Origin of the sequence: Aeromicrobium sp. UC242_57 (genome assembly GCF_044452305.1) — a bacterium.
Lineage (GTDB): Bacteria > Actinomycetota > Actinomycetes > Propionibacteriales > Nocardioidaceae > Aeromicrobium.
This window is the reverse complement of sequence record NZ_JBIOAM010000003.1, coordinates 1,177,405-1,394,373: the sequence shown is the minus strand read 5'-3', so window position 1 is coordinate 1,394,373 and position 216,969 is coordinate 1,177,405. Positions and strand designations below refer to the sequence as shown.

At 66.9% G+C, this 216,969-nt stretch carries 246 protein-coding genes, 4 tRNA genes, 75 pseudogenes and 6 riboswitches (2 of these 331 cut by a window edge); of the genes and pseudogenes, 138 read left to right on the top strand and 187 right to left on the bottom strand.

Features of this window, described 5'->3' with window-relative positions:
- The 5 genes and pseudogenes from ACHMWU_RS19225 to dop form a co-directional block, all read left to right on the top strand.
- Positions 1-253, top strand: the 3' portion of a protein-coding gene (locus ACHMWU_RS19225) for a site-2 protease family protein (RefSeq protein WP_396046000.1). It extends 575 nt beyond the left edge of the window; only the last 253 of its 828 coding nucleotides appear in the window; its start codon lies beyond the left edge, outside the window; it ends in the stop codon at positions 251-253.
- A gap of 103 nt (positions 254-356) precedes the next feature.
- Positions 357-1,245: pseudogene (locus tag ACHMWU_RS19220) on the top strand (tRNA (adenine-N1)-methyltransferase).
- Between the two features lie 142 nt (positions 1,246-1,387).
- A pseudogene (arc, locus tag ACHMWU_RS19215) lies at positions 1,388-3,110 on the top strand (proteasome ATPase).
- Between the two features lie 89 nt (positions 3,111-3,199).
- A complete protein-coding gene (locus ACHMWU_RS19210; protein ID WP_396045998.1) occupies positions 3,200-3,616 on the top strand; it encodes a GNAT family N-acetyltransferase in 417 nt (138 codons plus the stop codon).
- Between the two features lie 24 nt (positions 3,617-3,640).
- Positions 3,641-5,141 (top strand): annotated as a pseudogene (gene dop, locus ACHMWU_RS19205) (depupylase/deamidase Dop).
- A 29-nt stretch (positions 5,142-5,170) separates the two neighbouring features.
- Here dop and ACHMWU_RS19200 read toward each other — a convergent pair.
- Positions 5,171-5,431: a hypothetical protein gene (locus ACHMWU_RS19200; RefSeq protein ID WP_396045996.1), complete on the bottom strand. Its 261-nt coding sequence runs from the start codon at positions 5,429-5,431 to the stop codon at positions 5,171-5,173.
- A gap of 9 nt (positions 5,432-5,440) precedes the next feature.
- Positions 5,441-5,986, bottom strand: a complete 546-nt coding sequence (locus ACHMWU_RS19195) for a hypothetical protein (RefSeq protein ID WP_396045994.1) — start codon at positions 5,984-5,986, stop codon at positions 5,441-5,443.
- Positions 5,987-6,121: 135 nt separating this feature from the next.
- Between ACHMWU_RS19195 and ACHMWU_RS19190 the strand changes: the two genes are divergently transcribed.
- The 4 genes from ACHMWU_RS19190 to ACHMWU_RS19175 are packed head-to-tail and all read left to right on the top strand — an operon-like array spanning position 6,122 to position 8,173.
- Positions 6,122-6,316, top strand: a complete 195-nt coding sequence (locus tag ACHMWU_RS19190; RefSeq protein WP_396045992.1) for a ubiquitin-like protein Pup — start codon at positions 6,122-6,124, stop codon at positions 6,314-6,316.
- Entirely contained in the window at positions 6,316-7,140 is an 825-nt protein-coding gene (gene prcB / locus ACHMWU_RS19185) for a proteasome subunit beta (protein WP_396045990.1), read from the top strand. The genes ACHMWU_RS19190 and prcB overlap by 1 nt, the downstream gene beginning before the upstream one ends.
- A 38-nt stretch (positions 7,141-7,178) precedes the next feature.
- Positions 7,179-7,874 (top strand): proteasome subunit alpha, encoded by a 696-nt coding sequence (gene prcA, locus ACHMWU_RS19180; RefSeq protein WP_396045988.1) that lies wholly within the window; start codon positions 7,179-7,181, stop codon positions 7,872-7,874.
- A 5-nt stretch (positions 7,875-7,879) separates the two neighbouring features.
- Positions 7,880-8,173: a hypothetical protein gene (locus ACHMWU_RS19175; RefSeq protein WP_396045986.1), complete on the top strand. Its 294-nt coding sequence runs from the start codon at positions 7,880-7,882 to the stop codon at positions 8,171-8,173.
- Here the strand turns inward: ACHMWU_RS19175 and ACHMWU_RS19170 are convergent.
- Positions 8,163-8,477: a DMT family transporter gene (locus ACHMWU_RS19170; RefSeq protein ID WP_396045984.1), complete on the bottom strand. Its 315-nt coding sequence runs from the start codon at positions 8,475-8,477 to the stop codon at positions 8,163-8,165. The genes ACHMWU_RS19175 and ACHMWU_RS19170 overlap by 11 nt on opposite strands.
- Before the next feature lie 11 nt (positions 8,478-8,488).
- A riboswitch (guanidine-III (ykkC-III) riboswitch) is annotated at positions 8,489-8,552 on the bottom strand.
- A 66-nt stretch (positions 8,553-8,618) separates the two neighbouring features.
- Here ACHMWU_RS19170 and pafA point away from each other — a divergent pair.
- The 14 genes and pseudogenes from pafA to ACHMWU_RS19100 all read left to right on the top strand — a co-directional run bounded on the left by pafA (position 8,619) and on the right by ACHMWU_RS19100 (position 17,622).
- On the top strand, positions 8,619-9,980 hold the full coding sequence (gene pafA, locus ACHMWU_RS19165) for a Pup--protein ligase (RefSeq protein WP_396045982.1): 1,362 nt from the start codon (positions 8,619-8,621) through the stop codon (positions 9,978-9,980).
- Between the two features lie 70 nt (positions 9,981-10,050).
- Positions 10,051-10,806 carry an FKBP-type peptidyl-prolyl cis-trans isomerase gene (locus tag ACHMWU_RS19160; protein WP_396045980.1) on the top strand — a complete coding sequence of 252 codons (756 nt, stop codon included), beginning with the start codon at positions 10,051-10,053 and terminating at the stop codon, positions 10,804-10,806.
- Positions 10,788-10,973 carry a hypothetical protein gene (locus ACHMWU_RS19155; protein WP_396045978.1) on the top strand — a complete coding sequence of 62 codons (186 nt, stop codon included), beginning with the start codon at positions 10,788-10,790 and terminating at the stop codon, positions 10,971-10,973. The genes ACHMWU_RS19160 and ACHMWU_RS19155 overlap by 19 nt, the downstream gene beginning before the upstream one ends.
- A gap of 250 nt (positions 10,974-11,223) precedes the next feature.
- Positions 11,224-11,958, top strand: coding sequence for a helix-turn-helix transcriptional regulator (locus ACHMWU_RS19150; RefSeq protein WP_396045976.1), 735 nt, complete (start codon positions 11,224-11,226; stop codon positions 11,956-11,958).
- Positions 11,955-12,287 (top strand): hypothetical protein, encoded by a 333-nt coding sequence (locus ACHMWU_RS19145; RefSeq protein ID WP_396045974.1) that lies wholly within the window; start codon positions 11,955-11,957, stop codon positions 12,285-12,287. Before ACHMWU_RS19150 ends, ACHMWU_RS19145 begins: the two co-directional genes overlap by 4 nt.
- A gap of 38 nt (positions 12,288-12,325) precedes the next feature.
- Complete coding sequence (locus ACHMWU_RS19140) at positions 12,326-12,865, top strand: helix-turn-helix transcriptional regulator (protein WP_396045972.1); 540 nt, start codon at positions 12,326-12,328, stop codon at positions 12,863-12,865.
- Positions 12,866-12,898: 33 nt separating this feature from the next.
- Positions 12,899-13,150 carry a twin-arginine translocase TatA/TatE family subunit gene (locus tag ACHMWU_RS19135; protein WP_396045970.1) on the top strand — a complete coding sequence of 84 codons (252 nt, stop codon included), beginning with the start codon at positions 12,899-12,901 and terminating at the stop codon, positions 13,148-13,150.
- A gap of 47 nt (positions 13,151-13,197) precedes the next feature.
- Positions 13,198-13,752, top strand: a pseudogene (gene tatC, locus ACHMWU_RS19130) (twin-arginine translocase subunit TatC); the annotation flags it as partial.
- 37 nt (positions 13,753-13,789) lie between these two features.
- Positions 13,790-13,909, top strand: a complete 120-nt coding sequence (locus ACHMWU_RS19125; RefSeq protein WP_396046902.1) for a hypothetical protein — start codon at positions 13,790-13,792, stop codon at positions 13,907-13,909.
- Between the two features lie 45 nt (positions 13,910-13,954).
- On the top strand, positions 13,955-14,257 hold the full coding sequence (locus ACHMWU_RS19120; protein WP_396045968.1) for a hypothetical protein: 303 nt from the start codon (positions 13,955-13,957) through the stop codon (positions 14,255-14,257).
- Positions 14,179-14,829 carry a diacylglycerol kinase family protein gene (locus tag ACHMWU_RS19115; protein ID WP_396045966.1) on the top strand — a complete coding sequence of 217 codons (651 nt, stop codon included), beginning with the start codon at positions 14,179-14,181 and terminating at the stop codon, positions 14,827-14,829. The genes ACHMWU_RS19120 and ACHMWU_RS19115 overlap by 79 nt, the downstream gene beginning before the upstream one ends.
- A 64-nt stretch (positions 14,830-14,893) precedes the next feature.
- On the top strand, positions 14,894-15,577 hold the full coding sequence (locus ACHMWU_RS19110; protein ID WP_396045964.1) for a DEAD/DEAH box helicase: 684 nt from the start codon (positions 14,894-14,896) through the stop codon (positions 15,575-15,577).
- Positions 15,471-17,258, top strand: coding sequence for a helicase-related protein (locus ACHMWU_RS19105; protein WP_396045962.1), 1,788 nt, complete (start codon positions 15,471-15,473; stop codon positions 17,256-17,258). Before ACHMWU_RS19110 ends, ACHMWU_RS19105 begins: the two co-directional genes overlap by 107 nt.
- A complete protein-coding gene (locus ACHMWU_RS19100; protein ID WP_396045960.1) occupies positions 17,170-17,622 on the top strand; it encodes a hypothetical protein in 453 nt (150 codons plus the stop codon). Before ACHMWU_RS19105 ends, ACHMWU_RS19100 begins: the two co-directional genes overlap by 89 nt.
- 170 nt (positions 17,623-17,792) lie before the next feature.
- Here ACHMWU_RS19100 and ACHMWU_RS19095 read toward each other — a convergent pair whose 3' ends face one another.
- The 5 genes and pseudogenes from ACHMWU_RS19095 to ACHMWU_RS19075 all read right to left on the bottom strand — a co-directional run bounded on the left by ACHMWU_RS19095 (position 17,793) and on the right by ACHMWU_RS19075 (position 19,910).
- Positions 17,793-18,158: a 5'-3' exonuclease H3TH domain-containing protein gene (locus tag ACHMWU_RS19095; RefSeq protein WP_396045958.1), complete on the bottom strand. Its 366-nt coding sequence runs from the start codon at positions 18,156-18,158 to the stop codon at positions 17,793-17,795.
- 53 nt (positions 18,159-18,211) lie between these two features.
- Positions 18,212-18,538, bottom strand: a complete 327-nt coding sequence (locus ACHMWU_RS19090) for a hypothetical protein (protein ID WP_396045956.1) — start codon at positions 18,536-18,538, stop codon at positions 18,212-18,214.
- A gap of 105 nt (positions 18,539-18,643) precedes the next feature.
- Positions 18,644-18,985: a M28 family peptidase gene (locus ACHMWU_RS19085; RefSeq protein ID WP_396045954.1), complete on the bottom strand. Its 342-nt coding sequence runs from the start codon at positions 18,983-18,985 to the stop codon at positions 18,644-18,646.
- Positions 18,924-19,332 (bottom strand): annotated as a pseudogene (locus ACHMWU_RS19080) (M20/M25/M40 family metallo-hydrolase). The gene ACHMWU_RS19085 and the pseudogene ACHMWU_RS19080 overlap by 62 nt, the downstream one beginning before the upstream one ends.
- A gap of 191 nt (positions 19,333-19,523) precedes the next feature.
- On the bottom strand, positions 19,524-19,910 hold the full coding sequence (locus ACHMWU_RS19075; RefSeq protein WP_396045952.1) for a PA domain-containing protein: 387 nt from the start codon (positions 19,908-19,910) through the stop codon (positions 19,524-19,526).
- Between the two features lie 349 nt (positions 19,911-20,259).
- Between ACHMWU_RS19075 and ACHMWU_RS19070 the strand changes: the two genes are divergently transcribed.
- The 4 genes and pseudogenes from ACHMWU_RS19070 (at position 20,260) to ACHMWU_RS19055 (ending at position 23,593) form a co-directional block, all read left to right on the top strand.
- Positions 20,260-21,336 carry a M24 family metallopeptidase gene (locus ACHMWU_RS19070; RefSeq protein WP_396045950.1) on the top strand — a complete coding sequence of 359 codons (1,077 nt, stop codon included), beginning with the start codon at positions 20,260-20,262 and terminating at the stop codon, positions 21,334-21,336.
- Between the two features lie 117 nt (positions 21,337-21,453).
- Positions 21,454-22,341 carry a hypothetical protein gene (locus tag ACHMWU_RS19065; RefSeq protein ID WP_396045948.1) on the top strand — a complete coding sequence of 296 codons (888 nt, stop codon included), beginning with the start codon at positions 21,454-21,456 and terminating at the stop codon, positions 22,339-22,341.
- The gene (locus ACHMWU_RS19060) at positions 22,328-22,867 is read left to right on the top strand and encodes an apolipoprotein N-acyltransferase (RefSeq protein ID WP_396045946.1); all 540 of its coding nucleotides are present in this window, start codon (positions 22,328-22,330) and stop codon (positions 22,865-22,867) included. Before ACHMWU_RS19065 ends, ACHMWU_RS19060 begins: the two co-directional genes overlap by 14 nt.
- Positions 22,816-23,593 (top strand): annotated as a pseudogene (locus tag ACHMWU_RS19055) (polyprenol monophosphomannose synthase). Before ACHMWU_RS19060 ends, ACHMWU_RS19055 begins: the two are co-directional and overlap by 52 nt.
- Before the next feature lie 79 nt (positions 23,594-23,672).
- On the opposite strand, the gene ACHMWU_RS19050 reads toward ACHMWU_RS19055, so the two are convergent.
- From ACHMWU_RS19050 to ACHMWU_RS18990, 13 genes and pseudogenes are all read right to left on the bottom strand, one after another.
- Entirely contained in the window at positions 23,673-24,053 is a 381-nt protein-coding gene (locus tag ACHMWU_RS19050) for an RNA polymerase-binding protein RbpA (protein ID WP_396045944.1), read from the bottom strand.
- A 73-nt stretch (positions 24,054-24,126) separates the two neighbouring features.
- Complete coding sequence (locus ACHMWU_RS19045; protein ID WP_396045942.1) at positions 24,127-24,636, bottom strand: MFS transporter; 510 nt, start codon at positions 24,634-24,636, stop codon at positions 24,127-24,129.
- 34 nt (positions 24,637-24,670) lie between these two features.
- Positions 24,671-25,456 carry an MFS transporter gene (locus tag ACHMWU_RS19040; RefSeq protein ID WP_396045940.1) on the bottom strand — a complete coding sequence of 262 codons (786 nt, stop codon included), beginning with the start codon at positions 25,454-25,456 and terminating at the stop codon, positions 24,671-24,673.
- Between the two features lie 61 nt (positions 25,457-25,517).
- The gene (locus ACHMWU_RS19035) at positions 25,518-25,820 is read right to left on the bottom strand and encodes a glycerophosphodiester phosphodiesterase family protein (protein WP_396045938.1); all 303 of its coding nucleotides are present in this window, start codon (positions 25,818-25,820) and stop codon (positions 25,518-25,520) included.
- A gap of 64 nt (positions 25,821-25,884) precedes the next feature.
- A complete protein-coding gene (locus ACHMWU_RS19030; protein ID WP_396045936.1) occupies positions 25,885-26,226 on the bottom strand; it encodes a glycerophosphodiester phosphodiesterase in 342 nt (113 codons plus the stop codon).
- 91 nt (positions 26,227-26,317) lie between these two features.
- Positions 26,318-26,998 (bottom strand): hypothetical protein, encoded by a 681-nt coding sequence (locus tag ACHMWU_RS19025; protein WP_396045934.1) that lies wholly within the window; start codon positions 26,996-26,998, stop codon positions 26,318-26,320.
- Positions 26,999-27,269: 271 nt separating this feature from the next.
- Entirely contained in the window at positions 27,270-27,803 is a 534-nt protein-coding gene (locus tag ACHMWU_RS19020; RefSeq protein WP_396045932.1) for a helix-turn-helix domain-containing protein, read from the bottom strand.
- Between the two features lie 31 nt (positions 27,804-27,834).
- Positions 27,835-28,614, bottom strand: coding sequence for a DMT family transporter (locus ACHMWU_RS19015; RefSeq protein WP_396046900.1), 780 nt, complete (start codon positions 28,612-28,614; stop codon positions 27,835-27,837).
- A pseudogene (locus ACHMWU_RS19010) lies at positions 28,608-28,760 on the bottom strand (DMT family transporter); the annotation flags it as partial. The gene ACHMWU_RS19015 and the pseudogene ACHMWU_RS19010, both read right to left, overlap by 7 nt.
- A gap of 62 nt (positions 28,761-28,822) precedes the next feature.
- Positions 28,823-29,260: an MBL fold metallo-hydrolase gene (locus ACHMWU_RS19005; RefSeq protein WP_396045930.1), complete on the bottom strand. Its 438-nt coding sequence runs from the start codon at positions 29,258-29,260 to the stop codon at positions 28,823-28,825.
- A pseudogene (locus tag ACHMWU_RS19000) lies at positions 29,169-29,453 on the bottom strand (MBL fold metallo-hydrolase); the annotation flags it as partial. The gene ACHMWU_RS19005 and the pseudogene ACHMWU_RS19000, both read right to left, overlap by 92 nt.
- A 4-nt stretch (positions 29,454-29,457) precedes the next feature.
- Complete coding sequence (locus ACHMWU_RS18995) at positions 29,458-29,691, bottom strand: hypothetical protein (protein ID WP_396047028.1); 234 nt, start codon at positions 29,689-29,691, stop codon at positions 29,458-29,460.
- Positions 29,692-29,761: 70 nt separating this feature from the next.
- Positions 29,762-30,145: pseudogene (locus ACHMWU_RS18990) on the bottom strand (oxygenase MpaB family protein); the annotation flags it as partial.
- Between the two features lie 70 nt (positions 30,146-30,215).
- Between ACHMWU_RS18990 and ACHMWU_RS18985 the strand changes: the two are divergent.
- The 13 genes and pseudogenes from ACHMWU_RS18985 (at position 30,216) to ACHMWU_RS18925 (ending at position 35,865) form a co-directional block, all read left to right on the top strand.
- On the top strand, positions 30,216-30,473 hold the full coding sequence (locus tag ACHMWU_RS18985) for a hypothetical protein (RefSeq protein ID WP_396045928.1): 258 nt from the start codon (positions 30,216-30,218) through the stop codon (positions 30,471-30,473).
- A 375-nt stretch (positions 30,474-30,848) separates the two neighbouring features.
- Positions 30,849-30,980, top strand: coding sequence for a TetR/AcrR family transcriptional regulator (locus ACHMWU_RS18980; RefSeq protein WP_396045926.1), 132 nt, complete (start codon positions 30,849-30,851; stop codon positions 30,978-30,980).
- 18 nt (positions 30,981-30,998) lie between these two features.
- Positions 30,999-31,265 (top strand): annotated as a pseudogene (locus ACHMWU_RS18975) (hypothetical protein); the annotation flags it as partial.
- A 133-nt stretch (positions 31,266-31,398) separates the two neighbouring features.
- Positions 31,399-31,995 (top strand): rhomboid family intramembrane serine protease, encoded by a 597-nt coding sequence (locus ACHMWU_RS18970; RefSeq protein WP_396045924.1) that lies wholly within the window; start codon positions 31,399-31,401, stop codon positions 31,993-31,995.
- A gap of 97 nt (positions 31,996-32,092) precedes the next feature.
- The gene (locus tag ACHMWU_RS18965) at positions 32,093-32,878 is read left to right on the top strand and encodes a hypothetical protein (protein ID WP_396045922.1); all 786 of its coding nucleotides are present in this window, start codon (positions 32,093-32,095) and stop codon (positions 32,876-32,878) included.
- Positions 32,879-32,887: 9 nt separating this feature from the next.
- Positions 32,888-33,244: a hypothetical protein gene (locus ACHMWU_RS18960; protein WP_396045920.1), complete on the top strand. Its 357-nt coding sequence runs from the start codon at positions 32,888-32,890 to the stop codon at positions 33,242-33,244.
- A complete protein-coding gene (locus ACHMWU_RS18955; RefSeq protein WP_396045918.1) occupies positions 33,241-33,486 on the top strand; it encodes a hypothetical protein in 246 nt (81 codons plus the stop codon). The genes ACHMWU_RS18960 and ACHMWU_RS18955 overlap by 4 nt, the downstream gene beginning before the upstream one ends.
- 32 nt (positions 33,487-33,518) lie before the next feature.
- The gene (locus ACHMWU_RS18950) at positions 33,519-33,797 is read left to right on the top strand and encodes a VOC family protein (RefSeq protein ID WP_396045916.1); all 279 of its coding nucleotides are present in this window, start codon (positions 33,519-33,521) and stop codon (positions 33,795-33,797) included.
- On the top strand, positions 33,794-33,931 hold the full coding sequence (locus ACHMWU_RS18945; RefSeq protein ID WP_396046898.1) for a VOC family protein: 138 nt from the start codon (positions 33,794-33,796) through the stop codon (positions 33,929-33,931). Before ACHMWU_RS18950 ends, ACHMWU_RS18945 begins: the two co-directional genes overlap by 4 nt.
- A 43-nt stretch (positions 33,932-33,974) precedes the next feature.
- Positions 33,975-34,169 (top strand): hypothetical protein, encoded by a 195-nt coding sequence (locus tag ACHMWU_RS18940; protein WP_396045914.1) that lies wholly within the window; start codon positions 33,975-33,977, stop codon positions 34,167-34,169.
- 80 nt (positions 34,170-34,249) lie between these two features.
- A complete protein-coding gene (locus tag ACHMWU_RS18935; RefSeq protein WP_396045912.1) occupies positions 34,250-34,618 on the top strand; it encodes a VOC family protein in 369 nt (122 codons plus the stop codon).
- A 19-nt stretch (positions 34,619-34,637) separates the two neighbouring features.
- Entirely contained in the window at positions 34,638-34,988 is a 351-nt protein-coding gene (locus ACHMWU_RS18930) for a hypothetical protein (protein WP_396045910.1), read from the top strand.
- Positions 34,989-35,037: 49 nt separating this feature from the next.
- A complete protein-coding gene (locus ACHMWU_RS18925; protein ID WP_396045908.1) occupies positions 35,038-35,865 on the top strand; it encodes a hydrolase in 828 nt (275 codons plus the stop codon).
- On the opposite strand, the gene ACHMWU_RS18920 is transcribed toward ACHMWU_RS18925, so the two are convergent.
- A complete protein-coding gene (locus ACHMWU_RS18920) occupies positions 35,817-36,221 on the bottom strand; it encodes a GNAT family N-acetyltransferase (RefSeq protein ID WP_396045906.1) in 405 nt (134 codons plus the stop codon). The two genes, ACHMWU_RS18925 and ACHMWU_RS18920, sit on opposite strands and share 49 nt — an antisense overlap.
- Positions 36,222-36,381: 160 nt before the next feature.
- On the opposite strand from ACHMWU_RS18920, the gene ACHMWU_RS18915 reads away from it, so the two are divergent.
- Together ACHMWU_RS18915 and ACHMWU_RS18910 are read left to right on the top strand one after the other, a co-directional pair.
- A complete protein-coding gene (locus tag ACHMWU_RS18915; RefSeq protein WP_396045904.1) occupies positions 36,382-37,056 on the top strand; it encodes a hypothetical protein in 675 nt (224 codons plus the stop codon).
- 68 nt (positions 37,057-37,124) lie between these two features.
- Entirely contained in the window at positions 37,125-37,508 is a 384-nt protein-coding gene (locus ACHMWU_RS18910) for a hypothetical protein (RefSeq protein WP_396045902.1), read from the top strand.
- 37 nt (positions 37,509-37,545) lie between these two features.
- Here ACHMWU_RS18910 and ACHMWU_RS18905 read toward each other — a convergent pair whose 3' ends face one another.
- The 3 genes from ACHMWU_RS18905 to ACHMWU_RS18895 form a co-directional block, all read right to left on the bottom strand.
- Positions 37,546-37,734 carry a hypothetical protein gene (locus ACHMWU_RS18905; RefSeq protein ID WP_396045900.1) on the bottom strand — a complete coding sequence of 63 codons (189 nt, stop codon included), beginning with the start codon at positions 37,732-37,734 and terminating at the stop codon, positions 37,546-37,548.
- A gap of 833 nt (positions 37,735-38,567) precedes the next feature.
- Positions 38,568-38,894, bottom strand: coding sequence for a hypothetical protein (locus ACHMWU_RS18900; RefSeq protein WP_396045898.1), 327 nt, complete (start codon positions 38,892-38,894; stop codon positions 38,568-38,570).
- 119 nt (positions 38,895-39,013) lie between these two features.
- Positions 39,014-39,298 carry a hypothetical protein gene (locus ACHMWU_RS18895; protein ID WP_396045896.1) on the bottom strand — a complete coding sequence of 95 codons (285 nt, stop codon included), beginning with the start codon at positions 39,296-39,298 and terminating at the stop codon, positions 39,014-39,016.
- A 1,717-nt stretch (positions 39,299-41,015) separates the two neighbouring features.
- On the opposite strand from ACHMWU_RS18895, the gene ACHMWU_RS18890 reads away from it, so the two are divergent.
- From ACHMWU_RS18890 to ACHMWU_RS18860, 7 genes and pseudogenes are all read left to right on the top strand, one after another.
- Complete coding sequence (locus ACHMWU_RS18890; RefSeq protein ID WP_396045894.1) at positions 41,016-41,513, top strand: hypothetical protein; 498 nt, start codon at positions 41,016-41,018, stop codon at positions 41,511-41,513.
- Positions 41,514-41,626: 113 nt separating this feature from the next.
- Positions 41,627-42,430, top strand: a complete 804-nt coding sequence (locus ACHMWU_RS18885) for a DNA-3-methyladenine glycosylase family protein (protein ID WP_396045892.1) — start codon at positions 41,627-41,629, stop codon at positions 42,428-42,430.
- A gap of 195 nt (positions 42,431-42,625) precedes the next feature.
- A complete protein-coding gene (locus tag ACHMWU_RS18880) occupies positions 42,626-43,624 on the top strand; it encodes a DUF222 domain-containing protein (RefSeq protein ID WP_396045890.1) in 999 nt (332 codons plus the stop codon).
- A gap of 223 nt (positions 43,625-43,847) precedes the next feature.
- Positions 43,848-43,985 (top strand): hypothetical protein, encoded by a 138-nt coding sequence (locus ACHMWU_RS18875; protein ID WP_396045888.1) that lies wholly within the window; start codon positions 43,848-43,850, stop codon positions 43,983-43,985.
- Between the two features lie 61 nt (positions 43,986-44,046).
- Entirely contained in the window at positions 44,047-44,643 is a 597-nt protein-coding gene (locus tag ACHMWU_RS18870) for a DUF1707 domain-containing protein (protein WP_396045886.1), read from the top strand.
- Between the two features lie 69 nt (positions 44,644-44,712).
- Positions 44,713-44,988 (top strand): annotated as a pseudogene (locus ACHMWU_RS18865) (DUF1707 domain-containing protein); the annotation flags it as partial.
- A 113-nt stretch (positions 44,989-45,101) separates the two neighbouring features.
- Positions 45,102-45,650 carry a hypothetical protein gene (locus ACHMWU_RS18860; RefSeq protein WP_396047026.1) on the top strand — a complete coding sequence of 183 codons (549 nt, stop codon included), beginning with the start codon at positions 45,102-45,104 and terminating at the stop codon, positions 45,648-45,650.
- A gap of 9 nt (positions 45,651-45,659) precedes the next feature.
- Here ACHMWU_RS18860 and ACHMWU_RS18855 read toward each other — a convergent pair whose 3' ends face one another.
- The 6 genes and pseudogenes from ACHMWU_RS18855 to ACHMWU_RS18830 form a co-directional block, all read right to left on the bottom strand.
- Positions 45,660-45,851 (bottom strand): DUF664 domain-containing protein, encoded by a 192-nt coding sequence (locus ACHMWU_RS18855; protein WP_396045884.1) that lies wholly within the window; start codon positions 45,849-45,851, stop codon positions 45,660-45,662.
- Positions 45,838-46,005, bottom strand: a pseudogene (locus ACHMWU_RS18850) (hypothetical protein); the annotation flags it as partial. The pseudogene ACHMWU_RS18850 and the gene ACHMWU_RS18855, both read right to left, overlap by 14 nt.
- A gap of 320 nt (positions 46,006-46,325) precedes the next feature.
- Entirely contained in the window at positions 46,326-46,670 is a 345-nt protein-coding gene (locus ACHMWU_RS18845) for a hypothetical protein (RefSeq protein ID WP_396045882.1), read from the bottom strand.
- 97 nt (positions 46,671-46,767) lie between these two features.
- A complete protein-coding gene (locus ACHMWU_RS18840; RefSeq protein WP_396045880.1) occupies positions 46,768-48,735 on the bottom strand; it encodes a YncE family protein in 1,968 nt (655 codons plus the stop codon).
- Positions 48,651-50,411 (bottom strand): fibronectin type III domain-containing protein, encoded by a 1,761-nt coding sequence (locus ACHMWU_RS18835; protein ID WP_396045878.1) that lies wholly within the window; start codon positions 50,409-50,411, stop codon positions 48,651-48,653. Before ACHMWU_RS18835 ends, ACHMWU_RS18840 begins: the two co-directional genes overlap by 85 nt.
- Positions 50,412-50,445: 34 nt before the next feature.
- Positions 50,446-52,524 (bottom strand): fibronectin type III domain-containing protein, encoded by a 2,079-nt coding sequence (locus ACHMWU_RS18830; protein ID WP_396045876.1) that lies wholly within the window; start codon positions 52,522-52,524, stop codon positions 50,446-50,448.
- 417 nt (positions 52,525-52,941) lie between these two features.
- Between ACHMWU_RS18830 and ACHMWU_RS18825 the strand changes: the two genes are divergently transcribed.
- Entirely contained in the window at positions 52,942-53,427 is a 486-nt protein-coding gene (locus ACHMWU_RS18825; protein WP_396045874.1) for a DUF1992 domain-containing protein, read from the top strand.
- Here ACHMWU_RS18825 and ACHMWU_RS18820 read toward each other — a convergent pair.
- The 4 genes from ACHMWU_RS18820 to ACHMWU_RS18805 form a co-directional block, all read right to left on the bottom strand.
- Complete coding sequence (locus ACHMWU_RS18820; protein ID WP_396046896.1) at positions 53,407-53,730, bottom strand: VOC family protein; 324 nt, start codon at positions 53,728-53,730, stop codon at positions 53,407-53,409. The genes ACHMWU_RS18825 and ACHMWU_RS18820 overlap by 21 nt on opposite strands.
- A gap of 75 nt (positions 53,731-53,805) precedes the next feature.
- Positions 53,806-54,504, bottom strand: coding sequence for an alpha/beta fold hydrolase (locus ACHMWU_RS18815; RefSeq protein WP_396045872.1), 699 nt, complete (start codon positions 54,502-54,504; stop codon positions 53,806-53,808).
- Positions 54,505-54,736: 232 nt separating this feature from the next.
- Complete coding sequence (locus ACHMWU_RS18810) at positions 54,737-55,357, bottom strand: L-threonylcarbamoyladenylate synthase (protein ID WP_396045870.1); 621 nt, start codon at positions 55,355-55,357, stop codon at positions 54,737-54,739.
- 90 nt (positions 55,358-55,447) lie between these two features.
- Positions 55,448-55,570 carry a GPGG-motif small membrane protein gene (locus ACHMWU_RS18805; protein ID WP_396045868.1) on the bottom strand — a complete coding sequence of 41 codons (123 nt, stop codon included), beginning with the start codon at positions 55,568-55,570 and terminating at the stop codon, positions 55,448-55,450.
- Positions 55,571-55,824: 254 nt separating this feature from the next.
- Between ACHMWU_RS18805 and ACHMWU_RS18800 the strand changes: the two genes are divergently transcribed.
- The 7 genes and pseudogenes from ACHMWU_RS18800 (at position 55,825) to ACHMWU_RS18770 (ending at position 60,939) form a co-directional block, all read left to right on the top strand.
- A complete protein-coding gene (locus ACHMWU_RS18800; protein ID WP_396045866.1) occupies positions 55,825-55,962 on the top strand; it encodes a hypothetical protein in 138 nt (45 codons plus the stop codon).
- Positions 55,940-56,620: a phosphoadenylyl-sulfate reductase gene (locus ACHMWU_RS18795; protein ID WP_396045864.1), complete on the top strand. Its 681-nt coding sequence runs from the start codon at positions 55,940-55,942 to the stop codon at positions 56,618-56,620. Before ACHMWU_RS18800 ends, ACHMWU_RS18795 begins: the two co-directional genes overlap by 23 nt.
- A gap of 45 nt (positions 56,621-56,665) precedes the next feature.
- Positions 56,666-57,577, top strand: coding sequence for a sulfate adenylyltransferase subunit CysD (cysD, locus tag ACHMWU_RS18790; protein WP_396045862.1), 912 nt, complete (start codon positions 56,666-56,668; stop codon positions 57,575-57,577).
- Positions 57,577-58,886, top strand: a pseudogene (locus ACHMWU_RS18785) (sulfate adenylyltransferase subunit 1). Before cysD ends, ACHMWU_RS18785 begins: the two are co-directional and overlap by 1 nt.
- Positions 58,883-60,075, top strand: a pseudogene (gene cobA, locus ACHMWU_RS18780) (uroporphyrinogen-III C-methyltransferase). The pseudogenes ACHMWU_RS18785 and cobA (ACHMWU_RS18780) overlap by 4 nt, the downstream one beginning before the upstream one ends.
- A 28-nt stretch (positions 60,076-60,103) precedes the next feature.
- Positions 60,104-60,613: a hypothetical protein gene (locus ACHMWU_RS18775; protein ID WP_396045860.1), complete on the top strand. Its 510-nt coding sequence runs from the start codon at positions 60,104-60,106 to the stop codon at positions 60,611-60,613.
- 8 nt (positions 60,614-60,621) lie between these two features.
- Positions 60,622-60,939, top strand: coding sequence for a hypothetical protein (locus tag ACHMWU_RS18770; protein WP_396045858.1), 318 nt, complete (start codon positions 60,622-60,624; stop codon positions 60,937-60,939).
- Between the two features lie 38 nt (positions 60,940-60,977).
- Here the strand turns inward: ACHMWU_RS18770 and ACHMWU_RS18765 are convergent.
- From ACHMWU_RS18765 to ACHMWU_RS18735, 7 genes and pseudogenes are all read right to left on the bottom strand, one after another.
- A pseudogene (locus ACHMWU_RS18765) lies at positions 60,978-61,771 on the bottom strand (RtcB family protein).
- Positions 61,768-62,151 (bottom strand): RtcB family protein, encoded by a 384-nt coding sequence (locus ACHMWU_RS18760; protein ID WP_396045856.1) that lies wholly within the window; start codon positions 62,149-62,151, stop codon positions 61,768-61,770. The pseudogene ACHMWU_RS18765 and the gene ACHMWU_RS18760 overlap by 4 nt, the downstream one beginning before the upstream one ends.
- Positions 62,152-62,403: 252 nt before the next feature.
- Positions 62,404-62,766, bottom strand: a complete 363-nt coding sequence (locus ACHMWU_RS18755) for a hypothetical protein (RefSeq protein WP_396045854.1) — start codon at positions 62,764-62,766, stop codon at positions 62,404-62,406.
- On the bottom strand, positions 62,739-63,257 hold the full coding sequence (locus ACHMWU_RS18750) for a hypothetical protein (protein ID WP_396045852.1): 519 nt from the start codon (positions 63,255-63,257) through the stop codon (positions 62,739-62,741). The genes ACHMWU_RS18755 and ACHMWU_RS18750 overlap by 28 nt, the downstream gene beginning before the upstream one ends.
- On the bottom strand, positions 63,250-63,420 hold the full coding sequence (locus tag ACHMWU_RS18745) for a hypothetical protein (RefSeq protein WP_396045850.1): 171 nt from the start codon (positions 63,418-63,420) through the stop codon (positions 63,250-63,252). The genes ACHMWU_RS18750 and ACHMWU_RS18745 overlap by 8 nt, the downstream gene beginning before the upstream one ends.
- Before the next feature lie 35 nt (positions 63,421-63,455).
- Positions 63,456-63,614 carry a hypothetical protein gene (locus tag ACHMWU_RS18740; RefSeq protein ID WP_396045848.1) on the bottom strand — a complete coding sequence of 53 codons (159 nt, stop codon included), beginning with the start codon at positions 63,612-63,614 and terminating at the stop codon, positions 63,456-63,458.
- A complete protein-coding gene (locus ACHMWU_RS18735) occupies positions 63,611-64,309 on the bottom strand; it encodes an alpha/beta hydrolase (RefSeq protein WP_396045846.1) in 699 nt (232 codons plus the stop codon). The genes ACHMWU_RS18740 and ACHMWU_RS18735 overlap by 4 nt, the downstream gene beginning before the upstream one ends.
- A 116-nt stretch (positions 64,310-64,425) precedes the next feature.
- On the opposite strand from ACHMWU_RS18735, the gene sigK reads away from it, so the two are divergent.
- The 4 genes from sigK to ACHMWU_RS18715 all read left to right on the top strand — a co-directional run bounded on the left by sigK (position 64,426) and on the right by ACHMWU_RS18715 (position 66,514).
- On the top strand, positions 64,426-65,025 hold the full coding sequence (sigK, locus tag ACHMWU_RS18730; RefSeq protein ID WP_396045844.1) for an ECF RNA polymerase sigma factor SigK: 600 nt from the start codon (positions 64,426-64,428) through the stop codon (positions 65,023-65,025).
- Positions 65,022-65,723 carry an anti-sigma factor domain-containing protein gene (locus ACHMWU_RS18725; RefSeq protein WP_396045842.1) on the top strand — a complete coding sequence of 234 codons (702 nt, stop codon included), beginning with the start codon at positions 65,022-65,024 and terminating at the stop codon, positions 65,721-65,723. Before sigK ends, ACHMWU_RS18725 begins: the two co-directional genes overlap by 4 nt.
- 75 nt (positions 65,724-65,798) lie before the next feature.
- The gene (locus ACHMWU_RS18720) at positions 65,799-66,227 is read left to right on the top strand and encodes an alpha/beta fold hydrolase (RefSeq protein WP_396045840.1); all 429 of its coding nucleotides are present in this window, start codon (positions 65,799-65,801) and stop codon (positions 66,225-66,227) included.
- Positions 66,227-66,514, top strand: a complete 288-nt coding sequence (locus tag ACHMWU_RS18715) for a hypothetical protein (protein ID WP_396045838.1) — start codon at positions 66,227-66,229, stop codon at positions 66,512-66,514. The genes ACHMWU_RS18720 and ACHMWU_RS18715 overlap by 1 nt, the downstream gene beginning before the upstream one ends.
- On the opposite strand, the pseudogene gcvP reads toward ACHMWU_RS18715, so the two are convergent.
- From gcvP to ACHMWU_RS18655, 12 genes and pseudogenes are all read right to left on the bottom strand, one after another.
- A pseudogene (gene gcvP, locus ACHMWU_RS18710) lies at positions 66,511-69,278 on the bottom strand (aminomethyl-transferring glycine dehydrogenase). The gene ACHMWU_RS18715 and the pseudogene gcvP overlap by 4 nt on opposite strands.
- A gap of 139 nt (positions 69,279-69,417) precedes the next feature.
- Positions 69,418-69,506, bottom strand: a riboswitch (glycine riboswitch).
- Positions 69,507-69,593: 87 nt separating this feature from the next.
- A pseudogene (locus tag ACHMWU_RS18705) lies at positions 69,594-70,185 on the bottom strand (MerR family transcriptional regulator).
- 180 nt (positions 70,186-70,365) lie between these two features.
- Positions 70,366-70,827, bottom strand: a complete 462-nt coding sequence (locus ACHMWU_RS18700) for a bifunctional nuclease family protein (protein WP_396045836.1) — start codon at positions 70,825-70,827, stop codon at positions 70,366-70,368.
- A 4-nt stretch (positions 70,828-70,831) separates the two neighbouring features.
- Positions 70,832-71,548, bottom strand: a complete 717-nt coding sequence (locus ACHMWU_RS18695; protein WP_396045834.1) for a MerR family transcriptional regulator — start codon at positions 71,546-71,548, stop codon at positions 70,832-70,834.
- Positions 71,545-71,946 (bottom strand): FHA domain-containing protein, encoded by a 402-nt coding sequence (locus tag ACHMWU_RS18690; protein WP_396045832.1) that lies wholly within the window; start codon positions 71,944-71,946, stop codon positions 71,545-71,547. Before ACHMWU_RS18690 ends, ACHMWU_RS18695 begins: the two co-directional genes overlap by 4 nt.
- A 157-nt stretch (positions 71,947-72,103) precedes the next feature.
- A pseudogene (gene gcvH, locus ACHMWU_RS18685) lies at positions 72,104-72,480 on the bottom strand (glycine cleavage system protein GcvH).
- 39 nt (positions 72,481-72,519) lie between these two features.
- Positions 72,520-72,939 (bottom strand): DUF881 domain-containing protein, encoded by a 420-nt coding sequence (locus ACHMWU_RS18680; RefSeq protein WP_396045830.1) that lies wholly within the window; start codon positions 72,937-72,939, stop codon positions 72,520-72,522.
- Positions 72,869-73,255 (bottom strand): hypothetical protein, encoded by a 387-nt coding sequence (locus ACHMWU_RS18675; RefSeq protein WP_396045828.1) that lies wholly within the window; start codon positions 73,253-73,255, stop codon positions 72,869-72,871. Before ACHMWU_RS18675 ends, ACHMWU_RS18680 begins: the two co-directional genes overlap by 71 nt.
- Positions 73,248-73,581, bottom strand: a pseudogene (locus ACHMWU_RS18670) (small basic family protein). The gene ACHMWU_RS18675 and the pseudogene ACHMWU_RS18670 overlap by 8 nt, the downstream one beginning before the upstream one ends.
- Entirely contained in the window at positions 73,578-73,928 is a 351-nt protein-coding gene (locus tag ACHMWU_RS18665; protein WP_396045826.1) for a DUF881 domain-containing protein, read from the bottom strand. The pseudogene ACHMWU_RS18670 and the gene ACHMWU_RS18665 overlap by 4 nt, the downstream one beginning before the upstream one ends.
- Before the next feature lie 17 nt (positions 73,929-73,945).
- Complete coding sequence (locus tag ACHMWU_RS18660; protein WP_396045824.1) at positions 73,946-74,371, bottom strand: hypothetical protein; 426 nt, start codon at positions 74,369-74,371, stop codon at positions 73,946-73,948.
- Positions 74,364-74,992: pseudogene (locus tag ACHMWU_RS18655) on the bottom strand (CDP-alcohol phosphatidyltransferase family protein). The gene ACHMWU_RS18660 and the pseudogene ACHMWU_RS18655 overlap by 8 nt, the downstream one beginning before the upstream one ends.
- A 120-nt stretch (positions 74,993-75,112) precedes the next feature.
- On the opposite strand from ACHMWU_RS18655, the pseudogene ACHMWU_RS18650 reads away from it, so the two are divergent.
- Positions 75,113-75,726: pseudogene (locus tag ACHMWU_RS18650) on the top strand (superoxide dismutase).
- On the opposite strand, the gene ACHMWU_RS18645 reads toward ACHMWU_RS18650, so the two are convergent.
- Positions 75,716-76,723, bottom strand: coding sequence for a cytochrome c oxidase assembly protein (locus tag ACHMWU_RS18645; protein ID WP_396045822.1), 1,008 nt, complete (start codon positions 76,721-76,723; stop codon positions 75,716-75,718). The pseudogene ACHMWU_RS18650 and the gene ACHMWU_RS18645 sit on opposite strands and share 11 nt — an antisense overlap.
- Before the next feature lie 27 nt (positions 76,724-76,750).
- The gene (locus ACHMWU_RS18640; RefSeq protein WP_396045820.1) at positions 76,751-77,284 is read right to left on the bottom strand and encodes a copper resistance D family protein; all 534 of its coding nucleotides are present in this window, start codon (positions 77,282-77,284) and stop codon (positions 76,751-76,753) included.
- Positions 77,285-77,385: 101 nt separating this feature from the next.
- Here ACHMWU_RS18640 and ACHMWU_RS18635 point away from each other — a divergent pair, with 101 nt between their 5' ends.
- Positions 77,386-77,622, top strand: a complete 237-nt coding sequence (locus ACHMWU_RS18635) for a hypothetical protein (protein WP_396045818.1) — start codon at positions 77,386-77,388, stop codon at positions 77,620-77,622.
- Between the two features lie 69 nt (positions 77,623-77,691).
- Here the strand turns inward: ACHMWU_RS18635 and ACHMWU_RS18630 are convergent, their stop codons facing one another.
- From ACHMWU_RS18630 to ACHMWU_RS18595, 8 genes and pseudogenes are all read right to left on the bottom strand, one after another.
- The gene (locus tag ACHMWU_RS18630) at positions 77,692-78,165 is read right to left on the bottom strand and encodes a copper resistance protein CopC (protein WP_396045816.1); all 474 of its coding nucleotides are present in this window, start codon (positions 78,163-78,165) and stop codon (positions 77,692-77,694) included.
- Between the two features lie 35 nt (positions 78,166-78,200).
- On the bottom strand, positions 78,201-78,392 hold the full coding sequence (locus ACHMWU_RS18625) for a hypothetical protein (protein ID WP_396045814.1): 192 nt from the start codon (positions 78,390-78,392) through the stop codon (positions 78,201-78,203).
- A 48-nt stretch (positions 78,393-78,440) separates the two neighbouring features.
- Positions 78,441-78,704, bottom strand: a pseudogene (locus tag ACHMWU_RS18620) (DUF1775 domain-containing protein); the annotation flags it as partial.
- A pseudogene (locus tag ACHMWU_RS18615) lies at positions 78,661-78,897 on the bottom strand (DUF1775 domain-containing protein); the annotation flags it as partial. The pseudogenes ACHMWU_RS18615 and ACHMWU_RS18620, both read right to left, overlap by 44 nt.
- A 57-nt stretch (positions 78,898-78,954) precedes the next feature.
- Entirely contained in the window at positions 78,955-79,482 is a 528-nt protein-coding gene (locus ACHMWU_RS18610; protein WP_396045812.1) for a hypothetical protein, read from the bottom strand.
- A gap of 38 nt (positions 79,483-79,520) precedes the next feature.
- Positions 79,521-79,862: a hypothetical protein gene (locus ACHMWU_RS18605; protein ID WP_396045810.1), complete on the bottom strand. Its 342-nt coding sequence runs from the start codon at positions 79,860-79,862 to the stop codon at positions 79,521-79,523.
- Positions 79,863-79,864: 2 nt separating this feature from the next.
- On the bottom strand, positions 79,865-80,290 hold the full coding sequence (locus ACHMWU_RS18600; protein WP_396045808.1) for a hypothetical protein: 426 nt from the start codon (positions 80,288-80,290) through the stop codon (positions 79,865-79,867).
- Between the two features lie 134 nt (positions 80,291-80,424).
- The gene (locus ACHMWU_RS18595) at positions 80,425-80,940 is read right to left on the bottom strand and encodes a spore coat U domain-containing protein (protein ID WP_396045806.1); all 516 of its coding nucleotides are present in this window, start codon (positions 80,938-80,940) and stop codon (positions 80,425-80,427) included.
- Between the two features lie 124 nt (positions 80,941-81,064).
- Between ACHMWU_RS18595 and ACHMWU_RS18590 the strand changes: the two genes are divergently transcribed.
- Positions 81,065-82,381 carry an ATP-binding cassette domain-containing protein gene (locus tag ACHMWU_RS18590; RefSeq protein ID WP_396045804.1) on the top strand — a complete coding sequence of 439 codons (1,317 nt, stop codon included), beginning with the start codon at positions 81,065-81,067 and terminating at the stop codon, positions 82,379-82,381.
- Positions 82,296-82,700 (top strand): ATP-binding cassette domain-containing protein, encoded by a 405-nt coding sequence (locus ACHMWU_RS18585; RefSeq protein ID WP_396045802.1) that lies wholly within the window; start codon positions 82,296-82,298, stop codon positions 82,698-82,700. The genes ACHMWU_RS18590 and ACHMWU_RS18585 overlap by 86 nt, the downstream gene beginning before the upstream one ends.
- A gap of 174 nt (positions 82,701-82,874) precedes the next feature.
- Here the strand turns inward: ACHMWU_RS18585 and ACHMWU_RS18580 are convergent, their stop codons facing one another.
- A complete protein-coding gene (locus tag ACHMWU_RS18580) occupies positions 82,875-83,231 on the bottom strand; it encodes a hypothetical protein (protein WP_396045800.1) in 357 nt (118 codons plus the stop codon).
- Between the two features lie 43 nt (positions 83,232-83,274).
- Positions 83,275-84,114 carry a spermidine synthase gene (locus ACHMWU_RS18575; protein ID WP_396045798.1) on the bottom strand — a complete coding sequence of 280 codons (840 nt, stop codon included), beginning with the start codon at positions 84,112-84,114 and terminating at the stop codon, positions 83,275-83,277.
- A gap of 37 nt (positions 84,115-84,151) precedes the next feature.
- On the opposite strand from ACHMWU_RS18575, the gene ACHMWU_RS18570 reads away from it, so the two are divergent.
- Positions 84,152-84,538 (top strand): ATP-binding cassette domain-containing protein, encoded by a 387-nt coding sequence (locus ACHMWU_RS18570; protein ID WP_396045796.1) that lies wholly within the window; start codon positions 84,152-84,154, stop codon positions 84,536-84,538.
- Positions 84,535-84,606: pseudogene (locus tag ACHMWU_RS18565) on the top strand (hypothetical protein); the annotation flags it as partial. The gene ACHMWU_RS18570 and the pseudogene ACHMWU_RS18565, both read left to right, overlap by 4 nt.
- 331 nt (positions 84,607-84,937) lie before the next feature.
- Here the strand turns inward: ACHMWU_RS18565 and ACHMWU_RS18560 are convergent.
- From ACHMWU_RS18560 to ACHMWU_RS18540, 5 genes and pseudogenes are all read right to left on the bottom strand, one after another.
- A complete protein-coding gene (locus tag ACHMWU_RS18560) occupies positions 84,938-85,984 on the bottom strand; it encodes a Gfo/Idh/MocA family protein (protein WP_396045794.1) in 1,047 nt (348 codons plus the stop codon).
- A gap of 1 nt (position 85,985) precedes the next feature.
- Complete coding sequence (locus tag ACHMWU_RS18555; RefSeq protein WP_396045792.1) at positions 85,986-86,255, bottom strand: hypothetical protein; 270 nt, start codon at positions 86,253-86,255, stop codon at positions 85,986-85,988.
- Positions 86,256-86,290: 35 nt separating this feature from the next.
- Positions 86,291-86,587 (bottom strand): annotated as a pseudogene (locus ACHMWU_RS18550) (LLM class flavin-dependent oxidoreductase); the annotation flags it as partial.
- Positions 86,536-87,015 (bottom strand): LLM class flavin-dependent oxidoreductase, encoded by a 480-nt coding sequence (locus ACHMWU_RS18545; RefSeq protein ID WP_396045790.1) that lies wholly within the window; start codon positions 87,013-87,015, stop codon positions 86,536-86,538. The gene ACHMWU_RS18545 and the pseudogene ACHMWU_RS18550, both read right to left, overlap by 52 nt.
- A 1-nt stretch (position 87,016) precedes the next feature.
- Positions 87,017-87,253 (bottom strand): RNA-binding S4 domain-containing protein, encoded by a 237-nt coding sequence (locus tag ACHMWU_RS18540; RefSeq protein ID WP_396045788.1) that lies wholly within the window; start codon positions 87,251-87,253, stop codon positions 87,017-87,019.
- 28 nt (positions 87,254-87,281) lie between these two features.
- Here ACHMWU_RS18540 and ACHMWU_RS18535 point away from each other — a divergent pair, with 28 nt between their 5' ends.
- Positions 87,282-87,641 carry an RNA-binding S4 domain-containing protein gene (locus ACHMWU_RS18535; protein ID WP_396046894.1) on the top strand — a complete coding sequence of 120 codons (360 nt, stop codon included), beginning with the start codon at positions 87,282-87,284 and terminating at the stop codon, positions 87,639-87,641.
- A 155-nt stretch (positions 87,642-87,796) separates the two neighbouring features.
- On the opposite strand, the gene ACHMWU_RS18530 is transcribed toward ACHMWU_RS18535, so the two are convergent.
- From ACHMWU_RS18530 to ACHMWU_RS18410, 25 genes and pseudogenes are all read right to left on the bottom strand, one after another.
- Positions 87,797-88,264, bottom strand: coding sequence for an alpha/beta hydrolase (locus ACHMWU_RS18530; protein ID WP_396045786.1), 468 nt, complete (start codon positions 88,262-88,264; stop codon positions 87,797-87,799).
- Positions 88,261-88,668: an NUDIX domain-containing protein gene (locus tag ACHMWU_RS18525; protein ID WP_396045784.1), complete on the bottom strand. Its 408-nt coding sequence runs from the start codon at positions 88,666-88,668 to the stop codon at positions 88,261-88,263. The genes ACHMWU_RS18530 and ACHMWU_RS18525 overlap by 4 nt, the downstream gene beginning before the upstream one ends.
- Positions 88,665-89,258, bottom strand: coding sequence for a TIGR00730 family Rossman fold protein (locus tag ACHMWU_RS18520; protein WP_396045782.1), 594 nt, complete (start codon positions 89,256-89,258; stop codon positions 88,665-88,667). The genes ACHMWU_RS18525 and ACHMWU_RS18520 overlap by 4 nt, the downstream gene beginning before the upstream one ends.
- 72 nt (positions 89,259-89,330) lie before the next feature.
- Entirely contained in the window at positions 89,331-90,059 is a 729-nt protein-coding gene (locus ACHMWU_RS18515) for a WecB/TagA/CpsF family glycosyltransferase (protein WP_396045780.1), read from the bottom strand.
- 128 nt (positions 90,060-90,187) lie between these two features.
- The gene (nusB, locus tag ACHMWU_RS18510) at positions 90,188-90,598 is read right to left on the bottom strand and encodes a transcription antitermination factor NusB (RefSeq protein WP_396045778.1); all 411 of its coding nucleotides are present in this window, start codon (positions 90,596-90,598) and stop codon (positions 90,188-90,190) included.
- A complete protein-coding gene (gene efp / locus ACHMWU_RS18505) occupies positions 90,598-91,161 on the bottom strand; it encodes an elongation factor P (RefSeq protein WP_396045776.1) in 564 nt (187 codons plus the stop codon). Before efp ends, nusB begins: the two co-directional genes overlap by 1 nt.
- Positions 91,161-91,937, bottom strand: a complete 777-nt coding sequence (locus ACHMWU_RS18500) for a M24 family metallopeptidase (protein ID WP_396046892.1) — start codon at positions 91,935-91,937, stop codon at positions 91,161-91,163. Before ACHMWU_RS18500 ends, efp begins: the two co-directional genes overlap by 1 nt.
- Positions 91,837-92,229: an aminopeptidase P family N-terminal domain-containing protein gene (locus tag ACHMWU_RS18495; RefSeq protein WP_396045774.1), complete on the bottom strand. Its 393-nt coding sequence runs from the start codon at positions 92,227-92,229 to the stop codon at positions 91,837-91,839. Before ACHMWU_RS18495 ends, ACHMWU_RS18500 begins: the two co-directional genes overlap by 101 nt.
- Positions 92,226-93,314 carry a 3-dehydroquinate synthase gene (aroB, locus tag ACHMWU_RS18490; RefSeq protein WP_396045772.1) on the bottom strand — a complete coding sequence of 363 codons (1,089 nt, stop codon included), beginning with the start codon at positions 93,312-93,314 and terminating at the stop codon, positions 92,226-92,228. The genes ACHMWU_RS18495 and aroB overlap by 4 nt, the downstream gene beginning before the upstream one ends.
- Positions 93,311-93,820, bottom strand: a complete 510-nt coding sequence (locus tag ACHMWU_RS18485; protein ID WP_396045770.1) for a shikimate kinase — start codon at positions 93,818-93,820, stop codon at positions 93,311-93,313. The genes aroB and ACHMWU_RS18485 overlap by 4 nt, the downstream gene beginning before the upstream one ends.
- A pseudogene (gene aroC, locus ACHMWU_RS18480) lies at positions 93,817-94,994 on the bottom strand (chorismate synthase). The gene ACHMWU_RS18485 and the pseudogene aroC overlap by 4 nt, the downstream one beginning before the upstream one ends.
- Before the next feature lie 43 nt (positions 94,995-95,037).
- The gene (locus tag ACHMWU_RS18475) at positions 95,038-95,160 is read right to left on the bottom strand and encodes a hypothetical protein (RefSeq protein ID WP_396045768.1); all 123 of its coding nucleotides are present in this window, start codon (positions 95,158-95,160) and stop codon (positions 95,038-95,040) included.
- Entirely contained in the window at positions 95,157-95,474 is a 318-nt protein-coding gene (locus ACHMWU_RS18470; protein ID WP_396045766.1) for a hypothetical protein, read from the bottom strand. Before ACHMWU_RS18470 ends, ACHMWU_RS18475 begins: the two co-directional genes overlap by 4 nt.
- 16 nt (positions 95,475-95,490) lie before the next feature.
- A complete protein-coding gene (locus tag ACHMWU_RS18465; RefSeq protein ID WP_396045764.1) occupies positions 95,491-95,718 on the bottom strand; it encodes a hypothetical protein in 228 nt (75 codons plus the stop codon).
- A gap of 10 nt (positions 95,719-95,728) precedes the next feature.
- Positions 95,729-96,532 (bottom strand): shikimate dehydrogenase, encoded by an 804-nt coding sequence (locus ACHMWU_RS18460; protein ID WP_396045762.1) that lies wholly within the window; start codon positions 96,530-96,532, stop codon positions 95,729-95,731.
- Positions 96,532-97,659 (bottom strand): endolytic transglycosylase MltG, encoded by a 1,128-nt coding sequence (mltG, locus tag ACHMWU_RS18455; protein WP_396045760.1) that lies wholly within the window; start codon positions 97,657-97,659, stop codon positions 96,532-96,534. The genes ACHMWU_RS18460 and mltG overlap by 1 nt, the downstream gene beginning before the upstream one ends.
- The gene (gene ruvX, locus ACHMWU_RS18450; RefSeq protein WP_396045758.1) at positions 97,652-97,861 is read right to left on the bottom strand and encodes a Holliday junction resolvase RuvX; all 210 of its coding nucleotides are present in this window, start codon (positions 97,859-97,861) and stop codon (positions 97,652-97,654) included. Before ruvX (ACHMWU_RS18450) ends, mltG begins: the two co-directional genes overlap by 8 nt.
- Positions 97,858-98,121 (bottom strand): Holliday junction resolvase RuvX, encoded by a 264-nt coding sequence (gene ruvX, locus ACHMWU_RS18445; protein ID WP_396045756.1) that lies wholly within the window; start codon positions 98,119-98,121, stop codon positions 97,858-97,860. The genes ruvX (ACHMWU_RS18450) and ruvX (ACHMWU_RS18445) overlap by 4 nt, the downstream gene beginning before the upstream one ends.
- A pseudogene (gene alaS / locus ACHMWU_RS18440) lies at positions 98,118-100,776 on the bottom strand (alanine--tRNA ligase). Before alaS ends, ruvX (ACHMWU_RS18445) begins: the two are co-directional and overlap by 4 nt.
- Complete coding sequence (locus ACHMWU_RS18435; protein ID WP_396045754.1) at positions 100,776-101,072, bottom strand: DUF6167 family protein; 297 nt, start codon at positions 101,070-101,072, stop codon at positions 100,776-100,778. The pseudogene alaS and the gene ACHMWU_RS18435 overlap by 1 nt, the downstream one beginning before the upstream one ends.
- Positions 101,069-101,527, bottom strand: a complete 459-nt coding sequence (locus ACHMWU_RS18430) for a hypothetical protein (RefSeq protein ID WP_396045752.1) — start codon at positions 101,525-101,527, stop codon at positions 101,069-101,071. Before ACHMWU_RS18430 ends, ACHMWU_RS18435 begins: the two co-directional genes overlap by 4 nt.
- A gap of 119 nt (positions 101,528-101,646) precedes the next feature.
- Positions 101,647-103,006 (bottom strand): annotated as a pseudogene (locus ACHMWU_RS18425) (replication-associated recombination protein A).
- Positions 103,007-103,015: 9 nt separating this feature from the next.
- A pseudogene (gene aspS, locus ACHMWU_RS18420) lies at positions 103,016-104,796 on the bottom strand (aspartate--tRNA ligase).
- Positions 104,793-106,093: pseudogene (gene hisS, locus ACHMWU_RS18415) on the bottom strand (histidine--tRNA ligase). Before hisS ends, aspS begins: the two co-directional pseudogenes overlap by 4 nt.
- The gene (locus ACHMWU_RS18410) at positions 106,093-106,788 is read right to left on the bottom strand and encodes an MBL fold metallo-hydrolase (RefSeq protein WP_396045750.1); all 696 of its coding nucleotides are present in this window, start codon (positions 106,786-106,788) and stop codon (positions 106,093-106,095) included. Before ACHMWU_RS18410 ends, hisS begins: the two are co-directional and overlap by 1 nt.
- Before the next feature lie 283 nt (positions 106,789-107,071).
- On the opposite strand from ACHMWU_RS18410, the gene ACHMWU_RS18405 reads away from it, so the two are divergent.
- From ACHMWU_RS18405 to ACHMWU_RS18395, 3 genes and pseudogenes are all read left to right on the top strand, one after another.
- Positions 107,072-107,392 carry a hypothetical protein gene (locus tag ACHMWU_RS18405; protein ID WP_396045748.1) on the top strand — a complete coding sequence of 107 codons (321 nt, stop codon included), beginning with the start codon at positions 107,072-107,074 and terminating at the stop codon, positions 107,390-107,392.
- Positions 107,393-107,493: 101 nt separating this feature from the next.
- Positions 107,494-107,616, top strand: a pseudogene (locus tag ACHMWU_RS18400) (DUF349 domain-containing protein); the annotation flags it as partial.
- Positions 107,601-107,696 (top strand): annotated as a pseudogene (locus tag ACHMWU_RS18395) (hypothetical protein); the annotation flags it as partial. The pseudogenes ACHMWU_RS18400 and ACHMWU_RS18395, both read left to right, overlap by 16 nt.
- A 31-nt stretch (positions 107,697-107,727) precedes the next feature.
- Here ACHMWU_RS18395 and ACHMWU_RS18390 read toward each other — a convergent pair.
- Positions 107,728-107,973, bottom strand: a complete 246-nt coding sequence (locus ACHMWU_RS18390) for a hypothetical protein (protein ID WP_396047024.1) — start codon at positions 107,971-107,973, stop codon at positions 107,728-107,730.
- Between the two features lie 30 nt (positions 107,974-108,003).
- Here ACHMWU_RS18390 and ACHMWU_RS18385 point away from each other — a divergent pair, with 30 nt between their 5' ends.
- Both ACHMWU_RS18385 and ACHMWU_RS18380 read left to right on the top strand, forming a co-directional pair.
- Positions 108,004-108,132, top strand: coding sequence for a hypothetical protein (locus tag ACHMWU_RS18385; RefSeq protein ID WP_396045746.1), 129 nt, complete (start codon positions 108,004-108,006; stop codon positions 108,130-108,132).
- Positions 108,133-108,260: 128 nt separating this feature from the next.
- A complete protein-coding gene (locus ACHMWU_RS18380; protein WP_396045744.1) occupies positions 108,261-109,220 on the top strand; it encodes a type IV toxin-antitoxin system AbiEi family antitoxin domain-containing protein in 960 nt (319 codons plus the stop codon).
- Positions 109,221-109,247: 27 nt separating this feature from the next.
- Here ACHMWU_RS18380 and ACHMWU_RS18375 read toward each other — a convergent pair.
- The 35 genes and pseudogenes from ACHMWU_RS18375 to ACHMWU_RS18205 all read right to left on the bottom strand — a co-directional run bounded on the left by ACHMWU_RS18375 (position 109,248) and on the right by ACHMWU_RS18205 (position 128,890).
- Positions 109,248-111,481 (bottom strand): annotated as a pseudogene (locus tag ACHMWU_RS18375) (RelA/SpoT family protein).
- Between the two features lie 60 nt (positions 111,482-111,541).
- Positions 111,542-112,252, bottom strand: coding sequence for an adenine phosphoribosyltransferase (locus ACHMWU_RS18370; protein WP_396045742.1), 711 nt, complete (start codon positions 112,250-112,252; stop codon positions 111,542-111,544).
- Entirely contained in the window at positions 112,249-112,692 is a 444-nt protein-coding gene (locus tag ACHMWU_RS18365; protein WP_396045740.1) for a hypothetical protein, read from the bottom strand. Before ACHMWU_RS18365 ends, ACHMWU_RS18370 begins: the two co-directional genes overlap by 4 nt.
- 56 nt (positions 112,693-112,748) lie before the next feature.
- Positions 112,749-113,024, bottom strand: coding sequence for a hypothetical protein (locus tag ACHMWU_RS18360; protein WP_396046890.1), 276 nt, complete (start codon positions 113,022-113,024; stop codon positions 112,749-112,751).
- A 118-nt stretch (positions 113,025-113,142) separates the two neighbouring features.
- Positions 113,143-113,883 (bottom strand): annotated as a pseudogene (gene secF, locus ACHMWU_RS18355) (protein translocase subunit SecF); the annotation flags it as partial.
- A complete protein-coding gene (locus ACHMWU_RS18350; protein ID WP_396046888.1) occupies positions 113,880-114,431 on the bottom strand; it encodes an MMPL family transporter in 552 nt (183 codons plus the stop codon). The gene ACHMWU_RS18350 and the pseudogene secF (ACHMWU_RS18355), both read right to left, overlap by 4 nt.
- A 20-nt stretch (positions 114,432-114,451) precedes the next feature.
- Positions 114,452-114,733, bottom strand: coding sequence for a SecDF P1 head subdomain-containing protein (locus ACHMWU_RS18345; RefSeq protein WP_396045738.1), 282 nt, complete (start codon positions 114,731-114,733; stop codon positions 114,452-114,454).
- On the bottom strand, positions 114,706-114,846 hold the full coding sequence (locus ACHMWU_RS18340; protein WP_396045735.1) for a hypothetical protein: 141 nt from the start codon (positions 114,844-114,846) through the stop codon (positions 114,706-114,708). Before ACHMWU_RS18340 ends, ACHMWU_RS18345 begins: the two co-directional genes overlap by 28 nt.
- Positions 114,847-114,868: 22 nt before the next feature.
- Positions 114,869-115,519: a hypothetical protein gene (locus ACHMWU_RS18335; RefSeq protein ID WP_396045733.1), complete on the bottom strand. Its 651-nt coding sequence runs from the start codon at positions 115,517-115,519 to the stop codon at positions 114,869-114,871.
- Positions 115,520-115,652: 133 nt separating this feature from the next.
- Positions 115,653-115,823: pseudogene (gene yajC / locus ACHMWU_RS18330) on the bottom strand (preprotein translocase subunit YajC); the annotation flags it as partial.
- Between the two features lie 233 nt (positions 115,824-116,056).
- Positions 116,057-116,173: pseudogene (locus ACHMWU_RS18325) on the bottom strand (hypothetical protein); the annotation flags it as partial.
- 97 nt (positions 116,174-116,270) lie between these two features.
- Positions 116,271-116,372, bottom strand: a pseudogene (locus tag ACHMWU_RS18320) (Holliday junction branch migration DNA helicase RuvB); the annotation flags it as partial.
- 1 nt (position 116,373) lies between these two features.
- Positions 116,374-116,987 (bottom strand): annotated as a pseudogene (locus ACHMWU_RS18315) (AAA family ATPase).
- The gene (locus tag ACHMWU_RS18310; RefSeq protein ID WP_396045731.1) at positions 116,987-117,316 is read right to left on the bottom strand and encodes a Holliday junction ATP-dependent DNA helicase RuvA; all 330 of its coding nucleotides are present in this window, start codon (positions 117,314-117,316) and stop codon (positions 116,987-116,989) included. The pseudogene ACHMWU_RS18315 and the gene ACHMWU_RS18310 overlap by 1 nt, the downstream one beginning before the upstream one ends.
- Complete coding sequence (locus ACHMWU_RS18305) at positions 117,250-117,576, bottom strand: Holliday junction ATP-dependent DNA helicase RuvA (protein ID WP_396045729.1); 327 nt, start codon at positions 117,574-117,576, stop codon at positions 117,250-117,252. The genes ACHMWU_RS18310 and ACHMWU_RS18305 overlap by 67 nt, the downstream gene beginning before the upstream one ends.
- Complete coding sequence (gene ruvC / locus ACHMWU_RS18300; RefSeq protein ID WP_396046887.1) at positions 117,573-118,088, bottom strand: crossover junction endodeoxyribonuclease RuvC; 516 nt, start codon at positions 118,086-118,088, stop codon at positions 117,573-117,575. The genes ACHMWU_RS18305 and ruvC overlap by 4 nt, the downstream gene beginning before the upstream one ends.
- Positions 118,089-118,093: 5 nt before the next feature.
- On the bottom strand, positions 118,094-118,480 hold the full coding sequence (locus ACHMWU_RS18295) for a hypothetical protein (RefSeq protein WP_396045728.1): 387 nt from the start codon (positions 118,478-118,480) through the stop codon (positions 118,094-118,096).
- Positions 118,481-118,569: 89 nt separating this feature from the next.
- Positions 118,570-119,332: pseudogene (locus tag ACHMWU_RS18290) on the bottom strand (YebC/PmpR family DNA-binding transcriptional regulator).
- A gap of 26 nt (positions 119,333-119,358) precedes the next feature.
- The gene (gene pdxT, locus ACHMWU_RS18285; protein ID WP_396045727.1) at positions 119,359-119,958 is read right to left on the bottom strand and encodes a pyridoxal 5'-phosphate synthase glutaminase subunit PdxT; all 600 of its coding nucleotides are present in this window, start codon (positions 119,956-119,958) and stop codon (positions 119,359-119,361) included.
- A gap of 267 nt (positions 119,959-120,225) precedes the next feature.
- The gene (locus ACHMWU_RS18280) at positions 120,226-120,618 is read right to left on the bottom strand and encodes a hypothetical protein (RefSeq protein WP_396045725.1); all 393 of its coding nucleotides are present in this window, start codon (positions 120,616-120,618) and stop codon (positions 120,226-120,228) included.
- Positions 120,619-120,876: 258 nt separating this feature from the next.
- Positions 120,877-121,803 carry a S24/S26 family peptidase gene (locus tag ACHMWU_RS18275; RefSeq protein WP_396045723.1) on the bottom strand — a complete coding sequence of 309 codons (927 nt, stop codon included), beginning with the start codon at positions 121,801-121,803 and terminating at the stop codon, positions 120,877-120,879.
- Positions 121,800-122,126, bottom strand: coding sequence for a hypothetical protein (locus ACHMWU_RS18270; RefSeq protein WP_396045721.1), 327 nt, complete (start codon positions 122,124-122,126; stop codon positions 121,800-121,802). The genes ACHMWU_RS18275 and ACHMWU_RS18270 overlap by 4 nt, the downstream gene beginning before the upstream one ends.
- 51 nt (positions 122,127-122,177) lie before the next feature.
- Complete coding sequence (locus ACHMWU_RS18265; RefSeq protein ID WP_396045719.1) at positions 122,178-122,333, bottom strand: hypothetical protein; 156 nt, start codon at positions 122,331-122,333, stop codon at positions 122,178-122,180.
- A 90-nt stretch (positions 122,334-122,423) separates the two neighbouring features.
- A complete protein-coding gene (locus ACHMWU_RS18260; protein ID WP_396045717.1) occupies positions 122,424-122,990 on the bottom strand; it encodes a signal peptidase I in 567 nt (188 codons plus the stop codon).
- 72 nt (positions 122,991-123,062) lie between these two features.
- Positions 123,063-123,563, bottom strand: a complete 501-nt coding sequence (locus ACHMWU_RS18255) for an alternate-type signal peptide domain-containing protein (RefSeq protein ID WP_396045715.1) — start codon at positions 123,561-123,563, stop codon at positions 123,063-123,065.
- A 344-nt stretch (positions 123,564-123,907) separates the two neighbouring features.
- Positions 123,908-124,820 (bottom strand): annotated as a pseudogene (gene pdxS, locus ACHMWU_RS18250) (pyridoxal 5'-phosphate synthase lyase subunit PdxS).
- Between the two features lie 76 nt (positions 124,821-124,896).
- On the bottom strand, positions 124,897-125,541 hold the full coding sequence (locus ACHMWU_RS18245; protein ID WP_396045713.1) for a hypothetical protein: 645 nt from the start codon (positions 125,539-125,541) through the stop codon (positions 124,897-124,899).
- Between the two features lie 48 nt (positions 125,542-125,589).
- Positions 125,590-126,573 carry a 4Fe-4S binding protein gene (locus ACHMWU_RS18240; protein ID WP_396045711.1) on the bottom strand — a complete coding sequence of 328 codons (984 nt, stop codon included), beginning with the start codon at positions 126,571-126,573 and terminating at the stop codon, positions 125,590-125,592.
- A gap of 3 nt (positions 126,574-126,576) precedes the next feature.
- Positions 126,577-126,705 (bottom strand): hypothetical protein, encoded by a 129-nt coding sequence (locus ACHMWU_RS18235; RefSeq protein WP_396045709.1) that lies wholly within the window; start codon positions 126,703-126,705, stop codon positions 126,577-126,579.
- Between the two features lie 63 nt (positions 126,706-126,768).
- Positions 126,769-127,052: pseudogene (locus ACHMWU_RS18230) on the bottom strand (diiron oxygenase); the annotation flags it as partial.
- Between the two features lie 128 nt (positions 127,053-127,180).
- Positions 127,181-127,414, bottom strand: a pseudogene (locus tag ACHMWU_RS18225) (diiron oxygenase); the annotation flags it as partial.
- Between the two features lie 70 nt (positions 127,415-127,484).
- Positions 127,485-127,631, bottom strand: a pseudogene (locus ACHMWU_RS18220) (hypothetical protein); the annotation flags it as partial.
- A gap of 47 nt (positions 127,632-127,678) precedes the next feature.
- A complete protein-coding gene (pgsA, locus tag ACHMWU_RS18215) occupies positions 127,679-128,338 on the bottom strand; it encodes a phosphatidylinositol phosphate synthase (RefSeq protein ID WP_396045707.1) in 660 nt (219 codons plus the stop codon).
- 37 nt (positions 128,339-128,375) lie between these two features.
- Positions 128,376-128,591, bottom strand: coding sequence for a hypothetical protein (locus tag ACHMWU_RS18210; RefSeq protein WP_396046885.1), 216 nt, complete (start codon positions 128,589-128,591; stop codon positions 128,376-128,378).
- A 20-nt stretch (positions 128,592-128,611) separates the two neighbouring features.
- The gene (locus ACHMWU_RS18205) at positions 128,612-128,890 is read right to left on the bottom strand and encodes a hypothetical protein (RefSeq protein ID WP_396045705.1); all 279 of its coding nucleotides are present in this window, start codon (positions 128,888-128,890) and stop codon (positions 128,612-128,614) included.
- A gap of 74 nt (positions 128,891-128,964) precedes the next feature.
- Between ACHMWU_RS18205 and ACHMWU_RS18200 the strand changes: the two genes are divergently transcribed.
- A complete protein-coding gene (locus ACHMWU_RS18200) occupies positions 128,965-129,705 on the top strand; it encodes a hypothetical protein (RefSeq protein WP_396045703.1) in 741 nt (246 codons plus the stop codon).
- Here ACHMWU_RS18200 and thrS read toward each other — a convergent pair.
- A pseudogene (gene thrS / locus ACHMWU_RS18195) lies at positions 129,683-131,683 on the bottom strand (threonine--tRNA ligase). The gene ACHMWU_RS18200 and the pseudogene thrS overlap by 23 nt on opposite strands.
- 163 nt (positions 131,684-131,846) lie before the next feature.
- Positions 131,847-133,552 (bottom strand): annotated as a pseudogene (locus tag ACHMWU_RS18190) (FAD-dependent oxidoreductase).
- 56 nt (positions 133,553-133,608) lie between these two features.
- Here ACHMWU_RS18190 and ACHMWU_RS18185 point away from each other — a divergent pair.
- From ACHMWU_RS18185 to ACHMWU_RS18170, 4 genes and pseudogenes are all read left to right on the top strand, one after another.
- On the top strand, positions 133,609-134,208 hold the full coding sequence (locus ACHMWU_RS18185) for a TetR/AcrR family transcriptional regulator (RefSeq protein WP_396045701.1): 600 nt from the start codon (positions 133,609-133,611) through the stop codon (positions 134,206-134,208).
- Positions 134,205-134,312: pseudogene (locus ACHMWU_RS18180) on the top strand (NAD(P)-binding protein); the annotation flags it as partial. The gene ACHMWU_RS18185 and the pseudogene ACHMWU_RS18180, both read left to right, overlap by 4 nt.
- A gap of 11 nt (positions 134,313-134,323) precedes the next feature.
- A complete protein-coding gene (locus ACHMWU_RS18175) occupies positions 134,324-135,181 on the top strand; it encodes a flavin-containing monooxygenase (RefSeq protein ID WP_396045699.1) in 858 nt (285 codons plus the stop codon).
- A complete protein-coding gene (locus tag ACHMWU_RS18170; RefSeq protein WP_396045697.1) occupies positions 135,117-136,487 on the top strand; it encodes a hypothetical protein in 1,371 nt (456 codons plus the stop codon). Before ACHMWU_RS18175 ends, ACHMWU_RS18170 begins: the two co-directional genes overlap by 65 nt.
- 452 nt (positions 136,488-136,939) lie before the next feature.
- Here the strand turns inward: ACHMWU_RS18170 and ACHMWU_RS18165 are convergent, their stop codons facing one another.
- Positions 136,940-137,617, bottom strand: coding sequence for a sigma-70 family RNA polymerase sigma factor (locus tag ACHMWU_RS18165; protein ID WP_396045695.1), 678 nt, complete (start codon positions 137,615-137,617; stop codon positions 136,940-136,942).
- 534 nt (positions 137,618-138,151) lie between these two features.
- Between ACHMWU_RS18165 and ACHMWU_RS18160 the strand changes: the two are divergent.
- Positions 138,152-139,103, top strand: a pseudogene (locus ACHMWU_RS18160) (3-hydroxyisobutyryl-CoA hydrolase); the annotation flags it as partial.
- Positions 139,018-139,254 (top strand): enoyl-CoA hydratase/isomerase family protein, encoded by a 237-nt coding sequence (locus ACHMWU_RS18155; RefSeq protein WP_396046883.1) that lies wholly within the window; start codon positions 139,018-139,020, stop codon positions 139,252-139,254. The pseudogene ACHMWU_RS18160 and the gene ACHMWU_RS18155, both read left to right, overlap by 86 nt.
- Here the strand turns inward: ACHMWU_RS18155 and cobA (ACHMWU_RS18150) are convergent.
- A pseudogene (cobA, locus tag ACHMWU_RS18150) lies at positions 139,172-139,944 on the bottom strand (uroporphyrinogen-III C-methyltransferase). The gene ACHMWU_RS18155 and the pseudogene cobA (ACHMWU_RS18150) overlap by 83 nt on opposite strands.
- 127 nt (positions 139,945-140,071) lie before the next feature.
- Positions 140,072-140,199: riboswitch (cobalamin riboswitch) on the top strand.
- 36 nt (positions 140,200-140,235) lie between these two features.
- Here cobA (ACHMWU_RS18150) and ACHMWU_RS18145 point away from each other — a divergent pair.
- From ACHMWU_RS18145 to ACHMWU_RS18120, 6 genes and pseudogenes are all read left to right on the top strand, one after another.
- Positions 140,236-140,673 (top strand): hypothetical protein, encoded by a 438-nt coding sequence (locus ACHMWU_RS18145; RefSeq protein WP_396045693.1) that lies wholly within the window; start codon positions 140,236-140,238, stop codon positions 140,671-140,673.
- Positions 140,600-142,942, top strand: coding sequence for a cobaltochelatase subunit CobN (locus tag ACHMWU_RS18140; protein WP_396046881.1), 2,343 nt, complete (start codon positions 140,600-140,602; stop codon positions 142,940-142,942). Before ACHMWU_RS18145 ends, ACHMWU_RS18140 begins: the two co-directional genes overlap by 74 nt.
- Positions 142,939-143,834, top strand: a pseudogene (locus tag ACHMWU_RS18135) (cobaltochelatase subunit CobN). The gene ACHMWU_RS18140 and the pseudogene ACHMWU_RS18135 overlap by 4 nt, the downstream one beginning before the upstream one ends.
- Positions 143,831-144,427 (top strand): SAM-dependent methyltransferase, encoded by a 597-nt coding sequence (locus ACHMWU_RS18130; RefSeq protein ID WP_396045691.1) that lies wholly within the window; start codon positions 143,831-143,833, stop codon positions 144,425-144,427. Before ACHMWU_RS18135 ends, ACHMWU_RS18130 begins: the two are co-directional and overlap by 4 nt.
- Before the next feature lie 159 nt (positions 144,428-144,586).
- Positions 144,587-146,064, top strand: a pseudogene (locus ACHMWU_RS18125) (cobyric acid synthase).
- Complete coding sequence (locus tag ACHMWU_RS18120) at positions 146,061-146,786, top strand: cobalt-precorrin-6A reductase (RefSeq protein ID WP_396046879.1); 726 nt, start codon at positions 146,061-146,063, stop codon at positions 146,784-146,786. The pseudogene ACHMWU_RS18125 and the gene ACHMWU_RS18120 overlap by 4 nt, the downstream one beginning before the upstream one ends.
- A 102-nt stretch (positions 146,787-146,888) precedes the next feature.
- On the opposite strand, the pseudogene ACHMWU_RS18115 reads toward ACHMWU_RS18120, so the two are convergent.
- From ACHMWU_RS18115 to ACHMWU_RS18080, 8 genes and pseudogenes are all read right to left on the bottom strand, one after another.
- Positions 146,889-147,620, bottom strand: a pseudogene (locus ACHMWU_RS18115) (CbtA family protein); the annotation flags it as partial.
- Between the two features lie 93 nt (positions 147,621-147,713).
- Complete coding sequence (locus ACHMWU_RS18110; protein WP_396045689.1) at positions 147,714-147,932, bottom strand: CbtB-domain containing protein; 219 nt, start codon at positions 147,930-147,932, stop codon at positions 147,714-147,716.
- Positions 147,933-147,973: 41 nt separating this feature from the next.
- Positions 147,974-148,059: riboswitch (adenosylcobalamin (AdoCbl) riboswitch) on the bottom strand.
- Positions 148,060-148,103: 44 nt separating this feature from the next.
- Complete coding sequence (locus ACHMWU_RS18105) at positions 148,104-149,048, bottom strand: cobalamin biosynthesis protein (RefSeq protein WP_396045687.1); 945 nt, start codon at positions 149,046-149,048, stop codon at positions 148,104-148,106.
- Positions 149,045-151,424, bottom strand: a pseudogene (locus ACHMWU_RS18100) (cobyrinate a,c-diamide synthase). Before ACHMWU_RS18100 ends, ACHMWU_RS18105 begins: the two are co-directional and overlap by 4 nt.
- Positions 151,421-152,036: pseudogene (cobO, locus tag ACHMWU_RS18095) on the bottom strand (cob(I)yrinic acid a,c-diamide adenosyltransferase). The pseudogenes ACHMWU_RS18100 and cobO overlap by 4 nt, the downstream one beginning before the upstream one ends.
- Positions 152,037-152,240: 204 nt before the next feature.
- Positions 152,241-152,540, bottom strand: a pseudogene (locus ACHMWU_RS18090) (VWA domain-containing protein); the annotation flags it as partial.
- 193 nt (positions 152,541-152,733) lie between these two features.
- Positions 152,734-153,240 carry a hypothetical protein gene (locus tag ACHMWU_RS18085; RefSeq protein ID WP_396045685.1) on the bottom strand — a complete coding sequence of 169 codons (507 nt, stop codon included), beginning with the start codon at positions 153,238-153,240 and terminating at the stop codon, positions 152,734-152,736.
- Between the two features lie 118 nt (positions 153,241-153,358).
- Positions 153,359-153,850, bottom strand: coding sequence for an ATP-binding protein (locus tag ACHMWU_RS18080; protein WP_396045683.1), 492 nt, complete (start codon positions 153,848-153,850; stop codon positions 153,359-153,361).
- 296 nt (positions 153,851-154,146) lie between these two features.
- A riboswitch (cobalamin riboswitch) is annotated at positions 154,147-154,325 on the bottom strand.
- Between the two features lie 69 nt (positions 154,326-154,394).
- Between ACHMWU_RS18080 and ACHMWU_RS18075 the strand changes: the two are divergent.
- Both ACHMWU_RS18075 and cbiT read left to right on the top strand, forming a co-directional pair.
- Positions 154,395-154,706, top strand: a pseudogene (locus ACHMWU_RS18075) (hypothetical protein); the annotation flags it as partial.
- 244 nt (positions 154,707-154,950) lie between these two features.
- The gene (gene cbiT, locus ACHMWU_RS18070; RefSeq protein WP_396046877.1) at positions 154,951-155,571 is read left to right on the top strand and encodes a precorrin-6Y C5,15-methyltransferase (decarboxylating) subunit CbiT; all 621 of its coding nucleotides are present in this window, start codon (positions 154,951-154,953) and stop codon (positions 155,569-155,571) included.
- Here cbiT and ACHMWU_RS18065 read toward each other — a convergent pair.
- The 5 genes and pseudogenes from ACHMWU_RS18065 to ACHMWU_RS18045 all read right to left on the bottom strand — a co-directional run bounded on the left by ACHMWU_RS18065 (position 155,509) and on the right by ACHMWU_RS18045 (position 158,835).
- Positions 155,509-156,189, bottom strand: a complete 681-nt coding sequence (locus ACHMWU_RS18065; protein WP_396045681.1) for a cobalt-precorrin-4/precorrin-4 C(11)-methyltransferase — start codon at positions 156,187-156,189, stop codon at positions 155,509-155,511. The two genes, cbiT and ACHMWU_RS18065, sit on opposite strands and share 63 nt — an antisense overlap.
- Positions 156,183-156,308, bottom strand: coding sequence for a hypothetical protein (locus ACHMWU_RS18060; RefSeq protein WP_396045679.1), 126 nt, complete (start codon positions 156,306-156,308; stop codon positions 156,183-156,185). The genes ACHMWU_RS18065 and ACHMWU_RS18060 overlap by 7 nt, the downstream gene beginning before the upstream one ends.
- Positions 156,305-157,834 (bottom strand): annotated as a pseudogene (locus tag ACHMWU_RS18055) (precorrin-2 C(20)-methyltransferase). Before ACHMWU_RS18055 ends, ACHMWU_RS18060 begins: the two are co-directional and overlap by 4 nt.
- Positions 157,831-158,500, bottom strand: a pseudogene (locus ACHMWU_RS18050) (precorrin-8X methylmutase). The pseudogenes ACHMWU_RS18055 and ACHMWU_RS18050 overlap by 4 nt, the downstream one beginning before the upstream one ends.
- Entirely contained in the window at positions 158,497-158,835 is a 339-nt protein-coding gene (locus ACHMWU_RS18045) for a hypothetical protein (protein ID WP_396045677.1), read from the bottom strand. Before ACHMWU_RS18045 ends, ACHMWU_RS18050 begins: the two are co-directional and overlap by 4 nt.
- A 26-nt stretch (positions 158,836-158,861) precedes the next feature.
- Here ACHMWU_RS18045 and ACHMWU_RS18040 point away from each other — a divergent pair, with 26 nt between their 5' ends.
- Positions 158,862-159,032, top strand: coding sequence for a hypothetical protein (locus ACHMWU_RS18040; RefSeq protein WP_396045674.1), 171 nt, complete (start codon positions 158,862-158,864; stop codon positions 159,030-159,032).
- Positions 159,033-159,410: 378 nt separating this feature from the next.
- Positions 159,411-159,608, bottom strand: a riboswitch (cobalamin riboswitch).
- Between the two features lie 289 nt (positions 159,609-159,897).
- The gene (locus ACHMWU_RS18035; RefSeq protein ID WP_396045672.1) at positions 159,898-160,329 is read left to right on the top strand and encodes a C40 family peptidase; all 432 of its coding nucleotides are present in this window, start codon (positions 159,898-159,900) and stop codon (positions 160,327-160,329) included.
- Positions 160,330-160,453: 124 nt separating this feature from the next.
- On the opposite strand, the gene ACHMWU_RS18030 is transcribed toward ACHMWU_RS18035, so the two are convergent.
- The 5 genes and pseudogenes from ACHMWU_RS18030 to ACHMWU_RS18010 form a co-directional block, all read right to left on the bottom strand.
- Positions 160,454-160,885: a hypothetical protein gene (locus ACHMWU_RS18030; protein ID WP_396045670.1), complete on the bottom strand. Its 432-nt coding sequence runs from the start codon at positions 160,883-160,885 to the stop codon at positions 160,454-160,456.
- Positions 160,886-161,023: 138 nt separating this feature from the next.
- Positions 161,024-161,095: transfer RNA gene (locus ACHMWU_RS18025), tRNA-Val, on the bottom strand.
- A 56-nt stretch (positions 161,096-161,151) separates the two neighbouring features.
- The gene (locus tag ACHMWU_RS18020) at positions 161,152-161,367 is read right to left on the bottom strand and encodes a hypothetical protein (RefSeq protein WP_396047022.1); all 216 of its coding nucleotides are present in this window, start codon (positions 161,365-161,367) and stop codon (positions 161,152-161,154) included.
- A 61-nt stretch (positions 161,368-161,428) separates the two neighbouring features.
- Positions 161,429-161,605 (bottom strand): annotated as a pseudogene (locus tag ACHMWU_RS18015) (aminotransferase class IV); the annotation flags it as partial.
- A 133-nt stretch (positions 161,606-161,738) separates the two neighbouring features.
- Positions 161,739-161,915 (bottom strand): annotated as a pseudogene (locus ACHMWU_RS18010) (aminotransferase class IV); the annotation flags it as partial.
- A gap of 155 nt (positions 161,916-162,070) precedes the next feature.
- Between ACHMWU_RS18010 and ACHMWU_RS18005 the strand changes: the two are divergent.
- The 3 genes from ACHMWU_RS18005 (at position 162,071) to ACHMWU_RS17995 (ending at position 162,340) form a co-directional block, all read left to right on the top strand.
- A tRNA-Gly gene (locus ACHMWU_RS18005) sits at positions 162,071-162,142 on the top strand.
- Between the two features lie 27 nt (positions 162,143-162,169).
- A tRNA-Cys gene (locus tag ACHMWU_RS18000) sits at positions 162,170-162,240 on the top strand.
- Between the two features lie 23 nt (positions 162,241-162,263).
- Positions 162,264-162,340, top strand: a tRNA-Val gene (locus ACHMWU_RS17995).
- Between the two features lie 65 nt (positions 162,341-162,405).
- On the opposite strand, the gene ACHMWU_RS17990 is transcribed toward ACHMWU_RS17995, so the two are convergent.
- The 3 genes from ACHMWU_RS17990 to ACHMWU_RS17980 all read right to left on the bottom strand — a co-directional run bounded on the left by ACHMWU_RS17990 (position 162,406) and on the right by ACHMWU_RS17980 (position 163,772).
- Positions 162,406-162,585, bottom strand: coding sequence for a hypothetical protein (locus tag ACHMWU_RS17990; protein WP_396045668.1), 180 nt, complete (start codon positions 162,583-162,585; stop codon positions 162,406-162,408).
- A gap of 64 nt (positions 162,586-162,649) precedes the next feature.
- Positions 162,650-162,862: a hypothetical protein gene (locus tag ACHMWU_RS17985; protein ID WP_396045666.1), complete on the bottom strand. Its 213-nt coding sequence runs from the start codon at positions 162,860-162,862 to the stop codon at positions 162,650-162,652.
- Positions 162,849-163,772 carry a DUF222 domain-containing protein gene (locus ACHMWU_RS17980; protein ID WP_396045664.1) on the bottom strand — a complete coding sequence of 308 codons (924 nt, stop codon included), beginning with the start codon at positions 163,770-163,772 and terminating at the stop codon, positions 162,849-162,851. Before ACHMWU_RS17980 ends, ACHMWU_RS17985 begins: the two co-directional genes overlap by 14 nt.
- A 217-nt stretch (positions 163,773-163,989) precedes the next feature.
- Here ACHMWU_RS17980 and ACHMWU_RS17975 point away from each other — a divergent pair, with 217 nt between their 5' ends.
- Positions 163,990-164,631, top strand: a complete 642-nt coding sequence (locus tag ACHMWU_RS17975) for a hypothetical protein (RefSeq protein ID WP_396045662.1) — start codon at positions 163,990-163,992, stop codon at positions 164,629-164,631.
- 50 nt (positions 164,632-164,681) lie between these two features.
- Here the strand turns inward: ACHMWU_RS17975 and ACHMWU_RS17970 are convergent, their stop codons facing one another.
- The gene (locus ACHMWU_RS17970) at positions 164,682-165,515 is read right to left on the bottom strand and encodes a YihY/virulence factor BrkB family protein (protein ID WP_396045660.1); all 834 of its coding nucleotides are present in this window, start codon (positions 165,513-165,515) and stop codon (positions 164,682-164,684) included.
- A 71-nt stretch (positions 165,516-165,586) separates the two neighbouring features.
- On the opposite strand from ACHMWU_RS17970, the gene ACHMWU_RS17965 reads away from it, so the two are divergent.
- The 5 genes and pseudogenes from ACHMWU_RS17965 to ACHMWU_RS17945 form a co-directional block, all read left to right on the top strand.
- Positions 165,587-167,236 (top strand): acyl-CoA dehydrogenase family protein, encoded by a 1,650-nt coding sequence (locus ACHMWU_RS17965; protein ID WP_396045658.1) that lies wholly within the window; start codon positions 165,587-165,589, stop codon positions 167,234-167,236.
- On the top strand, positions 167,237-167,863 hold the full coding sequence (locus tag ACHMWU_RS17960; protein ID WP_396045656.1) for a hypothetical protein: 627 nt from the start codon (positions 167,237-167,239) through the stop codon (positions 167,861-167,863).
- A 305-nt stretch (positions 167,864-168,168) separates the two neighbouring features.
- Positions 168,169-169,854: pseudogene (locus ACHMWU_RS17955) on the top strand (nitrite/sulfite reductase).
- Positions 169,851-170,006, top strand: a complete 156-nt coding sequence (locus ACHMWU_RS17950; RefSeq protein WP_396045654.1) for a hypothetical protein — start codon at positions 169,851-169,853, stop codon at positions 170,004-170,006. Before ACHMWU_RS17955 ends, ACHMWU_RS17950 begins: the two are co-directional and overlap by 4 nt.
- 55 nt (positions 170,007-170,061) lie before the next feature.
- Positions 170,062-170,619 (top strand): annotated as a pseudogene (locus ACHMWU_RS17945) (sirohydrochlorin chelatase); the annotation flags it as partial.
- 268 nt (positions 170,620-170,887) lie between these two features.
- Here the strand turns inward: ACHMWU_RS17945 and ACHMWU_RS17940 are convergent.
- Positions 170,888-171,719 (bottom strand): annotated as a pseudogene (locus ACHMWU_RS17940) (PPK2 family polyphosphate kinase).
- A gap of 54 nt (positions 171,720-171,773) precedes the next feature.
- Between ACHMWU_RS17940 and ACHMWU_RS17935 the strand changes: the two are divergent.
- From ACHMWU_RS17935 to msrB, 4 genes and pseudogenes are all read left to right on the top strand, one after another.
- Positions 171,774-172,088 (top strand): annotated as a pseudogene (locus ACHMWU_RS17935) (dihydrofolate reductase family protein); the annotation flags it as partial.
- Positions 172,089-172,213: 125 nt separating this feature from the next.
- Positions 172,214-172,423: a dihydrofolate reductase family protein gene (locus tag ACHMWU_RS17930; RefSeq protein ID WP_396045652.1), complete on the top strand. Its 210-nt coding sequence runs from the start codon at positions 172,214-172,216 to the stop codon at positions 172,421-172,423.
- A gap of 294 nt (positions 172,424-172,717) precedes the next feature.
- Complete coding sequence (locus tag ACHMWU_RS17925; RefSeq protein WP_396045650.1) at positions 172,718-172,948, top strand: hypothetical protein; 231 nt, start codon at positions 172,718-172,720, stop codon at positions 172,946-172,948.
- Positions 172,949-172,988: 40 nt separating this feature from the next.
- Positions 172,989-173,406: pseudogene (gene msrB / locus ACHMWU_RS17920) on the top strand (peptide-methionine (R)-S-oxide reductase MsrB).
- Positions 173,407-173,518: 112 nt separating this feature from the next.
- On the opposite strand, the gene ACHMWU_RS17915 reads toward msrB, so the two are convergent.
- From ACHMWU_RS17915 to hemE, 6 genes and pseudogenes are all read right to left on the bottom strand, one after another.
- Positions 173,519-173,671 carry a chlorite dismutase family protein gene (locus tag ACHMWU_RS17915; protein ID WP_396046875.1) on the bottom strand — a complete coding sequence of 51 codons (153 nt, stop codon included), beginning with the start codon at positions 173,669-173,671 and terminating at the stop codon, positions 173,519-173,521.
- Positions 173,672-173,762: 91 nt separating this feature from the next.
- Positions 173,763-174,164: pseudogene (locus ACHMWU_RS17910) on the bottom strand (chlorite dismutase family protein); the annotation flags it as partial.
- Positions 174,110-174,247 (bottom strand): hypothetical protein, encoded by a 138-nt coding sequence (locus tag ACHMWU_RS17905; protein ID WP_396045648.1) that lies wholly within the window; start codon positions 174,245-174,247, stop codon positions 174,110-174,112. The pseudogene ACHMWU_RS17910 and the gene ACHMWU_RS17905, both read right to left, overlap by 55 nt.
- Positions 174,244-175,302, bottom strand: coding sequence for a protoporphyrinogen oxidase (gene hemG / locus ACHMWU_RS17900; protein WP_396045646.1), 1,059 nt, complete (start codon positions 175,300-175,302; stop codon positions 174,244-174,246). Before hemG ends, ACHMWU_RS17905 begins: the two co-directional genes overlap by 4 nt.
- Positions 175,303-175,458: 156 nt before the next feature.
- Positions 175,459-175,593, bottom strand: coding sequence for an FAD-dependent oxidoreductase (locus tag ACHMWU_RS17895; protein ID WP_396045644.1), 135 nt, complete (start codon positions 175,591-175,593; stop codon positions 175,459-175,461).
- Between the two features lie 4 nt (positions 175,594-175,597).
- Positions 175,598-176,634, bottom strand: a pseudogene (hemE, locus tag ACHMWU_RS17890) (uroporphyrinogen decarboxylase).
- 70 nt (positions 176,635-176,704) lie between these two features.
- On the opposite strand from hemE, the gene ACHMWU_RS17885 reads away from it, so the two are divergent.
- The 7 genes and pseudogenes from ACHMWU_RS17885 (at position 176,705) to ACHMWU_RS17855 (ending at position 181,522) form a co-directional block, all read left to right on the top strand.
- Positions 176,705-177,295: a DUF3000 domain-containing protein gene (locus ACHMWU_RS17885; RefSeq protein ID WP_396045642.1), complete on the top strand. Its 591-nt coding sequence runs from the start codon at positions 176,705-176,707 to the stop codon at positions 177,293-177,295.
- Positions 177,292-178,155 (top strand): annotated as a pseudogene (locus ACHMWU_RS17880) (ribonuclease D); the annotation flags it as partial. The gene ACHMWU_RS17885 and the pseudogene ACHMWU_RS17880, both read left to right, overlap by 4 nt.
- Before the next feature lie 44 nt (positions 178,156-178,199).
- Positions 178,200-178,544 carry a hypothetical protein gene (locus ACHMWU_RS17875; protein ID WP_396045640.1) on the top strand — a complete coding sequence of 115 codons (345 nt, stop codon included), beginning with the start codon at positions 178,200-178,202 and terminating at the stop codon, positions 178,542-178,544.
- A 26-nt stretch (positions 178,545-178,570) separates the two neighbouring features.
- Positions 178,571-178,702 (top strand): annotated as a pseudogene (locus tag ACHMWU_RS17870) (FTR1 family protein); the annotation flags it as partial.
- 55 nt (positions 178,703-178,757) lie between these two features.
- The gene (locus ACHMWU_RS17865; RefSeq protein ID WP_396045638.1) at positions 178,758-179,291 is read left to right on the top strand and encodes an FTR1 family protein; all 534 of its coding nucleotides are present in this window, start codon (positions 178,758-178,760) and stop codon (positions 179,289-179,291) included.
- Between the two features lie 168 nt (positions 179,292-179,459).
- A complete protein-coding gene (locus ACHMWU_RS17860; RefSeq protein WP_396045636.1) occupies positions 179,460-180,050 on the top strand; it encodes a hypothetical protein in 591 nt (196 codons plus the stop codon).
- A gap of 734 nt (positions 180,051-180,784) precedes the next feature.
- Entirely contained in the window at positions 180,785-181,522 is a 738-nt protein-coding gene (locus ACHMWU_RS17855; RefSeq protein ID WP_396045634.1) for a hypothetical protein, read from the top strand.
- Between the two features lie 375 nt (positions 181,523-181,897).
- On the opposite strand, the gene ACHMWU_RS17850 is transcribed toward ACHMWU_RS17855, so the two are convergent.
- Both ACHMWU_RS17850 and ACHMWU_RS17845 read right to left on the bottom strand, forming a co-directional pair.
- Positions 181,898-182,308 (bottom strand): aldo/keto reductase, encoded by a 411-nt coding sequence (locus ACHMWU_RS17850; RefSeq protein ID WP_396046873.1) that lies wholly within the window; start codon positions 182,306-182,308, stop codon positions 181,898-181,900.
- Positions 182,248-182,898, bottom strand: a pseudogene (locus ACHMWU_RS17845) (aldo/keto reductase); the annotation flags it as partial. The gene ACHMWU_RS17850 and the pseudogene ACHMWU_RS17845, both read right to left, overlap by 61 nt.
- A 275-nt stretch (positions 182,899-183,173) precedes the next feature.
- Between ACHMWU_RS17845 and ACHMWU_RS17840 the strand changes: the two are divergent.
- From ACHMWU_RS17840 to tgt, 14 genes and pseudogenes are all read left to right on the top strand, one after another.
- On the top strand, positions 183,174-183,410 hold the full coding sequence (locus ACHMWU_RS17840) for a hypothetical protein (protein WP_396045632.1): 237 nt from the start codon (positions 183,174-183,176) through the stop codon (positions 183,408-183,410).
- Positions 183,411-183,466: 56 nt separating this feature from the next.
- A pseudogene (locus ACHMWU_RS17835) lies at positions 183,467-183,751 on the top strand (protein translocase subunit SecD); the annotation flags it as partial.
- A gap of 316 nt (positions 183,752-184,067) precedes the next feature.
- Positions 184,068-185,474: a protein translocase subunit SecF gene (gene secF / locus ACHMWU_RS17830; protein WP_396045630.1), complete on the top strand. Its 1,407-nt coding sequence runs from the start codon at positions 184,068-184,070 to the stop codon at positions 185,472-185,474.
- A gap of 1 nt (position 185,475) precedes the next feature.
- Positions 185,476-185,766, top strand: a complete 291-nt coding sequence (locus tag ACHMWU_RS17825; protein ID WP_396045628.1) for a hypothetical protein — start codon at positions 185,476-185,478, stop codon at positions 185,764-185,766.
- Positions 185,767-185,915: 149 nt separating this feature from the next.
- A complete protein-coding gene (locus ACHMWU_RS17820; RefSeq protein WP_396045626.1) occupies positions 185,916-186,341 on the top strand; it encodes a DUF6318 family protein in 426 nt (141 codons plus the stop codon).
- Between the two features lie 414 nt (positions 186,342-186,755).
- The gene (locus ACHMWU_RS17815) at positions 186,756-187,223 is read left to right on the top strand and encodes a hypothetical protein (RefSeq protein ID WP_396045624.1); all 468 of its coding nucleotides are present in this window, start codon (positions 186,756-186,758) and stop codon (positions 187,221-187,223) included.
- Positions 187,193-188,569 carry a cystathionine beta-synthase gene (locus ACHMWU_RS17810; protein ID WP_396045622.1) on the top strand — a complete coding sequence of 459 codons (1,377 nt, stop codon included), beginning with the start codon at positions 187,193-187,195 and terminating at the stop codon, positions 188,567-188,569. Before ACHMWU_RS17815 ends, ACHMWU_RS17810 begins: the two co-directional genes overlap by 31 nt.
- Positions 188,566-189,727 (top strand): annotated as a pseudogene (locus ACHMWU_RS17805) (cystathionine gamma-synthase). The gene ACHMWU_RS17810 and the pseudogene ACHMWU_RS17805 overlap by 4 nt, the downstream one beginning before the upstream one ends.
- 44 nt (positions 189,728-189,771) lie before the next feature.
- Positions 189,772-189,966 (top strand): NAD(P)H-dependent oxidoreductase, encoded by a 195-nt coding sequence (locus tag ACHMWU_RS17800; protein ID WP_396045620.1) that lies wholly within the window; start codon positions 189,772-189,774, stop codon positions 189,964-189,966.
- A complete protein-coding gene (locus ACHMWU_RS17795; protein WP_396045618.1) occupies positions 189,960-190,391 on the top strand; it encodes an NAD(P)H-dependent oxidoreductase in 432 nt (143 codons plus the stop codon). The genes ACHMWU_RS17800 and ACHMWU_RS17795 overlap by 7 nt, the downstream gene beginning before the upstream one ends.
- 90 nt (positions 190,392-190,481) lie before the next feature.
- The gene (locus ACHMWU_RS17790; RefSeq protein WP_396045616.1) at positions 190,482-190,955 is read left to right on the top strand and encodes a hypothetical protein; all 474 of its coding nucleotides are present in this window, start codon (positions 190,482-190,484) and stop codon (positions 190,953-190,955) included.
- Positions 190,956-191,141: 186 nt separating this feature from the next.
- Positions 191,142-191,546: a tetratricopeptide repeat protein gene (locus ACHMWU_RS17785; protein WP_396045614.1), complete on the top strand. Its 405-nt coding sequence runs from the start codon at positions 191,142-191,144 to the stop codon at positions 191,544-191,546.
- Positions 191,543-192,196 carry a M50 family metallopeptidase gene (locus ACHMWU_RS17780; RefSeq protein WP_396046871.1) on the top strand — a complete coding sequence of 218 codons (654 nt, stop codon included), beginning with the start codon at positions 191,543-191,545 and terminating at the stop codon, positions 192,194-192,196. The genes ACHMWU_RS17785 and ACHMWU_RS17780 overlap by 4 nt, the downstream gene beginning before the upstream one ends.
- 4 nt (positions 192,197-192,200) lie before the next feature.
- Positions 192,201-193,390 (top strand): annotated as a pseudogene (gene tgt, locus ACHMWU_RS17775) (tRNA guanosine(34) transglycosylase Tgt).
- Between the two features lie 77 nt (positions 193,391-193,467).
- On the opposite strand, the gene ACHMWU_RS17770 reads toward tgt, so the two are convergent.
- Complete coding sequence (locus ACHMWU_RS17770; protein WP_396045612.1) at positions 193,468-194,148, bottom strand: queuosine precursor transporter; 681 nt, start codon at positions 194,146-194,148, stop codon at positions 193,468-193,470.
- A gap of 131 nt (positions 194,149-194,279) precedes the next feature.
- Here ACHMWU_RS17770 and ACHMWU_RS17765 point away from each other — a divergent pair, with 131 nt between their 5' ends.
- The gene (locus tag ACHMWU_RS17765; protein ID WP_396045610.1) at positions 194,280-194,732 is read left to right on the top strand and encodes an NAD(P)/FAD-dependent oxidoreductase; all 453 of its coding nucleotides are present in this window, start codon (positions 194,280-194,282) and stop codon (positions 194,730-194,732) included.
- 177 nt (positions 194,733-194,909) lie between these two features.
- The gene (locus tag ACHMWU_RS17760; protein ID WP_396045608.1) at positions 194,910-195,518 is read left to right on the top strand and encodes a hypothetical protein; all 609 of its coding nucleotides are present in this window, start codon (positions 194,910-194,912) and stop codon (positions 195,516-195,518) included.
- 203 nt (positions 195,519-195,721) lie between these two features.
- Here ACHMWU_RS17760 and ACHMWU_RS17755 read toward each other — a convergent pair whose 3' ends face one another.
- Together ACHMWU_RS17755 and ACHMWU_RS17750 are read right to left on the bottom strand one after the other, a co-directional pair.
- The gene (locus tag ACHMWU_RS17755; RefSeq protein ID WP_396045606.1) at positions 195,722-196,099 is read right to left on the bottom strand and encodes a hypothetical protein; all 378 of its coding nucleotides are present in this window, start codon (positions 196,097-196,099) and stop codon (positions 195,722-195,724) included.
- Positions 196,100-196,265: 166 nt separating this feature from the next.
- Positions 196,266-196,775, bottom strand: coding sequence for a hypothetical protein (locus ACHMWU_RS17750; RefSeq protein ID WP_396045604.1), 510 nt, complete (start codon positions 196,773-196,775; stop codon positions 196,266-196,268).
- A gap of 198 nt (positions 196,776-196,973) precedes the next feature.
- On the opposite strand from ACHMWU_RS17750, the pseudogene ACHMWU_RS17745 reads away from it, so the two are divergent.
- Positions 196,974-198,073, top strand: a pseudogene (locus ACHMWU_RS17745) (FAD-binding dehydrogenase).
- 24 nt (positions 198,074-198,097) lie between these two features.
- A complete protein-coding gene (locus tag ACHMWU_RS17740; protein ID WP_396045602.1) occupies positions 198,098-198,586 on the top strand; it encodes an FAD-binding protein in 489 nt (162 codons plus the stop codon).
- A gap of 130 nt (positions 198,587-198,716) precedes the next feature.
- On the opposite strand, the gene ACHMWU_RS17735 is transcribed toward ACHMWU_RS17740, so the two are convergent.
- Together ACHMWU_RS17735 and ACHMWU_RS17730 are read right to left on the bottom strand one after the other, a co-directional pair.
- The gene (locus ACHMWU_RS17735) at positions 198,717-199,694 is read right to left on the bottom strand and encodes a PrsW family intramembrane metalloprotease (protein WP_396045600.1); all 978 of its coding nucleotides are present in this window, start codon (positions 199,692-199,694) and stop codon (positions 198,717-198,719) included.
- The gene (locus tag ACHMWU_RS17730; RefSeq protein ID WP_396045598.1) at positions 199,691-200,269 is read right to left on the bottom strand and encodes a hypothetical protein; all 579 of its coding nucleotides are present in this window, start codon (positions 200,267-200,269) and stop codon (positions 199,691-199,693) included. The genes ACHMWU_RS17735 and ACHMWU_RS17730 overlap by 4 nt, the downstream gene beginning before the upstream one ends.
- A 152-nt stretch (positions 200,270-200,421) precedes the next feature.
- Between ACHMWU_RS17730 and ACHMWU_RS17725 the strand changes: the two are divergent.
- Positions 200,422-201,096: pseudogene (locus ACHMWU_RS17725) on the top strand (aldo/keto reductase); the annotation flags it as partial.
- 106 nt (positions 201,097-201,202) lie between these two features.
- Here ACHMWU_RS17725 and ACHMWU_RS17720 read toward each other — a convergent pair.
- Positions 201,203-202,672: a putative bifunctional diguanylate cyclase/phosphodiesterase gene (locus ACHMWU_RS17720; protein ID WP_396046868.1), complete on the bottom strand. Its 1,470-nt coding sequence runs from the start codon at positions 202,670-202,672 to the stop codon at positions 201,203-201,205.
- Complete coding sequence (locus ACHMWU_RS17715; protein ID WP_396045596.1) at positions 202,564-203,340, bottom strand: PAS domain-containing protein; 777 nt, start codon at positions 203,338-203,340, stop codon at positions 202,564-202,566. Before ACHMWU_RS17715 ends, ACHMWU_RS17720 begins: the two co-directional genes overlap by 109 nt.
- Positions 203,341-203,442: 102 nt before the next feature.
- On the opposite strand from ACHMWU_RS17715, the gene ACHMWU_RS17710 reads away from it, so the two are divergent.
- A complete protein-coding gene (locus tag ACHMWU_RS17710) occupies positions 203,443-203,835 on the top strand; it encodes a DUF1304 domain-containing protein (protein WP_396045594.1) in 393 nt (130 codons plus the stop codon).
- A gap of 33 nt (positions 203,836-203,868) precedes the next feature.
- Positions 203,869-204,684 (top strand): exodeoxyribonuclease III, encoded by an 816-nt coding sequence (locus tag ACHMWU_RS17705; RefSeq protein ID WP_396045592.1) that lies wholly within the window; start codon positions 203,869-203,871, stop codon positions 204,682-204,684.
- Here ACHMWU_RS17705 and ACHMWU_RS17700 read toward each other — a convergent pair.
- From ACHMWU_RS17700 to ACHMWU_RS17690, 3 genes are read right to left on the bottom strand one after another with little or no spacing between them, the layout of a single operon-like run.
- Entirely contained in the window at positions 204,665-205,432 is a 768-nt protein-coding gene (locus ACHMWU_RS17700; protein ID WP_396045590.1) for a hypothetical protein, read from the bottom strand. The two genes, ACHMWU_RS17705 and ACHMWU_RS17700, sit on opposite strands and share 20 nt — an antisense overlap.
- A complete protein-coding gene (locus ACHMWU_RS17695) occupies positions 205,425-205,820 on the bottom strand; it encodes a hypothetical protein (protein WP_396045588.1) in 396 nt (131 codons plus the stop codon). Before ACHMWU_RS17695 ends, ACHMWU_RS17700 begins: the two co-directional genes overlap by 8 nt.
- On the bottom strand, positions 205,741-207,198 hold the full coding sequence (locus ACHMWU_RS17690) for an immune inhibitor A domain-containing protein (RefSeq protein WP_396045586.1): 1,458 nt from the start codon (positions 207,196-207,198) through the stop codon (positions 205,741-205,743). The genes ACHMWU_RS17695 and ACHMWU_RS17690 overlap by 80 nt, the downstream gene beginning before the upstream one ends.
- Positions 207,199-207,408: 210 nt before the next feature.
- Between ACHMWU_RS17690 and ACHMWU_RS17685 the strand changes: the two genes are divergently transcribed.
- Positions 207,409-207,873 carry a CAP domain-containing protein gene (locus ACHMWU_RS17685; RefSeq protein ID WP_396045584.1) on the top strand — a complete coding sequence of 155 codons (465 nt, stop codon included), beginning with the start codon at positions 207,409-207,411 and terminating at the stop codon, positions 207,871-207,873.
- A 228-nt stretch (positions 207,874-208,101) separates the two neighbouring features.
- A complete protein-coding gene (locus ACHMWU_RS17680; protein WP_056607991.1) occupies positions 208,102-208,305 on the top strand; it encodes a cold-shock protein in 204 nt (67 codons plus the stop codon).
- 70 nt (positions 208,306-208,375) lie between these two features.
- Here ACHMWU_RS17680 and ACHMWU_RS17675 read toward each other — a convergent pair whose 3' ends face one another.
- From ACHMWU_RS17675 to ACHMWU_RS17660, 4 genes are all read right to left on the bottom strand, one after another.
- On the bottom strand, positions 208,376-209,227 hold the full coding sequence (locus ACHMWU_RS17675; protein ID WP_396045581.1) for a PQQ-dependent sugar dehydrogenase: 852 nt from the start codon (positions 209,225-209,227) through the stop codon (positions 208,376-208,378).
- A 13-nt stretch (positions 209,228-209,240) separates the two neighbouring features.
- Positions 209,241-209,495 (bottom strand): hypothetical protein, encoded by a 255-nt coding sequence (locus ACHMWU_RS17670; RefSeq protein ID WP_396045579.1) that lies wholly within the window; start codon positions 209,493-209,495, stop codon positions 209,241-209,243.
- A gap of 206 nt (positions 209,496-209,701) precedes the next feature.
- On the bottom strand, positions 209,702-210,034 hold the full coding sequence (locus ACHMWU_RS17665; protein ID WP_396046866.1) for a DUF6884 domain-containing protein: 333 nt from the start codon (positions 210,032-210,034) through the stop codon (positions 209,702-209,704).
- A complete protein-coding gene (locus ACHMWU_RS17660; protein ID WP_396045577.1) occupies positions 210,031-210,570 on the bottom strand; it encodes a hypothetical protein in 540 nt (179 codons plus the stop codon). The genes ACHMWU_RS17665 and ACHMWU_RS17660 overlap by 4 nt, the downstream gene beginning before the upstream one ends.
- A 187-nt stretch (positions 210,571-210,757) precedes the next feature.
- On the opposite strand from ACHMWU_RS17660, the pseudogene ACHMWU_RS17655 reads away from it, so the two are divergent.
- Positions 210,758-211,127: pseudogene (locus tag ACHMWU_RS17655) on the top strand (thioredoxin family protein).
- Positions 211,128-211,180: 53 nt separating this feature from the next.
- On the opposite strand, the gene ACHMWU_RS17650 reads toward ACHMWU_RS17655, so the two are convergent.
- From ACHMWU_RS17650 to ACHMWU_RS17625, 6 genes are all read right to left on the bottom strand, one after another.
- The gene (locus ACHMWU_RS17650) at positions 211,181-211,447 is read right to left on the bottom strand and encodes an excalibur calcium-binding domain-containing protein (protein WP_396045575.1); all 267 of its coding nucleotides are present in this window, start codon (positions 211,445-211,447) and stop codon (positions 211,181-211,183) included.
- 104 nt (positions 211,448-211,551) lie between these two features.
- Entirely contained in the window at positions 211,552-211,875 is a 324-nt protein-coding gene (locus ACHMWU_RS17645; RefSeq protein ID WP_396045573.1) for a dioxygenase, read from the bottom strand.
- 5 nt (positions 211,876-211,880) lie between these two features.
- Entirely contained in the window at positions 211,881-212,321 is a 441-nt protein-coding gene (locus ACHMWU_RS17640) for a dioxygenase (RefSeq protein ID WP_396045571.1), read from the bottom strand.
- Between the two features lie 108 nt (positions 212,322-212,429).
- Positions 212,430-212,936 carry a hypothetical protein gene (locus ACHMWU_RS17635; protein WP_396045569.1) on the bottom strand — a complete coding sequence of 169 codons (507 nt, stop codon included), beginning with the start codon at positions 212,934-212,936 and terminating at the stop codon, positions 212,430-212,432.
- A gap of 22 nt (positions 212,937-212,958) precedes the next feature.
- On the bottom strand, positions 212,959-214,137 hold the full coding sequence (locus ACHMWU_RS17630; protein ID WP_396045567.1) for a serine hydrolase domain-containing protein: 1,179 nt from the start codon (positions 214,135-214,137) through the stop codon (positions 212,959-212,961).
- 48 nt (positions 214,138-214,185) lie between these two features.
- Positions 214,186-214,725 (bottom strand): excalibur calcium-binding domain-containing protein, encoded by a 540-nt coding sequence (locus tag ACHMWU_RS17625; protein ID WP_396045565.1) that lies wholly within the window; start codon positions 214,723-214,725, stop codon positions 214,186-214,188.
- 154 nt (positions 214,726-214,879) lie between these two features.
- On the opposite strand from ACHMWU_RS17625, the gene ACHMWU_RS17620 reads away from it, so the two are divergent.
- The 4 genes in view from ACHMWU_RS17620 to ACHMWU_RS17605 are tightly spaced (at most 22 nt apart) and all read left to right on the top strand, a layout consistent with a single transcriptional unit that may run on beyond the window.
- Positions 214,880-215,593, top strand: coding sequence for a hypothetical protein (locus ACHMWU_RS17620; protein ID WP_396045563.1), 714 nt, complete (start codon positions 214,880-214,882; stop codon positions 215,591-215,593).
- A gap of 22 nt (positions 215,594-215,615) precedes the next feature.
- Positions 215,616-216,173 carry a hypothetical protein gene (locus tag ACHMWU_RS17615; RefSeq protein WP_396045561.1) on the top strand — a complete coding sequence of 186 codons (558 nt, stop codon included), beginning with the start codon at positions 215,616-215,618 and terminating at the stop codon, positions 216,171-216,173.
- Positions 216,146-216,382: an SNF2-related protein gene (locus ACHMWU_RS17610; protein ID WP_396045559.1), complete on the top strand. Its 237-nt coding sequence runs from the start codon at positions 216,146-216,148 to the stop codon at positions 216,380-216,382. The genes ACHMWU_RS17615 and ACHMWU_RS17610 overlap by 28 nt, the downstream gene beginning before the upstream one ends.
- A protein-coding gene (locus ACHMWU_RS17605) for a DEAD/DEAH box helicase (protein WP_396046864.1) crosses the window boundary here: on the top strand, positions 216,270-216,969 show its 5' portion. Its footprint extends 485 nt past the window's final position; only the first 700 of its 1,185 coding nucleotides appear in the window; the start codon lies at positions 216,270-216,272; its stop codon lies off the right edge, out of view. Before ACHMWU_RS17610 ends, ACHMWU_RS17605 begins: the two co-directional genes overlap by 113 nt.

Genomic DNA, 216,969 nt, shown 5'->3' with positions numbered 1-216,969 from the left:
GGCCGTCGCCCTCGTCGTCGCAGCGCTGGTGACGTTCGGCGACGCCGAGGAGGGCGTGCTGAACCTGCTAGTTGCCGCGATGGTCGCCGTCGTCCTGTGGCAAGGGGCGAGCCAGGCCCTCCGCAGCGCCGCACGCACCGCCCGGATCAACCAGCCGTTGCCCGCGAGCTCGCGGTGCCCGGTGCGACACCACCGCCAGGGGCCGTCGCCCTGCCCGCAGATCTGCACGGCACCGAGCTGTTGCGTGCCATGACCGTGCGTCCTGCTGAGAACTACGTACTGACCGAACCAGACGGAAGCGTGTTCGGTGTCCTGACCACACGCGCCGTCGACGATGCCTATCGAGCGAGCCGAAAATGACTTCCTTCACCCGCAGCGGACCCCTCACCGAAGGCGAATGGGTCCGCCTGACCGACCCCAAGGGCCGCAAGCACAACGTCCAGCCGAGGCCGGAAGGAGTTCTCGACCAAGAAGGGCCAGATCAAGCACGACGACATGCTCGGCCAGCCCGAGGGGATCGTCATCCACTCGTCGATGGACGCCCCGTACCAGGTGTTCCGGCCGTTGCTGTTCGAGTACGTCGTCTCGATGCCGCGCGGCGCCGCGATCATCTACCCCAAGGACGCCGCGCAGATCGTCGCGCAGGCCGACATCTACCCCGGAGCACGCGTCGTCGAGGCAGGCGCCGGGTCGGGCAGCTTGACGTCTTACCTGCTGCGGGCCATCGGACCGACCGGCACGCTGGGCTCCTGACGCCTGCGCGAGGAGTTCGCCGAGAACGTCACGAAGAACGTGCACCAGGTCGCCGGCACCGACCTGCCCGGTTGGACGTTGACGGTCGGTGACGTCCGCGAGGTCATCACCGAGACCGAGATCGATCGACTGATCCTCGACATGGTCGACCCGTGGTCGTGCATCCCACTGGCCGTCGAACGCCTGGTCCCCGGCGGCATCATCTGCGCCTACGTCGCCACGACGACACAGCTGTCGAGGTTCGTCGAGACGATCCGCGAGGACGGCGGATTCACCGAGCCGCGGGCGTGGGAGACGCTTGAGCGCGACTGGCACCTCGAGGGCCTGGCGGTGCGGCCGCAGCACAAGATGAACGGGCACACCGCCTTCCTGGTCACCGCACGCCGCATGGCGCCCGGTTACCACTCGATGGGCACGTCGCGGCGGCCCGCGCCGGGTGCCTACGGACCGGACTACACCGGCCCCAGGCCGTTCGGGCACGACGCTTCCTGACGGTGCGCTGACCGTCTGCTGACCGGGTCCGGGCGCGACGGTCTTGCAACGTTGTCCAAACGACACTTGAGGCAGTGCTTGAGATGACATTCACAAAGTTGTCTTGACGGGTAGGGTCATCCGTACGAGCAGGAGGTGTCTGATGAGCGAGAACGAGCCCACCAGCATGAGTGGTCCCGACCAGGAGATTGCCTACTTGCGCGCGGAGGTCGAACATCTGCGCCGGCGCCTCGGTACCGAGCGATCGACCAACGCCGCGCTGACCGAGCTGGAAGCCGAGCTTTCGGCGACGAACAGCCAGAACGAACGGCTGACGTCGACGCTGCGCGAGGCCCGCGACCAGATCGTGACGCTGAAGGAAGAAGTCGACCGGCTCGCACAGCCGCCGACCGGCTTCGGCACGTTCCTGCAGCTCAACGAGGACGACACGGTCGACGTGTTCACCGGTGGTCGCAAGCTGCGGGTCAACGTGAGCCCCACGGTCGATCGTGATGCCCTCCGCAAGGGACAAGAGGTCATCCTCAACGAGGCCATGAATGTCGTCACGGCGCTGGAGTTCGAGCAGACCGGTGAAGTCGTGACGCTCAAGGAGATCCTGGCCGACGGCGAGCGTGCCCTCGTGCTCGGACACACCGACGAAGAGCGTGTCGTCCGACTGGCCGAGCCGCTGCTGGGGCTCAAGATCCGCGCCGGCGACTCGCTGCTGCTCGACGGTCGATCCGGTTACGTCTACGAGCGGGTGCCGAAGTCCGAGGTCGAAGAGCTCGTCCTCGAAGAGGTGCCCGACATCGACTACGACTCGATCGGTGGCCTGCGCCAGCAGATCGAGTCGATCCGCGACGCAGTCGAGCTGCCCTACCTGCATCCAGAGATCTTCATCGAGCACGAGCTGAAGCCGCCCAAGGGCGTCCTGCTGTACGGGCCGCCCGGATGTGGCAAGACCATGATCGCGAAGGCCGTCGCCGCGTCCTTGGCCAAGAAGGTCTCGGAACGCACGGGTGAGGAAGGGCGGTCGTTCTTCCTCAACATCAAGGGCCCGAGCTGCTCAACAAGTACGTCGGCGAGACCGAGCGGCACATCCGCCTGGTGTTCCAGCGCGCCCGTGAGAAGGCCAGCGAGGGCACACCCGTCATCGTGTTCTTCGACGAGATGGACTCGCTGTTCCGCACGCGCGGCTCGGGCGTCTCGTCCGATGTCGAGAACACCATCGTTCCGCAGCTGCTCAGCGAGATCGACGGCGTCGAAGGCCTCGAGAACGTGCTGGTCATCGGTGCGTCCAACCGCGAAGACATGATCGACCCCGCGATCCTGCGGCCGGGTCGACTCGACGTCAAGATCAAGATCGAGCGCCCCGACGCCGAGTCGGCCCGCGACATCTTCAGCAAGTACCTGACTGCCAGCCTGCCGTTGCATCCTGATGACCTCGACGAGTGGAGCGGCGACCGGCAGGCCTGCGTCAGCGGGATGATCCAGCGCACCGTCGAGCGCATGTACACCGAGTCCGAGGACAACCAGTTCCTCGAGGTCACGTACGCCAACGGCGACAAGGAAGTGCTGTACTTCAAGGACTTCAACTCCGGCGCGATGATCCAGAACATCGTCGACCGGGCCAAGAAGATGGCGATCAAGGATCTCCTCGACCACGGCGCTCGCGGTCTGCGCATCCAGCACATGCTGCAGGCCTGCCTCGACGAGTTCAAGGAGAACGAAGACCTGCCCAACACGACCAACCCTGACGACTGGGCGCGGATCTCGGCAAGAAGGGTGAGCGCATCGTGTTCATCCGCACCTTGATCTCCGGCAAGAGCGGCAACGAGCCCGGACGGTCGATCGATACGGTCGCCAACACCGGCCAGTACCTCTAGGAGCCACACTGACGCACGATCTCCCTGCCACCCGCGAGCTGCGGAGGGTCTCGTACGCGTGCGACGACGCGCAGCTGCTGACCGCCGAGGTGCAGGCCGAGTACGGCCGGCGCTACGGCGGTGACGGCGACGTCGCACCGATCGACGTGCACCAGTTCGACCCGCCCGGCGGACACTTCGTCATGATCTACGTCGACGAGGTTCCTGCCGCGATGGGCGGGTGGCGGCGTGGTGGTCCGGCGGGGCAGTCCGATGCGGAGATCAAGCGGATGTTCGTCCGTCCGGCGTTCGCACGACAGGGGCTGGCCAGACAGATCCTGGCCGAGCTGGAGACCACGGCCGCAGCAGCTGGTGCGACTCGCCTCGTCCTGGAGACCGGGACGGCGCAGCCGGAGGCTATTGCCTTGTACACATCAGCTGGCTACGAGTCGATTCCGAAGTTCGGCTTCTACGCCGACTACGACGACAGCGTCCATTTGGCCAAGGTCATCGCAGCACGCGAATGATCCCCAGGCGGCTAGGGTCGAAGCATGACAGTTCGCCGGGTGCAGGGTAGTGAGGTCGAGTACGGCATCGCCGCGCAGGGACAGCCGCACGCCAATCCGATGGTCGCCTCGACCCACGTCGTGAACGCTTATGCGGCGGCGCACGGTCTGACGCGCCGCGCGCGGTGGGACTTCGAGGAGGAGAGCCCGCTGCGGGACGCGCGCGGTTTCGACCTCAGCCGCGATGCGGCCGATCCGTCGCAGCTCACCGACGAGGACATGGGTCTGGCCAACATCATCCTGACCAATGGCGCTCGCCTCTACGTCGATCACGCGCACCCGGAGTACTCCAGTCCTGAGGTCACCAACCCGCTGGACGTCGTGCGGTGGGAGAAGGCCGGTGAGGACGTCATGCGGCTGGCCGCAGAGCTCGCCGGACAGATGCCCAACACCCCGCCGATCGTCCTGTACAAGAACAACGTCGACAACAAGGGCGCCTCGTACGGCTCGCACGAGAACTACTTGATGCGCCGCGACGTGCCGTTCGAGCACATCGTGCAGCACCTGACGCCGTTCTTCGTCTCGCGTCAGGTCTTTACGGGCGCAGGCCGTGTCGGGCAGCAGCAGGATGGCAGCGTCCATGCCTTCCAGATCAGCCAGCGGGCCGACTACTTCGAGGTCGGGGTCGGCCTGGAGACGACGCTCAAGCGGCCCATCATCAACACCCGCGACGAGCCGCACGCCGACCCGCGCAAGTACCGCCGACTGCACGTCATCATCGGCGACGCCAACTGCTCCGAGACAGCGATCTACCTCAAGCACGGCACGACATCGCTGGTGCTCGCCATGATCGAGGCCGGCTTCATCACCGAGAGCCTGGCACTGGCTGAGCCGGTCAAGGCCGTGCACGACATCTCGCACGATCCGAGCCTGACGCACAAGGTCGAGCTGGAGAGCGGCCGAACCGTGACAGCCCTCGAGCTGCAGGGCGAGTACCTCGAGCTGGCCAAGGCATTCGTCGCCCGCAACGGCTCGGACGAGCAGACCGACGACATCCTCCAGCGGTGGGAAAGCGTCCTTGTCCGCTTGGCGCGCGACCCGATGGAGTGCGTGCGCGAGCTCGACTGGGTGGCCAAGCTGGCCCTGCTCGAGCGTTACCGCGAACGCGACGGCCTGTCGTGGGACCACGCCAGCTGCACCTGGTCGACGTGCAGTATCACGACGTGCGGCTGCACAAAGGCCTGTACCACCAGCCGTGCGCACCGGACGGATGGACAGGCTGTTCACCGACGAGCAGATCACCGCTGCGGTCACCGAGCCCCCGCACGACACGCGAGCGTTCTTCCGTGGCCGATGCCTGGCCAAGTTCAGCAAGGACATCGCTGCCGCGTCGTGGGACTCGGTGATCTTCGACCTGCCCGGCCGTGACTCCCTGCAACGGATCCCCACCATGGAGCCGTTGCGGGGAACCGCCGAGCACGTCGGGCAGCTCTTCGAGAACAGCAACACGGCCGCCGACCTGTTCCACGCCATCACCGGACGATGAGATGACCGACGAGCTGCGTGCGAGCCGGGCTAGCGTCGTTTGGACCGCCGGTACTCCGGGTCGATACGCGAGTTGGCATCGCGCATCCGTCGAAGCTCTGCGGGGACCTCACGGAGCCTGAAGATGAACGAGACCGCAATCAGGGCGTACACGACGTAGTCGAACCACGGCGGCAACCATCCTGCGAGTGCCGCGGCGAGGAGCACCGCCACGGCCAGGGACAACAGGCCGACGTATACCCAGAAGCTGCGCGGCACGCGGGCGCGGCCGGGGGAGCGGTGTGAGGGCATGGACGCGGTCTAGCTCGCTTCGCCCGCGCCGGGAATGATCAGGAGCTCATGCTTGTCGGGGGCGTCAAGGGTCTCCAACGTGACGGACGGACTCTTGCCGAGGTCGAAGTCGATCTGATGGACGTCGTCGGCTATCCGATCCTGCTCGTCCTGGCGCCAGAACCGCTCCTTGACGAGGTAGACAGTCGAGCCCCACTGTCCGTTCTTCACTTCGTCCGAGACCGAGATGTCGAAGTTGAGGAGGTCGCCGTTGAAGTAACGAGACGTCAGCTCATCCGGATCGAGGCTCAGCACATACTTGCCGTCGCTGTTGGTCTTCGCCGGCTTGAAGGCCTTGGTGTCGACGGTTCCGCCCTCAGGTAAGTCGTCTAGGTCCTCTGGCCACAAGGTGAGCCAGACCCTGGCGTCCTGCAGCGGCTTGCCATCTCTCTCGACCACTCCGTGAACGAGGACGGTCTCTGAGTCCTTGCCGGAGGTTGCGGGTGGCGATCCACATCCTGCGACCAACCCGGCGCTCAGCAGGATCGTCACGAGCACGGCGAGTCGCATCTTCACGGCCCGAGCATGGCACAGCCACTGAGCGTTCACCCTGAGTTTCGCCAAGGTCAGGTGACGCAGCGGCGCATCCACGGACCGGATACGTCGCCAAGTCACCGCCCCTGGGTGGTCTTCGGGGGATAGGGTTGTGTCATGTCAGAGCAGCAGCACAAGAACACGCGCAAGCCAGCCGAGGCCGACGAGCAGGTCGAGCCCACCGAGGTCGACACCGAGGCCAAGGCCAAGCTCGATGACGACGTCGACTCGATCCTCGACGAGATCGATGACGTCCTCGAGGAGAATGCCGAGGAGTTCGTCCGCAGCTTCGTGCAGAAGGGCGGACAGTGATGCTGCCTGAGGGCACCCGCCTGACCGGCAACTCGTCGTTCGCCGACTACCTCGCGTCTGCTGCCCCCCAGCTCATGCCGGGGGCCGCCTCGCGAGCCGCCGGAGCCACTGCTGACCTGGCTCCCCACGCCACGACGATCGTCGCTGCGACGTTCGACGGTGGTGTAGTCATGGCCGGCGACCGCCGCGCCACGATGGGCAACGTCATCGCCCAGCGCGACATCGAGAAGGTCTTCCCGGCCGACGAGTACTCGTGCATCGGCATCGCCGGCAGCGCCGGACTCGCGATCGAGATGGTCCGGCTGTTCCAGGTCGAGCTCGAGCACTACGAGAAGATCGAAGGCACTGTGCTGTCGGCCGACGGCAAGGCCAATCGCTTGGCCGCCCTGATCCGGGGCAACCTCGGTCTGGCCATGCAGGGGCTGGCAGTCGTGCCGTTGTTCGCCGGCTTCGACTTCGAGACCCAGCAGGGGCGCATCTTCTCCTACGACGTGACAGGCGGCCGGTACGAGGAGCACAGCGGCTTCCACACCGTCGGCTCGGGCTCGGTGTTCGCCCGCGGATCGCTCAAGAAGCTCTACAGCCGTGGGCTGACCGAGGGCGACTGCGTCACCGCGGCGATCCAGGCCCTGTACGACGCCGCCGACGACGACTCCGCCACTGGAGGCCCCGACCTGACGAGGCGGATCTTCCCGGTCGTGTCGGTCGTGACAGCCGACGGCTACCGACGTCTGGCCGCCGACGAGGTCGGTGCGATCGCCGATGACGTCATCGGCGGGCGGCTGGTCCGCCCGACGGGCCGCCGGCCCCGCTCAACTGACTGACGTAGACCCCTGACGTAGAAGACATCCGAGGAGCACCCATGACCCAGCAGTTCTACGTCTCGCCCGAGCAGCTGATGAAGGACCGGGCCGACTTTGCTCGCAAGGGCATCAGCCGCGGGCGCAGCGTCGTTGTCGTGCAGTACGCCGACGGCATCGTCTTCGTCGCGGAGAATCCGTCGCAGGCCCTGCACAAGATCAGCGAGATCTACGACCGCATCGGCTTCGCTGCTGTTGGCCGCTACAACGAGTTCGAGAACCTGCGCATCGCGGGAGTGCGGCTCGCCGACATGCGCGGCTACGCCTACGACCGCCGCGACGTCACCGCCCGCGGTCTGGCCAACGCCTACGCCCAGACCCTCGGCACGATCTTCTCGTCCGGCGGGGAGAAGCCGTACGAGGTCGAGATCTTCGTCGGCGAGCTCGGCGACGACGCCGCCCACGACCAGGTGTACCGGCTGACGTACGACGGCTCGGTGGCTGATGTGCCTGGTTTTGGTGTCATGGGAGGCCAGAATGAAAAGGTCGAGAGCTATCTGGTCGAGCACTACACCGCGGCCCTCGACCTGGAGAGCGCCATCAAGCTCGCCGTGACGGCGTTGGGCCAGGACACTGACCCGGTGCGCACGGTGGAGGCCTCGGCGCTCGAGATCGCCACGTTGTCGCGCACCCGCCCCCAGCCCCGCAAGTTCAAACGACTCAGCGACGCCGACGTCGTGGCGGCGTTGGGCAAGTAGATCCCGTGAGCTTCGGCGTGTTGTTCGCCGCGACACTGCCGGGTCTGGTCGTGTTGCTGGTGGTCCTGGCGGCGGTCGAGCGAGTCTCGAAGCGTCGGCGTGGGCTCAGCGCCGCCGGCCTCGACGTGTTTTCCGCCGCGATGCTGCCGGGCCGCGCGATCGAGCAGGAGCATCGGGCCGAAGCCAAGGAACGTCGGATCAATCCGTCCGACGGTGCACCGCCGCATGGCATCGACGTCCTCCGGGGACGGCGCACGTGCGCCGCCACCCGTGACGGTCGATCGATGATCAGTGCGTGAGCTTCAGGCCCACGACGCAGCTGACCAGCCCAACGAGCAGCAAGATCTTCAGCAGACCGGCCGACTCGTCACCTGAGATCATGCCGAAGGCGACCGTCAGTGACGCTCCGATAGCGACCCAGATCGCGTAGGCGGTGCCGATCGGCAGTGTCCGCATGGCGTAGGCCAAGCCAGCCATGCTCGCGGTCAGCGCGACCAAGAAGAGTGCAGACGGTGCGAAGCTGCTGAAGCCCTCGCTCTTGCCGAGCGCGACAGCCCAGACCGACTCGAGAACACCAGAGACAACGAGTACCAACCATGCCATGACATCTTCCTCACGGCCGTCTTGTCGCTTGCCGGGTACGGCTCCCTCGTCCGGAGGGCCGATACGACCCCACGCCTGCCAGGCTACCAGCGTTTTGCGCGTCATCCCGCACGGTTGCGTGCACGCGACTAGGCTGGCGACATGGACCGACGGATCTTCGGTATCGAGAACGAGTACGGCGTCACGTGTTCATTCAAGGGCCAGCGTCGTCTGTCACCCGACGAGGTGGCCCGCTACCTGTTCCGGCGCGTCGTGTCATGGGGTCGCAGCAGCAACGTCTTCTTGCGCAACGGTGCCCGGCTCTACCTCGACGTCGGCAGCCATCCCGAGTACGCCACGCCAGAGTGCGACGACCTCGTCGACCTGGTCACGCATGACCGGGCGGGGGAGCGCATCCTCGAAGGCCTCATGCTCGACGCCCAGCAGCGCCTGGCAGACGACGGCGTCGAGGGCGACATCTACCTGTTCAAGAACAACACCGACTCGGCTGGCAACTCCTACGGCTGCCACGAGAACTACCTGGTGAGCAGGCACGGCGAGTTCAGCCGACTGGCCGACGTCCTGATCCCGTTCCTGGTGTCACGTCAGATCATCTGCGGTGCTGGCAAGATCCAGCAGACGCCGCGCGGCACGATCTTTTCGGTCAGCCAGCGCGCCGAGCACATCTGGGAGGGTGTCTCGAGCGCTACGACCCGGTCGCGGCCCATCATCAACACGCGCGACGAACCGCATGCCGACGCCGAGCGCTTCCGGCGTCTTCACGTCATCGTGGGCGACTCCAACATGAGCGAGACCACGACCCTGCTCAAGGTCGCCACCACCGACCTGGTCCTGCGGATGATCGAGGCCGGCGTCGCGATGCGCGACATGACGTTGGACAACCCAATCCGGGCGATTCGCGAGATCTCGCACGACATGACCGGACGACGCAAGGTCCAGCTCGCCAACGGTCGCGAGCTGTCGGCCCTGGAGATCCAGGCCGAGTACTTCGGCAAAGCAGCCGAGTTCGTCGACAAGAACGGCCTGCACACACCCACGATCACCCGCGCCCTCGACCTGTGGGAGCGCACGCTCAAGGCCGTCGAGTCCGAAGACCTGTCATTGGTCGAGCGTGAAGTCGACTGGATCATCAAGTACAAGCTGCTCGACCGCTACCGCACGACGCACGGGATGGGCTGGGGTGATCCGCGGATCGCCCAGCTCGACCTGGCCTATCACGACATCCGACGCGATCGCGGTCTGTTCTACCTGCTGGAGAAGCGCGGAGCGGTCGCGCGCGTCACCAACGATCTCGACGTGTTCGCGGCCAAGTCAATTCCTCCGCAGACCACCCGGGCGAGGCTGCGAGGCGACTTCATCAAGCGCGCACAGGAGCGACGTCGAGACTTCACGGTCGACTGGGTCCACCTCAAGCTCAACGACCAGGCTCAGCGCACGGTGCTGTGCAAAGATCCGTTCCGCTCCGAGGACGAACGGGTGCAGAGGTTGATAGACGGGATGTGACTGCGGGTTACTTGGGGGCTGTCGTTACGATGATCCACGATTTGTCCCGTCCACCCAAAGGTCGTTCATCGTGCGTCGAATTCTCCTGGCATCTGTTGCCGCCAGCCTCGTTCTTGCCGGCTGTGGGGGCAGCGATTCCGATGGTGGCGGTGCCGATCTGTCATCGGTCAAGGTGAGCTCGGCCAAGACTCCCAAGATCACCGTCGACAAAGGGTTCAAGGTCACCAAGACCTCGACCGACGTGGTCTCAGAGGGTGACGGCGACGTCGTCAAGGCCGGCGACACCGTCAAGGTCAACTACGCGGCCCTCAACGGACGTACCGGCAAGCAGTTCGACAGCTCCTTCACCCGCGGCACCCCGGTCACCTGGACGCTCGACGAGACGCTCTTCAAGGGCATCGTCAAGGGCCTGACCGATCAGAAGGTCGGCAGCCGTGTCGTGGTGGGCGTCTCGCCCAAGGACGGTTTCGGGGCCGCTCAGAAGGAGTTCGACATCAAGGCCGACGACTCGTTGGTCTTCGTCTTCGACATCGTCGCCAAGGTGCCGACCGAGGTCACCGGCAAGGCCAAGAGCCTGCCGTCGGACCTGCCGAAGCTCGAGCTCGACAAGGACAACCATCCCTCCGGCTTCACGCCGACCAAGGACACCAAGAAGAAGCAGACCAAGGCGAGCCTGCACACCGTCATCCAGGGTGACGGAGCGAAGATCGGGAAGGGCCAGACCCTGACGGCGCAGTACGTCGGGCAGGTCTACCCCGACGGCAAGGTCTTCGACGAGTCGTGGTCCAAGTCGCCGGCAGGTTCCCGGTGGGTACCGGCGGTCTGATCAAGTGCTGGGACGAGCTGCTGGTCGGCCAGAAGCTGGCAGCCGGGTCGTGCTGGTGTGCCCCGCAGACAAGGCGTACGGCGACCAGCCGCAAGGCGACATCATCAGAGAAGGGCGACACGCTGATCTTCGCGATCGACCTCCTCGACGCAGCCGCTGCTTCCTGACATCCTCCTGTCATGGCCGAGCGCAAGACCGAGAGGTTGATGAACCTCATCTTCGCTCTTCTGGTGAGTCGTCAGTACCTGACGAAAGATCAGATCCGAGAGTCGATCGCCGACTACCGCGACTCGTCGCCGGCCGCCTTCGACCGCAAGTTCGAACGCGACAAGGACGAGTTGCGGGAGCTCGGCATCAACGTCGAGACGGGGCAGAACGACAAGTACTTCAACGACGAGCCCGGATACCGGATCCGTCGTGACGAGGCTGAGCTGCCTGATCTCGAGGCTCACGCGGGAAGAGGCTGCTGTCATCGGGCTCGCTACCCAGGTCTGGGAGCACGCAGGCATGGCGAGCCAGTCGACGACGGCGCTGGTCAAGCTCAAAGCGATCGGTGTCGACGTCGACACGAGCGTCCTTCGCATGGCCGAGCCCGAAGCTGTCGACCGACGAGCCGTCCTTCGACGCGATGTGGATGCGACAACCCGTCGGGTTCCGGTCACGTTCTCGTACGCCAGGCCCAACCAGCAGCCGATGCTCAGGCATCTGCAGCCGTGGGGGATCATCTCGTGGCGCGACCGCTGGTATGTCGGCGGTTTCGACCTCGACCGCAACGAACGAAGACTGTTCCGGTTGTCGCGCGTCATCGGCGAGGTCGAGACATCGGGGCAGCCGGGATCCTACGAGATCCCTGATGGCATCGACATGAAGGAGTTCGCCCGGGCACTGTTCCCGCCGGCACCGGCCGAGGCAGCCGTGCTGCACGTCCGTGCTGGGAGAGGACAGTCGCTGCGACGCATGGCTGAGTCTGTGACACCACTGGGCAACGGGCTCGACGAGATCCGGCTTCGCTACTCGTCTCACTGGGAGCTGGCGTCCGAGGTCGCGTCCTACGGCCCTGACGCCGTCGTGATCTCGCCACCCGAGGTGCGCTCGTCCGTGATCACCCGATTGCGGGCAGCGGTCGACGGTTCGTTGGAGGGCAGCACGTGAGCCGTTCGCAGCAGCAGGTCATCCGGATGCTCGCTTTGGTCCCGTACCTGCAGGGCAATGACGGCGTGCCCGTCAACGAGGTGGCCGCAGAGTTCGGGGTGACGCCCAAGGTGATCCGCGACGACCTTCGCCTGTTGATGTACACCGGCACGGGGGAGTACGCCGGAGAGCTGATCGATTTCGATCTGACGGCGCTGGAGCGCGATGGCATCGTTCACATCCGCGATGCCGACTTCATGACCCGTCCGTTGCGGATCGGCTCGCGTGAAGGTGTCGCGCTGATCGTCGCGCTACGCACGCTGCGAGCGTCAGCCAGCGGCGCCGGCTGACCGTCATCGACGCAACCCTGGCCAAGGTCGAGAGCGCTGTGGGCGACAGCGTCACCGCACCCGTCGACATCGTCCTCGACACGGTCGATGCAGACATCCACAGTGCGATCGTCCGCGCACTTGCCACGGGCAAGCGGCTGGAGCTGTCGTACGCCACTGCCACGCGCGACGAGGTCTCCGACCGCCAGGTCGATCCTCGCCGGCTGTTCACCGAGCAGGGCAAGCTGTACCTCGAGGCGTGGTGCCTGAAGGCCGAAGACTTGCGGTTCTTCCGGCTCGACCGGATCCTGACGGCCGAGGTCACCGCGATCGATGTCGAGGATCACGACGCCACCACGCGCGACCTGTCCGACGGCTTCTTCACAGTCGGCGAGCAGACGCCGTACGTGCTGGTCGACCTGCATCCGCGCGCCCACTGGCTGACCGAGTACTACCAGGTCGATCTGCTCGAGCAGAACGATGACGGTGTGTGGCGGGCCAAGATCTACGGCGCCGACCTCGACTGGTTGCGCCGTCTGGTCCTGCGCAATGCCGGCTCTGTGACGGTCATCGAGCCGAGTCAGTCCGCTCACAGGTGATTGACGACGCTCGCGTAGCCTTGCAGGCGTACGATGAAGACGTCGTACCCACAGAGGAGTAATCATGTTCCGTCAGATCGGCCCCACCGAGATCTTGATCATCCTCGGAGTCGTGCTGCTGCTGTTCGGTGGCAAGAGCTTCCCGAGCTCGCTCGTGGCTCAGGCAAGGCCCTGCGCATCTTCAAGACCGAGGTCAAGGCGATGCACGACGACGATGACGACGAGCCGGTCAAGCCGGCCTCCCTCGAGACGATTGAGGCAGACAAGAAGCCCGAACAGGGCTGACGTTTGGCGCTGCGACCCGGCACGCCCGCCCGCAACCGGGCGGCACGATGCCGCTCATGGGACACCTGCGCGAGCTGCGCAACCGCCTGACCCTCGCCGTTCTGGCCATTCTTGTCGGAACTATCGTGGGCTGGATCATCTACCCTGACGCCTTTGCGTTCATCAAGCAGCCCTACGTCGATGGCATCAAGCCATTGCTGGAGCGCAAGGGCTTCAACGCCGAGCTGGTGCTGAGCGGCGGCGTCGGATCGGCGTTCAGCTTCCGGCTGCAGCTGTCGCTCGCGATCGGGCTCGTGATCTCCAGCCCGATCTGGATGTGGCAGATCTGGGCGTTCATCCTGCCGGCGTTGCACCGCAACGAGAAGCGGTGGGCGGCGCTGCTCGCGGCAACCGGTGCTCCGTTGTTCGCCGGCGGCGTGACAGTCGGCTACCTCGTGCTCCCCAAGGGGATCGAGGTGCTCATCAGCGTCGCCCCCGACTCGGTCAACGTGCTGCTGTCGTTGGGCGACTACCTCAACTTCGTGATCCGCACCGTACTGGTCTTCGGCATCGCGGCGCAGATCCCTCTCGTGGTCGTGATGCTCAACCGTCTGGGCATCGCGAGCTGCACGTCAGCTCGCCAAGGCACGGCCGTGGACGATCATCGGCATCTTCGTCTTCGCGGCGATCGCGACGCCCAGCACCGATCCGCTGACGATGCTGTTCCTCGCCGTGCCGATGACGGTGCTCTACCTGGTCTCCGAGCCATCGCGAAGCTGACCGACCGCAAGCGCGACAAGCTGGCGGCCGAGAACGAGCCCGCAGATGACGAAGCATCCCCGCTGGACGACTGAATCGCACTACGCTGCTGGCATGCACCTCGCGCTCGTGGTCAATCCCACGTCAGGCAAGAAGCGGGGTGAGCTGATTGCTGCGCAGGCGGCCGATCGGCTGCGCGGCGCAGGACATCGCACCACGACGATCCAGGGCGAGGACGCGCCGGCTGCGCGCGACCAGCTGAGCTGGCGATCGATCAGGGACTCGACGGCGTGCTCGTGGTCGGCGGAGACGGTGCCCTGCACGGCGTCCTCGACCACGTGGCCGACACCGACCTCGTCTTCGGGCTGATTCCTGCAGGAACCGGCAACGACACCGCACGGTCCCTCGACATTCCGGTCAAGGACGTCGATGCAGCAGTCGAGGTCGTCCTGGCCGGTCATGTGCGCACGATCGACCTGGCGCGCGCCGACAACGCCTACGTCGCGACCGTCGTCGCATCAGGATTCGACTCCAAGGTCAACGAACGCGCCAACGCGATGACCTGGCCCCGGGGCAACATGCGGTACAACATCGCGATCGTCAAAGGAGCTCGCCAGCGTTCTCACCCCTGCCGTTCGACATCGAGCCTCGACGGCGTCACGATCCACCGCGAGGCGATGCTCGTCGCCGTGGGCAACGGGCCGTCGTTCGGTGGCGGCCTGCGTATCTGCGAGGGCGCCAAGATCGACGACGGCCTGCTCGACGTCGTGATCATCAACCCGGTCAGCAAGGGCAAGTTCCTGCGTGTTTTTCCCCAGCCTTACCGTGGCACGCACACGACCCTGCCGGAGTTCGAGCGTCACCGTGTGCGGGAGGTGACCCTGTCATCGCCGGGGATCGTCGCGTACGGCGACGGTGAACGTCTGGAGCGTTGCCGATGACGACGACCGTGCAGCCGGAGCGTTGCGTGTCTTCGCTCCTCCACCTCCCGCGTAGTCTGGACACATGACCTCGCCGGCCGAAAAATACGCACAAGCACGAGCCAGCAGGCAGATACCCCACCTGACGGAGTTCAAGGGGCTGTACGAGTTCGGTCTCGACGGATTCCAGGTCGAGGCCTGCAAGGTCGTCGAGGACGGTCACGGGGTGCTCGTCGCCGCACCGACCGGTTCGGGCAAGACGTTGGTCGGCGAGTTCGCCGTGCACCTGGCGCTCGCCACGGGGCGCAAGTGCTTCTACACGACGCCCATCAAGGCGCTGTCGAACCAGAAGTTCGCCGACCTGGTCGACCGTTACGGTGCGGACAAGGTCGGCCTGCTGACCGGCGACAACACGATCAACGGTGAGGCGCCGATCGTCATCATGACGACCGAGGTGCTCCGCAACATGCTGTACGCCGGATCCCGCACGCTTGACACCCTTGGCTACGTCGTGATGGACGAGGTGCACTATCTCGCCGACCGGATGCGTGGCGCGGTGTGGGAAGAAGTCATCATCCACCTGCCCGAGTCGGTGTCGGTCATCTCGCTGTCGGCGACGGTGTCCAACGCCGAGGAGTTCGGCGACTGGCTGACCGAGGTACGTGGGCGACACCGTCACGATCGTCGAGGAGCGACGTCCCATCCCGTTGCACCAGCACGTCCTGGTGGGCCGCACGCTGTACCCGCTGTTCGAGCCGAGCAAGGATGACCGCGGCGTCGAGGTCAACAAGGCATTGGAGCGTCTGGCCCGCGACGACTGGCAGTACACCCGCATGATGAAGGGTCACAAGGCCAAGGGCGGCAAGCGGCCCCGCAGCCGCAATCGCACGCCCAGCCGGGTCGAGGTCGTTGAACGGCTCGACGCCGAGGGGCTGCTGCCGGCCATCAACTTCGTCTTCAGCCGGGCCGGCTGTGCCCAGGCCGTGCAGCAGTGCCTCGACGCGCGGATCACGCTGACGACACCCGACGAGCAGACCGAGATCGGCCGGTTCGTCGATGCGGCGTGTGCTCACCTGCCCGAGAACGACCTGCACGTCCTGGGCTTCTACGAGTTCCGTGACGGTCTGGTGCGCGGTATCGCGGCGCACCACGCGGGCATGCTCCCGACCTTCAAGGAGTGTGTCGAAGACCTGTTCAGCGAAGGGTTCGTGAAGGTCATCTTCGCGACCGAGACCTTGGCACTGGGCATCAACATGCCGGCACGGTCGGTCGTCATCGAGAAGCTGTCGAAGTGGAATGGTGAGACCCACGCCAACATCACGCCGGGGGAGTACACAGCAGCCACCGGACGGGCTGGCCGTCGCGGCATCGACGTCGAAGGTCACGGTGTCGTGCTCTGGCAGCAGGGACTCGATCCCAAGCAGGTCGCCGGGCTCGCGAGCACGCGCACCTACCCGCTGAACTCGTCGTTCCACCCCTCGTACAACATGGCGGTCAACCTGGTCGGCCAGGTGGGCCGCGAGACCGCGCGTGACCTGCTGGAGCAGTCCTTCGCCCAGTTCCAGGCCGACCGAGCTGTCGTGGGTCTGGCCCGGCAGATCCGCAAGGCTGACGAGGCGCTGGAGGGCTACCGCGAACGGGTCTCGTGCGAGCTCGGCGACTTCATGGAGTACGCCTCGCTGCGCCGAGACCTCAGCGACATCGAGGCGACCGGCTCCAAGGCCCGACGTCAGGCCGAACGCGACGAGGTCGTGGCCTCGCTGGTCCGGTTGAAGCCCGGTGACGTGATCCACGTACCGGTGGGCAAGTTCGCCGGACTGGCCGTCGTCCTCGACCCGGGACGAGTCAGTGACTCCGACGGGCCGCGACCCATGGTGCTCACCGCCAACCGGCATGCTCGCCGCCTGGCGATCATCGACTTCCCGACGCCCGTCGAGCCGATCACGACGATGCGCATCCCGAAGTCGTTCAGCTCGCGCAATCCGCAGGCACGACGTGACCTGGCCTCGGCGTTGCGCACGCACGCCGACAAGGTGTCGTACCACCACGCGAAGGCGTACCGCGCCCAGCCGACGCGCGAAGATCCCCGCATTGCCGTGATCCGCGAGAAGCTGCGCGACCACCCCTGTCACCAGTGCCCCGACCGCGAGTCGCACGCCCGGTGGGCTGAGCGTTACCTCAAGCTCGAACGTGACACGCGCAACCAGCGTGGTCGGATCGAGCAGCGCACGAACACCGTCGCCCGCCAGTTCGATCGGGTCTGTCAGGTGCTCGACGTCCTGGGCTACCTCGATGGTGACGAGGTGACTGCCGACGGCATACGGCTCAAGCGGCTCTACAGCGATCTCGACCTGCTGGTCAGTGAGTGCCTCCGTCAGGGCACCTCGGGACTCCCTGGACGCGGCCGAGCTGGCAGCTGTCGTCAGCGGTCTGACGTTCGAGTCACGTAATGCCGACGACCTGCCCACGCCGCAGTTCCCGACGCGCGAGGTGCGAGACGCGGCCTCGACCATGAACGACCTGTGTGCCGAGCTGCAGCAGCTCGAGCGGGAGCATCGGGTGAAGTTCTTGAGAACGCCCGACTTCGCGTTCGCGGGGGCGGTCTGGTCGTGGTGCCATGACGCGACCCTCGACCAGGTGCTCAACGACATGGACCTGGCGGCTGGCGACTTCGTCAGGGCCATGAAGCAGCTGATCGACGTGGTCGCGCAGATCGCTGATGCGGCCGGACCTGGGCCTTTGCGCAAGACCGCCCGCGAAGCGCTCGACGCGCTCCGTCACGGCGTGGTCAGCTACGCCAGCATCAGCGCCTGATCGCGGACCTGGCTGCAAGTGCTCGTTCGGTGGCACGCCGAGACCCCAGGTCGCACCGAAGTCGGTGAACGCTGCGACATCGGCCGTGCCGGTCAGGTCAGGCAGCTCGCAGACGTTGCGCCGCACCGCGACGACCTCGCGCGCCGCGGCGATGTAGTCGACGGAGTCGATCAGGGACTGTCGCACCCGCGGCTTGATCGACGGCTCGGGTCGAGGGCTGCAGCTGCGATGCCATCGAGGTCGCCGAACTCTTCCAGCAGGACCGCGGCAGTCTTGTCGCCGATGCCGGCCACACCCGGAAGGCCATCCGAGGCATCTCCGCGCATGACCGCAAAATCGACGTACGACGCGGCGTCGATGCCGTACTTGGTCCGCAGCCAGGCGTTGTCGACGACCTCGTGCTTCGACACGCCCTTCGCGACGTACAGGACGCGGATCTGCCGCTCGTCGTCGACGAGCTGAAACAGGTCACGATCACCGGTCACGATGTCGACGGGGCCGTCCCAGACCTCGGCGAGCGTGCCGAATGACGTCATCGGCCTCGGAGTCGGGCGCGCCGACGACGGGGATGCCGAGCAGACCGAACGCCTCAGCGATCAGCGGCACCTGAGGGCCCAGCAGAACCGTCGGTGGTGTCGGCCTCGCCGCCCTCGGCATCGAGCCGCTGCGTCTTGTAGGTGTCGATCAGGTCGACCCGCCACTGCGGACGCCACGCCTCGTCCCAGCAGGCCACGACGGCCTCGGGCTCGTACTGCGTCGTCAGGGACGAGGTGAAGTCCAAGATGCCCCGCAGTGCGTTGACTGCGGTGCCGTCAGGGGCTTTCAACGTCTTCGGGATCCCGAAGAACGCGCGGAAGTACAAGCTGGCGCTGTCGAGCAGCAGGAGTCGACCATGGGAGGCATCGTGAGAGGGCACGGTCCGAGCCTAGACCCGTGCCCTCCCGCAACGGGCCCTCCCAAACTTCTGAGGCGGGCTTTTAGCGGATGCGCTTCTGACCGTGCGAGTGACCGTGCTTGCCGGTCAGCTCCGCGCTCTCTTGGCCTTGGCCTTCTTCGCATCTCCGTACAGCCCCTTCTTGGACAACGTCAGCGTGGCGACCGAGTGCGCGGCGGCGTCACCGAGCTGATCCAGCGCCTTGGTGCTGATGTTGCTGATGTTGTCGCACGCCTGGTGGTAGCACTTGTCATATGCCACCCCGGCGGTTCCGCCGAACAACGCGACTTCCTCGGGTGTCTTGACGCCTTCGGCGCCGCTGAACAACCCTCCGGCCGGGATGCCGACCTCGATGAACGGTCCGTAGTCAGATCGTCCGTCGAATGCCGTCGGCGCCGTCGCCAGCTTCTTCTTGCTGAAGTACTTCAAGAAGACCTGCTCGATCTCGGCCGACCCCGCCGGTCCGGCGTTGCCATCCTCCCGAGCCGTCGCCGTCGTAGACGAACCGGGCGAAGTTGGGCGAACCCAGCATGTCGAAATTCAGGTTGGCGTAGATCTTGGCACGCTGAGCATCGGTCAGGCTGCCGACGTAGTGGTACGAGCCGAGCAGTCCCTTCTCCTCGGCGCCCCAGAACGCGAATCGGACCGGCCGGGACGGCCTTCTTGGCCAGGCCAGTCTTCTTGTACTGCTTCGCGATCTCGAGGATGGCGGCCGTTCCGCTGCCGTTGTCGTTGATGCCCGGGCCTGCCGCGACGCTGTCGAGGTGTGCACCCACGACGACGACCTGGTCAGGGTTCTTGGTCTTGCGAGGCAGGTCGGCGATCACGTTGGTGGTCGTGCGGTTGAGATCGACCTCGGTCTTCGCAGTCACTCGAACGGTCGCGCCCGGCGTTGCTGCCAGGGCGGCGCCGTCAGCGAACGACGTGCCGACGACCGGGATGTTGACCGGGTTGCCGAGCGTTCCGGTCAACAGCTCTGCCGTCCTTCTTGGCCCTCGTTGAAGATGATCGCTGCGTCGTACCCAGCGGCTTCAGCGTTGGCGGCCTTGACTCCGAAGTCGCAGGTGCCACGCTGGATCAGTGCGACGGCCGGATCTGGGCCGGGAGCGGGGAAGTCGCTCGGCGCGCAGCCCGATGTCGCAGTTCCGGCATCTCCAGGCGGGATGGTCAGGTTGATCGCGGTGATCGGCCCGGTCACGTCGCCGGACCCTGAGTAGTCGAACGCCTCGGTCTCGATGTCCTTGGCGACCGGGGTGACCTGGGCCAGGGTGGCCGGCTCGAGGTCACGGCTGAACGCGAAGGTGAATGACTGCTTGCGGACCTTGTAGCCGGCCTTCTTCAGCTCTTTGGCCACGAAGTCCGCCGACTGGTCGTAGCCGGGAAGCCGCGACGCTCGGGTGCCCTCGTTCCGGTTGGCGATGACCTGCAGCCGCCGCAGGGTCTTCGCTGGCCGTTGACTGTCACGGCCTTGGTGAGTCGGCTCGTGTCGACGCCTGACCCCTGGTGTTTGTCGCGTGTGTGCTTGTCGCCAGCCACCGCAGGTGCGGTGACGAGGAGGCTGCTGGTCAATATGACTGCAGCAGCAGGAATTATTGCTCTACGCATCAGGACCCCCCGATCCTAGACATTGGATTTTTCACACTAGGTCAGCTTCTGGCATCTGTCATTCGCTGCCGTGTCGGACGGCCCGGTATCGTCGCTGTGTGAGTACATGGCGCAAGGCACAAGAACTAGCCGCTTCGCGGGGCATCGACGCCCTGCTCGTGACCCCGGGGGCGGACCTTCGCTACCTGACCGGATATGTCGCGCTGCCGCTCGAGCGCCTGACGTGCCTGGTCCTTCCCGCTTCCGGAGCGCCGACGCTGGTGGTCCCCGCACTCGAGCGCCAGGCGGCCGTCGCGTCGGGCGTCGACGTCGAGATCGCGACGTGGACCGAGACCGAGGATCCGTTCGCCTTGGTCGCCCAGCTCGTCGGTGAAGCGACGACGATCGGCCTCGACGACCACATGTGGGCCGCGAGGGTCTTCGCCTTCGGCGAGGCGATGCCGCAGGCCGACCAGGTGCTGGCCGGTTCGCTGGTCCAAGTGCGCATCCGCAAGGACGCCGCCGAAGTCGCCGCGCTTCGTGATGCCGGCCTGGCGATCGACCAGGTGCACAGTCGCGTGCACGAGTGGCTACGTCCTGGACGCACCGAGCGCGAGGTCGGTGCCGACATCGCCGCAGCGATCCTCGAGGCCGGGCACGAGACCGTCGACTTCGTGATCGTCGGTTCAGGCCCCAACGGGGCTTCACCCCATCATGAGCTGTCCGACCGGGTCATCGAGGTCGGCGAACCGGTCGTGGTCGACATCGGCGGGACGATGCCCTCGGGCTACTGCTCAGACTCGACCCGCAACTACCTGGCTGGCGGCACCGTCGATCCGGAGTACGCCAAGGCCTACGCGGTGCTCGAAGAGGCCCACCAGGCACAGCGCGAGCATGCGCGTCCGGGCGTGACAGCCGAATCGGTCGACGCCATCGGCCGCCAGATCATCGCCGACGCCGGCTACGGAGACCTGTTCATCCACCGCACCGGCCACGGCATCGGCCAGGAGACCCACGAGGAGCCGTACATCGTCGAGGGCAACGATCTCGTGCTCGAAGAAGGCATGGCCTTCTCGATCGAGCCCGGAATCTACTTCGAGGGACGTTTCGGCGCCCGCATCGAAGACATTGCGGTGTGCACGGCCGATGGCCTCGAGGTGCTCAACAACACCCCACGCGGGCTCGTCGCCCTGTGAGACCCGCCCGCCCCGGGCGGACCCCGAACGTCAGCTGGAAGCTGGCCTGGCCGGCAGCTGCTGCTCTCGGCGTCGTCTCGTCGCTCAACTTTGATCCGGTCAACCTGCCCTTTCGCCATGGTTGTCGGGGTGGCCGGGCTGATCTGGTTGGCACGTGGGCTCGACGGTGCCCGCAAGCGCACCGTGGCCGTCACGGGCGTGGTGTATGGGCTGGGATTCATGGGTCCGCTGATCTGGTGGATGAATGCCGTCAGCAGCGGTGCCTATGTTGCGCTCGTGGTGGCAGAGACGCTGTTCTTCATCCCGATCATGCTGGCGTTGCGGGCCGCGACAAGACTGTCGTGGTGGCCGCTGGCCGGTGCGGGCGTGTGGGTCGCAGGGGAGTGGGCTCGGGGCGGCTTCCCGTTCACCGGTTTCCCGTGGGGGCGCCTGGCGCACACGTCGATCGACACGCCCTTCTCGTCCTATGCGCGGCTCGTCGCGATGCCAGGCACCAGCGCGGTCCTGTTCGGGGTCGCGGCGCTGCTCGTCGTCGTGGTCGTCGGTCCGGCACTCAGGACCCGCCTCCTGGCAGGCGCCGGGGTGCTCGCGCTGGCGGGCGTCGGTGCGGTGCTGCCCACGGGCATCGCTGGCGCTGACGGCACGCGACAAGTTGCCTTGGTTCAAGGTGATGTCCCTGGGGTCTTCCTGACCTGGCCACGCGGCGAGATCTTTGATCTTCACCTCGCTGAGACAGCGCGCCTAGCCGACCGGATCGACGCGGGCGAGGTCCCGCGCCCTGACATGGTGCTGTGGCCTGAGAACGCCACCGACATCGATCCGTACAACAACGCGTATGCCCGCAACCAGATCGAGAATCTCGCCGCCCGGCTGCAGGCACCCATCCTGGTCGGCGGTCTGTTCGACGGGCCGACCGTCGACACGTCGTACAACGCCGGCGTGGTGTGGACCGAGAACGGCCCCGGCGATCGCTACGTCAAGCTTCAAGCCGGTGCCGTTCGGTGAGTACGTGCCGTTCCGCAAGCAGGCCGGATCCATCTTCAACCGGCTGGCCCGCGACATCCCGCGCGACATGATCGCCGGTGACGAGCCGGGGGCCATGACGATCGCCGACACCCGTATCGGTGACACGATCTGCTACGACATCGCCTATGACAGCGTGATCCGCAGAGCCATGGACGGCGGTGCGCAGCTGCTGGTCGTCCAGACCAGCAATGCGGCGTTCACCGGAACGTCGCAGCCCGAGCAGCAGTGGGACATCTCGCGGTTGCGCGCCATCGAGACCGGCCGCTGGGTCGTCGTCCCGTCGACCAATGGCATCTCCGGAGCCGTCGATCCGAGCGGGCATGTCGTCGAGCGCGCACCGATGCACCAACCAGCCACGATCAGCACGACCGTGACCCTGGCCGCCAGCCGCACACCGGCCCTGGTGATCGGCCGCTACCTCGAGTGGCTGCTGGTGATCGTCGGGGTGGGAGCATGGTGGGTCGGAACACGACGACGCAACCAGAACCAGGGAGACGAGCAGTGAAGGCATTGGTCATCGTGCCGACTTACAACGAGTCGGCCAACCTGGCGATCATCGTGGAACGCATCCACGTACAGCAGCCCCAGCTCTCGACGTCCTCGTCGCCGATGATGGATCTCCCGACGGCACCGGCGACATCGCCGATGCGCTGGCCGCCGCTGACCCGCGCATCCACGTCATGCACCGCACGTCCAAGCAAGGGCTCGGCTCGGCCTATCGGGCCGGTTTCGCCTGGGGGTTGGCTCGCGACTACGACACGTTCCTCGAGATGGACGCTGATGGCTCGCACCGTCCCGAGGACCTCACGCAGATCTTGGCGGCTAGCGAGGGTGGCGCCGACCTGGTCCTGGATCTCGGTGGGTTCCCGGCGGCGCCGTGGTCAACTGGCCATGGCACCGCAAGCTCATCTCCCGTGGCGGGACGTTCTACGCACGTCTAATGCTTGGCATCCCGATCAAGGACGCCACCGGCGGCTTCCGTGCGTTCAAGCGCTCGACTCTCGAACGGCTCCCGCTGGACGACGTGGCCTCGCAGGGCTACTGCTTCCAGATCGACATGGCTCGACGAGTCGTCGGAGCCGGGATGTCCGTCGTCGAGGTGCCGATCACGTTCGTCGAGCGTGAACGGGGCGAGTCCAAGATGAGTGGTGCTATCGTCCGCGAGGCGCTCTGGCGGGTCACGGTGTGGGGGCTGGCCCGGTCGGTCCCGCGCAAGCGGCGCCGCAGCTGATCGGCACCCGGTTCCGGACGTCAAAAGACCCGGCCGCAGCCGGGGTCCTTCACCGCATACCTAGGCCTGTGGCAGGTGTCTAGGCGCTTTTCTTCTTCTTGCTCGGCCGGTGCAGATGCGGGGGACCGATCTCACCGCCGCGCAGAAGCGTCAGACGTTCGGTCAGGATCTCTTCGAGCTCGTCGACCGAGCGACGTTCCAGCAACATGTCCCAGTGGGTGCGAATCGGCTTCTCGACCTTGCCTTCGGGCTTGACGCCGCCCGCCAGCTCGCCGACCTGACCGGTCTTCGGATCTTCCCACTCGAACGGAATCTCAGCCTCGTCGGCCATCGTGACCGAAAAGGTGTGTCCATCGGGGCACACGTACTCGACCTGCTGCCGGGGAGCCATCTCGACGCCGCGCTCATCCTCGAAGCTCTGTGTTCCGAGCCGAGCACCTCGCAGTGCGCGTTCAGCCATGTACCTCCCCTTTTCATGTGCGTTACCTACTACAACGTAGGCCACGCAGATGAAATTCCCCTGAACGGTGAAGTTATTCGCTGCGAGCGCGATCGCCTTGCAGGGCTGGCACCCGCATCAGGGCGAGGAGCCCGGCGACCAGCACCAGCATGATCCCGATGATGCCCCACCGGTCGTCGCCGAAGATGAAGGCGAACAGCCCGAACAGGGTCGGTGCCAGGAAGGAGGCAGCGCGACCGGTCATGGCATACAGGCCGAAGCGCTGACCTTCCTTGCCCGGGGGAGTGAGCCGGACGAGGTAGGTGCGCGACGCCGACTGGGCCGGCCCGACGAACAAGCACAGCACGAGTCCGAAGATCCAGAAGCCGACCATCCCGTCGACGAACAGCAGGACCAGGCCGGCGCCCAGCATCAAGATCAAGGAACCGACGATGACCCTGCGCGGCCCGAGCCGGTCGTCCAGTCGACCGGCGAAGATCGCGCCGCCAGCCGCGGCAACGTTGGCGGCGATGCCGAACGGGATGACGGTGTCGTCCGTGAACCCGTAGACGCTCACGGCGATCACCGCTCCGAACGTGAACACCCAGCCAGACCGTCGCGGTAGAGGGCACTGGCGATCAGGAACTGAAGAGTTGGCCGGTCTTCACGCCACATCGTGCCGCCAGCTCGGCGAACAGCAACCGGTACGACTCGGCGAAGCCGGCACTCGGCAGGGGACTGGCGTCGGCCGGCAGCTCGGGCACCGCGAGCAGCACCGGGATGGAGAACGCCAAGAACCACACGGCCGCCACGACGGCCACCCAGCGGATGTTGAGGCCGTTCTCGGTGGAGACCCCCAGCAGGCCGCCGTCACCGGAGATCAGTCCGACGTAGACGATCAGCAGCAGCACGATGCCGCCCAGGTAGCCGAACGCCCAGCCGAGGCCCGAGACTCGTCCGACGTTGTCAGGAGTCGAGACCTGGCGCAGCGTCGCGAAGTACGGCACCTGGGCGGGCTCGAACAGCACGGTCCCGATCGCGATCAGCAGCAGTCCGAGCCACAGGTAGTCGTGGCTCTCCTCGACCAGGAACATCAGGGCCGTGACACACACGACCGACAGGGTCAGCAGGCCGAGGCTGCGCTTGCGGTGGCCTGATCCGTCGGAGCGCTGGCCCATGACGGTGCCAGGACGGCGATCACGAGGCTTGCCGCGCCGATCGACCAGCCCAGCCAACGAGCTGGCCGAGATCGGACCAGGCAGGTTGTCGCCCACCGCGTCGGTCAGGTAGACCGAGAAGACGAACGTCACGATCACGGCGTTGAACGCTGCCGATCCCCAGTCCCACAGGCTCCAGGCGATCACGGCCCTGCGGTTCGCGGCGACCGCTACTGCAGGTGAGCCGGCTGTCTCGTGATCGGTCATGTGGGTTCCTTCCAGGTTCCTCGATCGACCAGGACGTCCTTGAGGACGTCGGTGCGGTCAGTCACGATTCCGTCGACTCCCAGGTCAAGCAGCCGTGCATCTCGGCTGCGTCGTCGATCGTCCACACGTGCACCTGGGCGCCCATCGCATGGGCCCGAGCGATGACCTTGGGCGTGACGACGGTGACAGCGCCCTTCTGAGCCGGCACCTGCAGGCAGGTGAAGCGGGGCCGGTGGCGGCCGCGGAGCAGCGCTGACGGGGCGAAGCGCATCATCACGACCTCCTTGCTGGAGGCAGCAGTCGCGACGTCGGGCAGGATGTGCCGAACACGGCTGATCCGTGCGTGGGAGAGGAGCCGAGGCACACCCGCGCGACGGCATCGTGGTGCTGGATCAGCGCACACGCCGCATCGACGACATCATCGGACTTCACGTCGATGTTGAACCGGGCGTCCGGGAAGGCCTCCAGCAGCGCACCCAGCTGGACCAGCGGCTCCCGATCGTCCAGACGTCGCGCGCGAGATCGTCGACCGTCAAGGAGGTGACGGCGGCCGCCGTGCCCGTCAGACGTTCGAGGGTCTCGTCGTGGATCGCGAACACGACGCCGTCGGCGCTGAGCCGCACGTCAGTCTCGAGGTAGCGATAGCCCAGGTCGTAGGCGTGTCGGAACGCCGCCATCGAGTTCTCGATGCCGAAGGTTGCCAGCCCCACCTTGGCGCCCCCGCGGTGCGCCAGCGCTAGCGGGGGCGGGGTCGAGGTAGTCGGGCACATCCGTCACGCTATGCCCTGGCGGGCGCACACGCACCCACCTGGCTACATGTCGCGGAACGTCTCGATCTGCGCGCCCAAGGCGTTCAGCCGTTCAGCGAGGTCTTCGTACCCGCGGTTGATGACGTAGACGCTGCGGAGCACCGAGGTGCCCTTGGCGGCGAGCATCGCCAGCAGGATCACGACAGCGGGACGAAGCGCCGGCGGGCAGATCCAGCCGGCGCCACTCCAGTGGGTGGGACCGTCGACCAGCACACGGTGCGGATCGAGGCCTTACCCGGGCACCCAGCTGTTCAGCCTCGGTCAGGTAGATCGCCCGGTTCTCGTAGACCCAGTCGTGCAACATCGTCTGACCTTCGGCCGTCGCCGCGATGACGGCGAAGAACGGCAGGTTGTCGATGTTGAGACCCGGGAACGGCATGGGTGGATCTTGTCGATCGGGGCGTGCAACGACGACGCGTAGGTCGTGATGTCGACGAGGCGGGTCTCGCCGTTCTCCGCGCGGTACTCGGGGGTGCGGTCGTACTGGAAGCCCATCTCCTCCAGCAGCGCGGCTCGATCTCCATGAACTCGATCGGCACCCGGCGCACCGTGATGCTCGACTGGTGACGATAGCCGCCGCGATCAGGCTCATGGCCTCGATGGGGTCTTCGCTGGGGGCGTACTCGACGTCGCAGTGGATCACGGGCGCACCGGTGATGCGCAACGTCGTCGTGCCGATGCCTTCGATGCCGACGCCGAGCTTCTGCAGGAAGAAGCACAGGTCCTGGACCATGTAGTTGGGGCTGGCGTCTGCGGATGACCGTGACGCCGTCGTAGCGGGCCGATGCCAGCAGGGCGTTCTCGGTCACGGTGTCGCCGCGCTCGGTCAGCACGATCGGACGCTCGGGACCGACACCCTCGGCGGTCGTCGCGTGATAGGCTGCCCTCGGTCGCAACGACCTTGAGCCCGAACGGACGAAGCGCTGTCATGTGCGGCTCGACGGTGCGGGTTCCGAGGTCGCAGCCACCGGCGTACGGCAGCTCGAAGTCGTCGTAGCGGTGCATCAGCGGGCCGAGGAACATGATGATGCTGCGGGTGCGACGCGCGGCGTCGGCGTCCATCGAGGCCAGGTCAAGCGGCGGGGAACGATGCGGCTCCGAGGTCGTTCTCCTCGTTGAGCCAGGTGGCCTTGACGCCGATCGAGGTCAGCACCTCGAGCAGTCGGTTGACCTCTTCGATGCGGGCGACCTTGCGCAGGATCGTGGTGCCGGCGTTGCAGCAGGCTCGCACACAGCAGTGCGACTCCGGCGTTCTTGCTGGACTTCACGTCGATCGCGCCAGAGAGGGTCGTGCCGCCGCGGACGCGCAGGTGGCTGGGGCCGGAGGTGCCGACGCTGACGAGCTCGGAGTCGAGGGCGCTGCCGATGCGGGCCAGCATGTCGAGGGTCAGGTTCTGCTGGCCCTTCTCGATCCGGTTGATCGCGCTCTGGCTGGTCTTGAGCTCGGCAGCGAGCTCTGCCTGGGTCATTCCGCTGTGCTGTCGAGCGTCCCGGATGAGGGCGCCGATCCTGGCCAAGTAGTCGTCACGAACCGTCATGCCGACCACCATATCTCAGATATGAGATAACTCAATCGGCCTTGATCGGCGTGGCGTCACGCCTGACGCGCAGGGCCAGCACGACGCCTACGAGCGTCAGGGCGCCAGCGAGAACACCGACTGTTCCGACGTGAGAATCCTCACCCAGGACGTCGATGAGCTCGGCCGTCACGACCTGTCCGGCGATCATGCACAGCCCGAGGACGAGCACGCCGTGGATGCGTACTGTCCACGTCGCGATCCAGATGAAGCCAATTCCGCACAGGCCGCCCAGGTAGAGCCACCAGGTCTGGGGGAGAGGGTCGAGGTCGCCGTCGGACAGCAGGCTGACCATGAAGAAGACGAGCAGGCCCGCCGTACCGACCACGAAGTTGTTCCAGGTCGTCGCCCACGAACCGCCGACAGCGGCAACCCGTCCGTTGAGCGCTTGCTGGATCGCCTGCAAGGTGCCTGCGACGAATGCCAGCAGGGCGTACGCCGCCAGGAGCGCGTCGGCGTTGTCGACGAGACGCTCACCTGCGGCCAGCACGACCGCCACGACGGCCAACGCGGCCGCCACGACCCGCGGGGCGGCGATGCCGTGGCGTCCGCTCGGCGACCAGCCGAAGTGGTCGACCAGCAGCGAGCTCGAGGACTGACCCGCGGTGAAGGCCACGATGAACAGCGCGACGCCGATCGTGCCGACCGTGATGCCCTGGGTCGCGACGAAGAACGCGCCACCCAGACCACCCAACAGCTCGTAGGGACGGAGTCGATGCTCTGAGACGCCCCGGCGAAGCCGCGGACTCCTGCTCGCACGCTGGGCCGGCAGAGCACGAGCACGGTCAGCAGGAACAGTCCGCTGCCGAAGCTGATCGTCGCGGCAAGCGCACCAGATCGCAGGCCGTCGCCCAGGCGATGGCCGAGCTCGCCGTTGATGCGTGACTGGATCGCCACGAGAGCGCCGCCGAACAGCATGATGGGGACAGAGGCCGACCGCAGCCAGCCCGTGGGGGCGGTCACCTCAGACAGTCGTGGAGTCAGTCTGGCCGAGCAGCCGGGCGTCGTCGACGCCACCGTGACCGACGACTTGAGCCCGAGTAGCTGCCGTGGCCTGCCGGGGAGGTCGTGCAGTCGTGGATCGGGAACAGCGTGCGAGGCGAGACGCGGTGGATGAAGTCGACGGTCTCGCTGGACTTGGCCCATGGCGCTGATAGAGGGAGCGCCAGCACGTCGACGTCCGACGGGGCGTGCTCGTAGGTGTCGCCGGGATGGAACAGCGTGGGTTCACCCGCTGCCGTCACCAGCACGCCGACGTTGCCGATGCGGGGGATCGTCGGCAGGATCACGGCGTGCTGCGCGCCGATGCCGGTGATCGACAGCCCCTTGACCGTGGTCTGCTGACCGTCGGCGTTCTCGGTCCAGTCTCCGAAGTTCGACCAGCGCGGCCGTCTCGGGATCGCACAGCAGCAGCGCATCGGGATTGCGTTCGAGCAGGGCCGGCGCGCGTCCCTGATCGAGGTGATCGGGATGCTGGTGGGTCACGATGATCGCGTCGAGGCCGGTGAGGGCGAACGTGTCGTCGACGCTGAGCGTGCCGGGATCGATCAGGATGCGCGCCTCGCCGGCTTCGACGAGCAGGGCGGCATGTCCGAAACGAGTGATCTGCATGGGATCAATCTTGGCTGATCCGGCCGATCTGCGGGACATCGGTGCCGAAGTAGCGTCGCATCGAGCCGGTTGCGGGCCGCAGCGCCGCGACGTTGCAGGTGGCGCTGGCCCCACGCCGTGCGCCCGACGGCTGGTAGCGGACGAGGTTGGCGGGAAGGATCAGGACGACCGCCCACGGCAGCCGGGACGGCAGGTGCAGATCCCGGAGACCTTCCTCGCCGAGGAAGACCCGCAACATGCTGAGCAGCCGTTCGCGTCCGAAGCGTCGGACGACCGGCGCGAAGTGCTCGACGTGCAGCTCGTCCTGGGCCCCGACGATCGCCTGGGCGAAGCTGGGGTCCGGCTTTGCTGATGCCAGCCTGTGCCAGGAGCACGTGATAGTTCAACCGGTGCTGCTCACGTTCGCTGTCGAACAGCCAGTCAGGGCTGACGCCCATGAGCCACCCGACGTACTTCCACAGGTGCATCACGGCCCGTGAGTCGGCCCGCGTGACCCTGACGCCGAGCGCGCGCACGCCGAGCAGCAAGGTGCCGTTGAACAGGCCCAATGTCGCGGCCTGGTCGGACTGGTTGATCGGCAGCCCCCACCGGGCGACGTCCCAGCGGTCGCCGGTCGCGAAGCTGTGGTTGACCAGCGCATGCATGAGCCGGACGTGCACGGTGAGCTGGAATCCCTCGCCGCTGCGACGCATCGCATCGTGCTCGGAGATCGCGATTCCCCATTTCTGGGTCTCGCCGAGGCGCCGCCTGGTCATGTCGCCAGTGAGTTCCGCCGGTCGCGACGAGAAGGTCGGTCGGACCGCCGAAGCGGTAGCCGCCGATCAGCGACAGCTGGAGCAGGACGTCGGCGGCATTCTGTCCGGTCAGCCGGTAGAGACGGGCGCCCTCGTTGACGAGATCCATGTCGACCCAGTCGGGCACAGCGTCGACGTGATCGAAGAAGGACCGCAGTGCTGGTGGAGCGTCTTCGATGCTCTCGATGCCGAGACGTCAGCGCTTGGTGGAACTGGCGCATCATAACGGTCCGGTCGTCGCGGATCGCGCGGGCGAGGTCGGCGCCGATCTCGTCACTCTCCATGAACCGTCGGCCGATCAGCCCCATGAGGTTCTCGTCGACCTGGTCGACTCGGCCGACCTTGCGCAGGACACCGCCGATGCGGGCGCCCCGCTCTTCCTGCTCGCGGAAGCGGGTCGGAAGGACGGGAGTGGCTTCAGTCGTCATGCGTCGATGCTGACACGAGCGATTGCTCGCATACAATTCGCTTTTTTGCCTACACTCGGGAAGGTGGCCCCTCCCGAGAGCATCGGTCGACCTGCGCAAGCGACCCCAGCAAGAGCGTTCTCGTCTGATGGTCGAACGCATCATCAGCGCCGGGCAGGACGTGCTGCTGCGCGATGGCTACGACAAGGCCTCGACCAACCGGATCGCCCAAGAAGCTTGGAATCAGCCCTGGATCGCTCTACCAGTACTTTCCGGACAAGGCGTCTATCCTCACCGCTGTCGTCGACCGGTACTCGGTGAGCTGACGGCGCGATTCGACCGCCGTGCTCGCCGACCGGCTCGACGAGCCCGGTCCCTCGTCGGTGCGCTCGACGCTCGACGGGCTGCTCGACGCACTGGAGGAGAACGTCGAGTTCTTGCGGCTCGTCGTCGAGACCTTGCCGCGCGCCCAGCACGGCGGACGCACCTCGGAGCTTGAGCAGCGTGCAGGCGACCTCGTCGCCGCCTACCTGCTGATCAACAAGCCGCACACCCGCGTGTCAGAGCCGACCACGTCGGCGTGGATAGTCGTCAGGCTCGTCGAGCACCTGACCGTCCAGTACGTCCTCGAAGCACCTCCGATCGCGCGAGAGCAGTTCGTGGACGAGGCTGACAACTCTCGTCCTGTCATACCTCGAACCACGGGACACGAACTCAATGCGAGCCCCCCTCTAGCATCGGGGCATGAGCGAACACTCTGCCGAGACATCGACGCTGTCCCGTCCTGCGGCGGCCGGCCTCATGGTCGGGGGGTTCGTCGCACTGCTCTATGTCATCGAGCTGATCGACACCGTCGCGTCGGGCGGCTCGACCGCAACGGGATCGCACCTCGCGAGCTTCGCAGGCCTCGACGGCATCGTCTTCGCGCCATTGCTGCACGGGGGATGGGCCCATCTGATCGGAAACACCGTGCCGCTCCTGGTGCTCGGATTCCTGATCGGGCTGTCAGGTGTTCGCACCTGGGTGCAGGTCACGGTCATCGTCTGGATCTTCGCGGGTGTCGGTGTCTCGCTCTTCGGCGGCGGCAACACCAATCACCTCGGTGCTTCGACGCTCGTGTTCGGCTGGCTGGCCTACCTGCTCGTGCGGGGCCTGTTCAACAGGAGTCTCGGCCAGATCATGCTCGGCGTTGTCGTGTTCGCGGTGTACGGAAGCGTCCTGTGGGGCGTCCTGCCCGGGCGACCCGGCGTCTCGTGGGAGGGCCACCTGTTCGGCGCGCTCGGCGGGGCACTGGCGGCGTGGCTGCTCTCGGAGCGTGACGTCCCGGCCCGGTCAGCTTGACTTGCCCCCGTGCGACGCGGAATCCCCTTTAGTTACAGTGTGTCTTGCCGGTGGCCTCGCCAACGGCTTCATGCATCATCACAAGAACGGGGACTTGATGTTCACTACTCGCACGCGTCAGACCGCAGCAGCGCTGGCCACATCCTTCGCACTCCTGGGCCTGGCGGCCTGCGGCGGATCGGACGAGCCGGCTGCCGAGAAGACCACCGCCACGACGGCCGCGCCTGAGGCGACCGAAGCGACGACGGAAGCCCCGCCGGCGGCATCGTCGGGCGACCAGCCCGACTGGGCCAAGCCGGTCACGGAAGTCGGCGAGAAGATCACCACGATCAAGGTCGGCGACATCACCGTCGACGTCTTCCAGGTCGGCACCGCCCAGGCGACGAAGACCGGCCAGTTCGTCGATCCCGACAACAACAAGCCCATCATCGACAAGGGCGACGAGATCGTCTTCGTCAACTACGTCATCACCAACACGGGTGCTCCGATCGATCTCGGCTCGTCGTTGGTCGACGTCAACGCACGCTATGACGACTGGAAGTTCATGCAGGGCATGGACTCGATCGTCGATCAGGATCTCTTCGCGGCACAGAAGGTCAACACCTTGGGCCTGGCACCCGGAGCGTTCAAGGACCCCGGCGTCTACACCCTCGGTACGGATCAGACGTTCACGTACGGAGAGAACTTCCGCTACCAGAAGGACTCGCCGATCACCTTCGACGCATCGGCCACCCCGGTCGACGCGCAGGGCGAAGCTTGCTGCACGACAAGAAGGTCGAAGGCGAAGCCAAGGCCACGATCAAGTAGCGCGAACTCACGACGGCTCCGAGCGTTCCGGCGACTCGGAGCCGTCGTGCGTCTGCCTGTGAGCGGGGTTCCCTGACACTCCACCATGAGCACCGACTGGGAGCACACCCCGAGTCCAGGGCGACGCGGCCAACAGATCGCATTCGCAGGTGCAGGCGTGCTGCTGGTCTTCGGGCTCCTGTCGATGTGGTTCGTCATGGGGCCGGGCTTCGGGGCTGACAAGGCGCACGTGCAGACGACGGCCGGCTTCGGACAGCTGGTTGTCGACGCACGCGACGGCCTCGGCACCACGGAGGTGCTCGAAGCCAGCCTGTTCGAGACCTACGCCATGGTCGAGGTGCCGGTGCAGGGAGTGCAAGACGGACCATCACGTATCAATACGACGGTGACTTCGACGACGTGTTCACGAAGGGGCAAAGAGACGCTGACGAGACGACGTTGATCGACCTCGCTGATCTCGACTTCTCCAGGATTGTGGACCTGATCCGGACGGCGCCGACTGACGTCGGTCTGCCTGACGGCGTCGTCTCCAGCGTCACGATCCGGATGGGCAGCGTGCCCGGCACTTCAACAGGGGAGCGTCCCTCCGTGTTCGTCCACGTGTCGACAGAGTTCGACGAATCAGGTGCTGTGCAGACCGACCTGTCAGGTGATGTGATCAGTATCGACCGCGGCGATGACTAGCGGTCAGCAGCGCGACGAGAGGAAGAACTTCGGTGTCTCAGCCCACGGTGGTCGTCAGTCTGCCGATCTCGGATCGACGGACGTCACACGACTTCTACACCCGGGTTCTCGGGTACCCGGCCAGCGGGCCGCTCGCCGGTGACGGCGTGCCTGAGCCGTTGCAGCTCGAGCTCGCGGACGGCGTCAACCTGATGCTGGTGCCGACTGGCGGCTTCGCCTGGGTCATCGGCGATCACCAGGTCGCAGCGCCCGGACACAGCGAGTGCCTGTTCTCTCTGACAGCTGATAGTGCAGCTGCGGTCGACGGCTGATCGAGCGCGCTCGGCAGGCCGGCGCGAGGATCGTCGCAGAGCCGGCGCAGCAGCCCTGGGGTTACACCGGGACCTTCGCCGATCCCGACGGACATCTGTGGGCGACACTGGCCGTTGGCAGCAGCCCTGAGTGACGTTTCGCGGCGGAGCGGGGCACGCAGCCTCTAGGGTTGACGCATGTCAACTGCGCTTCGCTGGGCCGGTCGAGCACTTCTGGTCTACCTGCTTGCGCGTTGCGCCGTCCTGACGGCAGGCGACGTCGTCGACCGCGCATGGGTTGATGCGCTGTTCGGCGTTCTGATTTTTGCAACGTTGACCTGGGCATTCGTGCCTGTGCGAAGGCTCACGGCGATCGCGACACAGCGCGGCTAAGCACGGATCTGCAGGCGCAACGGGCCCGCTGACACCTCGCTCGCACGCCGCTGTCAGTGCCTCATGGAAGGGTGGACCCCATGACTGAACAGGCTCCCGCGTCCCGGCACCACTCGATCGACTACATCGAGATCGCTGTCCGTGATGTCGCCGTGGCGAAGGAGTTCTACGCATCAGCATTTGGCTGGGAGTTCAACGACTACGGCCCCGGCTATGCGGGCATCAAAGATCCAGCCGCTGCGGGGCGAGAGGTCGGCGGCTTGTGCCTCGGTGAAGACGTTCGCCCTGGGGGACCACTCGTCATCGTGTTCTCCGACGACCTCGAGGCCAGCGTCCAGAGCGTCGTCGATGCTGGGGGAGAGGTGATCAACGGTCCGGTACCAGTTCCCGGGTGGCCGACGTTTCCATTTCACCGATCCGAGCGGCAACGAGCTTGCCGTCTGGTCTGAAGGCTAGGGGGAGCTTGCCGTGCTAGATCCTGAGTGGATCGAGCATCGTCGTGGTCGTGACGGCGAACGACTCGGGTGGATCGTTCCCGAAGGCGACGATTTCGTCGCGGTCGACCTGCTTGGTCGTCGGCACACCGATCCCATTGACTGGGTCGGCGCCGAAGAGGTCCTCGACGCTGGGCATCGGCTACCTCGCAGACCGCTGACGCTACGACTCGCGGATGGCCGCTGGCTGCGGGTGTGCATCACCGAGGTGACCTCGAAAGTGATCACGGTCAGCGAAGACCACGGGGGAGCAGTCGGGGCTCGCCAAGTCGACTACAAGCTGCAGCTGCCGGTGACCGCAGATCTACGACCGCTCAATCCCTAGGGCTTGCGGGGTTTGACCTTGACCAATGTTGAGGTTCTAGCCTCAGAACATGACGATCTGGACCTGCGCGGCGTGCGCCATCGAGCATGCAGACACCGAGCAACCGCCATCGACGTGCGAGATCTGCAGCGACGACAGACAGTTCGTACCCGCAGCGGGGCAGCGGTGGACGACGCGAGCCGAGCTGGCTGCTGCTGGTCATCGGGGAGTCGTCAACGAGCTGGAACCTGACCTGTACGCCGTCGATGTCGCGCCAGAGCTCGGTATCGGGCAGCGCGGACTTCTCCTACGTACGTCTGGCGGCAACCTGCTGTGGGAACCACCAGGATTCATCGACGACGACATGGTCTCGACGCTTCGTGAACTCGGTGGCGTCGACGTCATCTCTGCGAGCCACCCTCATCTGACCGGAGCGTCCATTCAGTGGAGCCACGCCTTCGACAAGGCGCCGGTTCTCGTGGCGTCCGCGGACCGACAGTGGATACGACGCCCCGACGAGGTCATCGAGCTGTGGCACGGCACAAGAGAGGTTTTGCCTGGCGTGACCTTCGCGCAGTGCGGTGGACACTTCGCCGGCAGCAGCATTGCTCACTGGCAGGCCGGTGCCGATGGACGCGGAGCGCTGCTGACCGGCGACACCATCGCGATCGGCGCCGACCGGATGAGCGTCAACGTCATGCGCAGTTATGTCAACAAGATTCCGTTGCCCGAGCGCGCCGTCCGGCGCATCCTCACGTCGATCGAGCCCTACTCGTACGACCGCCTGTACGGCGCATTCGGGACCATCGACACCAATGCGGCCGCGTTGGTCGACTCGTCGGTGCACCGCTACATCGCGTGGGTTCGCGGCGACGTGCCGGACGAGCCCGACATCTGATTCCGAACTAGGTAGACGTCGACCTCGTCTTGGCTATCGAGCACGAATCCGTGGCGTTCGTACAGGCGTCGAGCCGGGCTGCCGACCAACACGTTGATTCGGACGGGAAGCGTTGCGTCGAGGCCCACAAGAACGTCCTCCAGCACCTGTCTGCCGAGACCACGGTTCTGTACGCGAGGTGCGAGATAGAAGTGCTCGATCCAGATGCTGTCGGGTTCTTCTCGCACCGCGATGCAGCCAACTGCGTCTCCATCAACCTCGATGATCGAGGTCGCGCCAGGCGAATATCCGGTCAAGAACCGCTGGCGCACACGTACCGGATCGAATCTGCCGAGGCGTTCGAGATCTGCTCGCATGACCTCGGCGCGTACTCGGCAATCCAGGTCGCATCGCGTTCATCTGCACGACGCAATGACCATGCCAGAACCATGTCCCAAGTCTGGCAGCATTCGATAGTCTCAACGCGCGTGCCCCATCGACACGGGGGAGCCGCATCGAGGCGAATGGAAGCCAGACATGACTTCACGAACCGCAGGCATGACGAAATCGTTCATGGGAGTGGCTACCGCCCTTGCTTTGGTGCTTCTAGCATCAACCGCCGCGGCCGCGATCACCGTCAAGAGCAACCGAGCTCCGAGTTCTTCCAGTGCGGCGACGCCCTTGCCTGCCGAGAAGGACGGAACGCTCGACACGAGCGTCCCCGATCGCCGAGAAGTTCTCAAGCAGGAACGTCTGGAATCCTACGTTTCCCCGTTGCTTGAATCGGGACTGCTGGAGTCAGCCGAGAACTTCGGCGGCGACGCTTTCGACGTCGACGCGAACGCCTATGACATGTGGTGGCGCGGTGCCGTGCCGAAGAACGTCCAGAAGGCGCTCGACAGCTTTGATGTCGTCAAAGTTCGGCTTCATGAGGCTTCGTACTCCGCCCGAGAGATCGAGGCCGCGGCGACAAAGGTTGCTCAGTACCGCTCAGATCAGTTCGGGGTCGTCACAACCACGCTGGGAAGCCTGGAACGGCCGACGCCTGTGCATGGCATCGAAGTCGAAGTCGAAGTGCACGGCACCATGTCATTGGCTGCCATTGCCGAAGAGCTGACCGAGTTGGCTGGACTGCCGGTGTCCGTGAATCAGGAACTAGCGAGCGTTCCAGCGGTCGGAAAGCTGCCGCGTCATCAGCAAGAACGCGCGTGATCCGTCCCATCGCACCTCGATAGCATCGCGAGCATGATCGCTCTCGCCGCATCAGCACGAGAGCTGGAGTGTTCCAAGCCATGTGGGTGGTGGGCTTTCTCGTTGGAACAACTACTCACACGGCTGATCTGGTCGTCAGCGGACTGGACGTCTACGGCGCCTATCCTCTCGGCGTCCGTCTGTTCTGGGTGACACTAACGATTCTGGATCCAGCCATCGCTGCGCTGATCATCTTTCGGCGGCGCTCCGGCATCGTGCTTGGCAGCGCCGTGATCATCGCCGATATTGCGGTGAACTGGACCGCCTTCGCTCTGATCGGCGGCCTCTCGTTCTTCGGCGTCATCAGTCAAAGCCTGTTTGCGGCGCTCATCGTTGTCACGGCTCGCCCCCTCTGGATGTGGTTCGGGCAATCTTCCTGCGAGAAACCCGCCAACGTGAGCAGAGAACTCTGACCGCCCACGATTTCGAGACGGCTCCGAGCGAGGCGCTCTAGAACCGACATTTCATCGCGTAGCGGCTCGTGATGATCGTGTAGCCATCGACGATGTCGTTGAACGCGACTTCTTCGAATTCGGCGCACCTGGAGCCCGTACAGCCACGAGCTCGTTGATGTGGTCGAGCAGCGCTGTCAGGACGGCGCCGAGTAGGTCTCTGCGCCTGGACTGCCGACGCCGTCAACGACCGCAGCCGGGAGGCTTCCCTTCTGACGCAACTCCCGACAATCAATGTCCGATAATAGATATTATGTCAACTAACGTGGAGACGAGCGGGCATCTTGGTGAACAGGACTCCCCTGATCATGAGCCCGTCGCCACGGAGCCCGCAGCACAACTGGCTGACCCTGGCGTCGCTGTCAGCATCACCACGGATGGTTAGAGGTCGTCCCAGGGTGTGGACTCGACCTTCACATCGTCGTCGTCAACCGTGTACTTGCCGATGAGATCAGTCGAGTATTCGGTCGTGCCGGTCCCAGACGGGTTCCCCCCTCCGGGCGGTACCAGAAGATCGACGCGAACCATGAATCGATGACCGGTCCGAAAGGTCACGTTGTACGGCGCCCGAATGACCCCGGTGGTCGACGGATCCTGTTGTCTGAGAAGCAAAGGACAGGCGGCATCCGTCGAGGTTTCCGGTTCGACACATGCGTTGGCTTGAGCGTTCGCCACATCCAGCAGGGGTCGTCTGCAGCGCCTCCGTTGCCGCCACCGCAAGTGCGGCCGTCGCTGTCGGCGGGCGGGCCACCAGCCAGCGGGCGCGACCTGGAAGTACTTGCCAGGTCCGGTCCGGTCAGGTCGTAGACGGCGGGATACACCTGCACCGGCTCCGACCGAGAGTTCGCAGACACCCCGGGAACATCGCTCACTGCAAGCCGCCTGCGGTCCCGGCGACATCGACCTGCTTCACACCGGTGAGGAAAATGTTGTCCCGTGCGGACACGGTGGCCTCGACCGTCAGCGGCGCGTCTGGGCGCCATCCCGGCCGCAGCAACCAGTAGGAACCTGCATCTCGCGTCACTTGAACGTATGGGCAAAGGTCTGTGAGGCAAGCTTCATCACAGCCGCCACCTCCGCGGTGTCACCCTCACGCTTGGTCGTGGTGACAGACACCACCTCGATACGCTCGGTCGCAGCTCCAAGGACGTCATCGGTCAAGAAGGCCGCATCGGTACCGGATGCGCCGGGTCGAACGATCTGCGCTGCGCTAGAAGCATCACCGTCGGCGATGGCAGCGAGGTAAGAGCTCGCCGCCTCCGACGGATCACTGGAGCTGGATACCAGCGCTGCCGCGGTCAGATAGCCACCGACCGCAAGCGCGACTGCACCCAAGGAGATCCACACGCGTCTGTTGCGCCGCGTCGCAGGCGCCGTCGGTGAACTGCCAGTCATCGAAGTTGTCGTCACTGGTTCGACCCCGTCCCCCAAGGAGTCATCGAGTTTCCCCGCTCAGACTGACGGCGTCACCCTGACCGATGAATCCGGCTCCTCAGCCTGACCAAGCCGACGACGAGCAACACCAGACCGAGGAACAGGCCACCGACTCCCCCCAGCGGGATATCCGCACCGTCCGGATCCAGTGACTTCAGGTAGATCATGGCCACGGTCATCATGGGTCGCGCCGAGGCCGACGCACAGCGCGCCTGCGAACGATCGGCGCCAGCCTGCAACGAGAACGGCAAGCAGCACAGCACCGCCACCCCGGATACGGCAAGCATGACGCGTCCGGCGGTCTCCGGCAGCGCCACGACGGCCACCAACGCGCGACAATGGGTGCAGCAGCAAGAACCCTGGCTGACAAGAACAGCTTTGACCGAATGTTCATGTGCACGAGCATTCCCCAACGTCGCAGCGCAGTGCGCGAACCTCCGTACTCATTGTCGGTAGCGTTGCGTGATGAGCAAACCGATCGACGGCAAGCTCGCCGCCCTGCTCAGCGAGGACAAGGACGTCTTGGCTGCACGCCTGTTCGTCGAGTCCTTTGCAGGTGGCGTCCAGAGTCCCCGGAGTTCCGCAAGATCCGCGCGCGCACCTGGCGTCGATGGCCGGGCTGGACGTCTCAAGATCTTCTCTGGATATGGCCCACTACACGCTTGGTGTCGCCTGGCGCTTCGCTGGGAGCGCGCACCGCCGGCTGCGCGGCTGTTCGCCGGAGATAGCGCCAGCATGTACCCTTCTGCTCCTCAGCGACGGAGAGATGGTCCGGAGGTCCGCCGATCCGTACACCGCGGCGCTGAGCGCAATTCGTTCCGGACGCGCTTGGCTGGTGCTCGACAGGGCCTCTGTCGTAGATGAGGACTGAAGAAAGGCGCCTACTCCCCTGCAGGTTCGGAAGCTGACGCCAACCGCGCCAGATGTCAGAAACCCGTGATGACAGCAGCTCGTACCGGGCATCCAGCCGGGTGGGACCTGTAGGCCGGTCGGCCTCGGTTTACCGACCACCACTTCATGCGAATCGAATCGTCCTCGCGTCAGGTCGACTTCCTCGCCGTTGGCAGTCGGTTCCACCAGCGATAGTCGACGCGTTCTCCGTCGACTTGCACCTCGCCGATGACGAGCGTGCCGCCGAGTAGTCGTGCACGACGACGGCTGTCGTAGCGCACTGGCCGCGCGCCGGATTGTCAGGACTCCAAGACGGGATGTCCTCGGGCGAACATGTGTCTGGTCCCCACGACTCACGCAAGGCAGTAGCAACAGTCGCGCTCCATGCCCGCAACTCTAGGGGCCTGATCTGACATGTTCTGGCCACAGACGGGCTGAACGCGTTTGTCAGTGCCTGCTGTCACAGTGAAGGGGTGAGCGACATGACAGCACGGCTGGAGCAGCAGCGGCGTGAGACCGCCGAACGCCTGTCCAAGCTCACCGGCACCTTCGACGACATCGTCTCAGCATCACGTGACAGCAATGCCGACGACGAGCATGACCCCGAGGGCACCACGATCGCCTTCGAACGCTCCCAGGTCTCAGCCCTGATCACCCAGACCCGCGACCTGTTGACCGAGATCGACGCGGCGCTGGCTCGAGTCGACGCCGGCACCTACGGGTTCTGCCAACGGTGCCACCTGCCTATCTCCCCCGAACGACTTCAAGCGCGGTCCCGTTGCCCGCACGTGCATCGGCTGCGCCTGACCCCGCCGGCGGCACCTGCGACGAATACCCGACATGCCCGTGGGTACCCCTCGACATGGAGACGACAGCCCAACGCCGGCCGACCCGCGACAGCACACGTCCACTCGCCTGGGGTGTGCTGGCCGCGTCCGTCCTGCAAGTCATCGCACCGATCATCACGATCAACGGTCCGGGCACATCTCCTGGCGACGGTTCAGGGCCCGACCTGCTCATCACACCCGTCGGCCGGGCGTTCGCCATCTGGGGGTGTCATCTACACCCTCGCCATCGTCCAGGCTGCCGTCGTCCTGGTACGGCGCATCGAGATCCCCTCGCCGGCTCCAGGTCGATCAGATCGTGCTGTATCTCGGCGGCGCGCTGTGGATTGCACTCGCCGGACTCGACAACAGCCTGGCGACGGCGGGTGCCTTGCTGCTGATGTTCATCGCGGCCATTGACGGAGTCCTGACGGCGGGCCAAGCTCCCCTACCTCCGCACTGGACGACTGGCCTCACCCGCGCCGCCGTCGGCCTCTACGCGGGCTGGGTGACGGCGGCGTTCTTCCTCAATGCATCCACCGCACTCGTCGACTCCGACGTCGTCCAGGCTGACCAGCTGGGTGGCAGATCGCCGTCCTCGTGGTGGCTGCCGCTGTGTTGGCCAACGTCACCGTCTTGTGCGGCGGACATCCTGACCTACTCCGCAGCCGGATTGTGGGCCCTGCTCGGCATCGGCGTCACCGCCTCGTCTGACGGAACAACCGAGGTCATCTGGGTCGCCGCTGCCGCCGCAGCGCTACTCGTGATCACGACGTTCATGGTGCGACTGCGAGGAATGCAGTCACAGACCTCGTGACGATGTACGACCGGCCGCCTGTCGGTGCCGACTGGCAGTCTTGACCCGTGAACGACATGTCCACCCCCTCTGTGACGCGAGATGTGCATGTCGAACATGCACTCAACGCTTCCTTGACGCTCGCGCTGCTTCGACGCGGCCCAGGTGACCCGACTTTCCAGCGGGTCGGCGACGTCATCTGGCGCACCAGCAGGATGGCCACCGGTCCGGTCACCTACGCGATCGAGCAGCTCTCGCCGGTGCGACTACGTGGGCGGGCCTGGGGTCCTGGTCGCGAAGAGCTGCTCGACCGACTCCCCAGCTCGATCGGTGCCGACGACGATCCGACGACCTTCGTGCCTGGTCACGCGCTGCTGGCCGACGGGGTCCGCCGGTTCCCTGGGCTGCGAGTTCCCGCACCGGACGCGTTCTCGAGGCAGTTGATCCCTGCGATCATCGAGCAGAAGGTTCTCGGCGTGGACGCGTTCGCCGCGCAGCGCCGGCTGCTGCGACGATTCGGGGAGCCTGCGCCTGGACCAGCGCCAGCGGGGATGCGCGTGACGCTCGAGTCCGCGCAGTGGGCGGCGATCCCCTCGTGGGAATGGCATCTGGCAGGTGTCGATCCACGACGTGCCCGCGCCGTGCAGGCGAGTGCTCGGGTAGGCCCGCAGCTGGAACGGCTTGCTGAACAGCACCCCACCGATCTTGCCGCCGTCTACCGCGGCCTCCAGAGCATCCCGGGTGTCGGCGTGTGGACTGCCGCAGAGGTCGGCTACCGGGCGCTCGGTGACGCCGATGCCGTGCCTTTCGGCGACTTCCACGTCGCGAAGGACGTCGGCACTGCTCTGCTGGGCCGTCGCATCGATGACACTGACTTGCTCAGGTGCTCGAACCATGGTCGGGTCATCGGTTTCGAGTCGTGCGCATCCTCCAGCTGACTCCCCTGGCCACGACCGAGCGGCGAGGGCCCCGACTCCCCCGGGTCGACTACCGCAGAATCTGAGCTACCTTCACGGCGCGTTGTGGATAACTCTGGTGCGGGAAAGTCGAGTGTCTGACCTTTGGTGCAGAGTGGTTTGTGTGCGGGAATCGCAGTGATTCCGGTACGTGAACCACTTTCGGAGGTGCATCTCGTGTCGGCTGTTCTTGTGTCGTTTCCTGATCCGTTGTCGGGTGGGGTCACGGCGATCGAGAACGCCCTCGACACGATGCCGATTGGCGGGTGGGCTGGTCTTGAAGCCAGTCTGGTGCGTGAGCTCGCAACCCGGATGATGCGTGCTGAGGCCCGGTTGAAGGCCCACCAGCTGGCTGCGGCTCGGGTGTCGGAGGCTTCGGGTCTGGCTAAGGAGTCTGGTGCGACGTCGACGGCTGCCCTGTTGGCTGGGGCGTTTGGTGGTGACCGGCGTGAAGCCGAGTCGATGGTCCACCGCGGCAAAGCCCTCGAGACCACACCCACGACTGAGGAAGCTCTTGCGGGTGGTCAGATCGGTGCCAAGCAGGCCGGGATCATCGCCGATGCCGTCAACGACCTGCCCGATGATGTGACACCAGCGCAGAAGCAGGCCTGCGAGAAAGCACTGCTCGACGACGCACCGAAATACAACTTGAAGGATCTGCGGTCGAGGTCGCGTCGGATCACTGACCAGTTCAAACCCGCCCCCGAGGTCGACCAGGACGAAAACAACAGCCTGGAGGATGAGGAGAGGAAGGCGTGGCGGCGGTCGGAGTTCTGGATGAACGCCAACGGCGACGGCACCACCAGTGGTGGGTTCAGGTTGCCTGATGCGCAAGCCGAGATGCTGGACGCGGCGATCAAGGCGATCTGCGCCCCCAAACGCGACCACCTCAGAGACCACCCCGGCGCCAAGACCAAAACCCAGAATCCCGGAGGCGCCGGCAAAGACACTGACACGTCGGGGCATGCGTTCTACGACCGTGAGCTCGACTGGCGCACCCGGATGGGTGTCGGCTTCGCCGCGCTCTGCTCCAGGCTCCCTGGGCACCTGCTGCCAGGACGCAGCGGACTCGGAGCCACCCTGATGGTCCGCTTGGACTACGACACCCTGGCCAACGGGGTGAAGGCGGCAACCTTGTCGACCGGCACCCGTATTTCCGCCTCCCAAGCTCACTGATGGCCTGCAACCTCGGGATCGTCCCGCAAGTCTTCGGCGGCAAATCACTACCGTTAGATCATGGGCACGAACAGAGACTGTTCACCAAAGCCCAGAAGCAGGCCTTGGCTGCCCGTGACCACGGGTGCACCTTCCCGGGATGCGACCGGCCGCCCGAACAATCAGAGGCCCACCACTATCGAATGCCGTGGTCGAAGGGTTCGACCACGAAGCTGGATGACGGGTGCTGATCTGCCCCCACCACCACCGACTCATCCACACCGACAACTGGGCTATCAGGCTCAACGCGGCTACCGACAAGATCGAGTACCGCGCGCCGGGCTCACTCATCTGGCAGACCAACCACCGCTGGCGACCCTGACGTACGGGTTGCGGGAGAACTCTGCCTCCCGCCGACGAACCGGACCCCCTAACCTTGGTGCGTGAGTCAGCGCAAGGTCCGGGCACGGGACGTCGATCGTGATGTCGCGATCGAGATCGTCGAAGCAGCCTGGGCTGACGGACAGCTGACGCGTGATGAGTACGAACAGCGAGTCGACCGGCTGCTCCAGGCGTCTACCTTGGCTGACCTCGAGCGAGACATTCTGGACCTGCAGCCCGAGGGCGTCGTCTGGCGGCCGCGCCCATCCTCGGCCACGACTACGCCCGCGCCCCCCGTCCGACACGAGCCGACTACGCCGAGCACGAAGCTGTCGGTGCTGACTGGGCTGGTGCTCGCAGGAGTCGGCGTCGCTGCGCTCGCGTTCGTCGTCCGTCCAGGGTCCGCCAGCTCTCCCGATGCCCCGACGCCTCAGCCCGCCAAGACGAGCGCATCGCTGCTCACCCCAGAAGCCTTCAACCTCGCACGCGAAGCCCTCGACGAGCACTCCGGTTCAGACACCGTGTACACAGCCATGCTCACTAGCGAGGCACTCTCCGTCATCCGTCCGACCACGGCCGCAGGAACCGACGCTGTCAAGACCACCTGGGACGGCGAATGGGGCGCGGACGAACCGGTGACCGCGACGGAGAACGTCTGAGCCTTGGGCTCGTCGGAGCGGATGCTGTGTCAGCTGTCCTCGCCGATGTGAGCAAGCAGGCCGGTGACGATGCGAACCCGACACTCGTGTTCAAGATCGAACGCCACGGCAACCGTCGCGTCTGCATCACCGCCACCGCGAGCGGAACGACCCCATGGACCGGCACGTACGACTGTCGTGGGCAGAAGTGGAACGCTGATGGCCTACTCACGGACTCGAGCCAGAGACGCCGACCGCGCGACGGCGATCGAGGTGCTGACCGCCGCCTACGCCGATGGACAGCTCAGCCGGACCGAGCTCGATGCGCGCACAGCCAAGCTGCAAGCCGCCAAGACCTTTGCTGACCTGGACGAGCAGCTTTCGACCTGCAGCGGCCTGGCGAGCAGAGCTGGCGGCCGCCGGGCGTCGGCACGAAGTCGTCCGCAGTCACAAGTCGCCCGCTCAAGATTGCTGGAATCGTGGCTGCCACGGCGGTGGCACTGTGGCTCCTCCTGCCCCAGGTCTTCGCCGAAGACTCGCCCCCCACTCCGTTCGCTGGAGCAACGGTTGGCCCGGATGACGCGCCAGAAGAACCCGCCCCGATCAAGGATCCTCGCACCGCCGAAGGGTATGCCGAGTTCCTGAGCGCGATGCAGGCCAAGCTCAAGACGACCAAGGTGACCCGAGCGCAGCTGAGCGAGGACTCGCTGACCGTCACGATCCCGCTGACCCCGAAGCAGAGCCGCCGGTACGTCACCTGGTCGTGGGACGGTGAATGGACGGAGTACTCGACCGGGAGGTACTCCGACTCCGAAGAGGTATGGCTCCTCGACCTCAAGAACGTGGATGCGTCGAAGTTCGGCGCATCGCTCGAGCTCGCTCTCGGCAAGATCGAAGATGCTGAGTCAGCCTCGTTCAGCATCCAGTCGAACGGCAAGTCCTGCTACAACATCTACGTCGACAACCGCTTCGACGAGTCGTTCTACGGCCGGTTCGCCTGCAACGGGAAGCTCGTCGAGGGGCTCTGACCGACAGGGCTACTGACCCACACGACCGTCGACGCATTCCCGCAGCAGATCGGCATGGCCGCAGTGCCGGGCGTACTCCTCGATCCGGTGGACGAGAAGCTTCGCGCACCGAGACGTAGTCGTTGCCGAGGCGTTCACCGAGGTCGGGGTGCTCGGCCAGCAGAGCGTCGGTGGCCGCCTGCTCGCGCTCAAGGTCGGCATAGGCCGCATCGACCATGGCCTGATCTGGCCGGACGTCGTCGAAGTCGGCGTCGCGTGCACCGTAGAGCTTCGGCACGTCGATGTCTGGCTCGATCCAGGTACGCCAGTCGCGCTCGACCTCGACGAGATGACGTAGCAGGCCCAGCAGGGACATCGTGGACGGCGGAACCGACCCGGGTCGCGAGCTGGGCTGCGTCGAGACCGTCGCACTTCATCAGCAGCGTCAGGCGGTAGTCGCGGAGAAAGTCCTGCAACGTCGCCAGCTCACCGTCTGGGCTGGAGCCATCCCGGTTGCGCGGATCCCGCTCAGGATCGGCCCACATGTCGGGGTAGGTGGTTGCCTCGGTCCAACGTTCGAGTTGATCGGCCATGAGCTCGATACTGGTTCAGCCGCACTCCCCTGGCAACTCGTGCAGGATGCCGAGGGCCGGACTCCCCTGTGTGGAGAATCCGGCCCTCGGTGCTGCGATCAGATCAGCTTGCGGGGATCTTGACCTTGATGATTCCTACCGGTGCGCGGTCACGCGCCGACACGTAGGCGAACCCACGTTGGGCGTCGACGGAGATTCCATACACCTTGTTGCCGTACTCGTGTGCCGCCAGGCGCGTGACCAGCGAACGGTCCGACGTCTTGAGCACTGTCACACCACTGTCCTGGTACGTGTTGGTCGCGTGGGCCAGGAAGATCAGCCCCTTGGTCTCGTCGACGTCGACGGCCCGCCAGGTCGGCGTGGTCGTGGCGACCTCGTCCTCCAGCGAGTAGTCGGTGCCTTGGTAGACCCGCAGCCCGGCTGTCCCGGCCGTGTTCTCGTTCGACACGTAGATCCGGTTGGCTGAGGCCGCGAACGCGATGCCGTGCGACGACCAGCTGGCGCCAGGGGTGTCGATCGTCTGGACGACTGCGCCCGTGGAGGCATCACTGACCGTGAAGCCGGTCCCCCCTGGTGGCGCCGAACACGCGTCCGCCAGCGAAGTCGACCGCGATCCCTCGCACATTCGCACCGAAGGCGAAGGGCCCCCGGATGACCGAGGCATCGGACGGGTCGACCACGACCCAGCTGGCACCGTACGCGACGTACAGCTCCTGCTTGGCCTCGTCGAGCGCGAGGTCACGGACGCCCTCAGCGGCAGCATCTGGGATCGTCAGCACCTTGACCGTCTTGTCGGTCGCGGGGTTGATGACCCTGACGCGGGCCGGACGCTGCTCGTTGCCCACGAACAGGTGGCCGGTGGCCTTCTCGACCACCGATCCGACCGGCTTGTCGTCCATCGACGTGTCGTCGGCACCGGGGATGGACGTCAAGGGCGTTGCCGTCCAGTCAGGTGTCCCCTCCCCCGGATCTGTGCCGCCTGGCTCCTCTTCGCCTGGATCCGTGCCACCGCCGGTGTCGCCGGGCAGGACACGCTTGCTCTTGGTGATGGCGATGGCGGTGGTCTCTTCGCCGGCGGGGTTGAGGCGGAAGTCGCGGTTGGAGACGTAGACGTGCTGTCGTTCTTCGTCGACCGCGATGCCGTAGCCGTCCTTGCCGAACGCGGCACCCTTCTTGTCCGCGAGCTCCTTGCCGGTGGCCAACGAGTGGACGCTGAATCCGCCCGAGGTGTCGTTGGTGCCGGTGTAGCCGACGTAGACCAGCCCGTTGGTGGAGTCGATGTCGACCTGACGGGCGTTCGCGCGGGTCGGGGTCGACCACTTGGACGCGAACGATCCCTTGGCATCGAACACCTCGACGTTCTTGACGTCAGTCGCTTCCTCGAAGTACGCGACCGCGACCTTGCCGCCGACCTCGTCGGCGGCCACGTAGTACGCACCCGTGGTGCCTGAGATCGTGCCGATGCTCTCACCCGTCGTCGCGTCGAGCACCTCGACACCACGTGCCGGGATCGCGACGTACACGTAGCCGAGCTTGGGATCAACGTCGATCGAACGGTTCGACTCGCTGACCGTGAACGGCCCACGCACGACCTGACCGTAGGTCTCTGCCTTGGTCGAGACCACGATCCAGTTCTTGTTCTGCTGACCCACGTACAACAGGTCGTTCTCGTCATCGATGCCCAGATCACGGATGTTCTCGGGCAACGTCATGGTGTTCTTGACCTGATCGGTGACCGGATCGATCTCGAAGATCTTGCGACCATTCTGATCACCCAGGAACACATGATCACGCTTGGCCGAGAACGCCACACCCGCCGGCAACGACGCAGACGACTTGTCCACCGACTTCAGGTTGCCTGCCGCCGAGTAGTCCCACGTCTCCGCGAGCACCCGTTCACTCACGTTGATGGCGATGGCGGTGGTCTCTTCGCCGGCGGGGTTGAGGCGGAAGTCGCGGTTGGAGACGTAGACGTGCTGCCGTTCTTCGTCGACCGCGATGCCGTAGCCGTCCTTGCCGAACGCAGCACCCTTCTTGTCCGCGAGCTCCTTGCCGGTGGCCAACGAGTGGACGCTGAATCCGCCCGAGGTGTCGTTGGTGCCGGTGTAGCCGACGTAGACCAGCCCGTTGGTGGAGTCGATGTCGACCTGACGGGCGTTCGCGCGGGTCGGAGTCGACCACTTGGACGCGAACGATCCCTTGGCATCGAACACCTCGACGTTCTTGACGTCAGTCGCTTCCTCGAAGTACGCGACCGCGACCTTGCCGCCGACCTCGTCGGCTGCCACGTAGTACGCACCCGTGGTGCCTGAGATCGTGCCGATGCTCTCACCCGTCGTGGCGTCGAGCACTTCGACACCACGTGCCGGGATCGCGACGTACACGTAGCCGAGCTTGGGATCGACGTCGATCGAACGGTTCGACTCGCTTACCGTGAACGGCCCACGCACGACCTGACCGTAGGTCTCTGCCTTGGTCGAGACCACGATCCAGTTCTTGTTCTGCTGACCCACGTACAACAGGTCGTTCTCGTCATCGATGCCCAGATCACGGATGTTCTCGGCAACGTCATGGTGTTCTTGACCTGATCGGTGACCGGATCGATCTCGAAGATCTTGCGACCATTCTGATCACCCAGGAACACATGATCACGCTTGGCCGAGAACGCCACACCCGCCGGCAACGACGCAGACGACTTGTCCACCGACTTCAGCGTCTTCTTCGGCGCGTACTTGATCGTGTCCTCGGCGCCCGGATCCGTGCCGGGATCGGTGCCCGGGTCGGTTCCGCAGCCCAGGCAGGGGCCCGGGTTGTCGGGGTCGATGACGTCGGGCGCCTTGTCGTCGGTGACGGCCTTGCCGTGCTCGTTCTTCAGGATCGTGAAACCGTCGTAGTACTGACCGTCCGCGGTACGCGACTCGTACCGCAGCTTGCCTTCGCTGACGTCGACCGACTGGTACAGCTGCAGACCGCCGCCCATCCGCCGCAGGTGTGCGTCGTTCTCGTTCCACAGACGCGGGCCGGCGGTGTACTTCTTCGAGCCGACGACCGACACGGCGTAGACCGGGCCGTCGTACGACAGCTCGGTGTTCCAGGTCGACGGATTGTCCTTCTCCGCGTCGTCGTGGTTGCCGCGTCCGTACGCGTGGTCATGTCCCTGGAGCACGAGGTCGACGTTGTGCTTCTCGAACAACGGCAGCCACGCGTCCCGGATCGTCCGGTTGTCGCGGCCTTCGTCGAGCGAGAAGATCGGGTGGTGGAAGTAGACCACGGTCCACTGGTTCGGGTTCTCCTCCAGCACACCCTTGAGCCATGCGGTCTGGATGGCTAGTGGGCCGGCCGCGCTCGCATTGCTGTTGAGCGAGATGAACCGCACACCTTGGTAGTCGTTGTAGTGGACGGTGCCCTTGAGCAGGTCATAGTCGGCGCCGCTGCCCTTCGGACCGTTGTCCGGGTAGGTGAACTGCGCCTGGAACTGCTCGGAGATCGCATCGCCCTCGTACTCGTGGTTGCCGGGGGCCATCAAGAAGTTCTTGGTGCCCATCGCGTAGCCGGTCGCGTCATACACCTCCCCCCACTGCTCGTCGCTCATGGCGTCGTTGACGATGTCGCCGACCTGCACCATGAGATCGGCGTCTGGCCGGTCACGCAGTGCGTTGCGGATGACACGTGACGACTGCGACTTGATGCCGTTCTGCACGTCGCCGAAGTACAGGAAGGAGAAGTCCTTCTTGCCGGCCTTTGCGGTGGTGAAGTGCTGCCACTCGCTCCAGTTGGTGCCGTCGCCGACCCGGTACTGGTAGGTCGTACCACCGGTCAGCCCGGCCAGCGTCACCTTGTGGAACTTGGCGTCGTAACCGAGATCGGTCTTGATCGTCGTGCTCTCGGCATCGAACTTCATCTGGTCGTTGCGGTAGGTCTTGCTGGATGCGACCAGCACCTCGACCTGCGGAGACGTGACCGCCGTCGACGACCGCCAGCTGACGTACTGGCTGGTCTCAGGGGTGGCCGTGGGCGTCAGCGTGATCCGGTCGGGAACACGCGTCGGGTTGTAGTGCTCGGCCGGTGACGTGGCGACTGCCTGAGCCGGCGTCGCCGACATCGTGGCGATCCCGGTCAGGACGGTGCAGGCCAGGGCCGCACCGAGGACGCGGCGCACGAGGCGCCGAGGTTGTGTCGACGTGGACACGTTGCTCCCTCTCATCGGAGTACTCATCGAACCGTCACCTTCTTGGTGGCGGACTGGAACCGACGACGTTGCCGGTGCCGTCGTAGCGGACGGAGATCTTGTGGCTGCCCTTCTTGAGACGGGGAAGCTTGACCTTGACGGTGCCGTTGGCCGAGGCCTTCAGCGTCACCGTGGCGATGACCTTCGAGCCGTCGTAGACCCGCACGCGCGCGGCCGGTGCCTTCACGCCGGAGATGGCGACCCGCACCGTGACGGTCGGGCGGCTCTTGGCCTTGATCTTCGACGCGAGGCCGCTGATCTTCGTGGTCGAGCTCGCCTTGACGACGGTGATCGTCCGGGCCGTCGACGTGCCTGCCTTGTGCCCGGTGGACCCCTTGGCGGGCGTGAACGTCGCGGTGATCTGGTGACGTCCTGCCGTCAGGGTCGAGGGCAGCTGTAGGCGACCTTTCCACTCGTCGGCACGGTGGTCGTGGTCGAGCAACCTGCTGCCGTCCTTGAACGCGACGCTGCCGTCGGGACGCTTGCCTCCAACGACCGGCACGGCCGCCGTCACTGTCACTCGTGCCGTCGAGCCGTATCGCTGCGAGGCCGATCGATCAGCCGTGAGCGCGGGGATGACCGCGGTGGGGTTCGTCACCGGCGGGGTCGCAGTGGGCTCGGTCGGCTCAGGTGTCGTCGGGACCGTCGTCGTCGGTGCCGGGCCCGGCACCGCCATCGACGGCAGGGCCGTCGGGGTGCCGTCCTTGGCGCGCGACGACCCCGGACCACCGGCGCGGGGCTTGTCGATCGTCGTGACGAGCTTCTTGCCGCCGGACTTGACGATGTCGAAGCCGTCCACGAGCTGGCCCGAGACGTTCCAGCTCTCGACGTGCAGCTCGCCGTCCTTGACGTCGACGAGCTGGTACATCTGGGTGTCCCGCTCCATGGCGCGCAGGCGGGCCCCGTTGACGATCCAGTTGTTCGACTCGGCCGGGTCCGGAACGTAGTACTTCGGTCCGGCGACGGAGACGAGGTAGACCGGTCCGCGGTTGCTCTTGGCAGCGGTCGTGCCGGACGGCAGGTCGGCCTCGTTGGCGATGACGTTGCCGCGACCGTAGGCGTGGTCGTGTCCGTTGAGCACGATGTCGACGTCGTACTTCTCGAACAGCGGCATCCAGGCAGCGCGCAAGATCGCGTTGTCACGACCCGACGTGACCGAGAAGATCGGGTGGTGGAACGTCACGACGGTCCACTTGTTGGGGTTGTTCTTCAGCACGTCCTCGAGCCAGTCGGTCTGCGCGGCCATGGCCTCGGTGTCGCCCGGGAAGTTGCTGTTGAGGGCGATGAAGCGCACGCCCTGGTAGTCGGTGAAGTAGACGTTCTCCGCGTACTTCTGCTTGATCGACGGGGTGGAGTCGGGTCCGTTCTGCGGGTACTCGAACTGCGCTGCCCAGTTGGCCGACAGCTGCGGTCCCGGATAGTACTCGTGGTTGCCGGCGGCTGCGACGACGTTCATCGAACCGTTCGCGAAGCCCGCTGCACCGAACCACTCCCCCCATTCGGCGTCGGAGCTGTCGGTGTCGATCAGGTCGCCGGCATGCATGACGACCTTGGCGTAGGGGCGTGCCTCCGTCGCGGCGCGGAACGTGCGCGAGACATATGACTTGATGTCGTTCTGCGCATCGCCCTGCATGATGAACGAGAACGGCTCGGTGTCGGAAGCTGCGGTGGAGAACTCGGTCCACTCGCTCCAGGAGTCTCCGTCACCGACGCGGTAGACGTAGGTCGTGTCGGGGGCCAGACCGGTCATGGAGGCCGAGTGGTGCGACTCCTGGTAGCCGAGGTCGGCCGTCATCGTCGTCGTGGTCGCGGCAAACGTCTTGGTCGCCTGGGCGTCGCCCTTCGTGGCGAGCGACAGCTCGACCTTGGGGGTCGTCACGTCGCTGGACGTGCGCCAGGAGACGTTCTGCGAGGTGGCCGGTGTCTCGGTGGGGGTCAGGATGACCCGGCCGGGTGTCGCATCTGGTCGGTAGATCGTGGCGGGGTTGGCGGCCGGTGGCGCAAGACCACCGGCGGCGATGGCGACGGCGCCGGTCGTGAGCACGAGGCCCACAGCGACACCGCCGACCAGCATCTTGGGACGGACTCGAGCGAACCGTCGAGCAGGGAACAGTTGACATCAGGGGGATGTACCTCTCCATCGAAGCACCGCGAGATGGTGCGGCTCCACACTAAGAGTGAGTGACAGCCTGTCCGCGCCAAATCGGTTGCCTGCACGAGAGGTTCGGCGACTGTTCGCCAAGCGTTCGCCTGACTCGCGAATGGAGCAGGTGCCCTAGGTGGACGAGGAGTCGCGAAGTGGAACTGGGCTCGTACGATGGTTTCTGCAGGAGGTGATCATGAGCGCCGGTGACCGGGCCCGACACGAGTACCAGCGCGTCTCGAACGCGAGGCTGCGGCGGCCGAGCATCGAGCCGACTCCGAGCAGGACCCGGAGGAGCGCGCCAAGAACCAGGCGCGTCGTCAGGCCAGCGCGTCCCAGTGGGTCGAGATGCAGGTGCAGCGAGCTATCAACGATGGCGAGTTCGACAACCTTCCGGGAGCTGGCAAGCCCATTCCCGGCATCGACCGCCCGCACGACCCCGACTGGTGGCTCAAGCAGCTGATCGAGCGCGAGCGCCTCAGCGTCGTCCCTCCGGCGATTGCGCTGCGGATCGAGCACGCTGAGATGGACGAGACACTGGATCGCGAGACTACGCCCGACGGCGTCCGGCGCGTGCTCGACGACTTCAACGCCCGGATTGTTGAAGCACGCCGACAGCTCCAGGGCGGGCCACCGGTCATCACTCCCCTGCGTGATGTCGACGAGGAGATCGTGGCCTGGCGCGAACGCCGTGCCCAGCGGGTCGCCGAGCAGAAGCAGCGGCTAGCCGAGCTGAGGGCAGCCGAGGAGGCTGCTCGCCCCCGGCGTTGGGAGTGGCTGCACCGGCCGCCTGGGGCTGCGCCGATCAGCCGACTAGCCCTGCGCCACGACTGAGAACACGTTGCCAGACGGATCGGTCAGCCAGGCAATGTCGGGCCCGTGTCCGCGCATCACGCCGTCGGCGTCTTGCGGCATCCCCTCGTAGAGATTGAACGCCACCCCGGCAGCGGCCAGCTCGGACACGGCCGCCGTGACGTCTGCGACGGGCAGGTTGAGGACGGTGAACGAGGCTGGTTCGTGCGCGTCGCCCTTGGGATAGAACAACACGTAGTGGCCATCGCCCAGCAAGATGCGGCCGAAGCCGCTGTCGTCGACCGTGACGCTCAGCCCGAGCTTGTCACGGTAGACTCTGCGGATTCGGCAGAATCTCGCACTGAGAAGCCGCTGAAGGGGTGGTGGTAGTCGACCATGATCGTGCCTTCTCTCGTCGGATCAGTTCCTGTCGGTTGAGCGGGGTCGCAGGAGGGCATCGACCAGCTCGTCGGGGCGGCTCAGCGCGGCCAGATGTCCGCCGGGGACGACCTCGATCTCGACCCCGAGACGTTCGCGTGCCAGCCGGCGCTGGAACTCGACCGGGAACAGTCGGTCGTGCTCGCCGGCAATGACCCGGGTTGGTATGTCTGGCCAGGCGTCGAGGCCCCAGGGGGTCGCGAACACCGCGTCCGCCTCGTCCTGAGGATCGTCGGTGAGCGTTGCCAGCATCGCGGGTGGCACGTCGTGGAAGAAGTACACGTCGGCATCGAACGGGCCGTCGGGATCGCGTCCTTCGGCGACGTCGTTGGCCGCCCGAGCGACCACGGAGCCACTCGCCTCCCACCACTGCCCGGCCGTCTCGCCCGGCAGCGGGATCATGGCGTTGACCAGCACGAGCTCCTGAGGTCTGAAGGTCGAGGCCGCCCACGACGCGCTGAAGCCGCCGAGCGACTGGGCCACCAGCACGACGTCGTCGAACCCCTGGGCTGCCTCGACGATGAGGTCGACGTACTCCGGCAGCCCTGCCTCCGGGTCGGGGCCGGGCAGGTCGACCGCCACACTGGCAACGTCGCGGGACGTCAGCCTCTCGCGCACATGGGTCCAGAAGGACGCCATGCCGCCAGCGCCTGGGACGAAGACATAGGTGCACGGGCTCATGCCGTGACCGTTGCACGTGTCGCCTTGACAGACAAGAGCAGCGATGACCAACCTCGTCCCATGACTGATATTCCTTGGGTCGGAGCGCCCGCACGCCGCGCCTTCGACGCCGCCGGCTACACGACCCTCGAAGAGCTCTTGGCAGCCGACGAGAAGGGAGCTGCTACGACTGCACGGCGTGGGCCCCAAGGCGATCAGGTTGCTCCAAGAGGCGGCCGCCCGTGGCTGAGGTCTACTCGAACGGCGCCGGGTCGCCCGCACCGACGCGGACGACCTCGGCGTAACCGTCCGAGAAGTCGACGACCGTGGTCGGCTCGGCGATGACGTCCTCGCCGGACTCGATGACGGCATCGACCTGGCCGTCGAGCTCTTCGGCGATGAGCCAGGCCGCGGCCATCGGCTCGGTGGTCCCGGGCAGGATCAGCGTCGTCGACAACAGCGGTTCTCCGATAGCGGCAAGCAGGGCTGAGACGATCTTGTGATCGGGGATGCGCACTCCGACAGTCTTCTTCTTCTCGTGCAGCAGCCTCTTCGGCACCTCGCGGGTGGCAGGCAGGATGAAGGTGTACGGCCCCGGGGTCGCGTTCTTGACGGCCCGGAAGATCGAGTTGTCGACATGAACGAACTGACCCAGCTGGGCGAAGTCCTTGCAGACCAACGTGAAGTGGTGCTTGGAGTCGAGCTTGCGGATCGAACGGATCCGATCGAGAGCATCCTTGTTGCCCAGCTGCGCCCCCAGTGCGTAGCCCGAGTCGGTCGGATAGGCGATCAGGCCGCCATCCTGGATGATCGCTGCAGCCTGATCGACTGCGCGCTGCTGAGGATTGGCCGGGTGGATGTCGATGAAGCGCATGGTCTGAGGTTACGTCTGATGCGCCGACATGGCGAAGGGCCGGGTGCCCGTGCACCCAGCCCTTCGCCATGCTCGTGCTGCTTCGCCAGCTTATCTGAAGATGCTGTACCCACCCGGTCCGACCAGCGCTGCCACGATCAGCAAGACGATGCCGATCAGGATGTCGCCACGCACGAGGCGCAGGATTCCGTAGATCGGCGATCGCGACGGCAATTATCCACAAGATGAAAGCCATGCGTGTCCTCTCTTTCGGGTGGCGTCTGCCACTCCCGGGGGCGGTACCCCTGCGCTCGAAAGCTAAAACACTCGACCTGTCTGACAGAGCATTCGGAGGGAATTGATTGTGAGGTGGGTCACTCAATTGCGTTCCGCGATACGGACAGCATCTCGGGCGTCACGACACCCCGTGGGCGGCGACCTATCCTGGAGGCTGTCTTCTGGCCATATCGACAAGAGGGGTGCCGCCGATGAGTGAAGCCGCTCTGACACTTGCCGAGCGCCGCGAGCAGCAGCTCGCCCACACAGCATCTCGGACAGCCCACCTTGCGTCGCGTGAAGCGCTGCTGTCGCCCCGGCGCAGCAATGACGCTGCGGGCCATCGCTGAGGCCGGCCAACTGGCGCTCGGCGACTCTGATGCTGACGCCGTGCTGGCCTGGGTCGCCGAGACCTTCGGCTACCGGACTGCTGTGGCGTGCTCGATGGCCGACGCCGTGCTGCCCGCTGTCGTCGCCCAGCACCTGCCGTGGGTCGACACGCTGTTCCTCGAGACCGGCTACCACTTCGCCGAGACGATCGGCACGCGCGATGCTGTCGAGGCGTCGATGCAGCTGTCGATCGTCGACGTCCTGCCCAAGCTGACCGTTGCCGAGCAGGACGCCGAGTACGGCGAGAACCTGTACCAGCGCGATCCGGCGGCGTGCTGCGACATGCGCAAGGTCGAGCCGCTGCACCGCACGCTCCAGGGCTACGAGGTATGGATCACCGGGGTCCGCCGCGACGAGGGCCCGACTCGTGCCGACACGCCCTTCATCACCTGGGACGAGAAGAACGGTCTGGTCAAGGTCAATCCATTGGCCGCCTGGACATTCGACGACCTCCTGGCGTACGCAGATGACAACGACGTCATCGTCAACCCGCTCGTCAATGACGGATATCCCTCGATCGGCTGCGCGACCTGCACCCGTCGCGTGGCGCCTGGCGAGGATCCCCGGGCCGGCCGGTGGGCCGGGCTCGACAAGACCGAGTGCGGTCTGCACACCTGATCCCCCGCCCAGTACCTGCTGCGCTCTACTTCTGACAAGGCACCGATGACCCTGACTGACGAACGCCGTCTCACCCAGCTGCAGTGGCTGGAGTCCGAGGCGATCCACATCATCCGCGAGGTCGTGGCTGAGTTCGAGAAGCCCGTGCTGCTGTTCTCGGGCGGCAAGGACTCGGTCGTGATGCTGCACCTGGCGACCAAGGCGTTCTGGCCGTCGCCGGTGCCTTTCCCGGTGCTGCACGTCGACACCGGGCACAACTTTCCCGAGGTCATCGCCTACCGCGACGAGACCGTCGCCCGCCTGGGACTGCGTCTCGAGGTGGCCAGCGTGCAGGACTACATCGACGATGGCCGGCTGCGCGAACGCAGCGACGGGACCCGCAACCAGCTGCAGACCCAGCCGCTGCTCGACGCGATCACCGACGGAAAGTTCGATGCGGTCTTCGGCGGCGGTCGTCGTGACGAGGAGAAGGCTCGTGCCAAGGAGCGTGTCTTCAGCCTGCGTGACGAGTTCGGCCAGTGGGATCCGCGCAACCAGCGCCCCGAGCTGTGGAACCTCTACAACGGCAAGCACCGTCCCGGCGAGCACGTCCGGGTGTTCCCGTTGAGCAACTGGACCGCCGCCGACGTCTGGCAGTACATCGGCGCCGAGCAGATCGCCCTGCCCGAGCTCTACTACGCGCACCAGCGTGAGGTGTTCGAGCGCGACGGCATGCTCGTCTCGGTCAGCGATGTCTCGCAGCCCCGCGAAGGCGAGACCGTCGAGAAGCGTCAGGTCCGTTACCGCACGGTCGGCGACATGTCGTGCACCGGCGCGGTCGAGAGCGATGCGACAACGGTCGAGGACGTCATCGTCGAAGTCGCCGCAACCCGCATCACCGAGCGTGGCGCAACCCGCGCCGACGACCGCGCCTCCGAGGCAGCCATGGAAGACCGCAAGAAGGAAGGCTACTTCTGATGCGCACGCTCTTGCGTCTCGCCACTGCTGGATCCGTCGATGACGGAAAGTCGACCTTGGTCGGCCGGTTGCTGTACGACTCGAAGTCGGTGCTGGCCGACCAGTTCGACGCAGTCGAGCGAGTCAGCCGTGACCGCGGACTGGCCTCGGCTGATCTCGCGCTGCTGACGGACGGTCTGCGTTCGGAGCGTGAACAGGGCATCACGATCGATGTGGCCTACCGCTACTTCGCGACGGCCGAGCGGTCGTTCATCCTGGCCGACTGCCCCGGACACGTGCAGTACACCCGCAACACCGTGACCGGTGCCAGCACCGCCGACGTGGTGGTGCTTCTGGTCGACGTCCGGCACGGCATCCAGGAGCAGACTCGCCGTCACCTCGCGGTGGCTTCGCTGCTGCGCGTCCCCATGTCGTGGTCGTCGTCAACAAGATCGACCTGGTCGACTTCGACGAGGCGACCTACAACCGGGTATCCGACGAGGTGCTCGACTCGGCTCGCAGCCTGGGGCTGTACGACGTGGCCACGATCCCCGTGTCGGCGCTCGACGGCGACAACGTCGTCGACCGGTCCGACCGTACGCCGTGGTACGAAGGCCCGAGCCTCCTGTCGTTCCTCGAGCAGCTCTCCCCCATCGGCGATCCGCACTCCGAGCCGCTGCGCTTCCCCGTCCAGCTCGTCATCCGGCCTCAGTCGGCTGCCGGCGACGAGTTCCGCGACTACCGCGGCTATGCCGGTCAGATCGCGTCCGGACTCGTGCGCGTCGGCGACGCCGTGACGGTGCAGCCGAGTGGGCGCACCAGCACGGTCGAAGGAATCGACTTCGCAGGTGTCGCGCTGACCGAGGCGTTCGCACCGCAGTCGGTGACGTTGCGTCTCAGCGACGACATCGACATCAGCCGCGGCGACCTGATCGTCACCTCGCGCAGCGTCCCGCCGGTCACTGAAGACATCGATGGGACGATCGCCTGGCTGGCTGACGGCAACCTGGTGCCCGGCACCAAGGTGTTGTTGAAGCACGGGACCAAGACCGTGCAGGCGATGGTCAAGCTGATCGGCGGCAAGCTCGATCTCGATGACGCCCGGTTGCTGCCGGCCGACTCTCTCGGCCTCAACGACATCGGCCACGTCACGTTGCGTCTCGCGGCCCCGATCCCAGCCGAGGAGTATCTGCACGCCCGCAGCACCGGAGCATTCCTGCTGATCGACGCCCAGGACGGTGCAACCCTGGCCGCTGGCATGGTCGGCGACGCGTTGCTCGACACCAAGGCTGAGGTGGCTGCCGTCGCTGGTGTCGGCGTTCCTGCATGACGACTGGTGGAAGCCTGCCGCTGACGTTGCGTGTCACGGGTCGTCGTGTCGTCGTGGTGGGCGGCGGTCACGTCGCCACACGGCGCGCGTTGAGCCTGCTCGACTCCGGGGCTGCGGTCGTCGTGATCTCGCCTCAGGTGTCCGAGTCGTTGGCCTCGTCGATCGGCCGCGGTGATGTCGAGTGGATCCAGCGCGAGTACGCGGCGGGAGACCTCGCGGGCGCCTGGCTCGTCCAGACGGCGACGGGTACGTCTGTCGACGACGAGGTTGCAGCAGATGCCGAAGCGGCTCAGATCTGGTGCTTGAAGGGTGGCGATCCCGACCGGGCGACAGCCTGGGCACCAGCTGTCGCCAAGGTCGACGACGTCGTGGTCGCCATCAGCGGCGGTGGCGATGCCGGACGGGCGTCAGCACTGCGTGACGGTGTGGCTGCGGCCCTGCAGTCAGGTGAGCTGCCGATGCGCCACCGGACTCACCATCCTGATGGTTTCGTGGCCCTGGTCGGCGGAGGACCGGGCGATCCGGGCCTGTTGACGACCCGTGGACGACGCCTGTTGGCTGAGGCCGATGTCGTGGTCGTCGACCGGCTCGCTCCGCACAGCATCCTGGCCGAGCTGGATCCGGACGTCGAGGTCATCGATGTCGGCAAGATGCCCGACCACCACCCGATCCCCCAGCACGAGATCAACGCGCTGCTGGTCGACCGAGCCAAGCGCGGCCTGGTCGTCGTGCGACTCAAGGGTGGTGACCCGTACGTCTTCGGCCGTGGCGGCGAAGAGCCATCGCGTGCCGTGAGGCGGGTGTGCCGGTCGAGGTGGTTCCGGGCGTCACGAGCGCGATCTCCGTTGCCGCAGCGGCAGGTATCCCGGTCACCCATCGTGGTCTGGCCCGTGGTTTCAGCGTCGTGACGGCCCACGAAGCAGTCGCAGCGCTCCCCCACTCGCGCGATCACACCATCGTGATGTTGATGGGCGTCAAGCGGCTTGCCGAGACCTGCGCCGAGCTGATCGCCAGCGGGCATGATGCCTCGACGCCTGCAGCGATCATCGAACGCGGCTGCACGCCCGCTCAACGAGTCACGGTCGCCACGCTGGCGACCCTCGCTGAGGTTGCCGCTGCCGCTGGCGCGACCTCGCCGGCCATCACGGTGATCGGAGACGTCGTCACGTTGTCGCCGCACTGGGCCTGAATCGGGCGGATTCGGTGATACTGGGCCGGTGAGGTTCTCATTCGTCGTGATCGCCGGACTGCTGCTCGGGTTCTCGCTCGCGGCCTGTGCCAGTGACGGCCCGGACTCGTCGCCGATGCCCGACGGGATCAAGGTCGAGGTCGACCAGTCGCGGTACCAGCAAAGTGGCCGAACTCTCTTTGTCAGCATCCAGAACGGAACCGATCAGCAGATCACGATCAGCGACTTCACCCTCTCGTCGCCGCGTTTCGACGATGTCGACTGGTCTGGTGACGACGTCCTTGAAGCCGGGCAGAAGACCGACATCGACTTCACGATGCCGCGTGGTCGATGCGGGTCCGACCTCGACGCCTCGATCGCCGTGACCTATCAGGTCGACGGTGGCAGACCTCAGATCTCGACGACTACCGTCGACGACCTCTACGACCACGCCCTGTACTTCGCCGACCGAGACTGCGCCCAGCTCACCTTCGAGGAGGCGGCGAAGGTCGAGATCGGCCAACCCCAGGTCAGCGGTGCGGACGTTCGTCGGTGTTGAGCCTGCCGGTGACCCTGACACCCACCGGCAAGCGCGAGGACGTCCGGTTCGTCGGATTCGGCGACACCGTGCTGTTTCGCCAGGCAGCGGGCTCACCAGTAGACGTCGACCTGCCGCTGACCGGGGCGCCGCGCACCGTGACGATGCAGGTCGTCCCAGCCAGATGCGATCCGCACGCCCTCGCCGAGGACAAGGTCGGTCGATTGTTCCCGGTCAAGATCGAGGCCGACGATCTCCCTGCGGACGCGGCCTACTTCCTGCCGCTGGACAAGGGGCAGAAGACGGCCTTCTTCGACTTCTTCCGGTCGCACTGCGCAATCAGCTGAACCGAGGTGGCGGCCGACTTCAGCCGACCGCCACCTGGTCAGTCCCCCTTCACGTTGACGATCTGCCGCAGGGTGTGACGGATCTCGACGAGGTCGGCAGCATCCTGCATCACGATGTCGATGTCCTTGTAGGCCCCCGGGATCTCGTCGACGAACGCCGAGGTGTCGCGGTACTCGATGTCACCCATAGCGGCCCGCAGGTCGTCCTGGGTGAACTCCCGACGCGCCGCTGCCCGGCTGAAGGCCCGGCCAGCCCCGTGCGGAGACGAGTTCGCAGCGCGACCGGATTGCCCTTTCCGGCGACGACGTACGACCGCGTCCCCATCGAGCCGGGGATCAGCCCCATGGTGCCGGCCGATGCGTCGATCGCGCCCTTGCGTGACAGCCACACGTCCTTGCCGAAGTGCTTCTCCTTGGTCGTGTAGTTGTGGTGGCAGTTGATCTCCTCCAGACGCGCGACCGACGGGACACCTAGCCAGCTCGCGAAGCAAGCGACGACGCGGTCCATCATCTCCTCGCGGTTCAGCAGGGCGAACTTCTGCGCCCACCGCAGCTGCCGGATGTAGGCGACGAACTCGTCGGTGCCCTCGACGAGGTACGCCAGGTCGGGATCAGGAAGATCGATCCACCACCGCTTGCACAGCCGCTGTGCCACGGCGATGTGTCGCTGCGCGATCTTGTTGCCGACGCCCCGCGAGCCGGAGTGCAGGAACAGCCAGACCTGGTCGTCCTCGTCGAGGCTGACCTCGATGAAGTGATTTCCCGAGCCCAAGGTGCCCAGCCGCAGCTCCCAGTTCGGCGATGCGACGGCGGGGTCGAAGCCCGCCTTCACGGCATCGCCCGCGACTCGTCGAGACGCGTCCGCGTGTGCTCACGCGTCACATCGGTGTTGTAGTTGCCGGCCGACAGCGGGATCGCCTGCTCGATCGACTCGCGCAGGGCCTTGCGATCGCTGGGCAGGTCCGCGGCCGTGTAGGGCGTGCGCACAGCGATCATGCCGCATCCGATGTCAACGCCGACGGCCGCAGGGATGATCGCCCCGAGGGTCGGGATGACCGAGCCAACGGTCGCGCCCTTGCCGAGGTGGGCGTCGGGCATCAGCGCGAGGTGCGGGTAGATGAACGGCATCGTGCTGGCCGTCTCGGCCTGGGCGCGTGTGCTCGGTTCGAGGATGGATGCCCAGCTGAACAGCCGCTGGGAGATCTTCTCCATGGTGTTCTTCTCTCTGTGTGGTGTGTCATGAACATGCAAAAAGCCCCGACCGCGGGTGCGGTCGAGGCTCGGTGTCCGAATCAGCTGGCTGGTCAGCCAGGACAGGATTCGGGGTGTCGCGCATCGACCGCACGGCGCTCATACTCGCCACGCAGCGAGTATTCGGGCAGCACGAACAAGGGGCTGGTCGATGCAATATTGCTCATCGGATGCCTCCTCGGTCGTCGGTGGGGTGTGATGCGTCGCAGGACGCTACCGCATCGGCTCGTCGAGACGCAACCAGGCATTGAGGTGCCGCTCGCCCTGGCGCATGATCAGGGCATGGCCGGCGACGAAGACCGGGCGCAGGAACCAACCGGTTGCGCGCATCCAGCGGCGGTCGGTGGCTACTCGCCAGTCGATCTCCATCTCGCAGGTGCCCGGTGCGCTCTCGCGGAACGTCACGATGCCTTCACCGCGTAGGTCGCCCTCGGCAGCGAACGTCAACCGGTCAGGACGGGATGTCGTGAGGTCGGTCAACGAGAACGTCAGCCCGTAGCCGAAGGCGCTGGTGGCCCGGACCGTCATCCGGTCACCGTCGTAGCCGGTCACCCGCACTGCCGGCCACCAGGCCATCGGGTCGTCGGTCGCCAACAGCCGTCGAGCACGTCCCACAACGACTCACGCGTCTGTGCCACGGTCCACCGCGACACGAACACGTAGTCGCGCCTCATGGCGTGCTGCGGCCGACCGAGTCGCTCCGGCGCAACCACCACAGTCCGATGAACGGCAGCACCAAGGGGATGAACCCATATCCTTCGCCGAACCCCGACCACACGGTCTGGACGGGGAAGAGCTTTGTCGAGCAGGGACAGTGCGCCGACGGCGAGCACGCCCACGAGCTCGATCATGATCGTGACGAGCGCCAGCCGGCGGCGGTTCCGGGCCAGCGCATACGTCGCTGCGACGTACACCAGTGCGGCGAACGCCGACAGCGCGTACGGCACGATCGTGTCGGACTCGACATCGGTGATCAGCTGGTACAGAGACCGAGCGGTCGCCGAGAGCGCGAAGACGGCATAGACCGCGACGAGAGCACGACCGAAGCCGTGTGAGGTGTCAGACATACGCGCCCTGCCAGATTCCGAGGCACCTGATCGACAGGACGCTGACGGTCAGCATGGCAACGACCACCACGCCGGTCCCCCATCGGGACTTCTCGGCGATGCCCCACAGAGTCGCTGCGGTCGGGATCACGACCATCGTGACCAGGTACGAGATGAACAGCACGCCGTCGACATCGCGCGAGGTCTTGGACAGGGCGATCAGCTGCCGACCAGCAGGACGATCAGGACGATCTGCAGGACGCCCACCGCATAGAAGAGCGGATTGCTGAACTCGAGCCGCCGATAGGTGTGCCAACCGGCGAAGATCGCCACCAGGAGCGCGAGAGCCGCGATCCCATAGCCAACGGTGTCAGTCACACACTGCCTTTGTTCGACGTGCCCTCCTGCGAGGCCGCACTGTCCAGAATTTCCAGCACTGATTCTTCCACGAAGCGTCGCCAGGTCGACCGGCGGCGGAGCATGAAGTGTCCTGCGCCCGGGAGGGAGCGCCAGGTCGCCGCCGCGGCGATGGGTCGAGCGCGCTCGACGAAGGCGTGACTGAGCTGGGCCGAGGTCCACCGGTCGCTGGTGCCGTGCAGGACGTGCAGTCGTCTCCCCCGCAACGATCCGTGCGGCTCACCCTCCGGCAGCCATGGCGCCAAGGCCACGACGCCCAGCACGTGAGGATCGTCTGCGACCCGGCACGCGGTACGTCCCCCCATAGAGTGACCCACCAGGATCACCGGCAGTCCTACGTGGCGGGACGACAGCTCAGCCAGCGCCCACCGCGCATCCCTGACCGGCGACGGATCGTCAGGTGCGTTCCAGCCGCGCACCCGGTACTGCAGCAGCTCGACCTCGAGATCGTTCCGCTTCGCGAAACGGCGCAGCGAACGCGCCATCGCGGCGATCCGCCACCAGCTGGCGTGCCGGTCGAGCACGGGCTCTTCGCTGTGCTGCTGGCCGCCGTGCAAGAACAGCACGACTGCCTTGGGACTGGCGAGTGAGGCGTAGGTGTCGAGTCGCGGGCCGGGCACGTCTTCGATGCTGGCACCTGTCGCCCAGGTGTGCACGATGAAGCGGCCATAGACTGATGAGAGGTTCGCCGCACAATTGCGGGGCCCACACCCATCCTGACCGGAGGCTGCACCGAATGGCTCGTAGGAAGCTTCTTGGAAGGGAGCACACGATGGCCTCATCTGCGCGACTGAGCATCGCCGGCGAGCCGACGGACGAGCCGGCAGCTGCACCCGATCTTGGTGACCTGCTGACCCGGGTGTCGCTCGGCGACGAGTCGGCCTTCGGTGCGCTGTTCGATGCGCTCGGCTCATCTGTCTACGGGCTCGCCCGCCGCGTCATCCGCGATCCGGCGCGTGCCGAAGAGGTGTCCCAAGAAGTCTTCATGCAGGTCTGGCAGACCGCGGCGCGGTTCGACTCGTCGCGCGGAAGCGCCAAGAGCTGGGTCCTGACCCTCGCTCATCGCCGCGCAGTCGACGCCGTCCGTCACGACCAGGCCGCCACGAACCGCGAGAACAAGTACGACTGGTCGGGAGGGCCCGACTACGACGAAGTCGAGGAAGCGGTCACGATCAGCCTCGAGCACGAGCAGGTTCGACGTTGTCTGGACGGCCTGACCGATCTGCAGCGCGAGGCGGTGACCCTGGCGTACTACCAGGGCTACACCTACGCCGAGGTGGCCACGGCCCTCGCCGCGAACACCGCGACCGTCAAGACCCGAATGCGGGACGGCATCGTCCGCCTGCGCGACTGCATGGGAGTGGAAGCATGAGCACCGACCTGCACTCCTTGATCGCGCCCTATGCGCTCGACGCGTTGGACTCCGACGAGCGCCAACGGTTCGAGACGCACCTCGAGCACTGCACCGACTGCCAGGCCGAGCTGGCCGGGTTCCTGGAAACCGCAGTACGCCTGGGTGACGCCATGAGTCACACACCGCCGGCCGGTCTGCGCGAGCAGCTGATGGCCGACATCGTGAAGACCCCTCAGGAGCGTCCGGTGGTCACCGCACTCGCGCAACGTCGCGGTCTGCGCCGGGCACTCCCCCGTCTTGCCGTGGCGGCCGCCTTCTTGATCGGTGCGGTCGGCGTGGGCGGCTACGTCGCCGAGCACGAGAACGCCAAGGACGCCCGGAGCCAGAACCAGCTCATGTCGTCGGTCCTGAGTGCCGATGACGTCGAGACGTCCTCCAAGACCTTCGACGAGGGCGGAAGCGTCAGGCTCTACCTGTCCGACACCGCAGACGCGGCCGTCGTCCTCGCCAAGAACCTGCCGAGTCCTGGCAAGGGAAAGGTGTACCAGGTGTGGATGGTCGATGCGTCCGGTCCCCGCTCGCAGGGCTACTTCACCCGGAGCGGTCAGATGGTGATGGAGGGTGTGACGAAGGCGCAGCGGATTGCGGTGACCGTCGAACCTGATGGCGGGTCCGATCTGCCCACCTCCGATCCTGTGGCGTCGATCCCGCTCTGACCCGAGGCAACATGCTGACAGCGCTGGTGTCATGATGGCGCGGTGACTTCGGCTCTTGTCCTCATCAGTCCCGCCATGGCGGTTCCGTCTGCGTTCTACCGTCCACTCGTCGCCGCGTTCGAGCAGCGCGGGTGGACGGCTCAGACGCTGCGGTCACGGGGCTTCGGCCGCGACGAGACGGCGGCATCCCGCAACGTCGACTGGAGCTATGACGACGGGATCAACGACATCGCCGATGCCGTCGCCAAGGCGCGGGCCGATGATCCCGATCGCCCGGTGATCGTGCTGGGGCACAGCATCGGCGCTCAGCTGGCCGCTGGGCATGAGCTCAACCACGTGCCCAGCGACGGCTTCGTGGGTGTCGGCGCAGCGGTGCCGCACTACAAGCACTACCCGTTCGGCGGGGTGCCGTTGATCTTCATGGGCCTCGGCGTGCCGTTGATCAACCGTGTCTGGGGCCACGTGCCCAAGCCGATGTTCGGTGGTCCCGGAGCCGGACCCTGATGAGCCAGTGGGCCAGCTTCATCCGTACCGGACGTCCGCCGTTCCCCGCCGAGTCTCGCCACGCGACACCCTCGCTGATCGTGCACCTGCAAGGAGACTCCTTCGCCCCGTCGAAGGCCAACCATGCGTACATCGAGCGCTTCCTGGAGCCAGCGCAGACGACCCGTTGGGTCTACGGACCCGACGACGTCCCCGAAGGCGGCAGCAACGACCACGTGCAGTGGGTGCGGACCCCCGAACCCGTCGTCGACCAGGTCATCACCTGGTGGCAGGGCGTCAGCCGCTAGTCGGCGAACGCCTCGATCGCCGGGCACGAGCACGCCAGGTTGCGGTCACCGTAGGCCTGGTCGATCCGGCCTACCGGCGGCCAGTACTTGTCGTCGACCGTCCCGGACGGGAAGCAGCCGACTTCGAGGTCGTAGGCATGAGACCACGAGGGGAGCTCCCGCATCGTGTGCGGCGCGTGCACCAGGGGGTTGTCGCCGTCTGGCCAGGCACCGGCGATGACCTGGTCGATCTCGGCACGGATCGCGAGCATCGCCTCGCAGAACCGGTCGAGCTCGGCGAGATCTTCGGACTCGGTCGGCTCGACCATCAACGTGCCCGGGACCGGGAAGCTCATCGTCGGGGCGTGGAAGCCGTAGTCGATCAGACGCTTGGCGACGTCATCGATCGAGAGGCCAGCCTGCTTGAGGATCGGCCGCAGGTCGAGGATGCACTCGTGCGCCACGAGCTCGTCATCACCGGTGTAGAGCACCGGGAACGCGCTCTCGAGCCGCTTGGCGACGTAGTTGGCCGCGAGCACGGCGACCGAGGTCGCCTCGGTCAGCCCCTCTGCGCCCATCATCGCGACGTAGGCGTAAGGGATCGGCAGGATGCCCGCCGAGCCATAGGGCGAGGCGCTGATCGCGCCGATGCCCTCGCGCTTGCTCTCGATCGGGTGCAAGGGATGCGTGGGCAGGAACGGGACGAGGTGCTCGGCCACCGCGACCGGGCCGACGCCTGGTCCGCCGCCACCGTGCGGATGCAGAACGTCTTGTGCAGGTTGAGGTGCGAGACATCGCCGCCGAACACGCCCGGCTGCGCGTGGCCCAGCAGCGCGTTGAGGTTCGGCACCGTCGACGTACACCTGGCCTCCCGTGCGAGTGGACGATCTCGCACAGCTCGGTGATGCCGTGCTCGTAGACGCCGTGGGTCGACGGGTAGGTCACCATGATCGCGGCGAGATCGTCCTTGTGCGCCTCGCACTGCGCCTCGAGGTCGACCAGGTCGACCTCGCCCTGATCGGTCGACTGACGATCACGACGCGCATCCCGGCCATCACGGCCGAGGCGGCATTGGTGCCGTGCGCGGAGCTCGGGATCAGGCAGACGGTGCGGTGCTCGTCACCACGGCTGCGGTGGTAGGCCCGGATGGCCAGCAGGCCGGCGAACTCGCCCTGCGAGCCGGCATTGGGCTGGATCGAGACAGCCGCATAGCCCGTGACCTCGGCGAGCCACGACTCGAGCGTCTCGATCAGCTCGATCATGCCGGCCGCGTCGTCGGCGGGGACGAAGGGGTGCAGGTCGGCGAAGCCCGGCCAGCTGATGGGCTCCATCTCGGCGGTCGCATTGAGCTTCATGGTGCACGAGCCGAGCGGGATCATTCCGCGGTCGAGGGCGTAGTCGCGGTTGCCAGCTTCTTGAGGTAGCGCAGCATCTGGGTCTCGCTGTGGTGCTCGTGGAAGACCGGATGCGTCAAGATCTCGTCGGTGCGCAGCAGCCGGTCGGCAAAGACGGGGCCGCCGAGGTCGGGCCGTGGCTGTCGACGCCGAAGGCGCCCCAGACGACTCGCAGGTGCTCGTCGGTCGTCGACTCGTTGGTCGCGACGCCGACATGATCGGCATCGACGAGGTGCAGGTGCACGCCCTGCGTCCGCGCCTTCGCGACGATCTCTGCGGCGCGACCCGGGACCCGCGCCACGATGGTGTCGAAGTAGGTCTCGGAGACCAGCTCGACTCCCCCGGCCGCCAGGCCCGAGGCCAGCTGGCGCGCGGAGCCGTTGACCTCGGTGGCGATCTTCCGCAGGCCCTCAGGTCCGTGGTAGACCGCGTACATCGACGCTGTGACGGCCAGGAGCACCTGCGCGGTGCAGATGTTCGATGTCGCCTTCTCCCGACGGATGTGCTGCTCGCGGGTCTGCAGGGCCAGTCGGTACGCGGGACGTCCGGCACTGTCGACCGAGACTCCGACCAGACGTCCGGGCAGGTGTCGCTCGAGGCCAGCTCGCACGGCCATGAAGCCAGCGTGGGGGCCACCGTAGAACATCGGCACACCGAAGCGCTGGCTCGAGCCGACCACGACATCGGCACCGAGACTGCCCGGAGAAGCCAGGAGCACGAGGGCCAACGGGTCGGCGACGACGACGGCGAGGCCGCCCGTCGCCTGGGCGGCTTCGATCGCCGCTCGTGGGTCGACGATCTGCCCGTCCGCTCGCGGATAGGCGATGATCGTGCCGGCTGCCTCGACGTCGGGTGCACCATCGGCCAGGTCGAGCTCGAGCAGCTCGATGCCGAGCGCCTCAGCACGCGTGCGGGTCACGGCGAGTGTCTGCGGCAGCAGGCCCGCGTCGATGATGATCGGCAACGTGTCCTTGCCCTTGGTGGCGCGCCGGATCAACGTCATGGCCTCGGCCACGGCAGTGCCCTCGTCGAGCAAGGACGAGTTGGCGGTCGGCAGGCCCGTCAGGTCGGCGATGAGGGTCTGGAAGTTGAGCAGTGCCTCGAGCCGTCCCTGCGAGATCTCGGGCTGATAGGGCGTGTAGGCGGTGTACCAGGACGGATCTTCGAGCACGTTGCGTCGGATCACGGCCGGCGTGATCGTCGGGTGGTAGCCGAGCCCGATCATCGCGACACCGGGGTTGTTGCGGTCGGCCAGGGCGCGGAGCCCGGTCAGTGCCTCTGTCTCGGTCTGTGCGGCGGGCAGATCGGAGCGCGGTCGTGCTGCGGATTCCGGCGGGAACTGCTGCGCGCATCAACGCGTCGAGCGAGTCGTAACCGACTCGCCGCACCATGGCGCCCTGGTCGTCAGCAGTGGGACCGATGTGGCGGCTGGCAAAGTCGTGAGACACGAACACTCCGAAGGTAGAGGCGTTGAAAGTACGCCTCCCCTTCTGTCGACGCACACCGCCTGGCGGACGTCTTCAGAATTGCCTCGTTCGCGTGGTCCTTGGTGCCTGAGAGGTTCCGGGGAGGAATTGCCCCTTCGGCGTCGCCTGGGCGAGCTCTCCCACGCGCGATCGACAGCAGCACCACTCTACCGCCGATGGGCGAACGGGTCACCGATCACGGGACCGTGAGTCACATCACGGCGGTTCGGATCCGTCAGATCAGGAGGTACGACGTGCTCTGCGCAATGAAAAGCCGTCGGCCGCAGCGATCTCTGCGGTGCTGGGATCGACAGCCCGCTCACTGGGCAGCTGCGTGCAAGGAGCCCTCGATCTCCTTCCAGACGCCGCCGATCGCGATGCCGAAGACTCCCTGGCCGCCGCGCAGCAGGTCGATGACCTCGTCGGCAGAACGGCACTCGTAGACGCTTGCGCCGTCGCTCATCAAGGTGACCTGAGTCAGGTCGTCGGTGCCACGGACCCGCAGGTGGTCGATCGCGATGCGGATCTGCTGCAGCGAGACACCCGCGTCGAGCAGCCGCTTGATGATCTTGAGCAGCAGGATGTCCTTGAAGGAGTAGAGCCGCTGCGTGCCCGATCCGGTGGCAGATCGCACGGTCGGATCGACCAGACCCGTGCGCGCCCAGTAGTCGAGCTGGCGGTAGGTGATGCCGGCTGCGGTGCATGCCATCGGTCCACGGAATCCGGCGTCCTGAGGCAGTGGAGAGACATCATCGTTGAACAACAGGCCCTGGTCACTGGCCTCGGCTGCCGCATCGGAGGCGGCAGCGTCGTTCTCGTGTGACTCGATCATGCGAAGTGCCTTCCAAAGCAGGTATGGGGGAAGACTACCGCGACGGAACTACATCCGTGTACCTTCGGCAGCACCCTCAACTTAAGGGTGAGAGTTTGCCGGGTCAACGACCGAGCGTGTTTACCGGCGTGTCGCAACCATAAAGTCTCACGTGAAGGTTGAAAGTCGGAGGGCTGCGGCTCAGCCGAAGTCCTCCGGCTCGACCTCGTCGAGGAACTCACGGAACTTCTCGACCTCTTGATCTTCCTCGGACGTCGAGACGATCCCGGCGTCGTCGAGGACGTCCTCGGTGCACACGATGCGGGCACCTGACCTCAGTGCCAGCGCGATCGAGTCGGACGGCCGCGCCTCGACCTCGGCACCCGAGGAGAACACCAGCGAGGCGTAGAACACGCCGTCGTTGACGTCGAAGATCCGCACCTCACGCAGCTCATCGCCCAGGGCCAGCACGATGCTCTGCATCAGCTCATGGGTCAGCGGACGATTCGTCTCGGTGGCCTGCTGGGCGTAGGCGATCGCCGACGCCTCGACTGCGCCGATCCAGATCGGCAGGTAACGACCACCCTCGGCCTCCCGCAGGAGGACCAATGGCTGGTTCGTCGGCATCTCGACCCGAACTCCGACGACCTCGAGGCCACACATCAGCTCAACCGCGCAATCGACTTCTGACCAGGACGGACTGGAAGCGGATCGACAACGCGGCCAGGCCGGCGATCGTCCGATCTGTGGCCTCCTTGTCGAGCTGGCGCGAGCGCGGTGTCACGACCTGCTCGAACAGCGCCACCTCGCGATCAGCGGCGGCGCTGAACATCTTGAGGTGCCGGGGCTCGAGCCCGAGCCGGCAAACTCGCCGACCAACGACGCGATCTGCAACGAGGTGCCGTCGTAGTAGGTCTGCGAGGGGCGGCGAACGATCAGTCCATACTGCTCGATCGCCTCGAGCGTCTCGGACGTGATCCCGGCTGACGCCAGAGGCGTCGCGGGACAGCCGGACGCTGCCCGGTGCGTCGAGGAAGGTCTCGTCGGTCGGCAGCCCATCGTCGGCCAGGCTCAGACGCGGGACGCGCGTCGTGCCCGTCTGCTCGGTGTCGGGCACCTGACCGCGATCCATGTCGTCGAGGACCTGGCGGATGTGGCTCAACGGCCAGAACTTGTCACGCTGCTGGCGAAGGATGAACCGCAGGCGCTCGACATCGGCGAAGGAGAACTTGCGATAGCCCGACGGGGTGCGCTCTGGCTCCAGCAGGCCCTCGGACTCGAGGTAGCGGATCTTGGTGATCGTCAGGTCACCGAACTCCGGCAACAGCTCGTCGAGCACCTTGCCGATACCGAGCCGGGAAAGCGCAGGAAGCGGCTGGGTCACTTCTGCGCTCCAGCGAAGTAGATCAACCGGTACTTGCCGATCTGCACCTCGTCACCTCCGGACAAGGTCACCTCGCCGTCGATCCGGTCGCGATTGACGTAGCTGCCGTTGAGGCTGCCGAGATCGGCGATCGCGTATCCGGCATCGCCGCGGGTGAACGTGGCGTGACGACGCGAGACGCTGATGTCGTCGAGGAAGATGTCGCTGTCGGGATGGCGGCCCACCGTCACGACATCGCTGTCGAGCAGGAAGCGGGCACCCGAGTCGGGACCGCGCTGCACCAGGAGCATCGCGCTGCCCGCAGGAAGGTTCTCGACCGCAGAGACGTCGGAGGAGGAAAGCTCTTCGGTGTCGGCGTCGAGAATCGGTATGTGGGTCGTGTGATCACTGACCTGCATCGACGGAACGGCTCCGGTTTCAGACGATTCAGCGTCGGGCTCGTGCTCCGGCGTAGACATCGGCAGTTCTCCTGTGGGTCGACCTTGAGTGCGGCTTGAGACTTCACCTTCAACCTATCACCCGGTGCGTGGCACCAGGTGCGAGATCAACAGCTGATCAGTCGGCGACGAGCGCCGCATATGCCTCGGCCTCGAGCAGCGCCGAAGCCGGGTCTTCGTCGGTGGGTCGCAGCTTGATCAGCCACCCCTCACCGTAGGGATCGGAGTTGATGACCTCGGCTCCCCCATCGAGGGCGTCGTTGCGGGCCACGACCTCACCGCTCAGCGGCGAGTAGATGTCGCTGACCGACTTGGTCGACTGAGCTCTCCGATGACCGAACCTGCCGTCACGACGTCGCCCACGGCCGGCAGCTCGACGTAGACGATGTCGCCGAGCTGGTCCTGCGCGAAGTCGGTGATGCCGACCGTCGCGATCTCCTCGTCGAGGCGCACCCATTCGTGCTCTTCGCTGTAGTAGAGGTCCTCAGGAATCACCGTATTGCTCCTTGCACGTTCGTGATGTGGGTCGAGAGTTCAGGATGTGGGTCGAGCGTACTCGGGGCTCTTCTGGTCAGCCAGGGCCGTGATCGTGACCTTGTCCAGCTTGGTCACGGTGGCGGAGGCACCGCGATTCTCGACGCTGTCGACGAGACCGCCGGGGAAGCGTACCGCCTGGGCCAGGTCGTCGGCATCCCCGATCGCCTCGATGCGATACGGACGTTTGATCTCTCGTCCTCCGACGCGGATGTTGTCCTCGGTGTCGAGGAAGTAGGTCTGCGCGACGACGCGTGCCACCCCGTTGATCGCGATGACCTCGGCGCCAGCATCACGCAGCTCTTCGACGGCGTCGAGCAGTGCCGAAGCATCCATCTGCTTGTCAGGATCAGAGATCGTGACCTCGATGCCCGGACCGGTCGCGCCGACGCTGCCGGCCAGGATCGCGAGCCTCGGCACGGGTCTTGGCCTGCTCCTGCGCCTGCTTGGAACGCTTGGTGCTGCTCAACAGGTCGTCACGGGTCGTTCGCAAGTCGTCGATCTGCGTCGTGAGACGTTCATTGGCCGAGTCGAGCGACTTGAGCAGCTCGACGAGATTCTCGCCGCGTACCCCGGAGTAGTCGTCCGAGCCGTCGTCGCGCACCTGGACCATGATCGCGAAGGCAAGTCCGCCGATCAGGGCGGCGACGGCCAGCTGCGAGACGCTGACCTTGAACAGGCCGGAGCCGCTGAAGAGGCGGCGGCGCGTGCGGTTCTTCTCGGGCGTCTCAGGCATGGAAGATCCGTCGGCGGATCACTGCTGCGTTGGCGAAGATCCGGATGCCCAGGACGACGACCACGCCGGTCGACAGCTGCGAACCGACACCGAGCTGGTCGCCGAGGTAGACCATGAACGCCGCGATCACGACGTTGGAGATGAACGACACGACAAAGACCCCGGTCGTCGAAACGTCGCTCCCCCAATGCCCGCAGGGCACCGATCACGGCGTCGAGGGCTGCGACGATCGCGATCGGCAGGTACGGCTGCAGACCGGCTGGCACGGTCGGCTCGAACACGAGCCCGGCGACGACGCCGACGACCAGCCCGAGGATCGCGATCATTGATTCTCCTTGATGGCTTTGGCGTGACGGATCGTGAGCCGATCGTTCGGGACGGATCCGAGAGTCAGCTTGGACGATCGTGCCACGTCGAGGCCCACTCCCGCATTGTCACGCCGCGAAGCCCAGTACAGACCGGACGGATTCTCCTCGAACCGATCGCCGAGAGTCTCCTTGTCGCCGATCGCCTCGACGACGTACGGCGGCACTATCCCGCGATAGTTGACCTTGATGACGCCGGCGGCGGTGCGGATCGCCGACAGCGAGCCGATCCGGTTGCCGTTGATCGCCACGGCCTCGGCACCGGCGTACCAGAGCCCGTTGACCAGGACCCCGCAAGTCTTCGTCACGGATCTGACCATCGGCGTCAGGCGAGAAGTTGGGGGTGACCGTCACGGTGATACCGGGACCGGATGCCGGCAGGTCGGAGGCGACGAGGCGCAGCCTTCGTACGCCGGATCGAACCGGTTGACCGCGGACGACAGGTCCGCAACCTGCTTGCGCAGGTCTTCGGCGACCTTCTCCCGGCTGACCAGCAGCTTTTTCGAGCAGCCACGTCGGAGATCAGCGTCTCCCGTTCGCGCTCAGAAGCGGGCCGGTCCGACCGGGTCTGGATGGCCGCGATCGACACCAGCAGCGCAAAGACTCCGAGCGCCAGACCCGTCAGGACCGTGTTGAACTCGCGGGTGTGCTGGGGGCCGGAGCGGACGACGTAGTAGTCGTCGTCCAGCGCCGTGTCGGCGATCTGCTCGAGCAGACCCTCGGCACGGCTCGTGGAGTCTGACTCACTCATGGTAAGCCCGCACGACACGTTCGGTCGTGGTCAGCAACCGTCGTACCTGGAAGGCGTACAAGATGCCGCCCCACCCAGTACAGCGCCACTCCCCAGACCGTGAAGGCCCAGCCGAAGACATTGGCCAGGTCGGCGATCGTGCCGGTCGAGTCGCCTAGCAGCAGCAACGGGAAGGCGTACAGGAGGCTCGCGGTCGCGGCCTTGCCCAAGAAGTGCACCGGCAGCGAGCTGCCCGCGCGTGCGAAGGAACGGCACGAGGCTGAACAAGAAGACGTCGCGCAGGGGCAGGATGACTGCGAGCCACCACGGGATGATGTCGCGGAATCCGAGCCCGATCACGACGGCCAGGATGTACACCCGATCGGCCACCGGGTCGAGGATCGCGCCGATCTTGGACGACTGGTTGAACTTGCGCGCGAGCTTGCCGTCCAGGTAGTCCGTGACACCGGAGATCATCAGCACCAGCAACGCCAGGCCGTCACGCTCGGGGCCCAGCACGAGCCACAGGAACACCGGCACGAGCAGCAGGCGGACGAAGCTGAGCAGGTTGGGGACGGTGAGGATACGGTCGTTCACCTCGATCCGCCTCCTCGGCTCTTCTGGTCCCGGGAATGTCCACACACAGACTAGGACATGCGTACCGAACGTTGCGTGTTGGATGACGACTGACAGACTGGGTACTGCAAGAACACAACAGAACATTCAGGGCATGACCTGCCCGCATCCCGAGGAGGATCAGACGTGGCTCTCTACACGCTTCCGGATCTGCCGTACGACTACGGCGCACTGGACCCGCACATTTCCGGCAAGATCATGGAACTTCACCACTCGAAGCACCACGCTGCCTATGTCGCCGGCATCAACCAGGCGCTCGAGCGGCTGGAAGAGGCGCGCGACGAGCAGGCCTTCGGCAACATCAACCTGCTGGAGAAGAACCTCGCGTTCCACCTCGGTGGTCACATCAACCACTCGATCTTCTGGAAGAACCTGTCCCCGAAGGTGGCGACAAGCCGACCGGTCAGCGCTGCCGCGATCGACCAGGACTTCGGCTCGTTCGACGGTTTCCGTGCGCAGTTCGAGGCCACCGCGCTCGGTCTGCAGGGCTCCGGCTGGGCGATCCTCGCGTGGGACTCGCTGGGCAGAGAAGCCGTCATCGTGCAGCTTTCGACCAGCAGAACAACATTCCGGCGACGCTGATCCCCATCACGCAGCTCGACATGTGGGAGCACGCGTTCTACCTCGACTACCTCAACGTCAAGGGCGACTACGTCAAGGCGTGGTGGAACATCGCCAACTGGGCCGACGCCCAGGAGCGCTTCACCGCAGCAACCTCCGGCGGCCAGATCATCTTCTGATCTGTTCCACCGGCGACGGCGGGATCCCGACCTCTACTGGTTGGGGTCCCGCCGTTTGCCATGCTCGGCCAGGTCGCGCAGCTGGGCGTTGTACGCCTCCAGCGCCGCATCGTCGTTGCGGTCCTCGGCACGGTCGGAATCGCTTCGCCTCACGCGAGTCGGAGCGGAACCACTGGAACAAGATCGCGATCATGACCAGGACCAGTGGGATCTCGCCCATCGCCCACGCCATACCGCCGCCGAGGTACTGATCGGTCAGCAGGTCCGTGCGATACGGCCGGTCGATCGCCTTCCAGTAGTCCAGTGCGAACACGGTGTTGGACGACATGATGGCGGTCGCGAAGAACGCATGGAACGGCACCGTGACGAGCAGCATCCCGAACCTGGCAATCGGCGCCAAGGCCCTGGGTGAAGGGTCGATCCCGATCAGCACGTAGTAGAACAACGTGCCCACCGCCAAGAAGTGGATCTCCATGATCGCGTGACCCCAGTGATCGCTCATGAGGGTCTCGAACAGGCCCGTGAAGTACAGGCCGTAGAGGCTGCCCACGAACAGCACCGGCCCGACCAACGGGTGGGTCATGACCTTGGAGAAGCGGGAGTTCAGGAATCCGAGCAGCAGCGCCCGCGGTGACACCTCACCGGGTTGGCGGGGCCCTGGCAAGGTGCGCAGGGCCAGGGTCATCGGGGCGCCGAGCACCAAGAAGATCGGCGCGACCATCGACAGCAGCATGTGCGAGGCCATGTGCGCGCTGAACAGGACATGGGAGTACTCCCCCAGCCCCCCGAACGTCGCCCAGGCCACCGCCAGCATGCCGAACAGCCACGAGATCGTCCGACCGACCGGCCACGCATCGCCCCGGCGGTGCATCGCCCACACACCGCGCAGGTACAGAGCAGTGCCGAGACCAACGATCGCGAGACCGACACCGTTGCCGGACCAGCCCCACAACAAGCGCAAGACGGTCGGGGCGGCCGGCATCGGTCCGCCGAGCAAGCCTCGACCGGAGTCTTCAGGACGTTCTCACCGACCGGCGTCGGCGTGCGCGAGGGGCGACAGCCAGGCCGACAGCAGCGGCCATGATGAACAAGCTCGCTGACAGCCAGGCGCAGGAATCCCGCCGCCCGCAGCGATGATCCGACGTCGCTGGAGATAGCCGAGAGCCCCGAGGGCGACGAGTGCGACGACCTTGCCGATCACCAGCTGTCCGTACGACGAGCCGAAGACGTCGTCGAAGGACTGCAGCCGCGTCATCGCGTTCACGACTCCCGACACGGCGACGATGACGAATGCCCACAGAGCGACGGCCGAGTAGCGGACGACCGCGGCCTCGAGCCGCTTGCTGCCCTGCATCGCGACCCAGCCGAGGGCCGCCAGGCCACCGACCCAGACCGTCGCACCGACGATGTGCAGGTACAGGCTCGTCGTGGCGAGACTGTGGGATCCGGACGAGGCCGCGTGCCCGGTCAGGGCGATCGGGCCGAGCGAGGCGATCGTCAGCCCGAGGGCGACCGCGACCGACCGCACGCTGAGCGTGAACCGGGTGAGCACGGCCACCACGAACGCGCCGAGCGCCTGGAGGCAGATCGCTCGGCCGGTCGACGTCCGAAGTAGCCGGAGACCTCGGCCGGCTGAAACCCGGGAACAGCTCGGCTGTCGTGACGAAGAAGTACCCGACGCTGATGACGCCCCACGCCAGCGCCCAGCGGGACGCCAGCATCACCGCTCGCGTCGAGAGTCCACGCATGCCCTCGGCGTCCGACGGCAGCAGGAACGCCGCCGCAAGCAGGAACCCCACCGTCAGGACAGCGGCGATGTCGCTGGCCAGCTTCGTGAACCGCACGGCCCAGCCGATGAGCTCACTCGGCTCGTCGAGACCAGGCGTCGGCGGCTGAGGTGCGCCGCCGCCGAGCACCAGGAACACGTACAGCGACAACCCCGCGACGAGGATCGCCACAAAGGTGTCACGCGTTGTCTGAGTCATGTCGCTTCCTCAACGGTGCAAGCAGCAGGCCGATCGCGACGGCTGCCGCGAGGATGCCCCAGAACAGGTGACTGCGGTGGCGGTGCAGGAAGTCCTGCTGCTTGGGCGCCTTGACCTGCTCGACGGCCGAGCCAGTCGTCACCTCGTAGGTCAACGTCGTCGACACCGGGTGCCCGTCGGCCGAGACCACCCGGAACGCCAGCGCATAGGTGCCGCGCTGCCCGACGTCGGCGACGTCAGCAGTGATCTGGTTGTTGACGGCCTTGATGTTGGTGACCTTGACGGGCTTGCCGTCGGGCGCAGTGACCGCGACCTGGGGACGAGCACCGATGTTCTCGTTGAAGTCGAGCGTGATGCTGCTGGGGGCGACGTCCAACGACGCGCCGTCGGCCGGGTCCGACCCGGTCAGCGATGTGTGAGCGCTGACCGGGCCGGCCCCGAGGACGAGCAGCACGGTTCCGACGAGGAGACCGCGAAGGATGGGGCACGTTATGCACGACGTCGATTCTGTCGCAATGCCACAACCAGGGCTGCGAGGGCCACGACGAGCGCTCCGCCACCCAGCCACGCGCCGAGGGACTGACCGTCGGAGTCCTCGGTGTAGGACGTCGCGCCAACCGTCTCGGTGTCGTCGCCGGCACCATGGTGGTCGCCGGTCGAGGCCTCAGCCAAGGTGAGCACGGGGGCCGGCTTCTCAGGCTCCTCAGATCCCTCGGCGATCTGGCTCCAGTCGGCAACCTCGCCGTCGGCGTAGGTCTGCTCGACGCTGAACGCGATCGAGTCGGCCTTCGGGAACGGGCCGCCGGACAGAGCGAACTCGTCGAACTCGCCGACACCGATTCCGTCGCCCTCGGCAGTCCAGGTGATGGTGCGGACGGCCTCGGTGAGGGTGTAGTCGCCGACCGTGGTCTCCTTGTCGAAGCTTCTGCTTGTCGAGCTTGGCCTTCCAGCCGGGCTTGGCCCCGACTGTGACGAAGGCGAACGGCGTCTCAGCCGGCAGGGTCACCACGATCTTGGTGGTGGCGGCCGTGTCGGACTCGTTCGGTACACGGAAGACGGCTTTGCCGAATCCGCCTTGCGCCGCGTCGGTGGACGAGACGGTGACGTGGGCTGTTGCCGGAGCGGCGACTGCCACGAGAGCGAGGCCGATGAGCGCAGCGCTGAGCCGCGAGATGGTGCGTGTCATGAAAATTCCCTGGTTCGAGATGAAGTCTTGCTTCGAGATGGAGTGCTGAAGGGGTCATCACGACCCCATCGGCGGACCTCTCAACCAGCGCGAATGTGCGAGCAGGACGTCGTGCCGCAGCAGCGGGACCACGACGGGCGCCAGCGGACGAAGCGAAGGAACAGGGCTCGTGACGTCGAAGATCGGTGCGGCCCGCAGGCCGAGTCGTTCGGCGAGGTGCCAGGCGAACTGTTCACCGCGTGCCAGCGCCAGCGCACTGAAGGCAGTCGCCGCAGCATGGCCGAGCAGCATCGATGCATCCATCGTCATGGCGACGTCGGACGCACCCAGGTGGACTGCGACCTGGCACAGCAGCAGCAACCCGACGATCTGCCCGCCGGTGACGCGACGAGACGACAGGGACCAGGCGATGGAGGCGCCACCGAGGAAGACGGCCAGGACAGCGATTCCGGACAGCTCACCACCGGCGGTGTGGTGCCCGAACGCCGCGGCAGCGACACAGGCCAATGCGGCCGCGAGTGAACGCACCAGGCGCATGGGTCGGCCAGCCGGGCTGAGCGCTCCAACCTGGTCGTGGGGGTTCACGGGGCCAACGATATCGGCGCGGTCGGACGAGCTGGACATCAGGCGCTCGCGTGGGCTCCCGGAGGGGTCCGCAGGCGTCGAATCGTGAGCGCTGCGACTCCGATCACCACAGCAGCTCCGAGCAGCCACCACCACGGCAGCACCAGGACCCGACCCGACACCGTCGTGACTCCCGAGCCGTCCGGTGCACTGATCCGTACCTCGCACCAGCAGGCCACCGGTGTGCGTGTCTGCCCGGTGAGGGTCACGGTCTCGCCCGGGCGGACCACGTCCCCAGACACCGGAAACTGGTTGGTGCCGGAGGCAGTTCCGAGGATCGTGCCCTTCTGGGCGCCGGGCACCGTGATCACAGTGCCTGAGTTCTTGAGATCGGCCGACACCGTCAGGTCTCGCCCCGAGAACCACGGAAGGTCGAAATTGGACAAGCCCGCCTTGCGAACGACCGGCCGGTCCCCTCGACGTACACCGAGGTCGAGATCGCGGTTTTGAAGTTGACGTTGCCCGAGGTGTCGACCGTGTTGTCGGTGATCTTCACGGTGATCCGGCGCTCGCTGGCTCCGCGATCGGCTGGCGGTTGGATGCGGACCGGGACCTTTCCACGCTTTCCACCTGGGACCGTGAACGCCGTCGACTCGACCGTGACCCAGCGTGCTGCACTCTGTGGACCATCCGGCAAGGGTGTGCCCTTCGAGCTGGCTTCACCTACCTCGAGCGTGTACTTGCGCGGGGACGAGCCGTTGTTGCCGACGGAGTACTCGAGCGTCACGTCGTCCTGGTCAGCGGTGATGACGGACCGAACCGGCGCCACCGAGAGTGTCGCGGAGTCACCGCTGACAGGCGGGCTCTGCGTCAGGACCGGCTTCGGCGCCTCGGTACTGGTCAGCGCCAGGTAGCCGACACCGACGAGGATCGCCAGGACGACGACGAGGAAGCTGCCGCACCTCAGAAGTAGACCGTGACGGTCAAGTTCGACTTGTAGGTGTCGGGCTGAGGTGTCGCCTGCGCGGGGATGTTCCCGTAGACGGTCAGTGCCTGGGCGCTGCCCGTTCCGGTGCCTGCCTTGGTGTCAGTGCCCTGGGTGTTGCCCCAGTTGACCGCACCTGCGGTCTGATAGAGGTTGAACGCGACGGTGGACGTGTTGCCACCCGTGCCAGACATGTAGCGGGACGCCGTGGTGCTTCCCACACCTGAGCCCGCGTTGATGCCGACGTTGTACGGCGTCGTGTTCGTCGCGGTGACCGAGATCGTCGTGTTGACGTTGATCGCCGTGTTCAGGACGCCCTGGCTCTGGCCGAAGTCGAGCGAGTTCGCCGAGACCGTCGCATCAGAGAGGATCTTCAAGGTGGCGTCGAAGGTCGACGTCTTGGTGCCGTTGCTGTAGACCGCGGCGCCGGCCAGGCTGGTGCTGCAGGCGAGCGCCGTGACGGTGCTGACCAGGATGGTGGCGGTGCGACGCATGCGGATTCCGATCTCCAGGGGTGGACGTCCTCGAGCGACCGGCCCCCCGTGCCGCACGGAGAAACTATCAGTGCGGAGGGTCGCGGCGTCCAGTGCGTCGTCCGAGTCCTCATAGGATCATGCGGTGAACGCAACTGTGGTGGCCAAGGATCTTGCTGGTGGACACGATCATCGGACCCTGTTCTCCGACCTGTCGCTGACAGTCGCTCCCGGCGACGTCGTGGGCGTCGTGGGGGCCAACGGCGGCGGCAAGAGCACGCTCCTGCGTCTGTTGGCGGGCGTTGACGAGCCGCTCGGCGGGTCGGTGGCCCTTGCCCCCGTCGACGCCTTCGTGGGCTGGCTGCCCCAGGAGCACGAGCGGGTCGACGGCGAGACCGTGGCCGGCTACATCGCCAGACGAACCGGTGCCGCGTCCGCCACCGAAGCCATGGAGTCAACAGCTGCAGCACTGGGATCGGGGACGGCCGAGGCCGATGCTGCCTACGCCGCAGCGTTCGACCGGTGGATGGCCAGCGGCGCGGCCGATCTCGACGACCGGATCCCGGCGATGCTGGCCGAGATCGGACTCGGCTCTGGTCCCGATGCACTCATGACGAGCCTGTCGGGCGGGCAGGCCGCCCGCGCAGCCTTGGCGGCGCTGCTGCTGAGCCGGTTCGACGTCGTGCTGCTCGACGAGCCGACCAACGACCTCGACCTGCCCGGACTCGAGCGCCTGGAGTCATTCGTGACGGGTCTGCGCGCCGGTGTCGTCGTGGTCTCGCACGACCGTGAGTTCCTGGCCAGGTGCACCAACCGCATCGTCGAGCTCGACCTCGCGCAAGACAGCGTCGCGGTCTACGACGGCGGCTACGAGGCCTACCTGCACGAGCGGGAGGTGGCCCGGCGTCACGCCCGTGAGGCGTACGAGCAGTTCTCCGACACCAAGGCCGACCTGGTCTCGCGGGCCCGCACCCAGCGCGAGTGGAGCTCGCAGGGTGTCCGCAACGCCATGAAGAAGTCGCCCGACAACGACAAGATCCGTCGACGGGCACAGAGCGAGTCGTCGGAGAAGCAGGCTCAGAAGGTGCGCCAGATGGAGTCGCGCATCGCCCGCCTCGACGAGGTCGTGGAGCCACGCAAGGAGTGGGTCCTGCAGTTCGACATCGCGCCGGCGCCGCGGTCGAGCGCCGTCGTGGCGACACTCAACCAGGCTGTCGCCCGGCTCGGCGACTTCACGCTCGGACCTGTGTCGCTGCACGTCGAGGCCGGCCAGCGCATCGGGATCACCGGGCCGAACGGTGCGGGTAAGACGACGTTGCTGCGTCTGTTGCTGGGTGAGCAAGCCGGCCGCCGGAACCTCGGCGCTGGGCGCCACGGTGTCGATCGGGCGGATCGACCAGGCGCGCACGGTCCTGCCGTTCGGGCTCGACCTCGGCGAGGCGTTCACCCAGGTCGTACCTGAGCTGAGTCCGGCCGACGCCCGAACCCTGATGGCGAAGTTCGGCCTCAAGGCCGATCACGTGTCGACACTCGTGGAGCACCTGTCACCCGGTGAACGAACACGCGCTGCCCTGGCCGTGCTGCAGGCCAGGGGCGTCAACCTCTTGGTGCTGGACGAGCCCACCAACCACCTCGACGTCGCGGCGATCGAGCAGCTGGAGCAGGCCCTCGAGGCCTACACCGGTGCGCTGCTGCTGGTGTCGCACGACCGCAAGCTGTTGGCGAACGTCCGACTCGACGCTCGCTGGGACGTTGTGGCTGGCCAGGTCACGGTACGCTGACGCCCCTGCCTCGACGCCCCCGACGCGGTGGATTGTCAACCGCATTCGGCCACGACGACCCCGGCGCGGTGGTTTATCAACCGCATTCGGCCATATGGCGTTGATAAACCACCACGTCCCTGGAATGAGGTTGCGGATCCACCGTCTCGGGGCGGGAGCGTTCGCGGCAAGGGCTCAGGCGTGGGCGGAGGACCAGAACACCGCGACCGCGATATTGATGACGGTCAGTCCGAGGATCGTGCCGAACAGCGCGTTGCTGATCTGCTCCTTGCGGGTGTTGGCCATGACGAGACCCAGCACGACGAGTGCAATGACGAGCTTGACCGCGATCTTGGCGTGGTTCAGATCGGCGTCATCGGCCTCGAGCACGCCGACCGCGGCGAGACCAGCCACGAAAGCCGTGCCGGAGCCATCGCGCATCGCCGCATTGACCTTCTTGACCGGCGCTGACGCCTGCGCCACGAGGCCGCCGAAAAGGGCTGCCATGCCGAGAAGATGAATGAACAGGATGACCAGACGCAGAGTTTCCACGCGCCAAGGATAGACGGGTGCAGGGTTCACCCACCCGCCGGATTCAGCTGAAGAACGCAGCCCCGCCAGGTGGCGCCGGCGAGCGTGAGCTGTCAGCGTCGGTGAAGGGCGTCTTGGCAGCAAAGGTCGTCACGACGTCGCGGTACGGCAGCACCCGGTACGGGAACGGCGAGCTCGCGGCGCGACGCGCCAGGGCCTCCCAAGGCAACGGCACCTGGGACGCTGCGACCAGCACGTTGCCGAATCGACGGCCCTTCAGCGTTGCCGGCTCAGCACTGATCAGCACGTGCGCGAACGCATCGCACACCCCCTTCACGGCACGCCGGACGTACGGGAACGGCGCCTTGTCGGCGAGGTTCAGCAGCACGATGCCACCCGGTGCCGCCACCCTGGCCAGATCGACGAGGAACTCTGCAGTTGTCAGCTCGGCTGGGATCTGGGCACCGTCGAAGGCATCGAGCACGATGATGTCGGCGAGGTCTTCGCGCATCGCGGCGATCCCGCTGCGTCCGTCGACAGGACGCACCTTGATCGCGCTGCCACGCGGAACAGGCAGCTGTTCACGCACCAGAGCAGTGACCTGCTCGTCGGGCTCGAGCACTGTCTGCGACGATCGTGGTCGCGTGACCGCGACGTAGCGCGGGATCGTCAACGCCGCTCCCCCGATGTGCACGATCCTGACAGGGGTTCCCGGTTCGCCGTACGCGTCGATGACGTCAGCCATCCGCTGCATGTAGTCGAACTCGAGCCGCCGCGGGTCGTCGAGGTCGACATGGGACTGGTCGGTGCCATCGATCCGCAGCGTGAACGCCGACGGCCGGTCACGATCGGGCTCGATCTCGATGTGTCGCAGGGCTTCATCCGCACGCGACTCATGGCTCACCCGGCCACTGTAGGCCGCGCGTGGCTAGGCTGTGACGGTGACTCACGAGAAGGTGCTCGACGTCCAGGGAGTCGACTTCGTCCGCGAGGGCAAGCTTCTGCTCGACCACATCGACCTCGCGGTCAGCCGCGGCGAGCACTGGGCCCTGATCGGTCCCAACGGCGCAGGCAAGACGACACTGCTCAACCTGTGCGGCGCGGTCAACCACCCGACCCGTGGCACGGTGCACGTGCTGGGACGCCAGCTGGGTCGGGTCGACATGCGCGAGCTGCGCCGTGACATCGGCTTCGTCAACCCCCGCCATCCACTGCGGTCCAACCTCACGGTCGAGCAGATCGTGCTGACGGGTGCGACCGGCACCAACGGCTGGTCCCGCGCTGGCAGCCCACCGATGACGAACGCGACCGAGCCCACCTGCTCATGAAGATGCTCGGTGTCGACGTCCCGACCTCGCCTCGCTGGCTGACGATGTCGCAAGGTGAGCGGGGACGCACATTGATCGCCCGCGCGCTGATGCACGACCCGCCGCTGCTCCTGCTCGACGAGCCGTCGACCGGTCTCGACGTGGCGGCCCGCGAACAGCTGCTCACGACCCTGGACGATCTTCGATCCGTGCTGAGCGACACCTCGACCGTCATGGTCACCCACCACTTCGAGGAGGCTTCCGCGCACCACGACCCATGCGGCGCTGCTGCGTGGTGGCCGCATCGTCGCATCGGGGCCGGTCGAGGGCGTGCTCACGACCGAGCTGGTCACCGAGTGCTTCGACCACCCCATCCGGGTCGAACGCCGCAACGACCGCTGGACCGCGACAGCAGGCTGACTACTCGACGAGCCCGGCCTCGGCGAAAGAGATGCCGATCTGCCGCCGGATCTCGTCCATGGCTTCCATCGAGACGATTGATGCGGCCAGAGGCCTGATCGGGGTCTGTGCCAGTCCCGCGTCGATGCAGCGTGCTGCCTCGGCGGCCTGGAAGTGCAGTCCGTCGACGTGGCCTGCGTGCGGCTCGTCGTAGCGCAGCGTGCTGCTGCGGTCGGCCGACCACACGGTGATGGGACCGGGCGAGTTGTGCATCGCCTCGACCCTCGCCCCGCCCTCACTGCCGACGATGACGATCTCGTTGCGGGTCCAGCCATGGATCGTGGTCGCGATGACCGACATCGCCCCGCCGGGGTGCAGCATCGTGGCAGCGAGCTGGCCGTTGACCCCGCGCGGGTCGGCGACGCCGGCGGCAGCCACCGACTGGGCCGCACCGAGCAGCGAGGTGACGTAGGCGACCGGGTACGTGCCGAGATCGAGCAACGGGCCACCCGCGAGCGATGCGTCGAAGATCCGGTGGTCGTCGGCGAAGAACTCGCCGTAGTCGGTGTGCACCGATCGCAGCTCACCGATCACGCCGTCCTCGACGACCTGCCGCAGCAGGTCCCACTTGGGCAGGAACAGGGTCCACAGCGCTTCTGCGCAGAACAGGCCGGTCTCGTCGGCCTTGGCCGCGATCTGGCGGGCCTGCTGTGTGTTCAGGGCGATGGGCTTCTCGATCAGCACGTGCTTGCCGGCGTCCATCGCGAGCAAGGCATGCTCGCAGTGCGACGGGTGCGGAGTGGCGATGTAGACGATGTCGACCTCGTCGAGCGCGACCAGCTCGTCGTACGAGCCCACGGCCCGGTCGATGCCATGCGTGGTCGCGAATGTCTGTGCCCGGTCGAGTGCCCGCGAGCCCACCGCGACGACCTGCTGATGGGTGTGCGCGTGCAACGACCGGACGAACTGGTCGGCGATCCACCCCGGGCCCAGGATCGCCCAGCGCAACGGTGGGGCCTGCATCGGATCGGGGGTGCGGGGGTCGGGCAGAACCGTCGGGAACGTCATGTCAAGCCTCCAAGGCTGCGTGGACGAGAGGTGCGACCTGAGTTCCGTACAGCTCGATGCTGCGCATCATGTGACCGTGCGGCAGGGTGCCGTTGCTGAACTTCAGGTCGAATCGGTCGAGGCCCAGGATGCGCGTGTTGCGGACGATCTTGTCGGCAACGGTCTGCGGTGACCCGACGTAGAGCGCGCCCTCGGGCCCGGCGGCCGTGTCGAACTCCTCTCGTGTCGGCGGCGGCCAGCCACGTTCTCGGCCGATGCGTTCACGCTGCACCGCGAAGTGCGGCCACAGCCTTCGCGGGCCTGCTCGTCGGACTCTGCGACGTGCCCTGGCGAGTGCACTCCGACCGGGAGCGGCGGCTGCCCCAGCTGCTGGAGCGCCTGACGGAACAGATCGGCGTACGGCGCGAACTGGGCCGGCGGCCCGCCGATGATGGCGAGCATGAGGCCAGCGCCGTGGCGTGCGGCTCGGATGACTGATTCTGGGCTGCCGCCGACACCGATCCAGGTGCGGACCGAACCAGATGCGGTCTTGGGGAAGACATGTTGATCAGTCAGCGGCGGACGGAGCGCACCGCTCCAGGTGACCGGCCCTTCGCTGCGCAGCGCCGTGAACAGCTGGAGCTTCTCGGTGAACAGCTTTCGTACTGGGCCAGGTCGAGCCCGAACAGCGGAAACGACTCCGTGAACGATCCACGCCCGAGAATTACCTCGGCCCGACCTTCGGAGATCGCGTCGAGCGTCGCGAAGCGCTCGTACACCCGGATGGGGTCGTCCGAGCTCAGCACCGTCACCGCGGTGCCGAGGCGGATCTGTCGGGTGTGGGCGGCGATCGCCGCGAGGACGACCTCTGGCGCCGTGACGGCGAAGTCTTCGCGATGGTGCTCACCGACGCCGAAGAACGTCAGCCCGAGCTCGTCTGCCAGCACCGCCTGCTCGATGACGTTGCGGATCACCTCGTCGTACGGCAGCAACGAACCGTCGGCTCGTGCCGTGACGTCGCCGAATGTGTCGAGTCCGAGCTCGAGCGCCATGTCAGCCGACCTTCGCGCTCAGGACCCGGTCGGGCGTCCGCACCTCGATCAGCATGCCCTTCGCGAGCTGCCGTCCACGGCGGGTCTCGGTGACGCCGTCGACCGACACGTCGCCGTCGACGATCATGGCTCCGGCCTGCGCACCCGAGTCGGCGAAGTTCGCGAACTTGAGGAACTGGCCGAGCCGGATCATGTCGCCGCTGATCTCGATGGTCTCGGGGGTCGAAGAAGCACTCATGCACCAAGTCTAGAGTCGTGTCATGCAGATGACCGCTCGCGCCGACGTGTGGATCTCCTCGGTCCGGCTCTACAAGACGCGGTCGATTGCGTCGCACGAGTGCAAGGCCGGCCATGTCCGCATCAACGGGGCGAAGGCGAAACCCTCCCAACCGGTCAAGGTGGGCGACCGGGTCGAGGCACTCACCGAGGGCGGACTGCGCATCGTGATCGTCACCAAGATCATCGTCAAGCGGGTCGGTGCTGCCGTGGCCGTCGAGTGCTACGACGATCTGACGCCCCCGCCTCCGCCGAAGGAGGAAGTCGCAATCATGCCGCGGCGTGACCGCGGAGCAGGGCGACCGACCAAGCAGGAGCGCCGGGCGATCGATCGCTTGCGGGGACGTTAGGGCAGGTACGTCGCCAAGAACGCGTTGATGTCGGTGAGCTCATCGGCCGAGATCGCATGCACGAGACCCGGATAGCTTTGTCGGTGAGCTCGCTGTGGGCTGCCAGCCAGGCCGACGCACGGGCCGTGGCATCGGGTGCGATGACCGGATCGGCATCACCGTGCCGAAGAACACCGGCACCGAGCGCGCGGAGAGTGCCTCGTCACCCGGCAGGGCAGCGTCGAGCACGAAGCCGGACAGCACGAGCCCCGCCACGAACCGGTCGGGGGCGGTGCCGCAGCAAGCTGGCTGACCATGAGTCCGCCTTGCGAGAACCCGAGCAGGACCACCGGGCGTTCAGGTGCGACGAACTCGTCGAACCACGCGAGCATGGCCGCTGTGGCGTCGGCGGTGGCAGAGGGATCTGGTCGCCCCGGCACCTGGATCGGCACCCAGGCGAAGGAGCCAGGTCCGAGGGTCAACGGCGCTCGCACGGATGCTGCGGCCAGCCCCGGATGCAGGTGGGGCATCAGTCCGGGAAGATCCTGCTCGTTCGCGCCGTAGCCGTGCAGCAGCACCACCAGTGGATCGTCGTCTGCACCGCTGCGGATCGTGTGGCGGTCGTCTATCGCGAGGGTGGTCATCGTCGTCCTGTCAGGATCGGCAGCAAGGCCCGGCTGCTCAGCGGGGCAAGGTCGAGCGTTCCCGGATCATGCGGGTCGACCCAGCGGCTCTCGGCGATCTCGGCCGCGGCTGCGGGCGTGCCAGACAGCAGTGTCACGGAGTACACCTCGGCGCGGACCCGGTGGCCCGGCTCGTTGGCAGCATCCTCCTCGAACGTGCCGACCCAGGTGAAGTCGGCGGGCGGCAGGCACAGTCCGAGCTCCTCGTCGAGCTCGCGTCGCAGGGCGTCGAGGGGATGCTCCCCCGGCTCGATCTTGCCGCCCGGCTGCATGAACATCGTGGTGTCGTGCTTGCGCACCATCAGGGCGCGACCTGCCGCATCGACGACCAACGCCGCCGCGACATGGATGACCGGAGCCGTCACGGCTGCACGGACTCGGTCGGGCCGCCCCACTTGTCGGTCGACGAAGGCGGCTGCGACAAGACGTCGAGGAGGTCGTCGAGGTTCTCGCGGATCGTGACGATGCCGGACTGCTCAGACCGGACGAAGCCCTGGTCGACCATGGTGTCGACCATCGCCTGCATGGGCTGCCAGAAGCCCTCCACGTCGAGGAATCCGCACGGCTTGGTGTGGATCGTCAGCTGGGCCCAGGTCCACTGCTCGGCGATCTCCTCCAGGGTGCCGGCACCGCCTGGAAGTGCGATGAACGCATCCGACAGATCGGCCATGATCTGCTTGCGCTCGTGCATCGACTCCACGACATGCAGCTCGGTCACCCCGCGGTGCGTCAGCTCACGGTCGTGGAGCTGGCGCGGGATCACGCCGACGACCCGGCCACCGGCCTCGAGTGCGGCGTCTGCGACGACCCCCATCAGCCCGACATGGCCGCCGCCGTAGACCACGTCGATGCCCCGTTCGGCGAGGGTCCGACCTGTCAGCCTCGCTGCTTGTGCGTAGGCCGCTGAGGCCCCGAAGCCCGATCCGCAGAACACTGCTACCGCCGAGAGCGCCATCGCCCACCTTTCGTCAGGCTCCATCGTCGCGCAGGCAGCCGGTCAGTCGGTGGTCGGGTCTGCTGCCGACAGTCAGCTACGGCGACGCCAGTAGTGCGGCAGCACGTGCTTGACGAACACCGGCAGACACTCGAGGATGTAGCGCCTGAACAGACGGCGGGGCTCCTGGGCCAGGCGGTAGAACCACTCGATCTTGGCCGCCCGGATCCACCCCGGGGCCATCGTGGCGTGGCCGGTGACCATGTTGACGGCGCCACCGACGTTGACCACGACGCCCGCAAAGCCCGCACGTCGCACCTGTTCACCGATCATGTCGCCGAAGGGCGGGGTGACAGCCACGATCAGCAGGTCGACGTCGTACTTGCGCAGCTTCTTGGCCAGGCGCTTGGGCTGCCAGTCGCCGCGGTGGCCGTGCTCACGGAACACGACGTGCAGCCCCGAGTCGTGCAGCTGACCACGGAAGTCGTACCCGGCGTGGCTGTCGGCGCCGAGGATCGCGGCCTTCTTGCCGTGGAACTGCCGACCGGCGAGCATCCGCTCCAAGAACTCCGAGCCGGTGACGCGTTCGGGATCGATACCGCGCGAACGCATCAGGGAGACGATCGGCCAGCCGTCGGCCGTGATGTAGTCGGCCTGCTCGATCGTCCGGGCGAAGTCGTCCGACCGGGACGCGAGGGCCAGGTGATGCAGGTTGACGGTCTGGATGCGTTCGGGCCGGTCGTCCAGCACCACGGCATCGAAGTCTTCGTCGCTGAGGATGCACTTGTCGGCCATGCGGTCGATGAGCTCGGCGGTGATCACGTCGTCCCTCCCCTTGGATGAGACCTTCAGGCCTCACCCAAGGAGAGCGAGCACGACGTGAGTCATGACGCGAGATCGTGCAGAAACCCGCACGAGCGCCGAATCGAGCAGTGCCGAATCAAGCAGTGTCAGCCGATCAGGGTCGGCTTGAGCTCGACGATGCGGCTCAGCAGACCGTTGACGAACGACGGCGACTCGTCGGTCGACAGCTGACCGGCCAGCGTGACGGCCTCGCTGACGGCGACCGCATCGGGAACGTCGTCGGCGAACAGGATCTCGTAGGCGCCGATGCGCAGCAGGTTGCGGTCGACTGCCGGCATGCGGTCGAGCGTCCACTCGTTGGCATTGGCCGAGATGATCTCGTCGAGACGTTCACGATGTGCCACGACACCCTCGATCAGTGTGATCGCGTACTCGTTGACCGGATATTCCTTGTCGCCGACCCGGTCGGCGAGCGTTCCACCGGTCGGCAAGCTCTGCGCCTCGGACTCGAACAGGATGTCGAGGGCGCGCTTGCGTGACTTGCTGCGTGAAGCCATCAGGCCTTCACACGACCGAGATAGCTGGCGTCACGGGTGTCGACCTTGATCTTCTCGCCGGAGACGATGAACAACGGCACCTGGATCTCCTTGCCCGTCTCGAGCTTGGCGGGCTTGGTGCCGCCGCTGGAGCGGTCGCCCTGCAGACCCGGATCGGTGTGCTCGACGACGAGCTCGACCGAGGCCGGCAGCTCGACGAACAGGACGCGTCCTTCATTCGTCGCGATCATGGCTTCCTGGTTCTCCAGGAGGTAGTCGACCGCCGTGCCCATGACCTCGGGCGGGACCTCGGTCTGGTCGAACGTCGTGGTGTCCATGAACACGTAGCTGTTGCCGTCGTTGTACAGGTACTGCATCGTGCGCTTGTCGACATTGGCCGTCTCGACCTTCGTGCCGGCGTTGAACGTCTTGTCGACGAGCTTGCCGGACTCGACGTTCTTCATCTTCGTGCGGACGAAGGCCGGGCCCTTGCCGGGCTTGACGTGCTGGAACTCGATGACAGCCCAGAGCTGTCCTTCGATGTTGAGCACCATGCCATTCTTCAGGTCGTTAGTGGTGGCCATCAGCCAATCTCCAAGAGGTCTTTGGTCATCGTGGTGAGCACCTCGGGGGCACCCGCGGTCACGAGGACAGTGTCTTCGATGCGCACTCCCCCACGACCCGGCACGTAGATGCCCGGCTCCATCGTGAGGACGGTGCGACTGGACAGTTTACCTGTGTGTGAGGACGCGATGAACGGGTCCTCGTGGATCTCTAGCCCGACGCCGTGGCCGAGGCCTGTCGTGAAGGCTTCGAGCCACCCGGACGCCTCGAGCGAACCGCGTGCAGCGAGGTCTGCTGCGGCGACGTCGACGCCGTCGCGCAGGAGGTCGAGACCGGCTTGCTGGGACGACTTCACGGCGGCGTAGATCTCGCGCTGCCAGTCGTCGGCGCGGCCGAGGACGACGGTGCGGGTGCAGTCGGCGTGGTAGCCGTCGTAGCGAGCGCCGAAGTCGATCTTGAGCAGGTCGCCCGATGCCAGCTGCCGGTCGGTGGGGTGGTGGTGCGGGATCGCGGTGTGGTCGCCGGCGGCGAGGATCGTCTCGAATGCGATCGCCTCTGCGCCGAGGTCGAGCATCCGGTTCTCGAGGTCGCGGGCGACCTCGCGCTCGGTGCGTCCGACCAAGGGCCCGGCCAGGATCTGCTCAAGCGCCTGGGTGGAGATCTCGCAGGCCCGGCGCAGCGCGTCGACCTCGACCTCATCCTTGACCTCGCGCAAGTGCTCGACGAGCCGGTCGGCGCCCACGAACGTCACCTCGGGAGCCAGCTCGACGAGACGCTCGTAGGAGTCGACGCTCAGCGTGTGGGACTCGACGCCATACCTGCCGGCTTCGAGCTGCCTGAGCCATGCCGCCCAGCAGGTCGCGCCCGATGAGGTGCTCGACGTCGGCCAGCTCGTGCTTGGCCTGATCTTGGTATCGCCCGTCGGTCAGGAACACCGGCGAGCCGACGACCGGCACGAACAATGCTCCGTTCGATCCCGTGAACCCCGTCAGGTACCGCACGTTGACCAGGGTCGTGACGAGCATCCCGTCGAGCTCGTGCCCGACAAGCGCCTCAACGAGCCGGGACCGTCGCGCGGCCGTCGTCATGACGAGATCGCCCGATAGCAGTCGACCAGCAGCGACTCCGAAGGCCCAGCCAGGATCGTGGGCGTCGCGAGCGAGTCGAGCACGACGAACCGCAGCTGGTCGCCGCGCGTCTTCTTGTCGAGGCGCATCGACGCCAGCAGCGCCTCCCAGACACCGGCGCGATAGGTCGTCGGCAGACCGATCGACTGGAGGATCGCCCGATGTCGGTCGAGCAGGTCTTGGTCGATGTAGCCGACCCGGTGGGCCAGCTCTGCCACGAACACCATGCCGACCGAGATGCCCTCGCCGTGGCGGACCCGGTAGTCCTCGAAACGTTCGATCGCGTGGCCGAGGGTGTGCCCGTAGTTGAGGGACTCACGGCCGATCGAGCCGTCTGCACCCGTCTCGCGCAGATCGCCGGCCACCGTGCGGGCCTTGACCGCGATGCCCTTGGTGATCAGCTCGGCCACGATGTGCGACGTCGGATCGGCGATGGCCTCGGGGGCGGCCTCGATCAGCTCGAGGATCGTCGGATCGGCGATGAAGCCGCACTTGGCCACCTCGGCCATGCCGCTGCGCAGCTCGGCCGGCGGCAGGGACTGCAGGACGTCGAGATCGCACAGCACGCCGACCGGTTCATGGAAGGCCCCGACGAGGTTCTTGCCCTCAGCGGTGTTGATGCCCGTCTTGCCCCCCACCGCGGCGTCGACCATGCCGAGCACCGTGGTCGGGATGTTGATGAAGCGCACGCCCCGCAACCAGCTCGCTGCCACGAAACCAGCCAGGTCTGTCGTGGCTCCGCCGCCGAGACCCACCACGACGTCGGACCGGGTGAAGCCCGACTCCCCCAGAACCTTCCAGCAGAACGTCAGCACGTCGGCGGTCTTGGCCTGCTCGCTGTCGGGGACCTCGATCAGGTGCACTGCGAGATGATCTGAGACCAGGGGCGCACGCAGGCTCTCGGCCGTCTGTCGCATCGCCGGAGCATGGATGATGGCAACGCGCATGACGTCTGCTCCGACGAGGCCGCGCAGCTCGTCCTGCACACCGTTGCCGATCACGACCTCGTACGGTCGATCGGTCGCCACTTTCAGGCGGGTCGTCATGAGTCCTCCTCGATGAGCTGGTGCACGCGCTCGACCACCTGGGCCGGCTGCAGCGTGTCGGTCTGGACGGTGAACCGGGCGACCTCGTCGTACAGCGGACGTCGACGGTCCATCAGCGACTTCATCTGGGAGCGGACGTTGCCCAGCAGCAGCGGACGGTTGCCGTTCATGCCGACCCGCGACGCGGCGGCCGTGAGGCCGACGTCGAGGAACACGACACGGTGCTGCTTGAGCAGCTCGCGCGACGCGTCGCTGAGCACGGCCCCACCGCCGAGCGCCAGGACGCCGTCGTGCTCGGCCAAGGCCGCAGCGACGGCCTGCTCCTCGAGAAGCCTGAAGTGGGTCTCGCCGCGGTCGACGAAGATGTCGCGGACGCTGGCACCCTCGCTGGCCTCGATGTCGGCGTCGGTGTCGCGAAACGCCAGACCCAGGGTCGAGGCGAGCGCCTTCGCGACAGTCGACTTGCCCGCCCCCGGAGGGCCGACGAAGACGACGACAGGGCTCAACGGAGCCTCAGGTTGGCCAGGTAGGTCTCGACGTTGCGGCTGGTCTCCTCGACCGAGTCACCGCCGAACTTCTCGACAATCGAGTCGGCCACGACGAGCGCAACCATCGCCTCGGCGACGATGCCGGCAGCCGGCACGGCACAGACGTCGGACCTCTGGTGGTGCGCGCGGGCCTCTTCGCCGGTCTCGACGTCGATCGTGCGCAGCGCGCGCGGGACCGTCGCGATCGGCTTCATGGCTGCGCGGACCCGCAGCAGCCACCGGTGCTCATGCCGCCCTCGGTACCGCCTGCCCGTCCCGAGACGCGCCGGATGCCGTCGGCGGTCGGAACGATCTCGTCGTGCGCGAGCGAGCCGCGGGTGCGGGCCAGCTCGAAGCCGTCGCCGAGCTCGACGCCCTTGATGGCCTGGATGCCCATCAACGCCTGCGCGAGACGGCCGTCGAGGCGCTTGTCCCAGTGCGTGTACGAGCCGAGCCCTGGCGGCAGGCCTTCGACGATGACCTCGACGACTCCACCGAGGGTGTCGCCCTCCTTGTGCGCCAGATCGACCTCGGCGACCATCTTGGCGCTGGTGTCGGCGTCGAAGCAGCGCAGCGGGTCGGCGTCGAGAGCTTCGACGTCGGCATGGGTCGGCAGCAGCCCGGCCGGAGCCACGACCGTGCCGAGCTCGACGACGTGCGACACGATCGTCGCGCCAGTCGTCTGCTGGATGAACTGTGCGGCGATCTCGCCCAGGGCCACGCGTGCCGCGGTCTCGCGGGCGCTGGCCCGCTCCAGGACAGGACGCGCCTCGTCGAATCCGTACTTCTGCATGCCGGCCAGATCTGCGTGACCGGGTCGAGGCCGCGTCAACGGCGCATTGCGCTTGAGCCCGGCGAGGACGTCCTCGTCGACGGGATCGGCCGACATGACCTGATCCCACTTGGGCCACTCGCTGTTGGCGATGCGCAACGCGATCGGGCTGCCCATCGTGGTGCCGTGGCGCAGACCACCGACGATCTCGAGCTCATCGGCCTCGAAGGCCATACGGGCACCGCGGCCGTAGCCGAGACGACGTCGTGCAAGAGCGGCCTGGATCTCCTTGCTCGTCACCTGGACGCCAGCCGGCAGCCCTTCGAGGACGGCAACAAGGGCAGGGCCATGGGACTCACCAGCGGTCAACCAACGAAGCATGGACATGATTCTCCCATGCGGGCCGTGCGTGGTCCGACCGCGGTCACACGGCGTAGATGGCCGGTCCCCAAGCAGCGCCGACCACTGCGCCCATGACCATGTACGGGCCGAAGGCGTACGCCTTCGGATCGATGATCTTGAGGGCGGACAGCACGACGCCGATCACGGCGCCGAGGATGATCCGGCGTAGATGCCCACCACGACCTCGCTCGTGCCGAGCGCTCCGAGAGCCACGGCCAGGACACCGGACAGTCGCACGTCGCCGTAGCCGAAGGCACCGCCGAAGAACCGGCTGCCGAACCAGTGCAGCAGCCGGAACGCCGCGTACACGACGACATTGGCGATCAGAGCGTGCTTGAGCACGTCGACGTCGTCGAGCAGGAGCGCGCCCAGACCGACTAGCAGGACTGTCACGACATACATCGGGGCTACGAGCAGGAACGGCAACAGCTGGTGTGCCAGTCGATGAAGGCGAGCCACGAGCCGACTCCGGCGATCACGACCCACACCGCCAGCAGCCGGACGTCTCGATCTTCCAGGCCACGACCCCGGCCATGACCGCAGCCGCGCACGCCAGCCCCGGCGCCAGCCAGCGCGTCTCGGCCAGCACCGCGTACGGGAGCTTGTCGGCGTCGGCAGCAGGCGGTTCGGGCAGCCGGCGCAGCACGAGCGGACCGGCCGCGCCGATCAGCGCAGCCACGAGCACGGCGATGGCGATGGTCACGCCCCGAACCCTAGCGAGCGGACAGGGCAGTCAGCGCAGCCGCGCGCAGGCGCTGTGGAGAAACGGTCGCTCCGGTCATGAGCTCGACCTGCAGGGCCGCCTGGTGCGCCAACAGGTCAAGTCCGGAGATGACCGGGGTGCCAGCCTCGTCGGCGGCCTTGGCCAGGCGGGTCGGCCAGGGGTCGTACACGACATCGAACACGGCCCTCGACGATTCGACGAACTCGTGCGAACGGGCACCGATCGCGTCGCTGGGCACCGTGGCGACCAGCAGGTCGACCCGACTGATCAGGGGCTCGTCGATCTTGCGGACACGCACCGCGACACCGCAGCCGCGGACGACCGACTCGGCCTCCTGCGCCCGGGCAGGGTCGCGGACCACGAACTCGAGCTCCTCGACACCGGTGCGCACCAACGTCAAGGCCATCGAGGCAGCTGTCGCGCCGCCGCCGAGGATCCGCGCACTGCGGGGGACGCCGATGCCTGCTTCCTTGATCGCCGCCGCAGCACCGGGGACGTCGGTGTTGTAGGCCGAGATCATCCCGTCGTCGAACACCAACGTGTTGGCGACCCCCAGCGACTCGACGACACCGTCGTGCTGGTGGGAGACCGCAGCAGCCTCGCGCTTGAGCGGTGCTGTCACCGACAGGCCGCGGACGTCGTCACCGACGGCGCCCACGAACTCAGCAAGAGCACCCTCGTGCACCTCGACCGCCTCGTACGTCCAGTCGAGACCCAGCTCGGCGTACGCCGCCCGGTGCATCGCCGGCGACAACGAGTGGGCGATCGGCGAGCCGAGCACCGCGCACAGCATCAGCAGGCCTCCGACGTCCGGCAGTACTCCTGCAGCTTCGCGACGCCGACGTTGTGCTCGGCGAACGTGTTGGAGAAGATCGTCTCGCCGGTCTCGAGGTTGACGGCCACGAAGTAGAGCCAGTCGCCGTCGGCCGGGTTGAGCGCCGCCTTGATGGTCTTCTCCCCCGGCGACCCGATGGGTCCGGGCGGCAGTCCTGCATTCTGGTACGTGTTGTACTTCGACGGATCAGCCCGCTCCTCGGGCGTCGTGAAGACGTCGCCCTCTCGCTTGCTGACGTACGAGACCGTCGAGTCCAGCTGCAACGGCATGTCGATCTTGAGCCGGTTGTAGAGCACGCGCGCGACCTTGGCGTAGTCGTCGTCGTTCTTGGCCTCGTACTCCAGGATGCTCGCGACCGTCAGTACCTCTTCGCCCGTCAGGCCCAGCGCCTTCGCCTGGGTGCCGATGTCGAGCGACTTGGCGACATCGACGGTCTTCTTGACCATCTGGCGCAGCAGCTGTTCGGCGGTCGTGCCGGGCTGGACGTCGTACGTCGCCGGGAAGAGGTAGCCCTCGGGGTTGAGGTTGGCGACGTCGGGCAGGCCGAGCTTCTCAGGCGTGTCGAGCACCGCGACGAGGTCCTTCTCGGAGATCTCGGTGTTGGCGGCGATGGTCTTGACGATCTGGCCCACACGGGCACCCTCGGGGATCGTGACCTTGCCCTCCGCGCGGTTGTTCTTGTTGATCAGGGCGACGAGTGCGGCCTCGGCCGAGGCCTGCTTGGGCAGGGTGAAGAAGCCAGCCTGCACGGCCTGGAACCGGGAGTCCTTGAGCGCGAGCTGGTAGAACGCCTCGGCGCTCTTGACCACGTCGGCCTTGGCCAGGATGTTCGCGATCTGCTGGCCGCCGGCTCCGCTGGGGATCTCGACCGTGACGCTGCCCGAGCCCTGGCCCGTGTAGTCCTCGGGGCCGCCGAGCATGTCGGAGACCTTGCCGTAGGCGACGTACGCGCCGAAGACCAGCGCCACGACCACGACGAGGGCCACGATGCGCCCCGCCCACGGCTTGCGCTGAGGCTTTTCGGCCCGACGACGGCCAGGCCCTGTGGGGCCACCGGTCATCAGGTCAAGTCCACTGTCACTCATTGCTTCCTCGCATGCTCTCGCCGGGTGCCGAACCGCGGGTGCGTTCAGCGTCCAATGCCGTTTGCAGGATCACGGTAGCGGCAGCCTGGTCGATGACGCTGCGCTTGGCCTTGCCCTTGTGTCCGCGCTCCCGCAAGATCGAGTCGGCCGTCATGGTCGTCATCCGTTCGTCGAACAGCCGGATGTCGACCGGGTCGATCACTGCGAGAAGCTGCCCTCGCAGAACGCCCGGACCTTGATCGCGGCCGGGCCCTCGCGTCCCGACATGCCGAACGGCAGGCCGATGACGCACTCCATGACGTCGAGCTCGTCGACCAGCTGGGCCAGACGCTTGATCGCATCTGGACCGGCCGGAACCGTCTCGACCGGTGTGGCCAAGATGCCGTCGGGGTCGCTCACGGCGACACCGATGCGCGCATCGCCGACGTCGACACCGAGCCTGCGGCCACGTCTGAACGTCACGCGCGCAGCGCCGCCTCGGCAGCCGCGAGGGCAGCCGGGATGCCGGAGACGTCGGTGCCGCCGCCCTGGGCGACGTCGGCCTTGCCGCCACCCTTGCCGCCGATCTTGCCTCCGACGACCTTGATCAGGTCGTTGGCGCTCAGACCGCGTTCCTGGGCTGCCGGGTTGAGCGCGACGACAGCGGCTGGCTTGTCACCGGCGTCGCCGATCACGACGACGACCGCTGGGCGATCGGCGAGACGCTGGCGGATGTCGAGCGCCAAGGTGCGGACGTCTCCCCCGCCAGCCCCCGCAGCGTGATGGCCGACGTACGCGATGCCGTCAACATCCTTGGCCGCCTGGGCGATGTCGCCGGCAGCGCCGAGGAGCTGTTGGGCCTTGATCTTCTCGGCAGCCTTCTCGGCCGACTTGAGTCGCTCCATGAGGTCCTGCACCCGCGCCGGGACGTCGCCCGGCTGGGTCTTCAGCAGATCGGTCAGCTGGCGGACGACGTCGCGTTCCTTGGCCAGGTACTGGAAGCCCTCGATGCCTACGAGGGCCTCGACGCGGCGGTTGCCCGAACCGACCGAGCCGTCCGAGGTGATGACGACGGTGCCGATCTGCGATGAACGGTCGACGTGCGTGCCACCGCACAGCTCGCGCGACCAGGGGCCGCCGATCTCGACGACACGCACATCTTCGCCGTACGTCTCGCCGAACAGGGCGAGCGCGCCCCACTCGCGGGCCTCTGGCAGCGACATGGTCTGCGCCGTCACGGGCAGGTCGGCACGCAGCGCGCGGTTGGAGGCCTCTTCGACACCGTGCAGCTGCTCAGGCGACAGGGCCCCGTTCCAGCCGTAGTCGAGGCGCAGGTAGCCCGGACGGTTGTACGAGCCGGCCTGCAGCGCCGTGGGGCCGAGCACCTCGCGCAGCGCCGCGTGCACGACGTGCGTGCCGGAGTGCGCCTGGCGGGCGCCTAGACGCCACTCTGGATCAACCGCAGCCTCGAGCGTCTGGTCGAGCGTCAGCTCGCCGTCGGTCACCCCGGACCTGGTGCACCACGAGACCGCGGACGGGTCGCTGCACGTCGAGCACCTCGGCGCTGCCGCCGTCCCAGCGCAGATGACCAGCATCGGCGTTCTGGCCACCGGACTCGGCGTAGAACGGCGTGCGGTCGAGGACGACCTCGCCGACCGAGCCAGCCGTGATCGCGGGCACCGAACCGCCCTCGGCGATCAGTGCGAGGACCCGCGACTCGGTCGTCAGGGTCGAGTAGGCCAGCCAGTCGGTCGGGCCGTTGGCGTCGAGCGCCGAGCGGTAGACCGTGGTGTCGGCGTGGCCGCCCTTCTTGGACTTGGCATCGGCCTTGGCGCGAGCCCGCTGCTCTGCCATCAGTGCACGGAAGCCGTCCTCGTCGACGCTGAGCCCCTGCTCGGAGGCCATCTCCAGCGTCAGGTCGATCGGGAAGCCGTAGGTGTCGTGCAAGGTGAAGGCGGCTTCGCCGCTCAGGCCCTTTCCGCCGCTCTGCTTGACTGCGACGGCAGCGCTCTCGAAGATCTGGGTGCCCTTGCCGAGGGTCTGGCGGAATGCATCCTCCTCGGCGTACGCGATCTGCTCGATGCGCGGGAAGTCGGCCTCGAGCTCGGGATAGGACGCCTTCATCCGATCGAGGCTGACCGGCAGGAGCAGGGGCAAGGCGGGATCGTCGAAGCCCAGCAGGCGCATCGACCGCACCGCGCGGCGCAGCAACCGGCGCAGGACGTATCCGCGCGCCTCGTTGCCGGGGGTCACCCCGTCGCCCATCAGCATCAGTCCGCTGCGCACGTGATCGGCGATGACGCGGAAGCGGACGTCGTCGGTGTGGTCCTTGCCGTACGTGCGACCGGAGATCTCCGACGCCTTCTCGATGACCGGGAAGACCTCGTCGATCTCGTAGAGGTTGCCCTTGCCCTGCAACAGGTAGGCGACACGTTCGAGGCCCATGCCGGTGTCGATGTTCTTGTTCGGCAAGCCGCCGACGACGTCGAAGACGTCCTTCGCACTGACGTTGGTGATCTCCTCCTGCATGAACACGAGGTTCCAGATCTCGAGGAAACGGTCCTCGTCGACGATCGGGCCACCGTCGGCACCGAACTCGGGGCCGCGGTCGACGTAGATCTCGCTGCACGGACCACCGGGGCCGGGCACGCCCATGTGCCAGTAGTTGTCGAGCAGTCCACGGTTCTGGATGCGCTCGTCGGGCAGACCCGCGACCCGCTTCCAGATCTCACGCGCCTCCTGGTCGGTGTGCAGCACCGTGACCCAGATCTTGTCGGGATCGAAGCCCAGTCCGCCGTCGGCGACGGAACCGGTGATCAGGCTCCAGGCATGCGTGATGGCGCCTTCCTTGAAGTAGTCACCGAACGAGAAGTTGCCGTTCATCTGGAAGAACGTGCCGTGGCGCGTCGTCTTGCCGACCTCTTCGATGTCGAGCGTGCGCACGCACTTCTGCACGCTCGTCGCGGTCTGCCACGGTGGCGTCTCCTGCCCCAGGAAGTACGGCTTGAAGGGGACCATGCCGGCGTTGACGAACAGCAAGTTGGGGTCGTCGAACAGCAACGGGGCCGAGGGCACGACGGTGTGGCCCGCCTTCTCGAAGTGGTCGAGGAATCGTCGGCGGATTTCCGCGGTCTGCATCAGGTTGCCTTCTTGTTGGGTCGAGTCGTGTCGAGCTGTGCCTGGTCGAGGCGAAGTGACGTGAGCTGGTGGTCAACGATGGGGGTGTCGGCGCTCAGCCGGCGGACGATGTCGTGCTCACGGGCTGCCATGCCGTCCTGCATCTCGGCGCTGAAGGCTCGCCAGCCCTCACCGAGCGCGGCGGCCTGGTCGACGAGTCCGGGCGCCGACAGGCGGTAGGCCGCCCGGCGCGCCTTGGCGGCTCCGTAGACGCCGGCTGCCGTGCCGGCGACGAACCAGATGAGGCGGGGCGTCATGATCCGAGCCATTCGTCACCGGGAGCAGTCGGCTGTGCAGCACGGACGGCACGACGGCCGGCCTGCAGGCGGGCGCGTCGGCGCCGGCGGTACTCGCGTCGCATCAGCGCCGTGATCCGGTCGCGGCTCTCGGCCCGCATCGCGTGGCTGACCCCGTGGATCAGCACCGACAGCCGCACGCCCGGACGACCCAGCGCTGTGGCGACGACCTGCCGCTGGGTCGGCGGAACGATCAGGCGTCCCTCGACAACCTGCGGTTCGAGCGCTGCATCCCTGGCCACGGGCGCGGTGGCGTTGGGCTGATCACGGACGGCCAACGCGGCGGGGCGGGGCGGTTCTGCTGCCGGTTCGGGTGAAGGCTGCACTGCGCGCAGGCTGCGTACCGAGCTGACGGCGATGATCGCAGCACCGATCGCGACCACGGCGAGCACCGCGGTCGCCGCCAGGATCCACAAGCCCGCCCGACATGCCCTCGACCCTATCGCGCCCTTCCAGCCTCCACCCACCCTCGGGGGCGGTGCGCCAGCGTCCACCTCCCTCACTGGCTTGGACGCCCGCGCATCGGCCCAGAGGCTCAGCGGTCGTGCAGGATCTTGCGGATCATCGCCAGGCGATCTTGGAGTCGCGCCTCGAAGCCGTGCTCGGTCGGCTCGTAGTACGTCGTGCCGTCGATGTCGTCGGGGGCGTACTGCTGGCCCACCACACCACGGACGTCGTCGTGCGGGTAGGCGTAGTTGTGGCCGTGCCCCAGCTTCTTGGCGCCCGCGTAGTGCGCATCGCGCAGCGCCGGTGGGACGGCGGAGACCTTGCCAGCCCGCACGTCGGCCAGCGCCCGGTCGATCGCGACGATCACCGAGTTGGACTTTGGCGCTGCAGCCAGGTGGATGACGGCCTGGGCCAGCGGGATCCGCGCCTCGGGGAAACCGATCATGGCGACCGCCTGCGCCGTCGCGGTCGCCAGCGGGAGCGCCGTCGGATCGGCCATGCCAATGTCCTCGCTCGCGTGGACCATCAGTCGACGTGCGATGAACCGGGGGTCCTCCCCGCCTCGATCATCCGGGCCAGGTAGTGCAGGGCCGCATCGACGTCGGAACCGCGGATCGACTTGATGAACGCACTCGTGACGTCGTAGTGCTGATCACCCTGCCGGTCGTAGCGCACCGCAGCCTTGTCGACCGCCAGAGCAGCATCTTCGACATCGATCTCAGCCTTGCCCTGCGACGTCGCTGCCCCTGCGGCGGCCTCGAGGTACGTCAGCACCCGCCGACCGTCACCACCGGCCAGACGGACGAGGTGTGACTTGGCCTCGTCGGTCAACGTCACGGCGCCTGCCAGGCCCCGCTCGTCGGTCAGCGCTCGGTCGACCAGCACGCCGATGTCATCGTCGGTCAGGCTCTCGAGCGTCAGCAGCAACGACCGGCTCAACAACGGTGAGATGACGCTGAAGTGCGGGTTCTCGGTCGTCGCGGCGACCAGCGACACCCAACGGTTCTCGACACCGGGCAGCAGCGCATCCTGCTGTGACTTGCTGAACCGATGGACCTCGTCGACGAACAGGACGGTCTCGACGCCGCTCTGCGCCAGCGCCCGGCGGGCCCCGGCGATGGTCTCACGTACTTCCTTGACGCCGGCCGACACCGCCGAGACCTCGACGAACCGCCGCTCGGTGTGCGAGCCCAACAGGCTCGCGATCGTCGTCTTGCCGGTGCCGGGCGGACCCCACAGCAGGATCGTCAACGGCTGGTTGCCGTCGATCATCTGCCGCAGGGGCGAGCCGGGCACGAGCAGGTGCTGCTGACCGACGAGCCGTCCAGCGACCGCGGACGCATCCGCACCGCTAACGGCGCGTTGGCCTGCGAGTTGCCGGCCAGGCTGCCAGACCCCGTCCCAGAGACCGGAGCGTCCGGGATGTCGAACAGTCCGTCGGAGCTCATGCCTGGAGCCTAGGCCTCCGGTGTGACATCTGCCTTCTTCGGCTCCGGCTTCCAATCAACTCCGGCGTCGCGGCGCTGCTCCGGCGTGATCGGCGCGGGGGCTGCCGTCAACGGGTCGAAACCACCGCCGGACTTCGGGAACGCGATGACGTCGCGGATTGAGTCGGCACCGGCCAGCATCGCGCAGATGCGATCCATGCCGACTGCGATCCCGCCGTGCGGCGGTGCGCCGAACGTGAATGCGTCGAGCAGGAAGCCGAACTTCTCCTGCGCCTCGTCCTCTTTCGATGCCCATGATCGCGAAGACGCGCTTCTGGAGGTCCTCACGGTGGATACGGATCGACCCGCCACCGAGCTCGCTGCCGTTGCAGACGATGTCGTAGGCCCAGGCCAGCGCCGAACCGGGATCTGCGTCGAAGTTGTCGACGTCCTGCGGCGACGTGAACGCGTGGTGCACCGCGGTCCAGGCACCGGCGCCGACGGCGACGTCACCCGAGGCGACCGCGTCGCCGGCAGGCTCGAACAAGGGGGCGTCGACGACCCAGACGAACTCCCAGGCGTCCTTGTCGATCAGATCGCATCGCTCACCGATCTCCAGACGCGCTGCACCCAGCAGACCACGGGTCGACTTGCGTCGCACCGGCGCCGAAGAAGATGCAGTCACCGGGCTTGGCACCGACGTGGGCGGCCAGGCCATCGCGCTCGGCGTCAGACAGGTTCTTGGCCACGGGACCGCCGAGCGTTCCGTCCTCTGCGATCGTGACGTACGCCAGACCGCGTGCACCGCGCTGCTTGGCCCATTCCTGCCAGGCGTCGAACTGACGGCGGGGCTGCGAGGCACCGCCGGGCATCACGACGGCGCCCACGTACTCGGCCTGGAACACCCGGAACGACGTGTCCTTGAAGAACTCGGTGCACTCGACGAGCTCCTGGCCCATGCGCAGATCGGGCTTGTCGGAGCCGAACCGGCGCATCGCGTCGGCATAGGTCATGTGCGGGATCGGGGTGGGGATGTCGTAGCCGATGAGCGCCCACATCTTCTTCAAGATGCTTTCCATGAGGTCGATGACATCGGCCTGCTCGACGAAGCTCATCTCGATGTCGAGCTGGGTGAACTCGGGCTGGCGGTCGGCCCGGAAGTCTTCGTCGCGGTAGCAGCGCGCGATCTGGTAGTAGCGCTCCATGCCACCGACCATCAACAGCTGCTTGAACAACTGCGGGCTCTGCGGCAGCGCGTACCAGCTACCGGGCTTCAGCCGCGCGGGCACGACGAAGTCGCGGGCACCCTCTGGCGTCGAGCGCGTCAGGGTCGGCGTCTCGATCTCGACGAAGTCGCGCTCCCCCAGCACCTCACGGGCAGCGGCGTTGACCTTGCTGCGCAGCCGGATCGCAGCAGCCGGGCCGCTGCGGCGCAGGTCGAGGTAGCGGTACTTCAGGCGGGCTTCCTCGCCGACGTCGACGTGGTCGTCGATCGGGAACGGCAACGGCGCCGCGGCGCTGAGGATCTCGACGTCGTCGGCGATGACCTCGATCTCGCCGGTCGGGATGCTGGCGTTCTCGTTGCCTGCCGGACGCTGCTGGACCGTGCCGACGATCTTGAGGCAGTACTCGGCGCGCAGCTGATGGGCGACTTCTTCACGGACGACGACCTGGACCACGCCAGATGCCTCACGAAGATCGATGAACGCGACACCGCCGTGGTCTCGACGACGCGCGACCCATCCGGCGAGCGTGACCTGCTGGCCGATGTGTTCGGCGCGCAGGCTTCCGGCGTCATGGGTGCGGATCACGAGATTTGCTCCTTGGGAGAAATGGACGGTATGAGGTCTTCGGTGGGCGGCGTCCAGCCGTCGGGGGTCGACATCGACCTGTTCGCCGCTGCGGATGTCCTTGACGGACATCGGCGGGAACCAGACGTAGGGGATGCCGCGCTTCTCGGCGTGCTGGATCTGCTTGCCAACTTGTCTGCCTTGGGGGCCACTTCGGTCGGGATGCCCGGGCGCGCAGCTTCTGGGCGATCGCATTGCTCTCAGCGCGCGACTCCTCGGCATCGACCGCGACCAGCACCACCGACGGCACCGACCGTGTGGCAGACAGGGCCAGCGGGGACGAGGAGGCGCGAGACGCCCAGCGAGATGCCGACACCTGGATACGTCGCCTTGCGGTCCTGAGCGAGCTGTCGTACCGGCCGCCTGAGCAGATCGAGCCGAGGTGCTCCCACCCGGCCAGACGCGTCTCGAACACCGTGCCGGTGTAGTAGTCGAGCCCGCGGGCGATGCGCAGGTCGGCGGTCACCATCACTCCGTCGACGCCCGAGGCGCCAGCGACGACCTGGGCCAGCCGTCGAGGCCCTCGGTGAGCATCTCGTGCTCCACGCCGAGCGCCTGCACCCGCTCGACGAACGACGTGTCGGTGGTGACGATCTGCGCCAACGCCAGGATCTTGTCAGCCTGCGCATCGACGAGCCCCTGCTCGAGCAGCAGCGCGTAGATCTTCTCGGCCGGCAAGCTGTCGAGCTTGTCGACGACCTGCATCACCGCGGCGGGTTCAGCAACCCCCAGCCCGAGGTAGAACCCTTCGAGCACTTTGCGGTTGCTGATCTGCAGCGTCGGCGTCGGGATGGGCAGACCAGCCAGGGCCTCTGCCATGACGCGAGCGATCTCGACGTCGAAGTGGAACGGCAGGACGTCTCGGGCGACGACGTCGATATCGGCCTGCGTGAACTCGCGGAAGCGGCCCTGCTGAGGACGCTCGCCGCGCCAGACCTTCTGGATCTGCCAGCGGCGGAACGGGAACTGCAAGCTTGCCGGCGTTCTCCAGCACGTAGCGGGCGAACGGGACGGTCAGGTCGTAGTGCAGAGCGAGCTCGGCGGCATCGCCCTCGGCAGCAGCCAGGCGCTTGACGGCGTAGACCTCTTTGTCGATCTCGCCCTTGCGCAGCAGGACGTCGAGCGGCTCGACGGCGCGCGTCTCGATGTTGGCGAAGCCGTGCAGCTCGAAGGTTCGACGCAGGTGGTCGAGCACCTGTTGCTCGACGATGCGCTCGCGAGGGAGGAACTCGGGAAATCCGGAAAGTTTCTTGGACATCAGGACGCCACCTCGGCCAGGAACGGGTTGGTCGCACGTTCACGACCGATGGACGTCTGACCGCCGTGTCCTGGCAGGACGACGATGTCGTCGTCCAGCGGCAGCACCCGGTCACGCAGGCTGACTTGCATCTGCGGGTGGGAGCCACCGGTCAGGTCGGTGCGTCCGATGGAACCGGCGAACAGGAAGTCGCCGGAGAACATGATCTGCGAGACCGACTCAGGACCGTCGTAGTCGACTCGGTAGACGACAGTGCCGGGAGTGTGGCCTGGAACGTGGTCGACCGTGAACGTCAGTCCGTCGACGTCGATCGTTGCACCGTCTACCGCGTCGCGGACGTCGGCGGGCTCGGTGAAGTCGGGCAGGTCGGTAATGCCGAGCTGGGAGCGCAGCATCGCGGCGGACTCTCCGGAGATGGCCGCCATCGGGTCGGACAGCAGGTGGCGGTCGGCCGGGTGGATCCACACCGGACAGCCGTACTCCTTCGCGACGTCCTGGGCGTTCCACATGTGGTCGAAGTGTCCGTGAGTGATCAAGACGGCCCTCGGTGTGAGGTCGTGCTCGGCGACGACCTGGCGCACGCCGTCGATCGAGCCCATTCCGGGATCGACGATCGCGCAGCCGGAGCCGGGCCCGGCGGCGACGAAGTAGCAGTTCGCCTGCAGCGGACCGGCCGGAAATGACGTGAGAAGCACGCCCCAAAGCGTACGCGAAGGCGCTCACACGGATGACCCGGCACGCACCGTCCCGCAATTGATGGGAGCCGTGGCGCACAGCCGGGCCGGTATCCACCTAGACTGTCGGCCATGAGTTCTGCGCCCACGAACCCTTGGGGTCGTGTAGACGATGACGGCAACGTCTATGTGAAGACCACCGACGGCGAACGACTGATCGGCCAGTGGCCCGGAGGTGACCCCGCTGAGGCGATGTCGCTGTACGTGCGACGTTACGAAGGTCTCGAGGTCGAGGTCGATCTGCTTGAGAAGAGACTCGAGGGCGGAGACCGTCTCGCCCGACGATGCCGCCAAGGCGGTGACGAAGGTGCGCGGGCTCCTGGTCGACGCGCAGGCGATGGGTGATCTCGACTCGCTGGTCAAGCGTCTCGACGCCCTGCAGCCGGCGATCGACAAGCAGCGTGAAGAGCGCAAGGTCGAGCGCGCTGCGAAGGTCGCCGAGGCGCAGGTCGAGAAGACACCCGCATCGCCGAGGCTGCCGAGAAGCCGCTGCGGGCACCGACTGGAAGTCCGGCGCCGACAGCGCGCGCCCTCCTCGACGAGTGGAAGGCGCTGCCCCGCCTGAGCAAGTCGGCCGATGACGGCTGTGGCACCGGTTCGGCTCGGCACGAACCACCTACACGCGTCGCCGCAAGACGCACTTCGGTGAGCAGTCGACGCTGCGCGATGCGGCGAAGGTCGTCAAGGGAGAAGCTCATCGTCGAGGCCGAGGCCTTGTCGACGTCGACCGACTGGGGTCAGACGGCCGGCAAGTACCGCGACCTCATGGCGGAGTGGAAGCGTGCCGGCTCGGCACCCGCAACGTCGAGGACAAGCTCTGGAAGCGCTTCCGGGCCGCTCAGGATGCCTTCTTCCAGGCCCGTGACGAGGCGAACTCCCTGCTCGACGCCGAGTACGAGGTCAACGCCGAGAAGAAGCCGAGATCCTGGCCGATGCCGGAGGCTTGCTGCCGATCACGAATGTCGACGCAGCCCGCAAGGCTTGGCTCGACATCGCCGACCGCTGGGAGGCCGCCGGCAAGGTGCCGCGCGCGAAGATCGGTGAGTTCGAGGCGCGGATCCGCAAGGTCGAGCAGGCCATCAAGGATGCGACCGACTCGGCGTGGAAGAAGACCGATCCCGAGAAGTCGGCCCGTGCCGACGACATGATCGGCAGAGCCAGCGCGCGATCGACGAGGTGGCCGAGAAGATCAAGGCGGCCGAGGCCAAGGGCGACGACAAGAAGGCCAAGAACCTCAAGGAAGACCTGGCCTCCAAGGAAGCCTTCCTCGAGATGGCCAAGAAGGCCCAAGCCGACTTCTCCTAACCCCATCCCCGCTGACGAGGTGGTTACCGCCCCCTGAGGAGGGCGTTACCGCCCGTCGGCGAGGTAGTTGTCGCCCTCCTGTGGACGACGACCTGGACTGGATCGGGCATGTGCCATGACATGGGCACATGCCCGAACTCGTCAACGATGGTCATCCGTTCACCACCGCGCAGGCCCCAACACTCGGCCTGACGCCCAAGATGCTACGGCTTCGTCTCACCCAGGGGCTCGTGCGCAGGGTGTTCCGCAACGTCTACGTCGACGCCTCCGTCCCTGACTCCAGGGCTGGCCGCGTACGCGCCTTGGCCCTGGCGACGCCAGCCAACGCGATCGTCTCGGACGAGACCGCCGCCTGGGTCCACGGCCTCGACGTCTTCGCGCCCGGTCGACGCCACGATCTCACGCCATCGATGCTCGTGCGCCACGGCAAGGGACGCGTCGAGCACACCGGCAGCAACGGACGGCAAGCCATCATCGCGCCCGGCGACGTCGAGTTCGTGGACGGGCTGTTCGTCACGACGGCTCTGCGCACCACGTCCGACCTCCTACGGCGGATGTACCGCCCCTATGCCTTGGCGGCAGCTGATGCCTTCGCGCACGCCGGGCTGATCGACCGGTACGAGCTGATCGACTACGTCGAACATCTCAAGGGGTTCCGTGGAATCGTGCAGGCGCGCAGCCTGGCGGCGATCGTCGAGCCGAAGACCCAGTCGGCCGGCGAGTCGTGGCAGCGCTTGCGCATCCTCGATGCCGGGCTGCCCCCGCCAGACCCTCAGCACGAAGTCATCGATGACTTCGGTCGGTCGTACTTCATCGACCTGCCGTACCCCGATGTGCTGGTCGGGACGGAGTACGACGGGCGCGAGTTCCACACCAACGACGAGCACCGTCGACACGATCAAGCGCGTCGTGACTACCTGACCGAGGTCTACGGCTGGCGGTGGATCATCGGGACCAGGGATCGGATCTTCGGGGACGACACGTCGTTCGAGCACGAGCTGGGCCGTGCGCTGGGGCTCACTCCCCTGAGCAGATGGTGGGGAACGGGGCGCTCCGGACTTCCTCGAGGGGCTACAAGTGCCTCGTGAGGGGGCAGTAACCACCTCGTCAGGGGTTTACTGGGTGAGGCGGTAGACGTCGAAGACGCCCTCGATGGTCCTGACGGCGCTCAGGACGTGGCCCAGGTGCTTGGGGTCGGCCATCTCGAAGGTGGACTTCGACTTCGCGACCCGATCGCGGCCGGTCGACAACGACGCCGACAAGATGTTGACGTGCTGGTCGGAGATGACCCGCGTGATGTCACTCAGCAGCCGGGGACGATCGAGACCCTCGACCTGGATCGCGACCAGGAACGTGCTCTTGGCCGTCGGCGCCCACTTGACCGACACCAGGCGTTCGGCTGGTTGCGCAGCGCCAAGAAGTTGACGCAGTCGATGCGATGCACCGAGACGCCGGCGCCACGCGTCACGAAGCCTTCGATCCGGTCGCCCGGCACCGGCGTGCAGCACCGGGCGAGCTTGATCAGCACATCGCCCTCGAGCCCCTCGACGATGATGCCGGCGTCGCCGCGGTTGTCGGCGCGACGCCGGGGAGATCCGACCCCAGGCAGCGTCGTGGCCTCGGCCAGGTCTTCCTGCGCACCCTCACGGCCGCCCGCGAGGTCGATGACTCGCTCGACGACGTTCTGTGGGCTGGCGTTGTGCTCGCCGACCGCAGCGTACAGCGCTGAGACGTCGGCCAGGTTCAGCCGTGGGCGACCGCAGCCAAGGTCTCGTGCTTGAAGAGCCGGTGCAGCGGCAGCCCCTCTTTGCGCATCTGCTTGGCGATCAGGTCCTTGCCACGCTCGATGGCCTCTTCGCGGCGTTCCTTCGTGAACCACTGCCGGATCTTGTTGCGGGCGCGCGGACTGACCACGAACTCAAGCCGAGTCGCGGCTGGGGCCGGCATCGGGAGACTTCGAGGTGAAGCCTCGACGACGTCACCGCTCTCGAGCGTCGACTCGAGCGACACAAGACGTCCGTTGACGCGTGCGCCGATGCACGCGTGGCCCACCTCGGTGTGCACCGCATAGGCGAAGTCGACCGGCGTGGCGTCGGCCGGCAGCTGGATCAGGTCGCCACGCGGGGTGTAGGCGTAGACCCCGGCGTTGTTCATCTCGAACCGCAGCGTGTCGAGGAAGTCAGCCGAGTCGGACGTCTCGGACTGCCAGTCGAGCAGCTGCGCAGCCAGCCGATGTCATTGCCGTCGGGGCCCTTGGTGCCCTTGCCGCCGGCAGCAGCGTCTTCCTTGTACTTCCAGTGGGCCGCGACACCGTACTCAGCACGTCGGTGCATCGCGAAGGTGCGGATCTGCAGCTCGACGGCCTTGCCCTGCGGACCGATCACCGTGGTGTGCAACGACTGGTACATGTTGAACTTCGGTACCGAGATGTAGTCCTTGAACCGGCCCGGGATCGGGTTCCATCGTGCGTGCAGGACTCCGAGCACGCCATAGCAGTCGGCGACGGAGTCGACCAGGATGCGCACGCCGACCAGGTCGAAGATCTCGGAGAACTCACGTCCGCCGACCAGCATCTTCTGGTAGATCGAGTAGTAGTGCTCTGGGCCGGCTCGACACCGTGGCCTTGAGCTTGACGTGCCGCAGGTCTGACTCGACGTCGCTGACGACCCGCTCGAGGAACTCCTCACGCGACGGCGCACGATCGGCCACCAGGCGCACGATCTCGTCGTAGACCTTGGGGTGCAGGGTCGCGAAGGCGAGATCTTCGAGCTCCACTTGATCGTGTTCATGCCGAGGCGATGGGCCAGCGGCGCGAAGATCTCGATCGTCTCACGGGCGATGCGCTCCTGCTTGTCCTGACGCAGGTAGCGCAGCGTGCGCATGTTGTGCAGCCGGTCGGCGAGCTTGATCACGAGCACCCGGATGTCGCGGCTCATGGCCACGACCATCTTGCGGATCGTCTCGGACTGCGCGGAGTCGCCGTACTTGACCTTGTCGAGCTTGGTCACGCCGTCGACGAGGTGCCTGACCTCGTCGCCGAAGTCGGCAGTGAGCTGCTCCAGCGTGTAGGGCGTGTCCTCGACCGTGTCGTGCAGCAGTGCTGCGCACAACGTCGGAGTCGTCATGCCGAGCTGGCGAGAATCGTGGTGACCGCGAGCGGATGCGTGATGTAGGGGTCGCCGCTCTGCGCTCTGCCCGAGTGCATCTTCTCGGCGATCTCGTAGGCCTTCTGAATGGCCGTGATATCGCCCTTGGGATGCGTGGCGCGGTAGACCTTGATCAGCGGGTCGAGCACCGTGTCAGGAGAGCTGGTGCGGCCTCCGCCGATGCGGGCCAGACGGTTGCGCACCGCGCAGACGCCGGTGCCGGATCGGTGTTCTTCGACACGGCCGGACGTTCTTCGGTGCGATCAACCACGCGGGCTCCTCCCTGTGTCGTCCATGGTAGGCCAGAGGTGCCAGCGCTCAGTGCTCAGCAGCGTCAGAGCAAGCTCGCCGATCAGCGTGGCGGCCGCACCCAGGACGAGGACGGAGACGAGGACGAGTGCGACGATGCGGACCTGGTGCTGGTTCATGGTGCTCGTTTTCAGTAGGTACGGAGGGCGGCACAGCCGACCGGGGCAAGGCGTTCGCCACCGCCCAGCGCGGCGATCTCGATCAGGACGAGGTTGCCGACGACGACGCCGCCGGCCTGGCGGACCAGATCGGCCGCAGCCAGCATCGTCCCCGCCGGTGGCGAGCACGTCGTCGACGACCAGGACCCGGGCACCCGGGACGAGGGCGCCGACATGCATCTCGAGCGTCGCCGAGCCGTACTCGAGGTCGTACGAGACTGCGTGGGTCTCGGCTGGCAGCTCCCCGACCTTGCGGACGGGTACGAAGCCGACTCCGAGGCGCAGCGCGATGGCCGGGCCGAGGATGAAGCCTCGCGCCTCGATGCCGAGCACCGCATCGACCGGACCGACCTGTTCAGCGAGCTGGGTCAGGCTGTCGATCGTGGAGGCCAGAGCCGCCGCGTCGCCGAGCAGCGGCGTGATGTCGCGAAACGTCACACCGGGCTCGGGCCAGTCGGCAATGGGTCGGACCAGGTCGTCGATGAAGGAATCGACGTGCGTCGTCATGAACCGGAGATGTTGATGTCGCACGCCTTCTTGGCGTGCTTCTCGATCGCGGTCTGCGCCTTGGTGACCTCGGGGGTCGTCATCTTGGACAGCACCTCGGGCGAGATCTTGCCGCTGCTGATCGCCTTCTGTGCGGCCTCGGAGTCGGAGAGGTCGACCTTGGCGTCCTTAAAGGCCTTCTCGAGGTTGATGAAGACGCCGTCGAGCACCTTCCACTCGGCCTTGACGTCGCTCGGGGCAGCGGCGGCGAGCCGGTGGAACGCCTCGACGCTGTCCTGGATCGAGCCGCTGCTCGCAGCACCGGTGATGGTCTTCTGGGCCGACTTCAGCTCTTTGCAGTAGTCGCCGGACGAGCCGCCCGCCTTGTCGTCGCTACCGCCGCAGGCAGCCAGCGACAGCCCGAGCACTACGACACCTGTCGCCAACACGCTGATCTTCATGAAATCTCCTCTGCAGGGCGGGGGCCAACAACGCGCCACCCATTGACGTCACGACCCTATCGGGGCGTGTGAACTGACGGAACTACGACCGGCCCTTGCCACGCTGCGACCGCGGCTTGCGCGAAGGCTGCGCCCGCTTGGCGGCGCCGGACGCCTGCACCGGTCGGCTGGGGGCGGCGGCACCGGCCGGTACCTCGACGGGTGCCTGCGCCTCCTTCGGCCCGTCGGGCCAGCACACGCGCGGTGTGAGCCTTGATCGCGGGCTCCCGGTCCTTGAGCTGGCTCAGCATCGGCGTGGCCAGGAAGATCGACGAGTACGCGCCGACGAGCATGCCGATGAACAGCGCGAGGGCAAGGTCCTTCAACGGGGCCCGTTCCGAGGATGAAGATGCCCGCGAACAGCAGTGCAGCAACGGGCAGCAGCGCCGTGATCGTCGTGTTGATCGAACGCACCAGTGTCTGGTTGAGTGCGAGGTTGGCCTGCTCGGCGTACGTGCGGGTCGACGACTTCAGGATGCCCTTGGTGTTCTCGCGGACCTTGTCGAAGACCACGACGGTGTCGTACAGCGAGTAGCCCAAGATTGTCAGGAAGCCGGTGACGGTCGCGGGCGTGACCTCGAATCCCGACAGCGCGTAGACGCCTGCCGTGATGACGACGTCGTGCGCCAGGGCAACGAGACCCGAGACGGACATCCGCCACTCTCGGAAGTAGGCCCAGATGAACAGCACGATGATGACCAAGAACACGATGAGACCTGTGAGGGCCTTCGTGGCGACCTGCTTGCCGTACGTCGGACCGATCAGGTTCTGGCTGACCTCGGTGGCGCCGGCAGCCTTGAGTGACTCGGTGACCTTGGTCGCCTCGTCCTGCGTCAGGGCTCGGGTCTGGATGCGGATCGAGTCGCTGCCGGAGGTCTGGACGGTCGGGTCGCCGGCTTCGGGGACGTTGGCGTCCTCGACGGCCTGGACCATCGCATCGGACGTGGCCGAGTCGGCGACCTTGACCTTGGCGGTGAACTCGACGCCGCCCTTGAACTCGACACCGAGATTGAATCCGCGCACGACGAGCGCCAGGCCGGCGATGATCACCAGAACTGCGGAGATCGTGTAGAAGACCTTGCGACGTCCGACGAAGTTGAACGAGACGCGCCCCTCGTAGAGGTGCTGTCCGAAGGTGCTGATGCGGCTCATACGTGCGCCTTTCCATCGGTGCGGACTGACGACGAAGCGCCGATCTGTGACACCTTGCGACCGGAGATTCCCAGGTGCGCGGCGTCGAGACCCGACAGCTTGTGGCCCTGGCCGAAGAACTTCGTGCGAGCGAGCAGGGAGACGAGCGGCTTGGTGAACAAGAACACCACGAAGACGTCGATCAGCGTCGTGAGACCGAGCGCGAAGGCGAAGCCACGCACCACGCCGATCGCGAAGAAGTACAAGGTCAACGCCGCAATGATCGACACCGCGTCAGCGGCGATGATGGTGCCACGCGCTCGCACCCAGCCGGCCTCGACGGCCAGTCGCAAGGACTTGCCGTCACGCACCTCGTCTCGGATGCGTTCGAAGAACACGATGAACGAGTCGGCGGTGATCCCGATGGCCACGATCAGTCCGGCGATGCCCGGCAGGGTCAACGTGAAGCCGACACCCTGCCCGAGCAGCAGCACCATGACGTACGTCAAGGCGCCCGCGACGAGCAGCGAGCCGATGATCACGAGCCCGAGGCCGCGGTAGTAGAACAGGCAGTACGCGATGACCAGGATCAGTCCGATGACACCGGCGATGAGTCCGGCGTCGCTTGCCAGCCGGCCAGCGAAGGACCGATCTCCTCGCTGCCGTTGATGCCGAACGTCAGGGGCAGCGCGCCGAACTTCAGCTGGTTGGCCAGCGCCTTCGCCGATGTCGCGGTGAACGATCCGGTGATGGACGACTTGCCATTCGTGATGGGCGCCTGAGAGACCGGGGCGGTGATGATCTCGCCGTCGAGCACGACCGCGAAACGTCCGCTGGCCGGGGTCAGCGCGGTCGTGACGTCCTTGAACACGCCCTTGCTGTCGCCCTCAGCTCGATCTGGACGCTCCACTGAGCCTTCTGGGCGTCGTAGGCGGCTTCGGCGCTCTTGATGTCGCCACCGGGGATGATCGTGGGGCTGAGCACCTCGACCTCGCCGGTCGTGGTGTCACAGGTGACGAGGGGCTTGCCGGCGACGTCGTCGACATCGACTCCGTCGGGGTTGCAGACGAATGCCGCAGCCTGTGCCTGCAAGGCCTTGATACCGGGCTGCACGTCGGCTGGCAGCGTGTCGAGGCCTTCGGTCTCGGCCTTGATCATCTGGTCGAGCGTCGGCTTGCTCCAGTCGATCTTGTCGATGATCTTCTGCTGCTCGGCGGTGTCGGTCTTCTTCGCGGCACCGGTCAGGTTGCCGCTCCACACCGAGCCGGAAGCGCAGCTGCGCGGTCTTGCCGACCTCGTCGACGATGCCGGCCTTGCGCTCGCCGGGGATCTCGATGATGATCTGGTCGCTGCCCTGGGTCGTGACCTCGGCCTCGGTGACGCCGGTGGCGTTGACGCGCTGGTCGATGATGCTGCGGGCCTGGTCGAGCTTGTCCTGGGTGACCTTGCCGTCGGTGGCCTTGGCCTGCAGGGAGATACGGTGCCGCCCTCGAGGTCGAGCCCCCAGTCGGGGGTGCCAGGCGCTGTCGTCGTCCTTGTCGTTCGTGAGGTCGATCAACGCGACGATGCCGTACAAGGCGATCACTGCGGCCAGGAACAGGATCAGCGTGCGCTTGGGACGCGGCTGGTTGGAGCTGCGCTGTGGTTGCTTGGCCATCACAGATCAGTGTCCGTCTGGGTGTCGGCCTCGGGCGCGGTCTCCGCAGGGATGATGCGGGAGACGGCGTGCCGGTTGACGGTGATGATGGTGTCGGGCGCGATCCGCAGCTGCACGGTCCGTCGTCGATCGTCACGGTCTCACCGAAGATCCCACTGGCCAGCATCACCTGCTGGCCGGGCTCGAGCCGACTTTGCAGCCCCTGGAACTCACGCTGCCGCGAACGGGCAGGGCGCAGGACCAGAAGCCAGAAAGCAAGGATGAGTACGACGATCGGCAAGAAGGTCGAAGCCCAGTTGTCCACGGTGAAACTCCCGTACGAAGGTGGTGGCCCGATGTCACCTCAGGCGTGGCCGGTGGGCCGCCGATTAGTTTAACCCGGCAACCGAATTCTGGTGACACATCTCGCCACGCGTCGCTCAGGCCGTGTCGCTGGGCAGCGAAAAGCTGCTCGGACCCGGCCGGAGCGGCCAGCCCGAGATGCCGCCAGGCCGCGGCCGTGGCGATCCGGCCACGCGGTGTCCTGGCCAAGAATCCGAGGCGGACGAGGAACGGTTCTGCCAGCCTTCGACGGTCTCGCGCTCTTCGGCGACGGCCACCGCGAGGGGTCGAGACCCCGACGGGTCCACCACCGAAGCTGCCGGCACAACGCATCGAGCACCGCCCGGTCGAGGCGGTCGAGCCCCAACTCGTCGACCTCGTAGAGGGCAAGGGCGTCCATGGCTACCGTGTGGTCGACGACTCCCCCAGCCCGCACCTCGGCGAAGTCGCGCACGCGCCGGAGCAGGCGGTTGGCGATACGGGGTGTGCCGCGCGAACGCATCGCGATCTCACGGCCGGCGTCTTCGGATACCTCAAGCCCTAGGAGGCCGGCAGACCGCTTGACGATGCGGTGCAGCTCTTCGGCGTCGTAGTAGTCGAGCTTGCGCGGTGAAGCCGAAGCGGTCGCGCAGCGGGCTCGGCAGCAGTCCGGCGCGGGTCGTCGCACCGACCACTGTGAATGGCGGGATCTCGAGCGGGATCGCGGTGGCGCCGGGCCCCTTGCCGACGATGACGTCGACCCGAAAGTCTTCCATCGCCATGTAAAGGAGTCTTCGGCCGGCCGCGACATGCGATGGATCTCGTCGATGAACAGCACATCCCCCTCGTTGATCCCCGACAAGATCGCGGCAAGGTCTCCTGCGTGCTGGATTGCCGGACCACTGGTGATGCGCAGCGCGGCCGACAGCTGGTTGGCGATGATCATCGCGATGGTCGTCTTGCCCAGACCAGGCGGACCGGACAGCAGGACGTGGTCGGGCGTGCGTCCCCGTGCGACAGCTGCCTCCAGGACCAGCGACAGCTGCTCACGCACCCGCTCCTGGCCGACCAGCTCGTCGAGCGTCTTGGGTCGCAGCGCCGCTTCGAACGCACGGTCTTCGGGGCCTGCCTCGGCGACCACGACCTCGGCCGCCTCGTCGTCGTACATCAGCGATCCTTGGCCATGGCTCGCAGCGCATCGCGCAGCACCTGCGAGACGTCGGGGGTCGAGCCGGCAGGCAGGCTGGCCGCGACGTGGTCGAGTGCCGCATCGGCCTCACGCGCCGACCATCCGAGCCCCAGCAGCGCCTCGTGCACCTGGCCGCGCCAGGCGACCGAGGTGGAGGCCGACTGGGTCGTCACCCCGACGCGGTCCTTGAGCTCGAGGACGATGCGTTCGGCTCCCTTGCGTCCGATGCCGGGCACCGTGGTCAACGTGGCCAGATCGCTCTGGCCGATCGCCTGACGCAACCGGTCGGGGTCGAGCACCGCGAGCATCGCCTGGGCGACCTTGGGACCGATGCCGCTGGCCGTCTGGACGGCTCGAACATGTCTCGCTCGTCATTGGTCGCGAATCCGAAGATCGTCAGTGAGTCCTCGCGGACAACCATCGAGGTCGACAGCTGCACCTCGGTGCCGATCCGCAGTGTCGCAATCGTGCCGGGAGTGCACATGACCTGCATGCCGACTCCCCCGACGTCGATGACGGCCGAAGTGATGGTGACGGCGGCAACCGGGCCGCGGACGTGAGCGATCATCGTGCTTGCGCCTTTGCTGCGGCAACCGCCGCCTCGAGTCGGTTGGTGGCCCCGCCGCGCCAGATGTGGCAGATCGCCAGCGCCAGCGCGTCGGCGGCATCGGCCGGCTTGGGTGCCTGCGTCAGCCGCAGCAGCCGGGTGACCATCTGGGTCACCTGGGCCTTGTCGGCACGTCCGCTGCCAGTGACGGCGGCCTTGACCTCGCTCGGCGTGTGCATGTGCACGGGAATGCCGTGCCGAGCCGCGACGAGCATCGCGACGCCGCTGGCCTGCGCGGTGCCCATCACCGTGCTGACATCGCGCCGGCTGAACACGCGCTCGACGGCCACGGCGTCTGGACGGTGCTGGAGAACGCTGGCCTCGATCTGCTGCTCGAGCCGATGCAGGCGTCGAGCGATGTCGAGGTCTGCGGGCGTGCGGAAGACCCCGACGTCGACCATCGTCAACGGACGTCCGACGCTGCCCTCGACGACGCCGACACCGCAACGGGTCAGACCTGGATCGATGCCCAGAACCCTCATCGAGCGGCCACCTGGTTAGAACGCATGTTCGACAGCCTAACGTCGTCGCGGTCGGCTTCCGGCAGACTCGCCGGGCGGAGCCGACCGAGACGGATGTCGTCGGCGATCTCCTGCATCCGCGATCGAGAGCTCGCCCAGCCCCGCACGGCCTCGGCGATGACCAGCCCGTCGCCGCGCCACGCCTCGATCGGCCAGCGGGCGACCCGGCCGGCCCGCAGCACCACGAACAGTGGAAGCAGCAACAGCAGGACCAGCAGCTCGGCCACGGCCACCGCCAGGACGAGCACGACAGGCACAAGCACGAGGAGCAGCACCAGGCCGATGAAGATCGCCAGGCCGACGAGCAGGTCGTCGACGCCCCCAGGCCCACTGGGAACATCCACCAAGCCCTCAGGGTCGCGCCGACGCCAACGCCACGGCAACCAGCGGCGCTTGATCCGCCAGGACTCCCCCGTTGGATCGACGACCTGCACTACTCGGCCGCAGCCATGACCTCGTCGGACGCGTCGAAGTTGGCGAAGACGTTCTGCACGTCGTCGCAGTCCTCGAGCGCGTCGATGCAGCTTCATGATCTTGCCGAACGTCTCGGCGTCGACCTCGACCGTGACCGAGGGCACGAACGACGCGTCGGCCGAGTCGTAGTCGAGCCCGGCCTCCTGCAGCGCAGTGCGCACGGCGACCAGGTCGGTGGCCTCGCACAGCACCTCGAACGAGCCGTCGAGGTCGTTGACCTCTTCGGCGCCGGCATCGAGGACCGCCATCAGGACGTCGTCCTCGTTGGTCGGACCGCTCTCCTGCTCCTGCGGGACGATGATGACGCCCTTGCGGTGGAAGTTGTACGCCACCGAGCCGGGGTCGGCCATCGTGCCGCCGTTGCGGGTCATCGCAGTGCGCACTTCCATCGCGGCCCGGTTGCGGTTGTCGGACAGGCACTCGACGAGCAGCGCGACGCCGCCAGGCGCATAGCCTTCGTACATGATCGTGATGTAGTCGACCGCGTCAGCGCCGACGCCGCCGCCGCGCTTGACCGCCCGGTCGATGTGGTCCTTGGGCACCGACGACTTCTTGGCCTTCTGGATCGCGTCGTACAACGTCGGATTGCCGTCGGGATCAGCGCCTCCGGTACGGGCCGCGACCTCGATCGTCTTGACCAGCTTGGCGAACATCTTGCCGCGCTTGGCGTCGACGATGGCCTTCTTGTGCTTCGTGGTTGCCCACTTGGAGTGGCCTGACATGGGCGCCTCTCTCTGACTGACGTGTTCTATGACTGTCGAACGTAGTCGACGAAGTACTCGTGGATGCGAAGATCGTTGCCGACCTCGGGATGGAACGACGTCGCCATCACGTTGTCCTGACGAACCGCGACAATTCTACCGGCTGCCGGCCCTTCGTCGATCGCGGCAAGCACCTCGACCCCGTCGGTGACCTGCTCGACCCACGGCGCCCGGATGAACACGGCGTGCACCGGCTCGGCGAAACCGTCGAACGAGATATTGCCCTCGAACGAGTCGACCTGGCGGCCGAAGGCGTTGCGACGCACCGTGATGTCGAGGCCACCGAGCGTCTCCTGCCCGACGATCCCGTCGACGATGCGGTCGGCCAGCATGATCATCCCGGCGCACGTCCCGAACGTCGGCATGCCGGCACCGATCCGATCGACCAGCGGCTCGAACAGCTCGAACGTCCGGGCGAGCTTGTACATCGTGGTCGACTCGCCGCCGGGAATCACGAGAGCATCGCATCGCGCGAGCTCTTCGGGACGACGCACGGCGACGGCGTCGACGCCGAGCTCGGACAGGGCGTGCAGATGTTCACGGAAGTCGCCCTGCAGAGCAAAGACGCCGATCGAGGGGGAAGCCACGGCCCAACCCTACTGAACAGCTGCGGGAGACGAGGAAGGCGGCGGTGACGTAAGAGACGAGTCTCCAGGGGATACGCCACCACCGCCGGGGTCTGATCCAAATTAAGCTCCCCGATCAGCTCCCTCTTGTGCCTTCGCGCGCTTGAGGCACTCCCATACCCCGCGCACGTCGACCCTTCGATCATACCCCTCGTTAGCCTGAGATCCACCCACCGACCGGGTGTTTGACGCGAGAAAATGAACACGGTGTCAGCCGTGCAGGCCGTGTCAGCCGCACAGGCCGACCAGGACGAGCAGCACGCTGTAGCCCAGCGAGTTCGATGCCGCAGACTTCCAGGTCACCGAGCCGTAGTTGGTCTGGGCCTCGACCCAGAACGTGCCTCCCGTGATGAGCCCCGTGAAGTGCTTGGACGTCACACCTGCACCGACCGTCTCCACGGTGGCACCGGCATTTCCATGGTGCAGGACGTAGCCGGTGGCACCGGGCACGGCGGTCCAGCTGATCTGCACGGAGCCGACGCTCAGGAGACCGCATGACGCGACGGGTGCCGGAATCGTCCTGGCAGTCAGGGTGCCACCTGTCACCGGAGCAGCATCGGTCCATGGGACAGCTGCGGCGGGGCTCGCGACCAGCAGCATCGCCGCGGACCCGGCCGCCACCGAACGTCGAGCGGTGCGACGTGCACCGGGGTCCGACCTCCGCCTGCCGGGGTCGGCTACCTCCGTCTCCGGGCGGCTTGCGCCGAAGCAGCAGCACCAGCATCCCTGCGACGTAGAGGCCGAGCACGAACAGTCCGACCGGGCTCACGGCGGCGTCGACGACGTAGCCGAGCCGTGGCACGTCGAACATGACCTTCTCGGCAGCTGCGACGACGTACACCTCTTCGTCCGGCACCGTGTTGGCATCACCCTTCAGGGTCAGCGGTGCCGACTGCCGTCAGGCGCCGTCTCGACGAGACGGTGCGTGACCCGCTCACCCGACCGGGTCGTGACGGAGACTATGTCGCCAGGGACGAGGTCCTTTGCATCCACCGTGCGAGCCACCGCGAGAGCCCCGGTGTCGATCGCTGGCGCCATCGAGCCCGACCGGAAGACCAACGGCCGGACGTCGAGAACGAGTCCAGCCAGGGTCGCCACGATGCACACGACTCCGAGCACCGCGGCCACCGTCAAGAACACCTCGCGGACCAGGCGCACGGGCTGGGTCATGAGATGTCCGACGTGGCATTGGCCGAGAAGCTCACCGAGGTTGTCTTGCCCTGCAGCCCGGTCGGCGCGGTGTCGCTGAGCTCGCTGTACGCACAGGTTCTCGGTGCCGCCACCCGTGCCGCTGGTGTTGGCGGCCGCGAGGGCGGTGGTGGGCCGCTTGGCCAGCAGGACCGTCGTCGTGACGTTGGTCAGGGCCGCTTCAGCGAAGACCACGGTGCCGCCCGTGCACGTGGCGCCGGACTTGGTGCCGCCCAGGCGGATCGTCAGCAGCAGCCCGTTGCTCGCGGCGGTGTTGAAGTCGCCCGCGTTGGTGCCTGACATGCCGCCGGTGAACGTGTACTTCAGCGGCGCGGTGCCCACGTTCTTGACGACCAGGACGTCGGCAGAGGTCGAGCCTGGCACCATCGCCGGCATCGCCAGGCTCGTCGAGGCGTACGAGTCGAGGTCGTTGACCTTGACGTTGAGCGTCGCTGAGGTGAACGTGCCGGCGTCGATCGCGGCCTGGTCGGTCCAGAACGCGAACGTGCTGACGGCACCGATGCCGAGCGCGACGCCGAGGCCCAGGGCCGCGCGCAGTCGCACGGATGTCACGGCCGAGGCCCATCCGGTGCGGCGGTGCGCTCTGTGATCAGTCATCGACAACCTCCACGCCATGACGAGACCCAGCCACCAGCGCCAGCCCGCTGCCGGCCAAGGCGGCACCCAGCCACAACATCCACGGCTGGCCCCCCGCTCCGGTCGCTGCCGAGCACGTCGACTCTCTGCTGACCGCGAGTCGCCTCTCGGCTTCCGGCATCGGTCAGCGTGACGTCGAACGTCAGGGCCACCGCATCACGCTGGGTCTGGTTGGTCGACGACCGTTCGAATCGTGCGCGCAGCTCGGTGTGCACCGAGGCCCCGACCGGCAGTGCCGACGAGGTCAGCACGTGGGCCCGACCTCGCCGCTGGAAGCGATCCACGGACCGGCGCCGGCGCGCGCTGCGAACGACAGGTCGCCGGACAGGTCTGCGTCACCCCGCTCGTCCCCGCACCGCGACACGCAGGTTGGCATCGCTGGCCCCTTGGTTGCGCACGTAGAACCCGCCGATCGTCGAGTCCCCGGGCACCCACCGCAGGTCGGGATCGAAGAGCGGCTCCCCCAAGGCCGTGCCCCGAGCGCTGCCCATCCGGGCTGAGACCGATCTCGTCCGCAGCAACCGCGGAGGCCGGTGCCAGGAAGCATCCGGCCACCAGCAGGCAGACCCACAGCGGCCGACTCATGTCGACACGTGCCGTGGTGCGGTCCGTCGGCGATCCAGGGCGGCGGAGGTGAACATGTAGGCGGCGTACAGCAGCAGGAAAGACACCGACGAAATCATCGCGAGCTGCCGTTCTTGGCCTGTGATGTAGTCGTTGACCCGGCCGACGTACGGCATCGAGTACCAGAAGCTTGCCCTTGATCTGCACGGCTCGCACCGGCTCTGCATCGGCGACGTTGTTGGCGTCCCCCTGCGTCCTGACGGCTGGTCGCCTGAGGCAGTGAACCCCTGGCTGACGATCCGGTGCGTCACGACAGTCGACTCACCGGACCTCAGCTGGTACGTGATGACGTCGCCAGTGCTGAGCGACTGGATGTCGGTCGGCTTGACCACGACCAAGGTTCCGGGCGGGTACGCCGGAGTCATCGAACCTGTCAGGATCGAGTAGGGCGTCGCACCGGCCAGGCGCGGCACCACCACGGCGCCCAGCAGCACGATGACCAGGACGAGCAGCACTGCCCACACGAGCGCACGCCACAGCCACGTCGCGGGCCTGCGCGCTGATCCTGCTCGGGTCGAGTTCATCGACGCCCCCTCACTCGGCGTCGCCCCGTGCACTGACGAGACGGGACGACGCCGGCCGTTACCGACGATTCGTCACGAGTTGTGGGTCTGCGTCGCGGTGAGCTCGAGGCCGTCGAGCGTCTCGGTGACGCTCTGCGAGTCATTCGTCGCGCCGGGGCCGTCGAACGCGGCCGACAGCGTCACGGTCACGTCGTAGGTGCCCGGGTCGGTGATCGCCGCAGCGGGCTCGGTGAGCGTCGAGGTGATCGCGACCTCATCGTTGAACGCCGCTTCGACGGCGTCGACGGAGGAGTCGTCGAGGGCGACGGTCGCGCCGATGTGGTCTCCGACCAGGGTGAGCGTCGCGGTGCACTCCTTGGTGATGGTGTCACCGGGGACGATCGTGGTGATCGTGACGCCACCTTCGACCCAGGGGTCTGAGCAGTCGACGGCCGACAGGGTCAGCGACCCCGATGCGATGGTTCCGGCGTCGCCTGATCCGGTGGCACTCCAATACGCCAACGATCCGGCTCCACCGAGCAGAAGCACACCTGCCGCGGCTGCTGCGAGTACTCCCTTGGTTGACTTCTTCATGATCTCTCCCAGCCATGAGTCCCCTCGCCGTGACCCCATTGGTCACAAGAGGATCGGGACCTTAGTCCCAAACCCATAGTTGCTCAGAAGATCCCGAGTCGCCATCGATTGACGAAACTCCTCCAAAATGAAACAAAAAAGACGTCCCGGCCAAAACCGGGACGTCCTCCCTGACAAATCGTTTAGTTCCTCCAGCGAGCCCGCGCCGTCACCATGGGCCGGAGCGACGAAGTCCGGGAGAGCCCGTAGACCTCACCATGGGGCGGAACGAAGCGACGCCAAGCGGCCCGGACGAAGTCCGGGAGAGCGCGAGGAACGAGCGCGAGGCGGCGGAGCCGCCCCGCTTACCAACCCCGCTCTGCCAACCGGTGCGGTTCGGGGATCTCTTCGACGTTGATGCCGACCATGGCTTCGCCGAGTCCACGCGAGACCTTGGCGATGACGTCGGGGTCGTCGAAGAACGTGGTGGCCTTGACGACGGCCGCGGCACGCTCGGCGGGGTTGCCGGACTTGAAGATGCCCGAGCCGACGAACACGCCCTCGGCGCCCAGCCGATCATCATCGCTGCATCAGCAGGTGTGGCGATGCCGCCGGCGGTGAACAGCACGACGGGAAGCTTGCCCGTTCTCGGCCACTTCCTTGACGAGCTCGAATGGCGCCTGCAGCTCTTTGGCTGCGACGTACAGCGTCTTCGGACAGCGACTGCAGACGGCGGATCTCGCCACCGATCTTGCGCATGTGCATGGTGGCGTTGGAGACGTCACCGGTGCCGGCCTCGCCCTTGGAGCGGATCATCGCCGCGCCTTCGGTGATACGACGCAGCGCCTCGCCGAGGTTGGTCGCACCGCACACGAACGGGACGGTGAACTTCCACTTGTCGATGTGGTTGGTGTAGTCGGCCGGGGTCAGCACCTCGGACTCGTCGATGTAGTCGACACCGAGCGACTGCAGCACCTGCGCCTCGACGAAGTGTCCGATGCGCGCCTTGGCCATGACGGGGATCGAGACCTGCTCGATGATCCCGTCGATCAGGTCGGGATCGGACATCCGGGCCACGCCGCCCTGGGAGCGGATGTCGGCCGGAACACGCTCGAGGGCCATGACGGCGACCGCGCCGGCGTCCTCGGCGATCTTGGCCTGCTCAGCGTTGACGACGTCCATGATGACGCCGCCCTTGAGCATCTCTGCCATGCCCCGCTTGACCCGAGACGTGCCGACCGTAGTTGCTTCGTTGCTCACTGCAGTGTCCTTCTTCATGTCACCCGGAATGTCGCGACGAGTCTACTCCTGGGCGACCGGCGGCATTTCGGCGGACACATCTCGGACGTCCGGCTCAACGGCGGGCAAATCGGCGACGTCCTTGGCGTTCTGCCGGGGCGTGCTGTGTGGCGTCGAGCAGGTCGTTCAGGCTGACGCGCTTGCGTCGCGGACGCCCCGTGCGCCGTCCGTCCTGTCGTTCGATGTCGTCGATGGCTCGCCATGCGTCGACGTCGACGGCGTGGGCGGCCCGCGAGTCGACGAGGGCCCGCAGCGAGTGGTGCTGATCTGCGGGGTGCAGGCAGCAGCCCGGCGTTGAAGTCGGCCACGAGGTGGTCGACGGTCTCTTGGGCGCAGCTTGTCTGGTGCCGATGAATCCGCTAGGGCCGCGCTTGATCCAGCCGACCACATAGACGCCTGCTCGGCCGGCGACCCTGCCCTGCTCGTTCGGGACGACGGCGGCGGTCTCGTCGAACGGCAGGCCGGGCAGCGGGGTCCCGCGGTAGCCGATGGATCTGAGGACCAGACCGGCGTGCAGGGTCGTGAGCTGGTCGGTCGCCACGGCGCGGACGGAGTTGCCGTCGGCGACCAGGTCGTTGTCGCAGTACTGCACGGCCTCGACAGCGTGCTGACCGACGATCTGTACTGGCGAGGCGGCGAACCGGAAGACGATCGTGCGTGCATCGGGCCGGGCCGGGCGCTCTGCGGCAGCTCGCAGCACGGCGGCTTCTGGGCGGTCATCGGATCGGTGACGTGCTGGTCGAAGGGGTCACCTTCGACGACGATCTGGATGTCGTCGCGGGCGGCCAGTCCGACGCTCGGGCAGGGTGAAGGCCGCCTGCGCCGCGCCCCGGCGTCCCAGGAGCACGACTTCGCGCACGGCACCGCGCCGAAGCGCTTCGAGCGCGTGGTCGGCGATGTCGGTCGGAGGCCAGCTCGATCTGGATCGGTCGTCAGGATGCGGCGACGTCGAGGGCGACGTTCCCGTTGCCGACGATGACGACCCGCTCGTGGCTGAGGTCGAAGACGGTCTCGGCGTGATCGGGATGCCCGTTGTACCAGGCGACGAAGGCTGTTGCGGTCGGCTTGCCGGGCAGCCTTCGCCCGGGATGTCGAGCCGGCGGTCGTGCGATGCCCCGGTCGCGTAGATCACGGCGTGATGATGGGCGGCCAGGTCGTCGTGGTCGATCGTGGTGCCGATGTCGACGTTCAGGAAGTAGGAGAAGCCCGGCTGGTCCTCGATCTGGCGGAACAGCGTCTCGACCTGCTTGGTGCTCTGGTGGTCGGGTGCCACTCCGGCCCGTACCAGTCCGTACGGCGTGGGCAGCCGGTCGAAGACGCTGACCTGCGCGTCGCGGCGCTTCAGCAGGCGTCTGCGGCGTAGAGCGCCGCCGGACCCGATCCGACGATCGCGACCCGCAGCTTTCGCGACGGACCAACGGGACGATCGGAGCACGGGCGCCTGCGGCGGATGCGCCGTCCCGTCGTCACGGGCTCGCCGGTCTTCGTGGAAGAGCGCGTTGATGTCGACGAAGGGCAGCTGCGCCTCGGTCAGCTTGCCGACCGGCGCGATCGCGCCGACCGGGCAGGCGGTGACGCATGCCCCGCAGTCGACACACGAGACCGGGTCGATGTACAGCATCTCGGCCGTGGCGAAGTCGGGCTCGTCGGGCGTCGGATGGATCGCGTTGACGGGGCAGGCGAAGACACAGGATCCGTCACCGCAGCAGGACTGGGTGACGACGTGGGCCACAGTTCAGTCCTGGATCGCGAAGGCGACCGGGGGCTCACTGCGGTAGCGCGACGGACGTCCGTCGATCCGGCACAGCTTCCACATCCACCGGGCCAGTCGGCTCTTGCGCAGACCGGCCTGGTCGGCGAGCATCCGGACGTCGCCGAACAGCTTGCAGGCGCTCGCGCGATGCAGGTGCCCGCCAGTAGAGATCCTTCATGACGCTGCGCGGGATGCCGAACTCCTTGCGGAACGACTTGGACGGCACCATGATGACGTCGCGCACAGCACCCGCATGATGACGGGGAACAGCAGCGAGATGATGAACTTCTCGCCACGCTTGAGGTTGGGCGCGTGCCGGCGGATGTAGTGGTGCGCGAAGGAGATGTGCCGACTTCCTCGGCGACGTGGATCTCCATGATCCGCGACAACACGGGCGGCAGCTCCTTGCCGCTGCGCAAGATGCCCTTCTGGGTGTGGTCGATGGGCTCCTCACCGGCCAGCACGCCGATGAAGAACGCGTACGGAACCGCTGACCCGGCCCAGGGCAGCAGGCCGCGATGCGTCGCATGATCCACGGCATTCCCTCGACCGGTGCGCCGATGCGGTTGACGGTCTCTTGGAACATCTGCGTGTGGTGGCACTCCTCGGTGGCCTCGTGCGTGAGGTACCGGTACTCCGGCGAGCCGTTGGGCAGCGTGAAGACGTACTGCATGATGCCGCGGATCAGGATGTTCTCGAACTGCAGGCCGACCTCGAGGATGTTGGCCTGGCGCCACTGGCCGATCGCGATCTGCCGTTCGAGCGACTGCGCCTGGTACCACGGGTGCGCGCCGAGCGGATCGACGTCGGTCGGCAGCACCCACCCGGGGATCGTCGGCGCGGACCTGGAAGTCGGGATGCTCCCAGTCGATGTCGATGAAGGCGTCGAAGTGCCGGTCGACCGAGGCCTGCGACAACCCTTGCAGGATGTCGGCGTACTGCTCGGGACTGACGTCGACGGGAATCTCTGGCAGCCGGCGTGATCCAGTGTCTGCGACATTGAACTCTCCTCGTACGGCTCGGTGTACGTCCAGCATGAGCCACACCCAGGGTATGTGTCAACGACTATGTAACATTCGGAGTGTCACGTAAGGAGAATGCTCGCGATCAGCCGCAGCGCCGGGTCGTCGACCGTCTGCTTGTAGACCATGACAAGACGCTGGAACACCGTGATCAGGCTGGCCAGGGCCAACGCCCACAACGTGATCTCGCGCAGGAACGGCAGGTCGAGGAGACCGGCGAAACCGGTCATGACCAAGATCGAGACCAGCCGGTCAGAGCGTTCGGCGATACCGCCCTTGGCGGTCATGCCCAGAGACTCTGCCCGCGCCCGGGCGTACGACGTCAGGTTGCCCAGCACCAGGCAGGCGAAGCTCAGCCACAGGTACAGCCGAGGATCGCCCAGGTCGGCCTCAGCGTCGGACGACGCGTAGTAGAGCATGATGCCGCCGAACACCGCCGCGTCGCCCACCCGGTCGAGCGTCGAGTCGAGGAAGGCACCCCACTTCGACGCCTTGCCGAGCTTGCGGGCCATGTAGCCGTCCATGATGTCGCTGAACACGAACGCCGTGACGACCATGACGCCGATGAAGAACTGCCCCCGCGGAAAGAACCACAGGGCTCCGGCGCTGACGCCGATCGTGCCGACGACCGTGACCTGGTTCGGCGTGATGCCGACGCGCAGGAACAGGTCGGCGAGCGGCGACCAGACATTGGTCCAGAACTGACGAAAGCGTTCGAGCATCTTCTACGACTCCTTGGGCCAGGCGGCCGCGAGCATCTCACGGGTGTTCGCCGAGCAGTTGCGGCATGGTCTTGGTGTGCCCGATGACAGGCATGAAGTTGGCGTCGCCACCCCAGCGCGGCACGATGTGCTGGTGCAGGTGGGCGGCGATGCCGGCACCTGCGGCGTCGCCCTGGTTCAGTCCGAGGTTGAACCCGTGCGGACTCGTGACGGTGCGCATGACCCGCATCGCGGTCTTGGTCAGTGCGGCGATCTCGACCGTCTCGTCGTCCGTCAGCTCGGTGTAGTCGGCGACGTGGCGGTAGGGCAGATCAGCAGGTGGCCGGCGTTGTACGGATAGAGGTTGAGCACCGCGTACGACACCTCGCCGCGGTGCACGATGAGGCCTTCGGCGTCGTCCATCGCCGGGATCCGGCAGAACGGACAGTCAGCCTGCGCCGACGTCTCGGGCTTGTTCTCGCCCTTGATGTAGACGATGCGGTGTGGGGTCCACAGCCGCTGGAATGGATCCTGCTCCCCCACGCCGGCCTGGAACTGCTGCTCGTCGCTCACCCGAGCAAGCCTAGTGCGTCAGTGCGACGCGTCACGGCACCCCACCGGTCGGCGCCGTGTAGTTGACTGGAGCCATGAGCACCCAGCAGCCCCCGACCTCCGCCGAACGCGTCGCCGCGCGCAGCAGCACCGTCGCGTCGACGACGAAGCAGCTCGTGGTGCTGGCCGTCGGCATGACAGGGGCAGGCATCATCGCGGGCGTGCTGGGCAGCGTCTCTGCCACGTCGAACCCCATCTGGGTGCTCCCGGTCATCGTGTCCGGCTTCGCCTGCTTCCTTGGCCTGCTCGCGACGACCGCGTGGTCGATGCGGTCACGCATCGGCCTGGCTCCGGCGCCCCTGATCACGAGCGGTGTCTACCTGGGCTGCGTCCTGGCCGTGGGCGGCCTCGTCGCGATGTCGGTCGAGACCCCGCGACCGGCGTACCTGGTCCCGTTGGCAGCGGCTGCCGCAGTCGCTGCGCTGTCGATTCTCTCGCGGGCACGGGTCCGTGGCTGGCACGCCCGCCAGGAGCGGCTGCGGTCAGGAGCCCACGCGGCCGGACAGGTCACCGACGACGGTCTGGCGGTGTTCGCCGACTCCCCCACGATCAAGCTCGCCACCATCACGATCACCTTCCGCGACCTTCAGGGCGTCCAACGCTGGGTGACGTCGCTCGCGGTGCAGTCCCTCAGCCGGCCGATCCAGGTCGGCGACGACGTCGAGGTCTGGTTCGACGGAGCCGACCCGGGCAACCTCAAGCGCATCGTCGTCGAGCACGACAACGGCGTGTCCCGCCTCGCGCCCGGCAAGGTCAGCTCGGGCGCGAAGCGGTAGACGACTCGACCTGGACGCGCGACTCGATCGCCTCGACGATGCGGGCCAGGGCGTCGTCGAGGGCGACGCCGTTCTCCTGGTCGCCGCTGCGGTAGCGGAACGAGATCGCGCCGGCCTCGACGTCGTTATCGCCTGCGATCAGCATGAACGGAACCTTCTGGGTCTGCGCCGTGCGGATCTTCTTCTGCATCCGCTCGTCGGAGTCGTCGACCTCGACCCGGATGCCCAGCGTCTTGAGCCGCTTCGCGAGCTCGTACAGGTAGTCGGCGTGCCGTTCGGCGACGGGAATGCCGACGACCTGCACCGGGGCGAGCCACGGGGGGAAGGCGCCGGCGTAGTGCTCCACGAGGACGCCCATGAACCGCTCGATCGAGCCGAACTTGGCCGAGTGGATCATGACGGGCTGCTGCCGGCTGCCGTCAGCAGCGATGTACTCGAGGTTGAACCGAGGCGGTGACGGCATGTTGAAGTCGTACTGGATCGTCGACATCTGCCAGGTACGCCCGATCGCGTCACGGGCCTGCACGGAGACCTTTGGCCCGTAGTAGGCCGCACCACCCGGATCAGGGACGAGCTCGAGACCTGTCTCGAGACACACGTCCTCCAGCACCTTGGTCGCCAGCGCCCACTCGTCGTCCGAGCCGATGAACTTGTCGGGCTTGGAGTCGTCGCGGGTCGACAGCTCGAGGTAGAAGTCGTCCATGCCGAAGTCGCGCAGCAGGCTCAGCACGAAGTTCAACAGGTGGCGGATCTCGTCGGGCGCCTGCTCGGGGGTCACGTACGAGTGCGAGTCGTCCTGGGCGAAGCCACGGACGCGGGTCAGGCCGTGGATGACGCCCGACTTCTCGTTGCGGTAGACGTGCCCGAACTCGAACAGTCGCAGTGGCAGCTCACGGTAGGAGCGCTGACGCGACCGGAAGATCAGGTTGTGCATCGGGCAGTTCATCGCCTTGAGGCGGTAGTCCTGACCATCGACGTCGAGCGCCGGGAACATGCCTTCGCCGTAGTACGGCAGGTGGCCAGAGGTGTAGAACAGGCCTTCCTTGGCAATGTGCGGCGTGCCGACGTACTCGAAGCCCTCCTCGATGTGCCGGCGGCGGACGTAGTCCTCCATCTCGCGCTTGATGACGCCACCCTTGGGGTGGAACACCGGCAGGCCCGAGCCGATCTCGTCGGGGAAGCTGTACAGGTCGAGCTCGGTGCCGAGGCGACGGTGATCGCGGCGCTGGGCCTCCTCGATGCGATGCAGATGATCGTCGAGAGCTTCTTTCGTCTCCCAGGCCGTGCCATAGATTCGCTGGAGCTGCTTGTTGTTCTCGTTGCCGCGCCAGTAGGCCGCCGCGCTGCGCATCAGCTGAAGGCCGGGATGCGCTTGGTGGTCGGCAGGTGCGGGCCGCGGCACAGATCGCCCAGGCGACGGAACCGTCACGCTTGAGGTTGTCGTAGATCGACAGTCCGCCGGCGCCGACCTCGACGCTCGCACCCTCGGCAGCATCGCCCGCGGTGCTCTTGAGACCGATCAGCTGGAGCTTGTAGGCTCGTCGGCCAGCTCGGCACGCGCCTCGTCGTCGGTGACCTCGCGGCGGTCGAACTTCTGACCTTCCTTGACGATCTTCTTCATCCGCGCCTCGATCTTGACGAGGTCTTCGGGGACGAACGGCTCGTCGACGTCGAAGTCGTAGTAGAAGCCGTCGGTGATCGGCGGACCGATGCCGAGCTTGGCCTGCGGAAACAGCTCTTGGACGGCCTGTGCCATGACGTGTGCGGCTGAGTGCCGCAAGATGTCGCGCCCGTCGGCGGAGTCGATCGCGACCCCTTCGACGGTGTCGCCGTCGGCCAGCTCGTAGGCGAGGTCCTTCAGGTCACCGCCCACGCGTGCGGCGATGATCTCGGGTGTGTCGGCGAAGAGCTGCCAGGCCCTTGTGCCCTTCTCGACAGACTTCGCCTCATCGTTCGCGACGATCTGGATGTCAGACACAGAGCTTCTCCATTCATGGTGACGCGCCCTACGGATGGCGCGTGCTGCTTGTCAGCAGCCTACGCGAGCGTGGCTCACCTCCGCCGGGGCGGTGACATAGCGACCTATCGATGCGGACGGCGGTGACACAGCGACCTGTCAGGGCGCCGGAAAGGTCGCTCAGTCACCGCCTCGGCGGGACGGGTGGCACCGGAAGCAGCAGGGCGGCCGGCGCGCCAGCCGGGACGGCCGGTCGGTCGGGGGCAACCGGGTCGATCCGGCGATACGGCTCGCCGACGGGCGGACGCTGGTCGACGTCGCCCTTGTTGGGCCACAGCGACATGGCTCGCTCCGACTGGGCGGTGATCGTCAACGAGGGATTGACTCCCAAGTTGGCGGTGATCGTCGACCCGTCGCTGATGTGCAGTCCGTCATAGCCGAACAGCCGCTGGAACGGGTCGACGACGCCGGTCTCGGACGACTCGCCGATGACGCAGCCACCGATGAAGTGCGCCGTCAACGGCACCCCGACGAGCTCGCCGGCCGAGCTGCCCGGATATCCCTCGATCCGGTCGGCGATGTCCTTGGCGACACGATCGGCGACCGGGATGTAGGCGGGGGTTCGGCTCCCCCGCGCCCTGGCGGCTCGTCATCCGATGACCCAGCAGCCCCCGTTTGGTGAAGGTCGTGATCGAGTTGTCGAGCGACTGCATCACGAGCACCACGATCGACTGCTCGGCCCAGCGTCTCGGCACGTGCATCCGGACGCTGCCGCGCAGACCGAGAGCACGGTAGCCGCGCAGCACCGCCCGCAGCCGGCCACCGGGCCCCGGCCGGTCGGGCAGGGCCATGTTCATCAGCGACAGGGCACTGGAGCCGTGCCCGTACCGGACGGGTTCGACGTGGGTGTCGGCATCGGGATGGAACGACGACGTGATCGCGACGCCGGGCGTGTAGTCGGCCTTCGGGTCGGACGACCGGGCCGACAGGACGGCCTCGGAGTTGGTGCGGCTCAGCTCTCCGATGCGGTCGGACAGCCGCGGGAGCGAGGTGCGCTTCAGCCGGTGCAGCAAGCTTCGGTGTCGAGCGCGTTGCCCGCGAACACGACCTGCTCCGCGGTGAACGTGCGGCGGCGCAACGGATTGCCGGTCCGGCTGGTGCGCACGGCGTAGCCCCCGTTCTTCGGACGGACGTCGGTGACCGTCGTCATGGCGTGCACCTGGGCACCTGCTCCTTCGGCCAGGTGCAGGTAGTTCTTGACCAGGGTGTTCTTGGCGTTGTGGCGACATCCCGTCATGCAGGCGCCGCAGTCGATGCAGGCTCGCCTGGTGGGCCCGGCGCCTCCGAAGAACGGATCGGCGACGTCGTCTCCTGGCTCGACCCCGTGCGCCCCACCGAACAGCACGCCGACGTCGGCGGCGTGGAACGTGTCCTCGACGCCGTAGTCCTTGGCCAGTGCCGCCATGAGCCGTCGGCCGGTGTCACCCCGGGATATGTCGTGACACCGAGCATCTTCTTGGCCTGGGCGAAGTGGGGCGCGAGCTCGGCCTTCCAGTCGGTGATGTGAGCCCACTGCTGGTCGTGGTAGAAGGCGTCGAGCGGCTCGTACAACGTGTTGGCATAGACCAACGACCCGCCTCCGACGCCGGTGCCGCTGGCGATCAGGACGTCCTTGAGCAGGGTCAGCCGCATGATGCCGAAGCACCGGGCCCACGGCGCCCAGAGGTACTGACGGGCTCGCCACGACGTCTTGGGCAGCTCGTCGTCGGCGAACCGTCGGCCCATCTCGAGCACCCCGACGCGGTAGCCCTTCTCGCTCAGGCGCAGTGCAGCGACGCTGCCGCCGAACCCGGAGCCCACCACCAGGACGTCATAGTCGTACTTCGTCATGGCAGCACCCTACGACCTTGTTGACACTCTGCCAATAGCCCGCAAGACTGAGTTTCGTGAACGCCATCCGCCAACGCCTCGCGCCTGCGGCGCGTCGTCAGCAGATCATCGACGCCGCCAGCGTGCTGTACCGCGACCGCCCGTACGACGAGGTGTCGACCGCCGAGCTCGCCCAGGCCGCTGGCGTGGCCAGGGGCCTGATCAACCACTACTTCGGCGACAAGCGGGAGCTGTTCCTCGAGGTCATGCGCGGGTCGATCCTGATGCCCGAGTCGGCGTTGCCCGACTACGACGGCATGACCCTCGAAGAACGCGCCCGACTCACGATGGACTGGATCCTCGACGCCGCCACGACGTACGGACAGGCCTGGGTCGCCGCCAGCGGTGCTGCCAACCTGCACGGCGCCTCCGACGTGCAGGCGATCGTCGACGAGGCCGACGACCGGGCCGCGCGTCTCGTGCTCGATGCCCTCGGACTCCCCGACACCCCGCACCTGCGCGCGCGGCTGCGCCCGCTGGCAGCGCTGACCAAGGCGATCTGCCGCGAGTGGCTGCAGCGCGGCACCTACACCCGGGACGAGTCGCTCGACCTGCTGACCGACAGCGTCCTGCTGTTCGTGCAGACCCCTGCCCCACCCTCGGAAGGACGACCATGACGTCTGTCGGCATCATCGGATCCGGCTTCGGTGCGCTCGCCGTCGCGATCGAGCTGCGCCGCGCGGGCCACACCGACCTCAGGCTGTGGGAGCGCGCCGACTCGATCGGTGGGGTGTGGCGCGACAACACCTACCCAGGCGCAGCCTGCGACGTCCCCTCGCCCCTGTACTCCTACTCGGTACCGAGCCGGATCCCGACTGGTCGTACCGCTACGCCCAGCAGCCCGAGATCCTGGCCTACCTGCGCTCGACCGCCGACAAGTACGGCATCACGCCGCTGGTGCAGCTCGACCGCGAGGTCGTCGCCGCACAGTTCAGCGACGACAGCTCAACGTGGACCGTGCAGTTCGCCGACGGCACCGAGCAGACCGTCGACATCCTGGTCAGCGCCGTCGGACAGCTGTCGCAGCCCGTGCTGCCAGCCATCAAGGGTGCCGAGACCTTCGAGGGCATCGCCTTCCACTCCGCCAGGTGGGAGCACGACGTCGACCTGGTCGGCAAGAAGGTCGCCGTCGTCGGCACGGGCGCCAGCGCGATCCAGTTCATCCCCCACCTGACCCAGCAGGTCGCCGAGCTCACGGTCTTCCAGCGCACACCGGCCTACATCCTGCCCAAGCCCGACCAGGCATACGGACCGCGCTACCGCGCAGGCCTTCGCCACGTCCCAGGTCTGCTGAAGGGCGAGCGGGCGACGTTCTGGGGCCTCGGCGAGCAGTTCTCGCGCGGGCTCGACGACGGCACCTTCGCTGGCAAGTCGATCAAGACCGTCGCGCTCAAGCACCTCGCCACCAAGGTCAAGGACCCGGTGCTGCGAGCCAAGCTGACCCCCGACTACCCCGTGGGCTGCAGAGCGCATCCTGTTCGCCAACACGTACTACCCGGCGATCGCCCAGCCCCACGTCGACCTCGTGACCGACCCCATCACCCAGATCACGCCCACGGGTGTCACGACCGCCGACGGAACAAACTATGACGTCGACGTCATCATCTACGCGACTGGCTTCGACGCGCAAGAGTTCCTCGAGTCGATCGACATCACCGGCGTGGGCGGTCAGAAGCTCGCCACCCAGTGGACCGACGGCGCACGGGCGTACCTCGGCATCTACGTGCCGCACTTCCCGAACCTGCTGCTCTCCTACGGGCCCAACACCAACCTTGGCGGCGGGTCGATCATCTACATGCTGGAGGCGCAGGCCCGTCACATGCGCCAGACGCTCGACCAGCTCAGAGCCGGCGGGCACCGCCGCGTCGAGGTCACCGAAGCAGCCGAGGAGCAGTACGACCGCGAGGTGCAGACCCGCCTCGCCCGCTCGGTGTGGTCGCAGTGCAAACAGCTGGTACCGGCATGCCTCCGGACGCATCACGTCCAACTGGCCCGGATCGACCCACCCCTACGCCAAGCGCACCAAGACCCTGCAACCGGAGGCCTTCTCATGGCGTTGAACAGCTACCCGGCAGAGCCGTGGGACCTGCACGGCCATGCCTACATCGGCGTGTGGCTCATCCCTCGCAAGCACCTGCCGCCCCCACACTCGGCGGCCACCCGGCCGATCACGATCTTCGGTCGCGGCATCGTCTCGACGGCATTCTTCGTGTACGAGCAGCCCAGTCCACTGACGTACGACGAGATCATGTCGACGGTGCTGGTGCGCCAGGGCTGGCGTCCGCGCGTGTCGATCACCCACATCTGGGTCAACAGCCTAGCCTCGCGTGACGGTGGACGCGGCTGGCGGGCGATTCCCAAGGAGCTCGCCGACTTCGACGTCGCAGCGCACCGGTCGTATGTCGCTGACGGGATCGGCGCCCTCGACGTCGGCCGGATCCGCCGGTTGCCGTTCGCTCTCTCCGACCGGCTTTCGCATCGCACAAGATCGCGCGGGAACGCTGAAGGTGTCGCCGGTACGCGGCCGCATCCGGCTCGGTCTTGGTCGTGGCACCTGGACGTTCGACAGCGGCGGTCCGTTGTCGTTCCTCGCCGGACGCAAGCCCCTGCTGACCCTCGCGGCCCGACCGTTCAGGCTGCTGTTCGGGTCACGCACGGCCTAGTCTGGACCGATGCGTCTCGCGATCGTCTCCCTGGCCGTCATCCTGCTGTCCCGGCTGCACCTCCGGCAGCGATCCAGAGACCTCGCCAACCCCTGAGCCAACCGGCACGACCGCCACGTCCAGCCCGTCGGCCGGCTCGCCGAGCACCGCACCGGCGCCCACCGGGACCTGACTGTGCAGCGATCTGGCAGCCCGGCAAGAGCCCCGCGCGACTACGACTCCTGCATCGATGACGGTCAGCCCGCCGAGCAGGAGGTCGTCAAGTGCCAGGACGGCTCGTCGCTCGTGATCTATCGTGACGAGTTCTACGCCGTCACGGGCGGCCCGATCGTCCACCCGGACGTCGCGCCGCTGCAGGACACCGACGAGTTCACGACGACCTACACGGCCTGCACCGGCGAGTAGGTCGCTAGCCGCCGATCCTGGGCACCGCCGATCGACGAGCTCGACGGCTCCGGGCACGACGTCGTCGAGCCCGTCGGCGACGTCCTTCACCGCACCGACCGGCCGGCCATTCGCCACCTTGCCGGTGAGGTCCGTGACGACGCTCGCTGCATCGGGTCGGCCGGGTGTCGCCTGAGGTGCGGTCGTCGTCGAAGGCGCTGCCGCCACCGGGTGCGCTGCAGGTCGTGGGACATCAGCCGCACCAGCAGAGGCCGTGCTCCGTGCTGCGACGGCATTCGGCTCACGACGGACCGGCTCCGTCGGAAACCCCGCTCGGGGGGCGACGTGGACGACACTCTCGGTCACCGGGGACGCCGCGACGGCCGAGCCCGAGGTCCCGGTCGACATCACCGCGACCGTCGTCGCCGTGACAGCAGCCGCCGGAACCAGCACGGCCACCGCTGCACCCTTCGTCGTGGCCACCAGGTTCGCGAGCATCCCGCCGCCGACCTTGCCGGCGACGAGGGCTCCCCCTCCGACTGTCGTCGTGGCCAGCGCTGCGGCGCCGCCACGGCACCGAGGTCACGGTTGACGTCCTGCAGCTCACGCACGGATGACGCTGCAGTCGGCGCACCCGTCGACGTGCGCCCACGCCCCGATCCTGTTCCTTCGCCGACGCCGTGCGTCGCACGACAGCTGCCAGGCTGGCGCGCACCTCGCCGCACGACCGCGCGACGTGATCATGGTCGACGGCGACGTGCTGCTGCAGGTAGGCCTCGCGCAGCCCCGTCCTGGCTCGGTACACCAGTGCGGAGACCGTGTTCGCCTTCATCCCCAAGGTGTCGGCCAGCTCGAGCGGCTTGCGCCCCTCGACGTCGAGGTGCCACAGCACGCGCTGCCACCGCTCGGGCAACGACTGGTAGGCTGCCTTGACCGCAGTGCGCTCGAACAGGTCGAGCTCGCCAGCCCCGAAGGCCACGGGCACGTCGATCTGCGAGTCGTCGTCGGTCGTGATGACACGCTGCGCGACCTTCGCCCGTCGACCGGACTCGTGCCGGATCGTCGTGAACAGGTACGCCCGGAACGACTCGTCGGGCCCCTTCCACGGAGCAGGAGGTCGAGGATCTGGGCGAACGCCTCGGCCACGACGTCCTCGGCTTCTTCGCGCTGACCCAGATGCCGAGCCAGGCGGCGGGCCACATAGCTGTGGCGGGTGTACAGCTCGGCGTAGGCGTCGGTGCGGCCGTCACGGCTGAGCCCGATGCGGCTCGGCGTCGCTGAGGTCGTCAGAGAGAACGGGTGGGAGTCGATGCTGTTGTAGTCGGCGGACACGAGGTGCACTTCCTGGGAGTGTGGGACTGCGTGGGGAAGTTCGCGACCCGTGTAAATGCAAGTTTCAACTGACATACTGTCTCACGTTGAATTGCCTCGCATGACGGAATGTTTGTGACCTTGGACATAGTTCCGACGGGCCACTCACATCGAGCCCCGCGCGGAGGCTAGCGTTGCCACGATGACCCAGACTCACCAGCAGGCCGCCGTGCTCGACCACGGCGACGACGTCCTGATCAGCCGAGACGGCCGGGTCGGTCACCTGCGGCTCCATCGCCCGCGAGCCATCAACGCCTTGACCCACGACATGGTTCGTCTGCTCCAAGACGCCCTCGACCGGTGGCGCGATGATCCCGACGTGGCAACGGTCGTGCTGACCGGTGCCGGCGAGCGAGGCCTCTGTGCCGGCGGAGACATCGTCGCGATGTACCACGACGCACTCGCTGGCGGAACTGCCTCAGAGGGGTTCTCGGCCGACGAGTACCGCCTCAACGCGACGATCGCCAGCTATCCAAGCCGTTCGTCGCGGTGATGGACGGCATCGTCCTCGGTGGCGGGATCGGCCTGTCGGCACATGCCGACATCCGTGTCGTGACCGAGCGTTCCTCGATCGGCATGCCAGAGACGGGTATCGGCTTCCTTCCCGACGTCGGCGGCACCTACCTGCTGTCGCACGCGCCCGGCGAGCTCGGCACCCACCTCGCGCTGACTGCGGGGACCGTGCGCGCCGGTGACGCCATCGCGATCGGCCTGGCTGACTGGTACGTCCCGACTCAGCACCTGCCCGGGCTCGTCGCCGCTCTCGCCACCACCGAGCCCCTTGAGGCCGTCGCCCAGGTTGCCGAACCGACCCCCGACTCTCCGCTGCTGGCTGCCCGGTCGTGGATCGACAGGTGTACGAAGGCCCTGATGTCCTGGCCATCGTCAACCGGCTGCGCGGCTCCGAGATCGATGACGCCCGGGCCGCGGCCGTCACGATCTCTGCCAAGTCACCGACCGCCGTGACCGTGACGCTCGGCGCCCTGCGGCGGGCTCGCGACATGACCGATCTGCGTCAGGCCCTCGACCAGGGAGTTCCGCCTGGCGCGGCGGCTGCACCGGCACCCCGACTTCGCCGAGGGCGTACGGGCGCAGGTTGTCGACAAGGACCGGACCCGCGCTGGTCCCCCGCCTCGTTGGACGAGGTCGGCGACGTGGAGGGCTACTTCGCTGACGCCGGCGATGCTGAGCTGGGACTCGCCGACGACGTCGGCTGACTCTCCAGGTCGGCGACTGCCCCGATGACGATGACGGCTGGCGGTGCGACCTGCTCGGCGACCGGCGTCGAGCCCAGGTCGGCGAGGGTCGAGCGGATCGTGCGTTCCGTGGGCAGGCTGCCGTCGCAGATCAGTGCCACGGGAGTCGAGCCCGACAAGCCACCGCCCATCAAGGCCGCGGCGATGTGCGCGGCGTTGGCGACCCCCATCAGGACGATGATCGTGCCGCCGGCGCGAGCCAGGGCCGACCAGTCGGTCAGGCTGGTCGGATGCCCGGGCGGCGCATGTCCTGACACGACCGTGAACCCGTCGACCAGCCCCCGGTGCGTCGCTGGGATACCGGCGATCGCAGGCACGGCGACAGCCGACGACACTCCCGGAACCACCTTGACCGGGACACCGGCGTCCTGACATGCCCGTCAGCTCCTCGAAGCCGCGACCGAACACGTCGCCGTCGCCTCCCTTGAGCCGGACGACCTGCAGACCCTGCTTCGCTCGATCGATCAGCAGCGCGTTGATCGCCTCCTGCGGGGTGGTTCTGCCGCGCGGGAACTTGGCCACGTCGACGACCTCGACGTCGGGCCGGGCTGGTCGAGAAGCACCAGCGGGGCCAGATGGTCGGCCACCACGACGTCGGCGGTCATCAGCGCCTTCAGGCCCGCGACCGTGATCAGCTCGGGTCTCCCGGACCGCCGCCGACCAGCGTCACACCGGCCATGCCGACATCGCCGCGACTGGTGGATTCGCTGTCGCCCACGTCAAACCAAGCATGCGCACATTCTTGCCTGCAACGCGCACGCCGCCGACAAGCAGGGCATCGGATCTCCCCGGCGGTACCTCCCGTAGGCTGCCAGCACGCCCGTGGCGCAGGAACCCGGTGAGAGTCCGGGGCGGTTCCGCCACTGTGATGTTCCCGCACGACCACGTCGAGCGGGACACAAGCCAGACACTGGCCACGGACGGTCCGACCACATGACGGGGCGAGAACCCCTAGGAGGAGACCGGCGACATGGCCGACCTGACGACCCGCATTGCCCTGCTGTCCACGTCCGACACCGATCTGCTCTCGGCCCGTGCCAGCGGTGCTGCCTACGAGTGGGCCGATCCGAGCCGCACCTCCGACGACCGGCTCGATGCCATCGTCGACGGCGTCGACCTCGTGGTGGTGCGCCTGCTGGGCTCCCCGCACGACCTGTGGCCCGGGCTCGGCGCGGTCCGTGAGCGCGGCGTCCCTCTGGTCATCCTCGGCGGTAGCCTGCAGCCGAGCGCCGAGCTCATGGAGCGTGTCGACCGTGCCGATGGGTGTTGCCGCACAGGCGCACCGCTACCTGGCCGAAGGCGGCCCCGGCAACCTGGCCCAGCTGCACGCCTTCTTGTCCGACACTGTCCTGCTGACCGGCGTGGGCTTCGAGCCGCCAGACGAGATCCCGGCGTGGGGGTTCGCTGATCGCACGTCGGCACCTGCGGCCGACCTGCCGCAGATCGGGATCTTGTACTACCGCGCCCACGAGGCCAGCGGCAACACCGCCTTCGTCCACGCCCTCGCCGACGCCGTCGACTCGACCGGCCAGGCCACCGGCGTGCCGATCTTCGCCGGTTCCCTGAGGGCAGCAGGTGACGATCTCTACGAGGGGCTCGGCCGGCTCGACGCCCTCATCGTGACGGTCCTCGCCGCCGGCGGCAGTGTCCCGGCCACCGCCAGCGCCGGCGGGGACGACGAGGCCTGGGACGTCGAGCGCATGGCCGCCCTCGACATCCCGGTGCTGCAAGGCCTGTGCCTGACCAGCAGCCGCGCGGAGTGGGAGGCCTCTGACGATGGCGTGACCCCCCTCGACTCGGCCACCCAGATCGCGATCCCCGAGTTCGATGGCCGCATCATCACCGCGCCGTTCTCGTTCAAGGAGCTCGACTCCGACGGCCTGCCCCAGTACGTCGCCGACACCGAGCGGTGTGACCGGGTCGCCCGGATCGCCGTCAACCACGCCCGGCTGCGGCACATCCCGAACGCCGACAAGCGCCTGGCGCTGGTGCTGTCGGCGTACCCGACCAAGCACGCCCGCATCGGCAACGCCGTCGGCCTCGACACCCCGGTCTCCACGATCCGGCTCCTGCGGCGCCTCCGCGACGAGGGCTACGACATCGGCGGCGAGAACCAGGTCACCGCGCTGCTCGACGAGGAGGACACGACGGCAGGCGACGGCCTCATCCACGCGCTGATCGCGGCCGGCGGCCAGGACGAGGAGTGGCTGACCACGGCTCAGCTGACCGACGCGCACGTCCGCATCAGCCCGTCCGACTACGCCACGTGGACGACCGACCTGCCGGCCGACCTGCGCGACGCGATGCAGGAGGCATGGGGTCCGGCGCCCGGCAGCCTGTTCGTCAACGACCAGGGCGAGCTCGTGCTGGCCACGCTGACCGCCGGCAACATCGTCCTGATCATCCAGCCGCCACGCGGCTTCGGCGAGAACCCCGTCGCGATCTACCACGATCCCGATCTGCCTCCCAGCCACCACTACCTGGCCGCCTACCGGTGGCTCGAGCACGGTTTCGGCGCCGATGCAGTCGTCCACCTCGGCAAGCACGGCTCGATGGAGTGGCTGCCGGGCAAGAACGCCGCGCTGTCGGCATCGTGCGGCCCGGATGCCGCGATCGGCAGCATGCCGTTGATCTACCCGTTCCTCGTCAACGATCCGGGCGAAGGCGCCCAGGCCAAGCGCCGCGCCCACGCCACGATCATCGACCACCTCGTCCCGCCGATGGCTCGCGCCGAGTCGTACGGCGACATCGCCCGGCTCGAACAGCTGCTGGACGAGCACGCCAACATCGCCTCGATGGACCCGGCGAAGCTCCCCGCGGTCCGCGGCGAGATCTGGGCCCTCATGCGGGCCGCCGAGATGCACCGTGACCTCGGCCTGGAGGAACGCCCAGACGATCAGGAGTTCGACGACTTCCTGCTGCACGTCGACGGCTGGCTGTGCGAGATCAAGGACGCGCAGATCCGCGACGGTCTGCACGTCCTCGGCCAGGCACCCACCGGCGAGGCGCGCACCAACCTGGTGATGTCGATCCTGCGCGCCGCACAGGTGTGGGGTGGCGTCGGCAACGCTGTGCCTGGTCTGCGCAGCGCGCTCGGGCTCAAGGAAGGCGCCGAGCTGCACGCCGTCGACGAGATCGAGACTCGCGCACGTGAGCTGGTCGAGCAGATGGAAGCCGCCGACTGGGATCCTGCCGCTGCTGCCGGGCTGCACGTCGATCCGCAGGTGCAACGGGTGCTGGCCTTCGCGGCCGAGCAGGTCGTCCCTCGTCTCGACCGGACGACCGACGAGCTCGCGGCGATCCTGCACTCCCTGAACGGCGGCTTCGTCCCGGCAGGCCCCTCAGGCTCCCCCCTGCGCGGCCTGGTCAACGTGCTTCCGACCGGACGCAACTTCTACACCGTCGACCCGCGGGCTGTGCCGTCCCGCCTGGCGTGGCAGACCGGGCAGGCGATGGCCGACTCGCTGGTGAAGCGACACCTCGACGACACCGGCACCTACCCGTCCTCGGTGGGGCTGTCGGTCTGGGGCACCAGCGCGATGCGCACCAGCGGCGACGATGTCGCCGAGGTGCTCGCGCTGCTCGGCGTGCGCCCCGTCTGGGACGAGGCCTCACGCCGGGTCAGCCAGCTGGAGACCATCTCCCTGGCCGAGCCGGACGTCCCCGCATCGACGTGACGGTGCGCATCTCGGGCTTCTTCCGCGACGCGTTCCCGCACGTCGTCGCGATGCTCGACGACGCGGTACAGCCGTGGCCGACCTCGACGAGTCCGATGACGACAACTACGTGCGAGCACACGTGCGCGCCGACCTCGCCGACCACGGCGACGACCGACGCGCCACGACCCGCATCTTCGGCTCCAAGCCGGGCTCCTACGGTGCAGGCATCCTGCAGGTCATCGAGTCGGGCACGTGGCGCGACGACAACGACCTCGCCGAGGTCTACACCGCGTGGGGCGGGTTCGCCTACGGACGCGATCTCGACGGCGCACCGGCCGCCGACGACATGCGGGCCAACTACCGGCGCATCACGGTCGCGGCGAAGAACGTCGACAGCGCGGAGCACGACATTGCCGACTCCGACGACTACTTCCAGTACCACGGCGGCATGATCGCGACAGTTCGTGCACTGACCGGATCGGACCCGAAGGCGTACGTCGGCGACTCCACGAATCCCGACTCGGTCCGCACCCGCACGCTGTCGGAGGAGACGGCGCGCATCTTCCGGGCCAGGGTCGTCAACCCCCGCTGGATCGCGGCGATGCAGCGACACGGATACAAGGGCGCCTTCGAGCTCGCAGCGACGGTCGACTACCTGTTCGGCTTCGACGCCACCGCCGGCGTCGTGCACGACTGGATGTACGAGAAGCTCGCCGACGAGTACGTGCTCGACGAGACCAACCAGGCGTTCTTGCGCCAGTCCAACCCGTGGGCACTGCGCGGCATCGTCGAGCGGCTGCACGAGGCAGCCGAGCGTGGCCTGTGGGCCGAGCCCGATCCGGCGACGCTGGAGGCCCTGCAGGGGGTGTACCTCGAGGTCGAAGGTGATCTGGAGGACCGCGACCAGTGAAGGTGCTGATCGCCGGTGTCGGCATGGGCCTGCAGCACGTGACCTCCGAGGTCGCGCAGGCCCTGCGCGGCGCCGACTACGTCATCGCCGCCACCAAGGGGCCTGACGACGAGCTGCTGGCGGCACGCCGCGTCATCGCAGATCACTTCGGTCTCGAGGTCGTCGCCGTCGCCGACCCCGAACGCGACCGGAAGGATCCGGCCGACTACCCGGCCGCGGTGAAGACCTGGCACGAAGCCAGGGTCGCCGCCTACGAGCAGGTGCTCCGAGCCCGCGGTGGCACCGCAGCCTTCCTCGTGTGGGGCGACCCCTCGTTGTACGACTCGACGATCCGGATCGTCGAGCAGCTCCGCGACCCGGATGCCGCTCGACTACACCGTCCTGCCAGGCATCTCGGCGCCTCAGGTGCTCGCCGCCCGGCACCGGATCGTGCTGCACCCGGTGGGTGTCCCCGTGCACGTCACGACCGCGAGACGCCTGCGCGAGGCTGTCGAGGCGGGACAGAGCAACATCGCGGTCATGCTCGGAGCGAACCTCGACCTCGACGGCCTAGACGATTGGTCGATCTGGTGGGGCGCAAACCTCGGGACTGATTCAGAAGAGCTCGTCGCCGGTACCGTCGCAGACGTGCTCGCCGACATCGAGGCCGTGCGCAGTCGGGCCAAGCAAACCGCTGGCTGGATCATGGACACCTACTTGCTGAGGGCTCCCTCCAACCCGCTGAGGGCTTCATCCAACCCGCTGAGGGCTCCATGACCGGTCTGCTCGTCGCCGGCACCACCTCCGACGCCGGCAAGAGCATCGTCACCACGGCGCTGTGCCGGGCGATCGCCCGACGCGGTGTCCGCGTCGCGCCGTACAAGGCACAGAACATGTCGAACAACTCGATGGTGTGCGCCGACAACGCCGGCGTGCACGCCGAGATCGGACGGGCCCAGTGGGTGCAGGCCCTCGCCGCCCGCGCAGAACCCGAACCTGCGATGAACCCCGTGCTGCTCAAGCCCGGCAGCGATCGTCGCAGCCACGTCGTCGTGATGGGACAACCTGCTGGCGAGGTGTCGTCCTCCAATTGGACGACCGGGCGACGTCATCTCGCCCAAGCCGCACACGATGCGTACGACGACCTCGCGGCTCGCTACGACGTCGTCATCGCCGAGGGTGCCGGCAGCCCCGCCGAGATCAACCTGCGCGACGGCGACTACGTCAACATGGGGCTGGCACAGCACGCACAGCTGCCGACGATCGTGGTCGGCGACATCGACCGCGGCGGTGTCTTCGCCGCCATGTTCGGCACGCTGGCGCTGCTCTCCCCCGCCGATCAACAGCTGATCGCCGGATTCGTCGTCAACAAGTTCCGCGGCGATCTCGGATTGCTGAGACCCGGCATCGACGACCTCGAACGACTCACCGGACGCCCCGTCCACGGCGTGCTGCCGTGGGACCAGAGCCTCTGGCTCGACTCCGAGGACGCGCTCGACCTCGTGAGCAGGCGCACCGCAGGGTCGACAGCCGCAAGGTCGCCGTGATCCGGCTCCCTCGCATCAGCAACTTCACCGACGTCGACGCCCTCGGGCTCGAGCCCGACCTGGACGTCACGTTCGCCGCCGACCCGCGTGACCTCGGTGACGCCGACCTGATCGTGCTGCCCGGGACGCGGGCGACGCTGGCCGACCTCACGTGGTTGCGTTCGCGCGGACTCGACCAGGCCCTGACGGAGCACGTGAGGCGTGGCCGGCCGCTGCTCGGCATCTGCGGTGGCTTCCAGATGCTGGGCCGCACGATCAGCGATCCGCTCGGTGTCGAGGGCGACGCCGGTGCTTCCGTGGACGGTCTCGGCCTGCTCGACGTGTCGACGACGTTCCGGCAGGAGAAGGTGCTCCGCCTGCCGACCGGCGAGGCTCTCGGCGCCCCAGCCAGCGGCTACGAGATCCACCATGGACAGATCACGGTCGGCGACGACCAAGACTTCCTGGGAGGTGCCCGCACCGGATCGGTGTACGGCACGATGTGGCACGGCAGCCTCGAAGGCGACGACTTCCGTCGCGCCTTCTTGCACCATGCGCTCGACACCCCGCCGTCGACCGCATCGTTCCCGGCCGCCCGAGAAGCCCGCCTCGACCGCCTCGGCGACCTGGCCGAGCAGCACCTCGACGTCGATGCCCTGTTGTCGCTCGCTCGCAACGGCGCACCGACAGACCTGTCGACCCTCAGCTGGCAGGCCGGCTCATGAAGCTGCTGCTGCTCGGTGGCACCGGCGAGGCACGGGCTCTGGCTGAACGCCTGCTCGCTGCGGGTGTCGACGTGACCACGTCACTGGCAGGCCGGGTCGTGAATCCGCGCCTACCGGTCGGCGATGTCCGCATCGGTGGTTTCGGTGGCATCGACGGCCTCCGTCAGGCTGCTGCCGACTACGACGCCGTCGTCGATGCCACGCATCCGTTCGCCCGTGGCATCAGCGCCAACGCTGCGGCCGCCTGCACCGACGTCCCGCTGCTGAGGTTCGAACGTCCAGCCTGGCCGGACGACCCCGCCTGGCACCAGGCCCCGTCTCACGAAGAAGCGGCCGCAACGGCCGCCTCGCTCGGTCGACGTCCGTTCCTGACCGTCGGTCGCCAAGAGCTCGGTCGTTTCACCGGAGCGTTGGCCGCGCACGACGTGCTGGCCCGGGTCGTCGACGCCCCGTCGATCGCCCTCCCGCCGTCGTGGACCATCCTGTCGAGCCGGGGACCGTACACCCTCGACGGCGAGCTGGCGATCATGTCCGAGCACCGTGCCGACGTGCTGATCACCAAGAACTCCGGCGGTCAGCTCACCTGGCCGAAGATGAGTGCCGCCGCGCAGCTCGGCGTGCCGGTCGTCATCGTGCAGCGTCCTGCCGCCGAGGCGGGCGTGATCACGGTGCACAGCGTCGACGACGCCATGGCGTGGGTGGAGACACTCGCCGGGCGGTGACCCTGCCACCGCCCGGCCGACGGTGCTAGAGGCTCTCGGCGAGCCTCGGCGTTCGGTCTTGGCGACCTCGGCCGTGTAGAGCCGCGAGATGAGACCCGTCAGCACGACGCCCAGGACACCCCACAACGTCGCGAGGGTCAGCAACGAGGCACGACGGAAGTACCAGAGCAGATCAGCCGGGAAGTCGCCGATCTCGTTGACCGTCGAGAACAGCTGCCCGGCGATGACCACGACTGCCAGGTAGACGGCGCCGCCGACGACCACGGCGCCGTACGTGCTCAACCGGTCGCGCAGCTTGACGGCCAGGTAGGTCGAGGCGATGGCCGCCACGATCGAGACGAGCAGGAAGCCGAAGTACAGACCCGTGCGCTCGCCGATCGTGTTGCCGTCACCGACCGCCGGTGGCGTCGACGGGTACTTGAGGAATGGCACCAAGGCGATCGAGACGAATCCGATCAGCGCGACCACGGCAGTCGACTGTCCGGGCTGCATCCGGCCGAGTCGGCCCAGCACGGCAGCCGCAGCCAGTGCGACGAGTCCGCCGAGCGCGAGCCCGACCGCAACGGTGCCGGTCAGCAGCCCCCAGGTGCGCTGGTTGTCGCGTGAGACCTCGGTGCCGCTGTCCTCATCGCCGTGCGAGTGGCTGTGCCCTCCAGCCTCGTCGTCGTGGCTGTGCTCGGCAGGAGCTTCGGCCTCGGGCGCGGCGCCGACAGACTCGAGGGCGATGGCCGCCTCGACGTGCGGTTCACCGACCTCGTCGCTGACGAAGAAGGCCGCCAGGCCCGCGATGAGTCCGGCCAGCAGGCCGCGCACCAGAAAAGCGCGTGCATTCATGGGTGTGTTCCGTTCAGGTGGGGTCGCTGCACACGCGTCAGGGCATGCGGCAGCGACTCAGGGTCCAGGTGGGTTGGGTGAAGCGGAAGAGCGTCAGTGGCAGGGGAAGCCGAGCAGATGACGCCCGTCGTGGACCCACTCATGGATCGCGTTACCGGACGGGATCGAGATGGCACCCTGGTCGGCACTGATGAAGAAGATCACCAGGACGGCCAGCAGTCCGTAGAAGAGCGCCCAGGGGGCGAGCTCTCGCAGGTCGATCGTGGGAAGTGCAGGGGCGCCGGCCAGCGGCGCCGCAGAAGCTTGCGACATGTGTCCTCCTTGGGGATACGTGCGTCCCCGTTCGATGGGTGGCGAACACTCGGGTCTGACTCCACCGCCGAAGCGGTGTCACAGTAGCGCGACTGTGCCGGAATCTCACCGGCTTCCTTGTGCTCGCTGCAACGATCGTAGTGGACGAAGGCACCGTGGCGGCAGGATTTCTCACGCGTCGGACGTGTGCAGTTTCACCCGCCGCCGAACGAGGCTCACTGCCCCGCACACGAAAGCCGCGCCGTAGCAGACCCGGCGGGCGATCTCGGCCGCGCGGACGATGTCGGTCGGACGCGCGGGACGGCCCGAGCCCATGACCGCGCGGTGCTCGACCCGGTTGCCGTAGTACTGGTTGACACCGCCCAGGCGAATCCCGAGCGACCCGGCGAAGGCCGACTCGACGACGCCCCCGTTGGGACTCGGATGCGCGGAGGCATCGCGACGCCACGTCGACCACGCCTCCTTGCCGCGACCCGGCACCGCCGCGATCGTCAGCAGCCCGGACAGGCGCGAGCCCGGCAAGCTCACCAGGTCGTCGAGGCGGGCTGAGGCCCAGCCGAAGCGCTCGTAGCGGTCGTTGTGGTGTCCGACCATGGCGTCGAGCGTGTTGCTGGCCCGGTACGCCAGCAGGCCTGGCACGCCGGCGACCGCGCCCCAGACCAACGGCGCGACCACGGCATCCGAGGAGTTCTCGGCGAGCGACTCGATGACCGCCCGAGAGACCTCGGACTCGTCGAGCTCGGACGTGTCCCTGCCGACCAGGTGGGTCAGCCGACGTCGGGCACCGGGGAGGTCACCGCGATCGAGGTAGCCGTGGACGGCCAGTGCTTCACGCTCGAGCGAACGTCCGCCCAGCACGGCCCAGGTCGCCAGAGCCACCAGCGGCACCCTGGCAGCCGGCGGCGCCGATCGTTCGGCGATCAGCCCTGCGGCTGCTGCGGCTCCGACCAGGCCGGTGCAGTACAGCAGACCGCGCCCCCGTGAGTCGGCGTACCAGCGGCGTTCGAGCGCTGTCGCGACCTGGCCGAAGCCTGCGACCGGATGCCCCCGGCGCGGATCGCCGAAGACGCGGTCAGCGACGAATCCGAGCACCAGGCCAGCTGCACGAGCCCTCATCGCAGCACGTCGTCCAGCACGTCGAAGAGCTGGTCGGTCAGGGCCTCGTCACGCACTGCGATCCGCACCCAGCTCGCGCCGAGCCCAGGAAACGTGTCGGCCCGGCGCACCGCGACGCCCGCCTCGCGAAGCGCCGAATGTACGCCGTCACCCACCTGCGCGAGGACGAACGAGGCTGACGACGGCACCGAACGAGATCCCGCGCGCTGAAAGCCCTGACTGCAGGTGGTCACGCCACACGCCGATCGCCTTCGCACGCAGCAGCGCCTCGCTCAGCGCCGGCTCGACGGCGCATGCCTCCATGGCCGCTGCGGCGGGAGTCGACACCGACCACGGTGTCTGCTGTGCCGCCAGCTGGGCGATCACGGTGCGATCGCCGACGACGTAGCCTGCGCGGATGCCGGGGATCGACCAGTGCTTGGTGAGGCTGCGGATCACGACCATGCCGTCGGTGACCGTGCCAGCGAGCGACTCGGTCTCGTCTCCGACGGCATCCATGAACGCTTCGTCGACGACGACCAGACGTCCAGGCCGCTGGAGTGCGCGTAGCTGTCGTGCGGGGTGCAGGACTCCGGTCGGGTTGGTCGGGTTGCCAACGAACACGAGGTCGGCGTCGTGGGGAACCATCTCGGGGTCGAGGGCGAAACCGCGAGTGGCGTCGCAGTGCACGGAAGTGACGCTGCAGCCAGCCCGCTCGAGCGCTGCATGCGGCTCGGTGAACTGCGGATGCACCACGACCGGCCTGCGCCAGGCACGCAGCCCGGCAATCAGGGTGAAGGCCTCTGCCGCCCCGGCCGTCGCCAAGACCTCGCTGGGTTCCAGTCCATGCAGCGACGCGATCGCAGCCTGCGCCGCAGTCGCGCTGGGGTAGCTGCCCGAGTCGTCGACGGCCCGGTGCAGCGCCTCGTCCAACCAGCCAGGACGCGGGCCGGTGAAGACGTTGACCGCGAAGTCGAGCAGGCCAGGTGTCGCCTCGACGTCGCCGTGGTGCAGCAAAGGATCGGCAGTGCCGGAGTCGCCGAACGGCTCAGCGGCATGTGCGGCGTCGGCGAAACGCTGGGCCAGCTGCGGGTGTCCGGCCCAGTGCACGTGCAGGTACGACGCGTGCACGCTCGCACTGCTGAACCCCGAGGGCTCGCCGTCCATGGTCCACGCCGGACGTTCACCGTGCGACGGTGCAGTGACAGTGCGGTGGAACTCGTGCCCGGTGACCTGCTCGCCGGCACGCGCCAACACCGAGTCGGATGCGGCGACCGCAGTCGGATACCGCAAGGTCAGCCGGTCACTCATGGCCGCCGCCGCCGAGACGGCACCCACCATCGGGACACCATCGAGGGTGTCGGCGAGGTACAGCAGTCCTGCGCACTCCGCCACCGTGGGGATGCCCTGGGCCACGGCAGCCCGCACGTCCTGCACCAGGCTCTGGTTGGCCGCGAGCCGATCGGCGTGCACCTCGGGGAACCCTCCACCGAGGTAGATCCCCTGCGTGCGGGCCGGCAGACGATGGTCGGTCAACGGGTCGAACGTCACGACGTCACAGCCCGCCGCGGTGAGCAGCTCGGCGGTCTCGGCATACGCGAAGGTGAACGCCTGCCCCCCGGCCAGCGCGATCACGGGCCGCCCTCCCCCGCCAGTCCCGACCTCGTCGTGGGGCGACCACGGGGCAGCATCCAGGTCTGGTGCGCTTCGCGCGACGTCGAGCAGGACGTCGAGGTCGAGGTGCCTCGCCATCGCCTCGCCCAGTCGAGCAACCAAGTCGACGGCACCCGCGCGCTCGGCCGCAGGCAGCAACCCCAGGTGGCGTGACGGTGTCGAGAGACTCTCGTCGCGCGGCAGCACGCCCAGAACCGGCAGACCGGCGTGCTCCATCGACCGACGGATCTCCTGCTCGTTGCGTGCCGAGCCAGCGCGGTTCAGCACGACCCCCGCGACCTGGACGTCAGGGTCGAACGCGGCCATCCCTGCAGCAATCGCGCCGGCTGACCGTGACATCCGACCGACGTCGACGACCAGCACGACCGGGCTCGCGGTGAGCTTGGCGACATGGGCGGTCGACGAGAAGCCGTCGGTGCCGAGCTGACCATCGTGCAGCCCCATGACGCCCTCGACGACGGCGACATCGGCTGGCACGGGGACCGATGCGCCGTGCAGCAGGAGCGGGACGATGCGGTGCTCACCGACCAGGTGCGGGTCGAGATTGCGACCCGGCCGCCCGGTGGCGACCGCGTGATAGCCCGGGTCGATGTAGTCGGGGCCGACCTTGTGCCCGCTGACCTCGAGCCCGGTGTGCCGCAACGCCGCCATCAGGCCGGTCGCGACAGTCGTCTTGCCCTGGCCCGTCGTCGGTGCAGCAACGACCAGGCGAGGCAGACTCACCACTCGATGCCCCGCTGACCCTTCTGGCCCGCGTCCATCGGGTGCTTGATCTTGGTCATCTCGGTGACCAGGTCGGCCGCCTCGACCAGCAACGGATCTGCCCGGCGTCCGGTGATGATGACGTGCTGGAAACCGGGTCGGTTGGTCAACGTCTCCACGACGTCCTCGACATCGACCCAGCCCCAGTTGATCGGGTACGTGAACTCGTCGAGGATCAACACGTCGTGCGTCTGCTCGGCCAGACGCCGCTTGATCTCCTGCCAGCCCTCGGCGGCGGCTGTGGCATGGTCCTCAGCGTCACCCTGCTTGCGCTTCCACGACCAGCCAGAACCCATCTTGTGCCACTCGACGGGTCCACCCTCACCCGTCTCGGCGTGCAGCTTCTCCGAGACGTTCGAGCACCGTCTGCTCGCCGATGCGCCACTTGGCGGACTTGACGAACTGGAACACGCCGATCTTCAGGCCTTGGTTCCAGCTGCGAAGACCGAGACCAAAGGCAGCCGTCGACTTGCCCTTGCCGTCGCCGGTGTGGACCACGACGAGCGGACGGTTGCGGCGCTGCCGGGTCGTGAGTCCGTCGTCGGGCACGCTCACGGGTTGTCCTTGCGGCATCAGGCAGCCCCCCGCTCGGTGTGCGCGTCGACGGTCCGTCGCAACGTGTCGGCTGCGACGTCGGCGACCGGCAGGTACTCCGCCGCCCATCAGCTCGGCCAGCGTGACCGCCAGGCCCATCCGCATCGGTCCGCGCTCGCTGTCGATCACGACTGCCGTGACACCGAGCCGGGCCACTTCGGCAGCGGCGAGACGCGAACGTTCCACCGCGTTGGCGCCACCGGTCGCCCGACCGTCGGTGACGACGATCAGCAGGGGCCGACGGCTCGGATCACGCAGACGTTCTCGCCGGATGACCCGGACCGCCTCGAGCAGACCTTCGGCCACCGGTGTCCGGCCGCCGGCAGGCAGCGCGTCGAGGCGTGCTGCCGCGATGTCGACAGACTGGGTGGGAGGCAGCGCGACCTGCGCCTCGGCCCCGCGGAACGTCACGAGGCCGACCTTGTCGCGCTTGCGATAGGCGTCCATCAGGAGCGCCAGGATCGTCGTCTTGACCTCGGTCATGCGCTTGCGCGCCGCCATCGAGCCGGACGTGTCGACGCAGAACAGCACGAGATTGGACTCGCGGCCTTCGCGGATGGCGTACCGCAGGTCCTCGACCTGCAACGCGACCCGATCAGCCGCGGGCGCAGCGCCTGCTGGCCCGCGGCCGCCATGAGGGTCTCCACGAGGTGCAGGGAACCCGGTCCCGACGCCGTCACGCCGACCCGTTGGCCGTGATGCGTGATCGCTCGGCTGCGTCGACCAGACGCCCCGTCGCCGACGCCGTGAACTGTGAGCTTCTTGGGGGTCCACGCAGGCGTGCCTGCCGAGACCACGGAGTCTCCCGCCGAGCTGGACGGACCCGGGGGCGGCGTCGGGGGCGCCTCGGACGCTTCCGGCTCGGACGGTGCGGGGTCAGGTTCAGCCTCAGGTGCCGAGTCGTCCTCGGGTCCAGACGGCGGCTCAGGCTGGCTGTCGCCCTCGTCCCCCAAATCGGGCTCGTCATCGGCTGGTTCGGGTGCGGGCGGCTCCGGCTCTGGCTCTGGCGGCAACTCGTCGCCGAGGATCTGGTCGAGGAGCCCTCGTCGAGGCCCGGAGCATCGAAGGGATTGCGGCGACGTCGATGAGGCAGCGCGAGCAGCGCCGCCCGGCGGATGTCCGCCCGGGTCACCGTCGTGCGACCGTGCCAGGCAGCGTGCGCGACCGCGGTGCGCGAGGTCACGATGTCGGCGCGCAGTCCGTCGACCTCGAATGCCGCACAGACCTCGGCGATCTTGAGCAGGGCCGCATCCGTGGCTCGACATCAGGCAGGGCTGTACGGGCGGCGTCGATCTGCGCGGTCAACGCCTCGTCGGAGGCGGCGTAGGCAGCGGCGAACCTCGTCGGGGTCGGCGTCGAAGCTCATCCGCCGGCGGACGACCTCGGCCCGCAGCGCGGGCTCGCGCACGGCGGCGACCTCGACGGTCAGCCCGAACCGGTCGAGGAGCTGGGGCGGCGAGCCGCCCCTCTTCAGGATTCATGGTGCCGACCAGGACGAACCGCGACGCGTACTCGAGGGAGACACCATCACGTTCGACCGTGACGCGCCCCATCGCCGCCGAGTCGAGCAGCACGTCGACCAGGTGGTCGTGCAACAGGTTGACCTCGTCGACGTACAGCAGTCCGCGGTGCGCAGCAGCGAGCAGGCCCGGCTCGTACTCGACCTTGCCGTGCGACAGTGCACGCTCGAGCTGGATCGATCCGAGGACCCGGTCCTCCGTCGCGCCGACCGGGAAGCTCCACGAGCCGGGCCGCGCGCCGCTGGGTACCGTGCCCGGCCTCGAAGGGACCATCGGGCGAGGCGGCCGATACATCATCGGGGTCGATCGAGAACCGGTCGCCGACGTAGACCTCGACGGGCGGCAGGACCCCCGTCATGGCGCGGACCGTGGTCGACTTGGCTGTGCCCTTCTCGCCGCGGACCAGCACGCCACCGATGTGGGGTGAGACCGCGTTGAGGATCAGGGCCAGGCCCATGTCGTCGAGCGCGTCGATCTCGCACCCGAGGACGGCAGAAAAGGGGTACTGCACTGGCATGGAGGCTCCCGCTCATGTCGCCATTGGCTGTGACACCACCACTGCGTCACCGCAGCGTGGTCGAGCACGGGGCCGGTCTTCGGACTTTCCAGGTCCCCCGGATTGCAGGGGCCTGGTTCACCGCAGCGGGCCTGTGTCGGAGTCTCACCGACTTCCCAGATTCTCCCGTCGAGCCGTCCTCACCGGTTCCGATGGCTGGACCCTTGGGGCACCTCGTGCCGTTCAAGACGATAGCGTGACGACCGATGCAGGCCACCGATCCCCCCTCCGCGACACCCCTCGCAACCGTCATCGGCATCGGTGCCGGCGGCTGGGCCGAGCTGCCGGCCGCGCTGCAGGAGACGGTTCTCGCGGCTGCGACCCTGGTCGGAGGGGCACGCCATCTCGCGATGGTTCCCGAGGTGGCCGGCCAGCGACGTGCGCCGTGGCCCTCTCCCCCTGCGCGACCGTCTCGACTCGTTTATCGCCGACCTCGATGGCACCGACAGCTCGGCGTTCGTGGCCCTGGCTTCGGGTGACCCGTTGGTCTCTGGAATCGGCACGACGTTGATCTCGCTCCTGGGGGCCGACCAGGTGACGATCCACCCTGGCGTCTCCTCGGTCGCCTTGGCACGTGCGCGGCTCGGATGGTCCGCCGAATCGTGTGCCGTCGTCAGCCTCGTCGGACGCGATCCCGCCGCGATCCTTCGCGGAAGCTCGCCCCTGGCGGCCGGGTCCTCGCCCTGTCCTCGGACGAGACGACACCCGCGCAGGTGGCGGCGCTTCTCGTCGAGACCGGCTACGCAGACAGCACGCTGCACGTCCTGGGTGACCTCGGTGCGGACGACGAGTCACATCTCGTCGGCACCGCACGCGGCTGGGACCAGCCTGCACCCCGGCTCAACGTCATCGGCATCGAGCCGTCGGACCACGGCTCACCGGTTGGACGTCCGGGCTGCCCGACGAGGCCTTCGAGCACGATGGCCAGCTCACCAAACGAGACATCCGGGCGTCGGCGCTCTCACGTCTCGCTCCGACCCCCGGCGAGCACCTCTGGGACGTCGGTGGAGGCGCCGGATCAGTCGGGATCGAGTGGATGCGTGCTCATCCCCGCTGCACCACGACGACGATCGAGGCCAGCTCCGAACGTGCCGCCCGCATCGGACGCAACGCCAGCCGCCTGGGGGTTCCGGGACTCCGGGTCGTCACCGGACGCGCACCCGACGCGCTGACCGATCTCCCCCGGCCGGATGCCGTGTTCATCGGTGGCGGTGCCACCGCGGCAGGCCTGATCGACACGTGCCTGGCGGCGCTCTCGCCTGGCGGACGGATCGTCGTCCACGGGGTGACCCTCGAGACCGAGCTGGCTCTCGCGGAGGCTTACCGAACCCACGGCGGCGAGCTGACTCGCCTCAGCGTCGAGACCTCGGCCCCGTTAGGCGGATTCACCGGATGGTCTCCCGCCCGCACCGTCACCCAGTGGTTCCTGACCGTTTGAGCCGCCGGGTCCTCGACGTCCCGTACAGGTACGACTCCCGCCGCCATCGGTTCCGAGGGCCTCCCCGATCAAGATGACCGCTGCCTGCCGCAGGCCCGCAGCCTCGACTGCGTCGGCGATCGTCGCGACCGTGCCGCGCAGGATCGGCTCCTCGGGCTGACTTGCCCGATAGACCACGACCACCGGGCAGTCCGGACCGTAGTCGCCCTCGACGTCGGTCATGACCTCACGGATCCGGGTGATCGCCAGGTGCAGTGCCAGGGTGGCCTTCGAGGCGGCGAAGTGCGCCAACGACTCGGTCGCAGGCATGGCCGTCGACCGGGCTTGCACGCGAGTCAGCACGACCGACTGCGCGACATGCGGGACGGTCAGCTCGCGGCCGACCGCCGCCGCGGCCGCCGCATAGGCCGGGACGCCGGGGGTGACGTCCCACGGCACACCGGCAGCGTCGAGCCGGCGGGTCTGCTCGGTGAGCGCCGAGTAGACCGAGAGATCGCCCGACGCGAGCCTGACGACGTCCTGGCCGCGCTGGTGGGCCGTGACGAGGTGCTGCGTGATCTGGTCGAGGTCGAGGTGCTGTGTGTCGACCAGCTCAGCACCGGCCACGTGGCTCAGCACCTCGGGGTCGAGGTAGGTGCCGGGGTACAGGACGACGTCAGCGGACGCCAGAAGCTCGTGGCGCGCACCGTCAGCAGATCGGCAGCGCCGGGACCAGCTCCGACGAAGTGCACCGTCATCGGTCGGACTCCGTCGCGTCCGCGTCGACGTACCGCGGCGTCCACACCCCGGCAGGACTGACACGGGTCCCCGAGGCGCCCACGATGATCAGGCACAGCATGTCGATCGTCGCGGGATCGAGCTCGCCCAGCGTCGTGACGGTCAACGACTCCTGCTCGCGGCCGATGTCGCGCCCGATGACCACGACGGTGTCGGGCGAACGATGCTCCAGCAGCACCTCGCGTGCGGTGAAGATCTGCTGCGTGCGCGACCGCGAGGCAGGGTTGTAGATCGCAAGCACCAGATCGGCCTCGGCGATGGCGCGCAGGCGCCGCTCGACGACGCTCCACGGCTTGAGCCGGTCAGACAGCGAGACGACGGCAAAGTCGCCGCCGATCGGCGCGCCAGCCCGGGCGGCCACCGCTTGCACCGCGCTGACGCCGGGCACGACCCGGATCGCCACGTGCTGGTAGGCAGGGTCCTCGGCCGCCTCGAAGACGGCCGACGCCATGCCGAACACCCCGGCGTCGCCGCCTCGAGACGACGGCGACCTTGTCGCCGGCCACCGCCAGGTCGAGCGCAAGGCGCGCCCGGTCGACCTCGACGGTGTTGCCAGAGGCATGCCGGGTGAGCCCGACACGCTGCGGCACCCGGTTGACGTACGGGCCGTATCCGATGACGTGGTCGACCTCACCCAACAGCGTGGCCTCAGGCGTCAGCCAGTGGTCAGGCCCCGGGCCGAGCCCTACGACCAGCACCTCGGGTCGGGCGGCGCTCTCCACCGGTTCAGGTGTCTTGCTCTCACGGACGTCCCTTGACCGGGCCCCGTTCAACGAGTCGCCGGTCAGCACGATCAGCGAGAAGTACGGCACGCTGTCGGCGTCGACCTGGGCGACCGGCTGCCAGAGCTCTTCGGGCATCGAGGCCCGTTCGACGTACAGCGCGTCATCGATCCGGCCGGCCGCCTCGAGCGCGCGGCGCACAGCCGGAAAGGTCCGCCCGAGCTTCATGATGATGGCGGCATCGGTGTCGGCCAGGCGACGGGCCAGCTCGGCCTCAGGCAGGGTTCCAGGCAGCACCGTCAGCACGTCGGTCTGCCGCACCAACGGGGCAGCAGTCGTGGCGGTGGCAGCCAAGAAGGCCGGCACGCCAGGCACGATCTCGGTCGGATACCGGTCAGCCAACCGGTCGTGCATGTACATGTAGGAGCCGTAGAACAGCGGGTCGCCCTCTGACAGCAGCACGACGACGCGCCCTTGGTCGAGATGGGCGGCCAGCCGCGCCGCCGAGGCCTCGTAGACTCCGCCATCGCGCCCGCATAGCCGCCAGCGTGCTCGGTGGCACCCGTCGTGACCGGATAGGTCAGCTGTTCCTCGATGACGCCGTCACCGAACAGTCCCGCTGCGATCCGGCGGGCATTCGACTGCTTGCCCACGCCTGCGTGATACGCAATGACATCGGCATCTTGGATCAGCCGGGCGGCCTTGAGCGTCATGAGCTCCGGATCGCCCGGACCGACTCCGACGCCGTAGAAGCGACCTGTCATTCCTTCTCCTGGGCTAGCGCGTTGAGTGCCGATGACGTCATGGCCGAGCCGCCGCGACGGCCTCGGACGGTGACGTACGGGATATCGATGCCGTGCTGGTCTGCGAAGTCGACGAGCGCCTCCTTCGACTCACGTGCACCGATGAAGCCCCGACCGGGCAACCGACGATTGCCGCTGGCCGCGGTCCCCCGTCGAGGATGAGCTCCAGCAGGTGGAACAGGGCTGTCGGGGCGTTGCCGATCGCGACCAGCGCCCCGTCGAGGTGCGGCTCCCACAACGAGACCGCCGCGGCGGTGCGGGTCGTCGACCAGTCGCGGGCCAGGCCTGCGACTCGTTCGTCGTTGAGGAAGCACAGCACGTCGTTGTCCTGCGGCAGCCGGGCGGCGGGTGACCCCGGTCGCGACCATCGTGGCATCGCACAGGATCGGTGCACCCGCTTCGAGCGCTGCACGTGAAGCCTCCACCATGCGCGGGTGGATCCGCAGGTCTGCTGCGAGGTCGACCTGACCGCTGCCGTGCATCATGCGGACTGCCAGCTTCTCGGCATCGGCCGGGATCCCGCTCAGATCGGCCTCGCGCCGGATCGTCGCGAACGAGTCGACGTCAGATCGCCGGGCCGTCGTCGATGTAGTCGTAGTGCCGCGAGGGGCAGCCGGGGGTCGTCATGGGTGCTCCTTGGGGACGAGGACGCCGCGCCACGGCGTGATGATCACGCTGGAGGTCGACGAGGTCAGGTTCACGGATCGAGGCGCGGTCGAGGCCAGTCGGGGGCACGGGTGGTGGATCCGCCGGGAACCTCGCCGAACGCGAGCGCCGGGCTGGGCGAAGGAACCAGGTGATGCGCCGGGGCCGAAGGCGGTGAGAGGTTCTGACAGCTGGCGGACGTGCCAGGCAGCGGTGTCATCACCACCGTGGCTGTCGAGAACCCGCCGCTCCATGAACTGCTCTGCCAGCTCAGCAAGCCGGGCGGCGGCCGCCGGTGCTGGCAGTGTCTCGCCCACCCGTCGCCGACCCTCAGCTGCACCTCATGACCATCCAACGCCACCAAGCCCAGGTCGCACGACCGGTCCAGCAGATCGCCACGACCGTCATCGAGCACGAACAGGAAACGCCCCGGAAGCTCGGCAAGTCGAGGCGACGCGCGCAAGCGCTGATCCAGCTCGGCGCCGACCGATCTCAGGTCGAGCCGACCTCCTGAGAGTCCCGACTGCGGCGAGAGCATGACGTTGCGGACCAGCCGTGCGTGCGACTCGGCAGGAGGCCGGTCGAACTGCAGAGCCGTGACAGCCTCCTCCGGCAGACCGCCGCCGGCTGACGGGAAGCCCCGGCCAGCTGGAGATTGGCCCGCGACGTGACGTGCACGCGCCCGTCCCGTACCTCTCGGCAACGGCAACCAAGGACTCCAGCGATGCCGATGGCACCTGACCGCCGATCAGTCGCAGGCGGACGAGCATCCCGTCCTCAGCCGGCCAGGACGCGACGCGCCGGGCAACGGTCTGCCCGGTGGCGATCTGTTGACATCGCGTCGACCCATCTGTGGTCCTGGCCCGTCCGCGAGGCCGCATCTGACCTGGCGACGGATGCCGCTAGGGCCAGCAGGTCTTCGGACTTGGGATCATGCGGGTCGGGGCGCCTTCCCGGGACGTGCGTCCAGTGGCTGCAGTCCGAGGACCGCGTGCTCCGCCCGTCACCCTCACCGCTGCGCGTCAGCTCCGGATTCTCACCGGATTCCCTGACTCCACGACGTGGAGAAACTGGCGCTGCCAGCATAGCCAGATCGGCCGATGCCATCCCGCGCCCCCTCGAAACGTACGGCAGTCTGTGATGTTCGACACCTCTGTGCGCCTAGGTTGCGGTCTAGCGAAGGCGGTTTGCTGAGAGTCTGACTAGAATCCCTCTGGCTTCAATGTCATGGAAGCCCACCGCACGTGAGCCGAATCCGCTTCCACGTGCGCCGCTCAATCAGCAGAAGCGGAACGGGACAGTCACTTCCCGCGCACCTTGCGCTTGGGGCCACTCTCAGGTCCGACAGACTCTCATCTCGTAGGCGCATCGAGGGAACTATGCGCAGTATCAACCGGGCGATGATCGCCCTGCTCGCGGCTGTCCTGATGTCGGCTCTGGTCGTGGGCAGCACGTCCACGTCGGCTTCGGCACTCAGCAAGTCGAAGGCGACCAAGGTCGTCAAGAAGGCCGCCGCACTCAAGGGCAGCCCGTACAAGTGGGGTGGCACGTCGCCGAAGGGCTTCGACTGCTCGGGCTACACCCAGTACGTGTACAAGAAGGCCATCAGAGAAGCTGCCCCGCATCGCGGGCGATCAGGCCAAGAAGGGCAAGAAGGTCAAGAAGTCCGACAAGAAGCGCGGCGACCTGATCGTGTTCTACGACGGCAGCACGCCTACCACGTCGGCATCTACGCCGGGAAGAACAAGATCTGGCACGCCAGCCGCCCTGGCAAGCCGGTCAAGAAGGAAAAGATCTGGACCAGCAGCTAGCAAGGTCCGTCGCTTCTGACGCCCGCCCACCCCGGCGCGGTGGTTTTTCAACCTCATCCCGACTGGGACGGTTGAAAGGCCACCGCGCCGCGGTCTTTGCGGCTGAGGGGTGGGTGGCTGACCGCTACGCGGACGTGTTGCGAAACAGGTAGATTCCCACGGTCTTGCCGCTGACGGCGACCCGCTGGCCCGTCGTCACGAACTTGTCGGTGGTCTCCTCGCCGGTGACCTGGTAGACGTAGCCGACATGCTCCAGCTTCCAGCCGAGTGCCTCGATCTCCCCAGCGTGCCCAGGATGAGCTGCTGAACGAGTCTCTGACCCTGAGGCCTCACCGAACGTCGCCGATCCCTGGGTCACGCCCACGTCGAGCTGGACCTCGTAGAAGCGCAGCCCCGCTTCCTTGGCGACGCCCGCCTGTCCGACGGGTCCGGCCCGCCGCTTCGCCTCAGCGGCCTTCTTGGCCGCTTCAGCGCGTGCCGCCGCTTGCGCGGCCTCGACACACGCCCGCTCCGCCTGCTCGGCCGCCTTCTCCTCTTCGGACTTGAACAGTCCCATGGTCCGCTCCCCTGCTCGACTGCGACGAGCCTAGGGGATGCGTATGCCTGTCACACCGCATTCAGCGGAGCTCGACCACGGGGAGTCAATGCAGAAGGCCCCGGCAGACTCGTGAGTCTGCCAGGGCCTTCGTGTCGGTGGGCGATGCCGGGTTCGAACCGGCGACCCCCTCGGTGTGAACGAGGTGCGCTACCACTGCGCCAACCGCCCGTGACGTGCGTCCCGAAACTCTAGCCCATCGGGCCGCACGCCTCACACTCGGCAGGTCAGGGATCGATCCCCTTGGCCGCCTCGCGCGCCCAGATCTCTTGCGCTTTGAGCGTGATCGGACCCGGCGCCGCAAGCTCTCGGCCGTCGACCTTGTCGATCGCCTGGACGTCGCGCGTCGTGCCGACCAAGATCACTTCGTCGGCAGTCTGCAGCACCTCGATCGGCGCATCCTGCTCGACGACGTCGATCTCGCCCGCACACCAATCGAGCACCCAGCGCCCGCGTCACGCCGGCCAGTGGTCCGGCCGCCAACGTCGGTGTGATGAGTCTCTCGCCGACGACGTACATGATGTTGGAACCGGTGCCTTCGCACAGCATCCCGACGGTGTTGGGCATCACAGCCTCGGAGGCGCCGTGGGCGTGCGCGTGCTCGATCATCAGGGCGTTCTCGGCATACGAGGTCGTCTTCAGCCCTGAGACCGCCCCGCGCTCGTTGCGGGGCCACGGCACGGTCACGATCGACGCGATGGACGAAGGACGGGTCGCCGGCTCGGAGATCACGACGTGCGTGAGGCCGGCGCTCCCCCCGCGGCGAGCCCAACGGGCCACTTCCCGACGTCACGGTCACCCGGATCCGACCGAAGTCGATCCCCTGGCCGTCCATCGTCGCGGCGATGCCCTCGCGGATCGCGCCGACGTCAGGTGTCCCGATGCCCAAACCATGTGCAGAACGTTCGAGCCGGTCGAGATGACGGGTCAGCGCGAACGGCTCGCCACCCTCGATCTTGACCGTCTCGAAGACCCCGTCGCCCACGATCATGCCGTGGTCGAGAGGCGAGATCGCCGGATCCTCGGGAGATTTCAGTACGTGTCCATTGAGCCAGGTCTTCATGCCCCCACGCTACGCGGACCCCCCTGTTTGCCCCTCGCGGAGGATCGGCTAATGTTCTTCTCGGCCCGCTAAGCGGAGCCAGTGCGGACATAGCTCAGTGGTAGAGCATCACCTTGCCAAGGTGAGGGTCGCGAGTTCGAATCTCGTTGTCCGCTCGGAGAGGGTCTCCATGCCCATCCTGCGGTGGGTTGGCCGAGAGGCGAGGCAACGGACTGCAAATCCGTTTACACGGGTTCAAATCCCGTACCCACCTCTCACACACAATTGAATAAGCATGGGCGATTGGCGCAGTCTGGTAGCGCGCTTCCCTGACACGGAAGAGGTCACAGGTTCAAGTCCTGTATCGCCCACCATCCCATCCATGAAACCCGGATCCGCGCAAACGGGTTCGGGTTTTGTGCTTCCCGCGATGCGGGGTTCAGGGTCGCCATCGGTGGTTGGTGCGCCAGATCAATGAGCCCGGGGCGCGGTACTCGATGCGGTCGGTGACCCGGTTGAGTCTGATGGCCCAGTCGTCGGTGTGGACGAGTCGGTGGTGGTGGGGGCAGATCAGCACCCCATCATCGAGCTTCGTGGTCGAACCCTTCGACCACGGCATTCGGTAGTGATGGGCCTCGGATTGCTCGGGTGGCCGGTCGCATCCGGGGAAGGTGCAGCCGTGATCACGGGCCGCGAGTGCCTGCTTTTCGGGCTTTGGTGAACAGGCGTTGTTCGTGCCCATGGTCCAGTGGCAACGATTTGCCACCGAAGACCTGGGGAATCAGACCCAGATTGCAGGCCATCAGGCGAGCTTGGGAGGCCGAGATGCGGGTGCCGGTCGACAACGTCGCCGCCTTCACACCATTGACCAGAGTGTCGTAGTCAAAACGCACCATCAGGGTGGCTCCGAGGCCGCTGCGTCCTGGCAGCAGGTGCCCCAGGAAGCCTGGAGCAGAGCTCGGCGAACCCGACACCCATCCGGGTGCGCCAGTCGAGCTCACGGTCGTAGAACGCATGCCCAGCCGTGTCAGTGGCCTTCTCACCGTCAGCGGTTGCGCCAGCAGGCTCTGTCTTGGCGCCGGGGTGGTCTCTGAGGTGGTCTCGTTCGGGGGCGCAGATCGCCTTGATCGCCGCGTCCAACATCTCGGCTTGGGCATCAGGGAGTCTGAACCCACCTGTGGTGGTGCCGTCGCCGTTGGCGTTCATCCAGAACTCCGACCGCCGCCACGCGGCCTTCTCCTCATCCTCAAGACTGTCGTTCTCGTCCTGGTCGACCTCGGGTGCGGGTTTGAACTGGTCAGTGATCCGACGCGATCGCGACCGCAGATCCTTCAACGAGTACTTCGGGGCGTCGTCCAGCAGCGCTTTCTCGCAGGCCTGCTTCTGCGCTGGTGTCACATCATCGGGCAGGTCGTTGACGGCGTCGGCGATGATCCCGGCCTGCTTGGCACCGATCTGACCGTCAGCGAGTGCTTCTTCGGTGGTGGGTGTGGTTTCGAGGGCTTTGCCGCGGTGGACCATCGACTCGGCTTCACGCCGGTCACCACCAAAGGCACCCGCCAACAACGCCGCTGTCGAGGTCGCACCAGTCTCCTTAGCAAGACCCGAAGCCTCCAGCACCCGGGCAGCAGCCAGTTGGTGGGCTTTCAACCTGGCCTCGGCCCGCATCATCCGGGTTGCGAGCTCACGCACCAGACCAGCTTCAAGACCCGCCCACCCACCAATCGGCATTCCATCGAGGGCGTTCTCGATCGCGGTGACCCCACCCGACAACGGATCAGGAAACGAGACAAGAACAGCCGACACGAGATGCACCTCCGAGAGTGAGTTTGCGTACCGGAATCACTGCGATTCCGGCTCACAAACCACTCTGCACCAAGGGTCAGACACCCCGATATCGGCGAGCAAAGTTATCCACAAGGCGCCGAGTGGAGCATTCTCGACAAGCTCTACGGGCGAAGCGCTGGCCCTCCGGACCGGTAGCCTCACCTCGGTCTGCTCCCACTCTGCTCAAGGAATCCCGTTGAACCTCACCGAGCTCACAACCAGCATCCTCGCGTCCGTCGTCATCGCCGCCGGCCTCGTGACGACGTCCACCCTCCCGGCTGAGGCCGCTGCCAAGAACACAGTCCGCGCCAACCCGGCGAAGCCGATCGTCAACGAGCGGTTCACGGTGACCGGGAAGCTCAGCACTCCGGTCAAGCGCAAGGCCTACCTACAGCTCAAGTCCGCCGGCAAATGGAAGAAGGTCGACACCGACACGACGACGTCGAAGGGTGCCTACAAGCTCAGCAGCCGCACCAAGGCCGACCGCGACTACCGCATCGTCGCGCCTGCCACCACGATCCACGGCAAGTCCTACAAGCGCATCAACGGACCAGCGAAGAAGGTGCGCGTCGTCGAGCAGACCGCAAAGATCAAGACTTCAAATGCGACGCCGTCCGTGGGTGAGAGCATCACAATCACCGGCACGTTCTCTCCGCGCGCAAGGGACGCGCGGTGGTCGTGTACGTCAAGATCAACGGCAAGACCATCAAGTTCGCCCAGTGGTCTCAGGACCGTAAGGGCCGAGCCGTCGGCTACGCGATCGTCGAGGCGGGCGACGAGGACACTCCAGCCGAGTTCTTCATGCGTGCGAAGGCCAGCAAGGGTGCAGCAGCCGTGACCACTGACAAGGTCACCGTCACCCCGCATCTCTAAGGGCTGCCCTCAGGCTCAGCGCGGGCCGGCCCCCCACCGCACGTCGTCGACGGTCTGCTCGACGGCGGCGTTGAGGGCCGCCCCGATCAGCACCGAGATCGACAGGACGTACAACCACAGCAGCACCGCGATGGGCGCGGCGAGCGGTCCGTACACCGACATCCCTCCGGTCGAGAAGCCCAGGGCCCAACGCACCAGGTAGCTGCCGAGAATCCAGAAGACCAACGTCAGCACCGCACCAGGCATGCCCACGAGCCAAGGTTTTCGGGCCGGAACCGCCAAGTGGTAGAGCGTCGTGACGAAGCCGACCGACACCACCAGCACGGCAGGCCAGTAGAAGAGGCGCAAGAACGACCACCGGTCCGACAGCACGTCTGCGGCAACGTCGGGACCCATCAGGACCATCGGCACCAGCACGATGCCGATGACGAGAGCGACGACGTAGAGGCTGAACGACAGCGCACGGGTCTTGAGGATGCCTCGGTGTCCCCCGAGCCCGTAGATGATCGAGATCGTGTCGAGGAAGACGTTGAGCGCCCGCGAACCCGACCACAGCGCGAGCACGAAGCCGATCGAGATGACGTCGATGCGTCCACCGTCGAGCACCTCGTCGAGAGTCGGTGCGATGACCTTGTCGACGGTGCCGTCGGTCAATGCCTTCGACGCGACGTCGATGATCCGTTCCTTCAGCACGTCGACCTGGGCGACGTCGTAGCGTTCGGCGATGAAGCCGATCGTGCCGGCGAGGCCGAAGACCAGCGGCGGGAGCGACAGGATCGCGAAGAATGCCGCCTCGGCTGCGAGCCCGGTGACCCGGTAGCGGAAGCAGCTGCTGACGGTTCGAGCCACGAGTCTGCGGACCGCTTCGGGGAACCCCGGTCGGTCTACCGGTTCCACCGCCATGGCTCTACCGTAGCGACATGGACCCCCTGCAACGCGCACCTATCAACCAGGCGTCGCCGCTCGTCGGTTACAACGTCGCGACTGCCGACCAGGCCCTGATGGACTCGGTCACGGCCTTCGGCGGCGACGCTGCCGGCGAGATCGTCGACGCTCTCACGCCGATCGGGGCTCTGGCCGGTTCGGCCGAAGCACGCGAGCACTGGCACCTCGCCAACGAGAACGAGCCCGTGCTGCGGACCAACGACCGGTTCGGCAACCGGATCGACGAGGTCGAGTTCCACCCGTCCTGGCATTGGCTCATGACCCAGGGCGTCGGCTTCGGCCTCACCGCCGAGCCGTGGACCTCGCAGAGCCCGGTCGCGCACCTGCAACGCGCGGCGGGCTTCCTGACCTGGGGCCAGGTCGAGCAGGGCCACATGTGCCCGATCACGATGACGTACGCCGTCATCCCCGCGCTGCGAGTCGATGACGCGATCGCGAAGCAGTGGACCGGCGGGCTGGCCTCGCGCTCCTACGACTTCGGTCTGCGAGCACCCGACGAGAAGGCCGGCCTGCTGGCCGGCATGGGGATGACCGAGAAGCAGGGCGGATCCGACCTGCGCACCAACACGACCCAGGCACGTCCGACCGAGACGCACGGCGAGTACCTCCTGACGGGCCACAAGTGGTTCACGTCGGCGCCCATGAACGACGTCTTCCTGGTGCTGGCCCAGGCCCCGGACGGTGTCACGTGCTTCGTGGTGCCGCGGGTGCGACCCGACGGCAGCCGCAACTCCCTGACGATCGTCCGGTTGAAGGACAAGCTCGGCAACTGGTCGAATGCGTCCAGCGAGCTGGAGTTCAACGACGCGTGGGGCGTCCGCCTCGGTGACGAGGGCCGTGGCATCCGCACGATCATCGAGATGGTCTCGGCGACCCGGCAGGACTGCATCCTCGGCTCGGCCGGCATCATGCGCAAGGCCGTGGCCGAGGCTGCCTGGCACACGTCGAGGCGCGCAGCTTTCGGCTCGACGCTGGCCGACCAGCCCGCGATGATCAACGTCCTGGCAGATCTTGCCGTCGAGAGCGAGGCCGCGACGATGGTCTCGCTGCGCCTGGCGTCGGCCGTCGACCGGCTCAACGACCCCCACGAGCAGGCACTGCGGCGCATCGGCCTGGCGTTGGAGAAGTTCTGGGTGTGCAAGCGGACGCCGTTCATGGTCGCCGAGGCGCTGGAGTGCTTCGGTGGCAACGGCTACGTCGAAGAGTCCGGCATGCCGCTGCTGTTCCGCGAGTCGCCGCTCAACTCGATCTGGGAGGGCAGCGGCAACGTCAACGCCCTCGACGTCTTGCGTGCCCTCGCACGCGAGCCGGAGAGCCTGGAGGCCTGGATCACCGAGGTCGGCCGGGTACGTGGCGAGAACGCCCACCTCGATGCGATGGTCAACACCGTCCTGTCCGAGCTGGCCGACCTGTCCGACATCGAGACACGGGCGCGGCGCATCGCCGGCCAGATGGCTGCTGTGCTGCAGGGTGCCGTCTTGCTGCAGCACGGTGACCACGGGGTCGCCGATGCCTTCTGCGCCTCGCGGCTCGGTGGCGACTGGGGTGGAACGTTCGGCACGCTCCCCCGCGGGCTCGACCTCGCCCGCATCGCCGCCCGCACGACACCTCACCTGGAGTCCTGAATGGGTCGTCCCATCACGATCGCCGTCCTCTCCTCGGCGATCATCACGTTCGTGTCGGCCATGGCCCTTCGGGCCGCCGATGCGACGCTCGCCGTCGCGGCTGTCGCGGCGCTCGCAGTGCTCCTCGCGTGGTACGCGCAGCTGCACGCCACGGACGACCGCGGAACAGGCGGGCTGGTCAACCCGGCAGCCGTAGTCACCCTCGCCGTCGTCGGGCGCCGTCCGTGGGCAACGTTGCTGCCTGCCATCGCCGCACACGCCGTGGGCGGCGTGCTGGGTGGTCTCGCCGCACTCGGGCTCGACAGCCAGCTGGGCGACACCTTGGTGTTCGCCGACCCGGCGCTCCTCGTGGCTGGTGCAGGTGGTGCGGTCGTCGGCCTGATCGGCGCTTGGGCGACGCTGAGCATCGACGGCGGTGGCCCCGAAGCGTTGGCGGCTGTGCCTGCGGTGGTCGGCGGTGCGCTGCTGCCGTTGGGCCTCGTCGCGGTCTACCACCCTGCCGCCGTCGTGGGACTGGCGACGGCCGGGCTGGTGCCCTGGGACGTCGCGCTGATCGCCGCGGGGGCGACGCTGGTGGGCGCTGCTGTGGGCGCCTATGCCGTCTCGATCCTGGTTCCGTCTGAGTGAGCCGAGCCACAGGCCGGATCGGTTTTCGCCGTCATACCGACTCCTGAGACCACCATTTGGACACTCGTCTCACATGACAAGACGGACGCTTGTCGTACCGCCGAACCGACTACAGACTGTTCACATGCTTTCGGCACAGACACTCTGGCTCGTGGGACGTATCCACGTTGACCTCGGTCGTGCCCGCAACATGATGTGTCGCTGATCAACGCGCACCTCCTCTGACTTACTCGATCAGGCGCGCGGCGACCAAGCCCAAGACGCTCCTGTCCTGATCGCCGTGTGCCCTGCCCCAAGGGATCTTCATGGCAACAGCACCCGGCACCGCCACACCCGCCCGTCGTCCGCGCCCCAAGCGTGGCGAGGGCCAGTGGGCGTTGGGCTACCGCGAGCCGCTGAACGCCAACGAGCAGTCCAGAGGACGACAACCCGCTCAACGTCCGCGCTCGCATCGAGAACATCTACGCGCACCGTGGCTTCGAGTCGATCGACGGCGGCGACCTGCGCGGCCGCTTCCGCTGGTGGGGTCTCTACACGCAGCGGAAGGCTGGCATCGACGGCGGCAAGACCGCGACCCTTGAGCCCGAAGAGCTCGACGCCGACCGTTTCATGATGCGAGTGCGCGTCGACGGCGGCCAGCTCGACCCCTCGAGCAGCTGCGGACGATCGCCGACATCTCCGTCGAGTTCGCACGCGACACCGCCGACCTGACCGACCGCCAGAACATCCAGTACCACTGGATCGACGTCCGCGACGTGCCGACCATCTGGAACCGTCTCGAGGCTGTCGGCCTCTCGACGCAGGAAGCGTGCGGCGACTGCCCCCGCGTCATCCTCGGCTCCCCCGTCGCCGGCATCTCCGCCGACGAGATCATCGACGGGACGTCGGCTATCGACGCCATCGAGAGCACCTTCATCGGCGACCGCGAGTTCAGCAACCTGCCGCGCAAGTTCAAGTCTGCGATCAGCGGCAACCCCGATCACGACGTCGTGCCCCAGATCAACGACATCGCGTTCACCGGCGCGGTGCACCCTGTCCACGGACCCGGTTTCGACCTCTGGGTCGGCGGCGGACTGTCGACCAACCCGATGCTGGCGCAGCGCCTGGGCACCTGGGTCTCGCTCGAAGACGTCCCCGAGGTCTGGAAGGGCGTCGTCAGCATCTTCCGCGACTACGGCTACCGCCGCCTGCGCACCCGCGCCCGGCTGAAGTTCCTGCTCGCCGACTGGGGCGTCGAGAAGTTCCGCGAGGTCCTCGAGACCGAGTACCTCGGTCGCAAGCTCTCCACGACCTCGACGCTCCGGCCTACCCCGAGACGCCCGCCGATCACGTCGGCGTCTTCCCCCAGACCGACGGCAAGTTCTACGTCGGCGTGGCCGCCACGGTCGGACGCATCTCCGGCACGCTGCTGAACCAGGTCGCCGACATTGTCGAGGCCCACGGCAGCACCCGCGTCCGCACGACGCCCATGCAGAGCTTGTGGTGCTCGACGTCGCCGAGGACAAGATCGAGTCCCTCATCGCGGCCCTCGACGAGATCGGCCTGCACGCCCGGCCGTCGCAGTGGCGCCGCAACACGATGGCCTGCACCGGCATCGAGTACTGCAGCTCGCGATCGTCAACACCAAGGATCGTGCGGCGACGCTGATCAACGAGCTGGAGAAGCGCGTTCCCGAGCTTGACCGGGCCATCACGGTCAACGTCAACGGCTGCCCCAACTCGTGTGCTCGCATCCAGACCGCCGACATCGGCCTCAAGGGCATGCTCGTCAACGACGCCGACGGCAACACGGTCGAGGGCTTCCAGGTCCACCTCGGTGGAGCCCTGGGACTCGACGCCGGCTTCGGACGCGAGCTGCGTGCGCACAAGGTCGCGGGCGATGACCTTCCCGAGTACATCGAGAAGCTGTCGCGCAGCTACCTCGACGAGCGCAGCGACGACGAGTCGTTCGCCCACTGGGTTGCCCGAGCAGACGAGGAGGTGCTCCGGTGAGAGGAATTCCGTACCACTGCCCCTACTGCGCCGAAGAAGATCTTCGTCCGCACGGCGAGAAGCACGGCGAGTGGGAGTGTCACTCGTGTCTTCGGGCGTTCCGGCTCGGCTTCATCGGCCAGCTCGCGCCCAACAACCTGACCACCCATTGAGAACTACACCCACCACAACATCCACCGCAGCACCCTCTGGAAGGAGGCAAGCATCATGACCGCACCAGCACTCATCGCTCTTGCGCACGGCAGCACCGATCCCCGTTCCGCCGACACCATCACAGCCCTTTTGGAGATGGTCGCATGCATGCGGCCAGACCTTCGTGTGGAGCCGGCATTCCTCGACCACTCGCAGCCCAACTTCGACCGTGCTGTCGATCAGCTCGTCGCGGAAGGGCACCAGGAGATCGTGGTCGTCCCGCTGCTCCTCAGTGAGGCGTTCCACGCCAAGGTCGACGTCCCCCACGCGATCGCTTCAGCGTCGTCACGCCACGACGGCGTGAAGATCCAGGCCACCAAGGTCCTGGGCATCGAGAACGCGTTCTTCCACGTCCTCGACAAGCGACTGCGTGAAGCGCTGTCGAAGAACCGGGTGCGCGAGCTCGACGCTCTCGTCCTGGCTGGCGCAGGCTCGTCCGACCCGATCGCCAACGCGGCGATCTCGCGGGCAGCTCGCGCCTGGGGCGCGCACCACAAGCTGCCGACCATCGCGGCGTTCGCTTCTAGCGTTCCCCCGGCTGCCGGTGAGGCAGTGCGTCAGCATCGCGCCGACGGTCGTCGTCACATCGCTGTGGGTCAGCTGTTCCTCGCGCCGGGTGTCCTGCCCGACCGCGTGGCCGGCTGGCCTACGAGGCCGGTGCCGTGGCGGTCGCCGAGCCGCTGGGCGTCGATGTCGAGGTCGCGCGGATCATCTTGGCCCGTTACGCCGTGGGAGCAGTCGACCTGGTCCCGCTGGAGGCCATGTTCGCCTGAACAGCATCTGCTCCTTGAGCTTGTCGAGAGGTATGTCCTTTCGGCAAGCTGCAAGGAGCAGTTCTCGTTCACATCGCAGCGAGCCTGGCCCGTTCCTTCTCGACGTCGAAGGTCGCCGCAGGCCAGTCGAGGTCGAGCGACTTCAGCTCGTCGCGCAGCAGCTGGGCGACGGCCCAGTTGCGGTACCACTTGCGTCCGGCTGGGATCAGCTTCCACGGGATGTCGTCGCACCGCTCCAACGCGATCTCGTAGGCGCGCTGGTAGTCGTCCCACAGCATGCGTTCGTCGAGATCTCCCGGGCTGTACTTCCAGTACTTGGTGGGATCGGCCAGCCGTTCTTCCAGACGCTCGCGCTGATCGTCGGCGCTGATGTGAAGGAAGCACTTGATGACCCTGCCACCGCCGTCGACGAAGTCCTTCTGGAAGCTGTCGATCGCGTCGTAACGGCGCTCGATCTCGGCTTCGGATGCCACTTGCGCACCCTCCCGATCAGGACGTCCTCGTAGTGGGACCGGTCGAAGATCCCGATCATGCCTGCTGCTGGCAACGCCGGTGCGATGCGCCACAAGAAGTCGTGCTCAAGCTCCTCGGAGGTCGGCTGCTTGAACGACCGGATCGCGAGTCCCTGCGGATCGACCAGCCCGGCAACCCCCGCACCGTCCCGCCCTTGCCGGAGGTATCCATGCCTTGCAGCACCACCAGGACGCGAGGCGCCGACTCGTCGACCCGGCCGGCAGCGAAGAGGCGCTCCTGCAGGTCGGCGAGCTCTGGTCCGACGACCTTGAGATCCGCCTCGGCGTCGTCCTTGCGGCCATCGAACCCGGGCGTCGATCTCGAGTCGTGCTCCGACAGGTCGACCGGACCGGACACGGACAACAGCTCGCCGAGTGACTGGGTCATGCGGGCAGTATGCCCCACCGCGACCCCTCGCGCCGGAGTCCGTAGGGTGCAGACATGTGGCCCGACGACGACGAGCTCAGGCGGCTGTACGCCTACCCCGATTCTGACCGCCCCTGGCTGCGCACCAATTTCGTCTCGACCCTCGACGGAGCAGCCTCCGCCGGCGACGGGTTGTCGGGCTCGCTCGGTGGTGAGATCGACACCCACGTGTTCGGCATCTTGCGATCGCTGGCCGATGTCGTGGTCGTCGGCGCAGGAACTGCCCGCGCGGAAGGTTACCGGCCTTCGAACCTGCCCATCGCGGTCGTGAGCCGAAGCCTCGACATCCCCGACGCCCTCCTGGTGCCTGGCCAGGTCGTCGTCACGACGTCCGACGCTCCGGCGCTCCGGCTCGCGCAACCCGCCGAGACGGTCGACGTGATCGCAAGCGTACCGGCACGATCGACTGGCCGGCCGTCATCGAGGCCTTCGCCCACCGAGGCCTGCACCGCATCTTGTGCGAGGGCGGGCCTACTCTGCACGGCGACCTGGCCTCGCTCGACCTGGTCGACGAGGTCTGTCTCACGATTGCCCCGGTGCTGGCCGGGGGCCCCGCTCCACGCATCGCGCATGGGCAGGAAGCAGTCGATCGCGCGATGCGGCTCGGTCACTGCCTCGAGGTGGACGGGGTGCTGCTGACCCGATGGACCAGAGACCGCCAGTAGGCTGGACACCAGTCCGGACTCGACGAAGGGACACTGCACATGTTTGACGTTGCACTGCTGATTGAACGCGGCTCAATCCACTCGATGCCGACCAGATCATCGCCCTGCACGAAGGGCTGGACGACACGGTTCGCTACCACCTGTTGCTGCCGGTCGAGAACTCGTCGGCGACGCTGGCCGCGTCGATGACGGCATTCGGTGGACAGATCACGCCAATTGCCGACGTCGACAACCTGACGAGCTGCAGAACAAGATCGTCAGCGCGGGCCAGGACGGCTCGATGGCAGCGCTGCGTTGCTGACCCAGCGCGGCCAGCAGGTGACGGCCACGTTGACCGAGGACGACCCGATCGAGGCGCTGCTCGCCCTCGTCAAGGAGACCGCCTCCAGCGAGGTCATCATCTTGACCCAGCCGCACATCGTCAAGGAGTTCCTGCACGTCGACTGGACATCCCGCGCTCAGCGCAAGCTCGAAGTTCCCAGCGTCCACCTGCTCGAGCACGTGCCGTTCGACGCTCAGCGTTGACCGCTGGCTGTTGTCGACCGACGTAGGCTGGGCACATGAGCTGAACAGTGACAAGAAGTACGCGGTCGAGAAGACCGACGAGCAGTGGAAGGCCGAGCTGAGCCCGGCCGAGTACGAGGTGCTGCGCCGCGCGGGAACCGAACGCCCCTTCACCTCGTCCTACGAGACTGATCCGACGGTCGGCGTCTACACGTGCCGTGCCTGCGATGCCGAGCTGTTCCGCAGCGAGACCAAGTTCGACGCGCACTGCGGCTGGCCGGCGTTCTACCAGCCGTTGGCTGAGGACCGGGGTCGAGTACATCTCCGACACGTCGATGCCTGGGCCTCCTCGCGTCGAGGTGCGGTGCGCCAACTGCGGCTCGCACCTGGGACACGTCTTCGAGGGCGAAGGCTTCGGCACGCCGACCGATCAGCGCTTCTGCATCAATGGCATCAGCCTGAAGCTCAACCCCGCCTGACACACCCCCGCGAGTGGTGCGCCTCGGACGTTCTGAGACGGCGTGTTCGTCCAGACCGCACCACTCGCGGGACTGGGCGGGGCTGAGCTGGGTCGCTGACCTGACTACGGCGCTACGGCCAGAGGTTCACCAGGTCGACGACGTCGTGGCGCTTGCCGGTGTAGAACGGCACCTCTTCGCGGACGTGTCGGCGGGCCTTGCTGGCACGCAGATCGCGCATCAGGTCGACGATGCGGTGCAATTGGGCAGCCTCGAAGGCCAGCATCCACTCGTAGTCGCCCAGCGCGAACGAGGGCAACGGTGTTGGCACGGACATCCGGGTACGGACGCGCCTGCATGCCGTGCTCCTTGAGCATCTCGCGACGCTCTTCGTCGGGCAGGAGATACCACTCGTACGAGCGCACGAACGGGTACACGCACACGTAGTCGAGCACCTCTTCGTCGGCCATGAACGCCGGGATGTGCGAACGGTTGAACTCGGCCGGCCGGTGCAATGCCATCTGTGACCAGACCGGCGCCATGCGTGAACCGAGGGCGGTGCGGCGGAACAAGTTGTAGGCCCGCTGCAGCGCATCGCTGGTGGAGGCGTGCCACCAGATCATCAGATCGGCATCGGCACGCAGTCCACTGACGTCATACGTGCCACGTACGACGACGTCGTCAGCGGCCAGCCTCCTTGAACAATGCCTCGACCTCGGCTGCCTCAGCCTCTCGGGCTGAATCGCCCAGCACCCGATCGAGGCGGAAACACCGACCACATCGTGTACCGGATGGTCTCGTTGATCTCCTTGGCGAGCTTGCCCTTGTCCTTGATGCGTTCGGCCGGGATGGGTGACGTCATGCGTCCATTCTCTCAGCGTCGAGAAGTCGCCGCGCAGCCGCCCGACCCGACGCGATGACAGCGGGGATCCCGACGCCCCGGTAGGCGGCACCGCAGACTTCGAGCCCGTCGACCACCGCCACGGCACGTTCGACGGTGCCGACCAGCTCGAGGTGGCCGACGTCGTACTGCGGCAATCCGCCGCCCCAACGGTGGACTTGGGCGTCGACGACGCGTCCGACGTCGCCGGTAGCCGCGGCCAGGTCGGCGCGAGCCATCTCGATGAGCTCTGTGTCGTCGTGATGCAGCAGGGCGGTGTCCCCCGCGCGGCCGATCGACGTGCGAGCGATCGTCAGGCCCTGAGCCTGCTCGGCCGACCAGCCCCACTTGTTGGTCGAATAGGTCGCGGCCTTGATCACGGTGCCATCGACCGGAGGAACCAAGAACCCTGACCCGCCGGGATCGTTCGCGCCGTCGAGCACGAAGGTCACGAGCGCCATGCTGGCGTAGTCGACACCCGCTAGGGCAAAGGCAGCATCGGGCGCCGCCTCGGCCAGCAGCCGGGCGGCCGCTGGCGCAGGAGCCGCCATGACGACGGCGTCGACGTCGAGCACCTCGGCAGCGGTGGTCGGTCCGACGACCAGTCGCCAGCCAGTGGCAGTACGGCTCACGGCCCGGACGGTCGCGTCGCACCGGACCTCGAAGTCGCCTGCGGTCACGATCGCCTCCGGCAGCTGGCCGATGCCGCCGCGCAGCCCGAAGAAGACCGGTCCCGTCGAGGTAGCCGCCGCCCGTGCAGCGGTCGCACCCGTCAACAGGTCCGCACCGAGCGCGACGATCTGCGGCGCGGTCGCCCGCAACGAGAGCCGGTCGGCGTGCCCTGCGTAGACACCGCCGAGCAGGGGCTCGACCAGCCGGTCGACGATCTCCTGGCCCACCCGGTCGGCCACGAAGGCAGCCACCGACACGTCTTCATCGGGAACGGGCAGGATCGTCGACCGGACGTCGTGCGTCACGATGCCCGAAGCCGTCAGCGCTGGCAGATCGGCTGGCACGCCCATGACCGTCGGGGGCATGGGACGCAGCGCCCCCCCGGGTCCAGATCGCGGCCGAGGTCGTCTCGGCGTGCACGATCTGGTCGGCGAGCCCGATCTCCCGGACGAGATCGAGTGCCTCGGGACGGCGCGCCAACATCGACTCCGCGCCCCAGGTCGATCGTCATCCCGGCGATCTCACCGAGACGCAGCTTTGCCGCCGACCCGGTCAGAGCCTTCGAGGACGACGACGTCGGCCCCGCCCGAGGCAAGCTCCCACGCCGCTGCCAGCCCGGCCATGCCACCACCGATGACGGCGATCTTGTGACTCATGGCGCTACTTCGGCTCGTACCCATGGACGAAGTCGACGAGCCGGGTCAGCGAGTCCGGGTCGGTGGCCGGCAGGACACCGTGTCCGAGGTTGAACACGTGGCCTTCCGCGGCGCGTCCAGCCTCGATGACCTCGGCAGCGCGCGCGTTGACGAACTCGGTCGGCGCGAACAGCGTCGTCGGATCGAGATTGCCCTGGACGGCCCGGCCGGGGCCGATCCGACGCACCGCATCGTCCAACGGCACCCGCCAGTCGACTCCGACGACGTCGGCTCCGGCGTCGCCCATCGCGTGCAGCAGCTCTCCGGTGCCGACACCGAAGTGGATACGGGGGACGTCGAGGTCGGCGATCGACTCCAGCACCGCGGCCGAGTGCGGCTTGGCAAAGGTCTCGTAGTCCGCGAGCGACAACGCGCCGGCCCACGAGTCGAACAGCTGGACCGCCGAAGCTCCAGCCTCGACCTGAAGACGGAGGAACTGGCTGGCGATCGTGGCGACCCGGCCGAGCAGTGCATGCCACAGCTCGGGATCGGAGTACATCGCTGCTTGGTCTTGCGGTGATCACGCGAAGGCCCGCCTTCGATCAGGTAGGACGCGAGCGTGAACGGCGCGCCAGCAAAGCCGATCAACGGTGTCGCGCCCAGCTCGCCCACCAACGCCGTGACGGCGTCCGTGATGGGGGTGACGTCATCGGCTTCGAGGTCGCGGAACTGGCCGAGCTGGTCGAGCGAACGGATCGGCTCGGCCACGACCGGGCCGGTACCTGGGACGATGTCGAGGTCGACGCCGATGGCCTTCAGCGGCACCACGATGTCGGAGAAGAAGATCGCCGCGTCGACGCCGTGGCGACGCACCGGCTGCATCGTGATCTCGACCACCAGATCGGTGCGGAAGCACGACTCGAGCATCGTGGTTCCCTCACGGATCTTGAGGTACTCGGGCAACGATCTGCCCGCCTGGCGCATGAACCACACGGGTGTGTGACCCGGCTGCTCGCCACGGCAGGCTTGAAGGAATGCGCTGTCGGTCAGGAGTGAAGTCACTGCACCAGTCTCTCAGGTCGTGCGGAGTGTCGTCGCCCAGGCGTGACCCCGACGCGCCTACCATCACAGGGTGGGAGTTACCAGTGAGATCGATCGCACGCCGGGTGAGTTCACGGCGGCCGTCGAGCAGGTACGACACGCAGTCCTTCGACCCGAGGTCGTGGTCGACGAGATGCCAGCGCCCCAGCGCATCGCACCGTTCTCCTACGCCATGAGCGGCGACGTCCTCGTCGCCGACGAAGAGCTCGCAACGGGGCGTTTCATCCTCTTGCACGATCCGGCCGGCAACGACGCGTGGGGCGGAACTTTTCGCTGTGTGACGTTCGCGCGAGCCGACATCGAGGCCGACATGGCAGCCGACCCGGTGCTCCCGAGCGTCGGCTGGAGCTGGCTGACTGAGGCGCTCGACGCCTACGGAAGCAGCTACACAGCCGCTAGCGGTAGCGTGACCGTCGTACGTTCTGAGGGATTCGGTGAGATGGAAGACGATGGTGGCGATGCGCAGATCGAGGTACGCGCCTCGTGGACACCGCTGCTCTCCCCCACGGCTGGCGCGGGCGACCACGCTGCTGCCTGGTCCAACCTGCTCGCCGCGATCTCCGGCCTGCCGCCCCTCGCGCCGGGCGTCATCCCCTTCCAGCGAAAGCGCGGTGTCCGTTGACAGCGTCTGACGGCACTGAGACCACCGAGACACCTGAGGCAACCGAACCGGTCATCCCCGAGGCACCCCGCCTCGAGCTGCGCGACCCGCTGCCTGCCGTCGTCTCCACCGAGGCACAGCTTCAGGAGACGTGCGAACGCATCCTGGCCGGCACCGGCCCGATCGCCCTGGACGCCGAGCGGGCCTCGGGCTACCGCTACTCCCAGCGCGCCTACCTGATCCAGATCAGGCGCGAAGGCTCCGGCACCCACCTGGTCGACCCGACAGCCTTCGACAGCCTCGTGCCCATCGACACCGCCTTCGACGGCAACGAGTGGATCCTGCATGCCGCGACCCAAGACCTGATGTGCCTGGCAGAGGTGGGCCTCTACCCCGAGTCGCTGTTCGACACCGAGCTGGCGGGCCGACTGCTCAACCTGCCGCGTGTCGGTCTGGCCGCACTGGTCGAGCACTACCTGGGGCTGAGCCTGGCCAAGGAGTTCTCGGCCGCAGACTGGTCCACCCGTCCGCTGCCAGAACCGTGGCTTGTCTACGCCGCGCTCGACGTCGAGGTGCTGGTCGAGCTCCGCAACCTGATCGACGCCGATCTGCAGAAGGCCGGCAAGCGCGAATGGGCCGCCGAGGAGTTCGCGTCCCTGCTGTTCTTCCAGGGCCCGCCCGAGCGCAAGGAGCCGTGGCGGCGCACGTCGGGTATCCACAAGGCTCGCGGCCGACGGGCCCTGGCACTGGTGCGCGAGATCTGGGAGACCCGCGACCGTATCGCCGCCGACCGCGACACGACGCCGGGACGCATCCTGCCCGACGCGTCGATCCTCGAGCTGGCCACCCAGCCTCCCAGTGATCTCACCGCGCTCAAGAACATGCGCATCATGCGCAACCGCGGACCCCGCCGTTTCGCCGCCGAGTGGTTGGAGGCCGTGCAACGTGGTCAGGCAGTTGCCGAGATCAAGCTGCCACCGACCACGCAGCGCACCGACGGTCCCCACCGCCGCGCGCCTGGGCCGACAAGAAACCCGAGGCCGCCGATCGACTCGGTCGCAGTCGCGAGGTCGTCACGACCCTGGCCGAGCAGCACGACCTGCCCACCGAGAACCTCATCTCTCCGGCCCTCGTGCGCAATCTGGCCTGGGAGCCGCCGCAGGACGTCACGATCGAGTCGGTGACCGCGGTGCTGTCCGAGCAGGGCGCACGCAGCTGGCAGATCGGCCTGATCGGCGAGGCCCTGACAGACGCACTGTCACCAAAGTGAGTGTTGCCTACCCTTACACTGGCTAGGTGCTTGCCAACTTCTTGATCGGACTGCGCGAAGGCCTCGAAGCCAGCCTGGTCGTCAGCATCCTCATCGCCTACCTGGTCAAGACCGACCGTCGCCACGACATCAAGTACATCTGGTTCGGCATCGCTGCCGCCGTGGCTCTGGTGGTAGCAGCCTTCACCGCGATCAACCTGGCCATCGGCGAGCTTGCCGTTCCGTACCCAAGAGCTCGTCGGAGGGTCGCTGTCGATCCTGGCGGCGGGTCTTGTCACCTGGATGATCTTCTGGATGCGACGCACCGCCCGCGGCCTGAAGAAGGAGCTCGAGACCGAGCTCGCCGACGCTGTAGCGCTGGGTCCTCTGGCGATCGCGATCGTCGCCTTCCTCACGGTCGGCCGAGAAGGACTCGAGACCGCAGCCATCATGTACGGCACGGTCGCCGACGCCTACACACCGACGCCGTTCATCGGTGCGGCGCTCGGACTGCTGGTGGCAGTGATCCTCGGCTACCTGATCTACCGAGGCGCCGTCCGGGTCAACCTCGGCAAGTTCTTCACCGTCACCGGCTACCTGCTGATCGTCGTCGCCGCTGGCGTGCTCGCCTACGGGATCTACGATCTGCAAGAAGCCGGATTCCTGCCCCGCCTGACCTTCACGGTCGGACCGATCACCAACCTCGGCAACGCCGCCTTCGACATCTCGTCGACCATCCCGCCGACAGCTGGTACGGCAGCCTCCTGAAGGGAACCGTCAACTTCCAGCCCAACCCGTCGTGGTTGCAGCTGATCGGATGGGCCGCTTACCTGTTCCCCGTCCTGTGGCTCTACTCCCGCAAGCCCAAGCCGGTCACCGCGCCCGAGAGCGTCCAGGCTGCCGCCTAGTTGCCGGTCGGGGTTACGGTGAATCACGATGACCAGGTTCGACAAACCCGCCCTGCCCGGCCCTGCCCTGTTCTCAGCGCAGCCAGGCGCAGCCGACCCTGCCGAGATGACGGCGGCAGGTCACCGCATCGCGCACGTCCTGGTGCGCGGCCCCCGTGCCGCGGCTGACCAAGAGCTCGTCGAACGCGTCCTGCACCTGGCTGACGAGGACGGACTCGGCACGATTGCCGAGCTGTGGCTGCACGCGCCGGCCGACAGCATCGCTGGCGCCCTGTGGCGTCTCTACCTGTTACGTACCTGGGTACACCGCCAGCCCGACGTCGCAGCCCGCGAATTCGCAGCCGGCAAGGCGTTCGCTCCCGTCGACGAGGTGCTGGCCGGCGTCGTCGATCCGCCCGGCCCCGACGAGGTCATCGCGCTGGTCGACACCGTCGTGCGCGGCATCGTCGCCGCCGACTTCGACGTGACCCTCGACAGGGCATCGGCCTTCGCCCGCATCGTCGCCGTCGGTCGCGCGCAGCTCGACACCGGCGATCCGCACAGCGCCGCCAAGCTCGTCGACACCTCGTTGGCTCTGCGACGGGCCGCAGAGCTCGAACGCTCCGGCAAGCTCCACTGATCGTGGTCCTCGATAGTTTCGACGGCCCGAGACAACGAAGAACCAGTCTCGCCGCTTCACCGAATCTCGAGAACAAGTTTAGGCGTTACCAACCCTGCTGCCCACGTGCAACCAAGGACGATTGAGCGTTTGAACCGACTCTCGTGCCGCGCGTGAACGCGGCACGAAGGGGCTCACAGGTCAGTCATATGAGACAGCATGTTTGACAGCCTGTCTACACGTGGTTTAGTTTGCCGTGTAACGCCTGAACTCAGTGGGAGTTCGCGCCACGACCTGCCAAAGGAACAAGTCCATGATTTCCTCGATTGCCCGATTCGCCGGAGTTGTCGCATTGTCGACCGCCACTCTCTTCGCAGGTTCGTCGTCAGCTTGGTCAAGCGAGGACCTTGGCCCCACGACCCCAACCGAAGGACTTCAGAAAGTCGTCTCTGGTGAGGAATTCGACGCACTTCAAGGTGATGCCGACACTTCCACCGCAGACGCCGACGACTTCGCCCTCATCGCAAAGGCGGGCTGCTCGGGCCCCTGGTCGGGGTACGCTGGACCCACTTGGACCACGGCCCACGCAAAAGCTGCAACATTGCGGGCAGCGCTGGCTACAAAAAGACATACTCGTGGTTTGTTGCCCCCATTTCCGATGGCCGCGCTTGCGCGCAAGGAAAGGGCCACAACAGCAACGGCACCGCAAAGTGGGTATCCCTCGGTTGCGGGACAAGCGGATCAGCGAAGGTTGCGTGGGGCAACTGGATCGACTACCCGTCCTACAAGGCCAAGTCGCTCTCATTGCCACTGGGCACCCCGACATTCTGGTACTGAGTCCGTTGGCAAAAAATGCGTTGGCCGCAATGGTCCTCACAGTGACCGGCGTCTCCTCCTGCGGTGTCAGTAGCGAGCCAGCTACCCCGCAGCGGGAGGCGCCGCCCTCACCGAGCGCGAGGTCAATCGCCGACATCAGTCACGAAGCGCGCCTGCTTGAGGAACAACTACGGTGCAAGAAAGTTGTCCATCTAGTCGATGACATCTGGTTCTGGGACCGCGCCGTCGGGTTTGTATGCGAAAGCAACGACGGCACTGTCGTCCGTGCCTTCGTGTATCAAACTCCTGGTTCTGCGATGAAGTCTGCATCGGAACAGGCGCAGGGCAATGGAATGGCAGTAGCCGCCGACGATCGCCTACTTATCTCGGGCGACGAAGACACCCTGAACACACTCAGCCGGAATCTGCCCAATCTCCCGAAGGCACAGACGCGCAGCCTGCGCGGCACCGCTCCAACGCCCGCTGAAGAGGATGCAGCGTTTTGCGTACGAGCCGTATCCGCACATGCAATGCTTACCATCGAAGGCGATAGCGAGTCCGCGAGTGACATTGCAGATCTTGATTCCGTGTATCCCGGCTACGCTGAGCGGGTGGCGGCCGTGGACCGCGAGATCGCGGATCTCGCACTCCAGGCGTTGTATCAGATGACGCCCTGAGCTTTTGAGGGCGCCATCAGTCGCATAGGCCCAGAAACCAAGGAACTTTGCAGAAGGGCGGGGAGTTGCGCAGTAGCGCACTTCTTGACTGGCACATCCAACCTCCTTCTCAGCCTGCTCACGATTGCTCAAGTCGAGTCCGAGGTTCTTCAAGTGTCGTTTGCGAACCCAAGCACGGTCGCGGTCGGTCCCCAACCTTGTCAGATCCGCTCGCTTCGGTTATCGCAAGCACCGGGCCCGCCCCCACCCGCCTTGTGTCGTTCCGCAGGCGGGCTAGGCTTGATCAAGCGTCGGGCTGCGGTAGCCCCGGGTCCCAAAATTAGCCGCCGAGAGCGGCCATGCGCCGTGAGGCGCTTCCCAGCCCGGCGTGCCCCCTCAGCTCCGTGACTTCGTCCCGGCCGTGCGTGGTGCGAACGTCGTGTACGACTGCGTAGGGCGACCAATCTCGGCCAGCGCCTGCAAATCGTCCTCGGTCGGCACCCAGCTCGCTGCTGCAACGTTCGAGACGACCTGCTCCGGCTTGGTCGCTCCGGCGATGACGCTGCTGACTGCAGGTTGAGCGGCGAGGCCGCCAATCGCGAGCTCGAGGATCGACACGTCGCGGGCGGCAGCGAACGCTTCGAGCTGTCGATCCGGTCCCAGTCGGCCGTCTGCAGTCGCACGGTCTGCGCGGTGGCCGAGAGCCTGGAGCCCTCGGGGGCCTCCGCTCCGCGCTGATACTTGCCGGTCAGCAACCCGTACGCCAACGGAAAGTACGGCAGGATGCCGACTCCCAGCGCCTGGCATGCGGGAGTCAGCTCGACCTCGGCCAGCCGGTTGTAGAGGCTGTACTCGTTCTGGGCCGTGACGAAGGTCGCCAGATCGTTCGTCCGAGAGATCCACGCCGCTTCGACCATCTGCCACGCCTGGAGGTTGGACGCACCGATCGCGCGCACCTTGCCCTCGGCGACGAGCTCGGTGAGCGCTCCCAAGGTCTCCTCCAGCGGAGTCAGCGGGTCAGGAGTGTGGAGCTGGTACAGGTCGATGTGGTCGGTCTGGAGCCGCCGCAGGCTCGCCTCGACCGCGGTACGCACGTAGGCCCGCGACCCCCGACGTCCGCCGTCGTCACCGTTGACACCCTGCATGTCCATGCCGAACTTGGTGGCGATGACCGCCTCGTCGCGACGAGATCCCAACGCCTGACCCAGCAGCTCCTCGCTGCGTCCGAGCGCGTAGATGTCGGACGTGTCGAAGAACGTGACGCCGGCGTCCAGTGCTGCGCCGACGACGGCACGGGTCTGGTCAAGGTCGATACGCGCGCCGAAGGCATTGCAGCCGAGGCCGACGGCCGAGACCTTGATGTCGCTGGAACCGAGAGTGCGAGGAGTGCTGGTCATGCCTCCACCCTAGGCAACGAACGAGTGTGACCCACCTCACATTCGATGTTGCGTCACCCTCGCCGACGAAGGACGTCTCCTTGACGAGTCGCCCCACCAGTACCCAGGGGGGTGGTGGGGCGGCTCCTCACGTGTATCTACGTGGCCCCCCGCCCGCTAGACTCCTCGAATGCTCATGAGGACCGCGACGCGCAGAACTGCTGCCGTCCTCATGGTGACGTGTGTGGCCATGCTGCTCGTGGCCACCGGCGGATCCGCCCGCGCGACTCAGACGCGTGCTGTCAGCCAGCGTCGGCCAGGCCACGACCGAGTCGTTGCCCGCCCGTCACCTGGCTGTTGCGACGCCATCGCAGCAGGACCAACTGCACCTGCACCTCGACCTGGCGTCCACTCCCCCGGAGCCGTACACACCGAACCCGCCACCGACCGGCGACGCAGCACGATCGGCTGGCTTCTCGCAGGTCGCGGCAACGACGCCTGCACCTGTCGGACGGGCACCACCGACTCTGTGAGTCAGTGCCTTCGTCCCGTCCCCTTCCGCGCTCCCGCGCCATTCGAAAGTCATCCCATGTCATCCCGTGCCCCCATGTGGCGCGCCATCGCGGCATTTGTCGTTGTGGCTGTGTCACTTCTGCTTGCTCTCAAGGTGGACGCCAAGCTCGGCCTCGACCTCAAGGGCGGAACTCAAATCGTCCTCGAGGCCCAGGACACCAAGACCGTCAAGGCCGATGCCGAGTCGACCGACCGCGCCCTCAGCGTCCTGCGCGGACGCGTCGACGCGCTCGGCGTGTCCGAACCGACACTCGCCCGCTCCGGTGAGAAGCGCATCATCGTCGAGCTGCCCGGCGTCCAAGACCCTCGCGAAGCCGCCAAGGTGATCGGCCAGACTGCGCAGCTGTCGTTCCACGAAGTCCTGTCCATCCCCGAGCCCGACGCCAAGCCAGGCGAGGGCGAGCAACTCGCGGCAGATGAGGACGGAAACCCGCTTCTGCTCGGCCCGCAGCCCCTCGACGGAAACGGCGTCAAGAACGCCGAAGCCGCGATCCCGCAGGACGGCGTCGGCGAGTGGATCGTCAACGTCTCGTTCAACGGCAAGGGAAGCTCCGGCTGGAAACAAGCTGGTCAGCGATGCCTGCGCCAACCCTGCTGTGGGCAATCGCATCGCGATCATGCTCGACGACAAGGTCATCTCGTCTCCCGGTGTCCAGCCTTCTATGTGCCAGTCGGGCGGAGGTGCGAGCACCAGCATCTACGGCAGCTTCACCCAGGCAACCGCCACCGACCTCGCCGTCCTAATCAAGGGCGGCGCCCTCCCGGTCAAGGTCGAGATCGTCGAGCAGAGGACCGTCGGCCCCACGCTCGGCAAGGTCGCCATCGACGCCTCGATCGAGGCCGCCATCATCGGCATCGTGCTGACCGGCCTGTTCATCATGTTCGTCTACCGCCTCGTCGGCTTCCTCGCGACGATCGCGCTCGGCACCTACGCCCTGCTGGCTTACGGCATGCTCGTGTGGCTCGGAGCAACCCTGACTCTGCCGGGTCTGGCCGGATTCGTCCTGGCCATCGGACTAGCCATCGACGCCAACGTCCTCGTGTTCGAACGAGCCCGAGAGGAGTACGCCGAACGCTCGGCAGCCGGCCTGGAACCTGCGCTGACCACCGGCTTCAACAAGGCGTGGTCGGCCATCATCGACTCCAACGTCACAACCTTGCTTGCCGCGGCGTTGCTGTTCTTCTTCGCCTCCGGTCCGGTCAAGGGCTTCGGTGTCACCCTGTCGATCGGTGTCGTCGCCTCGATGGTGTCGGCACTCGTCATCGCCCGCGTGCTCTGCGAGTTCGCGGTCAAGCGAGCCTTCGTCCGCAAGCGTCCCGGCATCAGCGGTCTGGCCGGCACCGGTCGCATCCGCAAGTGGCTCACCGAGAGCGGCCCCGACCTGATGAAGCGCAGCGGCACCTGGATCGTCATCACGCTCGTCGTGGCGGTCGTGTCGATCGGCGGCATCGCGATCCGTGGACTCAACCTCGGCGTCGAGTTCACCGGCGGACGTCTGCTGGAGTACTCGACCTCCAAGGCCATCGATCCCGAGAAGGCTCGTGAAGTCGTCAGCGACGCCGGCTTCCCCAGCGCAGTCGTTCAGTCGTCGTCGGGCCAGGAAGGCCGTGAGAACATCACGGTCCGCCTCGACAAGATCACCGACGACGAGGCCGTCGAGATCCAAGAGGCGCTCGCTGCAGCAGCTGGCGACGTCGAGAAGGAACGCGACGAGCTGATCGGGCCGAGCCTCGGCAAGGAGCTGCGCGACAAGGCCATCATCGCCTTCGTGATCGCGGCCCTCGCCCAGATGCTCTACCTCGCCTGGCGGTTCAGGTGGACGTACGCGCTCTCTGCGGTGCTGTCGATGTCATCGGTCGTGCTCACTGTCGTCGGCGTGTTCGCCTGGTGGGGCAAGCCGATCGACGGCGTGTTCCTGGCAGCCGTGTTGTCGATCATCGGTCTGGCGGTCAACGACACGATCGTGGTCTTCGACCGTATCCGCGAGCACACCCGGGAGAACCGTCACCCGTCCGCTGCGTGAAGTGGTCAACGACGCGATCCTGCAGACCATCCCCCGAACCATCAACACCGGTCTCGGAGCGATGTTCATCCTGGCGGCACTCGCCTTCCTGGGCGGCGACTCGCTGACCGACTTCGCCATCGCGTTGCTGCTGGGACTCTCGGTGGGCATCTTGTCGACGATCTTCACGGCGTCGGCGCTGGCTGTCGTCCTCGAGGAGCGTTGGCCCTTCGACCCCGATGCGGAGGCGAAGAAGGTCATCGACCCCTATGCGGCCGTCGACGACGGTCGCAACACGGGCGCGGTCATCTGATCAGAGCTGCTTCACGTTCGTGACTCAGGGTCATGACAGTCAAGTTCTCGAGGCTTGAACTGTCATGACCCTGAGTGTTTTGTCCCGTTTTCCCCAACCACCAGCTGTTTGGTGCTGACTCCAGCCCGCCATTTCGGTAGTTTCTCGGCATGCGCATCGGAACGACTGTCCTCGCCACGTTGCTGCTGCTCGGTGCGTGCACGTCCGAGGCGTCATCACCGAAGCAGCCAACCGACTCACCGACATCGTCCGGGTCCGCAACCCCGACTGCCACCGCACCCACGATGCCGGAGCAGGCCACCGAGGACTCCCCCGAAGGCGCCGCCGCCTTCGTCAAGCACTGGGTCGACGTGTTCAACTACGCGGCCCAGACCGGTGACGTCGCCGAGCTCGAGCGGCTCTCGTCGCCCGACTGCACGGGCTGCCAGAAGCTACATCACGCTCTACCGAGACACCTACGCCGCCGGCGGCTACTTCAAAGGCGGCGAGTGGACGACTGGCCCGCTTGCCATGAAGATCCGTGGAAAAGTCGCCTACGCAACTACCGATGTGAGCACCGGCGGCGGACGTTTTAAGACCGACAATCACGCCGATGAAAAGATCAGCAAGCGCGAGACAACTCAGATCTCCTTTGCACTCGCCGGCCATGGACGGGGCAGGCAAGTCACGCAGATGGCATTGGGCGGGACCGAATGAGTCGTCTAGTTCTGCTACCTCTAGTTTCGATCCTGGTTGCGATCGCGGCAGTCTCTGCGCAGGCCGATGTAGAAGTGGGGCCAGATCCCGGTCAGCCCGGCGTGATCCTCGACGGCGACAGGATCGTCGCACCACCGGAGAGTCCAGAGAGTGGAACGACACCGATAACTAGCCCGGATCCAATTGACACCTACTGCGAACCCGACGTTGGCGGCGTTATTCAATGTCTTCCGCGCACACCCGACCAGGACGACGTACCTTCCGCGCGCCCCGAACCAACCGAGGGCGACATCTTGCGGGCGACGCGTGAGATCGGGCTACCGAGCCTGACGGTCAAGATCCAGCCTGGCGAGACGACACTTGTCAACGTCCCGACGATCTTCCATGCCGAACCGCGTCCGTTCGAGCGCAGCGTGACCCTGCTGGGCTTCGACGTCGACCTGGTGGCGACGCCGATCACGTTCCACTGGGTCCACGGCGACGGCACGTCCCAGGACACCTCCACTCCGGGCAAGCCGTACCCGGCGCTCGACGTCACCCACAGTTACCCTGCGTCCCGCCGACGACGTGATGGCACGGGTCGACGTGACGTACCGCGTCCAATATCGCGTGAACGGCCAGGCATGGCAGACACTCAACGAGACGATCACCGCATCGGGTCCCGTCGCCGAGCTCGACGTCGACGAAGCGGCCCCCGTCCTGACCAAACCCTGAGTGCAACAATGGCCGTATGCCCATTGCAGAACACATCGTTGACCTGATCGGCAACACCCCGCTGGTCAAGCTGAGCTCTGTCACGACTCCCGGATCGGCCACCGTCGCAGCCAAGGTCGAGTACTTCAACCCTGGCGGAAGCGCCAAGGACCGCATCGCGGTCAAGATGGTCGACGCCGCCGAAGCGTCCGGCGCGCTCAAGCCCGGCGGAACCATCGTCGAGCCGACGTCCGGCAACACCGGCGTCGGACTCGCCCTCGTGGCCCAGCAGCGCGGCTACAAGTGCATCTTCGTGTGCCCCGACAAGGTCAGCGAAGACAAGCGCAACACCATGAAGGCGTACGGCGCCGAGGTGGTCGTGTGCCCCACCGCCGTCCCGCCGGAGCACCCCGACAGTTACTACAACGTCTCCGACCGGCTGGTGCGTGAGACCGAGGGCGCCTGGAAGCCCGACCAGTACTCCAACCCCGCAGGTCCCGAGAGCCACTACGAGACGACCGGTCCCGAGATCTGGGAAGGCACTGACGGCAAGGTCACCCACTTTGTGGCCGGCGTAGGAACCGGCGGCACCATCACCGGTGTCGGCCGCTACCTCAAGGAAGTCTCCGGCGGCAAGGTCAAGGTCATCGGCGCCGACCCCGAGGGCTCGGTGTACTCCGGCGGAACCGGCCGCCCCTACCTCGTCGAGGGTGTTGGTGAGGACTTCTGGCCCAGCGCCTACGACCCGGCCATCCCCGACCAGATCATCGCCGTCTCCGACGCCGACTCGTTCGACATGACCCGCCGCCTCGCCCGCGAAGAGGGCCTGCTGGTGGGCGGTTCGTGCGGCATGGCGACGGTCGCTGCGCTGCAGGTCGCCGCCGAGGCGGGCCCCGACGCGTTGGTCGTCGTGCTGCTGCCCGACGGCGGACGCGGCTACCTGTCGAAGATCTTCAACGACGACTGGATGTCGTCGTACGGGTTCCTCCGTGAACCGCTCGACGGTCACACTCACGAGATCACCGCGGGCGACGTCCTGCGCAGCAAGACTGGCGGGATGCCGGCGCTGGTGCACACGCACCCGTCCGAGACGATCCGCGATGCCATCGAGATCTTGCGCGAGTACAACGTCTCGCAGATGCCTGTGGTCGGTGCTGAGCCGCCGGTCGTGATCGGCGAGGTCGCTGGCAGCGTCAACGAGCGGGCGCTGATCAGCGCCGTGTTCGAGGGCCGCGCCCAGCTGACCGATCCGGTGTCACAGCACATGGAGCCCAAGCTGCCGCTGCTCGGCGCCGGTGAAAGCCTCGACGTCGCCCTGAAGGCCCTCAGCGCCAGCGATGCCGTCATGGTCATCGAGGACGGCAAGCCGCTGGGCGTGCTGACCCGCCACGACCTGTTGGGAGTGCACGTATGAGCGATCACGACACCTCACCCGAGACACCGGGCTTCGCGACGCGCGCGATCCACGCGGGCTACGAGCCCAATGCCGAGAACGGCGCGGTCAACGTGCCGATCTACGCCAGCTCGACCTTCGCGCAGGACGGAGTGGGCGGGATGCGTGGCGGTTACGAGTACGCCCGCACCGGCAACCCGACCCGTGCGGCACTGGAGGCCAACCTCGCGGCCCTCGAAGGCGGGACGTACGGACGTGCGTTCGGCTCCGGCATGGCGGCGACCGACTGCGCGCTGCGTTCACTGCTGCGCCCCGGCGACCACCTGGTGATCCCCGACGACGCCTACGGCGGAACGTTCCGGCTGATCGACAAGGTCTTCAGCCAGTGGGGCATCACCTACACCCCTGCGGCCGTCAACGACCTCGACGCCATCCGTGCCGCCGTCACCGACGACACCAAGGCCATCTGGATCGAGACGCCAACCAACCCGTTGCTCAATGTCGGCGACATCGCGGCGATTGCCGAGATCGCCCGGGAGGTGGAGGCGACGTTCGTGGTCGACAACACCTTTTGCCTCGCCGTACCTGCAGAATCCGCTGTCGCTCGGCGCCGATGTCGTGCTGCACTCGACGACGAAGTACATCGGCGGTCACTCCGACGTCGTCGGCGGCGTCTTGGTCACCAACGACGCCGAGCTCGACACCGCGTTCGCGTTCTTGCAGAACGGCTCCGGCGGCGTGCCCGGACCGTTCGACGCCTACCTGACGATGCGCGGCGCCAAGACGCTTGCCGTCCGCATGGACAAGCACTGCGACAACGCCGAGGCCATCGTCGAGTTCCTGCAAGGGCATCCGGCGATCTCGTCGATCCTCTACCCCGGTCTCGCCGAGCACCCCGGGCACGAGGTCGCAGCCAGGCAGATGCGTCGCTTCGGCGGGATGATCTCGGTACGGCTCAAGGACCAGCAGGCTGCGCTCGACTTCTGCGCACGCACCAAGCTGTTCACGCTGGCCGAGAGCCTGGGCGGCATCGAGTCGCTCATCGAGCATCCTGGCGCCATGACGCACGCGTCAACGGCAGGCTCGATCCTCGAGGTTCCCGACGACCTGGTGCGGCTGTCGGTCGGCATCGAGGACATCGCTGACCTGATCGCCGATCTGGAGCAAGCCCTGGGCTGACCCGCCCCTCGCGGTGCGGGGATGGATGCTGCCAGAATCACTCCATGAGTGACGTGATGCTGCTGCTGGCACATCCCCGCGCGGCCAGCTACTGCCATGCGCTCGCCGAGAACATCGCTGAGCGTCTGGTGGAGCTCGGCCACCAGGTGCGATCGCACGACCTGTACGCAGAACGCTTCGACCCGATCCTGGCGTCGTACGAGTCGCACATCAGCGGTGAGCTGATCAGTCGGTGCTGACGCGCGAAGAAGATCCGCTCATCGCCCTGCACCGTGAAGAGCCGCGGAGGGCCGAGGGACTCGTCGTGGTGCACCCCAACTGGTGGGGCATGCCGCCGGCGATCCTGACCGGTTGGATCAATCGGATCGTCGTGCCCGGCGTCGCCTACAGGCTCGCCGACGCCACCGGCCACCCAGAACCGCTTGCTCCGATCCAAGACCTCTTCGTCGTCAACACATCGGACACAACTGACGAACGTGAGGAAACTCTCTACAAAGACCCTTTGGCGTCCATCTGGGGGCGGTGCGTCGCGCCGTATCTGGGTTCTCCACGCGTGACCCGGCGGGTTCTTCGCCCGGTGACGGATTCTTCGGACCATCAACGAAGCCTCTGGTTGGGCGAGGTGACCGATTTGGCGGGCCAGACATTCGGTACCGCCTCGTAGGCTGGTCTGCATGTCTGAACGTCGTGGCCTGCTAGGTGAGATGTCGTGGTTCCAGGTCGCTGCAAGCGTGTTGGCGGCTGTCACAGCCGCTTGGATCGCATCGAGCTTGGGTGTTGCCGGAACCCTGATCGGGGTGGCCGTGGCGGCTTCGTCGCGTCCATCACCTCGGCCCTGTACGGCCGTACCCTCGACAAGGGCAAGACGCTGTTGGTGCAGACGAGCGCCGGAACCGTGATCGAGAAGACCGTGCAGGACGGCGGCATCGCGACCGCGATCCAGCAGGCCGCCGAGGTCGACGGCTCGTCGGTGACGGGGGCCGAGGTCATCGAGCCGCCTGATCGGCGGCTCCACTGGAAGACCATCATCGCCACGACCGTCGCCGTCCTGCTGCTGTCGCTCGGCGCCATCACGGCCTACGAGGTCGTGGCCGACAAGACGCTAGGCGGGGCCAGCGGCACGACGATCGGCGACACGTTCAGAGGAAAGTCGAGCTCGTCGTCCCGACGACAACGAGAAGAACAAGGACGACGAGAAGGACCAGCCCGAGAAGGCACCGGCCACTGAGCCGACACCGACGCCGAGACCGACGGCTACCAAGCCCGCTCCGGCCCCGGCCGTGACGACTCCGACACCGACCGTACCCACCCCGACACCGACCGAGAGCACGGCGACGCCAGAGCCTGACGAACCTGTGGAATGAAGCCCTGACCTGCGGTGTTGATGCCGACAACTCTTCGAAAGGAGCGCACCATGACCATCAAGTTCACCCCCAACCTCTCGGACCAGACCATCGCCGAGATGGAGGTCTTCGACGCGTTCCGCACCGGTGAGCAGCTGCTGGACGACCGGTTCCCCCGAGACGCCGTGCGGGTCCTCCGCAAGGTCGTCGAGGCTGAGCCAAGCCACGCGGCAGCCTGGGAACTCATGGGTCGTGCGCACTTCGCCGCAGCCCAGCTCTCCCCCGCAGAGCAGGCGTTCCGGCGTCTCGTCGAGCTCGAGCCGACCAGTGCGTGGGCCCAGACGGCGCTCGGCCTCTCGCTCGATCGCCAGAGCCGGCACCGTGAGGGCGCCGTGCACCACCGCCTCGCAGCCGCGATGGGTGCCTCCGCGCGCGACATGACCCGTGTCGAGCTCGTCGACCGCCCGATGGACTGACGATCCTGGACACCACGTGGGCGGCTGCGGCGACAGCTGTCGTGCTGATCGCCGTGCCGCCCATCTGGTCCGTGACCCGCCACCTCGTGACGCTCGTGCACGAGGCGGGCCATGCGCTCGTGGCCGTCCTGACCGGCCGACGGCTCAACGGCATCCGTCTGCACAGCGACACCTCGGGGCTGACGGTGTCGAGCGGCAAGCCCCGAGGCCCCGGCATGATCGCCACGGCAGCGGCTGGCTACCTGGCTCCGGCGGCCCTGGGACTGGGGGTCGTCGCCCTCGTCGACGCAGGACGCACGGCCTGGGCGCTGTACCTCGCGCTGGGAACGCTTGCGGCGATGCTGGTGTTCATCCGCAACTGGTTCGGCTTGGTCGTCGTCGTGCTGAGCGGTGCCGCGGTGGCCGCTCTCATCTGGCGAGCGCCCGAACGTTTCCACGACTTCGCGGCGCTGACCTTCGCCTGGTTCCTGCTGATCGCCGCACCGCGCACGTCGATCGACCTGTGGGCGCACCGGCGACGTGTCCGCACGCGCACAACTGACGCCGACGTCATGGCTCGGCTGACGGTGCTACCGGCCGCGGTATGGAACGCGTTCTTCGTGCTCGTGACCGCCGGGGCGCTGGGCGCTGCCGTCTGGCTGGTTGGATAGAGCCGTGTTCACCCTCGGCAAAGAGCTCTCCGGAGCGCTCGGACGTACTGGCACCATCGACACCCCCACGGAGAGATCCGTACGCCGGCCTTCATCCCGGTCGGCACGCGGGCCACGGTCAAGGCCGTGCTGCCCGAGGCGATGTCAGACCTCGGTGCCCAGGCGCTGCTCGCGAACGCGTACCACCTCTACCTGCAGCCTGGCGCCGACATCGTCGACGAGGCCGGCGGTCTCGGCACGTTCATGAACTGGGCACGGCCCCGACCTTCACCGATTCGGGCGGCTTCCAGGTGCTGTCGCTGGGCGCCGGGTTCAAGAAGACCCTGTCGATGGACGCCAACCGGGTCGAGGCCGATGACGTCATCGCTGAGGGCAAGGATCGGCTCGCCACCGTCGACGACGACGGCGTGACGTTCAAGTCGCACCTCGACGGCTCGAAGCACCGCTTCACCCCCGAGGTGTCGATGCAGATCCAGCACCAGCGGCGCCGACATCATGTTCGCCTTCGACGAGCTCACGACCCTGATGAACACCAAGGACTACCAGATCAAGTCTTTGGCGCGCACCCAGGCGTGGGCGCAGCGGTGCGTCGTCGAGCACGAGCGGCTCAACGCAGAGCGTTCCCACAAGCCCCGCCAGGCGCTGTTCGGCGTCGTGCAGGGCGCACAGCACGAAGACCTGCGTCGCCAGGCCGCCCGCGGCCTCACTGAGCTCGACTTCGACGGCTACGGCGTCGGCGGTGCGATCGAGAAGGAGAACCTCGGCACGATCGTCCGCTGGGTCAACGAGGGGCTCGAGGTCGACAAGCCCCGGCACCTGCTCGGGATCAGCGAGCCCGATGACCTGTTCACCGCGGTCGAGAACGGTTGCGACACCTTCGACTGCGTCAGCCCGTCGCGGGTCGCCCGTTCGTCGCGGATCTACACGATGACGGGCCGGCGCAACCTCAACGTCGCGGCCTCCCGCCGCGACTTCGGACCGATCGACGACGAGTGCGACTGCTACACGTGCGCCAACTACTCGAAGGCGTACCTGCACCACCTGTTCAAGACCAAGGAGTACAACGCCGGGACGTTGTGCACGATCCACAACGAACGCTTCACGGTGCGGCTCGTCGACTCGATGCGTGAGCACATCGAGGCCGGGACGTTCACCGACTTCCGGGACGACTTCCTCGCCCGGTTCTACGCCTGAACCCTCCGCCTCGCAGATTCCGGGGTTGACCCTCGGAGCACCCGCGTCACCCAGGACTCGGGGTCTTCCAGGGAAATCTACGACTGGGGCGACCAGTAGGTGGGCTCGCGCTGCTTGAGGACCTTGATGACGGCCACCGTCACCGGCATGAACAGCAGCTCGACGGCGCACTTGAACACGAAGCCGACGACGAAGTAGTTGATGAACTGCCCGCCGGTCTGGATGCCGATGGCCGACGCGGCGATGGCGCAGAAGATGAACGTGTCAGCGGCTTCACCGACGCCGGTGGAGCCGGCGAGGCGGCGCCACAGCCCCGGCTCGGCTGAACGTGCCTTCATCCGCACGAGCACGTACGAGTTGAGGAACTGGCCCGTCAGGTAGGCGATCATCGACGCGGCGACGATCTGCACGCCCGACCACACCACGCTCTCGAACGCTTCTTGGTTCTCGTAGAAGCTGGCCGCTGGCAGCTGGATCGCGAGCAAGAACGTCACGAAGGCCAGCACCGCTGAGCCGAACCCGACCAGGATCGCCCTGCGAGCGGCCTTGAAGCCGTAGACCTCGGAGATCACGTCACCCAGGATGTACGCCAACGGGAACAGGATCGCGCCGCCGTCGGAGATGATCGGCCACACCTGCACCGGGCCGATCGAGAAATTGCCCGAGCCGAACTCGACGGCCTTGGTGGCGGCGATGTTCGAGACCACCAGGACGACGCAGAACAGCGCCGAGGAGGATGTCGAAATAGGACGAACCACGCGAGGCGTAGTGGATCTCACCCGTGACGCGGGCGGGAGCAGCCGCAGAACTCATGCGCCCCATCCTGCCAGTCACCCACCCCTCTGGAAGAATCCAAGCATGAGTGACCTGCTGCCCCCACCGCACTGACGTGCTCGTTGTCGGCGCAGGACCGGCCGGTTCGGCGGCCGCCGCCTGGACGTCCCGCTTCGGGATGGACACCGTCCTTGCCGATGCCGCGACGTTCCCGCGCGACAAGACCTGCGGCGACGGACTCACGCCTCGTGCGATCGCCGAGCTGGAACGCCTCGGGCTGGGCGACTGGGTCCGCAGCCACGGAACCAACCGCGGGCTGCGCGCAGCCGGTTTCGGCCAGGGGTGTTGCTCCCGTGGCCGGGTGGATCGCTGCCCGACTACGGCTCAGCTGTCCCCCGCACCGAGCTCGACGACAAGCTTTTCCGGGTGGCCGTCGACGCCGGGGCAGTCCCGCTCGAAGGCGCCCGCGCGGTCGACGCGATCCGCGATGCCTCGGGCAAGGTCACGGGAGTCACCTTCGAGCTTGGCAAGGCGCGCGTTGCCCACACCGTGCACTGCGATCGTCTGATCGTCGCTGATGGTGTCCGCTCGCCGTTGGGCGCGAGCTTCGGACGCGAGTGGCACCGCGACACCGCCTATGGCGTCGCTGGCCGGTCGTACGTGAAGTCGGGACGCAGCGACGACCCGTGGATCTCCTCGCACCTCGAGCTGCGCGGCGAAGCATCTTCCACCGGCGAGAGCGAGCTTGTCGCCCGGGTACGGCTGGATCTTCCCGCTGTCCGACGGCGAGGTCAATCTCGGTGTCGGCGCCCTGGCCACCGCCAAGCGTCCTGCGTCATTGCAGATCCGCCCGTTGATGGAGTACTACGCGACACTGCGTCGCGAGGAGTGGGACCTCAGCGGCGAGCTGCGCATCCCCACGAGCGCATTGCTGCCGATGGGTGGCGCCGTCTCCGGAGTCGCTGGCCCCAACTGGACGCTGATCGGTGATGCCGCCGGCTGCGTCAACCCGCTCAACGGCGAGGGCATCGACTACGGCATGGAGACCGGACGCGAAGCCGCCGAGCTGATGCGGAGCCACCGCGACCTGTCCCAGGCCTGGCCTGAGCTGCTGACGAGCCACTACGGCGAGGCGTTCTCGATCGCCCGACGGTTGGCCGGACTCATCACCGTGCCTCGACTGCTGCCGACGGCCGGACCGATCGGCATGCGGTCGCACACCCTCATGACGTTCGCCTTGCGGGTCATGGGCAACTTCGTCACCGACGAGGACCGTGACTTCACCGCACGTCTGTGGCGTTGGGCCGGCCGGCAGTCCGTCCGCCTCGACGACCGTCCGCCGTTCACGTCCTGACCCTGACCCTGCCGAGGCTGTGTCCCAGCAACCTCATCCCCCTGGGCCGGTGTCCCAGCAACCTCATTTCGCCGAATGCGGTTGATAAACCACCGCGCCAGGGTCGAGGCATGGCAATGAGGTTGTAGATCCACCGCCACGTGCGAAAGGCCCGACCGAAGTCGGGCCTTTCACGTGTGACGGCGCTGAGGTCGCAAGCAGTCTCAGGCAGCCGGCGGCGGGGGCGGCGGGTTGTTGCCACCACCCTTGTTGATCTCGGGGATCTTCTCGCCCGACTCCTTGAACGACAGGACCGTGAACACCGTCAGCGCGATGCCGGCGATGAACAGCAGCCAGCCCGACCAACCGGGGTTGACGCCCGAACCGTAGGTGAAGGCCCGCAGGATGAGCAAGAGCGTGCCGAGACCCGCAGTTGCGGCGGCCACGAGGCTCCACGGCACACCGTCCGGCAGGTTCTCCGCGGCAAATGCCTTGATGGCGACGACCACGGTCGAGACAATGACCAGCAAGATGCCGAGAGTCGCGTAGCTGTCCCAAGCGTTCGTGCCGGCGCTGCCGAAGCGGCCGAGATCGACGGTCACATAGCCTGCTGATGAACGACAGGATGATGGCGACGACACCCGCAACGAGCGCGCCTTGTTCGAACTTGCCCAGAGACTTGAAGTCAACGGCCATGACAGAATTTCTCCCAACGATGAGTGATAACAACTGCAATCTAGTCCCGAAGGGCCACCTAAGGTAGTCATTTCATCGCTGAACGGGCCCGCGAGTCGCATCCGCACCGTGTGGTATGTACGCGGGGCCAGGCCGCGTGGGACCGACCTTCGTCAGCACACCGGCCGCCACCGCCAGCGCTGCCGCCACGACCAGCAGGACCAACGTCGCGATCCCAGACCACCCGAAGCCGACGACGAAGTACTCGTTGCCCTCGATGCCATAGGTCGAGACGAAGAGCGCAAGTGCCAGGGCCGTCAGCACCAGCAGCACTGACGCCACGAAGTCGAGGATCTTCGCCGCGAGAGGCTCGAAGAAGCCGACCAGCAGCGCCGTCACAGCCGTGAAGAAGGCGATCGCCAGAAGGCCGCAGCACAGCACGCCCCAGCTGGTCCACGCCGAGTGGTATATCTCGAAGACAGGAGCACGATCGTTCTCGCGTCGGTAGGACACCTCGACGAAGTGCGGAAACAGCGAGGTCACGAGCGCCACGAAGGTGACCCCCACGCTGCCGATCCTGCACGCGAGCGCCAACGGATTCATGCTTCGACCTCTCCGACGTCCAACACTCCGTGAGATTGTGCCTGCCCGTCCGCCGGTGAGCTCACCCCTGCGGCACAATCGCACTATGAATGCTGATGTCATCGTCGTCGGAGCCGGACTTGCCGGGCTCGTGGCCACCGCTCAGCCGTCGAAGCCGGCAAGAAGGTCATCCTGGTCGACCAGGAAGGCGAACAGGGCTTGGGTGGCCAGGCCTTCTGGTCGTTCGGAGGGTTGTTCTTCGTCGACTCGGTCCAGCAACGCCGGATGGGCATCAAGGACTCGGTCGACCTGGCGATGCAGGACTGGATGGGCAGCGCCCAGTTCGATCGTCCGGAGGATGCCAACCCGCGTCGGTGGGCCGAGGCGTACGTGCACTTCGCGGCCGGCGAGAAGCAGGCCTGGCTCAAGGAACGCGGGCACAGCGTGTTCCCTGTCGTGGGCTGGGCCGAGCGCGGCGGAGGTCTTGCCGGCGGCCACGGCAACTCGGTGCCGCGATTCCACATCACGTGGGGCACCGGTCCCGCGCTGGTCGAGCTGTTCGAACGGACGGTGCGTGCGGGCCATGAGCGCGGTCTCGTGCAGTTTGCGTTCCGGCACCAGGTCGACGAGCTGATCGTCACCGACGGCGCCGTCACGGGCATCAGCGGGCAGGTCTTGGAGCCGACGGACGCCGAGCGTGCCGCGCCGACGTCACGGACGTCGATCGGAGAGTTCACGATGACCGCCCAGGCCGTCATCGTGACGACGGGAGGCATCGGCGGCAACCACGACCTCGTCCGCGCGAACTGGCCCGAGCGGCTCGGCACTCCCCGGCGCACATGATCTCGGGCGTCCCGGCCCACGTCGACGGTCGCATGCTTGGCATCGCCGAGAAGGCCGGCGCCAGCCACATCAACCGCGACCGCATGTGGCACTACGTCGAGGGCATCAAGAACTTCGACCCCATCTGGCCCCAGCACGGCATCCGCATCCTGCCTGGTCCGTCGTCGCTGTGGCTCGACGGCTCCGGCCAGAGGCTGCCGATCCCCGGGCTGCCCGGATTCGACACCCTCGGCACCTTGAAGATCCTGCGTCACAGCGGCCACGACCACTCGTGGTTCGTCCTGACGCAGGCGATCATCGAGAAGGAGTTCGCCCTCTCGGGGCAGGAGCAGAACCCCGACCTGACCGGCAAGAGCATCAAGACGCTGGCGAAGGAACGTCTGTCGAAGGGTGCGACGAGCCCGGTGGAGGCGTTCAAGTCCCACGGCGAAGACTTCGTCGTCGCCGACACGCTCGACGGCTGGTCGCCGGCATGAACGCGTTGACCCCCGACTCCCCCCGTGGATGTCGCCGTCGTCCGACGCCAGATCGAGGAACGTGACCGCGAGCTCGACAACGACTTCACGAAGGACCTGCAGATCGCGGCTCTGCGCCAGGCGCGTTCCTACCGCGGTGACAAGCTGATCCGGGTCGCGAGCCCGCACAAGATCCTCGACCCGAAGAAGGGGCCGTTGATCGCGGTACGTCTCCACGTGCTGACCCGCAAGTCGCTCGGCGGACTCGAGACCAATCTCGACTCCCAGGTCATCGGCGCCGACGGTCAGCCGCTCGATGGCTTGTTCGCCGCCGGAGAGGTCGCCGGGTTCGGTGGAGGCGGCGTGCACGGCTACAACAGCCTCGAAGGGACGTTCTTGGGCGGCTGCCTGTTCAGCGGCCGGGCCGCCGGCAGAGCGGCGGCCCGACAGCGGCTGACTACCTGGTGCGCAGCCGGGCGATCTCTTCGCGCGAGTGGACCACGGCGGGGCTGTCGTGGCCGCCGCTCTCGCTGAGGTCGTGTGCCAGGTCGAGACTCGCCGCGAGCACGTGCTTCTCGCGGCGTCGGCTGACGCCGTGAGCCCGTCCTCGGACGGCGGCCTTGCGATCCTTGCGCCGGTGGGAGCGCTAACCTGAAAAGTGCTGTCAGCTGGAGCTCGGTGATCGTGCCGTTCTCGACCTCAGGGGCCAGCACGTCGTGCAGCCAACCGCGCTCACGGTGAGCCCCCAGCGCAGCGCCGTGAGCAGGATCAGGATGCTGGCGACGGTGATGCCCAGCATCAGCGCGGCAACACCGAACCCGTTGCCGTCCGCCAGGGCAGGCATCGAGTCCCAGGCACCGTGCACGACCATCGCGCCCACGATCAGCATCAGGCCACGCCCGACCCGACGAGGCTGCGCTGAGGTGCCGACGAGGTAGATGATGCCGGCCGCGAAGATCGCGGTGTACATCCCGTGCGAGGCGATACCGGTCGCCGATCGCAGCACGAAGGTCTGCAGCACCGAACCCACCTGGTCGACGCCGAAGTGCTGGTAAGCACTGTTCTGCCCGTAGAGCATGTCCTCCAGCACCTGGAACCCGAGACCGATGAACGCTCCGACGATCAAGCCGTCGTACACCGTACGAATCACTCCGGAGGCAAGGCCCAGCAGCAGCACGAAGACGACGCCCTTGGCAGTCTCCTCGACCAGCGGTGCCGTCAGTCCTGCCTTCCAGTCGCTTGCCCAAGCCTGGCCGAAGGTCTTCGTGTACAGGTCCATCAGCGCCGCATTGCCGGGCAACGCCATGGCCCACGTGGCTCCGATGCCGCCGCCAAGGAACCCGACGACGGCCAATGATGCGGGCGTCCGCTCGTAGCGGTCGACGTGGTGCAGGAACAACAGGAACAGCAGGCAGAAGACGCCGGCCGAGCCGAGGGCAGCCAGGTTCGCCGCCTCGAACACCTCAGCCGTCGGCGCCGCCAGACGGTACAGCTCTCGTGCACCGAGCACGACCAGAAGGAGGTAGACCCACCAGCACGCGTTGCGCGGCTGGAAGAAGTGGAAGCGTCGGCCCCAGCCCGATTCGTCGATCGCGGCAGCGCGCCGCTCGATCAGGTCTGGCGACTGCTGAAGAGCTGTCATGATGCACCGCTTCCGTCACGGGCGAGCGAGGCGATCATCGCATCGGTCTCTGAGCTGAGGGCCGCCAGCTGGGCCTCGGGCCCGACGACCTGGACCTCGATGCCGACCCCGCCGACGACGAAGGTCGTCACAGTTCCGACGTTGCGCCCGGAGGCGAAGTCTTGCGCGACGCCTCGGAGGCCCGAAGCCGTCGTCACGTTGCGGATGCTGCTCGAGGTGTGGAAGTCAGCACCGCCGGTCGCAGCGATGCGTTCGACGCTGCTCAACAGGGCACGAGCACTACCGTCGAAGGGCCCTTGAAGCGTCGTGAACGCGACCCCGCTCTTGACGAGGACGACCTGACCGACGGCCTTCTCGCCGCCGCGCGTCTCGTCGGTCGTGCGCAGCCCGCTGATCACGCCCCAGCCGGAGGCCGCGGTCATGGTGACGTCGTCGGTCACCTGGATCGACTCACCTGCGCGCACCGGGTCGTCCCACGCCACCTGGTCGTTGACCCACGGCATGATCCACGCCCACAGCGCAATCACCGCGAAGGCGACTCCAGCGTACGGAAGGGAGCGTCTGTCGAGCCCCAACAATCTGTGTTCCACCGGAACCCGGTGTACTTCGTGGTGAGCTGACATCGACGAGGTCGTCCTCCCTGTTGGCACGCTGCCACTTCTGTCGAGAAAAAAACTTAGCGGTGCCCCGGGAGCACCGCCCACCCGAACCGCGTACGTTGGGAATCATGACGCCTGCACCTGTGATCGAGCTCAACGATGGCCTTGCCATTCCAGCGATCGGCTTCGGAACGTACAAGATCGACGACCCAGATCTCATCGTCGAGGCGATCGACACCGGCTACCGTTTGATCGACACGGCCACCCGCTACGAGAACGAGACGCAGGTTGGACGAGGTATCGCCGGCTCCTCCGTCAACCGTGACGAGCTGTTCGTCACGACGAAGCTGCGCGGCAGCGCCCATGGGGCAGACGGTCCTCGCAGAGAGCTCGAGGCCTCCCTCGAACGGCTGGGTCTCGACCACGTCGACCTGTACCTGATCCACTGGCCCAATCCCAGTGCCGACCTGTACGTCGAGACGTGGCATGCGTTGATCGAGCTGCGCGACGCAGGACTCACGACGTCGATCGGCGTGTCCAACTTCCTGCCCGAGCACCTCGACCGGATCATCGCCGACACCGGCGTCGTACCGGCAGTCAACCAGGTCGAGCTTCACCCGTACTTTCCCCAGGCTGAGCAGCGTGCCGCCGACGAGAAGCTCGGCATCCTGACCCAGAGCTGGTCACCGATCGGACGCGGGACCGACCTTCTCGAGCACCCGGCACTCGCAGAGATCGGCACCAAGCACGGCAAGTCACCTGCGCAGGTCGTGCTGCGCTGGCACACCCAGATCGGTGCTTCTCCTATCCCGAAGTCGGCCACCCCAGAACGGTTCAGGGCCAATCTCGACATCTTCGACTTCGGCTCGACAGCGATGACCTGCAGCTCGTCGCGGGGCTGCAGACCGGTCAGCGCATCGGCGGAGATCCGCGCAGCCACGAAGAGTTCTGACGGTTCAGCGTTCTCGCGGTCGGGGCACCGTCAGGCGCCGACCGCCGCCGGCAGCCACGCAACGACACCGCCGGGCTGTACCGAAACCCCTGCACCTCGTCGCATCCCCGCGCACGCAGGTAGGCTTCCTGCTCGATCGTCTCGACGCCCTCACCGACGACGACCAGCCCCAGGGCGTGGGCCATCACGATGATGGCGTTGACGATCACCGCGTCGGCGGGGTCCGAGACGACCTCGTTGATGAAAGAGCGGTCGATCTTGATCTTGTCGATCGGGAATCGTGTGAGGTACGCGAGGCTGGAGAACCCAGTTCCGAAGTCGTCGATCACGATGCCGACGCCGAGCGAACGCACCGTCTGGATCACGTCGATCACCTCGCGGGGGTCCTCCATGAAGATTCCCTCGGTGATCTCCAGCTCCAGCTGTTCGGCCGGCAGACCCGACTCGGTCAGCGCCTGCCGCAGCACCCGCAGCCAGTTGCGATCGTGGAACTGCCGAGGTGAGACGTTGACGGCCAGCTTGAGCGGATAGCCGAGCTCGGCCGACAGCGACACGGCGTCACGACAGGCCTGCCGCAGGACCAGCTCGCCCAGCCGGATGATCAGCCCGTTGTCCTCAGCGACCGGGATGAACCGGTCGGGCGGGACGGAGGTCCCGTCGCAACGCCGCCAGCGCGCCAAGGCCTCGACGCCCACGACCTTGTCGGAGTCGAGCGAGATCTGGATCTGGTAGTGGACGTCGATCTCGTCGCGGTCGAGAGCACGTCTGAGCGCCGCCGCCAACGCCAGCTTGTCGTTGGACTCGGCCAGCATGGCCGGCTCGAACCACCGGAACGAGTTACGTGTCGCCAGCTTCGCCTGGTACATCGCGGTGTCAGCGTGCTTCAGCAGCGTCATGGCGTCCTGTCCCCCGAACGGGTACATCGCCAGACCGACGCTCGCGGTCAGGATGATCTCGTGGCCGCCGCACTCGATCGGCTCGGGGATGGCGTCCAGGACAGTCATGACCCGCCGCTGCACCTGTGCCGGGGACATCGCGTCGATCATGACGAGCACGAACTCGTCTCCGCCGAATCGAGCGACCAGGTCGTGAGGACCGACGTGCTGCTGCAGCCGGGCGGCCATCTTGACCAGCAGCTCGTCGCCGACGTGATGTCCCAGGGAGTCGTTGACCCGCTTGAAGTGGTCGAGGTCGATCAGCGCCACCGCGACTCCTTGGCCGGTCCGACTGGCGGTGCGCAGGTCGGCGTCGAGTCGTTCGGCGAGCTTGGTGCGGTTGGGCAGATCGGTCAGGAAGTCGAAGTGCGCCAGGTGCCTGATCAACGACTCGGCCTCGCGCCGCTGCGTGATGTCGTACGCCACCGAGAGGAACCCGCTGACCTCGCCGGCCTCGCCCCTGATGAGGGCGATCGCCTCGTTGACCGGGATCGTGGTCCCGTCCTTGCGCAGGTAGTCGACCTCGCGCTCCTCCACCGGATCGGGTCCGGTGCTCCACAACGTCGCTGGGAGCCCGACGCTCTCGCGCAGGGCAGAGATCGGCGAACCGACCAGCCGTCGCGATCGAACCGAAGGAGACGCTCCGCCGCGGGGTTGGCCGCCACGATCGTGCCGTCAGGATCGGTGGCGACGATGCTGAACGGAAGGCTGTCGAGGATCGACCGGCGCAGGGTGTCGACCTGTCGCGCGTTCTCGACGGCTGCCGCCAGGATCCGCTCGGTCATGTCGATCATCGAGGCGAGCACATATGTCTTGCCACGCAGCTGCATCGGGTTGAGGCCGATCTCGATCGGGAACTCCCGGCCACTGGCATGACGTCCGAACAGCGCGCGTCGGGCGCCGATCTGCCGGGCGTCCTGACGAGACAGGAACCCTTCGCGGAGGCTCGCGTAGCTGCTTTGGAAACGTTCGGGGATGAGGTCTTCGACGCCCATCGTCAGCAGCCGCTCCCGGTCGTGTCCGAACAGCTGCTCGGTCTCGGAGTTGACCAGCACGATCAGGCCCTGCTCGTCGACCATGACCATCGCGTTGGGCGTCGCCTCGATGATCTGCCGGAGCACCGAGCTGTCGGTGTCGGCGCGCGAGAAGATGTCGGGCACTCGTGCTCACCCCCCTCGATCTTCCAAGATTCGTGCGGTTGTGCACACGACACGATCACACAACCTACCGGTCGTGTGAAATATCCGACTAGATTGCCTGACATGACAGCCGTCGCGCTCATCTTTGCCGCAATTGCCTCCGCTCTGCACGTCCTGTTCTTCAAGCTGGAGTCGTTCAGCTGGCGTCAGCCGTCGACGTGGAAGACGTTCGGCCTGGCATCGCAGGAGGATGCCGACACGACGGCGTCGCTGGCGTACAACCAGGGCTTCTACAACTTGTTCCTGGCAGTGGGCGCCGCGACGGGCATCGCGATCATCCTGGCGAGCGACACCCACGACACGATCGGCTGGACGCTCATCGTGTTCGCCTGCGGCAGCATGCTTGCGGCCGCGTTGGTGCTGATCTCGACAGGCAGGTCCTACGCTCGTGCCGCCACGATCCAGGGCGGTCCCGCGCTCGTCGCCGTGATCGCGAGCCTCGTCGCGTCCACGTGAGTTCTTGACGGAGGGCCTCGTTACAGTGAGGCCGTGCTTCGAATTGCGACCGTCAACGTCAATGGCATCCGTGCCGCCCACAACAAGACCCGCGGGCAGAGCTCAGGTCTCAGCGAGTGGCTCGCCGCCCGCGACGCCGACGTCGTGACGTTGCAAGAAGTTCGGGCGCCCGACGACATCGTGCGCGAGATCTTGTCGACGTCGGGCTATCACGTCGTGCATACCGAGGCTGCCGCCAAGGGACGCGCCGGAGTCGCGATTCTCAGCCGGGTCGCGCCGACCGCGCACCGGGTCGGCAACGGTGACGACTACTTCGACGACGCCGGACGGTGGATCGAGTCCGACATCGTGCTTCCTGACGGCTCCACGCTGACCACCGTGTCGGCCTACGTCCACTCCGGTGAGGCCGGCACTCCACGCCAGGAAGACAAGTATCGGTTCATGGAGCAGATGGCCGTCCGCATGGCCGAGATCCGCGCGACCGGCGCGCACGCGGTCATCACCGGCGACCTCAACGTCGGCCACACCGAGCTCGACATCAAGAACTGGAAGGCCAACCAGAAGAAGGCCGGCTTCCTGCCCGAGGAGCGCGCCTACTTCGACCGCTACTTCGGCGAGCTGGGATGGGTCGACGTGCACCGCGCCGTGGCCGGCGAAGTGCCCGGTCCCTACACGTGGTGGTCCATGCGAGGGCAGGCCTTCGACACCGACACCGGCTGGCGCATCGACTACCAGATGGCCACGCCCGAGCTCGCCGCCACGGCCACGACCGCTGTCGTCGATCGCGCCGAGAGCTGGGCCGAGCGCTGGTCCGATCACGCACCGCTGGTCATCGACTACGACCTCTGAGCGGGACTGCTGCCGGACGCCGTCGTCCGTCCCCACCGGGACGGTGACTGAGCGACCTTTCCGGGGCCCGGACAGGTCGCTCAGTCACCACTATCTGGTGCAGGTCTAGTTGAACTTGACCTTCATGCCGGTTCCCTTCTCCTTCAGGACCCGGATCTTGACACCGGCTGCCGGCAGCTTCACTCCGTGGTTGGGGGAGCTCGGCATACCAGTACTTCTTGGTGTCATCGAACAACGGCTTGGCTGCCTGACCACGGATGTAGCTCGGCTTGCCGTTGGTGTGCAGCGTCATCGAGTCGGCCTTGTGCAACGAGAACGGAGCGTCGTACATCTGGATCCGTGCTCGCCACGGGGCACCCGTCACGATGTTGGTGATCGGCGCCGGGTTGGCATCGATGATCAAGTTGCGACCCGTGCCAGGGTGGACGTTGGTGTTGTTGTCGTTCACCGACGTGTCCCAGTACGAGATCAGCAGGCCGTGACCGTACTTGTAGTGCTCGGCGTAGTCCGGCTTGGTGTTGAGGAAGCCGAAGTTGTACGGCCCCGTCGTGAGGTACTTGTCGTACGAGACGTACGACCGGTGCCCGGCGATGTAGTAGTTGTCGTACAGCTCGTTCGTGGTCGCTCCCACGATCGAGAAGCCGTCGAACGTCCAGGCCGGTCCACCTTCCTCGGCGCCGTCCGAGAGCACGGTCTCGCTGCCGGCCTTGACCGTGACGTCGTCGACGAACAGTCCGGCTTCAGCCACGCCACCATCGGTCTTGTAGAAGAAGCGCAGCTTGATCTTTCTGCCCGTCGTAGGCGCCCAGCGGGACGTTGAGGTCTGCCCACGCCTCCTGCTCACCGTCGATCGCCGGGTTGCCCGACGGGTCGTCGGCGATCGGGGTGCCGTTGATGGTTCCGTCGAGCGACTGCCACGTGGAGCCGCCATCGGTCGAGGCCTGGATGTAGGCGTAGTCGTAGCCGGCCTCGATCGCGTAGCGGACCTTGGCAGCCAGCACCCCACCGGTCTTGCCGGTCAGGTCGACATCGGTCGTCATCGAGTTGGCCAGGTCGTCAGCCGAGCCGGAGAAGAACTGCTTGGTTCCGGACGCCGGAGCGCCGTTGTCCTTCGCGACTGGCTTCTTGGGCAGCACCACCACCGCGGCCTGAGCCTTCTTGGTGTTGTACTCCTGCGGACCGAGGCTCGAGCGTCTTCTTCTGCTTGGTCGCGATGACCTCGTAGTCGAGCCAGCCCAGCTGCAGCTTGTTCCAGGCACCGAGGTCTCCGGGACGGGTGCCGAGAGCCTCACCCTTGCCGTTGAGCCTGCTCTGCGCCATCAACGTCCAGTACTCGCTGTTGTTGTCGCCGAGGTTGCTGGTGTCGTAGTCGTCCGGCAGACCGAGGTCGTGACCGTACTCGTGGACGAACACCGACAGGCCGCCGTTCTCAGGCTGGATCGTGTAGTCGCCGACCCAGATGCCGGTGTCACCGATGGGCGTTCCACCCAGGCGGTTCTGTGGCGGTCCGGTGATGCCGGCATCGGTGTTGAACGCGTACCAGCGGTGCGACCAGATCGCGTCCTCACCCTGCTGCGGGTCACCGTCGGCCTCGTCGCCTCCGGCGTGGACGATCTGGAAGTGATCGATGTAGCCGTCGGGCTCGTTGAAGTCACCGTCACCGTCGAAGTCGTAGCGGTCGTACTTGTCGTACGACGCGATGGTCGCCTTGATCTGCGCGTCGGTCTGACCTGCGGCCTTCTGGTCAGCGACCCAGGCGGTCAATGCGTCCTGGATGAGGTTCCAGACCGTGCGGTACGACTCGTCGCGGCCGTACCGTGCCTCGTTGTACGGCACCTTGACCCAGTCCTGCACCTGACCGTCAACGGTGTAGCGCCCCGACGACTGCGTCTCGTAGTAGGTCTTGACCGACTCCTTGCCCTTGCCACTGGCGAAGTAGAGGTCCTGGTAGTGCTTGCGGTTGTAGTCGGCCTGCCAGATCGTCGAGTTGTCCTTCGCGCGGTCGGGCTTCGGGATCTGGTTGCGGAGCGGCCCTTCGAACGTCGTCGGGCCGGCGACGGTCGGATCGGTGTCCTGGTCGGGGAAGTCAGGATGACGCTGGTTGCCGAACTCGGCGAGGATCACGAAGACCTTGTCGGCACGCTCCTGCGCAAGCTCGACGTACTGGTCCTTCTGCTTCTTGCCCTGGATGGCCTTGCGCTGCTTGGCCGTCGACTTCTGGTTGGCCAGGGCGGCGGCATCGGCTGGGCTGTATCCCTTGCCGACCTTGACGACGGAGCTGCCTGAACGCTGCTGCGCGGTGGCGTCACCGTTGAGCACCGAGGTGACTCCGGCTTCGCGGAGCGCGCGACGCTTCGTCTCCAACGGGTTGGGCAGGTCGTCCTTCGCGCCCTTGACCGGCTTGTCCGCCGCGTTGGCGGGTGGTGCTGGGTCCGCACTGCCGGGTGAGGCGTACGCCAGCCCCAACGCAGATACGAGTGTGAGGCCGACGAGCCCCGAGGTCACACGCTTCACTGTTCCCCCTACTTGATTGCTTCGACATGCGGTGGAGCGATCGCCTCACCGCTTTCTGACCCGTCCCTCGTGGGGCGCAGATCACACAACGAAGCCAACTTAGGTAAATCTCAGCCAGAACGGGAGTCTTGACATTTAGCCAAAAAGGACTATGGGCATCTAGTTCTTTCGAACTAGATGCGATGACCCTGGAGGCACTATCCTCATCAGATGGCCACCTTCCCCCTGTACGTCGCCACCGTGAGTGCCGCCATCTTGCTGGTGTTCACCGCGACGATCTCGCCGGCAGCCGCCGTCTCCTCGTCCACGTACGAGAAGCAGACCATCAAGCGCACCAACACCCACCGGGTCAACCACGACAAGGTCAAGGTCTCGGCCCGGTCATGCGTCGACCGGTGGGCTGAGGGCCAGGCGCGCTGGATGGCCGACACCGGCAAGCTCCAGCACCGTGCTGGTCGACTGCGCAAGATCCTCAAGGCCTGCAAGCTGACCGGTGTCTCGGAGAACATCGCGTACGGCTACTCGTCGGGCACCAAGACCGTCGATGCGTGGATGAAGTCCTCCGGACATCGCAAGAACATCCTGGCCTCCAAGATGCGCTACATCGGCGTCGGCGCTGTCAAGGACGCCGATGGCGTGTGGTGGTCTGCCCAGGTGTTCGGCACCAAGAAGTAGTCGAAGAGCCCGGTTTCAGAGTTCACGCAGATTTAGCATTCCACGCTCTGATGACCTCCCCACAGGCCTAGTTTTTGCCCTATGGTGGCTTCCAGTTGCACGACGTTGGGCCGTACGAATGAATGAGTTTGCCTCTCGAGGTGTCTAGTTCTTCTCGAAGGTTGGATGTACGTCGCGACAGCCGCTCACGACGGTCGTGGGTGGCATCTCGCCAATGAGGAGTAGGACATGGCAACAGGAACCGTGAAGTGGTTCAACGCTGACAAGGGCTTTGGATTCATCGCCCCGGACGACGGAAGCGAGGACGTGTTCGCTCACTTCTCGGCTATCCAGACCAGTGGCTACCGTTCGCTGAACGAGAACCAGAAGGTCGAGTTCGACGTCGAGCAGGGACAGAAGGGCCTCCAGGCCGCGAACATCCGTCCGCTCTGAACCCACGAGAAGACCCCGGAGCCCGGCTCCGGGGTCTTCTGGTCCTGTGCGCCTGCTCAGACCGCCCCGCTCAGACCGTGACGCGCAGGATCCGGTCGTCTCCGTCACGGACGTCGCCCCGACCGTCGGTGTTGCTGGTCGTGACCCACAGGGCACCATCGGGTGCGACCGCCACGCTGCGGATCCGGCCGTACTTGCCGGCGAGGTGCGCGACGGGCTTGCCGGCCGTCGCACCGTCCAGCGGCACGGCGAACAGGCACTCCCCCTGCAGCGCGCCGATGAAGACCGTCGAGCCGGTGATCGCGATACCCGCCGGGGAGCAGTCGTCGGTCGCCCAGGTGACCTGGGGGTCGACGAGGTCGTCACCGCCTCCGGTGCCTTCGACCTGCGGCCAGCCGTAGTTGCCGCCTCGTTCGATCAGGTTGAGCTCGTCGGCGCTCTTCTCGCCGAACTCCGAGGCCCAGAGTCGTCCATCGGCGTCGAAGGCCAGGCCCTCGATGTTGCGGTGTCCGTACGACCATGTGCGGTTGTCGAAGGGATTGCCCCGGCATGGCCTTGCCGTCGCGATCGAGTCGAGGCACCTTGCCAGCCAACGAGTCGCGATCTTGGGCAGCTTAGACGTCCCAGCGTCGCCGGTCGAGACGAACAGTGCTCCCTCGGCGTCGAACAGCAGACGCCCTCCGTGATGTCGCGAGCCGATCGGGATGCCGGTGAGGATTGGCTCGGGCTCGCCCAAGGACGAATCGCCGATGTCCATCCGCACCACCCGGTCGTCAGTCGCGGTCGTGACGTAGGCGTAGAGGACCGTGTCGTCGCCGGGCGCCAGCGCGATGCCGAGCAAGCCGCCCTCACCACCGGCCACGCCACTCGAACCTGCCACCGATCCAAGCGTCGTCACCGTGCCGTCGGTCGAGACACGCACGACGCTGCCGTCGTCACGCTGGGAGATCAAGGCGTCCCCCGCCGGCCAAGAAGGCGATCCCCCACGGCACGTTGAGCCCGGTGGCGATCGTGTCTGTGACCTTGGGCGTTCCGGCGCGGGCTGGAGCCGATGGTGCGGACTCCGTGGGGGCCGGCTTCGTCGCCGACGGTTCTGGCACGACGGGCTTCTTGCCCTCCTCGCTGCTGCACCCCAGCAACGTCGCCGCGCCGACGACGACCACTCCGGTCAACAGCGTTCGACGTTCCATACCCCGATCATGCCCGGCGCAGGCAAGCCGCGCAGCACGACAACGGTGACCCTCGGCGTGCACCCGCCTCGTGCCGGGTGACGCCGAGGGGGCGCCTTGCACCCACCGCCGGCCACCCGGGCCGAACGACCTGGATGGCGAGGAACTCCCTCCCTGCGATCAGGTGCATCTCCAGTGTGCCGCACAGGCGGCGCACGCACGGCAGATCAGCAGCGCTGGGCAGCCGGCTCGTCGCGCCGCACGTGCGGGTGCAGAAGATTGCCCGTCGCGACCAGGGCGCCGGCCTCCTGCAGGTCGGCAAACAACGGTCCGATGAACTCGGCCGGCGCGTCGACGCGCACCGACATCCCGTCGAGCCGTCCGACCAGCGAGATCAGTCGCGCGACGACCCAGCTCGACCACTCCGCGCGATAGCAGGGCTCCATCTCGTCAAGCGTGCGAGCGTCGGGTGAGATCCACTCGTGCGGGGCGAGCAGACCGTGCTCGGCGGACAGCACGAACCAGCTGCTCCCAGAGGCTTCGGCGTCGGCCCGGCTCAGCTGGAACCCCAGCTCACGGAAGATCTCCTTGGCCGGGGCCGGACCGCCACCCGGTTGCCGAGGCTGCCCAGCAAGATGATGTCGAACACGTGGGCCTGAGACTCTGACTCCAGCGTCGGGTCGAACGGGCCGGTCGCCGACGAGGGGTCGCTGTGCGCGTCCTCTCTCGCCGGCTTACTGGCTTTTCCCGAGGTCTCCTCCGAGGTCTCCTCGGCGGACGAGTCGGAGTCGCCGGCCCGCTTGAAACGCCCGACCGTGGGCTGGGTCGTCTCGGGGTCCTCTCCGCGTTCTGCCTTCGGGACCGGCGCGTACTCACCGCGAGCGACCCGCCGAAACACTGGGGAGCGATGTGCGAACTGCACGTGCTTGGCCCGCCCACCCTCGGTCAGACCGATCAGGTGCGCGCGGATCGTGGCCTCGTTGACCTTCGGGTAGAACGTGAAGAACCATTCGCGGACGTCCTCGTACCGAAAGACGTCGGGCATCGAGTCGGCGCACTCGTGCATGATCTTCCACACCGGTCTGTCGTACTTCACGAGATCTCCCATCCCCGCAGTCACACGTCGGACGTGTGGCTCAGCTGCGTCTACAGGGCAAGAGTTCGTCGCCCCTCATCTATGACGACGTTCGAGGGACAAAAATCTTACGAAGAACTGACCCGGGAATTGTCGCTACCGCGCGGGAGTTGAAGATCGTGTACGGACAACCAATCGAGAGGCATCCATGAGCACCGTCACCCTGACCAAGGAAACGATCGACGACGCCCTCGGCGCCGAGGGCATCACGCTCATCGACTGGTGGGCGTCCTGGTGTGGTCCTTGCCGCCCAGTTCGCGCCCGTCTTCGAGGCCGCGAGCGAGAATCACACCGACGTCGTGTTCGCCAAGATCGACACCGAGGACCAGCAAGAGCTGGCTGCGGGAGCACAGATCACGTCCATCCCGACACTGATGGCCTTCCGCGACGGCGTGCTGGTGTTCTCGCAGCCCGGCGCCCTTCCGGCCGCTGGCCTCGAGCAGATCATCCAAGCCGTCCGCGACCTCGACATGGAAGAAGTCCACCGCAAGGTCGCCGAGGCCGAGACCCAGGCCTAAAGACGCTGTCCGCGGGTCGCTCGGCCCCACCGTGGGGCCGAGCAGCCGCGAGGCTACCTCTTCTCGCAGGCGATGCCATCCTTGTCGCGATCGCTCTTCTTGTTCTGCTTGTAGATCGCCGCACTGCGCTTGAAGTTGGTCACCGGCTTGCCGGACGTCTTGTCCTTGGCGCCGGGCTTCCCGACGCCGTGCGGGTAGACCTTGTTGAGCTGGGTGCAGTTCTTGTAGGTCTTGGTGGGTGCCGCATCGGCTGAGGTCGCCATGGCGACCGGGCCAAGCGCCAACGAGACGCCGGCGATAATCATCGTGAATGTGCGCATCGAGTGATGCCCCTTCCGTGGGAGAACACTCAGCATGCGCCATCGCGGCGGGCAGCCGAGGCTATTCGACGCAAGATGGTCCACAAGGACCATGCGGCCTTGACTCAGACGGTGATGAACGACCGCATGCCGATCGCGCCCATGTCGATCGAGCTGTTGAAGAACCTGAGGTCCTCGCCGTCCTCCAGCAAGCTCAACGCGGCGATCATCGGCCGGTAGTGGTCGTCGGTCGGCACCGCGATGCGAGCCTCCGACCAGGTCGCGTAGGGGTCGATCAGCTTGCCGATCTCACGGTCACGCAAGGCAACGGCGGTGTCGGCATCGAACTGCTGCGCCCAGTCCCAGGCGCTGCCGCCGTCCCACTTGACCCGTCCGAGCGCGTGGACGATGTTGCCGCTGCCGATGAACACGACTCCGCGGCGTCGCATCGCCCTCAAACGTCCGTAGAGCGCGTACAGCCGGGCAAGGGCATCGAGTAGTCGATGCTGATCTGCAGGACCGGGACGTCGGGAGCCGGCGCGAGATGCTTCAGCACGCTCCAGGTGCCGTGATCGAGACCCCACTGCTTGTCGAGCTCTGCCTCGTACTCGACGAGCTGCCTCGCGAGGATCTTGGCGACCTGCTCGTCCCCGAACGTCTCGTACTTGACTCGGTACAGCTCGTCGGGAAAGCCACCGAAGTCGTAGATGATGGGGTTCTTGGGGGCGTCGGTGATGTGGGTCGCGCCCGGCGTGAGCCAGTGGGCGCTGACCACCACGATGGCCTGAGCCTGCGGCAGCCTGCCCCAGCGCCTGCCACGTACGGGTGTAGGCGTTGTCGGAGATCGCGTGCATGGGATTGCCGTGCCCGATGAACATCGCGGGCATGAGCTCACTCGGGATGAGCCTGTTGTCGAGGTCGTTGATCGAGTAGCTGGCCATGACGCTTCCTGAACGCTAGTAGTTGATGCTTCAACTATACACGTTCTGCACGTGAACCTCCATCACCATTCAGGACCGGGCTGGCGAAGAAGACGAGGAGGAATCTTCGGCGCCCGAGGCACGACGTCGGCCGCAGCGGCTTCGATGTCGAGTCGTGCCTGGCTGATCGCCCGCGTCGCGTCAGCCACCGCCGTCGGAGAGATGACTGCCTCGGCAGCCCTCTCGCGCACCACATGATCGAGCAGCCGGGCGCAGACGCTGACGTGCATGCGCGACTCAGTGAGTCCGGCCGGCAGCCAGGTCTCGTGCAGGAAGCTCGGCAGGCACTGCACCAGCTCTGGCGTCCCGTACAGCGTGCAGAAGGCACCCGAGTCGTGGAACTCCCGCTCGGCATCGAGCAGCCGAGCTCGGTGCTCACCGAGACCAAGGGTCATGTCGGCGGTGTCGAGGAAGGCGGTCAACCGCTGATGCACCCGGACGTAGCGACGCACCGTCGCGGCCGAACGCCGCCGGGCGAGCTGGGCGAAGAAGTCGTCGATCAGCGCCCAGCCGGGTTCGTCGAAGTGCATGCGGTCGAGTCAACCACCGCCATCAGACAGTTACCGGCTTGCAGGATCGGCTGCCACCGACGACAACACACCGGCGGTGAACGAGTCGAACGTCACCCGGTCGGGGGTCGCCGGCCGAGAACCGAGCCGCACCGCGACGACTCCCTCGCTCGGCACCACCGCGACGTACTGGTTGCCGTAGCCGAAGGCCCAGTACGCATCGTCCGGTACATGAGGTGCGCGGCCCGTCATAGGGCGCCTTGTCGTCGGCGAACCCGGCCTGCCGAAGAACCTCCACAATGCGACCGCGTCCATTCGTCCACCACATCAGCCCATAAGCCGCGTTGTGCGCGGACGACGGGCTCGTGGCCTGCTCGACGTAGTCGGCCGACAGCAGCTGCTCGCCCTTCCACGTGCCCTCGTTGAGCATCAGGTGGCCGACCCGCGCCAGGTCGTGGCACGTCGACTCGACACCCGAGAAGGTCAGCGCGTTGCCCGCCGCATCACGTGCCCAGGTGGTGTGTCTCATGCCGATCGGACCGAACAGCCGCCGCTGCGCGATGTCGACGACGTCGTCGGTCTCGTCGACGTCGTCCAGCACCGACTCCAGCGTCTGCGCCGCGACGTTGTCGCAGCTCCATCCCTCGTCGGGCCCACGGTCTTGTGCGACGCCGACGCTGTAGGCCGTCTTGTCGGGAGCCACGCGGATCATGTGCCGGTCGGCTGACTCGTCTCCGTGACGACCCGATGTCATCGCCAGCAGCGACCGCACCGTGACCTCCTCAGCCGGGCCGCCGCGCCACTCGTCGACCTGCTCCGAGGCGGAGCCGTCTAGGTCGACCTCTCCCCCGTCGACGTACATCCCGACCAGCAACGACGACAGCGACTTGGTGATCGAGTAGACCCGTTGCGGAACCTCTGCGCCGCCACCGTTCCAGTAGCCGTCGTGGACCAGGACACCGTCCTTGATCACCGCGACACAGGTCGACCCGTCCCGCGCCAGGATTGCGTCGAGCTCGGACCAGTCCCCTCGTTCAGATCGTGCCCAGGCGGAGCCGGGATAGCGAACGGCCGGTGCCACCGTGGACGCCGCGGTGGGCACTGTCGGCGTCGCCGTGGGTGTCGGAGCCGACTTGGCCGTCGCGTCATCGTCGGACGGTGCGCCACCACAGGCTGCGGCAAGCAGCAGCGGAACTATCACCCACGCGGCCCGGAATCGCATGCATCGACCCTGCCACACCTCCGCAGCTGGCCTTGACTCCCGCTGGGCTCAGCGCTCGCAGACCAAGCCATCTCCGTCCCGATCCTGGTACCAGCCGTACTCCTCGTCGGCACCGCGTCGGTACGGCCCGTAGCCAGCCGCATTGGCCTCGCCACAGGTGCCGAAGTGGGGATCGGTCGACGACGCCAGAGGTTGAGGTCTCGCGGCGGGAGCCGGCTTGTTCGCAGCCTTCTTCACCGCGGACGCGACCGCTTTGTCGATCGAGCTTGCCGCGCTTGGCCTTTCGGCCGCCACCGCGTCAGAGACCGCATCGTCGACGAGGGCCTCCTGCTGGCTCTCCAGCTTCTCGGTGGCAGCCCGGGCCTCTGCCTCGACCTCTGCCAGTGAGGCCGCCGACTCCTCACGCACGTCAGCGAGGGTCCGTTGCGCCTCCTGCTCAGCCTCGGTCACGGCGCCCTCGACGTCCTCTGCGCCTAGTCCCAGACCGAGCAGGAGCCCCAGCACACCGGCCGCAAGTCCGATACCCGACTTGGTGTTCAGCTTGGAATCCGAGACCTTCGAGCGAAAGGTCCGATCGTTGTTCGTCATGTGTCACTCTCCATTCGCGTCGCACGCTACGGAGAACGAGCACCTGACCGCTCCCGAACGACCTATCTGGCCGTGCTGGTGGGACGTCCATCCCACCGAGGCTTCGAAGGGCACCCGACGACCTCAATTTGAACCGATGCGCGACAATGGAGGGATGCCCACCGCCATGGATCTGCGCCTGCTGCTGCGCCATCCAGTCGAGTTCGTGGTCGGTGAGACACCGGCCGAGTCCCGGTTCGTCTTCCACACTCCCGACGGTGACCAGACCGCCACCGCCAACGAGGCCATCGGGCCCCGAGCCAGGGCATCCGCACGATGTCGGCTGACCGTTCCGTCCGCGCCTGGGCGACCCCGGCGATCCTCGCCCTGCGCATCATGGCCCGCGGCGCGCTCGGCTCGCCCGACCCCAACGCTGTTCCAGCTGCAGAGCGCAGGGGCGGCCATCGGACCCAACCCAGGCGCCGGCCAGACCGCCGTCAACGCGTTCATGAAGGCGCTCGAGGTCGACGCTCCGGCGGCCGCCTCGACCCCACAACGAACGGCGTACGTCTCTCCGCACGCGGCTGCTCCGCGCACCCGTGAGACGACGTTCTCGTGGTCGCTGATGGTGTCCTTCCTCGAGCACCCGACGCCAGAGCAAGCCGCCGTCGTCCGTCTGCGCGTGCACCCCCGCTCAGGCTCCTTCGCGGCCTTCGATGCCAACGACCTGTTCAACGGCTCGGCCCACCCCATGGCTCAAGATGCCCGGGAGCCGACAGCGGCGATGCTGCAGCGTCTCGGTCAGCTGTGGCCGGCGGCGGCGACGCTGCGCGACGAGCACTCGCGGGGTGCCGTCACGGTGAGCCCCGACGCTCGCCCGTCTGGGTGAACGCAGCCTGGCTCCCACCCTGATGGCCAACCGCATCGAGGTCCGCTGGCCACCCGCTGACGCGGCTGTCGACGTCCGCCGTGGTCCGCCGCCGGGAGACGCCAGGCTCCGACCGTCCGTCGGCGTTGACCCACGGTCAGCTGTTCTCCTTCGACTGGCAGATCGCCCTCGGCAGCGACATCTTGTCGGCTGCCGAGCTCGAGCAGCGACGCAGTCGCAGAGCGGGCTGCTCCGGCTGCGCGACAAATGGGTCTTTGTCGACAAGGCGCGGATCAGCCAAGCCCTTGAGCAGCGTTCGCGTGACATCTCGCCGCTGGAGGCCCTGCGCGCAGCAGTGACCGGCGAGCTCGAGATCGACGGCCGTCGTACCGAGGTCGACACCGTCGGCTGGCTCGAAGACGTTCGCCGCCGATTGGCCGTGCAAGATCGCGACATCGCCCCTGCGACGCAGCCTGAGGGCCTCGACGGTCACCTGCGCGACTACCAGCTGCAGGGCCTGCAGTGGATGACCCAGTCGTCGACCTCGGGCTCGGCGGAGTGCTCGCTGACGACATGGGACTCGGCAAGACCGTCATGCTGATCGCCCTGCACCTGCAGCGCGCCGTCACGACGAACGCACCGACCCTCGTGATCTGCCCGGCCTCGGTGCTCGGCAACTGGGAACGAGAGATCAGCGATTCGCGCCCGGCGTCAACGTCCACCGCTACCACGGTGCCCGCCGCAGGCTCGACGACGTCAAGGACGGCTTCCTGGTCACGACGTACGCCACGATGCGCGCCGACGCCTTGATCCTCGCCGATCACGAACCGGGCTGGGACTGGTCGTCGCCGACGAGGCACAGAACATCAAGAACCCGCATGCCCGGACGGCGCGGGCGATCCGCGACATCCCGGCTGTCGCACGTCTTGCGCTGACGGGCACGCCGGTCGAGAACAACCTCTCCGAGCTGTGGGCGATCCTCGACTGGACGACGCCCGGCCTGCTGGGCACCTACGAACAGTTCCGTCGCACGTGGTCGCGAGCCATCGAGGCGCGCCGCGACACCGAGAAGGCGACAGGGCTGTCCCAGCTCATCCGACCGTTCGTCCTACGTCGTCGTAAGTCCGACCCGGGCATCGCGCCCGAGCTGCCGCCGAAGATCGAGACAGATCACCGGATCAACCTGACTCGCGAGCAGGTCGGTCTGTACGAGGCCGTCGTCCGCAGCACGATGGCCCAGATCGAGCAGGCACAGGGCATCCAGCGCCGCGGTCTCGTCGTCAAGCTGCTGACGCAGCTCAAGCAGATCTGCAACCACCCCGCGCAGTTCTTGCGCGAGCAAGAAGGCCGTCTGCTCGGACGTTCGGGCAAGCTCGGCGTGTTCGACGAGCTGATCG

Excerpts from the sequence above, each read along its gene's own strand:
- ACHMWU_RS19200 (WP_396045996.1), bottom strand. The coding sequence starts at position 5,431 with ATGCCCTCACACCGCTCCCCCGGCCGCGCCCGCGTGCCGCGCAGCTTC.
- ACHMWU_RS19190 (WP_396045992.1), top strand. The coding sequence starts at position 6,122 with ATGTCAGAGCAGCAGCACAAGAACACGCGCAAGCCAGCCGAGGCCGAC.
- prcB (WP_396045990.1), top strand. The coding sequence starts at position 6,316 with ATGCTGCCTGAGGGCACCCGCCTGACCGGCAACTCGTCGTTCGCCGAC.
- prcA (WP_396045988.1), top strand. The coding sequence starts at position 7,179 with ATGACCCAGCAGTTCTACGTCTCGCCCGAGCAGCTGATGAAGGACCGG.
- ACHMWU_RS19170 (WP_396045984.1), bottom strand. The coding sequence starts at position 8,477 with ATGGCATGGTTGGTACTCGTTGTCTCTGGTGTTCTCGAGTCGGTCTGG.
- pafA (WP_396045982.1), top strand. The coding sequence starts at position 8,619 with ATGGACCGACGGATCTTCGGTATCGAGAACGAGTACGGCGTCACGTGT.
- ACHMWU_RS19135 (WP_396045970.1), top strand. The coding sequence starts at position 12,899 with ATGAAGACGTCGTACCCACAGAGGAGTAATCATGTTCCGTCAGATCGG.
- ACHMWU_RS19120 (WP_396045968.1), top strand. The coding sequence starts at position 13,955 with ATGACGAAGCATCCCCGCTGGACGACTGAATCGCACTACGCTGCTGGC.
- ACHMWU_RS19110 (WP_396045964.1), top strand. The coding sequence starts at position 14,894 with ATGACCTCGCCGGCCGAAAAATACGCACAAGCACGAGCCAGCAGGCAG.
- ACHMWU_RS19095 (WP_396045958.1), bottom strand. The coding sequence starts at position 18,158 with ATGACGTCATTCGGCACGCTCGCCGAGGTCTGGGACGGCCCCGTCGAC.
- ACHMWU_RS19065 (WP_396045948.1), top strand. The coding sequence starts at position 21,454 with ATGGTTGTCGGGGTGGCCGGGCTGATCTGGTTGGCACGTGGGCTCGAC.
- ACHMWU_RS19050 (WP_396045944.1), bottom strand. The coding sequence starts at position 24,053 with ATGGCTGAACGCGCACTGCGAGGTGCTCGGCTCGGAACACAGAGCTTC.
- ACHMWU_RS19040 (WP_396045940.1), bottom strand. The coding sequence starts at position 25,456 with ATGACCGATCACGAGACAGCCGGCTCACCTGCAGTAGCGGTCGCCGCG.
- ACHMWU_RS19030 (WP_396045936.1), bottom strand. The coding sequence starts at position 26,226 with ATGTGCCCGACTACCTCGACCCCGCCCCCGCTAGCGCTGGCGCACCGC.
- ACHMWU_RS19025 (WP_396045934.1), bottom strand. The coding sequence starts at position 26,998 with ATGGTCCAGGACCTGTGCTTCTTCCTGCAGAAGCTCGGCGTCGGCATC.
- ACHMWU_RS19020 (WP_396045932.1), bottom strand. The coding sequence starts at position 27,803 with ATGACGGTTCGTGACGACTACTTGGCCAGGATCGGCGCCCTCATCCGG.
- ACHMWU_RS19005 (WP_396045930.1), bottom strand. The coding sequence starts at position 29,260 with ATGCGCTGCTGCTGTGCGATCCCGAGACGGCCGCGCTGGTCGAACTTC.
- ACHMWU_RS18995 (WP_396047028.1), bottom strand. The coding sequence starts at position 29,691 with ATGTTGCGGGTCTTCCTCGGCGAGGAAGGTCTCCGGGATCTGCACCTG.
- ACHMWU_RS18980 (WP_396045926.1), top strand. The coding sequence starts at position 30,849 with ATGGCTACGACAAGGCCTCGACCAACCGGATCGCCCAAGAAGCTTGGA.
- ACHMWU_RS18970 (WP_396045924.1), top strand. The coding sequence starts at position 31,399 with ATGAGCGAACACTCTGCCGAGACATCGACGCTGTCCCGTCCTGCGGCG.
- ACHMWU_RS18965 (WP_396045922.1), top strand. The coding sequence starts at position 32,093 with ATGTTCACTACTCGCACGCGTCAGACCGCAGCAGCGCTGGCCACATCC.
- ACHMWU_RS18960 (WP_396045920.1), top strand. The coding sequence starts at position 32,888 with ATGAGCACCGACTGGGAGCACACCCCGAGTCCAGGGCGACGCGGCCAA.
- ACHMWU_RS18940 (WP_396045914.1), top strand. The coding sequence starts at position 33,975 with ATGTCAACTGCGCTTCGCTGGGCCGGTCGAGCACTTCTGGTCTACCTG.
- ACHMWU_RS18935 (WP_396045912.1), top strand. The coding sequence starts at position 34,250 with ATGACTGAACAGGCTCCCGCGTCCCGGCACCACTCGATCGACTACATC.
- ACHMWU_RS18925 (WP_396045908.1), top strand. The coding sequence starts at position 35,038 with ATGACGATCTGGACCTGCGCGGCGTGCGCCATCGAGCATGCAGACACC.
- ACHMWU_RS18920 (WP_396045906.1), bottom strand. The coding sequence starts at position 36,221 with ATGCGAGCAGATCTCGAACGCCTCGGCAGATTCGATCCGGTACGTGTG.
- ACHMWU_RS18915 (WP_396045904.1), top strand. The coding sequence starts at position 36,382 with ATGACTTCACGAACCGCAGGCATGACGAAATCGTTCATGGGAGTGGCT.
- ACHMWU_RS18855 (WP_396045884.1), bottom strand. The coding sequence starts at position 45,851 with ATGCCGACCTTGAGCGCGAGCAGGCGGCCACCGACGCTCTGCTGGCCG.
- ACHMWU_RS18830 (WP_396045876.1), bottom strand. The coding sequence starts at position 52,524 with ATGCTGGTCGGCGGTGTCGCTGTGGGCCTCGTGCTCACGACCGGCGCC.
- ACHMWU_RS18825 (WP_396045874.1), top strand. The coding sequence starts at position 52,942 with ATGCAGGTGCAGCGAGCTATCAACGATGGCGAGTTCGACAACCTTCCG.
- ACHMWU_RS18815 (WP_396045872.1), bottom strand. The coding sequence starts at position 54,504 with ATGAGCCCGTGCACCTATGTCTTCGTCCCAGGCGCTGGCGGCATGGCG.
- ACHMWU_RS18810 (WP_396045870.1), bottom strand. The coding sequence starts at position 55,357 with ATGCGCTTCATCGACATCCACCCGGCCAATCCTCAGCAGCGCGCAGTC.
- ACHMWU_RS18800 (WP_396045866.1), top strand. The coding sequence starts at position 55,825 with ATGAGTGAAGCCGCTCTGACACTTGCCGAGCGCCGCGAGCAGCAGCTC.
- ACHMWU_RS18795 (WP_396045864.1), top strand. The coding sequence starts at position 55,940 with ATGACGCTGCGGGCCATCGCTGAGGCCGGCCAACTGGCGCTCGGCGAC.
- cysD (WP_396045862.1), top strand. The coding sequence starts at position 56,666 with ATGACCCTGACTGACGAACGCCGTCTCACCCAGCTGCAGTGGCTGGAG.
- ACHMWU_RS18760 (WP_396045856.1), bottom strand. The coding sequence starts at position 62,151 with ATGGAGAAGATCTCCCAGCGGCTGTTCAGCTGGGCATCCATCCTCGAA.
- ACHMWU_RS18755 (WP_396045854.1), bottom strand. The coding sequence starts at position 62,766 with ATGGCCTGGTGGCCGGCAGTGCGGGTGACCGGCTACGACGGTGACCGG.
- ACHMWU_RS18750 (WP_396045852.1), bottom strand. The coding sequence starts at position 63,257 with ATGTCTGACACCTCACACGGCTTCGGTCGTGCTCTCGTCGCGGTCTAT.
- sigK (WP_396045844.1), top strand. The coding sequence starts at position 64,426 with ATGGCCTCATCTGCGCGACTGAGCATCGCCGGCGAGCCGACGGACGAG.
- ACHMWU_RS18725 (WP_396045842.1), top strand. The coding sequence starts at position 65,022 with ATGAGCACCGACCTGCACTCCTTGATCGCGCCCTATGCGCTCGACGCG.
- ACHMWU_RS18720 (WP_396045840.1), top strand. The coding sequence starts at position 65,799 with ATGGCGGTTCCGTCTGCGTTCTACCGTCCACTCGTCGCCGCGTTCGAG.
- ACHMWU_RS18715 (WP_396045838.1), top strand. The coding sequence starts at position 66,227 with ATGAGCCAGTGGGCCAGCTTCATCCGTACCGGACGTCCGCCGTTCCCC.
- ACHMWU_RS18700 (WP_396045836.1), bottom strand. The coding sequence starts at position 70,827 with ATGTGTGGCCTCGAGGTCGTCGGAGTTCGGGTCGAGATGCCGACGAAC.
- ACHMWU_RS18690 (WP_396045832.1), bottom strand. The coding sequence starts at position 71,946 with ATGCAGGTCAGTGATCACACGACCCACATACCGATTCTCGACGCCGAC.
- ACHMWU_RS18675 (WP_396045828.1), bottom strand. The coding sequence starts at position 73,255 with ATGCCTGAGACGCCCGAGAAGAACCGCACGCGCCGCCGCCTCTTCAGC.
- ACHMWU_RS18660 (WP_396045824.1), bottom strand. The coding sequence starts at position 74,371 with ATGAGTGAGTCAGACTCCACGAGCCGTGCCGAGGGTCTGCTCGAGCAG.
- ACHMWU_RS18595 (WP_396045806.1), bottom strand. The coding sequence starts at position 80,940 with ATGCGTCGCACCGCCACCATCCTGGTCAGCACCGTCACGGCGCTCGCC.
- ACHMWU_RS18560 (WP_396045794.1), bottom strand. The coding sequence starts at position 85,984 with ATGACGTTCCCGACGGTTCTGCCCGACCCCCGCACCCCCGATCCGATG.
- ACHMWU_RS18545 (WP_396045790.1), bottom strand. The coding sequence starts at position 87,015 with ATGGCGCTCGAGCTCGGACTCGACACATTCGGCGACGTCACGGCACGA.
- ACHMWU_RS18540 (WP_396045788.1), bottom strand. The coding sequence starts at position 87,253 with ATGAGTGCTTCTTCGACCCCCGAGACCATCGAGATCAGCGGCGACATG.
- ACHMWU_RS18535 (WP_396046894.1), top strand. The coding sequence starts at position 87,282 with ATGACCGCTCGCGCCGACGTGTGGATCTCCTCGGTCCGGCTCTACAAG.
- ACHMWU_RS18530 (WP_396045786.1), bottom strand. The coding sequence starts at position 88,264 with ATGACCACCCTCGCGATAGACGACCGCCACACGATCCGCAGCGGTGCA.
- ACHMWU_RS18520 (WP_396045782.1), bottom strand. The coding sequence starts at position 89,258 with ATGGCGCTCTCGGCGGTAGCAGTGTTCTGCGGATCGGGCTTCGGGGCC.
- nusB (WP_396045778.1), bottom strand. The coding sequence starts at position 90,598 with ATGGCTTCACGCAGCAAGTCACGCAAGCGCGCCCTCGACATCCTGTTC.
- efp (WP_396045776.1), bottom strand. The coding sequence starts at position 91,161 with ATGGCCACCACTAACGACCTGAAGAATGGCATGGTGCTCAACATCGAA.
- ACHMWU_RS18495 (WP_396045774.1), bottom strand. The coding sequence starts at position 92,229 with ATGACGACGGCCGCGCGACGGTCCCGGCTCGTTGAGGCGCTTGTCGGG.
- aroB (WP_396045772.1), bottom strand. The coding sequence starts at position 93,314 with ATGACGACCCGCCTGAAAGTGGCGACCGATCGACCGTACGAGGTCGTG.
- ACHMWU_RS18460 (WP_396045762.1), bottom strand. The coding sequence starts at position 96,532 with ATGCTGTGCGCGGTGCTCGGCTCGCCGATCGCCCACTCGTTGTCGCCG.
- mltG (WP_396045760.1), bottom strand. The coding sequence starts at position 97,659 with ATGAGTGACAGTGGACTTGACCTGATGACCGGTGGCCCCACAGGGCCT.
- ACHMWU_RS18435 (WP_396045754.1), bottom strand. The coding sequence starts at position 101,072 with ATGACGCCCCGCCTCATCTGGTTCGTCGCCGGCACGGCAGCCGGCGTC.
- ACHMWU_RS18390 (WP_396047024.1), bottom strand. The coding sequence starts at position 107,973 with ATGTCGTCGGCACGGGCCGACTTCTCGGGATCGGTCTTCTTCCACGCC.
- ACHMWU_RS18380 (WP_396045744.1), top strand. The coding sequence starts at position 108,261 with ATGCCCGAACTCGTCAACGATGGTCATCCGTTCACCACCGCGCAGGCC.
- ACHMWU_RS18370 (WP_396045742.1), bottom strand. The coding sequence starts at position 112,252 with ATGACGACGCACGTCGATTCCTTCATCGACGACCTGGTCCGACCCATT.
- ACHMWU_RS18365 (WP_396045740.1), bottom strand. The coding sequence starts at position 112,692 with ATGAAGATCAGCGTGTTGGCGACAGGTGTCGTAGTGCTCGGGCTGTCG.
- ACHMWU_RS18360 (WP_396046890.1), bottom strand. The coding sequence starts at position 113,024 with ATGCTCGTCGGCGCGTACTCGTCGATCTTCCTGGCCACGCCGATGCTG.
- ACHMWU_RS18335 (WP_396045733.1), bottom strand. The coding sequence starts at position 115,519 with ATGGCCAAGCAACCACAGCGCAGCTCCAACCAGCCGCGTCCCAAGCGC.
- ACHMWU_RS18310 (WP_396045731.1), bottom strand. The coding sequence starts at position 117,316 with ATGCTCGCGGTGCTCGACCCCGACCGGTTGCGTCAGGCGATCGGCCAG.
- ACHMWU_RS18305 (WP_396045729.1), bottom strand. The coding sequence starts at position 117,576 with ATGATCGCTCACGTCCGCGGCCCGGTTGCCGCCGTCACCATCACTTCG.
- ACHMWU_RS18275 (WP_396045723.1), bottom strand. The coding sequence starts at position 121,803 with ATGACTGATCACAGAGCGCACCGCCGCACCGGATGGGCCTCGGCCGTG.
- ACHMWU_RS18265 (WP_396045719.1), bottom strand. The coding sequence starts at position 122,333 with ATGGGCAGCGCTCGGGGCACGGCCTTGGGGGAGCCGCTCTTCGATCCC.
- ACHMWU_RS18260 (WP_396045717.1), bottom strand. The coding sequence starts at position 122,990 with ATGAACTCGACCCGAGCAGGATCAGCGCGCAGGCCCGCGACGTGGCTG.
- ACHMWU_RS18255 (WP_396045715.1), bottom strand. The coding sequence starts at position 123,563 with ATGAAGAAGTCAACCAAGGGAGTACTCGCAGCAGCCGCGGCAGGTGTG.
- ACHMWU_RS18235 (WP_396045709.1), bottom strand. The coding sequence starts at position 126,705 with ATGCTCGCCGACCAGGCCGGTCTGCGCAAGAGCCGACTGGCCCGGTGG.
- pgsA (WP_396045707.1), bottom strand. The coding sequence starts at position 128,338 with ATGCTCGAACGCTTTCGTCAGTTCTGGACCAATGTCTGGTCGCCGCTC.
- ACHMWU_RS18200 (WP_396045703.1), top strand. The coding sequence starts at position 128,965 with ATGAGCACCCAGCAGCCCCCGACCTCCGCCGAACGCGTCGCCGCGCGC.
- ACHMWU_RS18145 (WP_396045693.1), top strand. The coding sequence starts at position 140,236 with ATGGCCGACCTGACGACCCGCATTGCCCTGCTGTCCACGTCCGACACC.
- ACHMWU_RS18120 (WP_396046879.1), top strand. The coding sequence starts at position 146,061 with ATGAAGCTGCTGCTGCTCGGTGGCACCGGCGAGGCACGGGCTCTGGCT.
- ACHMWU_RS18110 (WP_396045689.1), bottom strand. The coding sequence starts at position 147,932 with ATGTCGCAAGCTTCTGCGGCGCCGCTGGCCGGCGCCCCTGCACTTCCC.
- ACHMWU_RS18105 (WP_396045687.1), bottom strand. The coding sequence starts at position 149,048 with ATGAGGGCTCGTGCAGCTGGCCTGGTGCTCGGATTCGTCGCTGACCGC.
- ACHMWU_RS18080 (WP_396045683.1), bottom strand. The coding sequence starts at position 153,850 with ATGGTCCCTTCGAGGCCGGGCACGGTACCCAGCGGCGCGCGGCCCGGC.
- ACHMWU_RS18060 (WP_396045679.1), bottom strand. The coding sequence starts at position 156,308 with ATGACGGTGCACTTCGTCGGAGCTGGTCCCGGCGCTGCCGATCTGCTG.
- ACHMWU_RS18040 (WP_396045674.1), top strand. The coding sequence starts at position 158,862 with ATGACCATCCAACGCCACCAAGCCCAGGTCGCACGACCGGTCCAGCAG.
- ACHMWU_RS18035 (WP_396045672.1), top strand. The coding sequence starts at position 159,898 with ATGCGCAGTATCAACCGGGCGATGATCGCCCTGCTCGCGGCTGTCCTG.
- ACHMWU_RS18030 (WP_396045670.1), bottom strand. The coding sequence starts at position 160,885 with ATGGGACTGTTCAAGTCCGAAGAGGAGAAGGCGGCCGAGCAGGCGGAG.
- ACHMWU_RS17990 (WP_396045668.1), bottom strand. The coding sequence starts at position 162,585 with ATGCCGTGGTCGAAGGGTTCGACCACGAAGCTCGATGATGGGGTGCTG.
- ACHMWU_RS17985 (WP_396045666.1), bottom strand. The coding sequence starts at position 162,862 with ATGGTGCGTTTTGACTACGACACTCTGGTCAATGGTGTGAAGGCGGCG.
- ACHMWU_RS17965 (WP_396045658.1), top strand. The coding sequence starts at position 165,587 with ATGGACCCCCTGCAACGCGCACCTATCAACCAGGCGTCGCCGCTCGTC.
- ACHMWU_RS17960 (WP_396045656.1), top strand. The coding sequence starts at position 167,237 with ATGGGTCGTCCCATCACGATCGCCGTCCTCTCCTCGGCGATCATCACG.
- ACHMWU_RS17915 (WP_396046875.1), bottom strand. The coding sequence starts at position 173,671 with ATGCTGGCCTTCGAGGCTGCCCAATTGCACCGCATCGTCGACCTGATG.
- ACHMWU_RS17905 (WP_396045648.1), bottom strand. The coding sequence starts at position 174,247 with ATGACGTCACCCATCCCGGCCGAACGCATCAAGGACAAGGGCAAGCTC.
- hemG (WP_396045646.1), bottom strand. The coding sequence starts at position 175,302 with ATGCCCCCGACGGTCATGGGCGTGCCAGCCGATCTGCCAGCGCTGACG.
- ACHMWU_RS17895 (WP_396045644.1), bottom strand. The coding sequence starts at position 175,593 with ATGAGTCACAAGATCGCCGTCATCGGTGGTGGCATGGCCGGGCTGGCA.
- ACHMWU_RS17860 (WP_396045636.1), top strand. The coding sequence starts at position 179,460 with ATGACCAGGTTCGACAAACCCGCCCTGCCCGGCCCTGCCCTGTTCTCA.
- ACHMWU_RS17850 (WP_396046873.1), bottom strand. The coding sequence starts at position 182,308 with ATGCCAGGCGCTGGGAGTCGGCATCCTGCCGTACTTTCCGTTGGCGTA.
- secF (WP_396045630.1), top strand. The coding sequence starts at position 184,068 with ATGCTCGACGACAAGGTCATCTCGTCTCCCGGTGTCCAGCCTTCTATG.
- ACHMWU_RS17820 (WP_396045626.1), top strand. The coding sequence starts at position 185,916 with ATGCGCATCGGAACGACTGTCCTCGCCACGTTGCTGCTGCTCGGTGCG.
- ACHMWU_RS17810 (WP_396045622.1), top strand. The coding sequence starts at position 187,193 with ATGCCCATTGCAGAACACATCGTTGACCTGATCGGCAACACCCCGCTG.
- ACHMWU_RS17800 (WP_396045620.1), top strand. The coding sequence starts at position 189,772 with ATGAGTGACGTGATGCTGCTGCTGGCACATCCCCGCGCGGCCAGCTAC.
- ACHMWU_RS17785 (WP_396045614.1), top strand. The coding sequence starts at position 191,142 with ATGACCATCAAGTTCACCCCCAACCTCTCGGACCAGACCATCGCCGAG.
- ACHMWU_RS17750 (WP_396045604.1), bottom strand. The coding sequence starts at position 196,775 with ATGAATCCGTTGGCGCTCGCGTGCAGGATCGGCAGCGTGGGGGTCACC.
- ACHMWU_RS17735 (WP_396045600.1), bottom strand. The coding sequence starts at position 199,694 with ATGACAGCTCTTCAGCAGTCGCCAGACCTGATCGAGCGGCGCGCTGCC.
- ACHMWU_RS17710 (WP_396045594.1), top strand. The coding sequence starts at position 203,443 with ATGACAGCCGTCGCGCTCATCTTTGCCGCAATTGCCTCCGCTCTGCAC.
- ACHMWU_RS17685 (WP_396045584.1), top strand. The coding sequence starts at position 207,409 with ATGGCCACCTTCCCCCTGTACGTCGCCACCGTGAGTGCCGCCATCTTG.
- ACHMWU_RS17680 (WP_056607991.1), top strand. The coding sequence starts at position 208,102 with ATGGCAACAGGAACCGTGAAGTGGTTCAACGCTGACAAGGGCTTTGGA.
- ACHMWU_RS17670 (WP_396045579.1), bottom strand. The coding sequence starts at position 209,495 with ATGGAACGTCGAACGCTGTTGACCGGAGTGGTCGTCGTCGGCGCGGCG.
- ACHMWU_RS17650 (WP_396045575.1), bottom strand. The coding sequence starts at position 211,447 with ATGCGCACATTCACGATGATTATCGCCGGCGTCTCGTTGGCGCTTGGC.
- ACHMWU_RS17645 (WP_396045573.1), bottom strand. The coding sequence starts at position 211,875 with ATGCGACGCCGCGGAGTCGTGTTCATCGGCAGCGGCAACATCGTCCAC.
- ACHMWU_RS17635 (WP_396045569.1), bottom strand. The coding sequence starts at position 212,936 with ATGCACTTCGACGAACCCGGCTGGGCGCTGATCGACGACTTCTTCGCC.
- ACHMWU_RS17630 (WP_396045567.1), bottom strand. The coding sequence starts at position 214,137 with ATGCGATTCCGGGCCGCGTGGGTGATAGTTCCGCTGCTGCTTGCCGCA.
- ACHMWU_RS17625 (WP_396045565.1), bottom strand. The coding sequence starts at position 214,725 with ATGACGAACAACGATCGGACCTTTCGCTCGAAGGTCTCGGATTCCAAG.
- ACHMWU_RS17620 (WP_396045563.1), top strand. The coding sequence starts at position 214,880 with ATGCCCACCGCCATGGATCTGCGCCTGCTGCTGCGCCATCCAGTCGAG.
- ACHMWU_RS17615 (WP_396045561.1), top strand. The coding sequence starts at position 215,616 with ATGGCCAACCGCATCGAGGTCCGCTGGCCACCCGCTGACGCGGCTGTC.
- ACHMWU_RS17610 (WP_396045559.1), top strand. The coding sequence starts at position 216,146 with ATGGGACTCGGCAAGACCGTCATGCTGATCGCCCTGCACCTGCAGCGC.